At 65.0% G+C, this 228,113-nt stretch carries 210 protein-coding genes, 2 tRNA genes and 1 pseudogene (1 of these 213 only partly in view); 105 read left to right on the forward strand and 108 right to left on the reverse strand.

The window, feature by feature from the left end; translation table 11 throughout:
* Positions 1–1,156, forward strand: partial view of a CaiB/BaiF CoA transferase family protein gene (locus tag ACOIX3_RS00305; protein WP_420967888.1) — the 3' portion only. The gene continues 14 nt to the left of window position 1, outside the view; the window shows 1,156 of its 1,170 coding nt (coding positions 15–1,170); the start codon falls outside the window, past its left edge; it ends in the stop codon at positions 1,154–1,156.
* A gap of 7 nt (positions 1,157–1,163) precedes the next feature.
* A complete protein-coding gene (locus tag ACOIX3_RS00310; RefSeq protein ID WP_420967889.1) occupies positions 1,164–2,111 on the forward strand; it encodes a hydroxymethylglutaryl-CoA lyase in 948 nt (315 codons plus the stop codon).
* A gap of 104 nt (positions 2,112–2,215) precedes the next feature.
* Here ACOIX3_RS00310 and nikR read toward each other — a convergent pair whose 3' ends face one another.
* The gene (gene nikR / locus ACOIX3_RS00315; protein WP_420967890.1) at positions 2,216–2,653 is read right to left on the reverse strand and encodes a nickel-responsive transcriptional regulator NikR; all 438 of its coding nucleotides are present in this window, start codon (positions 2,651–2,653) and stop codon (positions 2,216–2,218) included.
* A 408-nt stretch (positions 2,654–3,061) separates the two neighbouring features.
* Here nikR and ACOIX3_RS00320 point away from each other — a divergent pair, with 408 nt between their 5' ends.
* A complete protein-coding gene (locus ACOIX3_RS00320) occupies positions 3,062–5,005 on the forward strand; it encodes a TonB-dependent receptor (protein WP_420971938.1) in 1,944 nt (647 codons plus the stop codon).
* Here the strand turns inward: ACOIX3_RS00320 and ACOIX3_RS00325 are convergent, their stop codons facing one another.
* Together ACOIX3_RS00325 and ACOIX3_RS00330 are read right to left on the reverse strand one after the other, a co-directional pair.
* On the reverse strand, positions 5,006–6,604 hold the full coding sequence (locus tag ACOIX3_RS00325) for a glycosyltransferase family 39 protein (protein ID WP_420971939.1): 1,599 nt from the start codon (positions 6,602–6,604) through the stop codon (positions 5,006–5,008).
* 179 nt (positions 6,605–6,783) lie between these two features.
* Positions 6,784–7,665 carry a YiiX/YebB-like N1pC/P60 family cysteine hydrolase gene (locus tag ACOIX3_RS00330; RefSeq protein WP_298371262.1) on the reverse strand — a complete coding sequence of 294 codons (882 nt, stop codon included), beginning with the start codon at positions 7,663–7,665 and terminating at the stop codon, positions 6,784–6,786.
* Positions 7,666–7,863: 198 nt separating this feature from the next.
* Between ACOIX3_RS00330 and ACOIX3_RS00335 the strand changes: the two genes are divergently transcribed.
* The gene (locus ACOIX3_RS00335) at positions 7,864–9,273 is read left to right on the forward strand and encodes a flavin monoamine oxidase family protein (RefSeq protein WP_420967891.1); all 1,410 of its coding nucleotides are present in this window, start codon (positions 7,864–7,866) and stop codon (positions 9,271–9,273) included.
* Positions 9,274–9,487: 214 nt separating this feature from the next.
* On the opposite strand, the gene ACOIX3_RS00340 is transcribed toward ACOIX3_RS00335, so the two are convergent.
* The 4 genes from ACOIX3_RS00340 to pheS form a co-directional block, all read right to left on the reverse strand.
* A complete protein-coding gene (locus ACOIX3_RS00340; protein WP_420967892.1) occupies positions 9,488–10,432 on the reverse strand; it encodes an MBL fold metallo-hydrolase in 945 nt (314 codons plus the stop codon).
* Between the two features lie 29 nt (positions 10,433–10,461).
* The gene (locus ACOIX3_RS00345; protein ID WP_420967893.1) at positions 10,462–11,238 is read right to left on the reverse strand and encodes a sulfite exporter TauE/SafE family protein; all 777 of its coding nucleotides are present in this window, start codon (positions 11,236–11,238) and stop codon (positions 10,462–10,464) included.
* Between the two features lie 231 nt (positions 11,239–11,469).
* Positions 11,470–13,878, reverse strand: a complete 2,409-nt coding sequence (gene pheT / locus ACOIX3_RS00350; RefSeq protein ID WP_420967894.1) for a phenylalanine--tRNA ligase subunit beta — start codon at positions 13,876–13,878, stop codon at positions 11,470–11,472.
* Positions 13,879–14,001: 123 nt separating this feature from the next.
* Entirely contained in the window at positions 14,002–15,084 is a 1,083-nt protein-coding gene (gene pheS / locus ACOIX3_RS00355) for a phenylalanine--tRNA ligase subunit alpha (protein ID WP_420967895.1), read from the reverse strand.
* Between the two features lie 194 nt (positions 15,085–15,278).
* Between pheS and ACOIX3_RS00360 the strand changes: the two genes are divergently transcribed.
* Positions 15,279–15,689 carry a hypothetical protein gene (locus ACOIX3_RS00360; RefSeq protein WP_420967896.1) on the forward strand — a complete coding sequence of 137 codons (411 nt, stop codon included), beginning with the start codon at positions 15,279–15,281 and terminating at the stop codon, positions 15,687–15,689.
* A gap of 2 nt (positions 15,690–15,691) precedes the next feature.
* Here the strand turns inward: ACOIX3_RS00360 and rplT are convergent, their stop codons facing one another.
* From rplT to infC, 3 genes are all read right to left on the reverse strand, one after another.
* A complete protein-coding gene (rplT, locus tag ACOIX3_RS00365; RefSeq protein WP_029081033.1) occupies positions 15,692–16,051 on the reverse strand; it encodes a 50S ribosomal protein L20 in 360 nt (119 codons plus the stop codon).
* Positions 16,052–16,128: 77 nt separating this feature from the next.
* On the reverse strand, positions 16,129–16,329 hold the full coding sequence (rpmI, locus tag ACOIX3_RS00370; RefSeq protein ID WP_008539890.1) for a 50S ribosomal protein L35: 201 nt from the start codon (positions 16,327–16,329) through the stop codon (positions 16,129–16,131).
* Between the two features lie 427 nt (positions 16,330–16,756).
* Positions 16,757–17,296 carry a translation initiation factor IF-3 gene (infC, locus tag ACOIX3_RS00375; RefSeq protein WP_092126381.1) on the reverse strand — a complete coding sequence of 180 codons (540 nt, stop codon included), beginning with the start codon at positions 17,294–17,296 and terminating at the stop codon, positions 16,757–16,759.
* 228 nt (positions 17,297–17,524) lie between these two features.
* Here infC and ACOIX3_RS00380 point away from each other — a divergent pair, with 228 nt between their 5' ends.
* Positions 17,525–18,340: an alpha/beta hydrolase gene (locus ACOIX3_RS00380; protein WP_420967897.1), complete on the forward strand. Its 816-nt coding sequence runs from the start codon at positions 17,525–17,527 to the stop codon at positions 18,338–18,340.
* A gap of 23 nt (positions 18,341–18,363) precedes the next feature.
* On the forward strand, positions 18,364–18,831 hold the full coding sequence (locus tag ACOIX3_RS00385; RefSeq protein ID WP_420967898.1) for a nuclear transport factor 2 family protein: 468 nt from the start codon (positions 18,364–18,366) through the stop codon (positions 18,829–18,831).
* Between the two features lie 143 nt (positions 18,832–18,974).
* Here the strand turns inward: ACOIX3_RS00385 and ACOIX3_RS00390 are convergent, their stop codons facing one another.
* The 3 genes from ACOIX3_RS00390 to ACOIX3_RS00400 are packed head-to-tail and all read right to left on the reverse strand — an operon-like array spanning position 18,975 to position 21,638.
* Positions 18,975–19,772, reverse strand: coding sequence for an acyl-CoA thioesterase domain-containing protein (locus ACOIX3_RS00390; protein WP_420967899.1), 798 nt, complete (start codon positions 19,770–19,772; stop codon positions 18,975–18,977).
* Between the two features lie 34 nt (positions 19,773–19,806).
* Positions 19,807–20,997 (reverse strand): tRNA epoxyqueuosine(34) reductase QueG, encoded by a 1,191-nt coding sequence (gene queG, locus ACOIX3_RS00395; RefSeq protein WP_420967900.1) that lies wholly within the window; start codon positions 20,995–20,997, stop codon positions 19,807–19,809.
* Complete coding sequence (locus ACOIX3_RS00400; RefSeq protein WP_420967901.1) at positions 20,946–21,638, reverse strand: glutathione S-transferase family protein; 693 nt, start codon at positions 21,636–21,638, stop codon at positions 20,946–20,948. The genes queG and ACOIX3_RS00400 overlap by 52 nt, the downstream gene beginning before the upstream one ends.
* Positions 21,639–21,900: 262 nt before the next feature.
* Here ACOIX3_RS00400 and ACOIX3_RS00405 point away from each other — a divergent pair, with 262 nt between their 5' ends.
* Entirely contained in the window at positions 21,901–22,707 is an 807-nt protein-coding gene (locus ACOIX3_RS00405; RefSeq protein ID WP_223971488.1) for an undecaprenyl-diphosphate phosphatase, read from the forward strand.
* Positions 22,708–22,898: 191 nt separating this feature from the next.
* Here ACOIX3_RS00405 and ACOIX3_RS00410 read toward each other — a convergent pair whose 3' ends face one another.
* Positions 22,899–23,867, reverse strand: coding sequence for a complex I NDUFA9 subunit family protein (locus ACOIX3_RS00410; protein WP_420967902.1), 969 nt, complete (start codon positions 23,865–23,867; stop codon positions 22,899–22,901).
* Positions 23,868–24,015: 148 nt separating this feature from the next.
* Between ACOIX3_RS00410 and ACOIX3_RS00415 the strand changes: the two genes are divergently transcribed.
* The 6 genes from ACOIX3_RS00415 (at position 24,016) to ACOIX3_RS00440 (ending at position 30,896) form a co-directional block, all read left to right on the forward strand.
* Positions 24,016–24,102 (forward strand) — tRNA-Leu (locus tag ACOIX3_RS00415).
* 55 nt (positions 24,103–24,157) lie between these two features.
* Positions 24,158–25,945 (forward strand): tyrosine-type recombinase/integrase, encoded by a 1,788-nt coding sequence (locus ACOIX3_RS00420; RefSeq protein ID WP_420967903.1) that lies wholly within the window; start codon positions 24,158–24,160, stop codon positions 25,943–25,945.
* A gap of 1,013 nt (positions 25,946–26,958) precedes the next feature.
* Positions 26,959–27,636, forward strand: coding sequence for a hypothetical protein (locus tag ACOIX3_RS00425; RefSeq protein WP_420967904.1), 678 nt, complete (start codon positions 26,959–26,961; stop codon positions 27,634–27,636).
* Positions 27,637–27,739: 103 nt separating this feature from the next.
* Positions 27,740–28,552 carry a recombinase family protein gene (locus ACOIX3_RS00430; protein WP_420967905.1) on the forward strand — a complete coding sequence of 271 codons (813 nt, stop codon included), beginning with the start codon at positions 27,740–27,742 and terminating at the stop codon, positions 28,550–28,552.
* A 144-nt stretch (positions 28,553–28,696) separates the two neighbouring features.
* A complete protein-coding gene (locus ACOIX3_RS00435; protein ID WP_420967906.1) occupies positions 28,697–30,085 on the forward strand; it encodes a DNA sulfur modification protein DndB in 1,389 nt (462 codons plus the stop codon).
* A 271-nt stretch (positions 30,086–30,356) separates the two neighbouring features.
* A complete protein-coding gene (locus ACOIX3_RS00440) occupies positions 30,357–30,896 on the forward strand; it encodes a uracil-DNA glycosylase family protein (protein WP_420967907.1) in 540 nt (179 codons plus the stop codon).
* Positions 30,897–31,158: 262 nt separating this feature from the next.
* Here ACOIX3_RS00440 and ACOIX3_RS00445 read toward each other — a convergent pair whose 3' ends face one another.
* Positions 31,159–31,371: a hypothetical protein gene (locus ACOIX3_RS00445; protein ID WP_420967908.1), complete on the reverse strand. Its 213-nt coding sequence runs from the start codon at positions 31,369–31,371 to the stop codon at positions 31,159–31,161.
* 9 nt (positions 31,372–31,380) lie between these two features.
* Positions 31,381–32,646, reverse strand: coding sequence for an MFS transporter (locus tag ACOIX3_RS00450; protein ID WP_420967909.1), 1,266 nt, complete (start codon positions 32,644–32,646; stop codon positions 31,381–31,383).
* 441 nt (positions 32,647–33,087) lie between these two features.
* On the opposite strand from ACOIX3_RS00450, the gene ACOIX3_RS00455 reads away from it, so the two are divergent.
* The 8 genes from ACOIX3_RS00455 (at position 33,088) to ptsN (ending at position 42,850) form a co-directional block, all read left to right on the forward strand.
* Complete coding sequence (locus ACOIX3_RS00455; RefSeq protein ID WP_420967910.1) at positions 33,088–35,868, forward strand: autotransporter outer membrane beta-barrel domain-containing protein; 2,781 nt, start codon at positions 33,088–33,090, stop codon at positions 35,866–35,868.
* Between the two features lie 243 nt (positions 35,869–36,111).
* Positions 36,112–36,726, forward strand: coding sequence for a ribonuclease H-like domain-containing protein (locus ACOIX3_RS00460; protein WP_420967911.1), 615 nt, complete (start codon positions 36,112–36,114; stop codon positions 36,724–36,726).
* Positions 36,727–36,908: 182 nt separating this feature from the next.
* A complete protein-coding gene (gene lptC, locus ACOIX3_RS00465) occupies positions 36,909–37,646 on the forward strand; it encodes an LPS export ABC transporter periplasmic protein LptC (protein ID WP_420967912.1) in 738 nt (245 codons plus the stop codon).
* A gap of 5 nt (positions 37,647–37,651) precedes the next feature.
* Positions 37,652–38,377 carry an LptA/OstA family protein gene (locus tag ACOIX3_RS00470; RefSeq protein WP_420967913.1) on the forward strand — a complete coding sequence of 242 codons (726 nt, stop codon included), beginning with the start codon at positions 37,652–37,654 and terminating at the stop codon, positions 38,375–38,377.
* Between the two features lie 262 nt (positions 38,378–38,639).
* Positions 38,640–39,626, forward strand: coding sequence for an LPS export ABC transporter ATP-binding protein (lptB, locus tag ACOIX3_RS00475; RefSeq protein WP_342725402.1), 987 nt, complete (start codon positions 38,640–38,642; stop codon positions 39,624–39,626).
* Between the two features lie 90 nt (positions 39,627–39,716).
* Positions 39,717–41,372: an RNA polymerase factor sigma-54 gene (gene rpoN, locus ACOIX3_RS00480; RefSeq protein WP_420967914.1), complete on the forward strand. Its 1,656-nt coding sequence runs from the start codon at positions 39,717–39,719 to the stop codon at positions 41,370–41,372.
* Positions 41,373–41,557: 185 nt separating this feature from the next.
* Entirely contained in the window at positions 41,558–42,157 is a 600-nt protein-coding gene (gene hpf / locus ACOIX3_RS00485) for a ribosome hibernation-promoting factor, HPF/YfiA family (RefSeq protein WP_176534627.1), read from the forward strand.
* Positions 42,158–42,388: 231 nt separating this feature from the next.
* Positions 42,389–42,850 (forward strand): PTS IIA-like nitrogen regulatory protein PtsN, encoded by a 462-nt coding sequence (gene ptsN, locus ACOIX3_RS00490; protein WP_016843543.1) that lies wholly within the window; start codon positions 42,389–42,391, stop codon positions 42,848–42,850.
* A 117-nt stretch (positions 42,851–42,967) separates the two neighbouring features.
* Here the strand turns inward: ptsN and ACOIX3_RS00495 are convergent, their stop codons facing one another.
* The gene (locus tag ACOIX3_RS00495) at positions 42,968–43,573 is read right to left on the reverse strand and encodes a TetR/AcrR family transcriptional regulator (protein WP_420967915.1); all 606 of its coding nucleotides are present in this window, start codon (positions 43,571–43,573) and stop codon (positions 42,968–42,970) included.
* 364 nt (positions 43,574–43,937) lie between these two features.
* Between ACOIX3_RS00495 and ACOIX3_RS00500 the strand changes: the two genes are divergently transcribed.
* From ACOIX3_RS00500 to ACOIX3_RS00525, 6 genes are all read left to right on the forward strand, one after another.
* A complete protein-coding gene (locus ACOIX3_RS00500; RefSeq protein ID WP_420967916.1) occupies positions 43,938–44,741 on the forward strand; it encodes an SDR family NAD(P)-dependent oxidoreductase in 804 nt (267 codons plus the stop codon).
* A 36-nt stretch (positions 44,742–44,777) separates the two neighbouring features.
* A complete protein-coding gene (locus tag ACOIX3_RS00505; RefSeq protein ID WP_420967917.1) occupies positions 44,778–45,908 on the forward strand; it encodes a DUF5938 domain-containing protein in 1,131 nt (376 codons plus the stop codon).
* Positions 45,909–46,051: 143 nt separating this feature from the next.
* Entirely contained in the window at positions 46,052–47,590 is a 1,539-nt protein-coding gene (locus tag ACOIX3_RS00510; RefSeq protein ID WP_420967918.1) for an AMP-binding protein, read from the forward strand.
* A 279-nt stretch (positions 47,591–47,869) separates the two neighbouring features.
* Positions 47,870–48,256: a hypothetical protein gene (locus ACOIX3_RS00515; RefSeq protein ID WP_420967919.1), complete on the forward strand. Its 387-nt coding sequence runs from the start codon at positions 47,870–47,872 to the stop codon at positions 48,254–48,256.
* Positions 48,257–48,347: 91 nt separating this feature from the next.
* A complete protein-coding gene (locus ACOIX3_RS00520; RefSeq protein WP_176534631.1) occupies positions 48,348–48,590 on the forward strand; it encodes a hypothetical protein in 243 nt (80 codons plus the stop codon).
* 36 nt (positions 48,591–48,626) lie between these two features.
* Positions 48,627–48,827 carry a hypothetical protein gene (locus tag ACOIX3_RS00525; RefSeq protein WP_420967920.1) on the forward strand — a complete coding sequence of 67 codons (201 nt, stop codon included), beginning with the start codon at positions 48,627–48,629 and terminating at the stop codon, positions 48,825–48,827.
* 50 nt (positions 48,828–48,877) lie between these two features.
* On the opposite strand, the gene ACOIX3_RS00530 is transcribed toward ACOIX3_RS00525, so the two are convergent.
* Positions 48,878–49,435, reverse strand: a complete 558-nt coding sequence (locus ACOIX3_RS00530) for a cytochrome P460 family protein (protein WP_420967921.1) — start codon at positions 49,433–49,435, stop codon at positions 48,878–48,880.
* A 263-nt stretch (positions 49,436–49,698) separates the two neighbouring features.
* Between ACOIX3_RS00530 and ACOIX3_RS00535 the strand changes: the two genes are divergently transcribed.
* Together ACOIX3_RS00535 and ACOIX3_RS00540 are read left to right on the forward strand one after the other, a co-directional pair.
* Positions 49,699–50,046, forward strand: a complete 348-nt coding sequence (locus ACOIX3_RS00535) for a DUF6665 family protein (RefSeq protein ID WP_420967922.1) — start codon at positions 49,699–49,701, stop codon at positions 50,044–50,046.
* Between the two features lie 336 nt (positions 50,047–50,382).
* The gene (locus ACOIX3_RS00540; RefSeq protein ID WP_420967923.1) at positions 50,383–51,714 is read left to right on the forward strand and encodes an MFS transporter; all 1,332 of its coding nucleotides are present in this window, start codon (positions 50,383–50,385) and stop codon (positions 51,712–51,714) included.
* Between the two features lie 103 nt (positions 51,715–51,817).
* On the opposite strand, the gene ACOIX3_RS00545 is transcribed toward ACOIX3_RS00540, so the two are convergent.
* From ACOIX3_RS00545 to ACOIX3_RS00580, 8 genes are all read right to left on the reverse strand, one after another.
* Positions 51,818–52,084 carry a DUF1150 family protein gene (locus tag ACOIX3_RS00545; RefSeq protein ID WP_092120817.1) on the reverse strand — a complete coding sequence of 89 codons (267 nt, stop codon included), beginning with the start codon at positions 52,082–52,084 and terminating at the stop codon, positions 51,818–51,820.
* Between the two features lie 50 nt (positions 52,085–52,134).
* Entirely contained in the window at positions 52,135–52,560 is a 426-nt protein-coding gene (locus tag ACOIX3_RS00550) for an Hsp20 family protein (protein ID WP_092120814.1), read from the reverse strand.
* A gap of 170 nt (positions 52,561–52,730) precedes the next feature.
* Positions 52,731–53,813, reverse strand: a complete 1,083-nt coding sequence (locus ACOIX3_RS00555) for a sn-glycerol-3-phosphate import ATP-binding protein UgpC (protein WP_420967924.1) — start codon at positions 53,811–53,813, stop codon at positions 52,731–52,733.
* Positions 53,813–54,661, reverse strand: coding sequence for a sn-glycerol-3-phosphate ABC transporter permease UgpE (ugpE, locus tag ACOIX3_RS00560; protein WP_223971514.1), 849 nt, complete (start codon positions 54,659–54,661; stop codon positions 53,813–53,815). The genes ACOIX3_RS00555 and ugpE overlap by 1 nt, the downstream gene beginning before the upstream one ends.
* Positions 54,661–55,542 (reverse strand): sn-glycerol-3-phosphate ABC transporter permease UgpA, encoded by an 882-nt coding sequence (ugpA, locus tag ACOIX3_RS00565; RefSeq protein ID WP_420967925.1) that lies wholly within the window; start codon positions 55,540–55,542, stop codon positions 54,661–54,663. The genes ugpE and ugpA overlap by 1 nt, the downstream gene beginning before the upstream one ends.
* A gap of 62 nt (positions 55,543–55,604) precedes the next feature.
* Positions 55,605–56,921 (reverse strand): sn-glycerol-3-phosphate ABC transporter substrate-binding protein UgpB, encoded by a 1,317-nt coding sequence (gene ugpB, locus ACOIX3_RS00570; RefSeq protein WP_229168473.1) that lies wholly within the window; start codon positions 56,919–56,921, stop codon positions 55,605–55,607.
* Between the two features lie 262 nt (positions 56,922–57,183).
* Positions 57,184–58,389, reverse strand: coding sequence for a CaiB/BaiF CoA transferase family protein (locus tag ACOIX3_RS00575; protein ID WP_420967926.1), 1,206 nt, complete (start codon positions 58,387–58,389; stop codon positions 57,184–57,186).
* A gap of 215 nt (positions 58,390–58,604) precedes the next feature.
* Positions 58,605–59,030: an organic hydroperoxide resistance protein gene (locus tag ACOIX3_RS00580; protein WP_076863571.1), complete on the reverse strand. Its 426-nt coding sequence runs from the start codon at positions 59,028–59,030 to the stop codon at positions 58,605–58,607.
* Between the two features lie 172 nt (positions 59,031–59,202).
* Here ACOIX3_RS00580 and ACOIX3_RS00585 point away from each other — a divergent pair, with 172 nt between their 5' ends.
* The gene (locus tag ACOIX3_RS00585; protein ID WP_420971940.1) at positions 59,203–59,664 is read left to right on the forward strand and encodes a MarR family winged helix-turn-helix transcriptional regulator; all 462 of its coding nucleotides are present in this window, start codon (positions 59,203–59,205) and stop codon (positions 59,662–59,664) included.
* Between the two features lie 10 nt (positions 59,665–59,674).
* Here ACOIX3_RS00585 and ACOIX3_RS00590 read toward each other — a convergent pair whose 3' ends face one another.
* From ACOIX3_RS00590 to ACOIX3_RS00600, 3 genes are all read right to left on the reverse strand, one after another.
* A complete protein-coding gene (locus ACOIX3_RS00590) occupies positions 59,675–59,911 on the reverse strand; it encodes a GIY-YIG nuclease family protein (RefSeq protein WP_420967927.1) in 237 nt (78 codons plus the stop codon).
* A 441-nt stretch (positions 59,912–60,352) separates the two neighbouring features.
* A tRNA-Ala gene (locus ACOIX3_RS00595) sits at positions 60,353–60,428 on the reverse strand.
* Between the two features lie 95 nt (positions 60,429–60,523).
* A complete protein-coding gene (locus tag ACOIX3_RS00600) occupies positions 60,524–60,934 on the reverse strand; it encodes a TIGR02300 family protein (RefSeq protein WP_092126373.1) in 411 nt (136 codons plus the stop codon).
* Between the two features lie 146 nt (positions 60,935–61,080).
* Here ACOIX3_RS00600 and aroA point away from each other — a divergent pair, with 146 nt between their 5' ends.
* On the forward strand, positions 61,081–62,418 hold the full coding sequence (aroA, locus tag ACOIX3_RS00605; RefSeq protein ID WP_420967928.1) for a 3-phosphoshikimate 1-carboxyvinyltransferase: 1,338 nt from the start codon (positions 61,081–61,083) through the stop codon (positions 62,416–62,418).
* Entirely contained in the window at positions 62,415–63,044 is a 630-nt protein-coding gene (gene cmk / locus ACOIX3_RS00610; RefSeq protein WP_420967929.1) for a (d)CMP kinase, read from the forward strand. The genes aroA and cmk overlap by 4 nt, the downstream gene beginning before the upstream one ends.
* A 90-nt stretch (positions 63,045–63,134) precedes the next feature.
* On the opposite strand, the gene ACOIX3_RS00615 is transcribed toward cmk, so the two are convergent.
* The gene (locus ACOIX3_RS00615) at positions 63,135–63,308 is read right to left on the reverse strand and encodes a hypothetical protein (RefSeq protein ID WP_420967930.1); all 174 of its coding nucleotides are present in this window, start codon (positions 63,306–63,308) and stop codon (positions 63,135–63,137) included.
* Positions 63,309–63,807: 499 nt separating this feature from the next.
* Here ACOIX3_RS00615 and rpsA point away from each other — a divergent pair, with 499 nt between their 5' ends.
* From rpsA to ACOIX3_RS00665, 10 genes are all read left to right on the forward strand, one after another.
* On the forward strand, positions 63,808–65,517 hold the full coding sequence (gene rpsA, locus ACOIX3_RS00620; protein ID WP_050404279.1) for a 30S ribosomal protein S1: 1,710 nt from the start codon (positions 63,808–63,810) through the stop codon (positions 65,515–65,517).
* 281 nt (positions 65,518–65,798) lie between these two features.
* Positions 65,799–66,776 (forward strand): signal peptide peptidase SppA, encoded by a 978-nt coding sequence (gene sppA, locus ACOIX3_RS00625; protein ID WP_420967931.1) that lies wholly within the window; start codon positions 65,799–65,801, stop codon positions 66,774–66,776.
* 174 nt (positions 66,777–66,950) lie between these two features.
* A complete protein-coding gene (locus ACOIX3_RS00630; RefSeq protein WP_420967932.1) occupies positions 66,951–67,280 on the forward strand; it encodes an integration host factor subunit beta in 330 nt (109 codons plus the stop codon).
* An 87-nt stretch (positions 67,281–67,367) separates the two neighbouring features.
* On the forward strand, positions 67,368–67,754 hold the full coding sequence (locus ACOIX3_RS00635; RefSeq protein WP_420967933.1) for a LapA family protein: 387 nt from the start codon (positions 67,368–67,370) through the stop codon (positions 67,752–67,754).
* Between the two features lie 75 nt (positions 67,755–67,829).
* Complete coding sequence (locus tag ACOIX3_RS00640) at positions 67,830–68,501, forward strand: phosphoribosylanthranilate isomerase (RefSeq protein ID WP_420967934.1); 672 nt, start codon at positions 67,830–67,832, stop codon at positions 68,499–68,501.
* A complete protein-coding gene (trpB, locus tag ACOIX3_RS00645; RefSeq protein ID WP_095731854.1) occupies positions 68,498–69,715 on the forward strand; it encodes a tryptophan synthase subunit beta in 1,218 nt (405 codons plus the stop codon). The genes ACOIX3_RS00640 and trpB overlap by 4 nt, the downstream gene beginning before the upstream one ends.
* Positions 69,712–70,548, forward strand: coding sequence for a tryptophan synthase subunit alpha (trpA, locus tag ACOIX3_RS00650; protein WP_420967935.1), 837 nt, complete (start codon positions 69,712–69,714; stop codon positions 70,546–70,548). The genes trpB and trpA overlap by 4 nt, the downstream gene beginning before the upstream one ends.
* 104 nt (positions 70,549–70,652) lie before the next feature.
* Complete coding sequence (gene accD / locus ACOIX3_RS00655) at positions 70,653–71,594, forward strand: acetyl-CoA carboxylase, carboxyltransferase subunit beta (RefSeq protein ID WP_342725379.1); 942 nt, start codon at positions 70,653–70,655, stop codon at positions 71,592–71,594.
* Between the two features lie 95 nt (positions 71,595–71,689).
* A complete protein-coding gene (locus tag ACOIX3_RS00660; RefSeq protein ID WP_420971941.1) occupies positions 71,690–72,934 on the forward strand; it encodes a bifunctional folylpolyglutamate synthase/dihydrofolate synthase in 1,245 nt (414 codons plus the stop codon).
* A gap of 144 nt (positions 72,935–73,078) precedes the next feature.
* Positions 73,079–73,819: a metallophosphoesterase family protein gene (locus ACOIX3_RS00665; protein ID WP_420967936.1), complete on the forward strand. Its 741-nt coding sequence runs from the start codon at positions 73,079–73,081 to the stop codon at positions 73,817–73,819.
* 223 nt (positions 73,820–74,042) lie between these two features.
* On the opposite strand, the gene trxA is transcribed toward ACOIX3_RS00665, so the two are convergent.
* From trxA to ACOIX3_RS00685, 4 genes are all read right to left on the reverse strand, one after another.
* Positions 74,043–74,363 (reverse strand): thioredoxin, encoded by a 321-nt coding sequence (trxA, locus tag ACOIX3_RS00670; protein WP_016847387.1) that lies wholly within the window; start codon positions 74,361–74,363, stop codon positions 74,043–74,045.
* A 114-nt stretch (positions 74,364–74,477) separates the two neighbouring features.
* Positions 74,478–77,954, reverse strand: coding sequence for a double-strand break repair helicase AddA (gene addA / locus ACOIX3_RS00675; RefSeq protein ID WP_420967937.1), 3,477 nt, complete (start codon positions 77,952–77,954; stop codon positions 74,478–74,480).
* A complete protein-coding gene (gene addB, locus ACOIX3_RS00680; RefSeq protein WP_420967938.1) occupies positions 77,948–81,094 on the reverse strand; it encodes a double-strand break repair protein AddB in 3,147 nt (1,048 codons plus the stop codon). Before addB ends, addA begins: the two co-directional genes overlap by 7 nt.
* 83 nt (positions 81,095–81,177) lie before the next feature.
* On the reverse strand, positions 81,178–82,131 hold the full coding sequence (locus tag ACOIX3_RS00685; RefSeq protein ID WP_420967939.1) for a LysR substrate-binding domain-containing protein: 954 nt from the start codon (positions 82,129–82,131) through the stop codon (positions 81,178–81,180).
* Between the two features lie 57 nt (positions 82,132–82,188).
* Here ACOIX3_RS00685 and ACOIX3_RS00690 point away from each other — a divergent pair, with 57 nt between their 5' ends.
* Both ACOIX3_RS00690 and ACOIX3_RS00695 read left to right on the forward strand, forming a co-directional pair.
* Entirely contained in the window at positions 82,189–83,115 is a 927-nt protein-coding gene (locus ACOIX3_RS00690; protein WP_420967940.1) for a hypothetical protein, read from the forward strand.
* Entirely contained in the window at positions 83,112–84,125 is a 1,014-nt protein-coding gene (locus ACOIX3_RS00695; RefSeq protein ID WP_420967941.1) for a DUF2891 domain-containing protein, read from the forward strand. The genes ACOIX3_RS00690 and ACOIX3_RS00695 overlap by 4 nt, the downstream gene beginning before the upstream one ends.
* Positions 84,126–84,139: 14 nt before the next feature.
* Here the strand turns inward: ACOIX3_RS00695 and ACOIX3_RS00700 are convergent, their stop codons facing one another.
* The 8 genes from ACOIX3_RS00700 to ubiE all read right to left on the reverse strand — a co-directional run bounded on the left by ACOIX3_RS00700 (position 84,140) and on the right by ubiE (position 94,024).
* Entirely contained in the window at positions 84,140–84,862 is a 723-nt protein-coding gene (locus tag ACOIX3_RS00700) for a nucleotidyltransferase family protein (protein WP_420967943.1), read from the reverse strand.
* A 124-nt stretch (positions 84,863–84,986) separates the two neighbouring features.
* Complete coding sequence (locus tag ACOIX3_RS00705) at positions 84,987–85,307, reverse strand: PilZ domain-containing protein (protein ID WP_092120760.1); 321 nt, start codon at positions 85,305–85,307, stop codon at positions 84,987–84,989.
* 87 nt (positions 85,308–85,394) lie between these two features.
* A complete protein-coding gene (gene tsaE / locus ACOIX3_RS00710) occupies positions 85,395–86,918 on the reverse strand; it encodes a tRNA (adenosine(37)-N6)-threonylcarbamoyltransferase complex ATPase subunit type 1 TsaE (protein ID WP_420967944.1) in 1,524 nt (507 codons plus the stop codon).
* Entirely contained in the window at positions 86,915–89,425 is a 2,511-nt protein-coding gene (locus ACOIX3_RS00715; RefSeq protein WP_420967945.1) for an ATP-binding protein, read from the reverse strand. The genes tsaE and ACOIX3_RS00715 overlap by 4 nt, the downstream gene beginning before the upstream one ends.
* A 322-nt stretch (positions 89,426–89,747) precedes the next feature.
* The gene (gene dut / locus ACOIX3_RS00720) at positions 89,748–90,206 is read right to left on the reverse strand and encodes a dUTP diphosphatase (RefSeq protein ID WP_420967946.1); all 459 of its coding nucleotides are present in this window, start codon (positions 90,204–90,206) and stop codon (positions 89,748–89,750) included.
* On the reverse strand, positions 90,203–91,627 hold the full coding sequence (gene coaBC / locus ACOIX3_RS00725; RefSeq protein ID WP_420967947.1) for a bifunctional phosphopantothenoylcysteine decarboxylase/phosphopantothenate--cysteine ligase CoaBC: 1,425 nt from the start codon (positions 91,625–91,627) through the stop codon (positions 90,203–90,205). Before coaBC ends, dut begins: the two co-directional genes overlap by 4 nt.
* A 64-nt stretch (positions 91,628–91,691) precedes the next feature.
* Entirely contained in the window at positions 91,692–93,266 is a 1,575-nt protein-coding gene (gene ubiB, locus ACOIX3_RS00730) for a 2-polyprenylphenol 6-hydroxylase (RefSeq protein ID WP_420967948.1), read from the reverse strand.
* The gene (ubiE, locus tag ACOIX3_RS00735) at positions 93,263–94,024 is read right to left on the reverse strand and encodes a bifunctional demethylmenaquinone methyltransferase/2-methoxy-6-polyprenyl-1,4-benzoquinol methylase UbiE (protein WP_420967949.1); all 762 of its coding nucleotides are present in this window, start codon (positions 94,022–94,024) and stop codon (positions 93,263–93,265) included. Before ubiE ends, ubiB begins: the two co-directional genes overlap by 4 nt.
* Before the next feature lie 140 nt (positions 94,025–94,164).
* On the opposite strand from ubiE, the gene mutM reads away from it, so the two are divergent.
* From mutM to ggt, 3 genes are all read left to right on the forward strand, one after another.
* Positions 94,165–95,046: a bifunctional DNA-formamidopyrimidine glycosylase/DNA-(apurinic or apyrimidinic site) lyase gene (mutM, locus tag ACOIX3_RS00740; protein ID WP_420967950.1), complete on the forward strand. Its 882-nt coding sequence runs from the start codon at positions 94,165–94,167 to the stop codon at positions 95,044–95,046.
* A gap of 1 nt (position 95,047) precedes the next feature.
* Positions 95,048–95,611 (forward strand): GNAT family N-acetyltransferase, encoded by a 564-nt coding sequence (locus ACOIX3_RS00745; protein ID WP_420967951.1) that lies wholly within the window; start codon positions 95,048–95,050, stop codon positions 95,609–95,611.
* 108 nt (positions 95,612–95,719) lie between these two features.
* Positions 95,720–97,399: a gamma-glutamyltransferase gene (gene ggt, locus ACOIX3_RS00750; protein ID WP_420971942.1), complete on the forward strand. Its 1,680-nt coding sequence runs from the start codon at positions 95,720–95,722 to the stop codon at positions 97,397–97,399.
* A 145-nt stretch (positions 97,400–97,544) separates the two neighbouring features.
* On the opposite strand, the gene ACOIX3_RS00755 is transcribed toward ggt, so the two are convergent.
* On the reverse strand, positions 97,545–98,918 hold the full coding sequence (locus ACOIX3_RS00755; RefSeq protein ID WP_420967952.1) for a serine protease: 1,374 nt from the start codon (positions 98,916–98,918) through the stop codon (positions 97,545–97,547).
* A 110-nt stretch (positions 98,919–99,028) separates the two neighbouring features.
* On the opposite strand from ACOIX3_RS00755, the gene ACOIX3_RS00760 reads away from it, so the two are divergent.
* Complete coding sequence (locus tag ACOIX3_RS00760; RefSeq protein ID WP_420967953.1) at positions 99,029–99,829, forward strand: HesA/MoeB/ThiF family protein; 801 nt, start codon at positions 99,029–99,031, stop codon at positions 99,827–99,829.
* Positions 99,830–99,935: 106 nt separating this feature from the next.
* On the opposite strand, the gene ACOIX3_RS00765 is transcribed toward ACOIX3_RS00760, so the two are convergent.
* Positions 99,936–100,943: an aldo/keto reductase gene (locus ACOIX3_RS00765; protein WP_420967954.1), complete on the reverse strand. Its 1,008-nt coding sequence runs from the start codon at positions 100,941–100,943 to the stop codon at positions 99,936–99,938.
* A gap of 121 nt (positions 100,944–101,064) precedes the next feature.
* Here ACOIX3_RS00765 and ACOIX3_RS00770 point away from each other — a divergent pair, with 121 nt between their 5' ends.
* The gene (locus ACOIX3_RS00770) at positions 101,065–101,985 is read left to right on the forward strand and encodes a LysR family transcriptional regulator (protein WP_420971943.1); all 921 of its coding nucleotides are present in this window, start codon (positions 101,065–101,067) and stop codon (positions 101,983–101,985) included.
* A gap of 304 nt (positions 101,986–102,289) precedes the next feature.
* On the opposite strand, the gene ACOIX3_RS00775 is transcribed toward ACOIX3_RS00770, so the two are convergent.
* The gene (locus ACOIX3_RS00775) at positions 102,290–103,294 is read right to left on the reverse strand and encodes a 2-hydroxyacid dehydrogenase (RefSeq protein ID WP_420967955.1); all 1,005 of its coding nucleotides are present in this window, start codon (positions 103,292–103,294) and stop codon (positions 102,290–102,292) included.
* A gap of 334 nt (positions 103,295–103,628) precedes the next feature.
* Here ACOIX3_RS00775 and ACOIX3_RS00780 point away from each other — a divergent pair, with 334 nt between their 5' ends.
* Entirely contained in the window at positions 103,629–104,153 is a 525-nt protein-coding gene (locus tag ACOIX3_RS00780) for an SH3 domain-containing protein (RefSeq protein WP_420971944.1), read from the forward strand.
* A 181-nt stretch (positions 104,154–104,334) separates the two neighbouring features.
* Here the strand turns inward: ACOIX3_RS00780 and irrA are convergent, their stop codons facing one another.
* Entirely contained in the window at positions 104,335–104,826 is a 492-nt protein-coding gene (irrA, locus tag ACOIX3_RS00785; RefSeq protein ID WP_163156898.1) for an iron response transcriptional regulator IrrA, read from the reverse strand.
* A gap of 329 nt (positions 104,827–105,155) precedes the next feature.
* On the opposite strand from irrA, the gene fabA reads away from it, so the two are divergent.
* The 3 genes from fabA (at position 105,156) to fabV (ending at position 108,195) form a co-directional block, all read left to right on the forward strand.
* Positions 105,156–105,677 (forward strand): 3-hydroxyacyl-[acyl-carrier-protein] dehydratase FabA, encoded by a 522-nt coding sequence (gene fabA / locus ACOIX3_RS00790; RefSeq protein WP_420967957.1) that lies wholly within the window; start codon positions 105,156–105,158, stop codon positions 105,675–105,677.
* Positions 105,678–105,720: 43 nt separating this feature from the next.
* Entirely contained in the window at positions 105,721–106,944 is a 1,224-nt protein-coding gene (gene fabB / locus ACOIX3_RS00795) for a beta-ketoacyl-ACP synthase I (protein WP_092120717.1), read from the forward strand.
* Positions 106,945–107,022: 78 nt separating this feature from the next.
* Positions 107,023–108,195, forward strand: a complete 1,173-nt coding sequence (gene fabV / locus ACOIX3_RS00800; RefSeq protein WP_420967958.1) for an enoyl-ACP reductase FabV — start codon at positions 107,023–107,025, stop codon at positions 108,193–108,195.
* A gap of 118 nt (positions 108,196–108,313) precedes the next feature.
* On the opposite strand, the gene ACOIX3_RS00805 is transcribed toward fabV, so the two are convergent.
* The 12 genes from ACOIX3_RS00805 to rimP all read right to left on the reverse strand — a co-directional run bounded on the left by ACOIX3_RS00805 (position 108,314) and on the right by rimP (position 121,845).
* Positions 108,314–108,910: a glutathione S-transferase family protein gene (locus ACOIX3_RS00805; protein WP_420967959.1), complete on the reverse strand. Its 597-nt coding sequence runs from the start codon at positions 108,908–108,910 to the stop codon at positions 108,314–108,316.
* 151 nt (positions 108,911–109,061) lie between these two features.
* Positions 109,062–109,706, reverse strand: a complete 645-nt coding sequence (locus ACOIX3_RS00810; RefSeq protein WP_420967960.1) for a hypothetical protein — start codon at positions 109,704–109,706, stop codon at positions 109,062–109,064.
* A 284-nt stretch (positions 109,707–109,990) separates the two neighbouring features.
* Positions 109,991–110,443 (reverse strand): GNAT family N-acetyltransferase, encoded by a 453-nt coding sequence (locus tag ACOIX3_RS00815; protein WP_420967961.1) that lies wholly within the window; start codon positions 110,441–110,443, stop codon positions 109,991–109,993.
* A 129-nt stretch (positions 110,444–110,572) separates the two neighbouring features.
* On the reverse strand, positions 110,573–111,307 hold the full coding sequence (locus ACOIX3_RS00820; protein ID WP_420967962.1) for a superoxide dismutase: 735 nt from the start codon (positions 111,305–111,307) through the stop codon (positions 110,573–110,575).
* 210 nt (positions 111,308–111,517) lie between these two features.
* Complete coding sequence (gene pnp / locus ACOIX3_RS00825) at positions 111,518–113,674, reverse strand: polyribonucleotide nucleotidyltransferase (protein WP_420967963.1); 2,157 nt, start codon at positions 113,672–113,674, stop codon at positions 111,518–111,520.
* A gap of 314 nt (positions 113,675–113,988) precedes the next feature.
* Positions 113,989–114,258, reverse strand: a complete 270-nt coding sequence (rpsO, locus tag ACOIX3_RS00830; protein WP_016844725.1) for a 30S ribosomal protein S15 — start codon at positions 114,256–114,258, stop codon at positions 113,989–113,991.
* A 2-nt stretch (positions 114,259–114,260) separates the two neighbouring features.
* The gene (gene truB, locus ACOIX3_RS00835; RefSeq protein WP_420967964.1) at positions 114,261–115,370 is read right to left on the reverse strand and encodes a tRNA pseudouridine(55) synthase TruB; all 1,110 of its coding nucleotides are present in this window, start codon (positions 115,368–115,370) and stop codon (positions 114,261–114,263) included.
* Positions 115,370–115,780 carry a 30S ribosome-binding factor RbfA gene (gene rbfA, locus ACOIX3_RS00840; RefSeq protein WP_342725348.1) on the reverse strand — a complete coding sequence of 137 codons (411 nt, stop codon included), beginning with the start codon at positions 115,778–115,780 and terminating at the stop codon, positions 115,370–115,372. The genes truB and rbfA overlap by 1 nt, the downstream gene beginning before the upstream one ends.
* A 159-nt stretch (positions 115,781–115,939) precedes the next feature.
* Positions 115,940–118,642 carry a translation initiation factor IF-2 gene (infB, locus tag ACOIX3_RS00845; RefSeq protein WP_420967965.1) on the reverse strand — a complete coding sequence of 901 codons (2,703 nt, stop codon included), beginning with the start codon at positions 118,640–118,642 and terminating at the stop codon, positions 115,940–115,942.
* Between the two features lie 107 nt (positions 118,643–118,749).
* Positions 118,750–119,436: an RNA-binding protein gene (locus ACOIX3_RS00850; protein ID WP_420967966.1), complete on the reverse strand. Its 687-nt coding sequence runs from the start codon at positions 119,434–119,436 to the stop codon at positions 118,750–118,752.
* 15 nt (positions 119,437–119,451) lie between these two features.
* Complete coding sequence (gene nusA / locus ACOIX3_RS00855; RefSeq protein ID WP_375777726.1) at positions 119,452–121,065, reverse strand: transcription termination factor NusA; 1,614 nt, start codon at positions 121,063–121,065, stop codon at positions 119,452–119,454.
* A 3-nt stretch (positions 121,066–121,068) separates the two neighbouring features.
* Positions 121,069–121,845 (reverse strand): ribosome maturation factor RimP, encoded by a 777-nt coding sequence (gene rimP, locus ACOIX3_RS00860; protein WP_420967967.1) that lies wholly within the window; start codon positions 121,843–121,845, stop codon positions 121,069–121,071.
* A gap of 345 nt (positions 121,846–122,190) precedes the next feature.
* Here rimP and ACOIX3_RS00865 point away from each other — a divergent pair, with 345 nt between their 5' ends.
* Positions 122,191–123,261, forward strand: coding sequence for a DUF2336 domain-containing protein (locus ACOIX3_RS00865; RefSeq protein ID WP_420967968.1), 1,071 nt, complete (start codon positions 122,191–122,193; stop codon positions 123,259–123,261).
* A 204-nt stretch (positions 123,262–123,465) separates the two neighbouring features.
* Positions 123,466–124,308 carry a phytanoyl-CoA dioxygenase family protein gene (locus tag ACOIX3_RS00870; protein WP_420967969.1) on the forward strand — a complete coding sequence of 281 codons (843 nt, stop codon included), beginning with the start codon at positions 123,466–123,468 and terminating at the stop codon, positions 124,306–124,308.
* A 112-nt stretch (positions 124,309–124,420) separates the two neighbouring features.
* On the opposite strand, the gene trmB is transcribed toward ACOIX3_RS00870, so the two are convergent.
* The 16 genes from trmB to murJ all read right to left on the reverse strand — a co-directional run bounded on the left by trmB (position 124,421) and on the right by murJ (position 139,589).
* Positions 124,421–125,161: a tRNA (guanosine(46)-N7)-methyltransferase TrmB gene (trmB, locus tag ACOIX3_RS00875; RefSeq protein WP_420967970.1), complete on the reverse strand. Its 741-nt coding sequence runs from the start codon at positions 125,159–125,161 to the stop codon at positions 124,421–124,423.
* Positions 125,158–126,282, reverse strand: coding sequence for a M20 family metallopeptidase (locus tag ACOIX3_RS00880; protein ID WP_420967971.1), 1,125 nt, complete (start codon positions 126,280–126,282; stop codon positions 125,158–125,160). Before ACOIX3_RS00880 ends, trmB begins: the two co-directional genes overlap by 4 nt.
* Before the next feature lie 210 nt (positions 126,283–126,492).
* Positions 126,493–126,909 (reverse strand): helix-turn-helix domain-containing protein, encoded by a 417-nt coding sequence (locus ACOIX3_RS00885; RefSeq protein WP_021082652.1) that lies wholly within the window; start codon positions 126,907–126,909, stop codon positions 126,493–126,495.
* 262 nt (positions 126,910–127,171) lie between these two features.
* Positions 127,172–128,785, reverse strand: a complete 1,614-nt coding sequence (gene lnt / locus ACOIX3_RS00890) for an apolipoprotein N-acyltransferase (RefSeq protein ID WP_420967972.1) — start codon at positions 128,783–128,785, stop codon at positions 127,172–127,174.
* Positions 128,782–129,894, reverse strand: a complete 1,113-nt coding sequence (locus ACOIX3_RS00895) for a hemolysin family protein (protein WP_420967973.1) — start codon at positions 129,892–129,894, stop codon at positions 128,782–128,784. The genes lnt and ACOIX3_RS00895 overlap by 4 nt, the downstream gene beginning before the upstream one ends.
* Before the next feature lies 1 nt (position 129,895).
* Positions 129,896–130,393 carry an rRNA maturation RNase YbeY gene (gene ybeY, locus ACOIX3_RS00900; RefSeq protein WP_420967975.1) on the reverse strand — a complete coding sequence of 166 codons (498 nt, stop codon included), beginning with the start codon at positions 130,391–130,393 and terminating at the stop codon, positions 129,896–129,898.
* 68 nt (positions 130,394–130,461) lie between these two features.
* On the reverse strand, positions 130,462–131,532 hold the full coding sequence (locus ACOIX3_RS00905) for a PhoH family protein (protein WP_342725337.1): 1,071 nt from the start codon (positions 131,530–131,532) through the stop codon (positions 130,462–130,464).
* Positions 131,533–131,537: 5 nt separating this feature from the next.
* Positions 131,538–132,926 carry a tRNA (N6-isopentenyl adenosine(37)-C2)-methylthiotransferase MiaB gene (miaB, locus tag ACOIX3_RS00910; RefSeq protein WP_420967976.1) on the reverse strand — a complete coding sequence of 463 codons (1,389 nt, stop codon included), beginning with the start codon at positions 132,924–132,926 and terminating at the stop codon, positions 131,538–131,540.
* A 183-nt stretch (positions 132,927–133,109) separates the two neighbouring features.
* On the reverse strand, positions 133,110–133,790 hold the full coding sequence (locus ACOIX3_RS00915) for an HAD family hydrolase (protein ID WP_420967977.1): 681 nt from the start codon (positions 133,788–133,790) through the stop codon (positions 133,110–133,112).
* 5 nt (positions 133,791–133,795) lie between these two features.
* A complete protein-coding gene (locus tag ACOIX3_RS00920) occupies positions 133,796–134,248 on the reverse strand; it encodes a Fur family transcriptional regulator (RefSeq protein ID WP_092120651.1) in 453 nt (150 codons plus the stop codon).
* Positions 134,249–134,315: 67 nt separating this feature from the next.
* Positions 134,316–134,801 carry a ribosomal protein S18-alanine N-acetyltransferase gene (gene rimI, locus ACOIX3_RS00925; protein WP_420967978.1) on the reverse strand — a complete coding sequence of 162 codons (486 nt, stop codon included), beginning with the start codon at positions 134,799–134,801 and terminating at the stop codon, positions 134,316–134,318.
* A complete protein-coding gene (gene tsaB, locus ACOIX3_RS00930) occupies positions 134,798–135,493 on the reverse strand; it encodes a tRNA (adenosine(37)-N6)-threonylcarbamoyltransferase complex dimerization subunit type 1 TsaB (RefSeq protein WP_420967979.1) in 696 nt (231 codons plus the stop codon). Before tsaB ends, rimI begins: the two co-directional genes overlap by 4 nt.
* Positions 135,494–135,581: 88 nt before the next feature.
* Positions 135,582–136,151, reverse strand: a complete 570-nt coding sequence (locus ACOIX3_RS00935; RefSeq protein ID WP_092120642.1) for a NifU family protein — start codon at positions 136,149–136,151, stop codon at positions 135,582–135,584.
* Between the two features lie 143 nt (positions 136,152–136,294).
* Positions 136,295–136,789, reverse strand: a complete 495-nt coding sequence (locus ACOIX3_RS00940) for a universal stress protein (protein WP_092120638.1) — start codon at positions 136,787–136,789, stop codon at positions 136,295–136,297.
* A gap of 140 nt (positions 136,790–136,929) precedes the next feature.
* Positions 136,930–137,982, reverse strand: a complete 1,053-nt coding sequence (gene trpS / locus ACOIX3_RS00945; RefSeq protein ID WP_420967980.1) for a tryptophan--tRNA ligase — start codon at positions 137,980–137,982, stop codon at positions 136,930–136,932.
* A 68-nt stretch (positions 137,983–138,050) separates the two neighbouring features.
* The gene (gene murJ / locus ACOIX3_RS00950) at positions 138,051–139,589 is read right to left on the reverse strand and encodes a murein biosynthesis integral membrane protein MurJ (protein ID WP_420967981.1); all 1,539 of its coding nucleotides are present in this window, start codon (positions 139,587–139,589) and stop codon (positions 138,051–138,053) included.
* A gap of 239 nt (positions 139,590–139,828) precedes the next feature.
* Here murJ and ACOIX3_RS00955 point away from each other — a divergent pair, with 239 nt between their 5' ends.
* Entirely contained in the window at positions 139,829–140,830 is a 1,002-nt protein-coding gene (locus ACOIX3_RS00955) for an adenosine kinase (protein ID WP_420967982.1), read from the forward strand.
* Positions 140,831–140,992: 162 nt separating this feature from the next.
* Here the strand turns inward: ACOIX3_RS00955 and ACOIX3_RS00960 are convergent, their stop codons facing one another.
* Together ACOIX3_RS00960 and ACOIX3_RS00965 are read right to left on the reverse strand one after the other, a co-directional pair.
* Positions 140,993–142,693, reverse strand: a complete 1,701-nt coding sequence (locus tag ACOIX3_RS00960) for an AMP-binding protein (protein WP_420967983.1) — start codon at positions 142,691–142,693, stop codon at positions 140,993–140,995.
* 148 nt (positions 142,694–142,841) lie between these two features.
* The gene (locus tag ACOIX3_RS00965; protein WP_420967984.1) at positions 142,842–144,035 is read right to left on the reverse strand and encodes a serine hydrolase domain-containing protein; all 1,194 of its coding nucleotides are present in this window, start codon (positions 144,033–144,035) and stop codon (positions 142,842–142,844) included.
* Positions 144,036–144,381: 346 nt separating this feature from the next.
* Here ACOIX3_RS00965 and ACOIX3_RS00970 point away from each other — a divergent pair, with 346 nt between their 5' ends.
* The 3 genes from ACOIX3_RS00970 (at position 144,382) to ACOIX3_RS00980 (ending at position 149,115) form a co-directional block, all read left to right on the forward strand.
* A complete protein-coding gene (locus tag ACOIX3_RS00970) occupies positions 144,382–144,705 on the forward strand; it encodes a hypothetical protein (protein WP_420967985.1) in 324 nt (107 codons plus the stop codon).
* A 231-nt stretch (positions 144,706–144,936) separates the two neighbouring features.
* Entirely contained in the window at positions 144,937–146,433 is a 1,497-nt protein-coding gene (locus tag ACOIX3_RS00975; protein ID WP_420967986.1) for an NAD-dependent succinate-semialdehyde dehydrogenase, read from the forward strand.
* Between the two features lie 687 nt (positions 146,434–147,120).
* The gene (locus ACOIX3_RS00980; RefSeq protein WP_420971945.1) at positions 147,121–149,115 is read left to right on the forward strand and encodes a TonB-dependent receptor; all 1,995 of its coding nucleotides are present in this window, start codon (positions 147,121–147,123) and stop codon (positions 149,113–149,115) included.
* A gap of 75 nt (positions 149,116–149,190) precedes the next feature.
* Here the strand turns inward: ACOIX3_RS00980 and ACOIX3_RS00985 are convergent, their stop codons facing one another.
* Positions 149,191–150,090 (reverse strand): amino acid ABC transporter substrate-binding protein, encoded by a 900-nt coding sequence (locus tag ACOIX3_RS00985; protein WP_420967987.1) that lies wholly within the window; start codon positions 150,088–150,090, stop codon positions 149,191–149,193.
* A gap of 139 nt (positions 150,091–150,229) precedes the next feature.
* On the opposite strand from ACOIX3_RS00985, the gene ACOIX3_RS00990 reads away from it, so the two are divergent.
* Together ACOIX3_RS00990 and ACOIX3_RS00995 are read left to right on the forward strand one after the other, a co-directional pair.
* Positions 150,230–150,931, forward strand: coding sequence for a GntR family transcriptional regulator (locus ACOIX3_RS00990; protein WP_420967988.1), 702 nt, complete (start codon positions 150,230–150,232; stop codon positions 150,929–150,931).
* A gap of 58 nt (positions 150,932–150,989) precedes the next feature.
* Positions 150,990–152,360: an NAD(P)/FAD-dependent oxidoreductase gene (locus tag ACOIX3_RS00995; protein WP_420967989.1), complete on the forward strand. Its 1,371-nt coding sequence runs from the start codon at positions 150,990–150,992 to the stop codon at positions 152,358–152,360.
* A gap of 108 nt (positions 152,361–152,468) precedes the next feature.
* Here ACOIX3_RS00995 and ACOIX3_RS01000 read toward each other — a convergent pair whose 3' ends face one another.
* The 6 genes from ACOIX3_RS01000 to ACOIX3_RS01025 all read right to left on the reverse strand — a co-directional run bounded on the left by ACOIX3_RS01000 (position 152,469) and on the right by ACOIX3_RS01025 (position 160,013).
* Positions 152,469–154,622 (reverse strand): SLC26A/SulP transporter family protein, encoded by a 2,154-nt coding sequence (locus ACOIX3_RS01000; protein WP_420967990.1) that lies wholly within the window; start codon positions 154,620–154,622, stop codon positions 152,469–152,471.
* A gap of 216 nt (positions 154,623–154,838) precedes the next feature.
* Entirely contained in the window at positions 154,839–155,885 is a 1,047-nt protein-coding gene (locus ACOIX3_RS01005; RefSeq protein ID WP_420967991.1) for an alpha/beta fold hydrolase, read from the reverse strand.
* Between the two features lie 71 nt (positions 155,886–155,956).
* A complete protein-coding gene (locus ACOIX3_RS01010) occupies positions 155,957–156,763 on the reverse strand; it encodes a crotonase/enoyl-CoA hydratase family protein (protein ID WP_420967992.1) in 807 nt (268 codons plus the stop codon).
* A gap of 47 nt (positions 156,764–156,810) precedes the next feature.
* Positions 156,811–157,851 (reverse strand): zinc-dependent alcohol dehydrogenase, encoded by a 1,041-nt coding sequence (locus tag ACOIX3_RS01015; RefSeq protein WP_420967993.1) that lies wholly within the window; start codon positions 157,849–157,851, stop codon positions 156,811–156,813.
* Between the two features lie 231 nt (positions 157,852–158,082).
* Entirely contained in the window at positions 158,083–158,997 is a 915-nt protein-coding gene (locus ACOIX3_RS01020; RefSeq protein WP_420967994.1) for a phosphoribosylaminoimidazolesuccinocarboxamide synthase, read from the reverse strand.
* A gap of 98 nt (positions 158,998–159,095) precedes the next feature.
* A complete protein-coding gene (locus tag ACOIX3_RS01025) occupies positions 159,096–160,013 on the reverse strand; it encodes a pirin family protein (RefSeq protein ID WP_420967995.1) in 918 nt (305 codons plus the stop codon).
* 251 nt (positions 160,014–160,264) lie between these two features.
* Here ACOIX3_RS01025 and ACOIX3_RS01030 point away from each other — a divergent pair, with 251 nt between their 5' ends.
* From ACOIX3_RS01030 to ACOIX3_RS01045, 4 genes are all read left to right on the forward strand, one after another.
* Positions 160,265–160,840 (forward strand): GNAT family N-acetyltransferase, encoded by a 576-nt coding sequence (locus ACOIX3_RS01030; RefSeq protein ID WP_420967996.1) that lies wholly within the window; start codon positions 160,265–160,267, stop codon positions 160,838–160,840.
* A 63-nt stretch (positions 160,841–160,903) separates the two neighbouring features.
* Complete coding sequence (locus ACOIX3_RS01035) at positions 160,904–161,962, forward strand: helix-turn-helix domain-containing protein (RefSeq protein ID WP_420967997.1); 1,059 nt, start codon at positions 160,904–160,906, stop codon at positions 161,960–161,962.
* A gap of 394 nt (positions 161,963–162,356) precedes the next feature.
* On the forward strand, positions 162,357–163,784 hold the full coding sequence (locus ACOIX3_RS01040; RefSeq protein WP_420967998.1) for a serine hydrolase domain-containing protein: 1,428 nt from the start codon (positions 162,357–162,359) through the stop codon (positions 163,782–163,784).
* A gap of 128 nt (positions 163,785–163,912) precedes the next feature.
* The gene (locus tag ACOIX3_RS01045; protein ID WP_420967999.1) at positions 163,913–164,203 is read left to right on the forward strand and encodes a DUF1330 domain-containing protein; all 291 of its coding nucleotides are present in this window, start codon (positions 163,913–163,915) and stop codon (positions 164,201–164,203) included.
* Between the two features lie 285 nt (positions 164,204–164,488).
* On the opposite strand, the gene ACOIX3_RS01050 is transcribed toward ACOIX3_RS01045, so the two are convergent.
* Positions 164,489–165,859, reverse strand: coding sequence for an MmgE/PrpD family protein (locus ACOIX3_RS01050; protein WP_420968000.1), 1,371 nt, complete (start codon positions 165,857–165,859; stop codon positions 164,489–164,491).
* 147 nt (positions 165,860–166,006) lie between these two features.
* On the opposite strand from ACOIX3_RS01050, the gene ACOIX3_RS01055 reads away from it, so the two are divergent.
* On the forward strand, positions 166,007–167,146 hold the full coding sequence (locus tag ACOIX3_RS01055) for an FUSC family protein (protein ID WP_420968001.1): 1,140 nt from the start codon (positions 166,007–166,009) through the stop codon (positions 167,144–167,146).
* 7 nt (positions 167,147–167,153) lie between these two features.
* Here ACOIX3_RS01055 and ACOIX3_RS01060 read toward each other — a convergent pair whose 3' ends face one another.
* The 9 genes from ACOIX3_RS01060 to rpsT all read right to left on the reverse strand — a co-directional run bounded on the left by ACOIX3_RS01060 (position 167,154) and on the right by rpsT (position 179,353).
* Positions 167,154–167,810 carry a 2-hydroxychromene-2-carboxylate isomerase gene (locus ACOIX3_RS01060; protein WP_420968002.1) on the reverse strand — a complete coding sequence of 219 codons (657 nt, stop codon included), beginning with the start codon at positions 167,808–167,810 and terminating at the stop codon, positions 167,154–167,156.
* A gap of 49 nt (positions 167,811–167,859) precedes the next feature.
* Entirely contained in the window at positions 167,860–169,257 is a 1,398-nt protein-coding gene (locus ACOIX3_RS01065) for an MATE family efflux transporter (protein ID WP_420968003.1), read from the reverse strand.
* A 57-nt stretch (positions 169,258–169,314) separates the two neighbouring features.
* On the reverse strand, positions 169,315–170,607 hold the full coding sequence (gene murA, locus ACOIX3_RS01070; RefSeq protein WP_420968004.1) for a UDP-N-acetylglucosamine 1-carboxyvinyltransferase: 1,293 nt from the start codon (positions 170,605–170,607) through the stop codon (positions 169,315–169,317).
* A gap of 225 nt (positions 170,608–170,832) precedes the next feature.
* Positions 170,833–173,268 carry a DNA topoisomerase (ATP-hydrolyzing) subunit B gene (gyrB, locus tag ACOIX3_RS01075; RefSeq protein ID WP_420968005.1) on the reverse strand — a complete coding sequence of 812 codons (2,436 nt, stop codon included), beginning with the start codon at positions 173,266–173,268 and terminating at the stop codon, positions 170,833–170,835.
* Between the two features lie 228 nt (positions 173,269–173,496).
* Positions 173,497–174,633 carry a DNA replication/repair protein RecF gene (gene recF / locus ACOIX3_RS01080; RefSeq protein WP_420968006.1) on the reverse strand — a complete coding sequence of 379 codons (1,137 nt, stop codon included), beginning with the start codon at positions 174,631–174,633 and terminating at the stop codon, positions 173,497–173,499.
* 47 nt (positions 174,634–174,680) lie between these two features.
* Entirely contained in the window at positions 174,681–174,968 is a 288-nt protein-coding gene (locus ACOIX3_RS01085; protein ID WP_420968007.1) for a GIY-YIG nuclease family protein, read from the reverse strand.
* Between the two features lie 50 nt (positions 174,969–175,018).
* Positions 175,019–176,137: a DNA polymerase III subunit beta gene (dnaN, locus tag ACOIX3_RS01090; protein ID WP_097671243.1), complete on the reverse strand. Its 1,119-nt coding sequence runs from the start codon at positions 176,135–176,137 to the stop codon at positions 175,019–175,021.
* A 280-nt stretch (positions 176,138–176,417) separates the two neighbouring features.
* Positions 176,418–177,848 carry a chromosomal replication initiator protein DnaA gene (gene dnaA / locus ACOIX3_RS01095; RefSeq protein WP_420968008.1) on the reverse strand — a complete coding sequence of 477 codons (1,431 nt, stop codon included), beginning with the start codon at positions 177,846–177,848 and terminating at the stop codon, positions 176,418–176,420.
* 1,238 nt (positions 177,849–179,086) lie between these two features.
* Entirely contained in the window at positions 179,087–179,353 is a 267-nt protein-coding gene (gene rpsT, locus ACOIX3_RS01100) for a 30S ribosomal protein S20 (RefSeq protein WP_029079417.1), read from the reverse strand.
* A 359-nt stretch (positions 179,354–179,712) separates the two neighbouring features.
* Here rpsT and ACOIX3_RS01105 point away from each other — a divergent pair, with 359 nt between their 5' ends.
* The 3 genes from ACOIX3_RS01105 (at position 179,713) to ACOIX3_RS01115 (ending at position 181,704) form a co-directional block, all read left to right on the forward strand.
* Positions 179,713–180,030: a hypothetical protein gene (locus ACOIX3_RS01105; protein ID WP_420968009.1), complete on the forward strand. Its 318-nt coding sequence runs from the start codon at positions 179,713–179,715 to the stop codon at positions 180,028–180,030.
* A 140-nt stretch (positions 180,031–180,170) separates the two neighbouring features.
* Positions 180,171–180,827: a peptide-methionine (S)-S-oxide reductase MsrA gene (gene msrA / locus ACOIX3_RS01110; protein WP_092120552.1), complete on the forward strand. Its 657-nt coding sequence runs from the start codon at positions 180,171–180,173 to the stop codon at positions 180,825–180,827.
* Positions 180,828–180,954: 127 nt separating this feature from the next.
* Positions 180,955–181,704 (forward strand): polysaccharide biosynthesis/export family protein, encoded by a 750-nt coding sequence (locus ACOIX3_RS01115; RefSeq protein WP_420968010.1) that lies wholly within the window; start codon positions 180,955–180,957, stop codon positions 181,702–181,704.
* A 94-nt stretch (positions 181,705–181,798) separates the two neighbouring features.
* Here the strand turns inward: ACOIX3_RS01115 and ACOIX3_RS01120 are convergent, their stop codons facing one another.
* The 3 genes from ACOIX3_RS01120 to ACOIX3_RS01130 are packed head-to-tail and all read right to left on the reverse strand — an operon-like array spanning position 181,799 to position 183,645.
* Positions 181,799–182,470: a dienelactone hydrolase family protein gene (locus ACOIX3_RS01120; RefSeq protein ID WP_420968011.1), complete on the reverse strand. Its 672-nt coding sequence runs from the start codon at positions 182,468–182,470 to the stop codon at positions 181,799–181,801.
* 48 nt (positions 182,471–182,518) lie between these two features.
* The gene (locus tag ACOIX3_RS01125) at positions 182,519–182,860 is read right to left on the reverse strand and encodes a hypothetical protein (protein ID WP_420968012.1); all 342 of its coding nucleotides are present in this window, start codon (positions 182,858–182,860) and stop codon (positions 182,519–182,521) included.
* Positions 182,857–183,645, reverse strand: a complete 789-nt coding sequence (locus ACOIX3_RS01130) for an alpha/beta fold hydrolase (RefSeq protein ID WP_420968013.1) — start codon at positions 183,643–183,645, stop codon at positions 182,857–182,859. The genes ACOIX3_RS01125 and ACOIX3_RS01130 overlap by 4 nt, the downstream gene beginning before the upstream one ends.
* Before the next feature lie 287 nt (positions 183,646–183,932).
* Between ACOIX3_RS01130 and ACOIX3_RS01135 the strand changes: the two genes are divergently transcribed.
* The 5 genes from ACOIX3_RS01135 to ACOIX3_RS01155 all read left to right on the forward strand — a co-directional run bounded on the left by ACOIX3_RS01135 (position 183,933) and on the right by ACOIX3_RS01155 (position 189,879).
* Entirely contained in the window at positions 183,933–184,424 is a 492-nt protein-coding gene (locus ACOIX3_RS01135) for a (2Fe-2S)-binding protein (RefSeq protein WP_176534725.1), read from the forward strand.
* Entirely contained in the window at positions 184,421–186,706 is a 2,286-nt protein-coding gene (locus ACOIX3_RS01140; RefSeq protein WP_420968014.1) for a molybdopterin cofactor-binding domain-containing protein, read from the forward strand. Before ACOIX3_RS01135 ends, ACOIX3_RS01140 begins: the two co-directional genes overlap by 4 nt.
* Before the next feature lie 294 nt (positions 186,707–187,000).
* Positions 187,001–188,098, forward strand: coding sequence for an HD-GYP domain-containing protein (locus ACOIX3_RS01145; RefSeq protein ID WP_420968015.1), 1,098 nt, complete (start codon positions 187,001–187,003; stop codon positions 188,096–188,098).
* A 204-nt stretch (positions 188,099–188,302) separates the two neighbouring features.
* Positions 188,303–189,592, forward strand: coding sequence for a cytochrome P450 (locus ACOIX3_RS01150; protein ID WP_420968016.1), 1,290 nt, complete (start codon positions 188,303–188,305; stop codon positions 189,590–189,592).
* Between the two features lie 5 nt (positions 189,593–189,597).
* Positions 189,598–189,879: a hypothetical protein gene (locus tag ACOIX3_RS01155; protein WP_420968017.1), complete on the forward strand. Its 282-nt coding sequence runs from the start codon at positions 189,598–189,600 to the stop codon at positions 189,877–189,879.
* A 16-nt stretch (positions 189,880–189,895) separates the two neighbouring features.
* On the opposite strand, the gene ACOIX3_RS01160 is transcribed toward ACOIX3_RS01155, so the two are convergent.
* A complete protein-coding gene (locus ACOIX3_RS01160; RefSeq protein WP_420968018.1) occupies positions 189,896–191,476 on the reverse strand; it encodes an AMP-binding protein in 1,581 nt (526 codons plus the stop codon).
* A 212-nt stretch (positions 191,477–191,688) separates the two neighbouring features.
* On the reverse strand, positions 191,689–192,108 hold the full coding sequence (locus ACOIX3_RS01165) for a VOC family protein (RefSeq protein WP_420968019.1): 420 nt from the start codon (positions 192,106–192,108) through the stop codon (positions 191,689–191,691).
* Positions 192,109–192,307: 199 nt separating this feature from the next.
* Here ACOIX3_RS01165 and ACOIX3_RS01170 point away from each other — a divergent pair, with 199 nt between their 5' ends.
* The 14 genes and pseudogenes from ACOIX3_RS01170 to ACOIX3_RS01235 all read left to right on the forward strand — a co-directional run bounded on the left by ACOIX3_RS01170 (position 192,308) and on the right by ACOIX3_RS01235 (position 201,781).
* Positions 192,308–193,279, forward strand: a complete 972-nt coding sequence (locus ACOIX3_RS01170) for a Bug family tripartite tricarboxylate transporter substrate binding protein (RefSeq protein WP_420968020.1) — start codon at positions 192,308–192,310, stop codon at positions 193,277–193,279.
* A gap of 223 nt (positions 193,280–193,502) precedes the next feature.
* Positions 193,503–193,736 carry a DUF3551 domain-containing protein gene (locus ACOIX3_RS01175; protein WP_420971946.1) on the forward strand — a complete coding sequence of 78 codons (234 nt, stop codon included), beginning with the start codon at positions 193,503–193,505 and terminating at the stop codon, positions 193,734–193,736.
* 133 nt (positions 193,737–193,869) lie between these two features.
* Complete coding sequence (locus ACOIX3_RS01180; RefSeq protein WP_420968021.1) at positions 193,870–194,334, forward strand: ArsR/SmtB family transcription factor; 465 nt, start codon at positions 193,870–193,872, stop codon at positions 194,332–194,334.
* A pseudogene (locus ACOIX3_RS01185) lies at positions 194,319–194,681 on the forward strand (SRPBCC family protein); the annotation flags it as partial. The gene ACOIX3_RS01180 and the pseudogene ACOIX3_RS01185, both read left to right, overlap by 16 nt.
* A gap of 18 nt (positions 194,682–194,699) precedes the next feature.
* Positions 194,700–195,437 carry a DUF899 domain-containing protein gene (locus tag ACOIX3_RS01190; protein ID WP_420968022.1) on the forward strand — a complete coding sequence of 246 codons (738 nt, stop codon included), beginning with the start codon at positions 194,700–194,702 and terminating at the stop codon, positions 195,435–195,437.
* 173 nt (positions 195,438–195,610) lie between these two features.
* A complete protein-coding gene (locus ACOIX3_RS01195) occupies positions 195,611–195,970 on the forward strand; it encodes a DUF1428 domain-containing protein (RefSeq protein ID WP_420968023.1) in 360 nt (119 codons plus the stop codon).
* A gap of 128 nt (positions 195,971–196,098) precedes the next feature.
* Entirely contained in the window at positions 196,099–196,716 is a 618-nt protein-coding gene (locus ACOIX3_RS01200; protein WP_173640000.1) for a hypothetical protein, read from the forward strand.
* A complete protein-coding gene (locus tag ACOIX3_RS01205) occupies positions 196,703–197,083 on the forward strand; it encodes a transcriptional regulator (protein WP_342725290.1) in 381 nt (126 codons plus the stop codon). Before ACOIX3_RS01200 ends, ACOIX3_RS01205 begins: the two co-directional genes overlap by 14 nt.
* A gap of 29 nt (positions 197,084–197,112) precedes the next feature.
* Positions 197,113–197,853: a di-trans,poly-cis-decaprenylcistransferase gene (locus ACOIX3_RS01210; RefSeq protein ID WP_420968025.1), complete on the forward strand. Its 741-nt coding sequence runs from the start codon at positions 197,113–197,115 to the stop codon at positions 197,851–197,853.
* Between the two features lie 113 nt (positions 197,854–197,966).
* Entirely contained in the window at positions 197,967–199,493 is a 1,527-nt protein-coding gene (gene bchE / locus ACOIX3_RS01215) for a magnesium-protoporphyrin IX monomethyl ester anaerobic oxidative cyclase (protein WP_420968026.1), read from the forward strand.
* 256 nt (positions 199,494–199,749) lie between these two features.
* The gene (locus tag ACOIX3_RS01220; protein ID WP_420968027.1) at positions 199,750–200,028 is read left to right on the forward strand and encodes an aminoacyl-tRNA deacylase; all 279 of its coding nucleotides are present in this window, start codon (positions 199,750–199,752) and stop codon (positions 200,026–200,028) included.
* 54 nt (positions 200,029–200,082) lie between these two features.
* Complete coding sequence (locus ACOIX3_RS01225) at positions 200,083–200,238, forward strand: response regulator (protein WP_420968028.1); 156 nt, start codon at positions 200,083–200,085, stop codon at positions 200,236–200,238.
* 88 nt (positions 200,239–200,326) lie between these two features.
* A complete protein-coding gene (locus ACOIX3_RS01230) occupies positions 200,327–200,476 on the forward strand; it encodes a hypothetical protein (RefSeq protein WP_420968030.1) in 150 nt (49 codons plus the stop codon).
* A gap of 66 nt (positions 200,477–200,542) precedes the next feature.
* Positions 200,543–201,781, forward strand: a complete 1,239-nt coding sequence (locus tag ACOIX3_RS01235; RefSeq protein ID WP_420968031.1) for a threonine ammonia-lyase — start codon at positions 200,543–200,545, stop codon at positions 201,779–201,781.
* Positions 201,782–201,980: 199 nt separating this feature from the next.
* On the opposite strand, the gene ACOIX3_RS01240 is transcribed toward ACOIX3_RS01235, so the two are convergent.
* The 5 genes from ACOIX3_RS01240 to ACOIX3_RS01260 form a co-directional block, all read right to left on the reverse strand.
* The gene (locus ACOIX3_RS01240; RefSeq protein WP_420968032.1) at positions 201,981–202,496 is read right to left on the reverse strand and encodes a DUF1697 domain-containing protein; all 516 of its coding nucleotides are present in this window, start codon (positions 202,494–202,496) and stop codon (positions 201,981–201,983) included.
* Positions 202,497–202,503: 7 nt separating this feature from the next.
* Complete coding sequence (locus ACOIX3_RS01245) at positions 202,504–203,145, reverse strand: glutathione S-transferase family protein (protein ID WP_420968033.1); 642 nt, start codon at positions 203,143–203,145, stop codon at positions 202,504–202,506.
* Positions 203,146–203,158: 13 nt separating this feature from the next.
* Complete coding sequence (locus ACOIX3_RS01250; RefSeq protein ID WP_420968034.1) at positions 203,159–203,464, reverse strand: hypothetical protein; 306 nt, start codon at positions 203,462–203,464, stop codon at positions 203,159–203,161.
* Between the two features lie 260 nt (positions 203,465–203,724).
* Positions 203,725–204,837 (reverse strand): helix-turn-helix transcriptional regulator, encoded by a 1,113-nt coding sequence (locus ACOIX3_RS01255; protein WP_420968035.1) that lies wholly within the window; start codon positions 204,835–204,837, stop codon positions 203,725–203,727.
* Positions 204,838–204,964: 127 nt separating this feature from the next.
* Positions 204,965–205,360 (reverse strand): TfoX/Sxy family protein, encoded by a 396-nt coding sequence (locus ACOIX3_RS01260; RefSeq protein WP_420968036.1) that lies wholly within the window; start codon positions 205,358–205,360, stop codon positions 204,965–204,967.
* A 499-nt stretch (positions 205,361–205,859) separates the two neighbouring features.
* On the opposite strand from ACOIX3_RS01260, the gene ACOIX3_RS01265 reads away from it, so the two are divergent.
* The 4 genes from ACOIX3_RS01265 to greA all read left to right on the forward strand — a co-directional run bounded on the left by ACOIX3_RS01265 (position 205,860) and on the right by greA (position 212,335).
* Positions 205,860–206,993, forward strand: coding sequence for a hypothetical protein (locus ACOIX3_RS01265; RefSeq protein WP_420968037.1), 1,134 nt, complete (start codon positions 205,860–205,862; stop codon positions 206,991–206,993).
* Between the two features lie 364 nt (positions 206,994–207,357).
* Positions 207,358–208,593, forward strand: coding sequence for an efflux RND transporter periplasmic adaptor subunit (locus ACOIX3_RS01270; protein WP_420968038.1), 1,236 nt, complete (start codon positions 207,358–207,360; stop codon positions 208,591–208,593).
* Positions 208,590–211,736, forward strand: coding sequence for an efflux RND transporter permease subunit (locus tag ACOIX3_RS01275; protein ID WP_420968039.1), 3,147 nt, complete (start codon positions 208,590–208,592; stop codon positions 211,734–211,736). The genes ACOIX3_RS01270 and ACOIX3_RS01275 overlap by 4 nt, the downstream gene beginning before the upstream one ends.
* 116 nt (positions 211,737–211,852) lie before the next feature.
* The gene (gene greA / locus ACOIX3_RS01280) at positions 211,853–212,335 is read left to right on the forward strand and encodes a transcription elongation factor GreA (RefSeq protein WP_420968040.1); all 483 of its coding nucleotides are present in this window, start codon (positions 211,853–211,855) and stop codon (positions 212,333–212,335) included.
* A 17-nt stretch (positions 212,336–212,352) separates the two neighbouring features.
* Here the strand turns inward: greA and ACOIX3_RS01285 are convergent, their stop codons facing one another.
* Positions 212,353–212,991 (reverse strand): GntR family transcriptional regulator, encoded by a 639-nt coding sequence (locus ACOIX3_RS01285; protein ID WP_420968041.1) that lies wholly within the window; start codon positions 212,989–212,991, stop codon positions 212,353–212,355.
* 122 nt (positions 212,992–213,113) lie between these two features.
* On the opposite strand from ACOIX3_RS01285, the gene bioB reads away from it, so the two are divergent.
* The 4 genes from bioB to ACOIX3_RS01305 all read left to right on the forward strand — a co-directional run bounded on the left by bioB (position 213,114) and on the right by ACOIX3_RS01305 (position 217,275).
* Complete coding sequence (gene bioB / locus ACOIX3_RS01290) at positions 213,114–214,109, forward strand: biotin synthase BioB (RefSeq protein ID WP_420968042.1); 996 nt, start codon at positions 213,114–213,116, stop codon at positions 214,107–214,109.
* Between the two features lie 123 nt (positions 214,110–214,232).
* Positions 214,233–215,387, forward strand: a complete 1,155-nt coding sequence (locus ACOIX3_RS01295; protein ID WP_420968043.1) for an 8-amino-7-oxononanoate synthase — start codon at positions 214,233–214,235, stop codon at positions 215,385–215,387.
* The gene (gene bioD / locus ACOIX3_RS01300; protein WP_420968044.1) at positions 215,384–216,016 is read left to right on the forward strand and encodes a dethiobiotin synthase; all 633 of its coding nucleotides are present in this window, start codon (positions 215,384–215,386) and stop codon (positions 216,014–216,016) included. Before ACOIX3_RS01295 ends, bioD begins: the two co-directional genes overlap by 4 nt.
* Entirely contained in the window at positions 216,013–217,275 is a 1,263-nt protein-coding gene (locus ACOIX3_RS01305) for an adenosylmethionine--8-amino-7-oxononanoate transaminase (RefSeq protein WP_420968045.1), read from the forward strand. The genes bioD and ACOIX3_RS01305 overlap by 4 nt, the downstream gene beginning before the upstream one ends.
* A 118-nt stretch (positions 217,276–217,393) precedes the next feature.
* Here ACOIX3_RS01305 and ACOIX3_RS01310 read toward each other — a convergent pair whose 3' ends face one another.
* Positions 217,394–218,740, reverse strand: a complete 1,347-nt coding sequence (locus tag ACOIX3_RS01310; protein WP_420968046.1) for a hypothetical protein — start codon at positions 218,738–218,740, stop codon at positions 217,394–217,396.
* Between the two features lie 463 nt (positions 218,741–219,203).
* On the opposite strand from ACOIX3_RS01310, the gene ACOIX3_RS01315 reads away from it, so the two are divergent.
* Positions 219,204–220,613: an MFS transporter gene (locus tag ACOIX3_RS01315; protein WP_420968047.1), complete on the forward strand. Its 1,410-nt coding sequence runs from the start codon at positions 219,204–219,206 to the stop codon at positions 220,611–220,613.
* Here ACOIX3_RS01315 and ACOIX3_RS01320 read toward each other — a convergent pair.
* The gene (locus tag ACOIX3_RS01320) at positions 220,610–221,512 is read right to left on the reverse strand and encodes a LysR family transcriptional regulator (RefSeq protein WP_420968048.1); all 903 of its coding nucleotides are present in this window, start codon (positions 221,510–221,512) and stop codon (positions 220,610–220,612) included. The two genes, ACOIX3_RS01315 and ACOIX3_RS01320, sit on opposite strands and share 4 nt — an antisense overlap.
* Positions 221,513–221,608: 96 nt before the next feature.
* Here ACOIX3_RS01320 and ACOIX3_RS01325 point away from each other — a divergent pair, with 96 nt between their 5' ends.
* The 5 genes from ACOIX3_RS01325 to ACOIX3_RS01345 all read left to right on the forward strand — a co-directional run bounded on the left by ACOIX3_RS01325 (position 221,609) and on the right by ACOIX3_RS01345 (position 225,588).
* Positions 221,609–222,310, forward strand: a complete 702-nt coding sequence (locus tag ACOIX3_RS01325; RefSeq protein ID WP_420968049.1) for a haloacid dehalogenase type II — start codon at positions 221,609–221,611, stop codon at positions 222,308–222,310.
* A complete protein-coding gene (locus tag ACOIX3_RS01330) occupies positions 222,297–223,535 on the forward strand; it encodes a CaiB/BaiF CoA transferase family protein (protein ID WP_420968050.1) in 1,239 nt (412 codons plus the stop codon). Before ACOIX3_RS01325 ends, ACOIX3_RS01330 begins: the two co-directional genes overlap by 14 nt.
* A gap of 25 nt (positions 223,536–223,560) precedes the next feature.
* On the forward strand, positions 223,561–223,983 hold the full coding sequence (locus ACOIX3_RS01335; protein WP_420968051.1) for a PaaI family thioesterase: 423 nt from the start codon (positions 223,561–223,563) through the stop codon (positions 223,981–223,983).
* 251 nt (positions 223,984–224,234) lie between these two features.
* Positions 224,235–225,047 carry a pentapeptide repeat-containing protein gene (locus ACOIX3_RS01340; RefSeq protein ID WP_420971947.1) on the forward strand — a complete coding sequence of 271 codons (813 nt, stop codon included), beginning with the start codon at positions 224,235–224,237 and terminating at the stop codon, positions 225,045–225,047.
* 121 nt (positions 225,048–225,168) lie between these two features.
* Positions 225,169–225,588, forward strand: a complete 420-nt coding sequence (locus tag ACOIX3_RS01345) for a CBS domain-containing protein (protein WP_420968052.1) — start codon at positions 225,169–225,171, stop codon at positions 225,586–225,588.
* A gap of 309 nt (positions 225,589–225,897) precedes the next feature.
* Here the strand turns inward: ACOIX3_RS01345 and ACOIX3_RS01350 are convergent, their stop codons facing one another.
* Positions 225,898–226,371 (reverse strand): Lrp/AsnC family transcriptional regulator, encoded by a 474-nt coding sequence (locus tag ACOIX3_RS01350; protein WP_375786295.1) that lies wholly within the window; start codon positions 226,369–226,371, stop codon positions 225,898–225,900.
* A gap of 128 nt (positions 226,372–226,499) precedes the next feature.
* On the opposite strand from ACOIX3_RS01350, the gene ACOIX3_RS01355 reads away from it, so the two are divergent.
* Both ACOIX3_RS01355 and ACOIX3_RS01360 read left to right on the forward strand, forming a co-directional pair.
* Entirely contained in the window at positions 226,500–226,733 is a 234-nt protein-coding gene (locus tag ACOIX3_RS01355; protein ID WP_375786296.1) for a DUF6356 family protein, read from the forward strand.
* Between the two features lie 32 nt (positions 226,734–226,765).
* On the forward strand, positions 226,766–227,542 hold the full coding sequence (locus ACOIX3_RS01360) for a class II glutamine amidotransferase (RefSeq protein ID WP_420968053.1): 777 nt from the start codon (positions 226,766–226,768) through the stop codon (positions 227,540–227,542).
* A gap of 99 nt (positions 227,543–227,641) precedes the next feature.
* Here ACOIX3_RS01360 and ACOIX3_RS01365 read toward each other — a convergent pair whose 3' ends face one another.
* Entirely contained in the window at positions 227,642–227,917 is a 276-nt protein-coding gene (locus ACOIX3_RS01365) for a DUF1905 domain-containing protein (RefSeq protein WP_420968054.1), read from the reverse strand.
* Positions 227,918–228,113 lie beyond the last annotated feature (196 nt).

The raw sequence follows: 228,113 nt of genomic DNA on the forward strand, positions 1-228,113 counted from the left end.
ACTGCCGCTGGAAGGCGTGAGGGTCGTCGAGATGACCCACATGGTGATGGGGCCGACCTGCGGGATGATCCTGGCGCAACTCGGCGCCGAGGTGATCAAGGTCGAGCCTCCCGCCGGCGACAAGACCCGCTCGCTCGGCGGCATGGGCGTCTCGTTCTTCCCGCTGTTCAACCGAGGCAAGCGCAGCGTCGTGCTTGATCTCGCCAAGCCCGAGGACCGCGACACGATGCACCGGCTGCTCGCCAGCGCCGACGTGTTCCTGGAGAATTTTCGCGACGGCCAGCTCGACAAGCAGGGTCTTGGGCCTGAGGAGCTGCGTGCAAGGTATCCGCATCTGATCATCGCCGGCCACAAGGGCTTTCTCTCCGGACCCTACGATCATCGGCCGGCGCTCGACGAGGTCGTGCAGATGATGTCGGGGCTCGCGGCGATGACCGGCACGCGCGACAAGCCGCAGCGCGTCGGCTCTTCCGCCAACGACATCATGGGCGGCATGTTCGGCGTGATCTCGATCCTCGCCGCGCTCTATCAGAAGCGCGGCGGCAACGGGAATGGCGCCGACATCCGCATCGGCCTGTTCGAGAACTGCCTGTTCCTGGTTGCCCAGCACATGGTTGAGTACGAAATGACCGGGCGCAAGCCGCGCTCGATGCCGGAGCGCGAGCATGCCTGGCCGATCTACGACATCTTCGATGCCGCCGACGGCGACCGTATCTTCATCGGGGTCGTCACCGAGGGCCATTGGCAGAGTTTTTGCCGCGAGTTTGGTCTAACGGAATTCGCCGACGATCCGACGCTGCGCTCGACCACGGACCGCATCATGGCGCGCGACCGGATCATTCCGCGTGTCGCCGAAGTGATTAAGAGCTGGAACGTGGCCGACCTCTCGGCCAGGCTCGACGCGCTCAACATCTGCTTCTCGCCGATCAACCGGCCGGAGGATCTGCTGCACGACCCGCATGTGTTGCGGCCCGGCGGGCTCGTCAATAATGTCAACGCCGACGGCAAGCCGTTCCGCGTTCCCGCGCTCCCGGTCGAATGGAACGGCAGCCATATCGGCGAAGGCCTGAAGGTGCCGGTGCTTGGCGCCGATACCGAGGCGGTCCGCGCCGAACTCGCACAACAGAAGATTTCATCAACCGGAAACGCTGCGTGAGGCTGACATGACCCGCGTCCACGATATCTATCCCAACGACAAGGTAAGCTTGCGCGAAGTCGGCCTGCGCGACGGCCTGCAGCTCGTGAAGACATTCCCGTCCACCGCCGCGAAGCAGCGCTGGGTGCGCGATGAATATGCCGCCGGCGTCAGGCACTTCGAGGTCGGCTCGTTCCTGCCGGCCAAGACCTTTCCGCAATTCGTCGATGTCCGCGATGTCATCGCGACCATCGCCGCGCTGCCCGGGGCGCATGGTGTCGCGCTGGCGCTGAACGAGCGCGGCGTCAACGAGGCGCTGGCCTCCGGTGTCGCCGAGATCGCCTCGGTGGTGTCGGCAACCGAGGAGCACAGCCAGGCCAATGCCAACCGTTCGCGCGAGTCGGCGATCGAGAACATCAAGCGCCTTTGCGAGCTGCGCGACGCCAGCGCGCACAAGCCGCTGGTCAATGCCGCGATCTCGATGGGGCTGGGCTGCTCGATCGTGGGTGCGGTCGATCCGAAGGAGGTGCTGCGCCTCACCGAGAAGCTCTACGAGGTCGGCGTCGACATGGTCGCGATTGCCGATACCGTTGGCTATGCCGGGCCGAAGCAGGTCGGCGAGCTGACGCGCGGCGCGGTCAAGATCGCAGGTTCCAAGCCGGTCTGCGTCCATCTGCACGACACCCGCGGCATGGGTATCGCGAATGCCTCCGCAGCGCTCGATGAGGGCGCCCGTGTACTCGACGGCTCGCTCGGCGGTCTCGGCGGCTGCCCGTTCGCGCCGGGCGCCACCGGCAATGTCGTGTTCGAGGATCTCGTCTTCCTCTGCGAGAGCAAGGGATTTCCGACCGGCGTCGATCTCGACCGCCTGATCGAGGTGCGCGCGATCCTGAAGGCCGAGATGCCGAACGAGCAGCTCTATGGCGGCCTCGCCCGCGCCGGCCTGCCGCGCGGCGCCAAGGCGAAAGCGGCGTAGCGAATTCGTCGTGTAGCCCGGATGAAGCGAAGCGAAATCCGGGACGGTCCATCCGCGGACCGTAGGCCCCGGATTGCGCTGCGCTCCATCCGGGCTACGGGGCCTCAGTCATGCCGATGCCCCCGCTTGCGCGGCTTCTTGCCCGCCGCCGTCGGGATCATCACGACGCGGCCGTAACGCACGCCGCGCTCGGCGATGATGTGATCGGCGAGATGGCGGACCTCGCCGCTCGGGCCCTTCAGCGCGGTCACCTCCATGCAGCTGTCGTCGTCGAGATGGACATGCAGCGTCGCCAGCGACAGGTCGTGATGGCCGTGGAAATTCTGCACCAGCCGCTTCGACAGGTCGCGCGCGGCGTGATCGTAGACATAGACCAGCGCCGCGACGCATTGCCCTGATGGCGCGTCTTCCGCGCTCTGCTGCAAGCCGGCGCGCGCGAGGTCGCGGATGATCTCGGAGCGGTTCTGATAGCCGCGCGCCTCGGCGGCGGCGTCGATCTCCGCGAGCAGATCATCCTCGATGGTGATGGTGATGCGTTGCATGGACTATCCGTGTTGGGTGGTCGGCGCGGCGGTATGACATTATTCTTGAAACGTCATATCGTGCTTGCTAGCGTCGCTGTGCCGGGATTGATTTAAGCTGGTGCGGTCGCCGCGTGACTGTAACAGGGTCATGCGGGGGCATGGGCGTTGCGTCGTACTGCATGGCGGATATTTCCCGCCGCCGCATCCATTGCAGCATTCGCGCCGGTCGCCGAAGCGCAGACGCTTCCCGCAGCGCCCGGGCAACTGCCGCCGGTGACGGTGACCTCGCCAGATCGAGCGCAGCCCAAGCGTGCCAGGCCATCGCAACGTCCGCACCATGTCGCGGCCCGCGGCCGTAAGCCCGTCGCACCGCAAGCGAGCCCGCCTGTGCCCGCGACCAGCGGCATCACCGGCCAATCTGCAACCATGTCTGCCTCCAACCTGCAACCGACCGCCGCCAGCGAACGGCAGATCAGCGGCGACGAGGTCAACGCGCGGCCGGTCTCGCGCGTCGGCGAAGTCCTGGAGGCGGTGCCGGGTCTGATCGTCACCCAGCATTCCGGCGAAGGCAAAGCCAACCAGTATTTTCTGCGCGGCTTCAATCTCGACCACGGCACCGATCTCGCCATCACCGTCGACGGCATGCCGGTCAACATGCCGACCCATGGTCACGGCCAGGGCTATGCCGACATCAACTTCCTGATCCCGGAGCTGATCCAGTCGATGGATGTCCGCAAGGGTCCGTATTACGCCGACAAGGGCGACTTCGCGTCCGCCGGCGCCGTCGACGTCAACTACCTCGATCGGCTTTCGAAGAACATCGTCGAGATCACCGCCGGCAGTTTCGGCTATCAGCGCGCGATGGCCGCGGGCTCGACCAGGGTCGGTGAGGGGACGCTGCTCGCAGCTTACGAGGCCAACACATACGACGGCCCGTGGGACGTGCCCGACGAAATCCGCAAGCTCAACGGCGTCGTGCGCTACAGCCAGGGCACCGCGACTGACGGCTTCTCGCTGACTGCGATGGCCTATTCCAACGGCTGGAATTCGACCGACCAGGTCGCGCAGCGCGCCATCGATCAGGGCCTGATCGGCCGTTACGGCTCGCTCGATCCGACCGACGGCGGCACCTCCAGCCGCTTCAGCCTGTCGGGCAATTGGGCGCAGTCCAGCGACTACGGGCAGACCAAGCTCAACGCCTACGTGATCCGCTCGTCGTTGCAGCTCTACAACGACTTCACCTATTTTCTCGACGACCCCGTCAATGGCGACCAGTTCAGCCAGACCGACAAGCGCACCGTCTATGGCTTCGATGCCAGCCACGCCGCCGATATCCGCATCGCCGGCATCGATACCCAGACCCGGGTCGGCGTGCAGACCCGCTACGACGACATCAATGTCGGCCTGTTCAAGACCGCGCAGCGCGAGATCCTGTCCTCGGTGCGCAACGACCAGGTGCAGGAGGGCAGCGTCGCGCTGTGGGCCGATACCACCGCGCGCTGGACCGACTGGCTGCGCACCACGGTCGGCATCCGCGAGGATTATTTTGCCGGCCATGTGCTGAGCGACACGCCGCAGAATTCCGGCAACGCGCAGGCGGCGATGGCGAGCCCGAAGGCCGGCATCGTGCTCGGTCCCTGGTCCAAGACCGAGTTCTACGGCAATGCCGGCTTCGGCCTGCATTCCAACGATATCCGCGGCGCGACCATTGCCGTCGATCCCAACGACAAGGTGACGCCGCTCGAACGCGTGCCGCTCTTGGTGCGCTCGAAGGGTGCGGAGCTCGGCATCCGCACCAAGGCAATCGACGGTCTCAACTCGTCGCTTGCGGTGTTCGTGCTCGACTTCGATTCTGAACTGCTGTTCGTCGGCGATGCCGGCACCACGGAGCCGAGCCGGCCGAGCCGGCGCGTCGGCGTCGAGTGGACCAACCAGTACAAACTGCTGCCGTGGATGAGTCTCGACTTTGACCTCGCCTATACCCGCGCGCGCTTCACGGATTATGATCCGGTCGGCAACTTCATCCCGGGAGCGCCGAGCTGGGTCGCCAGCGGCGGCGTCACCTTCAGCCGCGAGACCGGCTGGTTCGGCAGCCTGCGCGCCCGCTATTTCGGCCCGCGCCCGCTGATCGAGGACGACAGCGTCCGTTCGCTGTCGTCGTTCATCGTCAACGCCCGCGCCGGCTACAAATTCGACAACGGCATGCGGCTGCAGCTCGATGTCCTCAATCTCTTCAACGCGCAAACCAACCAGATTGAATATGACTATCTGTCGCGGCTGCCGGGCGAGCCGATCGACGGCGTCGCCGACCGTCATGTGCATCCCGCCGAGCCGCTTGCCGTACGCCTGACGCTGGCGGCGACGTTCTGATCAGTCGCGCGCGCGGCGGCTCGAGCTGAAATCCTCGACATCGGGCTGCACAGGGGGTGTTTCGCGATAAGGCGGTACGATCAGCATCACGACCCGCCGTATCCGGCCCAGCCTGCCCAGCAGCGTCGCCTGGGCATCGAACTCGGAGCGAAAGACGTCGGTCGCGCGCAACGTCGTGCGCTCCATCCAGCTCAGGCAATCCGGCTGGTCGGCGAAACACAATGCAGCCCAGCCGCGATCGAGCGTGGTCTTGCGCGGCAATCCCCAAGTGTACTGATAGGCGAATGGCCGGGCGTAGCGCGGATGGTCCGGACTGTAGAAAGCGGCAGCGAAAGCGAGCGCGTCGTCGCCGCTGACGGCGGCGAGCGGTGTCCCGGCCGCCTCGCGCCATCGCGCGGTGAGCTCGGTCGCGGCGGCGTGATAGAAGTCGCGGCCTTCTTCATAGCCATAAGTGTTGCGATAGAGGGCATGGATCGGAGCGCCGACGGTGACCGCGAGAATGGCGATCCCGGCCACCATGACGGTCAGGTTGACCGCGTAGAAGCGCTCGATCGGGTAGCTCGTTGCACACACGATCGGAATCACGAACAGGAAGAGACCCTGCACCGCCCAGAGCGACGGCAGGTCGGTGCCGATCGCGAGCGAGACGGTCACCGGAAACAGGATGGTCCCGATTGCGACCAGCAGCAGCAAACGGAGCCCTGGGTTTATCGCGCGGAAATCGGCCGGCAGCCGCGCCAGCCGCGGGCCGGCAATGAACACCCAGGTCACCGCCGCGATCGCGATCGCCGCGATCAGGCCGGTGATGAAGTAGGTGACTTCCCATAGCGCGGCGACATGATCGGCGCCGGCATGCGCGAGCGCATAGTCGAACGTCGTTGCTCCTGTGGTGGCGAGCCAGTGCAGATGCGGGCCAAGCACCAGCATGCCGGCCAACGCCGAGATCCAGGGTGAGGCCGATAGCAGATAGCGGCGGCGATCCGGATGCAGCACGGCCGCGGAGACGAAGCTCGCGATCAGGAAGATCGAATAATATTTGCCGAGCATCGCGACTGCGCACGCCGCGCCCGCCGCGATCGCCCAGCCGAGCTGCCTGGGCGCCTCGAACGCACGCAGGAAGCAGTAGGTCGCCAGCGGCCAGACTGCCAGCAGCACCGTGTTCGCATTGAAGCGCTGGGCGTGGAATTGATAGACCGGCAGCAACATCAACAGCAGCAGCACGATCGCCCGCTTCTCGCCACGGACAAAGCGGCGGGCGATCAGGTCGACCGCCCACAGCGCCACGGCCGCGTTGACCATTGCCATCAGCTGCAGCGACCAGTCGGTCAAGGGGAAGATCGCCGTCCATCCCCGCGTGATCCAGCCCATCAACGGCGGATGCTTGGGGTATCCCCATGCGAGGTGCCGGCCGAGCGTCCAGGTCTCGAGCACGTCCGGATGCAGGCCGGCGCCGAGATAGGCGATGACGAGATACGTGGTCCAGGTCGCGACAAAGAGGACGAGCAGAACCGGGATCGACCACCCGGTCTCGATTCCCTCCAGCCATTTGATCAATGGACGGCGCCAGCGCGCCGGATCCTTGTCCGACGCGGCAGCCATCGCCGAGAAATTGATAAGCGAAAGCACCGTAAAACTACCGAATGAAAGCAGGTATGAAGCGCGCGCACCCTAGTGATGCGAGCGCGAGAACTCAACGGCGGAGCCGGGCGATGAGACGGATTCCAGACCGGGGTCGAGACGGTCAGCGCTCGACATGTCGCGCCTGACGCCTGCGCCGGTCACACCGGTGCGGTTTCGGCCGCGGTCACTTCCGCAGCCGGAAGCGCCGCCTCTTCGTCAATCGCTTCAGGAACGAGCGGCGGCGACTTGTGCTCTGGAAACACACTGAATTCGCCGGCTACCTCCTGGAGCGGCTTCTGCTTGTCGGCCCAGTGCAGGGCCGTGTAGTCGAAACCGTGCACGATGGTGGGTTTGACGACTTCGAAATAGGGCGAGATGTCGAAGTCGCGCGGCATGTAGAGCGAGGAATCGCGGATGTGCAGGATCTCGCGGCGCGCCTTGCGGCTGGCAGCACGCGTGATCTTGGGCAGGATCGGATAGCGCACGGCGTCGAACGCCTGCGCGATCAGCGCCGAGCAGATGATCTTGGTCGGATCGCCGGAGCCGAACGCGATCATGCGGCGCCGCCAGCGCTGCGGGATCGGCAACGGAAACAGGAAACGCGCGAGATCGACGATGTTCTTGGTGTCGTAACCGAAGCCGATGCGGTTGATGGCGTAGCGGCACACCGTGGTGCGGTCCTCGAAGGACAGCCCGACCGGGCGGCAGAGACGGGTGTGATAGGACAGGTATTTCGACAGCGGCGCGGAGGTCACGCCTTCGCCGATATTGGCCTCGATGAGCACATGCTGTTCGCCGTCAGGCTCGAATGCGCCGTCGATCGGTCCAACGAAAAGCGCGGCATGCGACCAGGTCGATTGCGTGAGGTATTTGATGATGCCGGAAATCCGGTTGTTGCCCTCGACCAGCAGCACATCGCCGGGCTGCATGATGCCCCGCAGATGGTCCGGGTCGCTCGGCGTGAACGGCTCGTAACCGGGGACTTCCTTCTGCAGGTACCCCGCGATCCATTTACCGACGGTATCGAGCATTACGCCCATGAATTCCCCCCAGCGGTTCTACGACCGCTTGTGTTCACTTAATCATGGTCGCAAGCCGTTGCAATTTAGTTCATGCCATCAGCGGATCAATCATGATTGATTTACCATGATGGTTGCTGCGGTCGGTGAGATGCGGCACAGTTCGCGAAGCGTTCCCATTTTCTGCAAGTCCCCGGAAACCATGCCAGAAGCTATGTCATGACAGTGACCCGCCGCGATTTCCTGTCGGCGTCCGCAGCTCTGGTGCTGGCGCCCGTGCTGGGCGGCCGGGTTGTCGCTGCGCCGCTGCCGCGCGAGGCCGACATCGTGGTGATCGGTGCGGGTGCCGCGGGCATTGCCGCGGCGCGACGGATCGCCGCCGCGAACCGCAAGGTGATCGTGGTGGAGGCGTCCGGCCAGGTCGGCGGCCGCTGCCAGACCGATGCATCGACCTTCGAGGTGCCGTTCGACCGCGGCGCGCGCTGGATGCACAATCCCGAAACCAATCCGATGATCCGGCTGGCGCGCGCCGCAGGCCTCGACATCGTCACCGCGCCCGCAGGGCAGAAGATCCGCATCGGCCGGCGCTACGCCCGCCCCGGCGAGACCGAGGAGTTTCTGGCGGCGCTGGTGCGCGCCAATCGCGCCATCGACGACGCCTCGCGCAAGGCCGATATCGCCTGCGCCGCGGTCATGCCGAAGGATCTCGGCGATTGGGCCGGCACCGCGGAATTCCTGCTCGGCGCCAATTTCAGCGGCAAGGATCTGAAGGACCTTTCGGCCGTCGACAAGGTGCGCGCGCAGGATCGCAACACCGCGATCGCTTGCCGGCAGGGGCTCGGCGCGCTGATCGCAAAACTCGGCGACGGGCTACCGCTGGCGCTGTCGACACCGGCGCAGCGTATCCTGTGGAGCAATCGCGACGTGATGGTCGAGACGGCCTCCGGCAAGATCACCGCGCGCGCCGCCATCGTCACGGTGTCGAGCAACGTGCTCGCGAGCGGCAACATCAAGTTTGCGCCCGAGCTGCCGAAGCGTGCGCTCGACGCCGCCGCCAAGCTGGGCCTCGGCAGCTACGATCGCATCGCGTTGCAGATCCCCGGCAATCCGCTCGGGTTGTCGCGCGACGACGTCGTCATCGAGCAGAGCAATTCGACCAAGACGGCGCTGCTTTACGGCAACATCGCGGGCTCCTCGCTGTGCACGATCGACGTTGCAGGCGCGTTCGGCCGCGACCTGTCCGGGCAGGGCGAGAAGGCGATGACTGCTTTCGCGGTGGAATGGCTGACGAAGCTCTATGGCAGCGAGGTCGGCGCTGCCGTGAAGAAGACCAGCGCGACGCGCTGGAATGCACAGCCCTTCATCCTCGGCGCGATGTCGGCGGCAGTACCCGGCGCGCAATTCTCCCGCAGGATCCTGTCCGAGCCGATCGGCGCGATCTATCTCGCGGGCGAGGCCACGCACGAGACGCTGTGGGGCACGGTCGACGGCGCCTGGGAAAGCGGCGAGCGCGCCGCCGACGCCGCGCTGCGCAGGATCGGCGGGGTGAAGGATGCGACACCGGAGCCCGCAGCGCCCGCCGCAAAGCGCAAGCACCGCTCGCCGCGCTCTGCGGGACCGATGAATTGATGGTGGGTTGAGATCAGGCCGCGCTACCGGATGTATGGGCAAATAGCTGCTGCATAACAGCTGTCGTCCCTGCGAAAGCAGGGACCCATAACCACTGAACCTAATTGCGGAAGCGAGCTGTGGCCCCAGCGTTGCGCCGCAATGATGGCCTGTGGTTATGGGTCCCGGGTCGCGCTTCGCTTGCCCGGGACGACGGCGAGTTTGTTGCGCCGCCTCACACCGGCAGCTTCAGCTCCATCAGATCCTTGGCCACCACGATGCGGCCCTTGAAATTCGTCTTCACATCCCTGGTCCAGTCCTCGTCGGTGACATCAGGGTCGTCGCCGGGGACGAAATGGCTCAGCACCAGCGTCTTGACGCCGGCGGCGGCTGCGATGCGGCCGACGTCCTCGGTCGAGGTGTGGCTGTCGAGCAGATGCTTCTTCAAGGTCGCGCCGTTCTTGGTCTTCGCCACCAGCCGATCGACCGCGGGAATGTAGAGGCATTCGTGCACCAGCACGTCGGCACCCTTGGCGAATTCGGCGAGCTTCGGATTGTAGGCGGTGTCGCTGGAGAACACGATCGTGCCGTCCGGCGTCTCGAACTTGTAGGCGAAGTTGTCGACGATGGGCGGATGCGGCGTGCGGAACGCGGTGACGGTGACGTCAGGCGTCTTCAGCACCACGCCGTCGTCGGTGATGTCCTTCGCGATCAGCAGCTTGCGCGGGTCGGGCCGGCCTTCGTCCGCGATCCGGGTCTCGACGTCGAACTTGTTCAGCTCCCAATAGTCCTTGGTCATCGCCTCGATGCCCTTGGGACCGAACGAATGGATCGGCGTCGCGAGGCCGGCCGCCCAGCCGTTGTAGAACAAATTGCCGTATTCCAGATTGTGATCGGAATGGTGATGGCTGATGAAGATGTACTTCACGGACGGGATCGGCACGCCGGCGTTGACCAGCTGCCGGCTGACGCCCATGCCGCAATCGATCACGAACGGCGTGTCGTTGACGACGACGAGATTGGCGGGGTTGGAGGCGCCGATGCCGACCCGCGGTCCGCCCTTGGTGCCGAGGAACACAATGCGGGTGCGCGGCTTTGCGCCCTGCGCGCGCACGCCAGGTGCCGCGAGCAGAGCGGCGCTGCCGAGCGCCAGTTTCAATGCATTGCGGCGGTCGATCATCGGTTCTCTCCCTGATTATTTTCTGGACCCTAGCCGCCGCGCAGAATGCCATCAAGCGCCGGTAGGCCGACGATGACGGCCGCCGCAATCAGCGCGTAGCAGATCGCGCGAAACACCTGCTCGCTTGCCTTGCCGAACAGCGAGGCGCCGAACCAGACGCCGATGCCGTAGATCGGGCCGACGATCAGCGAGAACTTGACCGATTCGATCGTGATCAATCCGGTGAACCAGTAGCTGACCAGCGAGAAGAAATCCGAGGCGCCGAAGAACAGCACGATGTTGGCGCGCGAGATCACCGACGAGATCGGGCGTCCGAGCCAGTAGGCGACGATCGGCGGGCCACCGGTCTGCGCGAGGCCGCTGCAGAAGCCGGAGAGGCCGCCGACGCCGATCGAGAGCGCGGCGTGATCCTTGCCGTGGTAGCGCCAGCCCGACAGCAGCAGCACGAGCAGCGCCGCGACGAAGCAGGAGATGATCCAGCGCGTGGTCACCGGCTCGAGCACCGTCAGGAAATAGGTGCCGACGGGAACACCGACCAGCGCGCCGGCGACCATGACCGCGGTCGCCTTGCGATCGGCATGGGTCCAGGCGTTCGGCAGCAGCGGCGTGGCGGCGACGAAATCGATGATGAGCAGCAGCGCCGCCACCAGCCGCGGTGCCGCGACGCTGCTCGCCAGCGGCATGAAGATCAGTGCCGAGCCGAAGCCCGAGAAGCCGCGCGCGGTGCCCGACACGAAGGCAATCGCGCAAATCGCAAGCGCAATACTGGTCGAGGTGTCGGAGGGGAGGAGGGTGAAGGAGGTCATGGGAGGGGCTGGAAGTGAGGTTCGATGTTCTGTCCGGAGTGCCCGCTCACACTACGGCTCTAACAAACTGCACTTCTGCCAGACCCGTCATCCTGAGGTGCGAGCGGAGCGAGCCTCGAAGGATGAATCGGCCACAGTTGGGCCGTCGCCCCTTCGAGACGGCCGCTACGCGGCCTCCTCAGGGTGACGGTGGTGGGGCTGCGCGTGCTTCCACCACCGACGCAGCCCGCATCACGCCCGCAGCGTGCCGCCGGTCTTCTTCGTCACCTCGGCGACGACCTTGGCGGCGACGGCGTCGATCTCCTGGTCGGTCATCGTCTTCTCGCGCGGCTGGATCGTCACTGCAATCGCGATCGACTTCTTGTCGGGATCGATGCCCTTGCCTTCGTAGACGTCGAACACGGTCACGTCGGTGATCAGCTTCTTGTCGACATTCTGCGCCGCGCGGACGATGTCGCCGGCCTTGACGCTGCGGTCGACAATGAAGGCGAAGTCGCGCGACACCGGCTGGAACGCCGAGAGCTCCAGCACCGGCTTGGCGCGCGTCGCCTTCTGCTTGGCTTGCGGGATCCGCTCGAGGATCACCTCGAACACGATCATCGGGCCGTCGGCGCCGAGCGCCTCGGCCGCGCGCGGATGCAGCTCGCCGAAATATCCGAGCACGTTCTGCGGGCCGATCTGGATGGTGCCGGAACGTCCCGGATGCAGCCACGCCGGACCGCCGGGGACGATCTGCAGCGCCTGCATCGGCGCGCCGGCGGCTGCCAGCACGGCGAAGGCGTCGGCCTTGGCATCCATTGCATCCGCCGTCGTCGCGCCGGTCCAGTGCCGCCCGATCCCCTTCGACGAGGCGTAGCCATGGCGCACGCCGGAGGCGGCCACGAGCTGGTCCTCGGGCTTGTCGCCGCGGAACACCTGGCCGACCTCGAACAACGCGACATCGGGAGTGCCGCGGTTGATGTTGGCCTGAGCCGCCCCGACGAGGCCGGGCAGCAGGCTCGGCCGCATGTCGGAGAGATCGGCCGCGATCGGGTTGGCGAGCACCAGCTCGCTCTGGCCGCCGCCGAACAGTTTTGCCGCGTCATTGGTAATGAACGACCAGGTCACGGCCTCTACCAGGCCGCGGACGCCGAGCGCGCGCTTGGCGCGGCGGGTGCGCTGCTGCATCGCCGTCAGCACCGGCTTGCGCGGCTCCTCGCCACGATCGAACGGCGTCATCGGCACCTTGTCGACGCCGACGATGCGCACGATCTCTTCGACGATGTCGGCCTTGCCCTGCACGTCGGTGCGCCAGGACGGGACTGCGACCTTCACGACGGGACCGTTGCCGGCCAGCATGAAGCCGAGCCGGGTGAGGATCAGCTTCACCTCGACCAGCGGCACCTCGATGCCGGCAAGGCGCTTCACCTCGCTGAGCGGGAAATCGATGACGCGGTCCTCGCCGAATTGCTTGCCGACCACGACGTTCTCGGACGGCGTGCCGCCGCACAGCTCCAGCACCAGCTTGGTCGCGAGCTCGAGCCCGGGCACCATGAAGGCCGGATCGACGCCGCGCTCGAAGCGGTAGCGCGCATCCGAATTGATGCCGAGCTTGCGGCCGGTCTGCGCGATGTTGATTTCGTTCCACAGCGCCGATTCGATCAGCACGTCGGTGGTGTTGTCGTCGCAGCCCGAGGCTTCGCCGCCCATGATGCCGGCCAGTGACTCGACGCCGTGCTCGTCCGCGATCACGCAGACATTGCTGTCGAGCGTGTAGGTGCGGCCGTCGAGCGCGAGCAACGTCTCGCCTTCTTTCGCGCGGCGGACGGTGAGATTGCCCGTCACCTTCTTCGCGTCGAACACGTGTAGCGGACGGGCGCGGTCGTAGGTCATGAAGTTGGTGATGTCGACCAGCGCGTTGATCGGGCGCAGGCCGATCGAGGTCAGCCGCTTCTGCAGCCATTCCGGCGACGGACCGTTTTTCACGCCGCGCACCAGCCGCAGCGCGAAGCCCGGACACAGCGTGGCGTCTTCCACCTTGACCTGAACCGGGCAGGGGAATTCGCCCTTGACTTGCTTGATGCCCGGGTCCTTGAACTTGCCCATGTCGGCGGCGGACAGATCGCGCGCGATGCCGTGCACGCCGGTGCAATCCTGCCGGTTCGGCGTCAAGTTGATCTCGATGACGGGATCGCCGAGACCGGCCCAGTCGGCATAGCCCTTGCCGAGCGGCGCGTCTGCCGGCAGCTCCATGATGCCGTCGTGGTCTTCCGAGATCTGCAATTCGGCCGCCGAGCACAGCATGCCGCGGCTCTCGACGCCGCGGATGGTACCGACGCCGAGCGTGATGTCCTTGCCGGGAATGTAGGTGCCGGGCGGCGAGAACACGCTGATCAGCCCCGCACGCGCATTCGGCGCGCCGCACACCACCTGCACCGGCGCACCGCCGTCGCCGGTGTCGACCATGCAGACGCGCAGCCGGTCGGCATTGGGATGCTGCTCGGCCGAGATCACGCGCGCGATGGTGAACGGCGCGAGCGCCTTCGCCTTGTCCTCGATGTTCTCGACCTCAAGCCCGATCATGGTGAGCTTGTCGGCGAGCTTGTCGAGCGGCTCGTCGGTCTCGAGATGTTCCTTCAGCCAGGAGAGGGTGAACTTCACGGCTGCATGCCTCGGTTCTTGTTGGTGGTTACAGACTTATCTTGCTCGGTCTCTCCGTTCCCTCCCCCCTTGTGGGGGAGGGAACGGAGAAAGTCCTCGCGTACGGGTGTCCTGGTGTCGACATCACGTGCTGAGCCCGCCCGCGATGGTCGGGATATCGAGCGGCTTGAAGCCGTAGTGGTTGAGCCAGCGGATGTCGTTCTCGAACAGCTGGCGGAGGTCGGCGATGCCGTATTTCAGCATCGCGATGCGGTCGATGCCCATGCCCCAGGCAAAGCCCTGGTAGACGTCGGGATCGATGCCGCAGGCGCGCAGCACGTTCGGGTGCACCATGCCGCAGCCGAGAATCTCCATCCAGTCCTCGCCCTCGCCGAAGCGAATCTCGCCCTTGTCGCGGCGGCATTGGATGTCGACCTCGAGCGACGGCTCGGTGAACGGGAAGAACGACGGCCGGAACCGCATGTTGATGTAGTCGACCTCGAAGAACGCCTTGCAGAACTCGTGCAGGATCCACTTCAGGTGGCCGAGATGCGAGCCCTTGTCGATCACGAGGCCCTCGACCTGGTGGAATTGCGGCGTGTGGGTCGCGTCCGAGTCGATGCGATAGGTGCGGCCCGGGCAGATCACGCGGATCGGCGGCTTCTGCGTGAGCATGGTGCGCACCTGCACCGGCGAGGTGTGGGTCCGCAGCAGCATGCGCGTGCCGTCCTCCTTCGGATTGAAGAAGAAGGTGTCGTGCATCTCGCGCGCCGGATGTCCCTCGGGGAAATTCAGCTTGGTGAAGTTGTAGTCGTCGGTCTCGATGTCGGGACCTTCGGCCACCGCAAAGCCCATGTCGGCGAAGATCGTGGTGAGTTCGTCCCACACCTGGCTCAACGGATGGATGCGGCCGGTCTCCGCCGGCGTCTCGCGCAGCGGCAGCGTGACGTCGATGGTCTCGGCGGCGAGGCGCGCATCGAGCGCGGCCGCCTTCAGCACGTCGCGCTTTGCCGCGAGCGCCTGCGTCACCGCGTCCTTGGCGAGGTTGATCTTCGCGCCCTCGGTCTTGCGCTCTTCCGGCGACATCTTGCCGAGGGTCGCGAGAAGCGCCGAGATCGAGCCCTTCTTGCCGAGCGCCGAGACGCGCACCGCCTCGAGGGCGGCCTCGTCAGCGGCCGAGGCGATCTGGTCGAGGATGGATGTTTCGAGCGTTGCGAGGTCGGACACGGTCAATTCCTGCGCTGAGCATGATCCGGCGGGAAGAGCCGGCTTCCGAACCATGCGCCAAAATTCGGCTGGGTTGTCGCCGCCCGAAGGCCGTAACGTCAAGCAAAAAGCCGGTCATTTCGGGCTTGTGGCCGACTGCATTGAACCCCGCGCGGAGGTCGGGCTACCCAAGGGGAGTTCAAGGAGACCACGCGATGTTGCTGCGATCTTGCCTGGCCGTGCCGGCGGTCCTGTTCATGCTCGGTACGGCGTATGCCGCGACCGAGGAATGTCCCGCCAAATCGACCCAGATGGACGACATCATCGCGGTGCTGGAGAAGGCGCCGAGTTGCAACCGCGCGATGAAGATCTTCGAGGCGTGCGAATACGGCGCCAGCGGCGACGTCCAGTTCGGTGTCGTGGTCGAGAAGAAATGCGAGGCGGACTTCCTGTCCGGCCTCAACGGCGCGCCGAAGCGGGCGTATCAGCACGAGATGCAGGTCTGCGACCGCAAGTACCGGAACGAATCCGGCACCATGTACATCTCGTTTACGGCGTTCTGCCGGGCGCAGGTCGCCCAGCGCTATTCGCAGAAGGCGCTGAAAGCGGGCCAGAAGGCCCGCTAGGATCAGGCGGCCAGCGCGGCCTTGGCCTTCTCGGCGATCGCCTGGAACGCAACCGGCTCGTGGATCGCGAGATCCGACAACACCTTGCGGTCGACCACGACGCCCGACTTGGACAGGCCGTTGATAAACACGCTGTAGGTCATGCCGAACGGACGGACCGCGGCATTGATGCGCTGGATCCAGAGCGCGCGGAAGGTGCGCTTCTTTCGCTTGCGGTCGCGGAAGGCGTACTGGCCGGCCTTTTCGACGGCCTGCTTGGCGGTGCGGATCGTGTTCTTGCGGCGGCCGTAATAGCCCTTGGCGGCCTTGAAGACTTTCTTGTGCTTGGCGTGAGAGGTCACACCGCGTTTGACGCGAGACATGACGGAAATCCTTGAGATCTAGAAGAAGTGACGGGGCGCCGCGCCAGGCGCGGCCGGGTTCAAGCAGATGAGCGCGATCAGGCGTTCGGCAAGAAGTACTTCTTGACGTTGTCGCCGTCGGTCTTGAACAGCACGCGGGTGCCGCGGAGCTGACGGATCTGCTTCTTCGTCCGCTTGATCATGCCGTGGCGCTTGCCGCGCTGGGCGTGCATGACTTTGCCAGTGGCGGTCACCTTGAAGCGCTTTTTAGCGCCCGACTTGGTCTTCAACTTGGGCATTTAGCTCTCCTGTCGCCCAACACGAATATCGCCCAAAGAGGCGTTCGGCCGGCTAAAATGCTCGTTAGAGCGTTGAAAGTGCTATGGTTTTTCCCGAATTGAAAGAACCTGCACTGAACGTCGCCACGGCAGCCCTTGATCAGCCGGGCGGCGAAGGCCCGGCTTATGACAGAGGATCGGCGGTTTTGCAACGTTTCAGGTAGCTAAACTACGGAGCCGTAGCCCGGATGGAGCCAACGGGTCGCGCGAATGCGCGCCCGATGACAGGCTCCGCGAAATCCGGGGCAGGCCGAGCCGCGGACGCGCCGTCCCGGATTGCGCTGCGCTCCATCCGGGCTACGGGAGCCTATGGCAGTCCTCACATACGAAACGGCCCGCCAGAGGTCCTGACGGGCTGCTCCATTTTCAGCAAAGCGACGAATTCGAATTAGCGCGGCGCCAGCACCATCACGACCTGGCGGCCTTCGAACCTCGCGTCCTGCTCGACCTTGGCGAACTCGGCAACGTCGGCCTTCACCTTGTCCAAGAGCTTGGTGCCGATCTCCTGGTGCGCCATCTCACGACCGCGGTAGCGCAAGGTGATCTTGACCTTGTCGCCTTCCTCGAAGAAGCGCTGCATCGCGCGCATCTTCACGTCATAGTCGTGATCGTCGATCATCGGGCGGAGCTTGATCTCCTTGATCTCGACGACCTTCTGCTTCTTGCGAGCTTCGGCGGCCTTCTTCTGCGCGGAATATTTGTACTTGCCGTAGTCCATGATCTTGCAGACCGGAGGACTGACGTTCGGCGAAATCTCGACGAGATCCATGCCGGCTTCCATGGCCATCTTGATGGCCACCATGGTTTCGACGGTGCCCTGGTTGACACCATCTGAATCAATCAGCTGGATCTGCGCGTTGCGAATCTCATCATTGGTGCGCGGCCCGTCTTTTGCGACTGTGGGCGGGGCTCTATTGGGACGGCGAATGGGTAACTCTCCAAAGTTGTGAAAGGGAAGGCGGATATTTTGAAGCAAGACGCTGCCACGGGCAAGCGAACTCGCTCTTTTACGCGGCAAAACCGTCAATTGCGAGGCATTTTGGCCACGCCCGGCACATATAGCGGGCTCGCCTGCTCTGCAAGGCGGGCTTGCTGCCGTTGACCGCTGCCGCGCGACGATTGAAAAGCAGGTCTCTGACACGCGAGTGACCGAACCATGAGCCAAACCGCCGCATTCGAGCAGGAACCCGCCTTCATCGAGGTCGGCGAGGGCCTTGGGGCGCGCCGGATCGCGGTGCGCGCCCGTCCAGGCGGCGGCCCCGGCAGCGCAAGTGGCGCGCCGGGCCTGGTCTGGCTCGGCGGCTTCAAGTCCGACATGACCGGCACCAAGGCGATCGCGCTCGATGCATGGGCCGCCGAGCATGGCCGCAGCTGCGTCAGGTTCGACTATTCCGGCCACGGCGAGTCCAGCGGCGACTTCGCCGACGGCACGATCGGCCGCTGGCTCGAGGAGAGCTTTGCAGTGTTCTCGCAGTTCTGCCGCGGGCCGCAGGTCGTGATCGGGTCCTCGATGGGCGGCTGGATGGCGCTGCTGCTGGCGCGCGAGATCATGCGTCGCGGGAACGCGAAAGCGCAGCTCGCCGGCCTCGTGCTGATCGCGCCGGCGCCCGACTTCACCGAGGAATTGATGTGGAAGGGTTTTTCGCCGGAGATCCGCGCCGAGATCGAGACCAAGGGCGTCTGGCTCAGGCCATCCGAATATGGTGACGGCTCGCCCTATCCGATCACCCGCAACCTGATCGAGGAGGGCCGCAACCACCTCTTGCTCGGAAGCAAGATCGACGTCGGCTGTCCGGTGCGCATCCTGCAGGGCGCGCAGGACCCCGACGTGCCGTGGAAGCACGCCTTCGCGCTGGTGCATCGGCTGCCGGCCGAGGACGTGGTGCTGACCATGATCCAGGACGGCGACCACCGGCTGTCGCGCCCGCAGGACATCGCGCGGATCATCGCCGCGGTGGCGGAGATCGGTTAAGCTCCCTGCACAGGGGGAAGCCAATGAATACGACGACAACGCTGCGCGCATTCTGCGACGCGGTCGAACAGCGCGACGGCAAGGCCTTCGCAAGGCTCTTCACCGAGGATGGCGTCTACCACGACGTGTTCTATGGCGCGTTCGAGGGCCACGCCAAAATCGCTGAGATGATCGACGACTGGTTCTACCGAACCGCGACTGATTTCCGCTGGGTGATGCACGATCCCGTCTCCGACGGCGCGACGCTCTACGCGCGCTACACGTTCAGCTACCGCTCGACCTTGCCGGAAGCCAAGGGGGCGCGTGCGATGTTCGAGGGTGTCGCGATCATGCGGCTGCGCGACGGCAGGATCACGGAGTATCACGAGGTCGCCAACACCGCGCCGGCTTTCGTCGATTTGAACTTCGCGCCGGAGCGGATCGCGAAGATCGTCGGCAAGCAAGGCGCTGCGCTGAGGGCCCGGCCGGAGATGCAGCGGCATTTGATGTAAACGCCTCTCACCCTCGTCATTCCGGGGCGCGCGAAGCGCGAGCCCGGAATCCATTAGGCCGCGGAGACGAACGGAGAAATGGATTCCGGGCTCATCGCTGCGCGATGCCCTCAGGTGCGCAATTGCGCACCGGGGAATGACGGTCATGGCGGCGGCGGATTGGTCATCGGCTTGCGCTGCGCGAGCGCCGCCACGGTGGAGGTGCCGATCGGGCCCTGCTCGTCATAGAGCCAGCATTCGCCGACCGCGATGCCGTCGGTGGCGTGATGGTTGACGACCTCGAAGCCGATCCAGTTGCTCACCGGCAAACGGTGCAGATAGATCGTGACGTCGCTGTTGATGTAGCCGAGGCCCTGGTCGCCGGCGTTTGCGAAGGGGCTCGCGAAATCCGCGCCGGTCGCGACATGCACGAACGGCGTCATCTTGACGCCGGCGACGAGCTCGCGGACTTCGCTCATCCAGAGCCGGCGCTCGCCGAGCGAGCCCATATGGCCGACAATCGGCCGCGTCTCCCACTTGCCGTTCATGCCGAGCCTCGGATCGGCCGGCTTCGGAATGTCAGCGGGCGCCGGTACGGTCCAGTTCGGCGGCGACCACACCTTGCCGGGCGGATTTTCCGTCCTGCGCAACAACTGGCAGGAGGCGCGCGCCATGCTGGTGCCGCCGGAGACGAACTCGGCCTCGATCACCTTGATGCGAAGCCCATCGCGCACGAGCTTGGTCGTGACCTCGACCGGTGTCGTGATGTTGGGCAGCCGAAACATGTCGACCGTGAGCCGTGCGGGGACGAAATCGTCGGAACCGTGGCGCTCCTCGATGACGAAGCCGAGCAGGCCGATCACGACGCGGCCGTGCATCGATTCCGGGCTCCACGGTCCGTTGGCAACTGACGTCGGCATGAAGCCGTCGCCATGTCTGGTGAAGAAAGGCGGGTTTGTCATGGTGGCCGACCATGACGGGAACGGCGCGATGAAATCAAGAGCCGGCTGCCGCGCGCCACTCCTGCTGCACGCTGGCATCGGGCTCGGCGTCGGCTCGTGACGCCAGCGTCGCAAACGCATCGCGGGCGATCAGCTGCGACAGCGCCCACACCGCCGCGCCGCGCACCAGCGGGCTTGTATCGTCGAGCAGGTGCTGCGCCTCTGCGGCGAGGTTTGCATCGCCGGAATTGCCGATCGCGATCAGCACATTGCGGATGAAGCGGTCGCGGCCGATGCGCTTGACCGGTGATTTCGTGAACAGCGCGCGAAACGCGGCATCGTCGAGCCGCGCGAGATCGGCAAGCGCGGGCGCGCGCAACGCGTCGCGCGCCGCAAGCTTCTGCTCGCGTCCCGCCATCGCGAACTTGTTCCACGGACACACCGCGAGGCAATCGTCGCAGCCATAGATGCGGTTGCCGATCGCCTTGCGGAATTCGTGCGGGATCGGACCCTTGTTCTCGATCGTCAGATACGAGATGCAGCGCCGCGCATCGAGCTTGTAGGGGGCGGGAAACGCCGCGGTCGGACAAATGTCCTGGCAGGCGCGACAACTGCCGCAATGATCGGCTTCGCCCTCATCGCGCGGCAGCTCGGTGGCGGAATAGATCGCGCCGAGAAACAGCCACGAGCCGAATTCGCGCGACACCAGATTGGTGTGCTTGCCCTGCCAGCCGATGCCCGCGGCTTGCGCGAGCGGCTTCTCCATCACCGCGGCGGTGTCGACGAACACCTTCACTTCGTCGCCGGTCGCAGCAGCGAGCCAGCGCGCCAGAATCTTCAGCCGCTTCTTGATCACGTCGTGATAGTCGTCGCCCTGCGCATAGACCGAGATCGCGCCATGCGATCGGCGCGCGAGAGCGTCAAGCGGATTTTCGTCGGGCCCGTAATTGACGCCGAGCATGATGATCGAGCGCACGTCGCCCCACAGCACGCGCGGCTCAGTGCGCCGCTCCGGATTGGCCGCGAGCCAGTCCATGTCGCCATGGCCGCCGGAGCCGAGGAATTCCAAAAAATATTGTCCGGCCTCGCGCGTCGCATCAGGCGTGGTGAAGCCGATCGCATCGAAGCCGAGCGCGCGCGCCTCGCGCTGAAGGGCGGCCTTGAGATCGGACGGAGAGAGCCGGACCGCCTGGTTCAGAAGTCGAGGTCCACATAGGTGCGCGACGCCGGCACCCCTGCCAGCCATTCGCTGAGCAGCGGGCGGAACGACGGGCGGGATTTCACCCGCGCGTACCACGCCTTTGCCGCGTCGTCCTCGCTCCATGGCACGTCGCCCAGATAGTCGATCGCCGAGAGATGCGCCGCGGCGGCGAGGTCCGCGTAGGTGAGGCGGTCGCCGGCGAGATAGTTCCGCGTCTTCGCCAGCCAGCCAATATAGTTCAGATGATAGCGCACATTGACCTTGGCGGCGCGCATGATGTCGGGCGCCGGCGGGCCGCCGCCATTGTCCTCGCTCATGAAGCGCTTGTAGATCCGCTCGGTCACCAGCGGGTTGGAGGCTTCCTCGAAGAATTTCTCGTTGAACCACGCCATCAGCCGGCGCACCTCGACGCGCTCGGCCGTCGAGGTCGGCAGCAGCCGCCGCTCGCCGGCATCGAGGCCGTGCGTCTCGTCGACATATTCGGCGATGATGGGTGCACCGGGGATCGGCGGAAAGCCCTCGGCGATCAGCACCGGCGTGTTAGCCGCCGGATTGAGCGCCAGGAACGCCTCGCGCCGCTCCCAGACCCGTTCCTCCACCAGGCGCAGATCGAGGCCATACTCGCCGAGCACGAGGCGAATGAAGCGCGAATGCGGACAGAACGGATGGTGATACAGCGTATACATGAAGCCCTTGGTAGTGTCGTGGCGCTTAAGAAACCATCAACCTGTGTGACCTGACCTGTGGATTGGCCGGACCAGTTCCGCTCGTCTCTATGTCGCGTCGGCACGCAAACCGGTAGCCACCCCCGCAGTTGGTGCGGGTCACAAAAACGCTATAGCCCAGCAAATCGGCCGGGTAACCCATTGTTTGACGATTCTTTGCGATTGCGGCCTATGTGCGAATAAGCGAGAAGAATTCGGTTTTCCACACAGGGCAGATCAGATCATGATGACGGATATGCTGCGGGCGGTGATTCTCGGCATCGTCGAGGGCGTCACAGAGTTCCTGCCGGTCTCTTCGACAGGCCACCTGCTGCTTGCGGAACGCTTCTTCAATCTCGGCGAAGGCAATTTCTGGAAGAGTTTTGCGATCCTGATTCAGCTCGGTGCGATCCTCGCGATCCTCGTGCTCTACTTCACCAGATTGTGGCGCGTCGCGCTGGGCATGTTCTCCAATCCCGACGACCGCCGCTTCGTCATCGGCGTGCTGGTGGCGTTCCTGCCCGCCGTCGTGATCGGCCTGCTCGCCGGCAAGTACATCAAGGAATTCCTGTTCAATCCGTGGGTGGTCTGCTTCACGCTGATCGTCGGCGGCGCCGTCCTGCTCTGGGTCGATCAGCTCGATCTCAAAGTGTACGAGGACGATGCGACCCGGTTCCCGCTGTTGATGTATTTCTGGATCGGCGTCGCGCAGTGCCTGGCGATGATCCCCGGCGTGTCGCGCTCCGGCGCCAGCATCGTCGCGGCGATGCTGCTCGGCGCCGACAAGCGCTCGGCGGCGGAGTTCTCGTTCTTCCTCGCGATCCCGACCATGGTCGGCGCGTTCGCTTATGATTTCTACAAGAACCGCGCCGACTTCACCTCGGACAATCTCAGCGTGATCGCGGTCGGCTTTGTGGTGTCGTTCATCACGGCGATGATCGTGGTGCGGGCCTTCCTCAACTTCGTGACCCGCCGCGGCTTCACGTTCTTCGCCTGGTGGCGCGTGATCGTCGGCACGCTCGGCCTGATCGCGCTGGCGATGGGACGGTAAGGCGCGCTCCGCTGTCGTCCCTGCGAAAGCAGGGACCCATAACCACAGCTATTTGAGTCGCGAAGGGCTGTGGCCCCAGCGTTCTACACCTCAGGCATTCGTGGTTATGGGTCCCGGCTCGCGCGGAGCCTCTCATCGGGCGCGCGTTCGCGCGACCCGTTGGCTTGGCCGGGACGATGAATGGATAGCGCCTACGCGCTCTTCTTCTGGAACTGCCCCGTCGCGCGGAAGCGCCAGAGATATTGCGGGGCGATCGCTTCCATCGAATCGGGCGTGATGCCGAGGCCCGCGAAAGTGAGGCCGGCCGCCTTGGCGGCGTCGGACACGACATTGTCCGAACGCAGCATCGCGACCTGGTCCGGCGTCAGGGTGAAGGGGCCGGGCGCGAATTGCAGGACATACGACTGCAGCTTGGCGAGGCCGAACGGCAGCGGCGCCAGCATGCGATCACGCTGGGTGATCTGAAGGATGATCTGCATCACCTCGCGCATGGTGAGCACTTCCGGCCCGCCGAGCTCGTATGTGGCGCCTGCCTTCGCCTTGCCGTCCACGGCATCGGCCACGGCGTCCGCGACGTCGGCGACATAGGCCGGCTGCACCTTGTTGACGCCGCCGCCGACCAGCGGCAGCACAGGCGACATCCGCGCCAGCGCCGCAAAGCGGTTGGTGAACTGATCCTCGGGCCCGAACAGCAGCGACGGCCGCATGATGGTGGCCTGTGGCAGGGCCGCCTGCACCACCTGCTCGCCTTCCGCCTTGGCGCGGCAATAACCCGACAGCGAATCCGCATCGGCCCCGATCGCCGAGACATGGACCATCCGGGCGCCGGCTGTAGCGGCCGCCTTGGCGATGGTCTCGGCGCCCTTCACCTGCACGGCGTCAAAGCTCTGCCCGCCGCCCTCGGCCAGGATGCCGACCAAATTGATGGCGATATGCGAATCACGCATCGCCGCCTCGACCGAGGCCGGGTAGCGCACATTGGCCTGGACCGCATGAATCTGCCCGACGCGGCCGAGCGGCTGCAGATGGCCGGCCAGTTCAGGCCGCCGCACCGCGACTCGCACGCGGTATTCGCGCTTGCAGAGCGCCCGGACCACGTTCCGTCCCAGAAAACCGGATCCGCCGAATACCGTGACGAGCGTTTCCAGGTTCGATGCCATGAGGTCCATTCCTGCCGGATTCGAGAGCGATTGGGCGTATTTGCAGGCTCTCGCGATACGCCATCAGCCCAATCCTGTACAGGCTATTTGAATTTTCAATCGCGAATTTGACAAGCGCGTAACCGATCCTTACTAAGCCGCTCCACATGCCCAGGTGGCGGAATTGGTAGACGCGCTGGCTTCAGGTGCCAGTGGCTTAACGGCCGTGAAGGTTCGAGTCCTTTCCTGGGCACCATTCGGTGCCAAGCCCTTGAAATACTTATTTTGCGGGGCAATTGATCCGAAAACCGGTGTACAAAACCGGTGCACAGATCATGAGCCTTCGAAAGACGTACGTGGCGGCCCGAGCAGATTCCTCGCAATTGCAGTTCAAAAAAAGGACGCCTGAGAACGTTCGGGAGCGAGTGAGGGGGCGGCGAATCTTTCTCTGCTTATCGGACTCGCTGACGGTCCAAACTACCATCGGCAACGTTGTCAGCTTTAGCCTGAGAACTACAGACGCGAAGGTGGCGGAGCGCAGGGAGCGAGCGGCGCGCGAGCAGCTTCAGAACATCTTCGATGCTGCGGAACGTGGACCGCAACGCTATGACCATAAGCAACTGGTGGCCCTCGCAGGGGATGCTTACCGGCTGTACGTCGAAATATTCGAGCGCGACCCCGGGACTCCGTTCCATTGGGCTTGCCACAAGGCGTTCAGCCGCGCGGCGCTAGAGGGCCGTTTCCACAATCCCCCGCCCATTGTCCCGGGTAGCATCGACGAGTCCGAAACCAGAGAAGCGGTTGCCGCTTTTGGCGACGGTCTCACGGCTGGCATCAACGCCTTGCCTCCCGCCGAATCGGCAGAGGCCTTAGAGAAGCGATTCGGAATGCTCGCCGATTGGGTGCTGGCTCAGCATGGAATCGAACTCGACGATAAGACCCGGCAGAAATTCTTGATTCAGGTCGCAACAGCATCGATAGACGCCGGATGGCGACTAAAGCGCGCTGCGGCGGGTGACTATACGCCGGACCCTAAGGCCGCTCGTTTCCCCGCATTCGAGAGGCGAGGCGGCTCAGTGACCCTACAATCGCTGCTAGATGGCTGGTGGACGGAAGCCTCCGCGATTGGCCGGAAGCAAAGCACCTACGTGAGCTACGCGGGCACCATCAACGCCCTTGCGACCTTCCTCAAACACGATGACGCCAACAAGATCACGGATGAAGATATCATCCGGTTCAAAGATCATCGACTAGCATCGACCAATTCGAAGACTGGCAAGCGCATCAGCGCCAAAACGGTGAAGGACTCCGATCTGGCTGGCCTCAAGGCCATCTTCCGTTGGGCGGTGTCGAACCGCAAGCTTCCATCTAACCCGGCAGCCAATGTGACCATAAGCCGTGGCAGCCGCCAGCGGTTGCGCTCGCCAGGTTTCACCGACCAAGAGGCCATGGCAATTTTGGCTCGCGCGGTCGATTACCGCGCGGGGGACGGCCGGGAGTCTGAGAAGACGGTGGCTGCCAAGCGATGGCTACCATGGCTTGCTGCCTATACCGGGGCGCGTATCGGTGAACTGGCGCAGCTCCGTGAGCAAGACGTATTTCGAGACCAGAAAATCTGGTGTCTAAGGATCACACCGGAGGCAGGAACCGTAAAGACGAATGACGCTCGCATCGTGCCCATACACCCGCACCTCGTCGAGCAAGGCTTCATCGATTTTGTGAATGAATGTGCCGACGGCTTGCTTTTCGTGTCGAAGGCCCGGGACGGAAAACCCGTTGGTCTCAAGAGCCTGCTCAATCGCATGCGTGATTGGATTCGTGAGGCTGTACCGGATCCTAACGTGCAGCCATTCCACGGCTGGCGGCACCGACTCAAGACGATGTTCCGCGATCTTCGCATTGAGCAACGTGTCGCTGATGACATTCAAGGTTGGGCAGAGGACAAATCTAGCAACAGTGGTGGCGGCTATGGAGAGGCCAGCCTGAAGGCTAAGGCCAATGCCATAGCTGCCATTCCGCGATATCGGATTAGGCTGTCGTCACAGTCGAAGAAGCGGGGTTCAGGCTCAAGCGCGCGTCGAATTGCGGTTCGTACTTGAGAGTGTGGTCTGCGTGGTACGCCGGGTGCCGGTGCCGGAGATTTTCGATAGGCGTCAAAGTGGCTACGCAAGCCGCTGAGAGCCTTTCGATCAGAACGAAGAGTGAACACTAGGGAACCCAGAAAACGCATCCATGAGCTTCCCCAGCCCGCCGAGACGCATCACGGTCCTAGTCGGGCTTGGTCGGCAATTGGAGCGAAGATCAGGAAATTGTAATTCGCCTTTTATGGGGCGGGTAAGTTGGGTGGCATTTTCGACCGGCGCGGAGAGCGGCGAGCCGCCGATTTCGAGCGAAAACATAGTCGATACGTTGGTTCAGCAGTGTGGGGAGGGTTCTAATACAGTCTGGAGATTGTAGATGAACCGGAGAGACTAGGGTCTAGAACCCTGGAGAGTGCCCTGAGCTTCAGGCAATAGCGGGTCCCCCGCGGGGCAGCCGATGCTGACCACGGTTGACCCGCTACCTCGACGATGTTGGTGGCTGGGTTAGAACCCCGGAGCCGGCCCCTCGCATAGGCACCTCGTCTCGCCCCGCCTGGCGGACAAAGATCGCTCGCAACTTCTCGACGGAATTGGCGGTCCGTCGGCGACCCATGGGCTTCGAGCTTTCGCGGTGCCCTTCGGGTGAATGGTCGCACCCCACAGTACCCGACACGGTACCTCGCGCTGTCGTTCACATGACCGACCACGAGGACCAGATGGGAGTGGGAACGTAAGTAGAACAAGATTGTGGAAAAAGTAGGTTCGCCAATCCCTTAGCCCACAGGTCGCTGGCACCGCGGAAAATCGGCCTTTTGCGCAATCGTGGGAAGAAGGGCTTTTTCGAACCGGGGGCACATTACGGCAAAAAAGTGGCATGTTCCACAATTCAGACACAATCGAAGGGGTTATGGACCGGTCGCCAATTGGTATCAAATTGGTACGGCTAATTGTTCTTGACCAATTCAGTAATCTTCCGTACCATTTGACGGTCGACCAAAAGGTCGTCGATAACCAATTCTTGGAGATTGAAAATGGTAGACCGTTTGAAAGGACTTTCTGAAACCGTTAAGTGGCATTTGATGGTCCAAGCTGCAAAGCGCGGAGCCGAGGCTGAGGGCTACACACTGGACCGCGTGCCTGGGCGTGGTCTGTCGAACATCTGGAACATCACCAAGGACGGGAAGACCCAAAAGGCTTCGATCCGCACCACGCGCGACCGCTGGTTCGCATTTCCGCCCCTGGAAAATGGTGCGAAGTGGAAAACTCTCGACGAGGTCGAGGTGGTCATTGTTGCCGCAGTTGATGATCGCGACGAGCCGGAGAACGTAGAGGTCTATATTTTCCCGGCGGCCGAAGTCCGGAAGCGGTTCGATGCCGCATTCGCTTCACGAACCGGTGCTGGTCAGACCGTGCGGACCAACTTTGGTATGTGGGTGTCGCTCGACCACGATGCTCGGAATATACCGGCCAGCGCCGGCTCGGGGATCATCGATAAGTACAAAGCGGTCGCAGTGTTTCCGATTCCCGATCTGTTGGCAGGTGCTGAGCCCGCCGCTGCGGCGGCACTGGAAGAGGTGGAGGCTGATACCGTCGAAGATATGGGTGCCTTGGACAACGATCCTCCCCTCACGATCGCCGAGGCAAAACGGCGTCTGGCCCTCACGTTCGGCGTGACGCCTGCCAACATCAAGATCACCGTGGAGGCTTGATGTCGCAATCGTGCTGAAGTCCCGGCGCTGACGAGTGCCGGGATTTTTCTCCCGGGAGTGTTACGATTTCTCAAGAAAACGAAACATATTTATGGGTTAAGTGATGGAAAAGTCGAAGCAATCCAGCAAGGCTATTGCCTACCTTCGCACCTCCAGCGCGGCGAACGTGGGTGCTGACAAGGACAGCGACAAACGCCAGCGCGCGGCCATCGAGGCATATGCCAAAAGGGAAAAGTGGGAAGTCGTTGCGGAGTTCTACGACGCTGACGTGAGCGGTGCAGATCCTATTGAAACCAGACCCGGTTTCTCAGCCTTGCTGGACCGGATCGAGGGCAATGGGGTGAGGACGGTGCTGGTCGAGGATGCGTCACGCTTCGCCCGGCAGCTCATCGTCCAAGAGGCTGGCATTATCGCCCTTATCGAACGGGGCGTTCGCGTGCTTACCGCGTCCGGCGACGATCTCACGGCCTCTGAGGACCCTTTCAAAGTCGCCATGCGACAGATCGCCGGTGTGTTTGCCCAGCTTGAGAAGGCTCGGCTGGTGGGGAAACTGAAGGCGGCGCGCGACCGCAAGCGAGCCACCGGCAAAAAGGTCGAGGGACGCAAGAGCTACGCAGAGATCGACGTGAGAGATCATGCCGGACAAATGATAGCCCTCGCGACGAAGATGCGCCGCAGGACCCCGAAAGGCGGCCGACGATCGCTACGCGCGATCTCAGCCGAGCTGGCGAAGGCTGGATTTGTCAGCCAGAGCGGCAAGCCTTTCGCGGCAACAGCGGTCGGCCGCATGCTGGGCGAGATCAACCCCCCACAGGCCGCGCCGTCGCAGATGCCAAAACACCACCGAGGAGGCCAGCGGACATCGGTCGCCGGCCTATTGATTCCCCGGGAGAGAAAAAATAGTCCCTGGGATTGAAAAATCTTTCCCCAGGGGATTGCAATCCCAGTCCAGGGTGTATAATTCAAGATCCAGGGAGGCGGTTTTCAAATCCCTGGACAAAGAAATGGCCGGGCAGATTGGGTCTACCCGGCCACATCGCAAACTTAAAGGATAATGATAATGATTTACGATCTTTCAGCTGCCACGGCAAGCCGTGAAGACGTTCTTGCCAGCTACAACCTCGGTGCGCAGACGCTCACGATGCGTCTGCCCATTGCTCGCTTCATCGACATGTCCGACGTTCCGAACGATGGAGCGGTGGACCCTGAAGAGGTGTCCCAGCGTCCGCTGGACAAGAACCATGCCGGGCTCCTGGCCCAGTACATCTTGAAGGGCCTGATTCACGCGGCGGCAAATCTCCGCAAGGCTGAAGGCAAAGACTGTTCTCATCACGAGGAAGTCCTGAAGGTGTTGGGACCCCAGCGGTATTATGCGCTGCAGCCCATCGTCGTGAACCTCCCGGTGACGTTGAACGATCTGAAGCCGCAGAAGCAGGTCAATCAGGCGGGTGATGAGATTTCGCTGCGCATTGGCGTCTCGCATTCGACCTTGATGTGGGTCGTCGATGGCCAGCACCGCCGGTACGGGATGAATACGGTGCTGGATTTCCTGCGCAACGTGCGAGCCACGCAGGTCTATCCCAAGCGTGGTTCACTTTATCCTGGCAAGGCGGGAGAACACATCCCTCCGGGAGAGATGGAGGTTTGGCGGGATGCCCTGCAGCTGGCACTGAACTACTGCACGGTGACGATCGAGGCTCACTTGAACCTCGATGCAGAACAGCGCCGGCAGCTTTTCGCCGACCTGAACAACAAGGGGAAAAGCGTCTCCGCAAGCATGGCCTTTGACTTCGACAACTCCAACCCGATCAACGTCTTCATCAAGGACGTCCTGATGGGGGAAGGGATTCTGACTGCGCCTGTCGTGGAGAAGGACATTGTCGAGTGGAGCAATCATGACGGCTCGATGGCTCGCAAAGACCTTGTCGCCATCAACTCTATCTTGATCTTGAACAAGACCAATCCTCGCGGCGCGGTCCCCAGCCAAGTGGACAAGATGGAGGACACGGCTCGCCGGTTCTGGGAAGCGGTTTCTTCCATTTCGGGATTCGGTGAGGCCAAGGCCAAACTGAATACTGTCGCCGCTCAGCCGGTCGTGCTCAAGGCGTTGGCAAAGCTGACATACGACTTCGCCATGAGCAAGAAGTCGGACGAAGTGGCGCTGGAGAAGCTGCTGGATGGCATCCCCCATCTGGATTTCTCTCACAACAATCCGATGTGGCGGGCCTACGAAATGACCCCGGCAGAGCGGCAAAAGAAGCTGCCCGGCCTCAACGACTACCTGCCTCATGACAACGCGAACCGCGATCTCGGTTCGACCGACACCAAGGGTTTGATGCGCTTTGGGGCGAAGCACAACGACATCTATCCCGTTCTCGGCGACATCATCCGTTGGCGACTGGAACTTCCCAACCGCCATGAAGACGAAGCGGTCGAGGAAGCCGCGTAAACCCAGAAGGCCCCGGCAACGGGGCCTTCTTTCTATCCTGTGTACGGCCGAGCTTGATCGAAGCGGGATATGCAATACGGTGTCCTGCAAGACGTTCGAGAAAGCAGTTGAGGGATTTGTGGAACCAGCACGACTGACCAGCTTAGACCTGGAGATCCGCCGCTGTAGGAAATGTGCGCAGACCTTGCTTCGACATCCTGAAGACCCGTCCTGTACGCCACGGCCAGTTGAGCCTCGACCGGTTCTTTCACCGCCTATGCGTGCACCAATAATGTTGGTCGGCCAGGCGCCGGGACTTACTGAGTACAGGACCGGCCAGCCGTTCTCTGGTCCTGCGGGTTCTGGCGTAAGAAATCTCTTTGTGGCCTCGGGTCTGCCGGCCTCCGAATTTGACCGTGCCGTTTATCAGACGTCGGCGGTAAAATGCTTTCCCGGACGAAAGCCAAATCAATCTCGATGGGAGGACCGGCCACCTTGCGCCACGATGCAGCAACAATGCCGTCCCTTTCTTGCTCGTCAGATTGAAACCGTAGACCCGCGCCTGATCGTGGCTATGGGGAGCGTCGCAATGTCCGCGTTAGACAAATTGAGAAGCCTCCCTCGGAGAGCCCTTTGGGATGTTGTTGGTAGTTCCGAGTTGTGGGGGGCGATCCGAATTATTCCCATCAGTCACACCTCAGGCGGAAATCGCTCGCTCAATGATCCCAAAAACAAAGCCAAGCAGATGCGGGCACTGGCAATCTTGCGGGACGAGTTGGCACTTCTGTCGACCGCTTCTCGGTGGAATCCCGCGGGGGTGGAGTTGAACTGAACGGCCGGCCGCTGGGTTGCGGGCGGCACACAAAATCGGTACACAATCGCTCGCCGGGCGGATCGAAAAACCCAGCAAAACCGTGGTTTCTAGGGCGGGCCAACCCAGTCCTTTCCTGGGCACCACCCCCTTTTTAAGCGATTGAAATCGCTCAGCATCCGCAAGGGTGGGTGCGGCGAAGCCGTCACCCGCGAGGGCGCGTCGTGAACGACGATCATGCCGTTCGCGCTCTGCCCCTGATCGGTGGCTCATTTTCGAGCCGTTAGATGAGGCGGACGCAATCTCGTTCGATCCAAATCGAGTGCATATAGCTCGGTTTCTCGACCGCCTCGCCGACTTCGAGCTCGACCAGGTGCCCTCTGAGATCGGCAACCGGAAAATGGCGGCTGAGACACCTCGTGAATAGCGCCCGCGTCTCGTCATCCGGCAGCACTTTCGGAATCGCCACGACTTCGACTCTGTCTCCGATTTTCATTCCAAAGTCTCACACCACGCGCCGCCCCGCGCGCCGAGCGATCGGCCGCTGCACAAAATACATCGCGATCATCGAGATCATCGAGCTCGCCACGACGACATAGCCGATCCGGTCGAAATGCAGCAGCGAGCCGTCCGCATTCTCGGCGACGATCGCGGCTGCAGCCACCGAGCCGAGTCCGCCTGACAATTGCTGCACCGACGCTGAGATCGCGCTGAACGAGCCGCGCTGGCTGGCGTCGGGGATCGCCGACATCAGCGCCTGCGAGGGGATCATGCGCGAGAAGATGCCGACGAACATCAGCACATTGACGATGATCGCGGTCAGCAGCGAGACGTGGCCGAGATGGGTGTAGATCAGCACCATGATGGCCGACACCACGCAGCCGAAGATGAAGGTCGGATATTTGCCGAACGCATCGCTGGCGCGGCCGACCAGCGGTCCCATCAGGATGCTGAACAGGCCGGAGACCAGATAGATCGTCGGCAGATGGACGATGTCGATGCCGAGATTGTGCACGGTGAAGGCGCTGCCGAACGGCATCAGCATGAAACCGCCGGTCGCCAGCAGCGTCGTCACCAGGAAGGCCAGCGTGTAGCGCGGCTGCGCGACGGTTGCGATCAAATGCTGGAACGGGTTGCTGTCGTGCTGCAGTTTCAGATGCCCGTCGACCGGCTCCATCACCAGCGCGATGGTGGCGATCGCCGCGATCGACAGGCCGACGATGGCGACGAAGCAGATGTGCCAGTTCCAGTGATTGGCGAGGAACAGCCCGGCGGGCACGCCGAGCACCTGGCTCGCGGCGAATGCGGTCTGAATGAAGCCCATCACGCGCCCGCGCAGATGCAGCGGGAACAGGTCGGTGACGATGGCAAGCACGACGGAGCCGATCACGCCGCCGAACAAGCCGGTGACGATGCGGCCGAGCAGCAGCACGTGGAAATTCTGCGCCACCGCGCACAGCACGGTGCCGAAAGTGAAGCCGACATAGAAGAACAGCAACATCCGCTTGCGGTCGAAGCGATCGGCAAAGCCGGCGGCGAGGATGCCGGAAATGCCCGCCGCGAACGCGTAGGCCGAGACCGCGACGCCGAACTGCCCCGCCGTGATGTTGAGCGACGGCATCAGGATGGCGCCGAGCGGCGACATGATGATGAAGTCGAGGATCAGGGTGAATTGCGTGAAGGCAAGCAGCGCGATCAGGAAGGCTTGATAGCGCGAAAAGCCGCGTTCCTGCGGCTCATCGATCGGCGCGGCGATGGTCTGTTCCGACATAAGGCTCATTTCACTGAAAGGTAAGTGCGGGCCGGCAACAGATAGGGAGGGCGCGCGGGGATTTCATGGGGCACGGGGGCAACAGTTCCATCGAAATTGAACGGCGGCGGCAATGACTTGGCCGTGCGCCCCAGATCGAACTTGGCGAGAAAATGGGGACAGCGGCGCACCCGATCACGCCCAGCGATTGTTTCTGGTTGTGTCGGGCAATAACTGCAACGGGTGAGTGCTGTACTTCACAACCTCGAAAGCGTACGCACGTCAAGGATGTGAATCATGATGATACAGCTCATGGTTCCGTCTGTGGCGATCACGCAACAGATCGCTGCAAATCGTCTCAAGCTTGAATGGAGCGGATCAGCCGACGCTGAGAGCGGGGCAGGGGGGTCACAGGTGGCGTGAGGCCGGGGGTCGGGTTCGCGCCGAGGTTGGAGTAAGGGCATGGTTTCATCGCGGCTCGCGGCGATCCTGTCGTGCACTTTGGGTGGCGGCTATCTTCTATCGGTCTCGCAGGCGTTTGCCGCTTGCGACAGTCTCGCGCCGGCGAGCGGTCAGACGGTGACCTGCTCGACCACAGCGCCGAATCCCTCGCCCGCTGGCGTGCAGGCCGCAGCCGGCAGCTCGAACGTCACCGTGAACGTGCTGCAGGGCGCCGGCATCACGCCGGGCGCCGGTGCGACCGCGATCGGCCTTGTCTCCCGCAGCACCGCCACCAACAACGGCACGCTGACCATCAGCGGCGGCGGCACCGGAATCTTCGGCAGTGGCGACGGCAACGTCTTCACCAATGCTACGTCGGGCGTGATCACGACCACGGGCGCCGGCAGCAATGCGATCGCCGCCAGCAGCAACGGCAACACGCTGATCAACAACGGCACAATCACGACGCAGAACGGCACCTCGCGCGGGCTTGCCATCACCGGTCTCACGCAGCACAACAACAATACGCTGATCAATACCGGGACGATCACCACCCAGGGCCCGCAGTCGCATGGCCTCTATGTGCAGACCGGCGACAGCAACACCTTCACCAATAGCGGCACCATCACCACGGCCGGCGCCGGCGCGCGTGCGATCTTCTCCGCCGGACAATTCATGACCATCACCAACACCGGCACGCTGCTGACGACCGGCGGCGATGCCGGCGGCACCGCCAACAACACCGTCTTCATGCAAGGCAATGCCGCCGTCCTGCGCAACAGCGGCACCATCGAGGCGCGCGGCGTCAACGCCGACGGCGTGTTCTCCAACACTGCCGGTTCGTCGTTCACCGCCCGCATCGAGAACCTCGCCGGCGGCAGGATCATCAGCCAGAACGGGCCCGCGATCCGCACGCTCAACGGCGCCACCACCATCGTCAATGCCGGCCTGATCGCCGGCAACAGCGGCACGGCGCTCGCCGGCGGCGGCGGCGCGGTGACGATGATCCTGCAAACCGGCTCGCAAATTGTCGGCCTTGCCGATGGCGGCGGCGGCAACAACCAGGTCCGGCTGCAAGGCAGCGGCACGGCCGACAATGCGTTCGCGCGATTCCAGACGCTGACGATGGAAGGCACCGACTGGACCTGGGCCGGCACCGGCACCTTCGCCAACACCTTCATCAACAGCGGTTCGCTGACGCTGCAGACCTCGCTCACCGGCAATGTGTCGATTGCGGCCGGCACCAGCCTGCTGGCCGGCAACGGCGCCAACCCGTCGATCACGTCGTTTCCGGGCGGGCCGCCGATCACCGTCACCAACGCCGGCGTCATCAATCTCACCAACGGCGGCGCCACCGCAGCGAACAGCCTGACGATCGCCGGCAACTATGTCGGCAATGGCGGCGGGCTTTATCTGCGCACCGTGCTCGGCGGCGACGGTTCGCCGTCGGACCGGCTCGTCATCTCCGGCGGCAATGCGTCGGGCTCGACCGCGGTGACCGTTACCAATGCCGGCGGCGCCGGCGCGCTGACCACCTCTGATGGCATCATGGTGGTGCAAGCTGTCAACGGCGGCAGCACGGCCGCCGGCGCATTCGGTCTCTCCAACGCTGTTGTGGCCGGCGCACACGAATATCTGCTGTTTCGTGGCGGCGTCTCGGCCGGCAGCGCCGACAATTGGTATCTGCGCTCGCAGCTGTTGCCCGGCACATCGTCGCCGGCGCCGCCGGCTGCACCCGCACCAACGCCGCCGGCATCGCCCAACGTGGTGCCGCCGCCCGCGATGCTGCCGGCAGAGGATCTGTCGTCGCTGACGCCGCCGCCGGCAGGCGCAGCGCCCGTCGAGCTTTACCGCGAGGAAGTCGCGGTCTATTCGGCGTTGCCGCAGGTCGCGCAGAAGCTCGGGCTCGCAACGCTCGGCACCTTCCATCAGCGCCAGGGCGATCAGGCCATGCTGACCAGCGGCGGCGAACAGCCGGCGGCGTGGGCGCGCGCGTACGGTTCGCACAGCGCGCAGAGCTGGGCCGGCACGGTCAGCCCGTCCTTCGACGGCACCATGGCCGGCGTGCAGGTCGGCGTCGACATCCTGCGCTTTGAGTCCGCGCCCGGGCATCATGATCGCGCGGGCTTGTTCTATGCGTATGGCTGGGCCAGCGGCAGCGTCAACGGCTTCGCGCTCGGCATGAACAACGTCCGCACCGGCACGCTCTCGATCGACAGCCAGAATGTCGGCGGCTACTGGACCCATATCGGCCCCTCAGGCTGGTACGTCGACGCCGTGCTGATGGGCAGCTTCTACGGTGCAAGCCCGCAGTCGGATCGTCAGGTCGGCGCGCTTGTGTCGGGCACCGGCGTCGCCGCGTCGCTGGAAACCGGCGTGCCGCTACAGCTGAACCGCTTTCTCGCGATCGAGCCGCAGGCGCAACTGATCTGGCAGCGCCAGTCGTTCGACAGCTTCAACGACATCTTCTCGAGCGTCGCGCCCGGCAGCGCCGATACGCTGACCGGCCGGCTCGGCGTGCGCGTTCCCGCGACCTTCATTGTCGGCACCGCCGAGCTGCGTCCCTATCTCGAGGCCAATCTCTGGCACACGGCTGCGAACGACCGCAGCATCGCCTTCGCGACCACCGACCTGATCGGCGTGCAAAGCCGCGGCACCGCGGTCGAGATCGGCGCCGGCGTTACCGCGCAGCTCAATCGCACGATCAGCGCCTATGCGAGCGCGGGTTACACGACGTCGGTGGACAGCACCCGCCGTGACGACATCACCGGCCGGTTCGGGCTGCGCGTCAGCTGGCAATAATGGCGCGCGCCGCTGGGGCGCTGTGGACTGCCCAAGCCATTGTCTCCGCTGCACAATGGCGCTAAACCCTGAACCATCTGTGCGTGCACGATGATGGTTCGCGTTGCCGGCGCTCCGCCCTTGATGGGCTTTGACGCCGAGACGCAAGCCCAGGCTTGGACAACGAGGCTTGATGCACGCTCGCCTGTCGGGGAATTGAACGTTAGCTTGTCCCGAGAGCGATTCGACGAGGTTTTTGACAGCATGACCATCCGCCTGCATCGCGGCGACCTGCCCGATCTCACTCGCTACACCGATTCCGTGGCAATCGACACCGAGACCATGGGACTGCATCCGCACCGTGACCGGCTCTGCGTGGTGCAGATGTCGAACGGCGACGGCACCGCCGACGTGATCCAGATTCCGAAGGGGCACACCGACTCGCCGAACCTGAAGGCGCTGCTCGCCAATCCTGCGATCACCAAGATCTTCCATTTCGCCCGGTTCGACGTCGCGGTGCTCTACAACAATTTCGGTGTGATGCCGGCGCCGGTCTATTGCACCAAGATCGCCTCGCGCCTGTCGCGCACCTACACCGACCGCCATGGCCTGAAGGATCTGGTACGCGAGGTGCTGAACGTCGATTTGTCGAAGCAGCAGCAGTCGAGCGACTGGGGTGCACAGAGCCTGAGCGAGGCCCAGCTCGCCTATGCCGCGTCCGACGTGCTGCACCTGCACGCGCTGCGCGACAAGTTGAATGTCATGCTGGCGCGCGAGGGACGGACGGATCTCGCGAAGGCCTGCTTCGATTTCCTCCCCACGCGCGCCAGGCTCGATCTCGACGGCTGGGAGGCCGAGGACATCTTCGCCCATTCGTGATTTCGCCCGTTCATGATGGGCGCCGAATTCGTCGCAGCAGGGCCGGTTCCGCCCCGTTTCGGCCAAACTGTTCACGCGTGGTCCGCCTTGAAGTCGGCTTGGGGGGCGCGACGCGAGGTCCGGGCTGCATATTCGAGCGGCTCCGGCTAGAATAGGGGCAATTCCGCGCCTCTGGAGCTCAGGTGAATTCGGTTCAGAATCCAGCCCAGCATCCCGGCTATGTCACGGGCCTCGAGGCGCGCTTTGCCGCCGCCGCGCGGCACAGCCGCATGGTGCGGATCCTGCGCATCGCGGTGCCGGCGGTGGTCGGGCTGTCGATGGCCTCGATCATCTTCGTCTCGGTCTACAATCCATTCCGCGAGCTGATTCCCAAGCTGCCGGTCGAGATGGACAACCTCGTGGTGTCAGGCACCAAGATCACGATGGAATCGCCGCATATCGCCGGCTTCTCGGCCGACGGGCGGCCGTATGAGATGTGGGCCAAGGCGGCGATCCAGGACGTCACCGACCCTGATCATGTCGAGCTGAAGACGATCCGCGCCAAGGTGGCGCAGCAGGATCAGTCGACGGTGACGATGGATGCGCGCACCGGCTTCTTCGACAACAAGAAGCAGCTGCTCGACCTGCGCCAGGATATCTTTCTGCAATCGTCGACCGGCTATGAGGCCAAGCTGACGCAGGCCTTTGTCGACATCAACAAGGGCAACGTGTCGTCGGACGAGCATGTCGACGTCAAGCTGCTCGAAGGCACGCTGACCGCCGACCGCCTCAGGATCTACAACAGCGGCGAGCTCGTGCGGTTCGAAGGCAATGTCGTGATGAATCTGGACAAGCTCGGCGACAACAATCCAAGCCCGCCCGCCGAGCCCGCGCCACCTCCGCCGCCACCGAAGCCGCGCAAGTCCGCCAACCCGAAATGAATTTGATGATGAGACGTTTTCCGCACGGCATCGCAATTGCGGCCTTTCTGCTCACGCTGTTCGCAGCCGGCACTGCATCCGCGCAGGGCTCGATGAGTGGCGTTCCCAACGCCATGCAGGGCTTTTCGCAGAACCGCGACCAGCCGATCCAGATCGAGGCCGCCTCGCTCGAAATGCGCGACAAGAAGAAGGAGGCGACCTTCGCCGGCAATGTGAAGGTCGTGCAGGGCGACACCACCATGACCTCGAAGGTGCTGGTGGTGTTCTACGAGGACAAGTCGACGCCGGCGCCGACCACGGGCAGCACCAAGGCTGCCGCCACGCCAAAGGGCGCGCCGATCCAATCGGCAACGCCCGGCCCCGGCGGCGCGTCCTCGATCAAGCGACTGGAGGCGAAGGGCAATGTCGTCGTCACCCAGAAGGATCAGGTCGTCACCGGCGAGACCGCGATCTTCGACACCAAGACCAACCTGATCACCATGCTCGGCGGCGGTGGCGGCCAGGTGGTGCTGACCCAGTGCCAGAACGTGCTGCGCGGCGACCGTCTGCTGGTCGACATGACCACCGGCGTCTCGCGGGTGGAATCCGACAGCGGCAAGGTGCAGGGCCTGTTCATCCAGTCGCAGGGCGGACAGAGCGGCAAGGGCGGCTGCGGCACGCCGGCCGCCCCCGGCACGGCCCCTGCAGCCCCGTCGCCGCTTCAACTGCTTCCGGGCAGCAAGTCGAAATAGGCTCCCCAAAGTAAGCTTCGCGTAAGGTGAAGTAGAATCAATAAGTTAGATAATATTTTGCGACCGCGAGGTTGAAGCGGGCGGGGCGAGACTGTATCTACTCCAGCGGCCCGGCCGGACGATGTGCCTTTGAGGGGGAGTTATGTTGGCCGGGACAGGGGCATCCACTCATTCAAGGCGCATGCTGGCGCTTTGCCGTGCGAATCGATCGGTCCGCAGGCAAGGTCGCGGGATCACCGTGAAAGGCTGAAGCGAAGCGGGGATGGTGGATTTTCTCGGCATGTTCCGGCGGCGCCCTGCGAAACGCAGTTCCGGATTTGCGCGCGCGCATGACGACATCACGGCGCTCGGCGACCAGTTCGGCGAGATGCTGACGTCACCGGTGCGCGACGCGCCGCCGATGGCGCGCGCCGCTCCGGTTCCCGCCGTCGAGCTGCCGCGATCCCAGCCCGCAGCAGCGCCCGCCCCGGCGCGGGCGAGGCCGGCCAGGAACAACGCCGCTTCGGCGCCGCAGCTCATCAAGCGGCCGGGCTATCTGGCTGTGCATAGCGTGGAAAAGAGTTTCGGCAGCCGCCAGGTCGTGCGCGGCGTCAGCATCTATGTGCGCCGCGGCGAGGCGGTCGGCCTGCTCGGGCCGAACGGCGCCGGCAAGACCACGGTGTTCTACATGATCACCGGTCTGATCAAGGCCGATCGCGGCGCGATCGAGCTCGACGGCCACGACGTCACCAAGCTGCCGATGTATCAGCGCGCGCGGCTCGGCATCGGCTATCTGCCGCAGGAAGCCTCGATCTTTCGCGGCCTGACGGTCGAGCAGAACATCCGCGCGGTGCTCGAGGTCGTCGAGCCCTCGAAGAAGAAGCGCGAGCATGAACTGGATTCGCTGCTCGACGAATTCAACATCACGCGGCTGCGCAAGAGCCCGTCGATCGCGCTGTCCGGCGGCGAGCGCCGCCGCGTCGAGATCGCGCGCGCGCTGGCGACGCGTCCGAATTACATGCTGCTCGACGAGCCGTTCGCCGGCATCGACCCGATCGCGGTCGGCGACATCCAGGATCTCGTCCGCCATCTCACCAACCGCGGCATCGGAGTGCTCATCACCGACCACAATGTCCGCGAGACGCTCGGCCTGACCGACCGTGCCTATATCGTCTATGCCGGTGAGATCTTGACTGAGGGCAGCCCGGAGGAGATCGTTAACGACCCGGATGTACGCAGGCTTTACCTTGGCGAGGAATTCCGCCTCTAGCCCAAATTTTGCATCCGTCAAGCCGTGTACATCCCAGGCGGACTAAGATAAGCAAGAATCGAGCCAATTTTTGGGATCGTTCTTGCCTCCATGGCGCTGACGCAAAGACTAGAGTTCCGCCAGTCGCAGTCGCTGGTGATGACGCCGCAGCTGATGCAGGCGATCAAGCTGCTGCAACTGTCGAACCTGGATCTGTCGGCCTTTGTCGAGGAAGAGCTGGAGCGCAATCCGCTGCTCGAGCGGGCCGCCGATGGGCCGGAACCGCCGGTGGCAGGCGAGCCGGCGATGGAGCGGCCGGACTACGGCGATTCCGATGGTTCCTCGAGCTACGGAGACGAGGGCGAGCCGTCCGACATGGCCGCAGGCTCGGGCGGCGAGGCCGCCTTTGAGCCCGGCCAAGAGGAATGGCTGAACCGCGACCTCGGCACCCGCGCCGAGATCGAGCAGACGCTCGATACCGGGCTCGACAACGTGTTCTCCGAGGAGCCGGCCGAAGCCGCCGCGCGCGCCGCGCAGGACGCGGCCCCGTCGGTCTATACCGAATGGGGCGGTGGCGCCTCCAGCGACGACGAATACAATCTGGAGGCCTTCGTGGCCGCCGAGCTGACACTTTCCGACCACCTCGCCGAACAGCTCGCGGTGGCGTTCTCGGCGCCGGCGCAGCGCATGATCGGGCAGTATCTGATCGACCTGGTCGACGACGCCGGCTACCTGCCGGCCGATCTCGGCCAGGCAGCCGAGCGCCTCGGAGCGTCGCAGCAGGCGGTCGACGAGGTCGTCGCGGTGCTGCAGAAGTTCGATCCGCCGGGCGTCTGCGCGCGAAATCTGAGCGAGTGTCTGGCGATCCAGCTGCGCGAGCTCGATCGCTACGATCCGGCGATGCAGGCGCTGGTCGAGCATCTCGACCTGCTCGCCAAGCGCGACATCGCGGCCTTGCGAAAGCTGTGCGGCGTCGACGACGAAGACATCACCGACATGATCGCCGAGATCCGCCGGCTCAATCCGAAGCCGGGGCTGAAGTTCGGCGCCGCGCGGACGCAGACCATGGTGCCCGACGTCTATGTGCGTCCGGGTCCCGACGGCGGCTGGCACGTCGAGCTCAACAGCGACACTCTGCCGCGCGTCCTCGTCAACCAGACCTATTACTCTGAACTGTCGAAGACGATCCGCAAGGACGGTGACAAGTCTTACTTCACCGACTGCCTGCAGAACGCGACCTGGCTGGTCCGCGCGCTCGACCAGCGCGCCCGCACCATCCTGAAGGTCGCAACCGAAATCGTCCGCCAGCAGGACGGATTCTTCACCTATGGCGTCGCGCACTTAAGGCCGCTCAATCTGAAGGCGGTGGCGGACGCGATCCAGATGCATGAATCGACGGTGTCGCGCGTCACCGCCAACAAATACATGGCGACCAACCGCGGCAGTTTTGAATTGAAGTATTTTTTCACCGCGTCGATCGCCTCCGCCGACGGCGGCGAGGCGCATTCGGCCGAAGCGGTGCGTCACCACATCAAGCAATTGATCGACGGAGAGGCGGCGTCGGCGATCCTGTCCGACGACACGATCGTGGAACGTTTGCGCGCTTCGGGCATTGATATCGCCCGCCGCACCGTCGCGAAGTACCGCGAGGCGATGCGGATACCATCCTCGGTGCAGCGCCGCCGTGACAAACAGAGCATGCTCGGTAATGCCCTTTCGGCTCCTGCCTCCTCGCCCGACCGCTCGCGCGATACAGCCCCCGTTTAGGTTACTTCTTGAGTACGACCCCGTCCGAGTACGGGCAGGATCATGCCCTCGTTGCGTTCGCGTCAAATCGCGATAGTCTCAATCTTTCCTGGCGAAGCGTCGTCCAGCGAGGGAGGTGACCGGAAGCCCAGCAAACATCATGCTCCTGCAAGAGTGATCGAGGCATCCAGCAATTGAGGCATCAAATGACCCTTCGAATCTCGGGAAAGAGCATCAGCATCGGCGAGGCGCTTCGCGCGCGCGTCAGCGAGCGCACCGACGAGGTCCTGCGAAAGTATTTTGATGGCAACTATTCCGGTCACATCACGCTGAGCAAGGATGGCTTCGGCTTCCGCACCGACTGCTCGCTGCATCTGGATTCCGGCATCACGCTGGAAGCCGAATCCAACGCCGCCGATGCCTATGCCAGCGCGGATGCCGCGCTCCTGATGATCGAGAAGCGCCTGCGCCGCTACAAGAGCCGGCTCAAGGACCGCTCGGCCCGCAAGACCTACACTGCGAACGCTGCGTTTGCCGAATTGAACGGCGTCGGGCTCGACGCGCCGAGCTACGTCATCGAGGCGCCCGAGAACGAGGACGAGGTCACTGAATACAGCCCGGTGATCATTGCCGAGGCAACCACTGCGCTGAAGCGGCTGTCGGTCAGCGAAGCCGTCATGGAGCTCGATCTGACCGGCGCCTCCTGCCTGGTATTCCAGCATGGCGGCAGTGGCCGGTTGAACATCATATACCGCCGTACGGACGGCAATGTCGGCTGGGTCGATCCGCCGGCGGTGAGCCCCTGAGGATAGTTGGCCCATGGCATTGACGTCCGAAGCCAGCCCTGCTTATGGTCCGCCGCCTCCAGGAATAAGGGGGCGGAACAGGGTTCGCAGGTGTTGGCACCGCCGATACGTTGGAGTAGAAGCCCTGCCAGCTGGACCCGGGCTAAGCCCGCATCCCACCTCAACTTCTTGACGCCGCCGCTGTAAAGCCTATTTCGCAACCTGACGGTTCATTCACCTCGGAACGTCCCAATGCCGATTACCGATTTGGTCGCACCCGAGGCGATTCTCCCGGCTTTGAAAGTCATCAGCAAGAAGCAGGCGCTGCAGGAACTCGCCGCGCGCGCTTCGGCTTTGACCGGGCAGAACGAACGCGCGATCTTCGAAGTGCTGCTGCAGCGCGAGAAGCTCGGCACCACGGCGGTCGGCTATGGCGTCGCCATTCCGCACGGCAAGCTGCCCAAGCTGGAGAAGCTGTTCGGCTTCTTCGCCCGCCTCGAGCGCCCGATCGATTTCGAGGCGATGGACGGCCAGCCGGTCGATCTGATCTTCCTGTTGCTCGCGCCGGAAGGCGCCGGCGCCGATCACCTCAAGGCGCTGGCGCGCATCGCCCGCCTGCTGCGCGACCAGGACGTCGCCAAGAAGCTGCGTGCCTCGCGCGACGCGCAGGCGATCTACTCGGTGCTCGCGCTGCCGCCGGCGAGCGCGGCGTAATCACCCGCATTCGCGAAGCCTTCATTCGCGCTACTGACATCAAGACATGGTTCGTTCGTCACGCGATGGCGCGCGATCCGTTGGCTTCATCCGGGCTGCGAAGCGTTCGCAATTCTCTCAACAGATCGTCGGCAGCAGACGGCGGACTTCGTCGAGCAGATCGGGGACGGCCTTCTCGTCGCTGGCGAGGTGCCTGAGCAGCGCGCTCTGGAACAGGCCGTCGAACAGCGCGTAGAGCGCAGCCGGAGACGATGCCGGCTTTCTGTTGCCGAGCTCTGCGTAGCGCGTGGCGATGCGCCAGATCATCGCTTCGAGGCTCTTGTCGATCTCGAGCACGTCTTTGCGAAACGCCGGCTCGAACATCGCCTGCGAGCGCAGATCGTACCAGAGCCGGTGCATGCGGGCTTCGTCCTGCAACGTCGCCGCGAGCTTGGCGAGGAAGCCTTCGGTCAATTCGTCGCGGCTTCGTGCCGTCGTCACCACCTCGTCGTAGCGCGTGACGCATTTCGCCTTGTAGTGACGGACGCAGCAGCAGATCAGATCGAGCTTGTCGCTGAAGTAGTAGTGAAACACGCCGTGCGTGAAGGCGGAGTTCTGCGCGATCTCGCGCAGGCTGGTGCGCGCGAAGCCGAGCTCGCCGAGCGTTTCCAGCGCGGCTTCCGCCAACTCGACGCGGCGTGCGTTGAACTTCTCGTCGCGCAGCGTCTCGGCTGCCACCGCCACGCGTTGGGCCGCTCCTGTCACTCGCGCCATCTCGTGCCTTTCCTGTCTCTTCCCTAGAGCAAACTTATACCGCGCGAACCGCGGCGCACTCCACCTCTTCACAATCATCCTCTTTGACACTTGTCAAATTCAGGCTTGACAAGTGTCAAGTTCCTGGACGAGGGTTGGCGAAATAATTTGGACAGCCGTCAAGACGGCTGACCTAACGACACCAAGGAGGAAATGCACCGCCGGGCGCGCCAACGCTGCGCCCCGCCGACGCCTGCCGCCACCACCAATGCGCTGAGAATCCGCTGACCGCCGGCCCGTGCTGCCGCCGGCCGCGGCACCGATCAAAATCATCAAGCAAAGGGAGGACTACGTCATGAGTGCGAAGAGCCTTGAAGGCAGGAAAGCCCTGGTCACCGGCGGCGCCCGGGGGATTGGCGCGGCGATCGCGCAGGCGCTGGCGCGGTCCGGCGCCGCGGTCATGATCGGCGATATCCTCGACGATGCCGGCAACGCCAGCGCCGCCGAGATCGCCAAGGCCGGGGTCAAAACCGGCTTCGTCAAGCTCGATGTCACCGACGACGCGCAATGGGAGCGGGCCGCCGCTGCGACGGTCGAAACGCTGGGCGGCTTCGACATCCTGATCAACAATGCCGGCATCGAGATCACCTCGCTGGTCGCCGATATCAAGGCCGAGGACGCGCGCCGCATGTGCGAGGTCAACATCGTCGGCACCGTGCTCGGCATGAAGCACGCCTTCCGCGCGATGCGGCCGGGCGGAGCCGCCGGCAAGGGCGGCGCGGTCGTCAACATCGCCTCGGTCGCGGCGACGATCGCCTTTCCGAGCATCGCTGTCTACTCCGGCACCAAATCCGCGGTCGATCGCATGACGCGGGTCGGCGCGATGGAAGCCGGCAAGCTCGGCTATGGGGTGCGGGTGAACTGCATCTATCCCGGCCTGATCCCGACCGACATGGGCCTGCAGCTCGCCAATGACATCGTGAAGATCGGTCTCGCGCCCGACGTCAACGCCGCCGTCGGCTCGGTGGTGGAGCAGACACCGCTCGGCAAGCTCGCCGAGGTCTCCGACATCGCCGACGCCGCGGTGTTCCTGTGCTCGAACGAGGCCCGCTTCATCACCGGCATCGGTCTGCCGGTCGATGGCGGCATGGGCATGTAGCAACAAAGCCGACAACACACATTTCGGAGGATCGCAATGAGCGAGAAGAAGCCCGTCATCGTCTATGGCGCTTCCGGCTACACCGGCCGGCTGGTCTGCGAATATCTGCGCGAGTACAACATCCCCTTCATCGCCGCCGGTCGCAGCGGCGAGAAGCTCAATGCCGCGATGAAGTCGAATGTGGCCGGCATCGAAACCGCCGACTACGAGGTGGTGACGGTGCCGCACACCGCGGCCGCGCTGACCGAATTGTTCAAGGGCGCCTCGGTCGTGCTCAACACCGTGGGTCCGTTCGCCAAGTTCGGCACCGAGGTGGTGCAGGCTTGCCTCGCTGCCAAGTGTCACTACACCGACACGACAGGCGAGCAGGACTGGCTGATCACGCTCGAACATGAGTTCGGCACGAAGTTCGCCAATGCCGGCCTGCTGCTCGCGCCGGGCATCGCGCAGATGTACACTACCGGCGAAATCGCTGCGCAGCTGTGCCTGGAAACGCCCGGCCTCGACACGCTGGATATCGCGGTGTTCTGGGGCGGCAGCCCGACCATCGCCTCGACGCAGACCATCCTGGTCAACGCTGCGATGGCCAAGGCCTACTACCTGGAGCAGAACAAGTATGTCGAGCATCAGCCCGATGCCGGCCTCTACAACCTCGCCATCCCCGGCCAGCACGAGCTGGCGCTGGCGCTGCCCTGGGGCGGCACCTCGCACCCGGTGTGGTTCAAGCGCGATCCGCGCGTCGCCAATGTGAAGGTGCTGGGCGGCGTGTTCAACCGCGCGCTGATGCTGGGCGTGCCGCAGATCGTCGCCGCCGCGCTGGAGGCGACCAAGGACATGAAGCCCGACGAGCGCTACGCCGCGTTGGCGCAGACCGCAGCCGGCGTCATGAACACCATGCCGCCGCGCGAGAACCCGCGCGTCAACAAGTCGTTGGATTCGGTGTACGCCTCCGGCCCGCTGGGGCGCGCGCACTGCGTGATCTACGGCAACAGCAACTACAAGCAGACCGGCATGCTGCAGGCCTTTGCCGCGGCGTATCTGCTGCAGCAGCCGCCCAAGCGCGTCGGCTTCGCCTCCGCCTGCCAGGCGTTCGGCCACCACGAGCTGCTCGGGCAATTGCGCAGCTTCGGCCTGGTCGGCAAGCCGGTCCTGACCGTGCACGATTGAGCTTGGGCCCCGATTGGCTCGGGGCCCAACACTCCGTTCCCTGAAGCGTTTTCGTCAAGCGGACCGGTATCCAATTGGCTCGAAAACGCCGCCTCCGCGGGTGACGCAGTCGCGCGTCACCCGCCTCTTGCGCGAGACCTGCCATGCGCTTCATCGATTATCTCGACAAGGGTGCCTCGCTCGGCGCCGACGCGCCGTGCCTCACCATGGACGGCCGCGACCTCAGCTATGGCGAGGTGCAGCGGCTGAGCTACCGGATCGCGCGCGGACTCGAGCGGTCGGGCATCGCGCCCGGCGAGAAGGTCGCGATCCTGTCCGGCAACGATCCGCTCGCCTTCGCCTGCGTGTTCGGCATCTCGCGCGCCGCTGCGGTGTGGTGTCCGATCAATCCGCGCAACGAGGCGACCGAGAACAAGTTCATCCTCGACCAGTTCGACTGCAGCCTGTTGCTGTTTCATTCGAGCTTCGCGCCGATGGTCGAAGCCGTGAGGCAGGATCTGCCCAAGCTGCGCGCGCTGGTCTGCCTCGATACCGAACTGCCGTTCGCGCCGTCATTCGACCGCTGGCTCGGCGGTCTCGCCGATGATGGCTATCAGCGCGACACGATCGACGATCTCGCGATGATCCCGGGCACCGGCGGCACCACCGGCAAGCCCAAGGGCGTAATGCTCTCCGGCCGTAACATCGAGGCGATGACCGCGCTGACCCTGATGGGCTACCCGTTCAAAGGGCGCCCGATCTATTTGGCGCTGGCGCCGCTGACCCATGCCGCCGGTGTGCTTTGCTTTCCGATCATGACGCTCGGCGGCCGCGTCGTGATCATGCACCACCCAGACATCGGCGAGTATCTGGCGCTGATCGAGCGCTATCGCGTCACGCATACGTTCCTACCGCCGACCGTGATCTACATGCTGCTCGATCATCCCGGGCTCGATGCAGCCGATCTCACCTCGCTGCAATGCTTCTGGTACGGCGCGGCACCGATCTCGGCGACGCGGCTCGCCGAGGCCCTGAAGCGGATCGGGCCGATGGCGCAGCTGTTCGGCCAGACCGAGGCGCCGATGATGATCTCGATGATGGCGCCGGCCGATCACTACAATGCAGACGGCACCATCGCGATGGAGCGCCTTGCCTCCGCCGGGCGGATCGGCCCGCTGGTGCAGGCCGGCATCATGGATGGCGACGGCAAGCTGTTGCCCGCGGGATTGCGCGGCGAGATCGTGGTGCGCGGTTCGCTTGTCATGGAAGGCTACTACAAGAACCCGGAGGCCACGCGTGAGGCCTCGGCGCATGGCTGGCACCACACCGGCGATATCGGCTACATCGACGGCGACGGCTACCTCTACATCGTCGACCGCGCCAAGGACATGATCATCACCGGCGGCTTCAACGTCTACTCGATCGAGGTCGAGAACGCGTTGCGCGCCCACGCGGCGGTGCAGGATTGCGCTGTCATCGGGCTGCCCGACGACAAATGGGGCGAGCGCATCGTCGCCGTGGTGCAGCCGCGCGCCGGCCAAACCGTCGATGCGACGGCGCTGGCCGCGTTCGTCAAGCAGCAGGTCGGCAGCATCAAGACGCCGAAGCAGATCGAGGTCTGGGACGATCTGCCGCGTTCCAAGGTCGGCAAGGTGCTGAAGCCGGACATCCGCGCGCGCTTGACGGAGCGTTCGGGCGGCTAGGGCGGCGCTTGATGGTGACGCTGGGGACCTGACGCTGTTGCCGCATCGGGTTTAAACGCTCGCTATTCGCCGGCCTTGAGCGTAGAGTCGCGTCATCACCGCCCATCCACGGCATCCACCGGTGACTGAGGGTAACGTAGGGCTCCCGCCAACAGATGAGGAGCATACGTGTCTGGATTTCGTCTGGCCGATTGGATCGTGCCGCCGGTGATCGTTCCCCTGTTTCTTCTGCTCCTGGTGGCCGCTGCCGCCGTCCTGCATGGATAAGGCGACGCAACCATGAATTCGGCAGCGCCGGCGGTTGGCCACGCCAGGCCGGCGCCTGATGTAGCCGGCAATTCGCAAGCGCGCAGCCGGCGCACAACCCAAAATCATGAAATGCTTGGTGTGATGATCGCCCGGAAAGGCACCTGTATGAAAGCGCTGCTATTTGCCGCGGTTGCGGCCGGCCTGATTGCACAAGGCGCGTTCGCCGCCGAACCGGCCTGCCACAAGATCGAAGGCACGGTCGGTCGTCTCGCCTGCTACGATGCCGCGTTCCCTCCGACGGTCAAGAAGCCTCCGGCCATCGATAGCAACGCGCCGCGATCCGAATATAAAGACCCGTTGATCGCGGAAGAGGCCCGCCTTGCGGCGAAGCTGAAAAACATCTGTCGCGGCTGTTGAGATTCGCGACGAGATACGCGAGTGGCCGGCGACGAGCGCATCGCTTCGTCCTTGGCGTCACCGCGTCCGGTGGCCGGCGGAAGGAGCCTTGATGGCAAGCGAAACGACCTACGTCGTGCAGGCGTTCAACGCCGGCAAGGGCGGGCATCTCAAGCCGGACCCTCCGATCGTCTGCAAGACGGCAAATGGCGCACTGCGAACGGCAGAGCGCCTGGCGTTGAGCAAGCTCGCCGTCGTTGCATTCTCGTCCACCGGCGATCCCGAAATGGGTGACTATGATGACGAGCCGATGGTCTTCTTCCGGAAAGGCGATCTTCCGGCGGTGTTCGGCTAAAGGCCCGATTGCGAAAGCTACGCAGGGAGAACCCGGATGAGCGAGCGACTCGAAACGCTGAAGAAAGCCCGTGATCGCATGATGGAGGAGAGGGACGCGCATGCGAAAGTGCTGGCCGCTCCGTTCGATCGTGACAAGGCCGAGCGGGCCCGCAGCAAGTTCGTCGAGGTTCAGGCCTTGGTCGAAGCCCTGGACCGCGCCATCAGCGCGGGGGACTCCGTTTCAGCAAGGGACTGAAGCCCGAAACCGCGCGCGGCTGACGGAGCGCCAGCTCGCGCGATCGGCGTTCACCTCTTGCCGTATTCGGTGAACACGTAATCGCGGTTTTGCACCACGGTGTGGCAGGCATAGCCGCACTTCGCGTCGTTCTCCTGTGGCGGATTGTCCGCCGTGGTGGCCGGCCTGAACACATCCGACGCCGCATCATACTCGAACGCGCCGTATCCCCATCCGCCGCTATCTGCGAACCGCTTGCTATCCTTTAGCATGAAGTCGACGTCGTGTTGGGCGCCCGGCACCGTCGGCTGACCGGGATACGCCTCCTGCTTTTTCGGGATCCAATGAATCTTCGCCATCCTGGCGCCATCCGGGAACGGCTTGCCATTGCCGGGCACGCCCTCGCGGTAGGCGCCGATCATCGCGGGATTGCCCAGGATCACGGCGATGACGCCTTCGTTCTCGCTGATCGCGATCACCGACCAGTCCTCGTATCCCCTGAACTCGGAGAACGCGAGCCCACCAGGCACTTGCAGACTGTATTTGTCCTGCGCGGAAATCGCGACACCGGTCGCGAGGACGGAAATCGACACCGAAGCAACGAGATTGATCAGCGAGCTCTTCCGCATGGTCGTATCTCCCTCTATCGATTTGGCGGCCGATAATTTCTTGCTGGAAATTCCTCCTATCGCGTTGCCTGCTCCGAGGCTCAGGACTGCGCGGACCGTTGGTCACGGGAACGAATTACAGCATGGAATGGCGCGGAGCGAAATGGGGCCGCTGCAATGGTTCGCGGCCCGAAGCACCGGCGTGAGCGCCTATTGACAACCGTCCCATCGCGCCAGAAGACTCAAGGGCGCATCGTCGTGCATGCGACCCTAGGGGATAACCGATGTCCCTCGACTTTCGCTTCCATCGCACTCCCGTCGACGTTCTCGCTTACGAGCTCGCCGAGGAGAAAGCCTCCGCACTCGGACGGATGGGCCGCGCGCTGGAACAGGCTCTCGCCAAGCTGCGCGAGTTCGATGCTGCCCATCCGCGCGCTGAAGCACCCGTGTCCGCACAACAGACGCGGCGCATCCTGGTGCGGGAAGCCGGCCATGCGCTCTGGATGTTCGTGGTGCAGCGGGAGGCTTGCGGCATGCGCGACAGCCGCGCGATCATGCGCACCTACAGCGTGCCCGGCGAAGTGCAGCACTGCATGGGGCCGCTGCTCGGCGCGTCGACCGCATCGCCATAAAGGCGCGGGCCGCCACTGCGCTGCAGCAGTGGTCGACGAAAAGTCCGACGGCGGGTGCCACAGACCAAGGTCGAATTTACCAAGCGGGCCGAAGGACTAGATTTCGGATTGCAAGACCGTGTCATGAGGGATGTCGTACTCCCGCGATGGCGATCGGTTAGGCCGCGCGCAATCCAGGACCGGCGTCCTTAAGGCCTGCATGGGCACGCCCCGCGCATTTGCGGCCCTGCCCCAACCAAACAAATAACCGGGCATCGATACCGCCTTCCACTGCCGTGGACGGTGGATGGAACGCATTCCAGATGGCCCGAACATGTCGGGCCAGGGAGATGTACAATGACGACATTGGACATTGCAGTCGCCCCGCTCCCGGAAGCCGAGCATCATGCGCAATTGCGTCGCGCATTGATTGCCAGCACGGTAGGCACCACCATCGAATGGTACGACTTTCTGCTCTACAGCACGGTGACCGGCCTGGTCTTCGGCAAGCTGTTCTTTCCGAAGTCCGACCCTCTGGTTGGCGTGCTGGAGGCATTCGCCATCTACACGGTGGGCTTCATTGCGCGGCCGATCGGTGCCGCGATCTTCGGCCACTTTGGCGATCGCATCGGCCGCAAGGCGACGCTGATCGCCACGCTGCTGTTGACCGGGCTCGCCACCGCGGCGGTCGGCCTCGTCCCCACCTATGACCAGATCGGCATCTGGGGTGCCGTCATCCTGACCGTCATCCGCTTCATCCAGGGTGTGGGCGTCGGTGGCGAGTGGGGTGGTTCGGTGCTGCTCTCGATGGAGTGGGCGCGAACCAATCAGCACCGCGGCTTCATCACCTCGTGGCCGCAGCTCGGCGGTCCCGCCGGGTTGCTGCTGGCAAATATCGCGGTGCTGGCGTTCAGCCGAATCTCCGGCGACCAGTTCCTGGTCTGGGGCTGGCGCATCCCGTTCCTGCTCAGCCTCGTGATGATCGCGATCGGGCTCTACATCCGGCTCGGCATCATGGAGACGCCGACGTTCCGGCGGATCGTGGCCGAGAATCGCGTCGCGCGCGTCCCGGTGATCGAGGTGATCAAGCGCCAGCCGCGGTCGATCATTCTCGCGGCGCTGGCGCGGATGGCCGAACAGGCACCGGCCTACATCTATCTCGCCTTTGTGTTCGCCTACGGCACCCAGGTCATCCATCAAGACCGCGACTTCCTGCTGATCTGCCTGATCTGTGCCGGTCTCGTCTCGCTCGTCACCATCCCGCTGGCCGGGCACCTTTCGGATCGCATCGGGCGCAAGCGGATGTATCTGATCGGCTCGGTCCTGACCGGGCTGTTCGGCTTCGCCTATTTCGGCCTGCTGAACACGGCGGAGCCGGCGCTGATCTTCATCGCCATCGTGATGTCATTCGTGCCGCACGACCTGATGTATGGTCCGCAAGCGGCGCTGATCGCCGAATGCTTCACGCCGCGGCTGCGCTACAGCGGCTGCTCGATCGGCTACCAGCTGTCCTCGGTCATATCAGGCGGACCGGCACCGTTGATCGCCACCGCGCTGCTGGCCGCCACCGGCTCGGGCTACGTGATCGCGCTCTACATCCTGTTCTGCGCGGTGGTCAGCATTGTCGCGACCGCCATGATGCCCGACTACACCAACAAGGACATTTCCGAGGAGCACGACAGGCCCTGATGGAGTGATCCAAACGACATCCGCAAAAAAATGCGCGGGCCGCCTCGATCGGTGTCGAGGCATGCCCGCGCATTGAACTCGCGGATGCTGAATCAGCCTTGCGTCAGTGGACGCTGACGGCCTGCAGCTCGTTGCTCCAGGCGTTCGCGATCGCGGCTTCGCGGCTGTCGGTCAGCATGATCGGCGTGCCGTCGGCGGCATGCAGTGCGAACAGCTTGAGGCCCGGCGCGATCTTCGGCGCCTGCGGAAAGAGATCCGGGACGTCCTCGGAGCGGACCTGCTTCACATAGGCGATATGGCCCTCGCCCAGATGGGCCAGCGCTTCCGGCGTGACGCTCTCGGACTGGTAGATGATATTGGCTTCACTCATGGTCTCGACTCCTCAGTCAGATAAGCGGTCGAGTCCGCTCGTTGTTTCTATTATTCGTGTTCATTGATAGCGATTGTCTTAACGACCCGTTCAGGTTCCGGCCTGGCGAGGTCTATCGACAACAACCCGTTCTTCAGATCCGCGCCCAGCACCTGCATCCCCTCCGCCAGCACGAAGGTGCGCTGGAAGTGGCGCGCGGCGATGCCGCGATGGATGTATTGCCGAGCCTTGTCGTCCTGCTGGCGGCCGCGGATGACGAGCTGATTTTCCTCAATAGTTACATCGAGTTGGTCGCGGGTGAAGCCCGCCACCGCCAACGTGATGCGCAACCGCTCGGGCTGTCCGTTGGTACGGTCGCACCGCTCGATATTGTACGGAGGATAGCCGTCAGCGCCCTTCACGACGCGGTCGAGCGCACGCTCGATCTCGTCGAATCCCAGAAGGAACGGACTGGACAACGATGGAACACGAGACATTACAAAGTCCTCTCGAAGCGACTTTGAGGGGCCCTTGCGGCACCCCATGCAACCGGCGGGCCGTGTGGCTTCCGGTCAGTGAGGGATATGGGGGCGATCTGGATAGCGTTCAAGCAGCCCCGAAACCAGCCTAAACGCCCGCAACATGGAGGGAAATTCTTCCCGATCGGTTACGGGCCGACGCGCTTGCGGCCGTCAGCGGTAAAAAGATGCAGTTTGTCGCGCGGCGCGACCGCCCGGATCTGCTCGCCGATCGCAGGCCCCGTGGCGCCGGGAATCCGGACGATCACTTCGCCCGGTGGCAGCTCGCCCGGATTGGCGGCGATGGCCCGTTCCTCGCGCTGGCGGCTGCCATAGACGAATGTCTCGGCGCCGACATGCTCGATCGCCTCGACCGTCAGGCCGAGCGCGACGCCGCCGGAGGCGGTCTCGCCGGTGATCACGAAATCCTCCGGCCGGATGCCGACGATGCCGGCGCCATCGGCGCCCGCGATCTGGGATTGCAGCTCGTCCGAGCGCAGCGGCATCAGGTTCATCGGCGGCGCGCCGATGAAGGAGGCGACGAAGGTGGTCGCCGGCTTCTGATAGATCTCCAGGGGATTGCCGATCTGCTCGACCTGGCCGCCATTCATGACCACGAGGATGTCGGCGAGCGTCATCGCCTCGAGCTGGTCGTGGGTGACGTAGATCGAGGTGGTGTTGAGCCGGCGCTGCAGCTTGCGGATCTCGACCCGCATCGCGATACGCAGCTTGGCGTCGAGGTTCGACAGCGGCTCGTCGAACAGGAAGACCTTCGGCTGGCGCACGATGGCACGGCCCATCGCGACGCGCTGGCGCTGGCCGCCGGAGAGCTGCCGCGGCTTGCGCTCCAGCATCGGCGAGAGCTCGAGCACGCGCGCGGCTTCCTCGACGCGGGTCTTGACCTCGGCTTCGGCCATGCCGCGGTTGCGCAAGCCGTAGGCCATGTTGTTGTAGACGCTCATATGCGGATAGAGCGCGTAGTTCTGGAACACCATCGCGATGTCGCGATCGGCGGGCTCGATCTGGTTGACGATGCGGCCGCCGATGTCGATCTCGCCGCCGGTGATGGTCTCGAGCCCCGCGACCATGCGGAGCAGCGTGGACTTGCCGCAGCCGCTTGGGCCGACCAGTACGCAGAACTGGCCGTCGCCGACGTCGACATCGACGCCCTTGATGGCCTCGAAGCCGCCGGGATAGGTCTTGCGGACGCTGCGCAGCGTGACGTTAGCCATTACTTTTCCGTCTCCACCAATCCGCGCACGAACAGTTTCTGCATCACGACGACGACGAAAACCGGCGGCAGCATCGCGAGCAGCGCGGTCGCCATCACCACAGGCCATTCGGTCAGCGCGTCCGTCGTGGTGATCATCTTGCGGATGCCGACCTGGATGGTCTGCATGTCGTCGCGCGTGGTGATCAAAAGCGGCCAGAGATACTGATTCCAGCCGAGGATGAAGAGGATCACGAACAGCGCGGCCATGTTGGTGCGCGACAGCGGCAGCAGCGTATCCCAGAAGAAGCGGAACGGGCCCGCCCCGTCGATGCGCGAGGCCTCCAGCAACTCGTCCGGCACGGTCATGAAGAACTGCCGGAACAGCAGCGTCGCGGTGGCCGAGGCGATCAGCGGCAGCGACAGGCCGGCATAGCTGTCGAGCAGATGCAGGTCGGCGACGATCTTATAGGTCGGATAGATGCGCACCTCGACCGGAAGCATCAAGGTGATGAAGATGATCCAGAAGATCGCCATCCGGAACGGAAATCGGAAATAGACGATCGCGTAGGCCGAGATGATCGAGATCGCGATTTTGCCGACCGCGATCAACAGCGCCATGATCAGCGAATTCAGCATCATGTTGAGCACCGGCTCGCGGGTCGAGCCGCTCGTGCCGACAAACAGCGTCTGATAGTAGGTCTCGAAGAAATGGCCGCCTGGCAACAGCGACATCTGGCCGTTGGCGATGACGGCGTTGTCCTGGGTTGAGGCGACGATCGCCAGATAGACCGGGAAGGCGACGATCGCGATCCCGATCCACAGGATGGCGTGAGCCAGATAGCGCTGGAAGCCTTCCTCCTCGACCATCAGTAGGTCACCTTGCGTTCGACGAAGCGGAACTGGATTCCCGTCAGCAAGACGACGATGACCATCAGGATGACCGACTGTGCCGCGGAGGAGCCGAGATTGCCGCCGAGCAGGCCATCCGTATAGACCTTGTAGACCAGCGTTTCGGTCGCCTTGCCGGGGCCGCCGCGGGTCATCGTGTCGATGATGCCGAAGGTGTCGAAGAAGGCGTAGACGATGTTGATCACCAGGAGGAAGAAGATGGTCGGCGACAGCAGCGGGAAGATCACGGTCCAGAACCGCCGCATCGGGCGAGCGCCGTCGATCGCGGCGGCCTCGATCACGCTCTTCGGGATGCTCTGCAGCCCGGCAAGGAAGAACAGGAAATTGTAGGAGATCTGCTTCCAGGCCGCGGCGAGGATGATCAGGGCCGCCGCCTGGTCGCCGTCGAGCAGCGGATTCCAGTCAACGCCCATCGCGCGCAGATAGCGCGACAGCACGCCGAGCGAGGGGTGCAGCATGAACACCCAGAGCACGCCGACCACCGGCGGGGCGACGGCATACGGCCAGATCAGCAGCGTGCGGTAGAGCGTCGAGCCGCGCAGCGGCTTGTCGGCCATCACCGCGAGCAGCAGCGCGAACGACAACGAGGACACCGCGATCGCGAGCGAGAACGCGAAGGTTCGGACGATCGCCGCGAAATAGGCCGGGTCCTTGAACAATTCGAGATAGTTCTCGAACCACACGAAGGTGGTCGAAAGGCCGAAAGCGTCCTGCAGCAGGAAGGATTGGATCACCGCCTGCGCGGCCGGCCAGTAGAAAAAGATCAGAACGATCGCGAGTTGCGGGGCAACCAGCGCGTAAGGCAACAGCTTTGATTGGAAAATCGATTGCTTTTGCATGATCTCGGCAAAATGGCAGGCCGCTTGTCGCGGCCTGCCGGTTGAGGTCTCAAGACATCATGTCAGTGGACGGCGGTCTTTTCAAACTGCCGCAGCATCTGGTTGCCGCGCTCGACGGCCGAGTCCAGCGCCTGCTTGGCGGTCTTCTTGCCGGCCAGCGCCTGCTCGATCTCTTCCGACCACATGTCGCGCAGCTGCACCATGTTGCCGAGGCGCAGACCGCGGGAATTCTCGGTCGGCTCCTTGTTGGTGAGCTCGAGCAGCGGCGTTTCCAGATAGGGCTGGTCCTTGTAGAAGCCCTCTTCCTTGGCCTTGGCGTAGGCTGCCTTGGTGATCGGCAGATAGCCCGAGGCCTTGTGGATCCAGATCTGGCGATCGGTGTCCGAGAGGAAGGTCAGGAACTTGGCCACGCCCTTGTATTCCTCAGCGGACTTGCCGCCCATCACCCAGAGCGAGGCGCCGCCGATGATCGAGTTCTGCGGTGCGCCCTTGGCGTCGGGATAATAGGGCATCGGCGCGGCGGTGAAGTTGAACTTGGCCTGCGCCTTGACGTTGCCGAAGAAGGCCGACGAGGTCAGGTAGATCGGGCATTCGCCCGCGGTGAAGCGGCCTTCGCCGGTGTTGGTGCGGCCGGCGTAGTCGTAGGTCTTGTCCTTCTGCAGCTCGACCAGGTTCTCGAGATGCTTGACCTGCAGCGGGCCGTTGAATTCGAGCACGGTGTCGAAGCCGTCGAGGCCGTTGGCCTTGCTGGCGAGCGGCACGTTGTGCCAGGCCGAGAGCTGCTCGAGATTGACCCAGGTCACCCACGAGCCGGAGAAGCCGCAGGTGGTGTAGCCCGCCGCCTTCAGTTTCTTGGCGTCCTCGAACACCTGCGGCCAGGTCTTCGGGATCTCCGCGATGTTGGCCTTCTTCAGCGCATCGAGATTGACCCACATCACGGTCGACGACGAGTTGAACGGGAACGACAGCATCTCGCCCTTCGAGGTCGAGTAGTAGCCGGTGATCGCAGGCAGATAGACGCTCGGATCGAACTTCTCGCCGGCGTCGGCCATCAGCTTGTAGACCGGTTTGACGGCGCCGGTGGCGGCCATCATCGTCGCGGTGCCGACCTCGAACACCTGCATGATGTGCGGCGCGTTGCCGGCGCGGAATGCGGCGATGCCGGCGTTCATGGTGTCGGCGTAGCCGCCCTTGTAGGTCGGGATCACCTTGTAGTCGGACTGCGAGGTGTTGAAGTCGTTGGCCAGCTTGACGATGACATCGTTGTTGGCGCCGGTCATCGCGTGCCACCACTGAATTTCCGTCACTGCAAACGCAGGCGACGCGAATACAAGCGTGGCAGCGGCTGCCGCAGCAGCGCCGAGTCGTCTGAAAATCATCAAAAGCCCCTCCGGTTGGAACACCATCTTTCGTTGCGCGCGTTATCAGCGCCGGATGACGTTCAAATGACCGTATAAACGAAAGCCATGGTACGGGGGAAGCCGAAGCAAAGGGAAGCGGTAAAAAAGGCGGAGAACGCAGCCGCGAGCGTGCGGTGCAATGCCGGACGCGACGTTGCACCGCAGGGGCGATGTGTTGTCTTGATGCGAGCGGTGCCCATCCCGCATCACGTGCCGGACGGGCTTTGCTTCGAATGCGCTGTTAGCGCTTGCGCTGGGGACCGCAGACCACGCCCTTGTCGACCAGGCCGTTGATCTCATCCTTGGAGTAGCCGAACTCACCGAGTACTTCCGCAGCGTGCTGGCTGAACTTCGGTGGTGTGCGGCGCAGGCTCGGCTTGGTGCGTTCGAGCCGGATCGGCGAGGCGACGCCCTTGTACCAATCCTTCTCGATGACGTCGCCGCGATGGATGGTGTGCGGGTTGGTCAGCGCCTGGTCGATCTTCTGCACGGGACCGGCCGGCAGGCCGGCGGCGAGCAGCCGGTTGCACAGCGGCTCGGCCTCGTGCTGGCTGAACACCGCGGCAAGCTCGGCCCGCAGCGCATCGCGGTTGGCGATGCGGTCCTTGTTGCGGGCAAAGCGCGGATCGGTGCCGAGCTCGGGCTTGCCGATCTCCTTGGCGAGCTTGCGGAAGGTGCCGTCATTGCCGACGCCGATGAAGATGTTGTCGGTCTTGGTCGGGAAGATCGCGTAAGGCACGAGGTTCGGATGCTCGTTGCCGGTGAGCTGTGGCGGCTTGCCGTGCATGAAATAGTTCGCGGTGTGCGGATGCATGATCGCAAGCCCGGTCTCGTACAGCGTGGTCTCGATGAACTGGCCGAGCCCGGAGCGTTGCCGCTCCGATAGCGCCATCAGGATGCCGATCGCCGCATACAGCCCGGTCGTGATGTCGACCAGCGGCACGCCGATGCGCATCGGGCCGCTCTCCGGCGAGCCGGTCGCCGCGATCATGCCGGTCATCGCCTGGATGATCGCGTCATAGCCGGGATTGCCGCCGCGCGGGCCGTCGGCGCCGAAGCCGGAGATCCGGCAATGCACGAGGCGCGGAAATTTCGCGCGCAGCACGTCGTTGCCGATGCCCCATTTGTCGAGCGTGCCCGGCTTGAAGTTCTCGATCAGCACGTCGGCGGTATCGAGCATCTTCATCAGCACCGCGCGTCCGCCCTCGGAGGCGAGGTCGAGGCCGATCGAGCGCTTGTTGCGGTTGATGCCGACGAAATAGGCCGCGTCTTCCTCATGGAAGGGAGGGCCCCAGTCGCGCACCTCGTCGCCGGCGGGCGGCTCGACCTTGATCACGTCGGCGCCGTGGTCGGCAAGGATCTGGGTGCAATACGGGCCGCCGAGCACGCGCGTCAGATCGATCACGCGCAGTCCGGTCATCGCGCCCGTAGCCGCTGGGGTATTCATGGAAACAACCTTCGCTCAGTTGGGATCGGAAATCCCAGAGCTAACGGTCTTCAGGCGAGGCAGCAATGCTTCCGTCGGCGCAGGCCCATGCAGCAGGCGGCGCGTGCGTTCGCCAAGCGAACTGAAAAGAGCGAACTGGCATCTGCAATGCAATGCTCTCTTGAAATGCAATAGTCCGCCACGCGGGACGTGGCGGACTATCGGCAGTCGGTGAGTTAGACGACGCTCAGCTTGACGTCGACATTGCCGCGGGTCGCGTTGGAATACGGGCACACATGGTGGGCCTTCTCGACCAGCGCTTCGGCGTCGGCGCGGGACAGGCCGGGCAGCGAGACGGCGAGGTCAACGGCAAGGCCGAAGCCGCCTTCCGAGCGCGGGCCGATGCCGACCGTCGACGTCACCGAGGCGTCGGCGGGAACCTTGGGGCCGCCCTGGGAGGCCACGAACTTCATGGCGCCGATGAAGCAGGCGGCATAGCCGGCTGCGAACAGCTGCTCCGGATTGTTGCCGGCGCCACCGCCGCCACCGAGCTCCTTCGGGGTCGTGAGCTTGACGTCGAGCGCGCCGTCGAGCGTTGCCGCATGGCCGTCGCGGCCGCCGGTTGCCTTGGCGCTGGTCTTGTAGAGCACGTTCACAGACATCGTGGTCTCCCTTGGGTTTGGACTTCAGTTCGAATTCAGCGATCGATGTGTTGCATGCAATTGGATTGCGTGCAATATAATTTATGCGGCCTCACATTTAATTGTTCGCAATTGAATTCGCGGTCCCGTGAGCCCAGAATGACCCGGAAACGAGATGGATTCGATGGGAATCATGGTCAGGAAACAGACGGCGGCGGATCAGGCGCTGCGGCTCGATAACCAGATCTGCTTTGCGGTCTATTCGACCGCGCACGCCTTCAACCGCGTCTACAAGCCGCTGCTCGATAGGCTCGGGCTGACCTATCCGCAGTATCTGGTGATGCTGGCGCTGTGGGAGCGTGACGACGTGCCGGTGAAGGATCTCGGCGAGCGCCTGTTCCTGGATTCCGGCACGCTGACGCCGCTGCTGAAGCGGCTGGAAGCGGCGGAACTGATCAAGCGGACCCGCAGCACCGAAGACGAGCGGGTCGTGCTGATCGCGCTGACGCCGCAGGGCCACGCGCTGCGTGAAAAGGCCAAGGCCGTTCCGCAGTCGATCCTGGCGGCCTCCGACTGCACGGTCGGTGAGTTGATGACGATGAAGGATGAGATCGTCGCACTGCGCGACCGGCTCAATGCGGTGCTGGGGGAGTAGGGGGCGGCGGTTACAGGCGCTTCTTGGCGAAGGCGCGGCCGGATGCGGACTTCAGATATCTTTCAAAAGCGACAGCCTGCTTCTCGTCGCTGAAGGCAACGTACGCCTTGAGGCGCCAAGGTCCATATTTGGATGTATGGGGTACTTCGCCGGCATTGTGCTTAGCCAGTCGAGCCCGGAGGTCGTCTGTGAGCCCGACATAGAAGTGCAGGCAATCAAGGCTTTCGAGAATGTAGACGTATTTCATCTGGCCCCCCGCGGTTGATGGGGCGGATGCTAACGCATTTGAATTTCGGTGAGAGCCCGGCTTCGCCCTTCGGGCTACGCCGGGGCAGCCTTCACTCTCACTCGCATCGCTACGATGGATTTTCCGGGCTTGCCGAGCCGAAGCTCGCGAAGCGAGCGAAGGCTGGGCTGATGCTAACGCATTTGAATTTCGGTGAGAACCCGGCTTCGCCCTTCGGGGCTACGCCGCGGCAGCCTTCACTCACTTCGCTACGATGGATTTTCCGGGCTTGCCGAGCCGTAGCTCGCGAAGCGAGCGAAGGCTGGGGTGATGCTAACGCATTTGAATTTCGGTGAGAGCCCGGCTTCGCCCTTCGGGGCTACGCCGCGGCAGCCTTCACTCACTTCGCTACGATGGATTTTCCGGGCTTGCCGAGCCGTAGCTCGCGAAGCGAGCGAAGGCTGGTGGAGCCAGGCGGGATCGAACCGCCGACCTCTTGCATGCCATGCAAGCGCTCTCCCAGCTGAGCTATGGCCCCTTATCCAGTTGGGATGATCCTGGGGGATCGATCCCGGCCCGCGCGGCCTGGATGACTCGCGCGGCAGCACCGTTGATCATAGATCGGCGCCGATCTCAAGTCTCTTCGTCACCGCCGACGTCACCAATAATATCGGTCACGTCCTCATCGCCCTCTTCCTCGTCGGCGATGAAGGTCGAATCGTCGTCATCATCGTCATCGATGGTCTCATCGACCTCGATATCGTCCTCGGATTCGGGAACCACGGCCTTGACCTTGCCGGTGTTCTCCTCGGCATCGGCCTCCTCGAGCGAGACCAACTCTTCGGTCTCGGCCGCCTCGGGCATCTCGGCGGCGGTCGCAGGTGAACTGACGGTGGCGCCACGGCCGCCCCGCGGCGGGGCGACAGGCGCGATCGGCACGACCTCACCGGTGTAGGGCGAAATCACCGGATTCTTGTTGAGGTCGTAGAACTTCTTGCCCGTGGTCGGGCAAATGCGCTTGGTTCCGAGCTCGGACTTAGCCAACGTGGTCATCCCAGAATTTTGCTGAAAAACGGTGCTTCACTTGGCTAGTTGAGGAGCCGCTGTCAATAGCGGTTTGCGCGCAAGTGACGGGCGCGTGACGCGGTGTTGCCTATGTGATACCTGCCGCGGCGCGAGAGGACACAATCTTGGCTCATTCCGACACCCCGACCCCGCTGGAATCGCGCGTTTGCGGCCCCCTGGCCGGCAAGGTCCGCGTTCCCGGCGACAAATCGATTTCCCACCGTGCCCTGATCCTCGGGGCGCTTTCGGTCGGCGAAACCCGCATTTCCGGCCTTCTGGAGGGCGAGGACGTCATCAATACCGCCAAATCCATGCGCGCGCTGGGCGCCAAGGTGGAGCGGACGGCGCCTTTTGCCTGGTCGGTCTCGGGCGTCGGCGTCGGCGGCTTCTCCCAGCCCGCGGCGCCTCTGGATTTCGGCAATTCCGGCACCGGCTGCCGGCTGGTGATGGGTGCGGTGGCCGGCTGCCCGATCGCGGCCATTTTCGACGGCGACGCCTCGCTGCGCACGCGGCCGATGCGCCGGATTCTCGATCCCTTGGAACTGATGGGCGCCCGGACCAGCGACATCCGGGAGGGTGGCCGGCTGCCGCTCACCTTGCATGGCGCCCGCTATCCGGTACCGATCGTGTACAAGACCCCGGTCGCTTCGGCCCAGATCAAGTCCGCGGTGTTGCTGGCGGGCCTGTCCGCGCCCGGCATCACCACGGTCATCGAGCAGGAGGCGAGCCGCGACCACACCGAGCTGATGCTGAAGCATTTCGGCGCCGAGATCTCCACGGAGAAGGAAGGCAGCCACGGCCGCAGGATCTCGCTGAACGGCGAGCCCGAGCTGCACGGCGCCGAGGTCGTGGTGCCCGCCGATCCGTCCTCGGCCTCGTTCCCGACGGTCGCGGCGCTGATCGTCGGAGGGTCCGACGTCGTGTTCTCCGACGTGATGACGAATCCGCTGCGCACCGGCCTGTTCACCACCTTGCGTGAAATGGGCGCCTCGATCGAGGAGAGCGATGTGCGCGGCGATGCCGGCGAGCCGATGGCGCAATTGCGCGTGCGGGCCTCGAAGCTGAAGGGCGTCGAGGTGCCGCCGGAGCGCGCGCCTTCGATGATCGACGAATATCTGGTACTGGCGGTCGCGGCCGCGTTTGCCGAGGGCACCACGATCATGCGCGGCCTGCAGGAGCTACGCGTCAAGGAGTCCGACCGTCTCGAAGCCACCGCCGACATGCTGCGCGTCAACGGCGTCAAGGTCGAGGTTTCCGGCGATGATCTGATCGTCGAGGGCCGCGGCCACGTTCCAGGCGGCGGCCTTGTTGCCACCCACATGGATCATCGCATCGCGATGTCGGCGCTGGTGATGGGCTGTGCTTCGGATCGGCCAGTGAAGATCGACGACACTGCCTTCATCGCCACCAGTTTCCCGGATTTCATTCCGATGATGCGCGCGCTCGGAGCTGACTTCGTATGATCATTGCCATCGATGGACCCGCCGCCTCCGGCAAGGGCACGCTCGGCAAGCGGCTCGCCCACCACTACGGCTACCGCCATCTCGACACCGGCGTGATCTACCGCGCGGTGGCCTATGCGATGATGGCGCAGGGCGCCGACCTCACCGACGAGGCGCTGGCGGTGGCCGTCGCGCTCGAGCTCGATCCCGAGAAATTCGGCAATCCGATCCTGAAGACCCAGAAGGTCGGTGAGGGCGCATCGGTGGTCTCGGCCTTTCCGAGGGTGCGCGAGGCGCTGGTCAGCTTCCAGCGCCAGTTCGCCGCCGATCCGCCCGGTGCGGTGCTGGATGGGCGCGACATCGGCACCGTGATCTGCCCGGACGCCGACGTGAAGATCTTCGTGGTCGCCGACCCCCGCGTGCGGGCGCGGCGGCGCACCCTGGAGGCTCGCGCCCGCGGCGAGGACGCCGACGAGGAGGCGGTGCTGGCCGACATTCTCAAGCGTGACGAGCGGGACAAGAACCGCGCCGTTGCGCCGTTGCGGCCGGCGGCGGATGCCCACACGCTGGACAATTCCAATCTCGACATCGAGGCCGGCGTCCGCGCCGCCATCGCCATCGTCGAGGCGGTGCGCGCCCGGCGCTGATCGGTCAGGCCGCGGACAAGAAAATGCGCGATGACGAGGTTCATCGCGCCAAGCTCACTTCAGACCGTCTGCTTTTTGGACCCGTTGGGATCAGTTCTTCGACCAGTAGCGGTCGAACGGCAATTCCTGCTCGGCCATGCTGAGCAGCGGCTGCGCCGCCGTGGCAGACGCGCCGGGCGCGGCCGGAGCGGCACCGGGCATGCCCGCAATCGCATTTCCGATCGTCAGGACGGCGATCGCCGCCAGCACCACGAAGCTTTTCATTGGTAATCCCCCTGTTTTGAACGGTGCTATCGTATGGGGTGCTGCTTAAGGGCGGGTTCCGCGGCGTTCTCCTGCGGGGGCATTTCACGCGACTCGGTCAACAGCGCGTTGCGACGCCGGATCTGGAGAGCCGTGGGAGCGAGATTAGCCTTAGGCGCCCGCAAATCGGGCATTTCCGGCTTGCCCAAAATGGGCCCCGGAGCTATATCAGCGCCGTTCGGAGCGCCATCGACCGTGTCGAGGCCGTGTGTCTGAGCGGGCCGGCGCCGGGTTTGAACCCTCGCCGCATCTGGAGGAACGCCCGCTCCCCGGTCTTGCAGTCGATATTTCGTTTTCAGGTTCCGGACAATTCAAACGTACCGAACGTGCAGTTTTACTGCCGGCCCGCTGTTGCACCTCCTGCAATGAGCGGTCGTCAGGGTTTGCGGAACCCTGACACTTCACGCGCGGTGCGCCCATCAACCCGAACGGCCGGCATGATCCCGCATTTGGAGAACAAATGGCTTCGAATACTGTGTCTTCCTATACCCCCACCCGCGACGATTTCGCGGCGATGCTTGATGAATCCTTTGCCGGCGGCAATTTGCAGGAAAGCTCGGTCATCAAGGGCAAGGTGGTTGCAATTGAGAAGGACATGGCCGTCATCGACGTCGGCCTGAAGACCGAAGGCCGCGTGGCGCTGCGCGAATTCGCCGGCCCCGGCCGTGAAAGCGATCTGAAAGTCGGCGACGAAGTCGAGGTGTTCCTCGACCGGATCGAGAATGCGCTCGGCGAAGCCGTGCTGTCGCGCGACAAGGCGCGCCGCGAGGAAAGCTGGGGCAAGCTCGAGAAGGCGTTCCAGAACAACGAAAAGGTCAACGGCGTCATCTTCAACCAGGTCAAGGGCGGCTTCACGGTCGACCTCGACGGTGCGGTGGCCTTCCTGCCGCGCTCGCAGGTCGACATTCGTCCGATCCGCGACGTCGCGCCGCTGATGAACAACTCGCAGCCGTTCCAGATCCTCAAGATGGACCGCCGCCGCGGCAACATCGTGGTGTCGCGCCGCACGGTTCTCGAAGAGACCCGCGCCGAGCAGCGCCAGGAGCTGGTGCAGAACCTCGAAGAGGGTCAGGTGATCGACGGCGTGGTCAAGAACATCACCGATTACGGTGCGTTCGTTGATCTCGGCGGCATCGACGGCCTGCTCCACGTGACCGATATCGCCTGGCGCCGCGTCAACCACCCGACCGAGGTGCTGACCATCGGCCAGACCGTGAAGGTCAAGATCATCAAGATCAACCACGAGACGCACCGCATCTCGCTCGGCATGAAGCAGCTGCTGGATGATCCGTGGCAGGGCATCGAAGCCAAGTACCCGCTGGGTGCCCGCTTCACCGGCCGCGTCACCAACATCACCGACTACGGCGCGTTCGTCGAGCTCGAGCCGGGCATCGAAGGCCTGATCCACGTCTCCGAGATGTCGTGGACCAAGAAGAACATGCACCCCGGCAAGATCGTTTCGACCTCGCAGGAAGTCGAAGTGCAGGTGCTCGAAGTGGATTCGGTCAAGCGCCGCATCTCGCTCGGCCTCAAGCAGACCATGCGCAATCCCTGGGAAGTCTTCGTCGAGAAGTTCCCGGTCGGTTCGGTGGTCGAGGGCGAGGTCAAGAACAAGACCGAGTTCGGACTTTTCTTGGGTCTCGAGGGCGACGTCGACGGCATGGTCCATCTCTCCGACCTCGACTGGAAGCTTCCGGGCGAGCAGGTCATCGACAACTTCAAGAAGGGCGACATGGTCAAGGCCGTGGTGCTCGACGTCGATGTCGAGAAGGAGCGCATCTCGCTCGGCGTCAAGCAGCTCGAAGGCGACCCCTTCGCCGAGCCGGGCGACGTCAAGAAGGGCGCGGTCGTGACCTGCGAAGTGCTCGAAGTGAAGGAGAGCGGCATCGAGGTCCGGATTTCGGGCACCGAGTTCACCACCTTCATCAAGCGGTCCGAGCTGGCCCGCGATCGCAACGACCAGCGTGCCGAACGCTTTGCCGTCGGCGAGAAGGTCGATGCCCGCGTCATCCAGTTCGACAAGAAGGCCCGCAAGGTCCAGGTCTCGATCAAGGCGCTGGAAGTTGCCGAAGAGAAGGAAGCCATCGCGCAGTACGGCTCCTCCGATTCGGGAGCGACGCTCGGCGACATCCTCGGCACCGCGCTGAAGAACCGCGGCACCGACAAGTAAGCCTTCGCTTGAGTTCAGGCGAACATTGGGGCCCCGGCGCAAGCCGGGGCCCTTTTTGTTATCCCGTAGCCCGGATGGAGCGAAGCGCAATCCGGGAGCGCTTCTGCCGCGGATGCAGGCCCCGGATTACGCTTCGCTTCATCCGGGCTACTAATGTCGGCGATGTGGCGGGCCTTGTTTTCTTCATATTGCGTCGCAATTGATGTATTTGGCTAAGCTGATAGTGACGCTGCGACGGCAAAACGCGCGGACTGCGCGCTGACTATTTCTGGAGAGATCGGATGTCGCTGGATTCAGACGTGATCGTCGACCGCCGCCGTATCAGGCGCAAGCTGACATTCTGGCGCGTCGCCGCTGCGGTCATTGCAATCGCGGCGATCGTCGGCGTGGGCGTGATCGCCGCCGGCGGACGCGGCACCTTTTCGACCTCGAACACGATCGCGCGGATCAATATCGACGGACTGATCCGCAGCGACCAGGAGCGCGTCGAGGCGCTGGAGCGGCTCGGCAAGTCGAGCTATGCGGCCGTTGTCGTGCACATCAATTCGCCCGGCGGCACCACCGCGGGCTCCGAGCAGCTTTACGATTCGCTGGTGCAGTTGAAGGCGAAGAAGCCGCTCGTCGTCGTGGTCGAGGGACTGGCGGCCTCGGGCGGCTACATCACGGCGATCGCCTCCGACCATATCGTCGCCCAGCAGACCTCGCTGGTCGGCTCGATCGGCGTGCTGTTCCAGTTTCCCAACGTGTCCGAATTGCTCAAGACCGTCGGCGTGAAGATGGAGGAAATCAAATCCTCGCCGCTGAAGGCGGCGCCCAATGGCTTCGAGCCGACCAGCCCGGAGGCCCGCGCTGCGATCGACGGCCTAGTTAAGGATTCCTATGCATGGTTCCGTGGATTGGTGAAGGAACGGCGCGGCATGGACGACGCCCTGCTGGAGAAGGTCGCGGATGGCCGCGTCTTCACCGGCAGGCAGGCGGTCGACCTCAAGCTGATCGATCAGCTCGGGGATGAGAAGACCGCGATCGCCTGGCTGGTCGCGGAGAAGAAGGTCAAAAGCGACCTGCCAGTGCGCAATTACAAGCTCAATCCGCGATTCAGCGACCTGACCTTCCTGCGCACCGCGGCGTCGATGACGCTCGATGCGTTCGGCCTTGGCGGCATCGCGCGGCGGATCGAGCAGGGTGGCGTGGCCCAAGCGGTCGACCGATTCGGGCTCGACGGCATGCTGGCGCTGTGGACTCCCGGAGGAACCGACTAGTCGAGAGCGAAAGGTGTGCTGATCAGGGTATTCTCGCTCTGCGGGAATCGCCGCATGCCCCAATTGGGCTATTTGTCACGCGATTTCACGGCGTCCTAAATCGATTTAGCGTCTTGACAGTGCACGGCATTTTCACGGAAATGGGTTTCCGCAAGAGCCCGGATCCCATTTTCGATGATCAAATCCGAACTTGTTCAGCGTATCGCCGAGCACAACCCGCACCTCTACCAGCGGGACGTCGAGAACATTGTGAATGCGATTCTCGATGAAATCGTCGCGGCGCTGGCGCGTGGCGACCGCGTCGAGCTGCGCGGTTTTGGCGCTTTCTCGGTGAAGCATCGCCCGGCCCGTGCCGGCCGCAATCCGCGTACCGGCGAGCATGTGCCGGTCGACCAGAAGAGCGTGCCGTTCTTCAAGACCGGCAAGGAAATGCGCGAGCGCCTCAATCGCGACGAAGCTGAGGCGGGAGCCTCCAAGACCGACGCGCCCAAGGCGGACGCCTAATAGGCTGGCGCTTAGCGCGCGACGCCCGGCGCTGTCGTTGCTGTGGGCGATGCGCCCGCACTTTCTCCATCGCGGTGAGAGATGGTCATGCGAAAGTTCTTCACGGCAGTGGTCGTCGTTCCGCTCGGGCTGATCTTCATCATCTTTGCCGTCGCCAACCGTCACTGGGTGACGGTGTCGTTTGATCCCTTCAACTCTGTGACGCCGACGGTTGCGGTCACACTGCCGCTGTTCGTCGTCATCATCGCGTCCGCCATTCTTGGCGTGATCGCCGGTGGCATCGGAACCTGGTTCAAGCAGGGGCGCTGGCGCCGCGCCGCCCGCCAGCATGAGGCCGACGCCCGCCACATCCGCGCCGAACTCGCCGACCTCAGGGCCACCGCCTCCCGGGACGATGCGCAGCGCCGTTCGGCCCCGGCCCAGCTGGGCTTTTACGGGCCCAATGGGCGAGACAAGCAGGGCGCGACGTTGTAGAACCCGCCCCGTCGGACCCGGGGCAGCCCCTGTTCCGGCCGCCCGAAAAACCGTTTTTGAGACCGTTTCGAGACCATGCCCCTGCTCGTCAAAATCTGCGGCCTGTCCACGCGCGAGACGCTCGACGTCGCGCTTGAGGGCGGTGCGGACATGGTGGGGTTCGTGTTCTTCCCGCCGTCGCCGCGCCATATCAGCCTCGAGACCGCGCGCGAGCTTGGCAACCAGGCCAAGGGCCGCGCCGTCAAGGTCGCGCTGACCGTCGATGCCGACGACGCCACGCTCGAAAACATCGTCGAGACGCTGCGCCCGGATATCCTGCAACTGCACGGCAAGGAAACCACCGCGCGGCTGCGCGACATCAAGCAGAAGTTCGGCCTGCCGCTGATGAAGGCGCTGCCGGTCGAGACCGCGGCCGACCTCGCCCCGCTGCCGGGCTATGCCGGCGTCGCCGACCGCATCCTGTTCGATGCCCGCGCGCCGAAGGATGCTACCCGGCCCGGCGGTCTCGGCGCGCCGTTCGATTGGCACCTGCTCGAAAATCTCGATCTCGCGCTGCCCTACATGGTCTCCGGCGGGCTCAATGCCGACAACGTCGCTGAAGCTGTCCGCGTCACCCGCGCCGGCGGGGTCGATGTGTCGTCCGGCGTCGAGCGCACGCCGGGCGTCAAGGATCCCGAGCTGATCCGCGCCTTCATCCGCGCCGCACGCGCAACCCAAAGAACGACCCAAGAACTGATGGTTCGATGAATCAAAACCTGCCCAATTCCTTCCGCAGCGGCCCCGACGAGCGCGGGCATTTCGGCATTTTCGGGGGACGCTTCGTCGCGGAAACGCTGATGCCGCTGATCCTCGATCTCGAAAAGGCCTATGCCGACGCCAAGGCTGATCCGGCGTTCCAGGCCGAGATGAATGTCTATCTGAAGGACTATGTCGGCCGGCCCTCGCCGCTCTATTTCGCCGAACGGCTCACCGAGCATCTCGGCGGCGCCAAGATCTATCTGAAGCGCGAGGAGCTCAACCACACCGGTTCGCACAAGGTCAACAACGTGCTCGGCCAGATCATGGTCGCGCGCCGCATGGGCAAGAAGCGCATCATCGCCGAGACCGGCGCGGGCCAGCACGGCGTGGCGACGGCGACGCTGTGCGCACGGTTCGGGCTCGAATGCGTGGTCTACATGGGCGCCGTCGACGTCGAGCGGCAGCAGCCCAACGTGATCCGCATGGAGATGCTGGGCGCCAAGGTCGTCCCGGTGCAGTCGGGCGCGCGGACGCTGAAGGACGCGATGAACGACGCGCTGCGCGATTGGGTCACCAACGTGCACAACACCTTCTATTGCATCGGCACGGTGGCGGGCCCGCATCCCTATCCGATGATGGTGCGCGATTTCCAGTCGATCATCGGCCACGAGACCCGCAAGCAGATGCAGGAGGCCGAGGGCCGCCTGCCGGATTCGCTGATCGCCTGCATCGGCGGCGGCTCCAATGCGATGGGTCTGTTTCATCCGTTCCTCGACGATCCCTCGGTCGAGATTTTTGGTGTCGAGGCGGCTGGTCACGGGCTGACGCAGCTGCATGCGGCCTCGCTCGCCGGCGGGCGCCCCGGCGTGCTGCACGGCAACCGCACCTATCTGTTGATGGACGCCGACGGCCAGATCGAGGAAGCGCATTCGATCTCGGCCGGCCTCGATTATCCCGGCATCGGCCCCGAGCACGCCTGGCTGCATGAGACCGGCCGCGTGAAGTATCTCTCGGCGACCGACGAGGAAGCGCTGGCCGCATTCCAGCTGCTGTCGCGGCTCGAGGGCATCATCCCCGCGCTGGAATCCGCGCACGCGATCGCGAAACTGTCCGAACTCGCGCCGCAGCGGCCGAAGGATCATTTGATGGTGGTCAATCTCTCGGGCCGTGGCGACAAGGACGTGCCGCAGGTCGGCGACATCTTGAAGGCGAGGCAGAAGTGACCACCCGTATCGACGCACGTTTCGCCGAACTGAAGCAGCAGGGCCGCTCCGCTTTCGTCACCTTCGTGATGGCCGGCGACCCCGATCCCAAGACCTCGCTCGACATCCTCAAGGCGCTGCCGAAGGCCGGCGCCGATGTCATCGAGATCGGCATGCCCTTCACCGATCCGATGGCCGATGGCCCGTCGATCCAGGCCGCCGGCCTGCGCGCGCTCAAGGGCGGCATGACGCTGCGCAAGACGCTGGCGATGGTCCGCGACTTCCGCAAGGACGACAACGCGACGCCGATCGTGCTGATGGGCTACTACAATCCGATCTACATCTACGGCGTCGAGAGCTTCCTGGCCGATGCAAAGACCGCCGGCGTCGACGGCCTGATCATCGTCGACCTGCCGCCGGAGGAAGACACCGAGCTTTGCATTCCCGCGTTGAAGGCCGGGCTGAACTTCATTCGCCTCGCGACGCCGACCACCGACGACAAGCGTCTGCCGGCGGTGCTCGCGAACACCTCGGGCTTTGTCTATTACGTCTCGATCACCGGCATCACCGGCGCTGCAACGGCCGATTCGAACGCGGTTGCGGACGCCGTCGCCCGCATCAAGCGGCACACCAGGCTGCCGGTCTGTGTCGGCTTCGGCATCCGCACGCCGGAAACGGCGCGCGCGATCGCCGAGAACGCCAATGGCGCGGTGGTCGGCACCGCGATCGTCGACGTGGTGCGCGCCAATCTCGATGCCGAGGGCCGCGCGACGCCGAAGACCGTGAGCGCGGTGGCGGACCTGGTGTCCGCGCTGGCGCAGGGGGTCCGGGGCGCCAAGCAGGCCGCTGAATAAGCCACATTTTGCGGCAACAAGGCCGCAGACGGCGGCTTGCCGGGTTCGCCCGGCCCGCCATATATCCAGCTGGTGCGGGACCGACCCGCATTTCGGAGCGAACCATGAACTGGCTCACCAACGTCGTCCGGCCGAAGATCCGCAACATCCTGCGGCGCGAGACGCCGGAAAACCTCTGGATCAAGTGCCCGGATTCCGGGCAGCTGGTGTTCTACAAGGACGTCGAGGCCAACCAGTTCGTGATCCCCGGCTCGAACTACCACATGCGCATGGGCGCGGTGGCGCGGCTGAAGTCGATCTTCGACAACGAGACCTGGTTCGACGTCGCGCTGCCCGAGGTGACGGCGGATCCGCTGAAATTCCGCGACGAGCGCAAATATGTCGACAAGATCAGGGATGCGCGGGCCAAGACCGGCCTGAACGACGCGGTCAAGGTCGGCTACGGCAAGTTAGAGGGCACCGGCGTCGTGGTCGCGGTGCAGGATTTCGATTTCATGGGCGGCTCGCTCGGCATGGCTGCCGGCGAAGCGATCGTGCGCGGGCTCGAGCTCGCGGTCGAGAAGAAGTCGCCCTTCATCGTGTTCGCCGCATCCGGCGGCGCGCGAATGCAGGAAGGCATCCTGTCGCTGATGCAGATGCCGCGCACCACGGTTGGCGTGCAGATGCTGCGCGAGGCGAAGCAGCCCTACATCGTCGTGCTGACCAATCCGACCACCGGCGGCGTTACCGCGTCCTATGCGATGCTCGGCGACGTCCAGATTGCCGAACCCGGTGCGCTGATCGGCTTTGCCGGCGCGCGGGTGATCGAGCAGACCATTCGCGAGAAGCTGCCGGAAGGTTTTCAGCGCGCCGAATATCTGCGCGAGCACGGCATGGTCGACATGGTCGTCCACCGCCATGAGATGAAAGCCACGCTGGCGCGGCTGTGCCGCCTGCTGACCAAGGCGCCGGCGCCTGAAACCGCGTCCAAGCCCACGGTCGCCGTCACCGAGCCGGCCCAGATCGTCACGGCCCCGGAGACGGTGCCGGCCGCGCCGCACGCGTGACCGCAAGCGGCGCCCCATCGCAACCCTCGTTCGAGGCGTTGATCGCGCGGATATCGGCGCTGCATCCGAAGCGCATCGATCTCAGCCTCGATCGCATGCGCGGCCTGATGGAGCGGCTCGATCATCCCGAGCGCAAGCTGCCGCCGGTGATCCATGTCGCCGGCACCAACGGCAAGGGCTCGACGATCGCCTATCTGCGCGCGATCCTCGAAGCCGCCGGCCTGCGCGTGCACGTCTTCACATCGCCCTATCTGGTGCGGATCAACGAATGCTACCGGCTGGGTGCCGTCGGCGGCGGCAAGCTCGTCGGTGACGACGAGCTGCGCACCACGTTCGAACATTGCGAGCGCGTCAACGCAGGCCATCCCATCACCGTCTTCGAGATGGAAACCGCAGTGGCGTTCTGCCTGTTCGCGAAGCATCCGGCCGACGTGACGCTGCTCGAGGTCGGCCTCGGCGGCCGGCTGGATTCGACCAATGTGGTCGAGACGCCGCTGGCCTCGGTGATTACGCCGGTCAGTATGGATCACATGGAATTCCTCGGCGATACGCTCACTTTGATCGCCGGCGAGAAGGCCGCGATCATCAAGCGCAAGGTGCCGGTGGTTTGCGCCGAGCAGGCGCCGGACGCGATGGCGGTGATCGAGGCGGAGGCGAACCGCTTGCGCGCGCCGCTGCATGCGGCCGGCGAGCAATGGCATGTCGGCGTCGAGCGCGGCCGGCTGGTCTATCAGGACGAACGTGGACTGATGGATCTCGCCGCGCCAAAACTGTTCGGCCGGCACCAGTTCGACAATGCGGGCCTTGCGATTGCGACCTTGCGTGCGATCGACACGTTCAAGCTCAACATCGCAGCCTTCGAGGCCGGCATCGTCAACGCGGAATGGCCGGCGCGGATGCAGCGGCTGGTCTCAGGCAGCCTGGTCTGCCAGGGGCCGCAGGGTTCCGAGGTCTGGCTCGATGGCGGGCACAATGCCGAAGGCGGCCGCGTTGCTGCGGCGGCGCTCGGCGATCTCGAGGAGCGGGTGTCGCGGCCGCTGGTCGTGATCGCAGGCATGATGGCCAACAAGGACGCCGATGCATTCCTCGCCAATTTCGCCGGGCTGACGCGCCATATCATCGCGGTCCCGGTGCCCGGGCGCGACAACGGCATGGCGCCCGACAAGCTCGCCGATGCCGCGCGTGCGCTCGGCATGCGCGTCGAGATCGCATCCGGCGTCGACGCCGCGCTGCAACGGCTTGCCACGCTGGCCTACGAGGTGCCGCCGCGTATCCTGATCACCGGCTCGCTGTATCTCGCTGGTCCCGTGCTTGCGGCCAACGGCACGCCTCCTGCATGATCCATCTGGTGTCCCGGACGCGGTGCAGCGCGCAGCGATGCTCCGCTGAGCCGGGACCCATCTCGACGCAATGGGCCCCGGCTCAGCAGCGCACCACTGCGTGCTGCGCCGCGTCCGGGGCGTGCAAGGGGAGTGACTGACACCATGCGTTTTGCTGCGATCGCCGACATCCATGGCAACCATCTCGCGCTTGAAGCCGTGCTGTCGGACATCCGCGCGCAGGGCATTTCCGACATCGTCGATCTCGGCGACATGGTGAGCGGGCCGCTCGACGCCCGGCCGACCGTCGACATGCTGATGGCGCTCGATGCGGTCCATCTGCTCGGCAATCACGACCGCTATCTGATCGACCGCCCGCACGAGAAGATGGGCTCCTGGGAGCGGCTGACCTACACCCAGCTCGAGCCGCGGCATCTCGACTGGCTGCGCACGCTGCCGGCGAATGCGGTCTATCGCGACGCGGTTTTCCTCTGTCACGCGACGCCGCAGGATGACGAGACCTATTGGCTCGAGACGGTGCTGCCGGGCGGCGAAGTCTGCATGTCGACGCTGGAATCGATCGAGGCGCGGGCGGCCGGCGTCACGCAATCGCTGATTCTCTGCGCGCACACCCACGCCGCGCGCGCCGTGCGGCTTCGCGATGGGCGGCTGATCGTCAATCCCGGCAGTGTCGGTTCACCCGGCTATCGCGCCGGCAAGCCGTATCCGCATGTCGTCGAGGCCGGCTCGCCCGATGCGCGCTACGCCATTCTCGAACGGGTCGATGGCGACTGGCGGGTGACGTTCCGCCATATCCCGTATGACCACGCGGCAATGGCAGCGCTGGCGCGGCGCAATGGCCAGGCCGAGCTCGCGTCAGCGCTGGCGACGGGATGGATCAGGTAGTCGCTGCAAAGCAAGCTCGTCATGCGCGGGCTTGACCCGCGCATCCATCAATCTTCGCGTGAACGATTTTCGGAAGTGGATGGATGGCCGGGTCATAGGCGAGCGGAAGCGACGCCGTCCTTCGGACGGCTATGCCCGGCCATGACGAGTGGGACGATTGTGCACAAAACAAAACGGCCGGCTTTCGCCGGCCGTTTGCACAAATCAGCTAATTCGAAACGGATCAGACCGCAGCGGTGATCCACTGCTGCAGCTTGGCCTTCGGCGCGGCGCCGACCTGACGGGACGCCATCTCGCCGCCCTTGAAGATCATCAGGGTCGGGATCGACATCACGCCATACTTCGACGCGGTCTTCGGGCTCTCGTCGACGTTGAGCTTCACGATCTTGACCTTGTCGCCCATCGCGCCGGAAATTTCATCGAGAGCGGGCGCGATCATGCGGCAGGGGCCGCACCATTCGGCCCAGAAGTCGACGACCACCGGCCCGGTCGCCTTGAGCACTTCGGCTTCGAAATCGGCGTCAGAAACCTTGCCAACGGCCATGTGAGTACCTCGTTCGGTTGAGACAAAAGGGCGGTTGAGAATCGCGCCCGGGAGCATGGGGCAAACGTATGAATGCCCCCTTGCCGGGTCAAGCTCGCTCACGCCGACATGAACTTATGCCAGCCCGGCGTCCAGCGCGGGGGCGGAAATCTCCATGATTTCAGGCGTTTCAGTCCAAAGCAGTGCCGCCCGGACGGGCAGCTGGGGATAAAGCTTCGCCAACACAGCCCGGTACAGCGCGAGTTGCCGGACATAGCCCTTGGGAGCGTCGGCGACGGTCTTCGGCGGAGCATGGTTGGTCTTGAAATCGACGATCAGGACGTCGTTCGGCGTCACCACCAGCCGGTCGATCTGGCCCGAGACCAGCACCTTCGGCTGGCCTGGCCGCTCCAGCCGGCCCACGATCGAGACCTCGGCACGGCTGCCGGGGGCAAACACCGGCGCGAAGCGCAGATCGACGGTCAGGGCGACCACTTGCCGAGCCAGCGCCGCCCGTTCTTCCTCGCTCCAGCCGTCGGCGTTACGCGCAAGATAGCCGAGCGCCGCGCCGAGCCGTCGTTCCACCGCGACATCGGGCAGCGATTGCAGCAGGCGATGCACCAGCGTGCCGCGTTGCAGGGCGCGGGCACGCAGCAGCACCGATTCGCCGGTTCGTATCGGATGGCTGTCGCCGTCAGTCGGATCGGACGGGCGCAGCACGCCCGCGGCGGAGGCTTCAGGTGCGGCCGCGGTACGCAGCCAGGACGGCAGCGCGATCGGCGCGATGGCCGTTGATGCGGCCGCGCCGGTGAGATCGGCAACATCATCCGGCCGCGAATACCGCATCACCTTGCCGGCCGGCGTATCGAGCTCTTCGAGCTTGAGCCCGGAATTGGCGAGCCCCTTGGTGATCAGATCGTACCAGGAGGATTTCCGCACCGTGTTCATGTTGCCGGGCATGCAGCCGCCGACGATCAGCCGGTCGGCCGCACGGGTCATCGCGACATAGAGCAGGCGGCGATATTCGTCCTCGGTGTCGCCGAGCATCGCCTTGCGCGCGTCGGCGACATTGGGCGGATCCTCGGCCTTCTTGCCGGCCCACACCACGACGCCGGGCGCGTTCGGCGCGGCATTGCCCTGCGGCAGATGGATCAGCCGCAGCCGCTGCGTGTCCGACGGCGAGGTGGTGGTGTCGACGAGGAACACGACCGATGCCTCGAGGCCCTTGGCGCCGTGCACGGTCATCACGCGCACCTCGTCGCGCGAAATCTCCATGTCGCGCTTCACCTCGGTGTCGGCGGCGCGCAGCCAGGCGATGAAGCCCTGCAGCGAGGCCGGCGCCTTGCGCTCATAACCCAGCGCGAGTTCGAGGAATTCGTCGAGTGCGTCGTTGGCCTCGTGGCCGAGCCGGCGCAGGATGCGCGCCCGTCCGCCGTCGCCGCCGAGCAGCCAGGCGTAGAACGCGAACGGCGTCTCCTGGGTGAAGCGGCGCTCGCATTGTTCGAGGCGGCGCAACGCGGCCGCGAACCGCTCATCGGCCGGTGCCTGTGCGGCCAGCGCCTCGCGCAGCGCGCCGCGGCGCTGATGCGCCAGCTTGAACAGGTCGTCATCGTCGAGGCCGAGCAGCGGGCTCTTCAGCGCCACCGCGAGCGCGAGGTCGTCCTGCGGCAGCAGCAGCGCGTCGGCGAGGTTCATCAGGTCGATGATCGCGATGTGCTCGGTCAGCTTCAGCCGGTCGGCGCCGGCGACCGGAATGTTGGCGTGCTTCAGCGCCTGGATCACCGCGTCGAAGGCGTTGCCGCGCCGCCGCACCAGGATCAGCATATCGCCATAGCGCAGCGGCCGTCGTCCGCCTTCGCTGCCGGTCATGGTGCCGCTCGTGACGAGGCGCTTGATCTCGGCCTGGATGCGCCGCGCAAGCTTCACTTCGGGGCTGGTCACCGAGACGCCGTCGAACGGCGCACGCCAGCCCTCGATGTCCTGGCGGTCGTCGGCCACCGCGAGGTCCCACAGCTCGATCAGGCTGGGGCCGGCGTCAGTCATCGCATTGTGGATCGGATAGCCATTCTCGACCGCATGGATACTGCGGAAGATCTCCTGCTCGCGGAACACATGGTCGACCGAATGCAGGATCACCGGCCCCGAGCGGAACGAATAGGTGAACGACACCGGATCGAATTTCAGCCCGGCTTCCTCGAACCGCCGCTTCAGCTCGCGCCGCCGCAAGTCGAATTCGCGCGGTGCGGCGCCCTGGAACGAGAAGATCGACTGCTTCTCGTCGCCGACCGCGAACACGGTGCGCACCAGGCCGTCGCGCGCGCCGGCGCCGGAGGTGAACTCCGAGATGATGTGGGCGACGATGTCCCATTGCCGCGGGCTGGTGTCCTGCGCCTCGTCGATCAGCACGTGATCGACGCCGCGGTCGAGCTTGTAATGCACCCAGCCCGAGGAGACGCGGTCGAGCATCGCCAGCGTCTTGTCGATCAGATCGTCGTAGTCGAGCAGGCCGCGCTCCAGCTTCTCGCGCCGGTAGTGTGCGGCTGCCGCGGTCGCGATGTGGATCAGCGCCTCGGTGCGGTCGCGCGCGACCACGGCGCGACGGCGCTCGATCAAGGGACCGAGACGGTCGATCTCCGCCTCGAACCTGTTGCCCGCGACCGGATTCTTCTTGATGAAGTTGTTGGTGACCACAGACGCGCGCGGCGCGCGGTCATCGGTCAGGAAGACGCCGAGATATTCGTCGACCTGGGCCGCGCCGGTAAAGGTCAGCGCGCTCCGCAGCCGCTCGGCCTGCTTCTGATCTGCCTTGCTGCTGGTGTCGAGGAGCGTCGCCATCTCCTTCCAGCCCGACCGTGGCAGGTTCGGCCCGTCGACGATCTCGCGCTCGACATCCTCGATGCGAATATCAAAGGAGACGCCGAGCGCGGCCGACATCTGCGCGGCGGCGGCCGCGGCGTTGCCGGCGGCATCGGTCCAGGCCATGAAATGGTCGCGGCTCAGACAAGCCTCGCGGACCACCTCCTTGAAGGTGACATCGGCGGCGTTCGCCATCGCCGTCCGCAGCGCGCGGCCGATGGGACTGTCGGGAATCCGCGACGCCTCGAGGAACACCGCGAGATTGGCGCGCTCCATCATCTCGTTCTGGTCGCGGTCGTCGAGCACGGCGAAGCGCGCCGGCACGTTGGCCTCGAACGGAAATTGTTGCAGCAGGCGGGTGCACAGCGCGTGGATGGTCTGCACCTTCAACCCGCCTGGTGTCTCCAGCGCGCAAGCAAACAGTTTGCGCGCCTCACGCCGCAGCGTGGCACTCGGATGCGCGATGCCGGCCTCGCGGATCGCGGTATCGAGCGCGGTGTCATCGAGCGTCACCCAATGGCCGAGCGTCGTGAACACGCGTTCGGCCATGTTCGCCGCTGCGGCCTTGGTGAAGGTGATGCAGAGGATCTTTTCCGGCGGCACGCCTGACAGCAAAAGGCGGATCACGCGCTGGACCAGCACGTGGGTCTTGCCCGAGCCGGCATTGGCCGACACGAAGGTCGACGCCTTCGGATCGGACGCGCGCGCCTGCGCGTCGCGCACCGCCGGCGGGATAGGGCGGGGTGCCTTCACCATTCCTCGATCCCCAGGCCGCCGGCCGCGGACCATTCCTTGATGCGCGCGAGGTCGTCATAGGCGCCGTAACGGTTCGCCCACATCGAGAGGTTCAGCGAGGTGTAGGCCTGCTGCTCGTCGTCGAAGGCGCGGATCAAGGCTTCCAGCTTGCGCCGCGCGCTATCGGCGGCTTCGTCTGGCGGTTGCGGCGTATCGTTGGTCTTGATCTTCAGCTCCAGCGAACGCTGCTCGCCCGGCGGGTTGTTGCCGCTCAGCCTGACGTAGACCAGGTCGCCGACCGAGGAGTCCGCCGGAATGTCGGCGAAGCCGCCCTCGCGCAGGATCGCGGCTTCCAGTGTGAGTTGCGGCGACAGGCCCATGCGCACCTGCTTGCCGGTCGGCGGCTGGCCGGTCTTGTAATCGAGGATCGCAAAGCTGCCGTCGTCGCGCCGCTCGATGCGGTCGGCGCGCGCCGAGAGCACGAACGTCCTGGCATCGTCGAGCGGAATGCCGATCTCGCCGCGGATCTCGGCCTTGATCGCGTCGATACCGCCGCGCCGCGCCTGCTCCCATTCGGCAAACCACGCCGCGATGCGCTGGAAGCGCGGCCACCACAGCGCGCGCGCTTCGGGCCGTTCCATCAGTGGCGCAAAATGCCTGGCCCCGATGTCGCGCAGCGCGCTCTTGATGTCGTCAGGTAGCGCGTCGGCGAAAGTTTGTGTGAACTCGCCGAGCGATTCGTGGATTGCGGAGCCGCGATCGGCCGCCGACAGCGGCATGTCGACCGGATCGAGCGGATCGAGCTTCAGGATGTAGCGCGCATAGATCGTGTAGGGGTCGCGCAGCCAGTCCTCGATCGCGGTGACCGACATTTTCAGCGGCCGTGCCTCGCGCGGTGGCCGCGGCTCTGGCTGCGGGATCGGCTCGACGGTGTCGGGCCGGTCGAGCTCGGCGGCGTATTGCACGTAAGCCTCGCCGGCCGATGTCGCCGCCTTCCAGCGCGCTTCGCCGGCAACCGCTTCGAGCCGATGCAGGAAGCGCGAAGCGACCGCCGGCGCACCGCCGACCTTGGCCGCATGGGTGAGGATCACCTCGTCATGGCCGAGCAACTGCGCAAAGTCGTGCGCGGAGAGGCCGATGCGCCGTTCGGGGAGATCGAGCCCAAGCTCATGCCGCATCGGCCGGCTCAGCCACGGATCGATCCGCGGCGCCGGCGGCCAGACGCCCTCGACCAGACCGCCGAGGATGACGCGATCCGATTCGGTCAGACGCGCTTCGAGCTGGCCGAAGATGTTGAGCTGCGCGCGCGCCGATTCCGGCCGTCGCACCATGCGGTCGGCGAATGCGGTCTGGAACACCTCGGGATAATCTGACAGTGGCGTCATCAGCCCGCTCGGCTGCTGCCTGGCGAGCAGCTCGTCGAAGGCGGACGCGAGCGACGCCCCTGCGCGCTCCTCGAACACGATGGCGACGCCATTCTGGTCGGCCGACAGCGCGATCAACGCCTCGCGGTGACGTGCGGCCAGCTCGGCGAAGTCATAGGGTCTTGATGAGGCCATGCCTTCGAGCGGCGCCAGCGCCGTTTGCAATCTGGCGATCAGGTCCTGGGCCTGGTTGAGCTCGTTGTCGCGCAGCCGGGCCCGCGGCTCCATGGCGTGCAGCGACGAGGTCTCGCCGCCGTGCAGCTTGACGAGCTCGGCGCGGAAGCGGGCGAAGTCGCGCGCGAGGCCGCTGGTCGCAGCTTGCGGCCGCGTGCCGCGCAGCAGCGCGATCTCCAGCACCTCGATCGCGCGCTTCAGCGCGCCATGGGCGCCGCCGAGCCGGAACAGCGGATGCTTGAGCAGCGCGAGCAATGTCGGCGGCTCCAGCCCCTTGGCCGCGGCCTCCGCGGTGAGGCGGGCGAACACGCCGGGCGGGGTTTCCATCAGCGCATCGCCGCCGGAATCGTCGAACTCCAGCTTCCAGCGCGTCAGCGAGGCCATCACGCGGCGTGCCAGCGCGCGATCCGGCGTCACCAGCGCGGCCGATTTGCCGAGATGCCGCGCCTCGCGCATCGCGACCGCGATCGCCAGCGCTTCCATCTCCGGATTGGGGGCCTCGACCATGGTGAGATGGGTCATCCCGGCGGAAATCCGCGCCACGATCTCGGGCCGTTCCAGCCGGTCGTGCCACTGTGCGGTCGCGGTCGATGGGCGCATCGTCTCCGACACCAGCACCTCGCGGCCGAGCGGCGTAGGCTCGGCAAGGCTCTCGACGTCGCGGCGCTTGATGCCGAAGCGGTCGAGCAGAGCGTGCATCGCGAATTGCGGATGGTTCGACGAGGGCGGCGTGGTGAACCTGCCGTCGCCGCCGCGTTCGCCGCCGATCGTGTGCCAGGAATCTTCGTCGAGATCGGTGTCGAGCCCGGGCAGCACCACGGCGCCGTTCGCGAGCTTCGCCACTGCGTGGAGGAATTTTGCAGTCGCCGGCATCGAGCCGGTCGAACCGGCGGCGATCACCGGGCCCGTGGGATGCGCGGTCAGCCTCGCCGCTTCCGCCTCGATCAGGAGATCGCGGCGCGCCGCGGGCTCGATCCGGCCGATCTCCCTGAGGTAGTTCGGCCAGGCGTCGCGCGCGATACGCAGGAAGTCGAGCGAGTGCTGCCAGTATTTGTCGAGCTGGTCTGGTACCAGGCGGTCGAGCGCGCGCCAGTCGACGCCGCGCGTCACCATGTCGTCCATCAGCCGCGCCAGATCGCCGGCGAGTTGCAGCGTCGAGGCCGGGCCGCCGACCACCAGCGGCGCCGACACTGGCGTCTTCGCCCAGGCCGCGACCAGATGCGCCAGCGTCAGCCGGCGCTCGAGCTCGCCGAGCCTTGGCGGGATTTCCAGCGGCGCAGCGCCGCCGACGTCGTCGGCCTGGTCGGCGAAAGCGAGCTCGTCCTCATCGATCTCGCCGAGCGCGACGATGCGCGGCAGCACCGCGGCGTCGGAATCGAGCACATCGAGGAAGATCTCGCGCGCCAGCCGTCCGGCGCGGCGGGTCGGCAGATAGAGCGTGGCGCCGGCGAGCTTTGCGGGATCGTTGCGTGCCCCGAATCCCGCGACCAGCCGGCCATCGACCAGCGCCGAAATCACGGTGCGCAGGAACGGCGCAGAGACGGGAACGCTGAAAACGCGCATGGGCTGCCTGGTTCGAATCAGGCGCCAATATAGGGAGCGGCGCCCGTCGTTAGCCACCCCTGCGGGTCATCCATCACCGCTGATTATCGCAGCCGGGCGGCGCAGCGATCGACGGCATCCAGGAACCAGCGCAGCGCCGGATCCTCAGCCGCGCGGACGGTATGGATCAGGTCGATTGCGAAGGCAGGAATGTCGATCGGCGGCGTCACGACGGCGATTTCGGCGAGATGCGTGAAGCGGCGGGCGACGCGCTCGGCCATCGTGGCGATGAGATCGGTGCCGGCCACGGCAAAGGGAACGGCCACCACATGCGCCAGCGTCACGGCCACCCGTCGCTTCAGCCGATGGCGCGCCAGCAGCGCGTCGATCACGCTCGGCAGCCCGTCGCCGCCGGCCGCGGAGAACAGCGCATGCGGCAGGGTCGCATAATCCTCCAGGCCGAGCGCTTCCGATCGGCTCGCGCGCGCGGCATCGCGGATGCAAACGAAACGTTCCTCGAACAGCCGATGCCGGACGCAGCGTGGCGAGTTCGGTAGATGGCCGCCGATCAGCGCATCGAGTTCGGCGCGCTCGAGCTTTGCCAGGGCCGCCGTCGCATCGGTGAGCGGACGCACGGCAAGGTCGATACCCGGCGCCTCCATGCGCAACAAGCGGCTCAATTCCGGCACCAGAACGAGGTCGCCGTAGTCGGTCGCCGCGATGGTGAAGCGCCTTCGCGCGGTGGCCGGATCGAAACCCCGATCGGGCGCTAGCGCACCCCTTATGTGCCGCAACGCCTCACCGATCGGCCCGGCTAGTGCCAGTGCCTTTTCGGTCGGCTGCATGCCCGCGCCGGCGCGCAGGAACAGTTCGTCCGCAAACAGCGCGCGCAGCCTCCGTAGAGCGCTGCTCATCGACGGCTGGGCGAGGCCAATGCGCTCGGCCGCACGGGTGACGTGGCGCTCCTCCATCAGCGCCTCGAAGGCGACCAGCAGGTTGAGATCGACGGCGGATAAATTCATCACAGCAATAATGCTTATAAGAACAATCGATTTCAACAATGATCTGCATGCGCCTACGGTCGCGCCGGACACGACCACGAGGCGGAAAGAAACTTGGGACGATCATTCGCGAAGCTGATGCCGCGCGGGCCGACCTTGCTGGTCATCGGCGTGCTGGCCGGGCTGGCTTTCCCTGCTTTGGCGGCCGGCGTGCGCCCGCTGATGGCGGCGGCGATCTTCGTTCTCGTCCTCGGGACTTTTCTCCAGGTCGACGGCGCGGCGTTCCGGCGTGCGCTGGGGCGTCCGCTGGTCTCGCTGCTGTTACCGGCGCTGGCGATGCTGGCCTGTCCGCTCGCGGTCGGCTTCGCAGCGCGCGGCGCCGGATTTCGCACCGAACTGATCGTTGCGCTGGTGCTGTCGGTGTGCGCGCCGCCATCGACCGGCACGGCGGCAGTCGCGCGCATGCTCGGCTTCGACGCGACCATTCCGCTCGCCGTGACGCTGCTGTCGATGGTGCTGGCGCCGGTCACGGTTCCGCTGATCGCGGCGGGATTTGCCGGTCTCGCGCTCGATCCGCTGGCGCTCGCCGCGCGGCTGGCGCTGCTGGTTATCGGTGCCGGCGCGCTGGCGCTCTTGCTGCGCCGTCAGGCCGCTGCACAATTGGTGCGGAATTCGCGCATCATCGACGCGCTTGTGCTCGCCTCGTTGCTCGTGTTCGCGATTTCCACCATGGCGGGGGTGCGTGCACAGATCGCAGCGCAGCCGGCCACCGCGCTGACTTTGGTGGGCCTTGCCTTCGCCTGCAATCTCGCGCTGCAAGCGCTCGGCGCGCTACTCACGCCGGGTCCGCTGGCCGAGCGATTGACCACGGGCCTCATTCTGAGCAACCGCAACGTCGGACTGGTCTGGTCGGCGATGGGCGCGGCGGTGTCGCCGATGACGGCGCTGTTCTTCGCGGCCACGCAGTTTCCGATCTATATGATGCCGCGCCTGATCGAGCTGCTGGTTCGGCGCGAGCGCAAGGAGAAAGCCCCGTCATGAGCGAGACGATCCTGACCGAAGACCTCGCCGGCCGTTTTGCCCGTATCGCGCTCGGCCATGTCACGCGCGAATATCCGAACAAGCCGGATCACGTGTTGGCAGGTCCACAGGATGCACGCACGCCGCGCGAGCTGCATCCGGTGTTCTTCGGCAGCTACGACTGGCACTCCTGCGTCCACAGCTACTGGATGCTAGCCCGGCTGCTGCGCCGCTATCCGGCGTCCGAAGTAGCGGGCGATATCCGCACGCTATTTGACGCACAGTTCGTTGCCGAGAAGATCGCGGCCGAATGTGCCTATCTCGCAGCCCCGACGGCGCGCGGCTTCAAGCGGCCTTACGGTTGGGGTTGGCTGTTGAAGCTTGCCGCCGAGCTCGCGCTGCTCGACGAGACGCGCTGGCGCGAGCAAATTGCGCCGCTTGCCGCCATCTTCGCACAGCGCTTTCGCGAATTTCTGCCGCTCGCCACCTATCCGGTGCGGGTCGGGACGCATTTCAACACCGCGTTCGGGCTGCGCATGGCCGCCGACTACGCCGCAGTGACGCAGGACGACGCGTTTGACGCGCTGTTACGTGAGACGGCGCTGCGCTGGTACGGCGCCGATCAGGATTGCCCCGCCTGGGGTGAGCCGAGCGGCGATGATTTCCAGTCGTCGGCGCTGATCGAAGCCGAATGCATGCGCCGGCTGCTGCCGCCCGGCGACTTCCTGCCCTGGTTCGACTGCTTCCTGCCGCGGCTCGCGCAACGCGAACCCGCAACCCTGTTCCGGTCGGCCACGGTCACCGATCGGTCGGATGGCAAGCTTGCGCATCTCGACGGGCTCAATCTCAGCCGGGCATGGTGCTGGCGCGCGCTGGCCGGCGCGTTGCCGGAGGGCGACGCGCGCCGCCCGATCCTGCTGGATGCTGCGCGGGGCCATCTCGACGCCGGCCTGCCGCATATCGCCAGCGACTATATGGGCGAGCACTGGCTCGCGAGCTTTGCAGTGCTCGCGATCGACGCCGAAGGCTGACGGCGGCGAGCGGCTTACGCGACGCTTTCCAGGAAGGCTTCTTCCGCGGCCAGGATCGCGTCGGGGGTCCCGACATGCATCCAGACGCCGTCGAGGCGCAGGCCGAACAGCCGCTCCTGCTCGTTGGCGCGGTCGAACATCTTGGTCAGCGAGAATTCGCCGGCAGGCGCGTCGGCGAACAGCGCAGGCGACATGATCGCGGCGCCGGCATAGACGAACGGCACCACCTGGTTCTCCCGCCGCTTGCGCAGCGCGCCGTCCGGCAACATCGAATAGTCGCCGCGGCCGCTATAGCCGATGCTCGAGGCGGTCGGCGCCATCAGCAGCAGAATATCCATCCGCTCGGGATCGAAGGTCTCCGCCAGCCGCGCCAGATTGGAGCGCACGCCGTCGATCCACATCGTGTCGGCATTGAGATGGAAGAACGGCGCATCGCCGAGCAGCGGCAGCGCCTTCACCACCGCGCCGCCGGTGCCGAGCACCTGGTCGCGCTCGTCTGAGATGATCACGTGCGGGCGGGTGCGGGTCTTGACGTGCTCGATGATCTGGTCGGGCAGGTAGTGTACGTTCACGACCGCTTCGCTGACGCCGGCGCCGGCGAGCTTGTCGAGCACATGGTCGAGCAGCGGCTGGCCGGCGACGCTCACCAGCGGCTTCGGCATCGTGTCGGTCAGGGGGCGCATGCGCACGCCGAGGCCCGCAGCGAGCACCATAGCCTTGTGGGGAGTGACGGGCATTTTCCTGATATTCTCGGTCATCATCTCTCGGCGCCGATCATATCACGGCGATTCGGCAAGCGCATCGATCAGACGCCATAGTCACAGGACATGACGGCCGTAAGACGGCAATAGCGACGACAGCCTAGACGTCGGCAGCCTGCGCGCCGCGTCTGGCAGTTTTCTTCTTCTTGTCGCCTTGTTTAAGGAAGTTGACGCCGATCTGGTCGCCATTGACCCACGCCAGCTCGCAGCGGCGATAGGCCAATCCTGTGGACGACAGCAGCAGAAAAAACTCCTTCAGGTTCAAGCCCTCGACCGAGCCGTCGACGGAGAGCTTGGCGCCCGTCTCCGACACGTCTTCCATGGTGCAGTCGCGCCGCCAGGTGCCGTCAATGCCCATCATGTGCGCGGCTATGCCGCGCTCAAACGTGACACGATCGCCCTTGCGTCGTTCCGTCCCCATCGTGTGGTCCTGCTCCCCATCGGGCCGCGCCATGAATGAAATGCGGCCCCCGCAACCTTAGGAGACGCAAGGCTAACAACCCGTAAACTACGGTACTGGGGGAGGGACGTTGGCTGTGTACCAGATGCGGAAGGTGGCCAATGCCGGATGGGCCAGCGACCGTTCGAGGTAGGTCCAGATCCGCGGCTGGTGCTTCAGATATTGCGGCTTGCCGTCGCGGCGGTTGAGCCGCGCAAAGGTGCCGAGCAGGCGGGTGTTGCGCTGCGCCGACATGATTGCATAGAGCTCGGCGAAGCCCGCCGGATCGAAGCTCTCGTCGGTCGCGCGCCGCGCCTTGATGTAGCGGGTCAAGAGCGACAGCTCGAGCTGCTCGGGCACGTCGATCCGCGCATCCTGCAGCAGCGACACCACGTCATAGGCCGCAGGGCCGAGCAGCGCGTCCTGGAAGTCGATGATTCCGACGCGCAGGATGCCGGTGCGCTCGGCAAGCCAGATGATGTTGGGCGAATGGAAGTCGCGGATCACCCAGGTCTGCGGCGCCGCGGCAGGCTTCTGCAGCAGGCCGCGCCACATCCCGAGGAAGTCGCTGCGGAGATCCTCGCTTGGCTGCACGCCGCGGTCGGGCAAGTACCATTCCAGCATCAGCCCGATCTCGATCAGCCAGGCGTCGATATCGAACACGGGGATATCGTAGCTCTCGTCTGATGTCAGCGGCAGCTGCTCCGGCAGCGCCTCTCGATGCAGCGCCGCCAGCATGTCGACGGCGGCCTCGTAGCGCTCGGCGATCGGCTGCGGCGGATCGCCCTCGATCACGCCTTCGGCGCCGAGATCCTCGGTGATCAGGAAGCCGGATTCGAGATCGATGTGGCGGATCGCGGGTGCGGAGAAGCCGTGCTTGCGCAGGCCGTTTCCGATGGCGACGAACGGCCGGACATCTTCGGCGAGATGCACCGCTGCACTGTAGGACCTGCCGTTGTAGATCGCCGGGCCGTCGGGGCGGCGCGGCGAGTTCATCAGGATGACGCTGCCGTCGTCGTTGCGCAGCCGCGCATAGGATCGCGTCGAGGCATCGCCCGGCATGCGCTCGCGCCGGGCGTTGAGGAAGCCGCCGCGCTCGAGGAACTGGCGCAGCTCGTTGAGCCGCGCGACCTTCGCTGCGCCTTTGCCGTGGCCGGTGATCTCGGCCGCGCGGGCGGCCGAACCGAGCGCCGGGCGGTGGCTGAACGCGATGTCGATGCGGTCAGTGGGCATGGCGTCCGGCGCGCGTTCCGGCCACTCGATCAGCGCCACGATGTCGTCGGGCAGCGGCGACAGCCCGATCTCCTCGAGCTCGCTGGCATCGTTGATGCGGTAGAGGTCGGCATGAACCAGCGGAAACGACGGCAGGTCATAAGTCTGTGCCAGCGTGAAGGTCGGGCTCGGCACTTCCAGCGTATCGTCGGTGGCGAGGTAGCGGATCAGCGCCCGGGCGGCCGCGGTCTTGCCGGCGCCGAGGTCACCCGACAGCGTGATGACGTCGCCGGCGCCGATCAGGAGCGCGAGGTCGGCCATCAGCTCGGCCGTCGCGGTCTCATTCGCGAGCGCCACCGAGAATGTCGAGGTCGCCGTCATTCCGCGGCGTTGCGATGTGCGGTCTGGTCGATCGGGAAGTCGCAGGTCACGGTCGTGCCGCGGCCTACGGTCGAATCGACGCGCACCCGTCCGCCATGCAGTTCGACAAAGGAGCGGACCAGCGACAGGCCGAGCCCGGCGCCGCGATGCCGCGAGCCGTGCGAATGGCTCTCGAACCAGTTGAACACCTTGTCGCGCATCTCGGCCGGAATGCCGGGACCGGCGTCGGTCACCGAAAACACCACGCTGTGCTCGGTGCGGTGCGCGCTGATCGCGACGGTGGCGTCATGCGGCGAGAAGCCGACCGCATTGGCGAGCAGATTGTACAGCACCTGCACCACGCGCCGCTCGTCGCCGACGAAGGCGCCGATGTTGGGCTCGATATCCACCTTGAGCGTGATGCGGTCGGTCGCGAGACGGTCCTGGATGCCCTCGGCGGCAGCCTCGATCGCCTGGCCGATATTGACCGGGCCGAGCTCGAGCTTCATCGCGCCGGCGTCGATGGTGGCGAGATCGAGAATGTTGTTGGTCAGCGCCAGCAGCGCGTTGGTCGATTTGGTGACGTAGTCGAGATATTCGGCCTGCTTCGGCGTCAGCGGTCCGGTCGAGGGATCGCTGAGGAAATGCGCGAAGCCGATGATCGTGGTGAGCGGCGCGCGCAGCTCGTAGGAGACGTGGTGGACGAAATCCACCTTCATCTGGTCGGCGGCTTCCAGCGCCTCGTTGCGCTCGCGCAGCGCCCGCTCGACATTCTCGGTGTCGGTGATGTCCTGGAACGCCAGCAGGGTCTTGCCGTCGGGCAGCGGGATGGTCATGCAATTCAGCACGCTGCCGTCCTTGCGCTCGAGCTTGAGCGCGACCTGGGCGCGGTTCTCGATCGCGGTGATCTGCTCGCGCAGCGTCCGCCAGGTCAGCGCGTCGTCGAACAGCGGCCGGCACAGCGCTTCCACCGCCTCGATATGCGGCTCGCCCTGCAGCGCGTCGGCCGGCAGCTTCCACATCTTGGCGAACGGCGGGTTGAACAGCTCGGCGCGGCCGTTGCTGCCGAACACGGCGACCGCTTCGCCGAGATTGTCGAGGGTCTCGCGCTGCACCCGGGTCAGGCGGTCGTAGCGGCGCGCGAGGTCGAGGCTCTCGGTGACGTTGTCGAACAGATAGGTGACGCCGCCCTCGAGATTCGGCGTGGTGACGACGCTGATGGCGCGGCCGTCGGGCAGGAACCAGGTGTAGGTCTCGGATTCGACCGCGCGGTAGGCCTCGTGCAGCTTGGCCTTCCAGGCGCGGAAGTCCGGCTGCTCGGGCAGCTTGCGGTTGGCGCGCAGCCGGTCCAGCACGCTGGAATCGTCGGGATTGTTGTCGAGGAAAGCCTGGTCGAGGCCCCACAGCCGCCGGTAGGACTCGTTGTAGAAGGTGAGCCGCCGGTCGGCATCGAACACCGCGACGCCCGAGGATAGCTGATCGAGGGTGCGCCGGTGCGCATCGACCATCCGCGCGATCGCCGCGCGCAGCGCCGCGGCTTCGCTGGCGTCGATCGCAATACCGGCGCTGCCGCCGCTTAGCTTTAGCGCCTGCACGTCGTAGATCCGCCGCTCGCCGCTGACCACGATCGGCAGCCGTGCGATGTAATTGGCATTGTCGTTCAGCGCGCGGGTCAGTTCGGTGCGCTGGTCGCTTTCGAGCAGTTCGAGATTGCGCTGCAGCGCGTCCGACACGCTCTTGCCCTCGGTGGCGCGGACATAGGCCGCGTTGGCGTAGCGCAGATTGCCCTCGAGGCTCTTGGCCCAGATCGGCCATGGCACGGCGGCAGCGAAATCGCGCAGCAGCTCGGTCTCCTCCTGCAGCGTCTTGTAGCGCAGGTTGGATTCGGCGAGCTCGCGGCGCAGGCCGCCGAGTTCGCGGATCCGCACGATGGCCTGGCCGCCGATCGCGCGGCCCATCGCCTCGATGGCGCGGCCGGCCGAGGTCGAGAGGTTGAGTAGGAATGCCTCGCCCTTCTCGCGCAGCGCGTCGACCGCGTGGTCCATCTGCAGCGCCGGCTCGGGCGGCAGCCAGGTTCCGAACGCAAGGATGCGTTGCGGCGCGCTTTCCTGCGACATCACCAGCGAGACGTCGCCCGAGATCTGCGGCCGGTTGTCGCCCGCGGCCCAGGAGATCAGGACCTGCGGTTCGACGAACAGCAGCGCGCGCAGCCGGTCCGATTGCGCCTGCAGGTCCGTGATCTCGGAGTGCAGCTGCTCCTCATTCCGGGTGGCGCGCAGGCGGGTGCGCATCAAAAGGATTGCAGCGACGGCGGAAAAGCCTACCAGCGCGAACGACGTCGCGAGAACCGCGATCTCCTGATGATTGAAGCCGAAATGATCCGACATCGCCTGGACCACCAGGCTCTCGGCGGCGAAGGAGGTGCGGGCCGGCAGCAATGCGGTGATGGCGAGCCCAAGCATGCCGTCGCGCGCCAGTGAGGTGCATGACAGCAGGGTTCGACGCATTGCCGCGACTACGCCCGACATATGTTGCCCCAGAACGCACAAACCTTAAGGCATGATCCGGAAAAGACCGGTATTCCCCCACGGCAAACGTATAACGTTTGTCCGGGGATCATGCCCAAGCAGGACCCAACAGCGCGACGAAGACCCCCCGTCGCGCTCGAATCAATCCAGAATAGTCCCAACCGGACTCGGCGAGTAAGAGTCCAGACCGTGAACGCAGAATCCGCTGTGAAAAAATGCGGCGGCTGATGTGGATTTTATGCGAATTGACTCCGTATTCGCGCGGAGCGCGCGCCCGAAGCGTGATCTTGCGGAGACGGCCGCACACTTCTCCGGTCGCGTTCTAGCGTCCGGTCGAGCCGAAGCCGCCGCTGCCGCGATCGGTCGGCGACAGCACGTCGACCGGAACCAGCTCGGCCCTTGTGACCGGCGCGATCACCATCTGCGCGATGCGCTCGCCGCGCCGGATCGAGAACGCCTCCTGGCCGTGATTGATCAGGAGCACATTGATCTCGCCGCGATAGTCGGCGTCGATCGTGCCGGGCGAGTTCAGCACCGTGACGCCGTATTTGGCGGCGAGGCCGGAACGCGGCCGCACCTGCGCCTCGTAGCCCGGCGGCAGCGCGATCGTCAGCCCGGTCGGAACCATCTCGTAGCGGCCCGGCAGCAGCAGCAGCGGCGCCGACCGCGGCACCGCGGCCAGCAGATCGAGCCCCGCTGCGTCGGCGGTCTGGTAGATCGGCAGCAGAAGATCTGCGCCATGCGGCAATTGGTGGATTTCGACCTTGATGGTGGCGCTCACGATGCGGTTCCTACGGCTCTTGCGATGCGCGACACCAGCGCGCTCGCGACTTCTTCCTTGGTCATCACAGGCCAGGAGTCGACGGTGACATCCTTGCCCTCGCGCGAGAGCAGGTGAACGGTGTTGCGATCGCCGCCCATCACGCCGGTCGCCGGCGAGACGTCGTTGGCGACGATCCAGTCGCAGCCCTTGCGCGCGAACTTCGCCTTGGCGTTCTCGATCAGGTGCTCGGTCTCGGCGGCAAAGCCGATCACCAGCGGCGGCCGCTTGTCCTTCAGCTTGGAGATCGTCGCAAGGATGTCGGGGTTCTCGACCAGTTGCAGCGGCGGCATCCCGGCCGAGGTCTTTTTCAGTTTCTGGCTGCCTTCAGTGGCAACCCGCCAGTCGGCCACCGCGGCGGCAAAGATCGCGACGTCGACCGGCAGCGCCGCCTCGACCCGGTGCAGCATGTCGCGCGCGGATTCCACGCGCATGACGGAGATGCCCTGGGGATCGCCGAGCTCGACCGGGCCGGTCACCAGCACGACCTCGGCGCCGGCGGCGCGCGCGGCGGCGGCAATGGCGAAGCCCTGCTTGCCGGAGGAGCGGTTGGCGATGTAGCGGACCGGATCGATCGCCTCATGGGTCGGGCCGGCGGTGATCAGCACGCGCTTGCCGGCCAGCGGGCGCGGCTGCGGCGGCCGCAGCATGCGGTCGGCGGCGGCGGCGATCTCGGTCGGCTCGGCCATCCGCCCGACGCCGGCTTCGCCGGCTTCCGCCATCTCGCCTGCATTCGGACCGACGGTGTGGACGCCGTCACGGCGGAGCTGCAACACGTTGCGACGGGTCGCCGCGTTGTTCCACATCAAGGGATTCATCGCCGGCGCCAGCAGGATCGGCCGGTTGGCCGCAAGCAGCGTGGCGGTGGCGAGATCGTCGGCATGGCCCTGCGCCATCTTGGCCATCAGGTCGGCGGTCGCCGGCGCCACCACGATCAGGTCGCAGTCCCGCGCCAGGCGGATATGGCCGGCGTCGAACTCGCTCTCGGCGTCGAACAGGTCAGTGTGGACGCGCTCATGCGACAGCGCGCTGGCCGCCAGCGGGGTTACGAACTGCTGGGCCGCCTTGGTCAGCACGCAGCGGACCTGGATGTGCCGCTCCTTGAGCCGCCGGATCAAATCCAGCGCCTTGTAGGCCGCGATCCCGCCGCCGATGATCAGGGTCACCTTGGGCTCGCCGGCCGCGCTGGCGACCCGTGGTGCAGGGGCTGCAACCGTCAGGGAACCTGGGCTGGGCGTCTCTGCGGGCTCCGCTCCCCCGTCTGCGAGGTCCCGGAGGATCACCCGGATCTCCTCCTCGACCGAGCGCCCGTTTTTGGCGGAGCGAAGCCGCAGATAGGCCTTCAGCGTGTCGTCGAGTTTGCGGATGGTCAGGCTGGCCATGGCGTGCCCCCAGCATCATGCTCAAATATGATAGCGATGCTATCACATGGTGCATGCATTGCAATCAGTGAGCCCGAATGGCGAAAAAGATTGCGATCAGGGCGGCGGCAATGACCCAGAGGCCGACGGTCTGCACCCGCGCCTTGCGGGCCTCGGCGCGGGCCATTTCGTCGATCGAGTCGGACGACAGCATGTGGCCCTCCCGCGTCATGGTCTCCAACTGCTCGAGTACGGTCACGGCGCGGCTGGCGATCGACGGAAGGTTGGCGATGACGCGGCCGAGCTCGCCCACACCCGAAATTGCACCCTGGATGCGTCCGGCCGGGCCGAGATTGTGCGTGATCCATTCGCGCACCACCGGATCGGCGATCTTCCAGATGTCGAGCTTGGGATCGAAGCCGCGCGCCACGCCCTCGACCACCACCATGGTCTTCTGCAGCAGGATCAGTTCGGGCCGCGTCTGCATGTCGAACAGGCCGGTGACCTCGAGCAGAAGCGTCAACAGCTTCGCCATCGAGATTTCCTCGGCGGTGCGGTTGTGGATCGGCTCGCCGATGGCGCGGATCGCCTGCGCGAAATTCTCCACCGAATGATGGCTCGGCACATAGCCGGCCTCGAAATGCACCTCGGCGACGCGGCGATAGTCGCGGGTGATGAAGCCGAGCAGGATCTCGGCGAGGAAGCGCCGCTCCTTCAGCCCGAGCCGCCCCATGATGCCGAAATCCACGGCAACGAGGCGGCCGGCCTCGTCGAGGAACAGGTTGCCCGGATGCATGTCGGCATGGAAGAAGCCGTCGCGCAGCGCGTGACGCAGGAAGCTCTGGATCACCTTGCGGCCGAGATCGGGCAGGTCGACCTGGGCCTCCGCAAGGCGGGCGTGATCGTTCAGCGCGATGCCGTCGATCCACTCCATCGTCAGCACGCTGTGCGCGGTGCGATCCCAATCCACCGCCGGCACGCGGAAGTCCGGATCGTCGCGGGTGTTCTCGGCCATCTCGGACAGCGCGGCTGCCTCGAGCCGCAGGTCCATCTCCATCGCGACCGAGCGCGACATCGTGTTGATGACCTCAATCAGCCGCAAGCGCCGCGCCTCGGCGGAATGCGTCTCGGCCTTGTGCGCGACAAAGAAGAAGTCGCCGAGGTCGCGGCGGAAGCGCGCCGCGACGTTGGGCCGGAGCACCTTGACCGCAACCTGATGCCGCACGCCGTCGCGCTCGACCTCGGCGCGGTGCACCTGCGCGATCGAGGCTGCGGCGACCGCCGGACCCAGATGCACAAAGGCCTGCGACAGCGGCCGCTCCAGCGATTGCGTGAGGACGGCTTCTGCCTCCTCCTGCGCGAATGGCGGTAGCCGGTCCTGCAGGGCTTCGAGATCGCGCGCCATCGCCACGCCGACCACGTCGGGCCGGGTGGCGAGGAATTGCCCGAGCTTGAGATAGGCGGGCCCGAGCCGGGTCAACGCGCGCGACAGCCGCGGACCGGACTTGGCGGAGCGGCGCTCGATCAGCCGCGCCAGCTTCAGCGCAAGCTGCCCGGGCGGCGGCACCAGCGCGGGATCGACGACGCCGAACACGCCCTCGCGCGCAAACACGAAACCGGCGCGGGCAAGGCGCGAGATGTGGGTCAGTGCAGAGATCACAAACGCCAGCCCGAATGCAGCGCCACGATGCCGCCGGAGAGGCTCTGCCACTTCACGCGCGCAAAGCCGGCGGCGCCGATCATGTCGGCGAACGCGCTCGGCCGCGGGAATTTGCGGATCGACTCGACGAGATATTGATAGGACTCGGCGTCGCCGGTGACGGCACGGCCGAGCGGCGGGATCACCTTGAAGGAGAACAGGTCGTAGATCCGGTCGAGGCCCGGCACATCGACGGTGGAGAATTCCAGGCACAGGAAGCGGCTGCCGGGCTTGAGCACCCGGTAGGCTTCGCGCAGCGCAAGCTCGATCTGCGGCACGTTGCGGATACCGAACGCGATGGTGTAGGCGTCGAACGCGCGGTCGGCGAAACCCAACGCCTCGGCATTGCCCTCGACGAACGACACGCGTTCATCGAGGTGCTGCTTGGCGGCGCGCTCGCGGCCGACGGCGAGCATGTCGGTATTGATGTCGCAGACCGTGGCATGAAAGCCGGTGCCCGCGGTCTTGGCTGCCCGGAACGAGATGTCGCCGGTGCCGCCGGCGACGTCGAGCAGCGCGAACGGCCGCTCGCCCTTCGGCGGGTCGAGCGTCGTGATCATGACGTCCTTCCAGGCCCGGTGCAGGCCTACCGACATCAGATCGTTCATCAGGTCGTAGCGCGACGCCACGCTGTGAAACACCTCGTTCACCAGCGTCTGCTTCTCGCCCAGGGGCACGTCCCTGAAGCCGAAATGGGTGGTTTGATCCAGCCGATCCATCACTCAGAACTCTTACCCTGTTTGGTCGCGTTTTCTTCACGCGAACCGGTGCCCGCTTCGCTCCAAAACGCTCCAGCCGGACCATAGCGCGGCGGCCGCAATGGCGCTATCACGTCACTTCCAAAAGGTGAATGCCTACCATGCCGGAATTACCCGAAGTCGAGACCGTCCGCCGCGGCCTGCAACCGGCCATGGAAGGGTCCAAAATCCTCAAGGCCGAGGCCCGCCGCAAGGATTTGCGGTTTCCGTTTCAAAAAGACTTTATCGCCCGCCTCGAAGGCCAGACCATCACCGGGCTCGGCCGCCGTGCCAAATATCTGATGGCGGACCTGAACTCCGGCGACGTGCTGCTGATGCATCTGGGCATGTCGGGCTCGTTCCGCGTGCTGAAGCAGGAGGGCGCGGCGGCGCCGGGGAAGTTTCATTATCCGCGCAGCGAGGATCGCGCCCACGATCATGTCGTGTTCCACATGTCGTCCGGCGCGGCCGTCGTGTTCAACGATCCGCGGCGCTTCGGCTACATGAAGATCATCGCCCGCAACGCGATCGAGGATGAACCGTTGTTGAAGGGGCTCGGCCCCGAGCCGCTCGGCAACGAATTCGGCGCGGCGATGCTGGCGCGTTCCTGCCACAACAAGAAGACCAGCCTGAAGGCCGCGTTGCTCGATCAGCGCGTGGTGGCGGGACTTGGCAATATCTATGTCTGCGAGGCGCTGTTTCGCTCGCATTTGTCGCCGCGGCGATTGGCCGCGACGCTTGCAACCAAGAAGGCCGAGCCTACCGACCATGCCAAACGTCTGGTCGATGCGATCCATTCGGTGCTCAACCAGGCGATCAAGGCCGGCGGCTCCTCGATCAGCGATCATCGGCTGACCAACGGCGATCTCGGCTATTTCCAGCATTCCTTCCAGGTCTATGACCGCGAAGGCGAGACCTGCCGCACGTCAGGCTGCGGCGGCATCGTCAGGCGCTTCACCCAGAACGGCCGCTCCACGTTCTGGTGCCCGAAGTGCCAGAAGTAACATGTTCGAGACGCCACGCATCGAGACGCAACGCCTGATCCTGCGGCCGCTTGCGCCGTCGGATGCCGCTTCTATCCAGCGTCATTTCAACAATTGGAACGTGATCAAAAATCTCGCAACGGTGGTGCCGTGGCCGTATCCCGACGACGGCGCGGAAAGTTTCATCAAGCGCGAGCTGGATAAGATCGCGGCCGGCGAGGAAAGCTATCAATGGGTGCTGGTGTTGCGCACCGGCGATGGCGAGGCGATCGGCAACATCAATTTCCGTCCGCGCGCCGACGGCCGCAAGGGCAATCGCGGGTTCTGGCTGGCCGAGCCGTACTGGAATCGTGGCCTCATGACCGAGGCGATCGCCGCGGTGAATGATTTCGCCTTCCTGACGCTCGGCCTCGATCACTTCCATGTCTGCAACGCGCCGTCCAACGTCGCCTCGCGCCGGGTCAAGCAGAAGACCGGAGCCGAATTCGTCGGTTTCGTCGAACTTCCGCACCACAATGGCGAGTCCCGAGCCGAGAAGTGGAAGGTCACGCGCGAAACCTGGCTGCGCGATCGCGCGGCGACGTGACCCCGGTTTTGAATGCCGCCGTGGGGAAATCCGCGGCGGCTTGACCGCGGATGCGAGGCCGCAGAACATGGCGCCCATCGCTCCATCAACAACGAGAACACAATGGCGATGAACGGCAATTGGCGCGATCGCGCCGCGACAAGCTTTCAGTGCGAGAAGCAGCCGGCCACCAGCAGCCGCGGCATGGTGGTGAGCAATCATCCGCTGGCATCGAGCGCCGGCGCCGAGATGCTGGCTGCCGGCGGCAATGCGATCGATGCAGCGATCGCGACCCTGTTCACGCTGACCGTGGTCGAGCCGATGATGGTCGGCATCATCGGCGGCGGCATGGCGCATATCCGCCTCGCCGACGGCAGCCATCGCTTCATCGACGGTCAGAGCACGGTGCCGAAAGCGGTGCGGCCGGATACCTACACCTCGAAGCCCGGTTCGGCGCATGACGTGTTCGACACCGTCGGCAACGAGAATTTGAACGGACCGAAGGCGGTCGCGGTGCCGGGCTCGCTGAAGGCCTGGTGCGAAACCCTGCGCCGCTTCGGCACCATGAGCCTCGCCGACGTGATGCAGCCCGCGATCAAGCACGCCGCGCGCGGCTATGCGGCAACGCCTTACTTGCACGAATGCATCACCGACGGCGCCGAGGAGATGCTGAAGGACAAGCCGATCGCGGCGATCTACCTGCCTGGCGGCACGCCACTGAAGCCGGGCGAGCGGGTGGTGCAGGCCGAATATGCCGAGACGTTGAAATACATCGCGGATCATGGCGACAACGCGCTCTATCAGGGACCGCTCGGCGACATCCTGGTCGACTACATGAAGAGGAACGGCGGCTTCATCGCGCAGGAGGATCTCGCGGCCTACAAGACCGTCGAGCGGCAGCCGATCCGCTGCGACTACCGCGGCTGGGAAATCCTCGGGCCCCCGCCGCCGGCAGCGTCAGGCGTGCATATCACAGAGATGCTCAACATCCTCGAAGGCTATGAGATCACGCGCCTCGGCTTCGGCACGACCGAGACGATCCATTATCTCGCCGAGGTGCTGAAGATTGCCTTTGCCGATCGCGCGGCCGCGAGCGGCGATCCCGCCTATATCAACGTCCCGGTGGAACGGCTGACCTCGAAGGCCTATGCCGACGAGCGCCGCCGCGCGATCGATCCCGACCGCGCACAGGCCTGGAGCGCCGGCGTCACGCAGCTCGAAAGCGCGCACACCACGCACATGACGGCTGCGGATGCGATGGGCAATGTGGTCGCGACCACGCAGACCATCAACAACCTGTTCGGGGCCAAGATCCTGATCCCGGGCCTCGGCACCGTGCCGAACAATTACATGAACCTGTTCGATCCGCGGCCAGGGCATGCGCTCTCGCTCGCCGCGGGTAAGCGCGTCACCACCTCGATGTCGCCGATCATGGCGCTGCGCGACGGCAAATTGCGTTACGCGCTCGGCCTGCCCGGCGGAAAGCGCATCTTCCCGAGCGCGATGCAGGCGCTGATCAACCTGATCGATCACGGCATGGAGCTGCAGGAGGCGGTCGAGGCGCCGCGGGTCTGGACCGAGGGCAATGCGCTGGAGGTCGAGCAGGCGATCCCGGAGAGCATCCGTGCCGCGCTGTCGGCGAAGGGCCACAAGGTACAGGTCGTGCCGACGGTCGCCGGCGGCATGAACGCGATCCAGTTCCACGCTGACGGCACGATGTCGGGCGCCGCCTGCTGGCGTGCCGACGGCACGCCGGTCGGCATCGCCGGCGGTCTCGCCCGTGCAGGGGTGCGGTTTGCGCTGAGGTGAGGGAGTCTCGCGCCCCGGACGCAGCGCAGCGCGAAGTGGTGCGCTGCTGAGCCGGGGCCTAACTTTGGACGCGCAGTTTGCGAGAATGGGCCCCGGCTCTGCGGAGCAGCGTTGCACGCTGCACCGCGTCCGGGACACGTAAGGGCTACTTCCTGACGCAGATCACGCGGACCACGGCGGCCTTGGCGTCGGCCGATTCGCCTGACGCGTTGACGCCGTGCGCCTTCAGGAAGCTCCGCACCGTGTCGGCCGGCACCAGCGCGGCCTGTGCCGGCGGTGCCGCGTTTGCGGGCCCGGCAACGATCACAGGCTTCAGCACCGCGATGCCGGCAAATTTGCCGCCGGCGTCGAGCGCTGCCGCGCCGGAGAACCCGATCGCAGGCGGCGGTGACAGCGCCTGGTCGCCGCCGCCGAGTTGCGCCACCGAGGCCTTGACGCTGCTCGCGGCCGCGCCGCCGCCCTGGCTCTGCGGATCGGCGATGCCGGTGATCTCGAGCGCGGTCTGCGTCGCCTGGCCTGCGACGTTGAGCGGCTTCAGCCCGGGCGCGCCATAGATCCGCAGCAATGCGAGATCGTGCTCCTTGTCCGCGGCGACCCGATCGGCATTGCCGTAGCCCGGGATCGTCAGCGCGATACAGTCGTCGGTCGCGATGCGATCGGTGATGACAGCGCCATCGTCGCTGACCACGACGCCGGTGGCATATTCGACGGTCTTGCGCGGCGGCGGGCCGGCCTGCACGCCGGATGGAAATGCGTTGAAGGCGCTCGACATCGCGATCACCACCGGCTCGACGGTGGTCTGCATCGCCTGGTCATAGAGAATGGTGAGGATGCGGACCTCGTCACCCCTTAAGGTGCCGCGCAGATAGAATTTCTTCAGCCCCTGCATGCCCGACAGCACGAAGAAATCCGGCTTCACCACGGTGTAGTCGATGGTGCGGCCGGCCGGCTCCTTCTTTTCCTGCTCGGCAAGCTTCGCGGTGGTCGGGCTCGCTTCCTTGCGCCGGGCGAGCTGCACCTGGACGGTGCCGGTCGGTGAGGTCCATTTGGCGCCGGACGCATCGCTGGTCAGTTGCGGCACCAGCTTGGTGGGAATGCCGAGCCGCGCCCCGGTGGCAGGCTCGGTGACGACCCTCCAGCCGACGCTCTCCTGCTTCCGCCGCGCAGTGTCGGCGAGCACGCCGCGCTCCTGCGGATTCAGCACGCCGGTCGGCTTGCCGCCGCGGTTCTTCTGGAATTCCTTGATCGCATTGACCATGCGCTCGCTGACATCGCCTGTGATCGCGCCGTTATATTCGCCGACCCAGGCGAGGTCGGATTGCAGCGCCAGCCGCTCGGCCTGCGCCATCGCATTGGCGGTATCTTCCGGCTTCTGCAGCGCGGGGCGGACCGGCACCGTCGTCACCGTCTTCGGTTTGGCCCCGGCCGTCGTCGGCGGCGTCAACTGGGCGTTTGCGGCGCCCATGCCTGCGACCATCACGGCCGCGACCATCAATGTTGCCGAAAGCACTAATCTCATGACAAATCCGGGGAAATGACTGAAACCATTGACGTCCACGCAATTAAGCACATCTGCTTGGTCGGCAACAACCGCGCTCCGGTTCAGGGAACAGCGCGCAGGACATCAAGATGCTGAGTGCCGACGAACTCGAACGCTATGCCCGCCACATCGTGCTGCGCGAGGTGGGCGGCCCCGGTCAGAATGCGCTGAAAAAGGCGTCGGTGCTGGTGATCGGCGCCGGCGGTCTCGGCGCACCGGTGCTGATGTATCTGGCCGCCGCCGGCGTCGGCCGGCTCGGCGTGATCGACGACGATATCGTCTCGCTCTCCAATCTGCAGCGCCAGATCATCCATACGACGTCCGACATCGGCAAGCGCAAGGTCGACAGCGCGGCGGCGCAGATCCATGCGCTCAATCCGCATGTGACGTTCGAGGCGCATCCGATGCGGCTCACCGCCGACAATGCGATGGCGCTGATCGGCAATTACGATCTCGTGCTCGACGGCTCCGATAATTTCGAAACCCGATACCTCGTCGCCGATGCCTGCTTCCTCGCGAAACGGCCGCTGATCACCGCGGCGCTAGGCCAGTTCGACGGTTCGCTGACCACGATCCGCGCGCATGAGAAGAATGCGGACGGCGTGTTCAACCCGACCTATCGCTGCCTGTTCCCGGAAGCGCCGCCGCCGGGCACGGTGCCGGCCTGCGCCGAGGCCGGCGTGATGGGCGCGCTCGCCGGCCTCATGGGGTCGATGATGGCGCTGGAGGCGATCCGCGAGATCGTCGGCTTCGGCGAGGGCCTGGTCGGCCGTCTGTTGATGGTGGATGCGCGCGCGATGCGGTTCGAAACCCTGCGCTACGCGCGCGATCCGCAGAACCCGCTCAATGGTGATGCGCCAGGGATCACCGATCTGAGCGGGCATCGGTAGTTCGTTACAGCATGATCCGGAAAAAGTGCGAAGCGGTTTTCCGAAAAGATCATGCTCAAACAACAAGCTAAAGCGCGATGACGATTCAACCCAATCTCATCGCGCTTTAGGACGCGGTCGCGGGCTTCTCGCTGTCCATGTGCCGGAGGTGCTCCTCCGGATAGCGTCCGCCGGCGGCTGCGCCGGGCGGAAATGCTTCGGCGAGTGCGGCGAGATGCGCCGCGGTCAATTTTACATCGAGCGCACCGAGTGCCTCGGCCAGCCGCTCGCGCCGCCGCGCGCCGACCAGCGGCACGATGTCCTTGCCTTGCGCCGCGACCCAGGCAATCGCGACCTGCGCCGGGGAGGCACCGATCTCGGCGGCGATGCTGCGCAGCCGATCGGCGAGCGCGAGGTTGGTGTCGATGTTGCCGGCCTGAAAGCGCGGGCTCATCAGGCGGAAATCTTTTTCGCCGGCCTGGTTCTTCGACCAGTGTCCGCTGATCAGCCCGCGTGCCAGCACGCCATAGGCAGTGATACCGATGCCGAGCTCGCGGCAGGTCTTCAGGATGTCGGTCTCGATGCCGCGCGAGATGAGCGAATATTCGATCTGCAGATCGGCGATCGGATGCACCTTGTGGGCGCGGCGGATGGTGTCGGAGCCGACCTCCGACAGGCCGATATGCCTGATCCAGCCGGCCTTGATCATGTCGGCCATCGCGCCGACCGTATCCTCGATCGGCACATTGGGATCGAGCCGCGCCGGGCGATAGATGTCGATGTGATCGACGCCGAGCCGCTGCAGCGAATAGGCGACGAAGTTCTTCACGGCATTGGGCCGGCAGTCATAGCCGAGGAAGCTGTAGTTGCGATCGCGCAGCGCGCCGAACTTGACGCTGATCACGAGATTGTCGCGGCTGCGGCTCTTCAAGGCCTCGCCGATCAGCATCTCATTGTGGCCCATGCCGTAGAAGTCGCCGGTGTCGAGTAGCGTGATGCCCGCGTCGAGCGCGGCATGGATGGTGGCGATGCTCTCGCTGCGGTCGGTGGGACCGTAAAAGTCGGACATGCCCATGCAGCCGAGGCCGATCAGCGAAACCGTCGGGCCGGTGGAACCGAGTTTGCGTGTGTCCATGGTGGTGTTCCCAAAACATTGCGGCGGATGATCCGTCGCCAAATGACGCGGCTGATATGGGCCGATCGGGCTTTTGGGATAAGCTGGACAATCCCGAATGGGTTGTTCACTATATCGAACAATGCTGGATTTCGACCTTCGCGACCTCGATGCCTTCGTGGCGGTGGCGCGCACGCGCAACTTCCGGCGTGCCGCACTGGAGAGCCGCGTCTCGGTTTCGAGCCTCAGCCAGCGGCTGCGCGACATGGAGGAGCGGCTCGGCGTCCGCCTGATGAACCGCACCACCCGCAGCGTCGCGCTGACCGAAGCCGGCGAGCTGCTGCTCGCCCGCGTCGCACCGGCAATGGTCAACGTCGCCGACGCGATCACCGAGGTGCGCGGCCTGCGCGCCGAGCCGTCGGGGCGGCTTCGCATCAACGCGCCGCCACCCGCGGTCGATCTGGTGCTGGCGCCGATGGTCGCGCCGTTCCTCGCGAAATATCCGAAAGTAGATCTCGATATCGTCGCCGAAAGTGCGTTCGTGGACATCGTCGCGCAAGGCTTCGACGCCGGCGTGCGCTACGGCGAGCATCTGGCGCAGGACATGGTGGCGGTCCCGCTCGGCGCGCAACAGCGCTACGCGGTGGTGGCGTCGAGCGATCATGTCGCAAGGCACGGCCGGCCGATGCATCCGAAGGACCTGCTGAAGCACGCCTGCATCCGCACCCGCTTCGGCAGCGGTGCGATCTTCGATTGGGAGTTCGAGAAGAACGGTCGCGTCGTGAAGGTTTCGCCGCCGGCCAGGCTGATCGCGACCTATCTCGGCCTCGCGCTGCGCGCGGTCCATGACGGTGTCGGCTACTGGGCGACGTTCGAGGGTTATGTGCGTTATGGCGTGAAGTCCGGCGCGCTGGTCAGCGTGCTCGACGACTGGTGTCCGCCGTTTGACGGGCCGTTCTTGTACTACCCGAGCCGCCGCCAGCCGCCGCCGGCGCTCGCCGCGTTCGTGTCGTTCGTCGCCGACTGGCGCAAGCAGGCGCGGCGGAAGACGAAGTCGAGCTAGACCCACATCGTCGTCCCGGCCTTGAGCCGGGACGCATAACCACCGCTCTCACAATTACGAAAGCTGGAGCTCCAGCTCAGTCTGACCATTAACTTCGGTGGTTATGGGTCCCTGCGTTCGCAGGGACGACACCGAATGCGTGATTGCAGCATGCGCCGTCGGCGGCACCGGCTACTTTGCATGGGGTTGTTTTCGATATTTTGGCGGTGTCGTAGCCCGGATGAAGCGAAGCGTAATCCGGGGCGGTCTTGACGCGGCGATGCTGTCCCGGATTTCGCAGCGTTCCATCCGGGCTACGGAGATTCTACAACATGCTCGGCAGCACGCGATCCGGCGGCTTGTGGGCGTCGAGGAAGGTTCGGATGTTGATGATCACCTTCTCGCCCATTTCGACGCGGCCTTCGATGGTGGCCGAGCCCATATGCGGCAGCAGCGTCACCTTGCCGGCCCGGGCGAGCCGCACCAGCTTCGGGTTCACCGCGGGCTCGTGCTCATAGACGTCGAGGGCTGCGCCGCCGATATCGCCGGCTTCGATCAGCTTGATCAGCGTGTCCTCGTCGATCACCTCGCCGCGCGCGGTGTTGACGACATAGGCCTCTTTGCGGATCAGCTTGAGCCGCCGCGCCGAGAGCAGATGATAGGTCGCCGGCGTGTGCGGGCAGTTCACCGAGATGATGTCCATCCGCGCCAGCATCTGGTCGAGGCTTTCCCAATAGGTCGCCCCGAGCTCTTCGGCGATCATGGGCGCCACTGGGCGGCGGTTGTGATAGTGGATCTGTAGGCCGAAGGCGCGGGCACGGCGCGCCACGGCCTGGCCGATTCGGCCCATCCCGACGATGCCGAGCCTCTTGCCACCGATGCGATGGCCCAGCATCCAGGTCGGCGACCAGCCCGCCCAGTGCTGTTTGCCTTCGGTCAGGATCGAGGCGCCCTCGATCAGGCGCCGCGGCACGGCAAGGATCAGCGCCATGGTCATGTCGGCGGTGTCCTCGGTCAGCACCTTCGGGGTGTTGGTCACCGTGATGCCGCGAGCATGCGCGGCGGTGACGTCGATATTGTCGACGCCATTGCCGAAATTGGCGATCATCTTCAGCTTGCAGTCGGGCTGATTGATCACGTCCTCGCGGACCAAGTCGGTCACGGTCGGCACCAGCACGTCGGCGGTCCTCGCCGCCTCGGCGATCTGTTCCGGCGTCATCGGCGTGTCGTCGAGATTCAGTCTGGCATCGAACAGCTCGCGCATCCGGGTCTCGATCGAGTCCGGCAGCTTGCGGGTGACGACGACGAGAGGCTTTTTCTTCACCGACATGTCCTGCTTTCATGAGGCGCGCGGCCCGTCAAAAACCGAGCCGTTGAGGCCTCATTAACCCGGTTGTTCGACACTGCTGATAGCCGCGCTGTCCCGGCGTTTCCTTCGCGTTTCCTAGGGTTCCCCGATATTTGCCCCGGCTTTGGTCAGGGGAGATTCGGGTGTTCTGGCTCTCAGGCGTTCCGTCCTCTCTAGCAGAAGGCCGGGCCAAGACAAGAACCCCTCGGATCGATGCGGGCAGGGACGCGCAGGGGCCTTCGGGCACGGGTTTGAAGTTGGGTTTGGGTTGCAGCTCGCCGAATGCGGGTTGGGCATCTCGGCAGGAGACGAGTTGATGGTCTGGCGTTTCGGTTCATTGGTGGCTCTGGTCGGGAGCATGCTGAGCGCGTCGGTCTTGCCCGGACATTCCGCCAAGGATTTGAGCCCCACCACCAGCGGCCTGCCGATTCCGCGCTATGTCAGCCTGAAATCCGATCATGTGAACGTCCGGGCCGGTCCGACCAAGGACAATGACGTCGCCTGGGTCTATACGCGGTCGGGGCTGCCGGTCGAAATCACCGCCGAATTCGAGAACTGGCGCCGGGTGCGCGATTCCGAGGGCGCCGAAGGCTGGGTCTATCACTCCCTGCTGTCCGGCCGCCGCACCGCGGTCGTCACGATGAAGAACAAGGACGATCTGGCCTCGCTGTACGATCGTCCTGATGCCACCAGCGCCATCGCGGCCCGCCTGCAGGCCGGAGTCGTCGCGCAGGTCAAGAAATGCGCCAATAACTGGTGCCGGGTCACCGGCAACGGGTTCGACGGCTGGATCGAGCAGCAACGCCTGTGGGGCGTCTACGCCGACGAGAAGGTGGACTGACGCGCAGCGTCATTCCGGGGCGATGCGCAGCATCGAACCCGGAATCTCGAGATTCCCCGGTGCGCAATTGCGCACCTGCGGTCTGGTGCTAGCGCACTATCCCGGAATGACCGCGTCTGTAAAAACGATAATGGCCGGGACGAGCCCGGCCATCACAACTCAAATCGACGCCGAGGCCGGATCAGCGCTTCTTGCGCAGCCGCACGACCATGTCGACACGGGAAATCTCGTAGCCATCAGGCACGTTGGGCATCTTCGACAGCACGAGGTTCGGGTCGGGAATGTCGACCAGCTCGTGATTGTGCTCGAGATAGAAGTGGTGATGCGTCGACACGTTGGTGTCGAAATAGGTCTTGGTGCCGTCGACGCTGACCTGGCGCAACAGGCCGGCATCGGTCAGCTGGTTGAGCGTGTTGTAGACGGTCGCCAGCGACACCGGAACCTTGGCCAGCGTGGCTTCCTCGTACAGCATTTCAGCGGTCAGGTGGCGGGCACCCTTGCCGAACAGCAGCCAACCCAGCGCCATGCGCTGACGGGTCGGCCGGAGGCCGGCAGACTGCAGCATCTCGTTGACGTCATGCCACGGACAACCGGTCAGCGCAGGGTGGTGCCCAGCGCCCCGGGCAGCCGGGTGCACGGCATCATCATTCACAGCCGGTACTTCGTCGTTCATATCCACTCTATGCACCCAACTCAGGCAATATTCCTCATAAATATAAAAAGGATGCCCATCAGATGCAAGTTTTTCGCAACTAGAACGAATCCAAGCTGCGGTAGAAACCTAAGGAGAAACGGCAATTTATCATCGGAATGCCGCTTTGCCGCCCAGTTGGCCCTATGTTAGAGAGCGCGCGGACCACATATGCGCTTTCGGCAGAGATAACAGGCCGGTAGCGTACCCAGGTAGCGCCAAGGTGCGGGACGGGATATTCCGGTTCCCGTGGGTAGATTAAGGTCCGACCAAGCAAAGCGCTTCATCGGGACATCAGAGGTGTAAAGAGGATGCTGGATCGGCGCGGCGGTTACGAATACGAGGATTTGCTGGCTTGCGGACGGGGCGAGCTGTTCGGTCCCGGCAACGCCCAGTTGCCGCTGCCACCGATGCTGATGTTCGATCGCATCAGTGAGATCTCGCAAACCGGCGGCGAGTACGGCAAGGGGCTGGTGCGCGCCGAGCTCGACGTGAAGCCGGATCTCTGGTTCTTCGGCTGCCATTTCAAGAACGATCCGGTGATGCCGGGCTGCCTCGGCCTCGATGCCATGTGGCAAATGGTCGGCTTTTACCTTGGCTGGAGTGGTGGCGAAGGTCGCGGCCGCGCGCTCGGCCTCGGCGAGCTGAAGTTCTCCGGACAGGTGCTGCCGCACGCGCGCAAGGTTGTGTACAACATCGATATCAAGCGTGTGATGCGGTCAAAGCTCGTGCTTGGAATTGCCGACGGGTGGCTTTCCATGGACGACGAGATTATTTATCGCGCCAAGGACTTGAAGGTCGGATTGTTCAAGCAGGGCACGGCGCCATCTTGAGCAGGATCATCATGCGGCAACATAAAGGCAGGGCGAGGCGAACATGAGGCGGGTTGTCATCACGGGGATGGGGATTGTCTCGTCCATCGGTAACAACACCCAGGAAGTGCTTGCGAGCCTCTACGAGGCAAAGTCGGGCATTTCGCGTGCGGAGAAGGCTGCCGAACTCGGCTTCCGTTCGCAGGTGCACGGTGCGCCGACACTCAATCCCGCCGAGGTGATCGATCGCCGCGCGATGCGGTTCCTCGCCGAAGGTGCTGCGTGGAATCACGTTGCCATGGAGCAGGCGATCCGCGACTCCGGCCTCGAGGAGAACGAGGTCTCCAACATCCGCACCGGCATCATCATGGGATCCGGCGGACCGTCGACGCGCACGCTGGTGGAGGCCGCCGACATCGCGCGCGCCAAGGGCCCGAAACGCGTTGGTCCGTTCGCTGTGCCGAAGGGAATGTCCTCGACCGCGTCGGCAACGCTCGCGACCTGGTTCAAGATCAAGGGCGTGAACTACTCGATCTCTTCGGCTTGCGCGACGTCGAACCATTGCATCGGCAATGCCTACGAGACGATCCAGATCGGCAAGCAGGACATCATCTTCGCCGGCGGCTGCGAGGAACTCGACTGGACGCTGTCGGTGCTGTTCGACGCCATGGGCGCCATGTCGTCGAAGTACAACGACACGCCGGCGACCGCCTCGCGTCCCTACGACATCAGCCGCGACGGTTTCGTGATCGCCGGTGGCGCAGGTGTCGTGGTGCTCGAAGAGCTCGAGCACGCCAAGGCGCGCGGCGCGCGGATCTACGGTGAGGTCGTCGGCTACGGCGCGACCTCGGACGGATACGACATGGTGGCGCCGTCGGGCGAGGGCGCCGAGCGCTGCATGCGCATGGCGATGTCGACGGTGGATACGCCGGTCGACTATATCAATCCGCATGCCACCTCGACGCCGGCCGGCGATCCGCCGGAGATCGAGGCGATCCGCAAGGTGTTCGGCACCGGCGACAAGTGCCCGCCGATCTCGGCGACCAAGGCGCTGACCGGCCACTCGCTCGGCGCCACCGGCGTGCAGGAGGCGATCTACTCGCTGCTGATGCTGAACAACGGCTTCATTTGCGAAAGCGCGCATATCACCGAACTCGATCCGGTATTCGCCGACATGCCGATCGTGCGCAAGCGCATCGACAACGCCAAGCTCACGACCGTGCTGTCGAACTCGTTCGGCTTCGGCGGGACCAATGCGACGCTGGTATTCAGGCGGCTTGATGCCTGATTTCGCCTCTCCTCGCTTGCTGAGGGCGGTCCGCAGGCAGCGAATGGGGATATTGCAACGATCCGGAATGGGGTGGGAATGATTATTGAACCGCGCGTGCGAGGCTTCATCTGCACGACGGCGCATCCCGTCGGCTGCGCCACGAATGTCCGCGAACAGATCGCCTACGTTCTCAAGCAGGGCCCGGTCGCGGACTGTCCGAAACGCGTTGCCGTGCTCGGCTGCTCGACAGGCTACGGCCTCGCGAGCCGCATCGTGGCGACCTTCGCCGGCGGCGCCGACACGATCGGCGTGTCGCTGGAGCGCGAGCCGTCGGAAAAGAGAAGCGCCAGCGCCGGCTGGTACAACAACCGCGCCTTCGAGATCGAGGCGGAGAAGATCGGACGCTCGCCGCTCACGCTGGAGGGCGATGCCTTCTCCGACGAGATGAAGAAAGACTTCATCGAGCGTGTGCGCGAAAAGTTCGGACAGCTCGATTTGCTGGTCTACAGCATGGCGGCGCCGGTCCGCACCGATCCGGACACCGGCAAGACCTATCGCTCGGTCATCAAGCCGCTCGGCGCCCCGGTCGAGATCAAGACGCTCGACACCGAGACCGGCGAGGTGTTCCAGACCACCCTTGAGCCTGCGAACGAGGAGCAAACCGCGGCCACGGTCGCGGTGATGGGGGGCGATGACTGGAAGCGCTGGATCGACCAGCTCGCCGATGCCGGCGTGCTGGCGCCGGGCTTCCGGACGCTCAACTACACCTATATCGGCAGCGAGCTGACCTGGCCGATCTACTGGAACGGCACGCTCGGCCGCGCCAAGGTCGATCTCGACGGCAAGGCGGAAGCGATCCGGGGCCGGCTTGGTGCGGACGCCGCCCGCGTCGTCGCGCTGAAGGCCGTGGTCACCCAGGCGAGCTCGGCCATTCCGGTGGTGCCGCTCTATGGCACGGTGCTGTTCAAGGTGATGAAGCAGCTCGGGCTCCATGAAGGCTGCATCGAGCAGATCGACCGCCTGTTCCGGACGAAGCTCGGCAAGGGCGTCGCGCTCGACGATACGCAACGCATTCGGGTCGACGACTGGGAGCTTTCGCCCGACGTGCAAACGGAAGTGTCGCGGCGCTGGCCGCTGCTCACCACCGAGACGCTCGGCGAATTGGCGGACCTCGGCGAATACAAGAGCCAGTTCCTCCGCCTGTTCGGCTTCGGCATCGACGGCGTCGACTACGCGCAGGACGTCGATCCGCGCGTCGTCCCGGGCTAAGTCCGTTCGGAAATTCACTTCTTCGTAGCCCGGATGAAGCGAAGCGAAATCCGGGGCCTTCCTCCGCGGAGGGACTTTCCCGGATTGCGCTTCGCTCCATCCGGGCTACATCGCTGCGCTACCCCGCCGCGATCTTCTCTGCGCGCTGGAACGCGGGCCGCGCCACGCAGCGATCGATATAGGCCTCGAATGACGGCCGCGGCGACACCATCTTGAACACGCGCACTGCAAAGTTCAGTCCCGCGCCGATCGCGATGTCGGCGGCGGAGAACTGATCGCCGAGGATCCACGGCCCCTTCTGCAATTCGGCGTCGAGCACATCGAACACCTGTGCCGCGCTGCCCCATGCCGCGGTGCTGGTCGGCACCTCGAGCTTGGTGAAGAGCTGGATCAGCGCGGGCTCGATGCAGCTCGGCGAGAAGAACAGCCACTGCAGATAGCGCCCGCGCTTCGGATCGTTCGTGGCCGGCGCGAGCTTGGTCTCCGGATAGCGGTCGGCGATATAGGCGCAGATCGCGGCAGCCTCGGCGAGCTTGGCATCGCCGTCGGTCAACGCCGGCACCTTGCCCATCGGGTTGATCTTGAGGAAGTCCGGCGACTTCTGTGCGCCGGTGCTGATATCGGTCAGCACCCGTTCGTAAGCCAGGCCGGATTCTTCCAGCAGCCAGATCGCGGAGAACGAGCGCGAGCGCGGCGACCAGTACAGCTTGATCATGGTGCGGTCCCTTTCTTCGGGGCGGATGAGCGGCGGCCATTCATCGCGCGACTGGCCCAGATTGGCAACGGATCAGCATAGGACAGGGCATGCGAGTTCACGTCGGCATGTCGGTCAACGCCGCCAGCCGCGCCAGACCGGCAAGCCTTGTCTATTCATCCCTGAGAACGGCGGGGAGCGACAGATCCAGCTTTGCCGCGACGAGCGCGCGCGTTTTCTCGCGAAGCGCCGCGCTGCCTGATGCCGTGGCTGGAGGATCGGGAAACAGCGAGTTGTCGAGCTGGGTCATCGGGTCTTCCATGAGCCTCATTCCGTCGGCGAACGTGGCTTTGAGGAGCGCCATTCGACGGTCGATCCTTTCGTACGTCCTGCCGTCCAGCAGACTGATGGAAATGTTCGCGAACAGGTGCGAATGCCTCACGAGGCTCCCGAGACCTCTGTTATAGGCGCCGATGCCGTTTACAGTCAGACTGGTGCCGGGCAGCTGGGCCTTGAAGCGGGTGACGACCAAGTAGCGCGCGCAATTGGCATTGGCCGTGATGCCTCGTACGATCGCCGGCAAGTCTTCACCTGGATCGCGCAGGAGTCGTGATTTCGGATTGTAGTACGGCTCGAATGCGCCCCTCGGATAACTGATCTTGCGGATCGAGGGATCGGTACCTGTCAGCTCGCGCACGCGCGCCAGAACGACGTCATCGAGGCCCCAATTGTCGATCGGCACCTCGTTGTCCTCGGTTTCGAACACCGTGACGCCGAATTTGTGGACCGCGAAGCGATCTCCGATCGCCGAGATCACGCCCAGGCTGCAAGGTCCGGACGCCGCCGGCGCGGCTCTGCCGTCCGATTTTGCCTTCGATGCGGCGGCCTTGGGCGTCGGCTTCTTGGCGGCGGATTTGGCGGCCTGCGGAGCTGCGGGCGATGCCGAAGTTGAGGGAGACTGAGCCCATCCCGTCGCGGCAAAGCATGACACGAGGAGAGCGACGGCGAAGCTGCGGTACATGGCTCGGTAAGCGGAAGTTGATAGGAGTATCAGGGCAAACTAGAGCGTGCGGCCGTTGCCCGCAAGCGAACGACGGATTTCTATCGCTTCTTCCACCGGTAGTACTTCATCATGAAGCCGGTGACGGGATTGATCGCTTCCTTCTCGAACACAAATCCCTCGCGCTCGTACCAGCGCCAGGCTTTCTCGTTCTCGCGGACGCATTTCAGCCAGATCTCGTCGGGCATTTGCCGGCGCGTGAAGGCGAGCAACTCGCGTCCGAGGCTCTGGCCCTGATGGCTTGGTGCGACCATCAGCTGGTCGAGCAGCGAGGTCGGCAGATGCAGCGCCAGCATGGCAGCGATAACGCCGCGATCGTCGGCGACGAACAGGCTCCAGCCGCCGGCGATCTCGCGCGGCAGACGGGCGCGCAGATCGTTCAACAGGCTTTCGCTCGCCTGCGAGAGCCCGGTCGAAACCCAGCTGTCCATCCAGGCGCGCGCGATCGCGTCAAGTTCGTCGGGACGGGCAGGGCGGATGATCGGCTGTGTCATCACTGTTTCCTTGGCGCTCGTCACCGGGAGGGCGAGGCCCCGGGCGTACAAAGCAGAAAGCCCCGCGATGGGTTCGCGGGGCCTTCAACTCTAGCGCAGCCGTTCGTAACGAGCGAGCCCTCCGCCGGCTCACACGCCGAGCGTGCCGGCCTTGGCGGCGGCATAACGCTCGGCCACGGCCTTCCAGTTCACCGTATTCCACCACGCCTTGAGATAATCGGGCCGTCGGTTCTGATAGGTCAGGTAATAGGCGTGCTCCCAGACGTCGTTGCCGAGCAGCGCGCGCTTGCCGTCCATGATCGGATTGTCCTGGTTCGGTCGCGTCTCGATCGCGAGCTTGCCGTCCCTGCTCACGGTGACGAACACCCAGCCGGAGCCGAATACGCGTCCGCCGGCAGCGTTGAAGTCGGTCTGGAATTTCTCCAGGCCGCCGAGGTCGCGGTCGATCGCGGCGAGCACGTCGCCGTCGGGCTTGCCGCCGTTCGGTCCCATGATCTGCCAGAACATCGTGTGGTTGGCGTGGCCGCCCATGTTGTTGCGCACACCGGTGCGGATCGCTTCCGGCACGTTGCCGAGATTGGCGAGCACCTCGGTGACCGGCTTCTCCGCGATCTGCGGATTGTCCTTGGCGAAATTGTTGAGGTTGGTGACATAGGCCTGGTGATGCCGGTCGTGATGGATCTCCATCGTCTTGGCGTCGATATGCGGCTCCAGCGCATTGGTGGGATAGGTCAGCGGATCGATCTTGAATGGTCCGGTTGGGGCCTGCGCCGCGGCCTGGCCGAGCACGAGGCGTGGCGCTGCTGCAACCGCGGCACCCGTGGTTGCCGCAAGCACGAAATGGCGGCGGGATATAAGTGACATCGATTCCTCCTGACCTGTAGCTCAAGTGTCGCCGTCGACGGAGCATAGCGAGATACGCGCAAGCCACCCTATGCCGTTTCGAAGACGGTCATTGTGACGCTGCGTCGCAATCCCGCATTGCCGCGGCAGGGCGCCTCGCGCGCTCAGGCATCTGACCAAACAAAAAGGGCGGCCTTTCGGCCGCCCTTCGTTGTTTCATTCCAAACAGGCTTACTCGCCGGCCGCTTCGCGCGGGGCCGGTGCGTCGGTCTTCTGCTTGGCCTCGAGGTCCTCGCCGGTCTCCTGATCGACCGCCTTCATCGACAGGCGGGTCTTGCCGCGATCGTCGAAGCCGAGCAGCTTGACCTTGACCTTGTCGCCTTCCTTGACGACGTCGGAGGTCTTCTGCACGCGGCTGGCCGCGAGCTGGCTGATGTGGACGAGGCCGTCCTTGGCGCCGAAGAAGTTCACGAACGCGCCGAACTCCATCACCTTGACGACGGTGCCCTCGTAGATCTGGCCGATCTCCGGATCGGAGGCGATCGACTTGATCCACTTGATCGCAGCCTTCATCGCCTCGCCATCGTTGGAGGCGACCTTCACGGTGCCGTCGTCCTCGATGTTGACCTTGGCGCCGGTCTTCTCGACGATCTCGCGGATCACCTTGCCGCCGGTGCCGATCACTTCGCGGATCTTGTCGGTGGCGATCTTGAAGGTCTCGATGCGCGGTGCGTATTCGCCGAGCTCGGCGCGCGCCGCGGTCAGGGCCTTGGACATCTCACCCAGGATGTGGATGCGTCCTTCCTTGGCCTGGCCGAGCGCCACCTTCATGATCTCCTCGGTGATGCCCTCGATCTTGATGTCCATCTGGAGCGAGGTGATGCCCTGGTCGGTGCCGGCGACCTTGAAGTCCATGTCGCCGAGATGATCCTCGTCGCCGAGGATGTCCGACAGCACCGCAAAGCGCTGACCTTCGAGGATCAGGCCCATGGCGATACCGGCGGTCGGCCGCTTCAGCGGCACGCCGGCATCCATCAGCGACAGCGAGGCGCCGCAGACCGAGGCCATCGAGGACGAGCCGTTCGACTCGGTGATCTCGGAGACCACGCGGATCGTGTACGGGAACTCGTGGTGCGGCGGCAGCACCGGGTGGATCGCGCGCCAGGCGAGCTTGCCGTGGCCGATCTCGCGGCGCTTGGTGCCGCCGAGGCGGCCGGTCTCACCGACCGAGTAGGGCGGGAAGTTGTAGTGCAGCAGGAACGTTTCCTTGTACGTCCCCGACAGCGCGTCGATGTACTGCTCGTCCTCGCCGGTGCCGAGCGTGGTCACCACCACCGCCTGGGTCTCGCCGCGGGTGAACAGCGCCGAGCCGTGGGCGCGCGGCAGCACGCCGGCTTCGGCGACGATGTTGCGCACGGTCTTGGCGTCACGGCCGTCGATGCGCTTGCCGGTGTCGAGGATGTTCCAGCGAACGATCTTGGCTTCCAGTTCCTTGAACACGCCGGCGACGCGGAGCTTGTCGTATTTCGGCTCCTGGCCTTCCGGGAAGAAGTGCGCCAGCACCTTTTCCTTGACGGCGCCGACCGCGGCATAGCGTTCCTGCTTGACCGGGATCGCGTAGGCCTTGCGGAGATCCTGCTCGGCGATGCCGAGCATCTCCTTCTCGATCTCCGAATTGTCGATCGTGGTGACTTCGCGCGGCTCCTTGGCGGCCTTCTCGGCGAGCTCGATAATCGCGTTGATGACCGGCTGGAAGTGGCGGTGGCCGAACATGACCGCGCCGAGCATCACGTCTTCGTTGAGCTCCTTGGCTTCCGATTCGACCATCAGCACGGCGTCGGCGGTGCCGGCGACGACCAGGTCGAGCTGGGTCTCGGTCATCTCGTCGAGCGTCGGGTTGAGCACGTATTCGTCATTGGCGAAGCCGACGCGCGCGGCGCCGATCGGGCCCTTGAACGGCGCGCCCGACAGCGTCAGGGCGGCGGAGGCGGCGACCAGCGACACGATGTCCGGATCGTTCTCCATGTCGTGCGACAGGACGGTGACGATCACCTGGGTCTCGTTGCGCCAGCCGTCGACGAACAGCGGACGGATCGGGCGGTCGATCAGACGGGAGACCAGCGTCTCCTTCTCGGTCGGACGGCCTTCGCGCTTGAAATAGCCGCCGGGAATGCGGCCCGCGGCGTAGGTCTTCTCCTGGTAGTCGACGGTGAGCGGCAGGAAGTCGACGCCTTCGCGCGGCGACTTCGCGGCGACGACGGTGGCGAGCACCACGGTCTCGCCGTAGGTGGCCATCACGGCGCCGTCGGCTTGGCGGGCGATCTTGCCGGTTTCAAGTTTGAGGGGACGTCCACCCCAGTCGATCTCGACGGAATGCGAATTGAACATTTCGGTTTTCTTTCATGGTTTCACGAAAGCACGGCGCCCTGAAACACAAAGACCATGCCAAGACGGCGAGACACTGATGCGCTGCTGCGGTCAGCATCCGGCGATCCTGCCATGGTCCCTGGATTTCGGATGGCGTCCATCCTTTCGGTCATCTGGGCATCTTGCCCGGTCCAGCGGCCGGATTGCTGCTGGACGCTAGTGCATGGCGCGATGGCCATGCTGTTGCGCATGATCATCTTTCGACAATTCGAAAGCCCGATTTCACGGACGACCATACGAAAACGCGCGCGAACCTCGCGCGCGTGCTTCTCAAATCAACGACGGATGTTGTGCTTCTCGAGCAGCGCCTTGTAGCGCGCCTCGTCCTTGCGCTTGATGTAGTCAAGCAGGGAGCGACGCGTCGACACCAGCTTCAGGAGGCCGCGGCGTGAATGGTTGTCCTTCACATGGCTCTTGAAGTGCTCGGTGAGGTTATTGATGCGTTCCGACAGGATCGCGACCTGAACCTCGGGCGAGCCGGTGTCGCCGGCTTTGTTGGCATTCGTCTTGATGACTTCCGCTTTGCGTTCGGCGGTAATCGACATCGTCAGTTACTTTCGTTGTTGCGAGCCGGACTGGCAGTCAGTCCGTTCAGGTTGAACACGCGCTTGGGGATGAGTTCGCCATTGCCAATCTCGGCAAGCGCGAGAAGCCGGCCTGCCACCGTGACATAGACTGTGCCGCTGGTATTGGGCGCATCCCGTCCGCGCAACAAAACGGCCTGGCCCCTGTGGAGCCTTGCCGCATCAGCCCGTGTGACGGCCAGTGCCGGGATGTCGTCCAGCGCGGTCTCAACGGGCAAAAGCGCGTCGGCGAGGCTGCCCTCGCCAGACGCGGCTCTATTGCATAAAGCCTCCAACTGTTCCAGCGGAATCATGTCCCGCTCGGTAAACGGACCGACCAGGGTCCGCCGCAGGGCGCAGATATGGCCGAAACAGCCCAGAATCCGGCCCATATCGCGGGCCAGGGCCCGGACATAGGTTCCCTTGCCGCACTCGGCTTCGAACACGGATTGTCCGTTATTTCCATGTTCCACAAGGGTTAATTCGTGAATCTCGACCGGGCGGGGCTTCAGTTCCACGGTCTCACCGTCGCGTGCCAGATCATAGGCCCGCTCACCCTGCACCTTGATGGCCGAATATTGCGGCGGGATCTGCTCGATCACCCCGGTGAAGCGCGGCAGCAATTGGCGGATCGAATCGGCGGTCGGCCGGCTCTCGCTGGTTTTGACCGGCCGTCCCTCGGTGTCGTCGGTGTCGCGCTCCTCGCCCCAGCTGACCGTGAAGCGGTAGCGCTTGCGGCCGTCCATCACGAACGGCACCGTCTTGGTGGCTTCGCCGAGGGCGATCGGCAGGCCGCCGGAGGCGAGCGGATCGAGCGTGCCGGCATGGCCGGCGCGCTTGGCCTGGAACAGGCGCTTGAGCACGGCGACGGCCTGCGTCGAGGTCATCCCGATCGGCTTGTCGAGCACCACCCAGCCATGGACGTCGCGCTTGTCGCGGCGCGGCTGCTGGTTCTGCCTGCCGTGCTTCTGGCGCGGGTCGTTGTTGGTGCGGCGCGCATCGTCGGTGCGCGGCCCGGCAAAAGCATCCCGCTCAGCGTCGCGCGCGTCGGCATCCTTCGCGTCGATCACGCTGTTGGTCGTCATCACAGTCATCACTCGTCGTCCGAATCGGGTGCAAGGTCTCGCTGCACCGCAGGTGTCCGCAGTAGTTTCTCGATGCGCTCCGCCTCGTCGAACCGCTCATCGACGCGGAAGCGAATGTCGGGTGCAAATTTCAGGTTGACGCGATGCGCGATCTCGCCGCGAAGGAACTTCTTGTTGCGCTCGAGCGCTGAGATCACCGCGTCGGTGTCGCGTCCGCCGAGCGGCATCACGTAGACCGTGGCGAGCTTCAGGTCCGGCGACATGCGCACCTCGGGAACGGTGATGATGTGGCCTTCCAGATCGGGATCGTGGACCTCACCCTGCGACAGAATCTCGGCAACCGCATGGCGAACCGTTTCACCGACGCGCAGCTGACGTTGCGATCCGCCGGGGCTGGAACTCTTCTTTTGACGGGGCATGACCTTCTTCCAAAACCGTCGCGCCCGCCGGCCTTGGCCGCGGGCATCAATGTCTAGCTTTGCTTTCAATCGGACGATGCGCCGGTGGCCGGACTAAAAGTCCGGCCACGTCGTCGCATTTTCAGTTAAATGACCCAGACCGCTTCGTAAGATTTGGACTTACAGAGAGCGCTGGATCGTCTCGATGCGGTAACATTCGATCACGTCGCCGACACGCATGTCGCCGTAGTTCTCGAATGCCATGCCACACTCCTGGCCGGCGACCACTTCCTTCACTTCATCCTTGAAGCGCTTCAGCGTCGACAGCTTGCCTTCGTGCACCACGACGTTGTCGCGGATCAGGCGAACATTGGCGCCGCGTTCCACGGTGCCGTCGGTGACGCGGCAACCCGCGACCTTGCCGACCTTGGAAATGTTGAACACTTCCAGGATCTGCGCGTTGCCCAGCATGGTTTCGCGCAGCGTGGGCGCGAGCAGGCCGGACATCGCCTTTTTGATGTCATCCACGAGGTCGTAGATGATGTTGTAGTAGCGGATCTCGATGCCGTTGCGCTTGGCTGCGGCCGCGGCTTCCTTGTTGGCGCGGACCGAGAAGCCGATGATCGCGGCGTTGAAGCCTTCGGCCAGCGTGACGTCGGACTCCGAGATGCCGCCGACGCCGGCATGCAGGATGCGGGCGGCGACTTCGTCGGTGCCGAGCTTCTCGAGCGAGCCCAGGATCGCTTCCAGCGAGCCCTGCACGTCGGCCTTGACGATCAGCGGGAACTCCTTGCGGCCCGCGGTCTTGAGCTGCGACATCATCTGCTCGAGCGAGCCGCGCATGCCGGAGATCGAGGCAGCCGCGTTCTCGCGCTTCTGGTGCGCGCGGTAGCTCGTGACCTGGCGGGCGCGGGCTTCGTTCTCGACGACGGCGAGACGGTCGCCGGCTTCCGGCGGACCGTTGAAGCCGAGCACCTCGACCGGCACGGACGGGCCGGCTTCGTCGAGATTCTCGCCCTGGTCGGAGATCAGGGCGCGGACGCGGCCCATCTCGGCGCCGGCCACGATGATGTCGCCGATCCGCAGCGTGCCGCGCTGCACCAGCACGGTCGCGACCGGACCGCGGCCACGATCGAGCTTGGCTTCGATCACGGTGCCTTCCGCCGGACGCTGCGAATTGGTCTTCAGGTCGAGGATTTCGGCCTGCAGCGCGATCATCTCGAGCAGTCGGTCGAGATTGGTCTTGTTCTTGGCCGAGACCTCGACGTCGACGACGTCGCCGCCGAGCGATTCGACCTGCACCTCGTACTGCAGCAATTCGGTGCGCACGCGCTCCGGCCGCGCATCGGGCTTGTCGATCTTGTTGATCGCCACGATCATCGGCACCTTGGCCGCCTTGGCGTGGTTGATCGCCTCGATCGTCTGCGGCATCACGCCGTCATCGGCCGCGACCACCAGCACGACGATGTCGGTGACCTTGGCGCCGCGGGCGCGCATCGCGGTGAACGCGGCGTGGCCGGGCGTATCGATGAAGGTGATCTTCTTGCCGCTTTCCGGCGAAGTCACCTGATAGGCACCGATGTGCTGGGTGATACCGCCGGCTTCGCCCGACACCACGTTGGCGTGGCGCAGCGCATCGAGCAGCGAGGTCTTGCCGTGGTCGACGTGACCCATGACGGTGACCACGGGCGAACGCGGCTCGGTGTCGGTGGAATTGTCGACGACGTCGAACAGGCCTTCCTCAACGTCGGACGCGGCGACGCGCTTGACGCTATGGCCGAGTTCTTCGGCGATCAGTTGCGCGGTGTCGGCATCGATCACGTCGGTGATCTTGTGCATCGCGCCCTGCTTCATCAGCATGCGGATGACGTCGACCGCGCGCTCCGACATGCGGTTCGCGAGTTCCTGGATCGTGATCGCTTCCGGAATGACGACTTCGCGGATCAGCTTTTCCTTCTGCTCGTTCGCGGCGTGACCCTTCAGGCGCTGGGTACGGCGGCGGAACGAGGCGATCGAGCGCTCGCGCACGTCGTCGGCGTTGAGCGCCGTGACGACGGTGAGGCGTCCGCGCTGCTTCTGCGGGCCGGGCTTCTGGGTGGTCTTCGGGGCCGCAACGGGACGCACGGCGCCGCCGGGACGGCGCACCAGGCGCGGACCTTCGTCTTCGTCCGCCGCCTCTGCGGCAACCCCCGGGGGCCTCGGCGCGACGACCGGCGTGCGCGCAGGCGTCGTGGTCGTGGTGCGGGCTGCCGGCGCCCGGGCTGCCGGAGCAGATGCGGGTGCGGCTGTGGCAGGCCTGGCCGGTGCAGCGGCAGGCGCTGCGCCGGGCTTGGCTTCGCCCTCGCCGAAGCGGCGCTTGGCCTCGACTTCGGCCTTGCGCTTGGCCTCTTCCTCGTGACGGTGGCGTTCCTCTTCCGCCTTGCGGCGGGCCTCGGCGGCCTCGCGCTCGACCTTCTCGGCAGCCTCGCGGACGGCGCGGCGCTTGGCTTCCTCTTCGGCCTGACGACGCTCCTCGATGTCGCGCTGACGGGCGTCGGCAAGCGCGCTGGCGCGCGCGGAACGCTCGTCTTCAGTCAAGGTCGGCAGCACCACGCCGGAGCGGGTGTTGCGCTGTTGCTGGCCGGGAGGCGGGCCCGAGGGGCGGCCCTGCGGCGGCCTCGGGGCGGGCGCCACCGGCTTTGCAACCACGGGTTCCGGCGCATGCGCCTCGCCGGGGCCATCGCCACCGACGCGACGCTTGCCGCGTTTCTCGACCACGACCTGCTTGGTCCGGCCGTGGCTGAAGCTCTGGCGCACGGTGCCCGTCTCGACGCGCGGCTTCAGCGACAACGTCTTGCTCGGGACACTCAGAGTCTTGTCGCCAGGGGTCTTGGTATCAACCATTCAGCAGTCCTAATCTCGTTTCGCTGTGCGTATGCCGCACAAATCCTTCAACTGTCGTCGTTTGCTGAGCATGATCCGGTCGGAAAGACGGCATCCGCCCTCCTGGATCAGGCTCTGGAATTTCTGGCCGCTTCGGCGGTCTTGTCGTCGTCGGCCATCCGGTATCGGACCAGCATCTGGCAGCGCGACAGGAACGTCTTGCTCGCCGGGCCCGCGAGCAGCGCAGCATGTATCACATTTGACCGCCCAAGTGCCAAATCCAATTCTTCCGACGTCAAAACATTGACGACGGCGATTACCGGCGATTCACCACGTTTTTCGCCCCTTTGCCTGACGATCGCGTCCAATTTGCGGATTCCGTCCGCTGCGCCGTCCGAAGCGTGGATCAGGGCTGCAGTTTCGTTCCGGTTGAGTGCGTCCTCGACCTTGCCGAAGCCCGCGACGACCTGACCGGCCTTGGCGGCCATCGCCAGGGCCTCGGTGACGCTGCGGACCAGGAGGGCGTCGGTGTCGGCGGGAAGGGTCGGCGCGACGCGGACATCGCGCTTGAATCCCTTGCTAAATTGGTGACGACGGACCGCTTCCGCAACGCTGCGCCGCGATGCGGAAACCCACATTCCGCGGCCCGGCAGCTTGCGCTTGAGATCCGGGATCACCTCGCCCGTGGGCGCAATGACGAACCGGATCAGTTCGTCGATCGGACGCACCTCGCGGCTGACCGCGCACATCCGCGTGGTCGCGGACTTCTGCGTCCGCGGCCCATCGTCGAGATCGGGGTCAGCCTGAGAAAGCATCCGTGGGGCATCTCCTTACGACGCCGCTTCTGCTTCGGCGGCCTCGGCCTCCTCAGCAGGCTTGGCAAGGTCGGCCTCGGTGATCCAGCCGGCCTTCACACGGGCCTGCATGATCATGGCCTCGGCCTCGTCGCGCGAGACCTCGATGCCATCGAGGAACCCGGCATGCTTGGTCGGCTCGCCGCCTTCCTTGCGCTCGGTCCAGCCGACCAGATCGTCGGTGGCGCAGCCGGCCAGATCCTCGACGGTCTTCACGTCGTTCTCGCCGAGCTTCACCAGCATCTTGCCGGTGACGCCGGGCACGTCCTTCATGGCGTCCTCGACGCCGAGTTCCTTGCGCTTGGCCTCGAGTTCAGCCTCGAGCTGCTCCAGATATTCGCGGGCGCGGGTCTGCAGCTCGGTGGCGGTCTCCTCGTCGAAACCTTCGATACCGGCGAGTTCCTTGACATCGACCAGCGCGAGTTCCTCGACCGAGGTGAAGCCTTCGGAGGCGAGCAGCTGGCCGACCACTTCGTCGACATTGAGCGCTTCCATGAACACGCGGGTCGAGTTCTCGAAGTCGGCCTGGCGGCGCTCCGACTCTTCCTGCTCGGTCAGGATGTCGATGTCCCAGCCGGTCAGCTGCGAGGCGAGGCGGACGTTCTGGCCGCGGCGGCCGATCGCCAGCGAGAGCTGGTTGTTGGTGTCGGGAACCACGACCTCGATGCGCTCGCGGTCTTCGTCGATCACGACCTTGGCGACTTCAGCCGGCGCCAGCGCGTTGACGACGAAGGTCGCGATGTCGGGCGACCACGGAATGATGTCGATCTTCTCGCCCTGCAGCTCGTTCACCACGGCCTGCACGCGCGAGCCGCGCATGCCGACGCAGGCGCCGACAGGGTCGACCGAGGAATCGCGCGAGATCACGCCGATCTTGGCGCGCGAGCCCGGATCGCGGGCGACCGCCTTGATCTCGACGATGCCGTCGTAGATTTCGGGCACTTCCTGCGCGAACAGCTTCGCCATGAACTGCGGATGGGTGCGCGACAGGAAGATCTGCGGACCGCGGGTCTCGCGGCGGACGTCGAAGATATAGGCGCGGACGCGGTCGCCGTTGCGGAACACCTCGCGCGGCAGCATCTCGTCGCGGCGCACGATCGCTTCGCCACGGCCGAGATCGACGATCACGCTGCCATATTCGACGCGCTTGACGATGCCGTTGACGATGTCGCCGATGCGGTCCTTGAATTCCTGGTACTGCCGGTCGCGCTCGGCCTCGCGCACCTTCTGCACGATCACCTGCTTGGCGGACTGCGCGGCGATGCGGCCGTATTCCAGCGGCGGCAGCGTGTCGGCGATGGTGTCGCCGACCTGGGCGCCCGGATTGGCGCGCTGCGCATCGTGCAGCGAAATCTGGTTCGACGAGTTCTCGACCACTTCGACCACCAGCATGTGGCGGGTCAGCCGCAGCTCGCCCTTCTTGGCGTCGATCTCGGCATGGACGTCGGTCTCGCTGCCGTAGCGGGCACGCGCCGCCTTGGCGATGGCGTCTTCCATGGCCGCGATCACGATGGAGCGGTCGATCGACTTTTCGCGCGCAACTGCGTCTGCGATCTGCAGCAGTTCGAGTTTGTTGGCGCTGACTGCCATGGCTTAGTCTCCTTCGAATGGATCGATCTCGCCACGGCGCGCGCGTTCGGCGGCCAGGCGGTGCTTTTTGGTGTTGGTCGGGGCCGGCTTGGTGCCGGGCTTTTGAGCAGGCTTGGGTTTCGGCTTCTGACTCTTCGCAGGATCGCCCTTCTTGGCGTGGGCCGGCTGCGGCGGCGCGAGGCCGAGCTCGCGGCGCAGCTCGCGCTCGGCGGCCTTGCCGCGGCGCATCGATTCCTCGATCAGCTCATCGGTCAGCACCAGCCGCGCGTCCGAAATGTCCTCCATCACCAGGAGAACTTCGGCGTCCTCGGTGGGACGTGAATCGTCGCGCTTGATGCGCACCGCATTGCCTTCGACGCCGGCGAGCAGGCCGCGGAACCGCTTGCGGCCCTGATGCGCCACCGCCATTTCGATCTTCACCAGATGCCCGGTGTAGCGCTCGAAGTCGGAGCGGCGCACCAGCGGCCGGTCAATGCCGGGCGAGGAGATTTCCAGCCGGTAGGCGCGCTCGATCGGGTCGGCGACATCGAGCACCGGCGACAGCGCGCGCGAGATCGCTTCGCAATCCTCCAGCTGCATCGAGCCGTCGGGACGCTCCGCCATGATCTGCACGGTGCAGCCGGAGTCGCCCGAGACCTTGATGCGCACCAGGCGATAGCCCATGCCCTGCAGCACCGGGACCGCGACCGTGGCGACGCGCGCCGCGACCCCGGGCTCGACGACAAGCCGCGGCTCGGCGAGCAGTTCGGTGTCCACGGACGTGGCGGTCGGATCGGTCATATCCAGTGTCAAAGGCTGTCTAAGGTCTATGGTTGTCTGAGGTCTGTTGTGTTGTTCAGGTGGCCTTAAGGGGCCGCTAACGCTACCTAAGCCGGATCCGGCCTCGCCGGTCCCGTCAGGTAATAAAAAAGAGCGGGTCCCGGGGGGCCCACTCTCCTACGCGATCGTATGAGATACCATAAGTTGCGGTGGATATAGCCCTTTTGCCGGGGCCCGGCAAGGCCTCCGGGCCGGGCGGAGGGCGATTTTGCGGCCTGGAGGGTGCAGGTTTGACCTAACCCTCCGTTTACGAACGGGGCCATAGATTGCCGAAAATCGGCAGAAGTCGCCGGTTGGACAAGGCTCATGACGACAGCCCCCGCGCTGATCCCGGAACTCGACGACATCGTTCGCCGCGGCGACCCCAGGCGCCGCGCCGAGGCCGCGCGGCGGCTCGGCGATCTGTTCCTGCAGGGTGCGGCGAGCTTTCGCCCCGACCACATCGACCTGTTCGACGGGGTGCTGACCAGTCTGGTGCCGCATGCCGAGCTTGCGGCGCGCATCGATCTCGCCGAACGGCTCGCGCCGCTCGCCAACGCGCCGCGGCGTCTGGTCGGGCAGCTCGCCCGCGAGGACGAGGTCGCAATCGCTGGCCCGGTGCTGCGCCGCTCGCCCGTCCTCGACGATCGGGTGCTGGTCGAGATCGCCAATGCCAAGGGCCAGGGCCATCTGCTGGCGATGACTGAGCGATCCAGGCTCTCGACCGCACTGACCGACGTCATCGTCCGTCGCGGCGATCGCGATGTGATCCGAAGCGCGGCCGGCAATGCCGGCGCCGCGTTCTCGGACGCATCGTTCACGACGCTGGTGCGGCGCGCCGGTCAGGATGGCGTGTTGACCTTGCGGATCGGCCGCCGTGACGATCTTCCGCCCGTGCATCTTAAGAGCCTGCTGGCCGGCTCGATCGACGTGATCCGCCGCCGCTTGCAGATCGTCGCCAGGCCAGAACGGCAGGCCGAGATCAAGCTGGCGCTGAACGAGATCGAAGGCGTCGTCGCGCAGGTCGAGGGCCGCGATTTCGCTGCCGCGCAGCGCACGATCCTGGCGCTGCACCGCGCCGGCGAATTGAACGAGGCCGCGGTGGCAGGCTTCGCAAAGGCCTTCAAATACGAGGAATGCGTGGCGGCGCTCGCGGCGATGACCGGCGTGAAGATCGTCACGCTCGATCGCCTGATCGCCGGCGATCGCTACGATCCGATCCTGATCGCCAGCAAGACGATCGGTTTCGAATGGCCGACCGTGCGCGCCCTGATCCTGATGCGCCTCGGGCCGAACCGCGTGCCGTCGCCGGCCGATATCGAGGGCGCGCGGGTGAATTTCGTCCGCCTGATGCCGTCCACCGCGCAGCGCGTCGTGGATTTCTGGAAGTCGCGCTAGCCCGCGCGGAGACTCTTCGTTCCGTCATCCTGAGGAGCGCGTAGCGCGTCTCGAAGGATGAACGGGCCGGCCGGTGGCCGTCGACCCTTCGAGACGCGCGTTCCGCGCTCCTCAGGGTGACGGTACTAAAAAATACCTCCCAAACTCAAAGCCGCCCGCTATGCTTTCCGCAAGGCGCGACACAGCGCCAACGGGGAGATCGCCATGCTGACGGACGCCGACATCCAATCGCACGCGGAACGGATCCGCGACGACGGATACACCGTGATCGAGCGCGCCGCCTCGCCGGACCTGGTCGAGGGATTGAAGGCGGCGGTCGAGCGGATCGAGAGCGAGCACAATCTTGGCCTCGCCCGGACCTCGTTCGAAGGCTTCAAGACGCTGCGCATCAACAACCTCCTGACCTATGACGAGCTGTTCTGGGAGGTGCCGCTGCATGACAACGTGCTGCCGGTGGTCGAACGCGTGCTGGACAAGGAATGCCTGCTGTCGTCGTTCTGCTCGCTGGTGCTCGGTCCCGGCCAGGAAGCGCAGCCGATCCACGAAGACACCCAGTTGATCCCGCTGCCGCGGCCGCACATTCCGATCACGATCAATGCGATCTGGGCGCTGTCCGATTTCCGCGACGACAACGGCGCGACGCGGATCATTCCGCGCAGCCACAAATTCAATGCGTCCCCGGAGTACGGCAAGCATTACGACGCGGTCACCGCGACCATGCCGGCGGGCAGCGTGATGCTGTTCGACAGCGCGCTGTGGCATGGCGGCGGCGCCAACACCAGCGATGCCAGGCGCTTTGCCTTCTCCTGCGCCTATTGCTGGGGCTGGATGCGCCAGCAGGAGAATCTGCAACTCGGCATTCCGCGCGAGACCGCGGCGCGCTTTCCGCGCCGCCTGCAGGAGCTGTGCGGCTACAGCGTCTACAAGGGCCAGTTCGGCCACATCGACAATCACGATCCGATTGAGCTGCTCGGTCGCGAGCGCGGCAAGCGCATGGTTTGGGAAGCGACCGACGTCAGGAAGGCGCGGATGGCAGGGCAGGGATAACTGTTCGTCATTCCGGGGCTCGCGCAGCGAGAGCCCGGAATCCATTTTTCAGCTTGCATGCGGCGCAATGGCTTTCGGGTCCGTGCTTCGTACGCCCCGCAATGACGACGATTTAGGCCAAGCGCCGAAATCGCAGATATGCCGCCTTGCGCCCTTCGCGCTCGGCCTTGGCGCCGTAGCGCGTCATGGTGTAGTTCGGCCACGGCTCGAGCCAGTCGGTCGCGCGCTCGGCGAGCCAGGCGAAGTCGGGCGAGCGCATCAGATGTGCGAGCGTCCAGGCGCAGTAATCGTCGATGTCGCTGACGAAGCGGAATTCGCCGCCCGGCGGCAGCAATCGGCTCATCGCCGCGACCGTTGCATCCTGCACGAAGCGCCGCTTCCAGTGCCGCCGCTTCGGCCAGGGATCGGGATGAATCAAATCGATGCGCGCGAGCGAGCGGGCGGGCGCCCAGGCCAGCAGCTCGGCGGCGTCGCCGGCGAACAGACGGATGTTGGCGATATTGTGCGCCTCGATCTGGGTCAGGATCTTGGCCATCCCGTTGACATAGGGCTCGCAGCCGATGAAGCCGGTCGCCGGAAAGGCCTGAGCTTCCGCGATCAAATGCTCGCCGCCGCCGAAGCCGATCTCGAGCCTGACGTTTTCGATGCCATCATCGAACAGCTCGGTCAGCGCCTCGGGTGCGGGCGCCGTGATGTCGAGCGAAAGATGCGGCAGCAGCGTGTCGATCAGATCGGCCTGGTGCGCGCGCAGTTTGTGACCCTTGCGCCGCCCGAAAAATGAGCCGCGCGAATGGGCCATCGCGCCATCGTCGGACGAATCGCGATCGTCGCTGTCGTTCGGAGCAGGGGTCATCGCAGCGTCTGATAGAGCCGGTAGAGCAGCCGTGCGCGCGGCTCGATCGACGAAATGTAGAGCTGCTCGTAATGGGTGTGTGCGCCCTTGCCGTCGACGCCGAGGCCGTCGAGCGTTGCGGTATGCGGCGCGGTGAAATTGCCGTCGGAGCCGCCGCCGGTGAATACATCGAGCAGCTCGAAGCCGAGTTCGCCGGCAAGCTCCCTGGCGTGCTCGTAGAGCGCGGCGCCGGCATTGCTCTTCTCGTAGGGCGGACGGTTCAATTCCCCGGTCACCTTCACGCTGACGCCGTCGGTGCGCGAGGTGATGCCGAGGATTTTCGGCACCAGCTCGTCCGCGTCGGCCATGGACGGCACGCGCATGTCGACTTCGGCGTAGGCCTCTTCGGCGATCACGTTCGGCTTGGTGCCGCCGCGGACCACGCCGACATTGACGGTGACGCCGCGCGCAATATCGTTCATCGCCTCCAGCGCCAGGATCACATGGCCGAGTTCCCGGATCGCGCTGCGGCCATCCTCGGGGCGCGTGCCCGCGTGTGCCGGCGCGCCCTTGATATGCACGTCGAAGCGCGCGACTCCCTTGCGTCCGGTGACGATCTTGCCGCCGTCGCGCGCCGGCTCGGTCACCAGCACGTATTTGGCCTTGCGTCCTTCGGCCTCGATCAGCGCGCGCGAGGTCGGGCTGCCGATCTCCTCGTCAGAGACGTAGAGTTGGGTGATGCCGAGCGGCGGGCGCGCGTCATCGGCGCAGATCTGCCGGAACGCGTGATAGGCAAGATACGCGCCGCCTTTCATGTCGTAGATGCCCGGGCCGAACGCGCTGTCGCCTTCGATCTTGAATGGTAACCGTTCGATGAATCCCATCGGGTGAACTGTGTCGAGATGGCTCAACACCAGGATGCCCGGCGCGTCCTGCCCCCAGGACGAGCGCGTCACCAGGTGATCGCCGCAGCCGTCGCGTCCCGCAATGCGGTCGACGGTGGCCGGCAGGTCGCGATATTCAGACGCGACGAGATCAGCCAGCTTGTTGACCTGATCCGGCCGCTCCGTCGGAGATTCGATCTCGACCCAGCGGCGAATGCCGTCGAGGATAGCAGCGGTTTCGAACGGGTTGCTGGACATGCTGTTGTCGTCGCCTGTGAATTCGCTTTGTCATTCAGCGCACGCGCCGCCCAAGCATGATCCGGAAAAGTGCGAAGCGGTTTTCCGGAAAGATCATGTACAAACAAGGAGCTAAAGCGCGACGACGATTCAACGGAACTCGTCGCGCTTTAACGTGCGCCGGAATGACATATTCCAGATTTGACGATCTCTCAAACGGATATGGCCGGATCAGACCTGCTCGGCCGCCTCGCGCGCCGCGATCTGTTCGACCAGTTCGACGATGCTGCGGCGAAGCTTGGCGTCCGCGATCCGCGTGAACGCGCGGGTCAGGGCCAGGCCTTCGGCGGTTGCCAGAAAGTCGGACACATAAGCCGGCGAGGAGCCCTCGCTGAAGCCGTCGGCGGTCTTGACGCCGCTCGGGCCGCCGTCGAACAGGAAAGAGACCGGCACCTGCAGGATTTCGGAGATCTGCTGCAGCCGGCTGGCGCCGACACGGTTGGTGCCCTTCTCGTATTTCTGCACCTGCTGGAACGTCAGGCCTAACGCCTCGCCCAGTTTTTCCTGGCTCATGCCGAGCATGATGCGTCGCATACGGACGCGGCTGCCGACATATTTGTCAACAGGATTGGGCGCTTTGGTGGACATCTCCAACTCTCCTAAGGGATTGCGCGCCCGGGGGTGAGGCAAGTTGGGCGTGGAGTATGCCTCAGGCGCCGGTGCCGTCAAATCCTGCAAGGAGGATCGGGACGAAATGCGGACAATTTGCGCAAAGGGGCTGACTTGGCTTGTGATTTCGCGTGGACCCGTACAATGCGAAGTGCACGGTCGATCTGTCAACAGGTGGAATCACACTGAGGTAAATTTCGACACTTTTTCGGGTTCGTGTGACAACCGCCGATAAGCGCCGTCAGGCCTTTCGCCTGACAAAACGCCTCCGCAAGACGATTGCGAAGGCAACTAACACAATCACAGCGGCGGGGATGTTGCCGACACGCGCATAGATCGTCGGCGCGATGGCCGCCGGCAGGCCGGCATCGAGCACGCCTTCGATGCCGAGCCCAAGTCGGGCGACAATCCGCCCGAGCGGGTCGATGATGGCCGAGATGCCCGTATTCGCGGCGCGCACCATCGGCAGGCCTTCCTCGATCGAGCGCAGCCGGGCCTGCTGCAGATGCTGATAGGGGCCGGTCGAGATTCCGAACCAGCCGTCATTGGTGACGTTGATGATCCAGCCGGGACGGTCGTCGCGGCTCACGACGTTGCCGGGAAAGATCGCCTCGTAGCAGATCAGGGGCAGTGCGCGCGGCGCATTCGGAATATCGAGCGTGCGGCGGATCGTGCCGGGAATGAAGCCGCCCTGCACCTTGGTAAGCTGCACGAAGCCGAGCTTCTCCATCCAGTCCTGGAACGGCAGATATTCTCCGAATGGGACAAGGTGCAGCTTGTCGTAGACCGCAAGCACGCTGCCGTCATGGTCGATGACGTAGATCGAATTATATGCGCGCGTGACGCGGACGCCGGGCGGCAGATCGGGCGCGCGCACCGAACCGGTGATCAGCACGGTTCCCTTCGGCAGCAAGTCGGCGATCTGGGCCATCGCGTCGGCTTCCTTGGTCAGGAAGAACGGAAACGCGGATTCCGGCCAGATCAGGATGGTGGAGTCGCTCACGCCGGTCGAATGCGGCCCGGACGCACGATCCGACAACGTGAGATATTTCTGCATCACCGCCGCCTTGGCGGAGTAGTTGAACTTGGCGTCCTGCTGCAAATCGGGCTGCATGATGCGCAGCTTGACGCCGCTGACCATGCTGGTCGGCTGTTGCGAGAGGCGCACCGCACCGAACGCCAGCATCGCTGCAAGCACCAGCACCGCGGCCACCGGCGCGCGCCACGGCTTGCGGCCGCGCGAGGCGCCGTCGATCAAGACGGCCGGACTTGCGAAGATCGCGACCGCCAGGAACGTCATGCCCCACAGCCCGATCAGCGATGCGGTCTGGGCCAGCACCAGGGGTTCGGTCAGTGCGTAGCCGAACGCATTCCACGGAAAGCCGCTGAGCAGATGGCCGCGCAGCCATTCCGAAATCGTCAAGCTAACCGCCAGCGCCAGCACGCGCGAAGCGTCGCGCGGCCAGATCAGCCGTGCCAGCGCGAAGCCGAAGGCGGTGAACAGCGCGAGATAGGCGGGCAGGCCGAGCACCGCGAATGGCGTCAGCCAGGCGAAAGTGTCAGCATCGACGAAGAAGGCGTAGCCGATCCAGTACAATCCCGGCACGAAATAGCCGAGGCCGAACCAGAAGCCGGACAGCGCTGCGGCGGGTACGCCGCGCCAGCGTCCCGCTGCGCTGCCATCGATCAGCCAGACCGCGATGGAAAAGGTCAGAAACAGCACCGGCCAGGCGTTGAACGGCGCCATCGCCAGCGAGGACAAGGCGCCCGCCGCGAGCGCGAGCACGACGCGCTTCCATCCCCAGGTCAGGATGACGGCGAGACCGATCGATCGGAGCTTGTCGGAGAGCCTCACTGCGGACCGGCTCCCTCGCCGGGCGGCGGCAGGTTGTCATTCGCCTGCGGGGTGCCGGAATCAGGAGCCTGCTCGCGGCGCCGCTCGCGCTCCTTGCGCGGCGCCGGCCGTTCCTTGCGTGTCGTGACCCGCACGCGCTTGACCCGCCGCGGATCGGCGTCGAGCACCTCGACCTCATAATTGCCCGGACCGGAAATCACCTCGCCGCGCACCGGCAGGCGGCCGACGAACGACACCAGATAGCCGCCCAGCGTCTCGACCTCTTCGCCGGCCTCGCCGGTGACGAAGTCTTCGCCGATCACCGAACGGACATCGTCGAGGCTGGCGCGCGCGTCGGCGATAAAGGAGTTGTCCGGCTGGCGGACAATGGACGGCGGCTCGTCGGAATCGTGCTCGTCGTCGATCTCGCCGACGATCTGCTCGACGATGTCCTCGATCGACACCAGCCCATCGGTGCCGCCATATTCGTCGACCACCAGCGCGAGATGGATGCGCGAGGCCTGCATCTGCGCCAGCAGGTCGATCGCGCGCATCGACGGCGGGATGTAGAGCAGCTTGCGGATGATGTGAGCGTCCGCCAGCGGCAGCGCGAGATCGACGCTGCGCAGATCGAGCCCGGCCGGGAACGGCTTCTTGCGCTTCGTCTTGGTCGCGTCGGTGACGCGCGCCTTCGCGGTCATGAAGGCGAGCAGGTCGCGGATGTGCACCATGCCCTCGGGGTCGTCGAGGGTTTCGTTGTAGACGACGAGCCGCGAATGCGCGGCGCTCTCGAACAGGCTCATCAATTCGCCGAGCGGAATGTCGCGCTTGACCGCGACGATGTCGGCGCGATGGATCATGACGTCGGCGATCCGCCGCTCGTTCAGCGACAGGATGTTGCGCAGCATGGTGCGCTCGATAGCCGAGAAGCCGACATCGTCGGGCGTCGAGGCGTCGAGCACCACCTGCAGATCGTCGCGCACCGAGCCGGCCTTCCAGCCGAACAGCGTGCGGATGGCGCGCACCAGCCAGCCCTCGGCCGCCGGGCGCTGCACCTCGCCTTCATGCACGACGGCGGGCAGGTTGCTCACATTGCGCGGATTGTCATGTGTCGGGTCGGAATCCGGCATGTCAGGCGATCCGATCCGCATAGGGGTCGGGAATGCCGAGGGTGCCGAGGATCTCGCGCTCGAGCGCTTCCATGTCCTCGGCATCGTCGTCGTTCTCGTGGTCGTACCCGATCAGATGCAGGAAGCCATGCACCGCGAGATGGCTCAAATGATGGTCGAACGGCTTCTGTTCCTCATCGGCTTCCCGCCGTGTCGTCTGATAGGCGATCGCGATATCGCCGAGCATGCGCGGGGCATCGTCGGGTCCGCCGGCGCCTTCCGGCTGCAGCGCCGGAAACGACAGCACGTTGGTCGGCTTGTCGATGCTGCGCCAGTTGGCGTTGAGGGTGCGGATCCCGGCGTCGTCAGTCAGCATCACCGCAAGCTCGGCATCCGCGACATCGGCATCGACGATTGCGGCGGCGGCCTCGATGGCGCGGTGGATCACCGCGTCGGCATCGGGCTCGGCCTGCCAGCAGTCGGCGGTGACGAGAACCTCGGTTGCAGGAAAAGCGGACACGTTGGTTTCAAAATCTGCGTTATGGCCGGAGCCCGCATCGCGCGGGCTCGCGGCCGAAGCTATTGGTCTCAAGATCTGGCGTTTGCCGGCTTTTGCGGCAATCCCTCATAGGCGGCCACAATGCGCGCCACCAATTCATGGCGGATGACGTCCTCGGCCTTGAAACGCACCTGCGCGATGCCTTCGACGCCGTCGAGCAGCTTCACGGCTTCCGTGAGCCCTGAAGCCTGGCCGTGCGGCAGGTCGACCTGCGACGGGTCGCCGGTGACGATCATCCGGCTGTTCTCGCCGAGACGCGTCAGGAACATCTTCATCTGCATCGTCGTGGTGTTCTGCGCCTCGTCGAGGATGATGGCGGCATTGGTCAGGGTGCGCCCGCGCATGAAGGCGAGCGGCGCGATCTCGATCTCGTTACCCTGCAGCGCGCGCTCGACGACGCGGGCATCCATCAGATCGTACAGCGCATCGTAGATCGGGCGCAGATACGGATCGACTTTCTCCTTGAGGTCGCCGGGCAGGAAGCCGAGCCGCTCGCCGGCCTCGACCGCGGGCCGGGTCAGGATGATGCGATCGACTTCCTTGCGCTCGAACAGCTGTGCTGCGTGGGCGACCGCGAGCCAGGTCTTGCCGGTGCCGGCCGGGCCGATGCCGAACACCAGCTCATGCCGCTTCAGCGCGCGAATGTAGGAATCCTGCGCCGCGGTGCGGGCGCGCACCGGGCGCTTGCGCAGATTGATCGTTTCGAACGTCGGCTTGGCGGTCTTGTTGTCGAATTCGAACAGCGAGCCCTGCGCGATCACGGCGCGGATCGCGCCTTCGACTTCGCCCTGATCGAGGTCGTGCCCTTCGACGGCCTGCGCATAAAGGGTCTCGAGCACACGCCGCGCCGCGTCGCAGCCGTCGCGGGAGCCCGCGATGGTCAGATGATTGCCGCGGGAATCGACCACGACGCCGAGCCGCCGCTCGATCAACGCCAGATTCTGTCCATAGGGGCCGACCAGCGCCGATGCGGCACGGTTGTCGTCGAAATCGATGACGACCTGAGTTTCAGGCGGCCGGGTCTCAGGTGGCATTTGCATGTCGCGGTCAGGTTTGCGGCTGGGAGCGAGCGAAGACGAATCCGATGCGCTTTTGGGCAAGGATTTCAGGCTCCAATGGTCTGCGAAATGAGGCCGGGTGCGGATTGGGTCGCGAGCTCGCCGATCAGGCTGTAGCGCTCGAGGCTGTCGATCCTCACCGGGAGGACCTGGCCGATGATGTCAGGCGATGCCATCACATGGGCGGGCTGCAGATAGGCGGTCCGGCCGACGATCTGGCCCGGATTGCGTGCGGCGCGCTCGAACAGCACATCGACCGTTGTGCCAATCGCAGCCCGGTTGAAGGCCGATTGCTGGCTGTCGATCAATTCCTGAAGCCGCCCCAAGCGCTCGTCCATCTCGGCTGCTGACACCGTCTCCCGCATCTCCGCCGCCGGCGTGCCTGGCCGAGGCGAATACTTGAATGAATACGCCGCAGCGTACCCGATTTGCGTGACAAGCGCGAGAGTGGCGGAAAATTCTTCCCTCGTCTCGCCGGGGAAGCCCACGATAAAATCTGATGAAAAAGCAATGTCTTGCCGCGCGGCCCGGAACCGGTCGATGACGCGCCGGTAGTCATCGGCGGTATGCTTGCGGTTCATGGCGGCCAGGATCCGGTCCGCCCCCGACTGCACCGGCAGGTGCACGAACGGCATCAGCTGCGGCAAATCGCGATGCGCCGCGATCAGGTCGTCGTCGACGTCGCGCGGATGGCTGGTGGAATAGCGCAGCCGCGTGACCTCAGGAATCTCGGCGAGCCGCTGCAGCAATTTGCCGAGTGGCCAGACGCGGCCGTCGGGGCCTTCGCCGTGATAGGCGTTGACGTTCTGTCCGATCAGCGTGAATTCGCGCACGCCGTTATCGGCGAGCTGCTTGACGTCGTCGATGATCTTCGCGACCGGACGCGAGACTTCCGTGCCGCGCGTATAGGGCACCACGCAGAAGGTGCAGAACTTGTCGCAACCTTCCTGCACCGTGACGAAGGCGGAGATGCCGCGGGCGCGGATCGCATCCGGCTTCGGCTGCGGCAGGAAGCCGAACTTGTCCTCGACGGGGAATTCGGTTTCGAGCGCGCGGCCGTTTTCCTGGGCGCGCTTCAGCAGCGCAGGCAGATGATGATAGCTCTGCGGCCCGACCACGATGTCGACGGTCGGCGCACGATGGATGATCTCGGCGCCTTCGGCCTGCGCGACGCAGCCGGCGACCGCGATCTTCATCTCGCGACCCTGGCGCGCGGCCTCATCCTTGGCGACGCGCAGCCGCCCGAGTTCGGAATAGACCTTCTCCGACGCCTTCTCGCGGATGTGGCAGGTGTTGAGGATCACGAGGTCGGCGTCTTCGGCGCTCGCAGTCTCGACAAAGCCCTCGCCGGCCAGCGTGTCCACCATGCGTTGCGCATCGTAGACGTTCATCTGGCAGCCATAGGACTTGATGTGCAGCTTGCGCGGCGGCGTCATGGAACCCTGAATGCGAAAATGGAAACGGCGCCATCAGGGCGCCGTTGCTCAAATAGGGCTTAAACCGGGGAAAATCCAGCGTCTCAACCGTCATTCCGGGGCGATGCGTCAGCATCGAACCCGGAATCTCGAGATTCCGGGTCTGGTCCTTCGGACCATCCCGGAATGACGGCGTTTGATAGCTCAAGCGACCGGGGCTTCAGCCCCAATCCAGCCGATCAAATCGGGCAATTGGCGCATATCTGCGAAGGTTATGGCCGCGCCGGCCTGGCGCAGCAGGTCCTCGTGTTCCGCCGTGCAGTGGCTGCCGCCGTAAAAGCCGAGCACCGTCATCCCGGCGGCGCGGGCGCCGGTGACGCCGGCCACGCTGTCCTCGATCACGATACAGCGCCCGGGGGTGGCGCCCATCTGCTCGGCCGCGAACAGGAAGAGATCGGGCGCCGGTTTGCCGCGCCTGACCTGGGTGGCGGAGAAAATATGCGGCGTGAGCTGGTCGTAGAGCCCGGCGCAGGTCAGGCCGTGATGGATCTTTTCCGGCGTACCGCTGGAGGCCACGCATTTCGGCAAGGTAAGCGCTGATATCGCCTCGCCGACATGCGCGATCGCGCCGAGATCGTCGGCATAGAGACTGAGCGTTGCGTGCTTGATCTCGGCCTCGAAGCTCTCGGGCAGCGCGCGGCCGATCTCGCTCTCCACGATCCGCCGCGCCTCGCGGTCGGACATTCCGAGGAAACGCTTCAGCACGCCGTCGGGCGTGATCGGAAAGCCGTGCCGCGTCAGCGTGTCCGCATGCGCGCGACAGGAGATCACCTCGCTGTCGACAAGCACGCCGTCGCAATCGAAGATGACGAGGTCGAAGCTCACCCGGCTTACGACTTGCTGTCGTCGTCGAGCGGAACGCAATAGAGCTCGAGACGATGATCGACCAGCTTGTAGCCGAGCTTGCGCGCGATCTCGGCCTGCAGCTTCTCGATTTCCTCGGAGGTGAACTCGATCACCTTGCCGTCGCGCAGATTGATCAGATGGTCGTGATGGCTCTCGGGCATCTGCTCGTAGCGCGCGCGGCCCTCGCGGAAGTCGTGACGCTCGATGATGCCGGCATCCTCGAACAGCTTGACGGTGCGATAGACCGTCGAGATCGAGATTTTGTCGTCGACTGCCACGCAGCGGCGATAAAGCTCTTCGACGTCGGGATGATCCATGGCTTCCGCCAGCACCCGCGCGATCACGCGGCGCTGTTCGGTCATGCGCATCCCTGTCGCGGCGCAGCGCGCCTCGATGCCGGTATTTTTATGCGCAGGCGGGATTTTCACCGTGGTCATGGGTTTCGGGCCGTATTCTTCAAACCTTGGGTGGCAGAGCGGAGGGTGTTCTGCCATCGCGCCGATGTTACGACAAGTCGCGCCGCATCAGAAGCGCGTTCAAATGTTCCCCACCGGGCTGCTTGTAATAGCGTTCGCGGCGGCCGATCACGCCGAATCCGGCCCTTTCGTAGAGCCGCCGCGCCGGCTGATTGTTCTCTTCCACTTCGAGGAAGATGGTGCGGATGCCGCGGCCGGCAAGATGGCCGAGATGGATCAGCAGCAGGTCGCGCGACAGGCCGCGCCCGCGCTGATTGGAATCGATCGCAATCGACAGGATTTCCGCCTCATCCGCCGCCATCCGCGACACGGCGAAGCCGATCACCTTGCGGCCCTGCCGCAGCCGGTGCACCAGCGTGTTGCGCTCGGTCAGCATCGCCTCGAATTCGCCTTCGCCCCAGCCGCGATGAAACGACGCGCCGTGCAATTGGGCGAGCCGCGCTGCATCGCGCAGGGATGCGGGCTCGACCGCGGGCGGACCGCCGCCCCACCATCGCGACAGCCAGCCGATCATGTCGTTGGCGGCGCGCTGATGACCAGGCGATCCTTGGGCGGCTTCGCGTCGGGTGCGCGCAGATAGAACGGACGCGGCGGCGCAGTGTCGGGATCCACGGCGGCGCCGACCCAGGCGACCCAGGTGATGTCGGGCGCGGGCTGCCTGTCGACCTTGACCGGCGGAGCCGCATCCGCAGGCCAGCGCTCGGCGAGGATGTTGGCGGCGTTGCCGACCAGATGCAGCGCGCCGAATTGTGCGGCCTCGAGCGCTTCTGCGATCGGCGCAATCTTCGGCTTCACCATCAAGCTGCCGTCGCCGCCCACCAGCTGGAAATAGACGTGATCGTGCCGCGCATCGATCGCCGACAGGATCGCATGCGCGCCGTTCTCGGCAACCACGGGCGCGGCGTAGGCGGCGAGCGTCGAGAGCCCGACGACCGGCTTTTCCGCAGAGAGCGCGAGGCCGCGCGCTGCCGAGAGTCCGACGCGCAGGCCGGTGAAACTGCCGGGGCCGGTGGTGACGGCGATGCGGTCAAGCCCGGCAAAGCCGATGCCGCTCTCTTTCATCACCCGCGCGATCAGCGGCATCAGCGCCTCGGCATGGCCGCGCTGCATCGCCTGGGATTCGATGGCGATGGTATTGCCGGAGGTGGTGTCGAGCACCGCTGCGGAGCAGGCGTCGAGCGCGGTATCGATCGCGAGAATCATCATGGGAGGGCGAATGGCGAATACGAAATGGCGAACAGGGAATTCGTGGAGAGCGCTATTCGCGATCCGCCATGCGCCATTCGCCGCTCCATCACATCGGCCGGACTTCCTGCACGTCGGGCACGAAGTGCCGGAGCAGGTTCTGGATGCCGTGTTGCAGGGTCGCGGTCGATGACGGGCAGCCGGCGCAGGAGCCCTTCATGTTGAGATAAACGATGCCGTCCTTGAAGCCGCGGAAGGTGATGTCGCCGCCGTCATTGGCAACCGCCGGACGCACGCGGGTCTCGATCAGGTCCTTGATCTGCTCGACCGTCTCGGCGTCCGCCTCGTCGAAGAATTCGTCTTCCTCATCGCGGGCGTCGTCGCTGCCGGCGGTGCCGTCGGCGAGCAGCGGCGCGCCGGACATGTAGTGCTCCATGATGGCGCCGAGGATCGCGGGCTTGAGGTGCTGCCAGTCGCCGTCCGCTTTGGTCACGGTGACGAAGTCGGCGCCGTAGAACACGCCGGTGACGCCTGACACGGCGAACAGCCGTTCGGCGAGTGGCGAGCGCGCGGCTGACTCGGGCGAGGAGAATTCCATGGTGCCGCTGTCGAGCACCGTGCGGCCCGGGATGAACTTCAGGGTGGCGGGATTGGGCGTGGCTTCGGTCTGAATGAACATTTGCTGTCTCCGGCGTCGCCGGTTCAAGGCCGGCGCGTTGAGTTCCCTTACCAGATGGCAATTTAAAAGCCTGCGATCAAGCCGCAAAACCGCGGTTCCAGGCCTCAATCCATGCGCTGGAGCGATTTCGAGGCCCGATAACGCTAGGACAGGGCGTCGATCTCGGCGTCGGTCAGGCCGCCCGGCACGATGGTCACCGGGATCGGGAACGCCCCCATGGTCTTGGCCATGGTGGTGATGATCGGCCCGGGCCCCTCGGCGCCCGGATTGGCGGCCAGCACCAGCATCGCGATATCGACGTCCTTGTCGATCACGTCGAGGATCTGCTCGGTCGGGTCGCCCTCGCGAATCACCCGCTCCGGGGTGATCGCGGCGATCCCGTTGGCGCGGCCGGCGGCACGGTCGAGCGCCTCATTGGCAGCTTCCTCGGCCTCGGCGCGCATGATGTCGGCCACCCCCAGCCATTGCTGGTTCTGGTCCTCGGTCTCGATCACCCGCAGCATCAGAACGCCGCCGCCGACCCGGATCGCCCACCGGCTGGCGTAATAGACCGCGCGGTCCCATTCCGCGGTGTCGTCAACGATGACGAGGCATTTCGGCTTGTGACCTGTCTCGTAGCTTCGTCGCTGGGCGGTCATGCATGTCCCGGTGCTGAACCAACAAGCACGATCCGGAAAAGTGCGCAGCGGCTTTCCGAAAAGATCATGCTCAAACCAGGCCCATGCTGCCACACTCCCTCCCTGTTGGGGAGAGGGCGCGCGCAGTTCTGCCGGTGATGTCAGCGCTGGCGGATGAAGCCGACGATGTCCTTGGTGAGGCGCATGGTCTCGTCGGCGATGCCGCGGGCGCGGTTGGCGCCGTCGATCAGGATCGAATCGACATGGCCGGGATCGGCGACCAGCTTCTTCATCTCGGAGGCGATCGGCGCCAGTTTTGCGACGCAAACCTCGACCAGCGCGTTCTTGAAGCTGGAGAACTGCCCGCCGCCGAACTGCGTCAGCACCTCCTGCTTGGAGACGCCGGCGAGCGCCGCGTAGATGCCGACCAGATTGTCGGCCTCGGGACGGGTCTCCAGGCCCTTTTCCTCCGACGGCAGCGGCTCCGGATCGGTCTTCGCCTTGCGGATCTTCTGCGCGATGGTGTCGGCGTCGTCGGTGAGGTTGATGCGCGAATTGTCCGACGCATCCGACTTCGACATCTTCTTGGTGCCGTCGCGCAGGCTCATCACCCGCGTCGCCGGCCCCGTGATCAGCGGTTCCGGCTGCGGGAAGAACAGGCCGTCGGCAAAACCGTGACCACGAATAGAATCGCCGAAATCATTGTTGAACTTCTGCGCGATGTCGCGGGACAGCTCCAGATGCTGCTTCTGGTCCTCGCCGACAGGCACATGGGTCGCGCGGTACAGCAGGATGTCGGCGGCCATCAGCACCGGATAGTCGTAGAGGCCGACGGAAGCGTTCTCGCGGTCCTTGCCGGCCTTCTCCTTGAACTGCGTCATGCGGTTCAGCCAGCCGATGCGCGCGACGCAGTTGAAGATCCAGGTCAGCTCGGCATGGCCGGCGATCTGGCTCTGGTTGAACACGATGTGCTTCTTGGCATCGATGCCCGAGGCGATGAAGGCCGCGGTCACCTCGCGGGTGTTGCGCGCGAGCTCGGCCGGGCCGCCCCAGACCTCGACGCCTTGCGTAATCGCGTGCATGTCGACGACGCAATAGATGCAGTTGTGGGTCTGCTGCATCTTCACGAAGTTGACGATGGCGCCGAGATAGTTGCCGAGGTGCAGATTGCCCGTCGGCTGGACGCCTGAGAAAACCCGTTCAACGAACGCCATGGTCTCGATTCCCGGAAATGGGGCTGCTTTTGCCGGGTCGTTTGCCACTTAAGCCCTGCGTGCGCAAGTCAGGCGGGGTGCCTTTGCCTGACGGCGTTAACCGCCTGTCGCCAGCCGGTGACGCCGAAAAGCTGCAAGAACAGCCCGTAACCGGCGATGCCGGCGGCGATCAGCGCGAGGAGGGAGGCCGCCTGCACGAAACCGTGGCTGCCCGCGGCCGGCAACGCGCCTGCCGCGAGCCACAGCAGGATGCCCATCGCGAGCGCTGCGGCCAGGATGCGCGGCAGCCGGCGGCGCGCCTCGGCGTCGATCGAAAAGCCGAAGGTCACAGCGCCCTTGCGGATCAGCGCCAGCGCGTTGCTCCAGGCGCCGAGCGCAATACCGGCGGCGATTCCGCTCGCGCCGAACATACGGCCGAGCAGGAAGGCCGCCGCGATTGCGACCACGATGGCCTTCAGCGTCGCAAACAGCGGCGTCAGCGTGTCCTCGCGCGCAAAGAACGCCGGCGACAGCGCCTTCACCAGCACATGCGCCGGCAGCGCGAGCGTCAGCCAGATCAGGGCCTGCGCGGTGGCCGCGGTATCCTGGGCTGTGAACGCGCCATGCTCGAACAGCATCCGCACGATCGGCTCGCTCAGCACCATCAGGCCGAGCGTTGCCGGCAGCGCCAGCCCGACCGCGAGTTCGAGCCCGCGCGATTCCGCATGCGCGATCGCGCTGGATTCGCCGCTGCGCACCGCGCGCGTCATCTCTGGGATCAGCACGGTGCCCATGGCGACGCCGACAATGCCGAGCGGCAGCTCGAGCAGGCGGTTGGCGAAATAGAGCCAGGACACCGCCGATGGCGAGGTCGATGCGATCACCGCGCCCGCCACCATGAGCCATTGCGGCGCGCTGCTCGCGACCATGCCGGGGACCGCGCGGCCGAGAAAGCCGCGCATCTCGGGATCGAAGGAGATACGGAGCGGCGCGGCGAGTTTTGCGCCGCGCAGCGCCAGCATCGAGAGTTGCAGAAATCCGGCGACGCCGATCGTTGCGGCCATGACAAGCGCGGCCCGCACCGGCTCCTGCTGCCGCACCAACAGCACGGCCATCACCGATATCAGCGCGATGTTGAACAGCAGCGGCGAGAACGCCGTCAGCGCGAAGCGGCCCTGCGCGTTGAGTAGCGCCATCATCACGGTGACGGGGCCGGCGAAGGCGAGATAGGGCAGCATCAGCCTTGCGTCGTCGACGGCGAATTGCAGCGTGTCGCGGCCGACGAAGCCCGGCGCGATCGCCGCGATCACCAGCGGCATCAGCACGCCGATCACGAGCGCCGCCGCGATGACCGCGGCGCTGACGGTGCCCAGCACGCGGCCGGCAAACGCGGTCGCCGCGGCCATGCCGTCGGCGTCGCGCGCCTTCAGCCAGGCCGGCACCAGGGCGGCATTCAATCCACCCTCGGCCAGCAGCCGTCGCACGACATTTACAAGCTGGAATGCCGCCAGGAAGGCATCCGCCACCGGCCCCGCGCCCAGCAGCGCCGCGATCACGGAATCGCGCACGAAGCCGAGCAGCCGCGAGGCCAGCGTTCCCGTGGAGACCGTGAGGAAGGAGCGGAACATGAGGCATCTATATCAGCAGCGGGTCTTGCCGCCACCGCCTCCTGTACCAAACCCGTCATCCTGAGGTGCGAGCGGAGCGAGCCTCGAAGGATGCACGGCCCGGCTGGTGGCCGTCGATCCTTCGAGACGCGCGTTCCGCGCTCCTCAGTATGACGGAACGTAGAGCTTCCCTTGCTGCCCCAAGGCCTAACGTGATAGGTCGCGGCTCTTGTTGGGTGGCGTTAACACAGGGCAGGTCTATGGCTGACGCAAAATATGACGTTCTCGGGATCGGCAACGCGATCTTCGACATGCTGGTGCAGACCGACGAGGCATTCCTTGCCCGTCACGGCATGACCAAGGGCTCGATGCAGCTGATCGACGAGGCGCGCGCCACCGCGATCTACAGCGATATGGGCGTGGCGACCGAGGTGTCGGGCGGCTCGGCTGCCAACACCATCGTCGGCGTCGGCAATCTCGGCGCCCGTGCGGCCTATGTCGGCAAGGTCAAGGACGACCAGATCGGCAAGCTCTACGTCCACGACATCCGCGCCGCCGGCGTGGCCTTTGACACCGCGCCGGCCAAGGCCGGCCCGGCCACCGGCTGCTGCTACATCCTGGTGACGCCGGACGGCGAGCGCACCATGAACACCTATCTCGGCGCCGCGCAGGACCTGACGCCCGACGACATCGATCCGGCCCAGATCGCAGCCGCCAGCATCATCTATCTCGAGGGCTATCTCTGGGATCCGAAGAACGCCAAGGACGCCTTCGTGAAGGCGGCCGATATCGCGCATGGCGCGGGCCGCCAGGTCGCGCTGACGCTATCGGATTCGTTCTGCGTCGATCGCTACCGCGACGAATTCCTCGCTTTGATGCGCAAGGGCACGGTCGACCTCGTGTTCTCCAACGAGTCCGAGCTGCACTCGCTGTACCAGACGTCGGATTTCGACACCGCGCTGAAGCAGTTCGGCAAGGATACAAAACTCGGTGTCGTTACCCGCAGCGAGAAGGGCTGCGTGGTGATCTCAGGCAATGCCGTCGTATCGGCGCCCGCCTCTCCGATCGACAAGCTCGTCGACACCACCGGCGCCGGCGACCTGTTCGCCGCCGGCTTCCTGGTCGGCCTCATCCGCAATGTCGGCCATGAGAACGCCGGCCGTCTCGGCGCGCTCGCCGCCGCCGAAGTGATCCAGCACATCGGCGCCCGGCCGCTGGTGTCGCTGAAGGATCTGGCGAAGGCGAAGGGGCTGTTGGTTTAGGCGCCTCTTACCTCGCCCCGCTTGCGGGGAGAGGTCGGAACGCATCGTGAGATGCGTTCCGGGTGAGGGGGAGTCTCCGCACACTCATCTCTATCGCATTCGCGGAGATCGCCCCTCACCCCGACCCTCTCCCCGTAAGAACGGGGCGAGGGGGAAGAAAGATCACGCCGTCTTCGCCGCCTTCAATCCGAGCCGCTGCTCGACCGCGTCGCGCATTACGAATTTCTGGATCTTGCCGGTCACCGTCATCGGGAATTCCTCGACGAACTCGACATAGCGCGGGATCTTGTTGTGGGCGATCTGGCCGTGGCAGAAGGCCCGGACCTCGTCGGCGGTCAGCGTCTCGCCTTGGCGGACCCTGACCCAGGCGCACAGCTCCTCGCCATAGCGCGCGTCGGCGACGCCGAAGATCTGCACGTCCTGGATCTTGGGATGGCGGTAGAGGAATTCCTCGATCTCCCTTGGATAGAGGTTCTCGCCGCCGCGGATCACAAGGTCCTTGATGCGGCCGACGATGTTGCAATAGCCCTCGTCGTCGATCACGGCGAGATCGCCGGTGTGCATCCAGCCATTGGCGTCGAGCACCTCGCCTGTCTTTTCCTTCTCGTCCCAATAGCCTGACATCACGCTGTAGCCGCGGGTACAGAGCTCGCCGCGTTCGCCGCGTGCGACCGCCTTGCCGTCGAGGTCGACGACCTTGACCTCGACATGCGGATGGATGCGGCCGACGGTCGAGACACGGCGTTCCAGCGGATCGTCGGTCGCGCTCTGGAAGCTCACCGGGCTGGTCTCGGTCATGCCGTAGGCGATCGTCACCTCGCGCATGTTCATCTCGGTGTTGACGCGCTTCATGACCTCGATCGGGCAGGGCGCGCCGGCCATGATGCCGGTGCGCAGCGACGACAGATCGAAGCGCTTGAACTCGGGATGGTCGAGCTCGGCGATGAACATCGTCGGCACGCCGTACAGCGTCGTGCATTTCTCCTGTGCGATCGTCGCAAGCGTCGCCAGCGGATCAAAACCTTCGCCGGGATAGACCATGGTGGTGCCGAGCGTGACCGATGCGAGGTTGCCCATCACCATGCCGAAGCAATGATAGAGCGGCACCGGAATGCAGATGCGGTCCTGCTCGGTCAGGCGCATGGCGCGGCCGGTGAAGTAGCCGTTGTTGAGGATGTTGTGATGCGTCAGCGTCACGCCCTTGGGCGAGCCGGTGGTGCCGCTGGTGAACTGGATATTGACGGGATCGTCGAACTGCAGGCTCTCGCCGAGCGCGGCGAGCTGTTCGCGATGGCGCTCGCCGCCCATCTGCGACACCCGCTCGAACGGAATCGTGCCTGATGCCGCCGGTCCGCCGATCTGGATCACGGCGCGCAGCTGCGGCAGACGCGCCGCGCGCAGATGGCCGGGCTCCGAACTCGCAAGCTCGGGCAGCAGCGTGTTCAGCATCTCCATATAGGCCGAGGTCTTGAACGCGGTCGCGGTCACGATCGCAGCGCAGCCGACCTTGCCGAGCGCGAATTCGAGCTCGCTCAGCCGGTAGGCCGGATTGATGGTGACGAGGATCAGGCCGGCCTTCGCGGCGGCGAATTGCGTCAGCGTCCATTCCGGCCGGTTCAGCGACCAGATGCCGATCCGCTCGCCGCGTTGCAGCCCGAGCGCAAGGAAGCCGGCCGCAAGGGCCTCGACCCGCTCGGCGAATTCGTTCCAGGTCCAGCGCACATTGTGGCTGGGCGAGACCAGCGCCTCGCGGTCGCCCCAACGCGCGCGGGCGCGGTCGAGGCTGCGGCCGATGGTTTCACCGAGCAGCGGCGTATCGGAAATGCCGCAGACATAGCTGTCTGCCTTGGATGTGGGTGCCAAGCTCGTCCCTCCTCGTGTCGTGTTCGTGTCGTCACGCTTTTTTGCGCGATCTTAGTCGTTTGGCGCCGACAGGACAGGCCCGACCTATGGCGGGTATGAAAAATCCCTCCCCGCGAGGGGAGGGATTTGTTGCTGCTGGACTGGAACCTCAGGCCGCCCTTTGCCCGCTGCCGGCGTCGAGGCCGGCATAGATGCCCTTCTCGAAGCCTGCGAAGGCCTCCAGGCTGTGCTTGTCGGCGAACGGCAACAGTTGGGTCAGGATCACGCCGCAGACGTCGCGCGACGGATCGATCCAGTAATAGGTGTTGGCAAGGCCCGCCCAGGCGAGGCTGCCGGCGCTGCGGCCTTCCGGCGTCTTGGCGGTATTGATCAGGAAGCTCAGGCCCCATTTCTTGACGATGTCGGGCCAGAGATCGACGTCGTTGGTGAACGGCGGCGCCGCTGATGTCATCTTGCCGACGGTGAGATCGCCGATGTGGTTCTGTCCCATCGTTGCGATGGTCTCGGCTTTCAGCACCTCATTGCCGTTGCCTTTGCCCTTGTTGAGGATCATCTGGCAGAACTTGAGGTAGTCGGCCGCGGTCGAATAGAGGCCGCCGCCGCCCATGTGGAATTCAGGGTTCTGCTCGAGCTCGAACGGGATCGCCGCAAGCGTTCCGTCCTCGCCGCGCGCGTGCATACCGACCAGCCGCTTGCGCATGTTGTCCGTGATCTTGAAGCCGGTGTCGCTCATGCCGAGCGGCGCGAACATGTGGTCGTGCAAATACGCATCGAGCTTCTTGCCGGATGCTGCTTCCACGGCCTTGCCGACGAAGTCGATATTGATACCGTATTCCCAGCGCGTGCCGGGATCGCTCGCCAGCGGCGTCTTCAGTGCGGCATTCGAGCAGGAGATGATCCCGGGCGTGCCGGTCTTCTCCATATATTTCCCCATGTCGGCATTCCACAGGTCGTAGCAGAAGCCGGCAGTATGGGTCATGAGCTTGCGCAGTGTGATCGGCCCCTTGGCAGGCCGCAGCTTCGGCTCGCCCTTGGCATCGAAGCCGTCGAGCACCTGCACGGCGGCGAGATCGGGCAGCAGCTTGCCGATCGGCTCATCGAGCGAGAGCTTGCCCTGCTCGACCAGCTGCATCGCGCCCGCGCAGGTCACCGCCTTGGTCATCGAGGCGATCCAGAACACGCTGTCGGCTGTCATCGGATCGCTCTTGGAAAGGTCGCGCTTGCCGAACGCGCCCTCGTAGATCACGTCCTTGCCGGTGGCCGCGACGGCGACCACGCCGGGAATCTCCTTTGCCTCGCTCTTCTGCCGCAATACCTGATCGATCTGAGCCTTGCTCTGCATTGGGGGCGTCCTCCGGTGGGTTTATTGTTTTGAAGTGCGGGGATCATCCTCCCGCTTTTCTGCTCCCGCAAGCCGGGTGCGATGCGATGATGTCGCGATGTCGTGAGGGCAATGCCGTTAGGAACGGCCGTGCTCAACAGATGTTCACCACGCGCGCAGATTTTGCGGTGGACTCCGCACAAGTCCCGATGACCCAGAAAGGCGGCCACGGTAACGTGATCAGCAGATTGATTTTCGTACCTGATTATTTGCATTAACGCATTCAGATCGCTGCATAAACGGTGCGGCGAATTGGGATGGATTTGACGAAAAGATTCGTCATTTCGCGCCTTGCGGGGACGCAGCAATGATTTCGACATGGAGTGAATGGAAGCGCTATCCGCGGCCGGGCCGCGGCGAGAATATCGAGGCGCCGATCAGCCCAGGTCTCTATGAGGTTCGCTACGCGGGTACCGGCGCCCTGCACTCGTTTGAGGCAGTCGATAATGTCGCCCAGGCGCTGGCGCTGCTGCAGACCGGCGTCAAGTCCTGGTTCGGCCGTCGCGACGCGCGGGCGCAAGCCGACCTCGAATACCGGACCTGCGCGACCACGACCAAGGCGGATGCCAAGGCCGCCGCCGAGCGCATGATCGGCCGGCGCGAAGCCTACATGTCGGGCGGCGCGATCTGACGAGATCGTCATTCCGGGGCGGCTCGAAGCGCCGAACCCGGAATCTCGAGATTCCCCGGTGCGCAATCGCGCATCTGAGGTTCGATGCTACACATCGCCCCGGAACGACAGTCTTCCGCAACGGCGCTGCGTTTGCGTCCAAGCAGGGTCGCGCTGGCCGCCAGTGCATCGCAGCGGCTTTCCGCCTATATAGCGGCGAATACCCTCCAAAGAAATTCCAGGAGTAACGCCATGACCCCGCCCGTTGCCGCACGCGCCACGCAATCCGCAGCATCCTCCCTGCAAAGCCGCCTGAAGGACCCGTCGCTGCTGCGCGACCGCTGCTACATCGACGGCGCCTGGGTCGGTACGCCCGAGTTTGCCGTCAACAATCCCGCGACCGGCGTCGAGCTGATCAAGATTCCGCAACTGGGCGCTGACGATACCACCAGGGCCGTCGAGGCCGCCCAGCGCGCGTTTCCGGCCTGGGCCAAGCTGACCGCCAAGCAGCGCTCCAACATCTTGCGCAAATGGTTTGATCTGATCATCGCCAACCGCGAGGATCTCGCGCTGATCCTGACCTCCGAGCAGGGCAAGCCGCTGGCGGAAGCGCTCGGCGAAGTCGATATCGGCGCGGCCTATGTCGAGTTCTTCGCGGAGGAAGCGCGCCGCGTCTATGGCGAGACGATTCCGACCCAGCGTCCGGATGCCCGCCTGCTCGCGATCCGGCAACCGATCGGCGTCTGCGGCGCCATCACGCCGTGGAATTTCCCGAACTCGATGATCACGCGAAAAGTGTCGCCGGCGCTGGCCGCCGGCTGCACCGTGGTGCTGAAGCCCGCCAATGAGACGCCGTTGTCGGCACTCGCGCTCGCTGTGCTGGCCGAGAAGGCCGGCGTGCCGAAGGGCGTGCTCAACATCGTCACCGGTGATGCGCCGCCGATCGGCAAGGTGCTGTGCGAACATCCGGCGGTGCGCTTCGTCGGCTTCACGGGTTCGACCAATGTCGGCAAGATACTGTACCGGCAAGCATCGGTCGGCGTGAAGAAGCTCGGCCTCGAGCTCGGCGGCAACGCGCCCTTCGTGGTGTTCGATGATGCCGACATCGACGCCGCGGTCGAAGGCGCCATGGTCTCGAAGTACCGCAACATGGGCCAGACCTGCGTCTGCGCCAACCGTCTCTACGCGCAGGACAAGATCTACGACCAGTTCGTCGAGAAGCTGTCGAAGAAGGTCGCCGAGATGAAGATCGGCGACGGCACGGAGGCCGGCGTGACCCAGGGACCGCTGATCAACATGAAGGCGATCGAGAAGGTCGAGCGGCACATTGCCGACGCGGTGAAGGGCGGCGCCAAGGTCGTGACCGGCGGCAAGCGCTCGGCGCTGGGCCGCAGCTTCTTCGAGCCGACCGTGCTGTCGGACGTGAGACCCGACGCGCTCGTCGCGCAGGAGGAAACTTTCGGCCCGCTCGCGCCGGTGATCCGCTTCAAGGACGAGGCCGGTGTGATCGCGATGTGCAACGCCTCGCCGTTCGGCCTCGCCTCCTACTTCTATTCGCGTGACATCGGCCGCGTCTGGCGCGTCGCCGAAGCACTGGAGTCGGGCATGGTCGGCGTCAACTCCGGTCTGATCACGACCGAGGTCGCGCCGTTCGGCGGCGTCAAGGAATCGGGTCTGGGCCGCGAAGGCTCGCGCCACGGCATGGATGAATATGTCGAGATCAAATACGTGATGATGGCCGGCGTCTGATCGCGGAGTACCGTGTCCCTTCGCTCTCATGGGCGAGGGGACACATGCCGGCGAATCCGTCAGTCGTCATTGTCGATCGCTCCCGGCGGCATTTATCAGGCTGCGACAATTCACCGCGATCGCCGAATCTATCGTTCCCATCGCGACGATGATTGCGCCAAGAATTGTTCTAATCTCGCGGTTCGCCGTCAGAATCAAGCTGTATACGCGCGACGCCACTCAACGAAGAATAATCGAAACGCGGAATCTTCCGCATCGATGTCGCCTCGCGCAGCAAGCTTCATCCCCTCTCTTAGATGCGTTCTAGTTGGCGTCACAGCGCCTGCTGCTTATGCCCCGGTGGTCGCGCTCGAACTCTGACGATGTTCGAGACGAAACCAAGAAGAATCCGGGGACCTTATGCTCGTCACTTCAAACGTTCCGTGCGCATTCCGACTCGTGTGCGCGTCTCTCCTTCTGAGCACGGTCCCTTCGCTCGCGCAGTCGCCGGAGCAAGCACCCGCAAGCGGTGCCGCGCCGCTTCCGCCGGTCGTCGTGGCCGCGCCACAGCATCGCGCTGCGCCGGTCCGGAGGCCGTCATCGTCACGGTCGGCGCGTTCGTCGGCATCGCATCAGGCGAGCAGGCGTGAGCACGCGTCGCCGCCCGCGGCCACGCCCACGGCCGGTGCGCAGCAGGCGGCGTTGCCCGTGCCCTATATCGGCGGCCAGGTCGCGCGCGGCGGGCAACTCGGCCTGCTCGGCAACAAGGATTATATGGACACGCCGTACAGCCTGACGAGCTACACGGAGAAGACGATCCGCGATCAGCAGGCAACCAGCGTTGCGGAAGTGCTGACGAATTCCGATCCGTCGGTGCGCGCTGCGATCGGCAGCAGCAACCGTTACGACGCGCTGACTATCCGCGGCTTCCGGGTCGAGAACAGCGAAATCGCGTTGAACGGGCTTTACGGCCTCGTTCCGGCCTATCGCGTCAACCCGGCGCCCATCGAGCGCATTGAGCTGCTCAAGGGACCGGGTGCCTTCCTCAACGGCATGGCCCCGCAAGGCAGCATCGGCGGCACCGTCAATGTCGTGACCAAGCGGGCGGCGGAAGACCTCACGCGCCTGACCGCGGGCTACATCTCGGATGGACGGTTCGGAACGGAGCTCGACCTCGCACGCCGCTACGGCGAACAGAAGGAGTGGGGCGTTCGCTTCAACGGCGGGATCGACGGCGGCAACACCTCGATCGATCGGCAATCGACGCGCAACGGCGTCGGCTCGCTCGGCGTCGACTATCATGGCGAGCGCTTTCGCTGGTCGGCGGACATCATCTCCCAGGACGACTGGATGAAGGCCGCCCAGCGTGGCTACACGCCGGTGCCCGGCATTGCCATGCCGACGGCGCCAGATCCGCGCATCAATCTCGCGCAGCCGTTTGACCGTGCGCGGTCGCAGAGCCTGACCGGCTTGACCAGGGCCGAATACGATCTCAGCAACAGCGTCACCGTGTTCGGCGCGATCGGCGCCAACCAGTTCCGCTACGACAAGCAGGAAGACCCGGGCGCGACGATTCTCAACACCGCAGGCGATGCCCTGGGCACGTCCCGATTCCAGACCGGCAAGTCGGAGGGCGTCTCCGGCGAGGCCGGCGTCCGTGCGCGTTTCGACACGGGACCCGTCGGCCACGAGGTCGTCGTCAGCGGCAGCGCGCTCGACCGGACCGATTGGCTCGGCCAGACCAACTACGCGACCTACCTGACCAACATATATCGACCGACCTTGTTGGCGACCGCCGGCACCCCGGTATCGACCTTCCCGGAGGGCAAGTCGGGTTTCCTCGGGCTGCGCAGTGTCGGCGTTGCCGATACCATCACGACCATGGGGGGCATGTTGCAAGTGATCGTGGGCGCGCGCCAGCAGCAGGTGATCGCGAGCAGCTTCGATCCCGTCAGCGGCCTGGAGACCACGCACTACGACGCAAGCGCAACGTCGCCTTCGATCGCGCTGGTGGTGAGGCCAGTCAAGCAGCTCTCGCTTTATGCCAACTACATCGAAGGCCTGACGCCGGGGCCGACGCCGCCTTCCGGCGCGGTGAACACCAATGCGGTGTTCGCACCCTTCAAGACCCGGCAGGTCGAAGTGGGCACGAAGCTCGATCTCGGAGGCTTCGGCGCGAGCCTCTCGGCATTCCAGATCAGCCTGCCGAGCGGTGTGATTGATCCCATCACCAAGATCTACAGCCTCGATGGCCAACAAAGAAACCGCGGCGTTGAGCTCAACACCTTTGGCGAGGTCGCGCCCGGCGTCCGCGTCCTCGGCGGCGTGACCTGGCTCGATGCCCGGCTCACCCAGACGCAAGGCCATCTCTACGACGGCAATCGGGCGATCGGCGCGCCCGACCTGCAGGGCAATCTGGGCGTCGAGTGGGATACGCCCTTCGTGCCCGGCCTCACCGCGACGGCGCGTGCCATCTACACCAGCCGGGCCTATGTCAGCGCCGACAACGTCCAGAGCGTCCCCGCCTGGGCGACCTTCGACATCGGTGCGCGCTACGCGACGACCCTCGCGGGGCGCCCGACCACGTTCAGGGCGTCACTGACCAATCTGTTCGACAAGCACTACTGGATCGGCAATCCAACCGGCTACGTGATCAGCGGTATGCCGCGCACGCTGTGGCTTTCCATGACGGTCGATTTCTAGGATAGCGAAAGGCCATCGCGCGCCGCAGTCCGGTGCGCGGTGGCCACTCCGTTGTCGCGATCCGGCGATTGCCGCTCACACACCCTTGTCGTTCGGATTGGCGACAGCGTCCTTCAGCGGCGGCGTCATCGGGAAATTCAGGTTCACGTTCTTCGGCGGAATCGGCCGCGTGAACCATTTTGCGTAGAGCTCCTGGAATTCATTGCTCTTCATCATGGCGACCAGCGTCCGGTCGACCAGCGCCTTGAACTCCGGATCGCCCTTGCGGATGATCAGCCCGTAAGGCTCGGTGCGCAGGCTGTCGTCGATGATGCGCCAGTCCGCGGGATTGGTGCTGCCCGCGATCAGGCTGGCGAGCAAAATGTCGTCCATCACGAAGGCGTCGCTGCGGGAGGTGGTCAGCGCGAGGAACGATGCGGCATGGTCCGGGGTCAGGATGTTCTTGGTTTGAAAGTTCTTCGCCTGGGCGCGCGCGCTCAACAATCCGATCGAGGTCGAGCCCGACGTCAGCGAGACCGGCCTTCCGCCGAGATCCTCGAAGGTCTTGATCGGTGCATCCTTCTGCACCACCGCGCGGATGCTCGACACGAAGATCGTGGTGCTGAAGGCGACGACTTTCTGCCGCTCCAGCGTGTTGGTCGCGGGGCCACAGACAATGTCGATGGTGCCGTTCTCGATCAGCGGTATCTGGGTGGAGAGCTGGATCGGCTGCAGTTTGGTCTGCAGCGCCGGCAGCTTGAGCTCGCCCTTCACCGCATCGACGATCCTCGCGCAGAGGTCCATCGCGAAGCCGACCGGCTTCTGATTGTCGTCGAGATAGGAGAACGGGACCGAGACGTCGCGGTGCCCGAGCCGGATCTCGCCGGTGTCGCGGATCTTGGCCAGCGTGCCGCCGGGCGATTGGGCCTGCGCCGGGGCCGCTACTGTCGTCGCAAGAAAGACTAGGTAGATCAATCGCTTGAATGCTTTATTCATCAGGTGCTCGCGGACGCCGGCAGAATTGGATACGATAGGTCAAGATTTTATACACAGGATTGCATAATCGACAATCTGATTTTATACAATCATGTCCAAGTCGGATACCATGGCTTGGCGCCAGCGAGAGAGAAACCGGATGGAACCTGCAGCCGCCGCAACCCATCGAGGGGCCGGACCTCACGGTTCCGCGCCTGACGCCGTGCGTGAGGCGCTACGGGCCGCGATCAGCGCGGGCGAGCTCGCGCCCGGACTGCAGCTCCGCCAGGACGAGCTCGCTGCGCGGTTTGGCACCAGCCGCATCCCGGTGCGCGAGGCGTTGCGCCAGCTCGAGGCCGAAGGCTTTGTCACGTTCCTGCCCAACCGCGGGGCGGTGGTTTCGGATCTCTCGATCGACGAGGTGATCGAGCTGCTCGAGATCCGCATCGCGCTCGAATGCCATGCCTTGCGATTGGCGATCCCCGCCATGGGCGAGATCGATCTCGAGGCGGCGACGAAAATCCTTCGTGCCTACGACGCCGAGCCTGATCCGGCGCAATGGGGCGCCTTCAACTGGAAATTCCATGCCACGCTCTATGCGCCGTGCAACCGACCGCGCCTGCTCGGCATGATCGAGGCGAATTACGGCCACGTCGGCCGCTTCACGCGGGCGCTGGTGTCGCAGGCGACCGGCAAGGAGCGTCCGCAGCGCGAGCACTACCGGCTGCTCGAATTCTGCCGCGACGGCGAGGTCAAGAAGGCCGTCCGCTTGCTGCGCGATCACATCGAGGAGACGCAGAAGACGCTGCGCTCGGCGCAGCGCCAGGCGGTGCGTGATGCGAGCCCCGAACGTCCCGCGTGATTGCCATGAGACAGATTGAATTATCGCAGGCCACGTTGCGGGCCGCAGGAGAATATGCGTGAAGACCAATGACGTCGAAATCCTGGTGATCGGTGCCGGCATCGTCGGTATCGCCACGGCCTATTACCTTGCCATCCAGCACAAGCGCTCGCGCCTGTTGATCGTCGACGAAGGCCAGCCGATGGCATTGACCTCGGCGCAATCGGGCGAGAACTACCGCAACTGGTGGCCGCATCCGACGATGGCCGATTTCACCGATCATTCCACCGACCTGATGGAGGAGATCGCACGCCGCAGCGACAACCGCATCCACATGACGCGGCGCGGATATCTTCTGGTCACGCGCGAGGAGAAACCTGAGGAATTGCTCCAGCAGCTCTACGCCGGCTACGGCGCGCAAGCCGCGAAGCTGATCCGCCTGCATGAAGGATCGAGCCGCGGCTACGTGCCGCCGCATTCGGCGGACTGGCAGAGCGCGCCCGACGGCGTCGACGTTCTGCAGGGGCGCGATCTGATCCAAGCGCATTACCCGACCTTCGACAAGGAGGTCGCAACCGCTCTGCATATCCGCCGGGCCGGCGACATCAGCGGCCAGCAGCTCGGCCAGTACATGCTGGAGATCATGCGGCCACTGGGTGCGCAATTCCAGCAGGCGAAGGTGGTCGGTATTGCGAGGACTGATCGCTTCACCGTCGACGTGCTGGCCGATGGCGCGCGGCAGTCCATCAAGGCAGATATCATCGTCAACGCCGCGGGCCCGTTCGCCGCGGATGTCGCGGCGATGCACGGCGAAGCGCTTCCGATCGTCAATGTGCTGCAGCAGAAGATCGCGTTCGCCGATCGCAACCGCGCGGTCGATCGCAAAATGCCGTTTGCGATCGATCTCGACGGCCAGACGCTGGCCTGGTCCGATGACGAGCGCGAGGCGCTTGCAGCGGCGCCGGAATTCGCGCGCCTGCTGGCGCCGATGCCGGGCAGCATCCACTGCCGGCCCGACGGCGGCGATCACGGCGAGTGGATCAAGCTCGGCTGGGCCTTCAATGCCGAGCAGACCACGGCGCCGGTGCGCGAGCCGGAGCTGAATCCCTATTTCCCCGAAGTCGTGCTGCGCGCGGCGAGCCGGCTGCAGCCACGGCTCGCGCAGTATCTCGGCGCGCTGCCGCGCGACCGCGTGCACTATGGCGGCTACTATCCGATGACGAGGGAGAACTGGCCGTTGATCGGGGCTGCGAAAACGCCGGGCGTGTTTCTCGCCACCGCGCTGTCGGGTTACGGCACGATGGGCGCCTGCGCCACCGGCGATCTCTGCGCCCGCGCCGTGGTCGGCGCGCCCGCACCCGAATTCGCCCGGAGCCTCTCGCTCGCGCGCCATGATGACAAGGCGCTGATGGAGCAGCTCGAGGCGACCGCAAGCCGGGGGCTGTTGTAGCTCAACCTCACCTTCGTAGCCCGGATGGAGCGAAGCGAAATCCGGGGCCCATGTCGCCGCCTGGCGATATTCCCGGATTGCGCTTCGCTTCATCCGGGCTACGCACTGTCATCGCCGCAGCACGGCAATGGTACGATTCGCAAACGTCAGCCGCTCCGCCATCACGGACACGAAATACGTCAGCAGCTTGTGGCTGAGCTCGGGGTCCTCGTCGCGGATCGCCGTGAACTGGTGGGTGTTCAGCACATAGAGCACACTCGCCGTCTCGGCCTGGATGGTCGCGCTGCGCGGGGTGTGCGCGACGAGGCCCATCTCGCCGATCGTGGTGTAGCGGCCGAGGCTGCGCACCCGCGTAGAGCGGCCGTCGTCGGCGGGCACCATGATGCCGACGCGGCCGTCGAGGATGAAGTGCATGGAATCGGCAGCGTCGCCGGCGTGCACGATGACCTCGCCGGCGTCGACCTCGATGCGCTGGCAGCGCCGGATCAGGGCGTCGGCGTCGCCCTCGCTGTCGAGCAGTCCCGTGAACCAGCCGCGCAGGTCGGCCTCTTCCTGCGCAAGCTCCTGGTGCTGCGCGATGATCTGGTTCTCGCACCATTCCTGTGCATGGTCGAGCTCGTCGATCACGGTGACGCCTTCGGTGATGAAGTCGCTGGCGCGCAGCACCTGCTCGGCCTTGGCGGACAGGTGCACCAGCACCAGCTCGACGCCGACCTCGTGCGCGCTGCGCTTGATCTGCGCAAAGCTGTAGACCGCCGATGAATCGACGCCGGTGACGAGCTTGAAGTCGAACAGCAAATAGCGGCACTCCGGGTGCTCGCGCAGCAGCGCCTTGACGTGCTGGTAGAGCCGGTTGGCGGAGCCGAAGAACAGATAGCTCTGCAGCGTCAGCCCCTGGATCTTGCCGCCGTGCGCTTGCAGCACATCCCGGTCGTCGCGCGAGCGGTCCAGCGAGCTGCGGTATTCCGAGCCGTCAAAGCCGTATTTGATCGCCTCGACCCGCGCCGCGCTGAGCGCAAAGGTCGCGCAGCCGATGATGATGCCGATCAGGATGCCGGGCACGAAGCCCCAGGCCACGATGATGACGATGATCGCGAGCAGCGACAGATACTCGGTTTGCGACAGCCGCTTGCGCGATTCGATCATCCATTTGTGCAGCTGGTCGGCGCCGAGATAGATCAGGAGGCCGCCGAGCACGAATTTCGGCATGTAGCCGAGCAGCTGCGGCGCCACCGCCAGCATCAGCAGCGAGATCGCAGCGACGGTGAGCCCCGACAGCCGGCCGCGCCCGCCACTGGAGAAATTCAGGATCGAGCGGCTGACCGAAACGCAGCCGGCATAGCCGGCCAGCGCGCCGGTCAGGATGTTGGCGAAGCCGGTGATGTTGAGCTCGCGCTCGAGGTTGGCTTCGCGATGCACTGCGACCTCGATACCGGTGGTGTTGAACAGCGTGCTCGCCGCCGTGACAAAGACGACGGCGACCATGTTACCGAGCAGGTCCGGCACCGCCGACCATGGATATTGCGCAAGCTCGGCCGCGTGCCACGGCAGCATGAAGGTCGATGCCGGCGGCGGCTGGAAGGTCCAGCCGGTCAAATGAGCTTCCTCCGGCGTAATGCCGATGATCCAGAACGTGAGATGCGCCACGATTACGCCGAAGACCAGGATGATCGGCAAGCCAAACGGGGTGCGCGAGCGATGCCAGGTCAGATACAGCACCAGCGCCATCGCGCAGGCGGCGCTGAGCTCGGAAATCGTGATGATATTCGTGAAGTGGAAGAGCGTGTTGAGCTGCACGGGGTAACCGGTGATCACCCTGATTGCACCCAGCACGATCAAGAGGCCGGTCGCGCCGAGGAATCCGCCGACCACGGGATAGGGCACGTAGCGGATGGCGCGGCCGAGCCGCGTCAGCCCGAGGCAGCACAGCACGATGCCGGTGACGATGGTGGAGAGCCCCAGCGTGATCAGCACCGGCGTCAGCAGCGGCGCCGTCGGGTCGGCCGCACCGATGCGCTCGACCAGCGAGGCCATCAGGATCCCCGTTACCGCCGCGGTCGAGCTGTCAGGGCCGGCGACCGCGAAGGGCAACGAGCTGCCGAATGCGATGAAGGTCGCGAGCACTGCGGAGGAGATGAACGTCGCCGCGACGCCATATGACAGATAGGGCGACAATGGCCCGGCGAAGATCAGCAGCGCGTAGGACAGGCCGAACGTGATGCCGAGCACGCTGGCCGCGCCGCCGCCGATAACGTCGTGCATAGCCCGCCGCGCCCGCGAGCCGAAATAAAGCGATCGACTAATCACGTTAAAAAATGTCCTGAAACTTTCGCCGTCAGTCGTAGACGAGCCCGGCGCAGGACGACAACAGGATTTTTGTGACAACCATTTCTCAACGCGCGCAGTTTCGTCCCTCCCGGTTGCGGGGAGGGGCGGGTGCGGGTTCCCGGATCGGATGGATCGATGCGGTCCGATCGTCTAGCCGAGGCTGTCCATGAAGGCGCGCAGCCGCGGCGCCCATTTGTGCGCGTCGCGGCCCGATGCCGAGTGGCCGTAGTCGCTGTCGAGCAGAAAATAATCGGCGTCGACGCCGGCGGCCTTCAGTGCCGGCATCACCTGCGGCGCAAGTTCCGGCGGGAACAGCTTGTCGGTCCGCGACAGGACATAGAGCACCTTGGCCCTGATCCGTCCGAACTGCGCCGTGACGTCGAAGCCGCGCAGCGCCTTGGCCAGAGTCAGCAGCGAATTGGCGTCGAACCCCCTGGCCCACTCCGCCGCCTCGGCGCGGATCGCGGCCTCGATGTCAGCGGGATCGGTCAGCGTATCGCGCAGCCGCGTCTCGATGCCGTAGCTCTTCAGCGTCGCGGTGCGGATCTGGATCATGCTTTCGAGCACGCCGCCGTGATCGTAATAGCCGCCGCCGTTCCAGTTCGGATCCTGCGACAGCGCCGCCATCAGGCGCGCGACATTGCCCTCGGCGCGCTCGCGCGGCACCAGCGGCGCGGTGACGACAGCGGCGATGCCGCGCATGGCGTCGGGATAGTTCACCGCCCATTGCAGCGCCTGGAAGCCGCCATAGGACGGACCGACGATCGCAACGAGCTTGTCGATGCCGAGTTCATCGAGCAGTGCACGCTGGGTGGCGACGATGTCGCTGACGGTGATATCAGGGAAGCGCGGCCCGTAATGCCGGCCGGTCCTTGGGTCGATGCTCGCGGCGTTGGTCGAGCCGTAGGACGAGCCCAGCATGTTCGGACAGATCGCGAAGTAGCGGTTAGTGTCGACAGCCTTGCCGGGGCCGACGATCTCGTTCCAGCTGCCTTCGCCGGTCGATCCGCCGGGATCGATCATTTGCGGCCCGCTGGTGTTGCCGTGGGTGATCAGCACGACATTGTCGCGGTTGGGCGCCAGCGTGCCGACGGTGCGGTACGCGATGGTGACTTCGCCCAGCACGCTGCCGTTTGCCAGGCGGAAATCGGACGTGGTGAATGTCTTCAGCTCGGTTGCGATCGATTGTGCGGGCATCGTTTTGCTTTCGGAATGGTGCGACAGCTCAGCACGTCGGCAGCAGGAACGCAAAGGCCCGCGTAGTGGGACTAGCCATTCCCGCCCTCATTGCCGAACGCGCCGTGGCGGCCGATACCCGAGGCGAAGCGCGCCGCGCCGGATAGCGTCTCGCCTGAAGCGATCACCTCGAGCCCGCCGCGCATCTCGTTCCGGATCGCCTCTTCCTCGTCGAGGTCCCATTGCCGCAGCGCCGACAGCCGGTCGGCGCGCATGCAGGTCTGCGGGAATTTCGCGATGTCCTTGGCGAGCGCGATGGCGTGCGTGCGCGTCTCGCTCTTCGGCACCAAGCGGTTCGCGAGCCCCATGCGAAGCGCCTCGGGCCCTGCGACCGGGCGTCCGGTGAGGATCAGATCGATCGCCTGCGAATGGCCGATCAGCCGCGGCAGGCGGATGGTGCCGAGGTCGATCAGCGGCACGCCGAAACGGCGGCAGAACACGCCGAAGGTGGCGTCCTCGGCGACGACGCGCATGTCGGCCCACAGCGCAAGCTCCATGCCGCCGGCGACCGCAAAGCCCTCGATCGCGGCGATCACCGGTTTCGAGAGCCGCAGCCGGCTTGGTCCCATCGGCGCGATCGTGTTGTGGCCGCCGACCTCGCGCTTCTTCTCGGGATCGCCTGATGCCACCGCCTTCAGGTCGGCGCCGGCGCAGAAATATCCGCCGGTCCCGGTGAACACCGCGACCGATGCGCTGGCATCGGCATCGAAGGCAAGGAATGCGTCATACAGTTTGCGTGCGGTGGCGCCATCGACGGCGTTGCGGTTGTGCGGGCGGTTGATGGAGATGATGGTGACGGGACCATCGCGCTCGACGAGCACGGTATCGGCATCGGACATGGGTCGCTCCCTGGGCTTGTTGGTTGGAGCCAACGTAACGTTGCCCGTCAGGCAATGCCATCACGAACGAAGGCGACGCGGATGGTCGGGTCCCCGATCGCCTCATGCGCATCCTCGAAACGAACGCGGCGGGTGATGACATGCTCCGGGTGGTAATGGCCCGCCGCCACATGCGCGACGCAGTCGGGCAGCTCGGCGCGAACATTGACGCGGCTGACCTTCAACGTGATCCCGACGCCGTACATATGCCGCAGCGGCACCGGCGTGGTCTCGGCGAAGTCGCCATACATGCGCTGGCAGATGCCGTTGGGTTCCGTCGCGCGGAATGCCAGCAGGATGCTGGCGTCGGTCGCGGCTGCATCGATCACGATCGGAAACAGGCCGGGCGGCTCCATCGAAAGGCCGCTAGGGGCTTCGATCACGTCGGCACCGAGCGACTTCGCCTTGGCGAGGCGCGGCGCGTGGTCGTCGAGATAGACGACGCGTCCCGCGCCACACGCTACCGCCGCCTGCACCGCGAACAGCGCGAGCGACTGCGCGAAGCCACCGATCACGAGCACGTCGGCGCCGGGCCGTTGCGCGAGCCAGCGCGCCACCGCGCTGAACCCGTCGGTCGCGCCGTCGGCAAGCCCCGCGGTATGCGACAGGGCATGGCCGTTCGGCTGGCGGACCAGCATGTGATCGGCAAACGGCACGCGGATGAGGTCGGACAGGCCGCCGCCATATTCGACTCCGCAGACCGGCTTCAATCCGTAGGACGAGCGAAACGGCACCGCCGTGCAGGCATTGGTGTGGCCACGCCGGCAGCGGTCGCACGTGCCGCAACTGATCTGGAACGGAACGATGACGAGATCGCCGGGCGCAAAATTCTTCACGGCGCCGCCGATCTCGACGATGCGGCCCGCGGTCTCATGTCCGAGCGCGAACGGACCTGCGAGGCCCGATCGGCCGTGCACGATCGCAAGGTCGAGATCGCAGCGCGTCACCGCGAGCGGCTGCACCAGCGCGTCGCGGTCATCCTGGAGCCTCGGCGGGGGAACGTCCCACCATTCGACATTTTTGCCGCCGATATAGGTCAGTTGCCGCATCGTGAGCTCTCCGTTTGGGCGGAGAGTGCAGGGAGGCTGACACGACGACAAAAGGTTTGTCTTCAACAGAGGTGAATGGGATTCACCTGGCCTCTCTCCCCGTCATCCTGAGGAGCGCGTAGCGCGTCTCGAAGGATGCACGGCCACCAGCCGGGCCGTCGACCCTTCGAGACGGCCGCGTTGCGGCCTCGTCAGGGTGATGGTGATACAGCGAACGCGCCGACGATGCCGCTAGACCTTCAGCTCGGTCCCCGTCACGCGGCGGTACGCCTCGAGGTACCGCTTGCTGGTCGCATCCACGACGCTCGCCGGCAGCGGCGGGGGCGGGGCGTCGCCGTTCCAGCGGCCAGCGTGGCGCTCGACGTCGAGATAGTCGCGCAGCGGCTGCTTGTCGAAGCTCGGCTGCGGCTGGCCGGGCTTGTAGGCATCGACCGCCCAGAACCGCGACGAATCCGGCGTCATCACCTCGTCGATCAGGATGATGCGGCCGTCTTTATCGCGGCCGAATTCGAACTTGGTGTCGGCGATGATGATGCCGCGGGCGCGGCTGGTCTGTTCGCCGTAAGCGTAGACATCGCGCGCCAGCTTCTCGAGTGTCGCGGCAACGTCCGCGCCCAGGATCTCGCGCACCCGTGCCACCGTGATGTTCTCGTCATGGCCGGCCTCGGCCTTGGTCGCCGGGCTGAAGATCGCGGGCTCGAGCTTCTGGCTTTCGACCAGGCCCGCCGCCAGCTTCTCGCCGGCGAGGGTGCCCTCGGCCGCGTATTCTTTCCAGGCCGAGCCGGAGATGTAGCCGCGGATCACGCATTCGATCGGGAAAACGGTGGTGCGCATGCACAGCATCGCGCGCCCGAGGATGTCGGCGTGATGATCCTTCAATGCAGGCACCGCGCGGATGATCTCGTCGGCATCGGCGCTGATCATGTGATGCGGCACGGTGCCTTCGAGCTGCCGGAACCACCAGGCGCTGATCTGGGTCAGCACCGCGCCCTTCATCGGAATGGTTTCCGCCATCACCACGTCGAATGCCGAGATGCGGTCGGTGGTGAGCAGCAGCACGCGATCGTCGCCGACTGCGTAGATATCGCGCACCTTGCCGCGGCCGATCCGGGGCAGGGGCAAATCGCTGGAGAGCATCGCGGTCATGGCGTGGTCTTTCCGGGCTCGTTTCTCGAAGACGCGGTGTTCAAAGACGTGCGCCCGCACGAGGCGGGCGGGCGCCGAAGACTAACACAGGAAATAGCTCACTCCGGCAGTGGAATGAACTCGTGTTCGTGCGGAACCTGCACGAAACGCCCGGTTTTCCAGTCCTGTTTGGCCTGCTCGATCCGCTCTTTCGACGAGGAGACGAAATTCCACCAGATGTGGCGCGGCCCTTCCAGCGCATCGCCGCCCAAAAACATCATGCGGGTCGGCCGCAGCGTCTTCACGGTGATGCGGTCGCCGGGCCGGAAGATCAGCAGCCGCGGTCCCTCGTGGCGGTCGCCCGCGATCTCGACCTCGCCGTCGACGAGATAGATCGCGCGCTCCTCGTGATCAGGGTCGAGCGGCACCGAGGTGCGGGCCTGCGCGGTCACTTCCGTGTAGAACCACGGCGAGACCATGCTGACCGGTGAGCTGATGCCGAACGCCGAGCCGGCGATGACGCGCGCGGTGAAATCGCGCTCCGAGATCATCGGCAGGTCGCCCGCGCCGTAATGCTGGAACGACGGCGCGATCTCTTCCTTGCCGGCGGGCAGCGCGATCCAGCTCTGCAGACCGAGCATCTTCTGGCCGTCGCGGCGCTGCACGTCGGGGGTGCGCTCGGAATGCGCGATGCCGCGCCCCGCGGTCATCAGGTTCATGGCGCCGGGCTGGATCTCCTGGATGTTGCCCTCGCTGTCGCGGTGCATGATGCTGCCGTCGAACAGATAGGTGACGGTGGCGAGCCCGATATGCGGATGCGGCCGCACATCCATGCCCTTACCGGCGAGGTATTGCACCGGACCGAAATGGTCGAAGAAGATGAAGGGCCCGACCATCTGCCGCTTGCCATGCGGCAGCGCGCGGCGCACCGCGAAGCCGTCACCGAGATCGCGGGTGCGCGGCACGATGATCAGATCCAGCGCGTCGCAGGTCTTGGGATCGCCGAGTTCGGGATCGGTCGAGGGCTGCCAGCTCATGTCGGACTCCTTGCAGTTTTGCCGGATCATACTCTTTCGCCGCGATCATACTCTATCCGTCGTCCCGGCCAAGCGAAGCGCGAGCCGGGACCCATAACCACAAATGTCAATTGTTGCGCTCGCTGGGGCCACGGCTTGCTTCAACAACGCAACCCTGTGGTTGTGGGTCCCTGCTTTCGCAGGGACGACGAAAATGTGGCTCTGGCGTGCGCTCGACAACGGCAGCATAATTCCGGAAACTGGAGCATGTGATGGTTTCTCTGATCAAGCCGGGCGCAAAGCTGTTGCAGATCGATGGTCCGGTGATCGAGACAGCGCGTCTCATCCTGCGGCCATGGCGCGCGTCCGACATCGCTGACAACACGAAAATGCTGTCCGATCCCGAGACGGCGCGCTTCATCACGCCGGATCATCAGCCGGTCATGTCGGAGCTGAAGGGCTGGCGCAACGCCGCGGTCATCTCCGGCCATTGGGCGCTGCATGGCTTCGGCATGTTCGCGGTCGAGGAGAAATCGTCCACCCGCTACATCGGCCGCGTCGGGCCGTATTATCCGCCTGAATGGCCGGGCTTCGAGGTCGGCTGGGGCATCGCCAGGGAGTATCGCGGCAAGGGCTACGCGGTGGAGGCGGCGCGTGCCGCGATCGACTTTGTGTTCGCCAACTTCACCGTCGACCGCATCATCCATTGCATCGATCCCGCCAACGTGGCCTCGCAGGCCGTGGCGCGGCGGCTCGGTGCTGTCAATGAGGGCCCGGGCAAGCTCGAGGGCGATGTCGTCGATATCTGGGTCACGCAGCGCAGCCGCTGGCCGCGCGATGGTTCTTGAAAAAGCCGGCGTGACGGCCGATGTTCGAGCCGTTGCCGTTTCGAGCCCGAAGCAAGCCGACCGATGACCTTTGCCGCGACCGAACTGTGCCTGCGCGCCGCCACCGTGACGCTGCTGCTGGTGCTTGCGGCCTCGATGTTCGCGGATTTCCGCACGGTGCTGGCCGGGCGCCTTGCGGCCGCCTTCGCGCTCGGCTCGGCCGCGCATGCGGTGACCGCGTCGATGGGTGCCGGGCCGCCGGTCTCGGACTGGCATGCGCCACTGATCGCGCTCTCGACCGGCGCCATCGTGGTGTTCTGGTTGTTCACGCGCGCGCTGTTCGATGACGCGTTTGTGCTGCGCTGGTGGCACGGCCTGATCTGGGCCGCGGTCGTGGCCTACAGCTTCGTCAGTTGCATGTGGATTGCACCCGCCGGTCACGCGCGGATCGCGATCACCATGGTCAATTCGCTCTCGCTCGTCTTCATTGTGCTTGCGGTGGCGCAAACCATCGGATCGTGGTCGTCGGATCTGGTCGAGCGCCGCCGCCGTGTCCGCGTCTTCATCGTCGCCGCATCCGCGCTGTACGGCGGCATGAACGCGCTGCTCCAGATTGCTTATGCCGGCAGCCGCGTGACCGTGGAATGGGCCAATTTGCTGAACGCGGCCGTGCTCACCGTCATCGTGGCCGCGATCACCTGGGCGATGATGCGCGTCGACGGCGCCGACCTGTTCGCGGCGCCGGCGGAGGCCGTCGTGCTGACGAAGCCGGCCGCGGTCGAGGAGGCCGCGGACCAGAGACTGGTCGATGCCCTGATGCGGCTGATGGCGGACGAGCGCATCTATCGCCACGACAACGTCACGATAGGCACGCTGGCAACCCGGCTGAAGATCCCCGAATATCGCCTTCGGCGGCTGATCAACCAGCGGCTCGGCTACCGCAATTTCAACGTCTTCCTCAACAACCACCGGATCGAGGAGGCCAAGGCCGCGCTCGCCGATCCCGCGCAGGTCGAGGTCCCCGTCATCACCATCGCGATGGACGCCGGCTTCCAGTCGCTCGGCCCCTTCAACCGTGCCTTCAAGGCGACGACCGGTGTGACGCCGACGGAGTATCGGAAGCTGAAGGCGAGCGCGGCGTAAAGGACCGTTGATGTGAGGGACGCACCGGCGGCTGGGTTCCCTCCCCCCTTGCGGGGGAGGGTTAGGGAGAGGGGTACCACTCGGGTGGTCTCTCAATCTGGAGTTTCGATGTGGCGCTGCGAGTTGTGACGACGGTGCTTGCATCGACCGTCTCGCCCGGGGCTCACCCCTCTCCCCGACCCTCCCCCGCAAGGGGGGAGGGAGCCCAACTAGCGTGCTCGCCTGACAAGGCACACAGGTTACGATCCTAGCTGTTATAATCACAGCACATTTCCAGAATCGGCGAGCCTCGCGCACTCCCCGGCTAGCCCGATTTCCAAATCCGGCGAGCGCGTCCCCGCCCGTTCCGGCCTGATCCCGGCCACGCACTCAATGCGCCATGCCGGAGGATCCCGTGACCCGTCGAAAGTTCGCCTTCATTCTCGTAGCCACCACCGCGTTCGGTGCGCTGGCGCTGTCTGCCGCCCGGGCCCGCGATGTGCCCAAGGTCGCGACCGGCTTTGTCGCCAACGTCGTCTGCTCGGAGACCTTCGTCAGCGGGCTCGACCCGAAGCGAAACCTGGCCGAGACCACGGACGCGATGCCGGGAGCCGGCCTGATCACCTGGGCGATGGACACCGAGGTCGACCTTGATCGGAAAGACGTCACCGTGACGCTGTTCGGGCTTGGCCGCAGCCACGCGGTCTATCGCGAGGGGTTCGGCTGCACGCTCGACCACGGCGCGGTGCTCGCCGATGGCCCGCTGCCGCCCTCGAAGCCGCAAGCCGCATCGCTGCCCGAGATCGCAGGCCCTGCGCTCGTCGCACCACAAAGCCCGCAGCTTGGGGCCGCGCTCGACCGCGCCTTTGCCGAGCCGGCGGAGCCGCCGTTCCGTCACACCCGCGCTGTCGTCGTGATGAAGGACGGTCGCATCGTCGCCGAGCGCTACGCAGACGGCATCGGCATCGAGACGCCGCTACTCGGCTTCTCCGCGACCAAATCGGTGATCTCGGCCCTGATCGGTGTTCTGGTGCGTGACGGCAAGCTTGCGGTCGACCGGCCGGTGCCGATCGCCGCCTGGCAGGATCCGAAGGATCCGCGCCATGCGATCACGGTCGACGAGCTGCTGCGCCACACCGCAGGCCTCGCGCTCGGCAGCTCGCTGCAGGCCTCGCTTGCCTCCGCGCTCGAGCCGGTCAACCGGATGAAGTTCATGGAGCCGGACATGGCCGCGTATGCCGAGAGCATTCCGCTCGAGACCGCGCCGGGTGAGGCGTGGAATTATCACGACGGCAATTTCATCATCCTCTCGCATCTGATCCGCAACGCGGCCGGCGGCCACGCCGCCGACGTGATGCGCTTTGCACGCCGCGAATTGTTCGATCCGCTCGGCATGCACAACGTGGTCATGCAGTTCGATGTTGCGGGCGCGCCTGAAGGATCGGGCGCGATGATGGCGAGCGCACGCGATTGGGCGCGTCTCGGCCAGCTCTACCTCAATGACGGGATGGCCGGCGACAAACGCATCCTGCCGGAGGGCTGGGTCAAGTATTCCGCATCGCCGACACCGAACGGCTGGGTCGGCATCGGCGCGGGCTTCTGGACCAATCTCGGCGACAGCTTTGGCGCCAACTACCGTGTCAAGCACGGCTGGCCGCGCGACGCCTTCTTCGCCAAGGGCACGATCGGGCAATATGTCGTGATCGTGCCGTCACAGCACCTCGTCATCGTCCGGCTCGGCCGCTCGCCGAACATGCCGCTCGAGGCGGACGGCGTGTTCGATCTGGTCCGTGACGTGGTGACGGCAACCTCGACAAGCGCACGGCTCGCGGGCGGCAATTGACGGAGGCGTCACACAGCGCCCGCGCGATCGTGAATTGAATCTCGGCCTCCGGAATTTTCTGATGCCGTGGCGCATCTCGCAGGAGATGCGCCACAGTTTCTTGAAACATGCCTCAGCCGGAGAGCATCATGCCGAAAGCCTATTGGATCGTGCACGTCACGGTGCACGATGAAGCCCGTTATCCCGAGTACCTCGCCGCCGCGATGCCGGTATTCGCCAGATACGGCGCCAATTTCATCGTGCGCAACGGCCCGTATGAGGTGATGGAGGGCGCGACGCGCCAGCGCAACTTCGTCATCGAGTTCAGGGATCGCGCCACCGCGCTGGAATGCTACACCTGCCCCGACTATCAGGCCGCGAAAGCAATCCGGCAGAGATACTCGGACGGGGATTTTGTGATCATCGATGGAGCGGAGTAGGTCTCCGTCATTCCGGGGCGTGCGAAGGATGAGCCCGGAATGACGAGGGGGCGGAACGCGCCTGCCACCGATTTGCCCGACGACGCAAGCCCCGCAGCAATTGCGACTCATCCCCATCGTCGTCCTGGCGAAAGCCAGGACCCATTACCCCAAGTGAGAATTGTTGCGCGAAGCTGGGGCCGCAGCTCACTCTCACAACGCAACCCTGTGGCTATGGGTCCCTGCTTTCGCAGGGACGACGGCTGTGGATGCGGCGTGCAGCCTGCGCCTCGACGACGGTCGCCCTTACTGCCTTCCCAGCTGCGTCGCCTTCTCCACGCGGTCGAACCGCTCCAGCGTCAGGATCGCGTCGGCGAGCTGGTCGGCGCGCTTGTCGAGCACCGGGCGGGCCAGCGTCAAAAACTTCTGCTGCATCGCCTGCGCATCGGGGAACGAGGTCGGCTCGCCGGAGGGATCGGCATAGAGCCGCTCATGGGTGCCGTCATCGGTGGTGATCGAGACGCGGGCGCCGAACGGATGGGTGCGTCCGACCTCGAGGCGATCGTCCTGCACCACGTCGAACTTGTCGGCGAGCGCGTCGATCGCCGCATCGCCGAGCCGGTTGTAATCGTCCCAGCCGAAATGGCCCTGGTCGAGCGCGATCGCGCCGGTGAAGAACATCGAGAACTGGCCGCCGACCACCGAGGTCGGGTGACGCTTGGTGGCGGCGTCGCCGGTCAGCGTGATGCCGTTGCGGTGCAGGCCGATCTCGACCTTCCTGATCTGGTCCGGCGTCAGATTGTGCTCGCGCCGCATCGCGATCAGCGCGTCGATCGCGGCATGGGTATAGCGGCAGCTCGGATATGGCTTCACGCCGATCTTCAAGGTCTCGTAGGTGCTACCAAGTCCGGCCACCGCCTTGTCCGGATGCGCGTCATCGGTATAGCCGACCAAAAGGCCATGCTTGCCCTCGACCGACTCGCTCGAGCCGATGAAGTCGTTGCGCGCCAGGGTCGCTGCGATCACGCCGTTCATCGCGGCGGCGCCGACCTGGTAGCGCTTGTTCCAGGCGCCGTTGACCAGGAATTGCAGCGAGCCCGCGGCCTGGCTGCCGGAGACGCCGAACGCGGAGACGATCTGTTCCTTCGACAGCCCGAACAGTTTTGCCGCCGCCGCGGCCGCGCCATAGGTGCCGGCCGTCGCGGTCGGGTGGAAGCCCTTGGCATAATGCGAGGTCGGGTCGAGCGCGTTGCCGAGCCGGCAGCACACTTCATAACCGGCGACGATCGCGGTCAGCACGTCGCGGCCGGAGGCGCCGACCATCTCGCCGATCGCGAACGCGGCGGGCACCACGGGTGCGCTCGGATGCAGCGAGGAATCGGCGTGGGTGTCGTCGAAGTCGAGCGAATGGCCGAGTGCGCCGTTAAGCAGCGCCGCCACCGCCGGCGTCCAGGTCTTGGTGTCGCCGAACACCGTGGCCTCGCCCTTGCCGTCCAGCGCCAGCGCTTCCAGCATCTTCATCAGCGACGGGGTCGATTCCGCATCGCGGCGGGCGCGGATGGTGCTGCCCAGGAAATCCAGCGTCAAAACCTTGGCGCGCTCCAGCACCTCCGGCGGAATGTCGGAATATTTCAGGTCGGCGACATAGGCGGCGAGCGTTGCGGTTTCGTGGGCCATCGTGTTTCCTCAATTTTGCGGCGCAGGGTAGGCGGGCGGGTTTGGCCTTTCAAGCCACCTTGCCGCCGCGGGCAGCAGCCATGCTTCCGGTCGCTGGACGTCAAGTCGTGTAACACGGGCCTTTCCATTGATTGCGGATCAGGGTGCATGAGGACCTTCGCAAAACGCATGTTCGACCAACTCTGGACCCGCAGGACGCAGCTGGCGCTGGCGGTCCGGATCGCGTCCGCCGGCGTGGCCGCCTATACCATCGCGCTCGCACTGCACCTCATGCTGCCGCTGTGGGCGGTGCTGACCTCGCTGATCGTGACCCAGATGAGCGTCGGCCGCTCGCTGAAGGCGACCCGCGACTACATGCTCGGCACCATCGGCGGCGCCATCTATGGCGGCGCGATTGCGGTGCTGATCCCGCATTCCGGCGAGGGCAGCCTGCTGGCGCTGCTGGTGCTGGCGATCGTGCCGCTGGCGTTCATCGCCGCGCTCAATCCCAGCCTGAACTCGGCGACGGTCACGGCAGTGATCGTGCTGTTGCTGCCGACGATGCATCATTCCAATCCGCTGGACTCAGCGATCGACCGCGTCCTCGAGGTCACGGTCGGTGCGCTGACCGGCCTTGTGATCTCGTTCCTGGTGCTGCCGTCGCGCGCGGTCAGCCAGATCAGGGTCAATGCGTCGAAGCTGCTGGAACTGCTCTCGGCGGCGTTCGCCGAATTGCTCGCCGGTCTGACCCGCGGGCTCGACAACGACGCACTGCACCGAATCCAGGATGGCATCGGCACCGCGGTGACCAATCTGCACGCGACCGGCCTCGAGGCCGAGCGTGAACGCACCATGCATCTGTCATCCGGGCCGGACACCGGTCCGCTGCTGCGGACCATCCAGCGGCTGCGGCACGACGTCGTGATGATCGGGCGCGCCTGCGTCGTGCCGCTGCCGGCCGATATCCAGGCCAGGCTGGCGCGGCCATTGGCCGACGTCAGCAATGCCATCGTGACTTACATGGTGGCGGTCGCGACCGCCCTGCGCGCCGGCAGCGGCCCGGCCGACATGGCGCCGGTCGATGCCGCGCTGCATGCCTATAGCGAGGAGGTGGCCGCGGTGCGCAGCGAAGGCCTGACCCGGGGCCTTCCGGTCGATGCCATGGAGCGGTTCTTCGCGCTCGGATTTTCGCTCGACCAGATGCGGCAGAATCTGAATGACCTCAAGCGCTGCCACGGCAATTGGTGCACCAACGAAGAGGCTTCCGAGAAGATCGTTGCGGAAACTTCGGAGAAGAGCGCGGCATGATCTTTGGCTATGCCGTGCGGCGCGTCAGGCCCTTGCTCTCCATGCGCCAGATCAGGAGGTCGATACGGTCCTGACCGAAGAACGGTTCGTTCTCGAAAACGAAGGTCGGCACCCCCCAATGGCCGGAGGCCGCGTGCGCGTCCTCGTTGCCCTTGATGACCGCCTCATAGCGATCGGGATCGGCCGCGATCGCCGCATCCATCGCCGCGAGATCGAAGCCGGCGGCGGTCGCGGCCGTTGCCAGATGGTCGCCCTCGTTCCAGCCCTTCACCGAGCCGTCCCACAGCACGCGGCTGATCGCGGAGGTGAAGGCGAGTGACCGCCCTTCGAGCTGCGCGGCGGCGCCGAGCCGGGTCAGGCGGTGGATGTAAGGCTGGTGTTCGGCGACGTCGAGCGTCGTCATATCCTGCACGATCGGGTCCGGTCGCGGAAAGCGGAACGGGATGTTCTCATGCTTGGCGACGCGGCTGGAATCGAGCACGACATAGCGGGCGAATTGCGGATTGGTCTTCTTGAAGAAGCCGGGCACGCGCACCGCGAGCGGATAGACCGGCCGCAAATTCACCGCAACATCGTAGTCTGCGACCATCTTCAGCGTCTTCGGCAGCGCCAGATAGCTGTACGGACTGCGGAACGAGAAGAACAGGTCGACCGACAAGGTCATGCGCTAGCCTCCGTTCGGTGTGACCTCGTCAACCTTCATGCGGCAACCTTCATCCAACCAGTCTGCGTGCCAGCAGGCGGAAACGCAAGATCAGGAGGGTGGCATAAACCGCAGTCCCGAGCGACAGCCCGATCCAGACGCCGGGCGCCTGGAGCCCGGCCCAGAAGGCGAGCGCGTAGGCGGACGCGAACCCGATCAGCCAGTAGCTGATAGTGGCGAACAGCAGCGGCACCTGGGTATCGTTCATGCCGCGCAGCGCGCCGGCGGTGGTGGTCTGCACGCCGTCGGCGATAAAGAACGTCGCGCCGATCAAGAGCAGCATCGCGGTGAGCTGCGCGGTGGCGTCAGAGGCTTCGCCGAGGAACAGCGCCGCGATCTCGAAGCGCGCAAGGATCACCGCGAGCGTCATGATGCTCATGAACACGCCGGCGAGCGCGACCGCGACAAAGCCGGCGCGCTGCACCGCGTCGGTGTCGCGGCGGCCGACCGCCTGGCCGACCCGCACGGTGGCGGCCATGCTGACGCCGAACGGCACCATGAACAGGATCGCCGCGATCTGCAGCGCGATCTGGTGAGCCGCCAGCGCCGTGGTGCTGATCAGCCCCATCAGCAGGCCGGCCGCGCCGAACAGGCCGTACTCCAGCAGGAAGGCGATCGAGATCGGTGCGCCGACGGCAACGAGCTTGCCCATCAGCGGCCAGTCGATGCGCCAGACGCGGCTGAACACATGGTACTTGCGGAACGGACGGCGCCGCGCCGCGAACCATACGCCGGCGAGGAAGGTGCCGAGATTGACGATCGTGGTCGCAAGTCCGGCACCGAACATGCCGAGTTCGGGCATGCCCCATTTGCCGTAGAGCAGAAGATAGACCATCAGCGCATTGGCCGGGATCGCCGCGAGCGTGATCCACAGCACCGGCTCCGGCCGGTTCACCGCGCTCATGAAGCCGCGGATCGCAATGAACCACAGCGCCGGCAGGATGCCCCAGGCGAGCCCGAACAGATATTGCTGCGCCGAATGCGCGGTGGCCTGGGTCTGGCCGAGCGCGAGCAGGATGCGCTCGCCGTGAAACGGCAGCGCCATCAGCGGCAGCACCATGAAGAACCCCGCCCACAGGCCGACGCGGAGCGCGCGCCGCATCACGCGCGGGTTGCGGGCGCCGAACGCCTGCGCGGCCAGCGGCGAGACCGCCGACATCATGCCCATGCCGATCGTGAAGCTGACGAAATACACGGTATGCGCCAGCGCCGCCGCGGCGACGTTCTCGCTGCCGAGCCGGCCGATGAAGGCGAGATCGGTCGTCATCATCGCGATCTGCCCGAGCTGCGTCAGCGCAAGCGGCACCGCGAGCTTCAGCGTCTCCGCGAGCTCGGCCGTGAGCAGCTTGCGAGGTGGGACGACGGTCGCGCGCGCCGCGGCCGGGTCGATCTTGTCGATGCAGGTCATGACGGCACGCTTAGCACGGCAATCCGGCCGGAAGGATGGCCAAGCTGCCGCAGGGAGCTACGACCGCGCTGGTATCCGCTTGATCTTGGCGCCGAGCGCGTTGAGCCGCTCGTCGATCCGCTCATAGCCGCGCTCGATCTGGTCGGCATTGTTGATGGTGGAGGTGCCGTTGGCGCACACCGCGGCCAGCAGCATCGCCATGCCGGCGCGGATGTCGGGCGAGTTCATCGGCGCGCCGCGCAGCCGGCTCGGACCGGCCACGATCGCGCGGTGCGGGTCGCACAACACGATCCGACCACCCATCGCGATCAAATTGTCGACGAAGAACATCCGCGACTCGAACATCTTCTCGTGCATCAGGATGACGCCGTCGCACTGCGTCGCGGTGACGATCGCGATCGACATCAGGTCCGCCGGAAAGGCCGGCCAGGGTTGGTCCTCGAGCTTCGGCACGTGGCCGCCGAAATCATCCTGGATCTTCATGGTCTGGTTCGACGGCACGACGAGGTCGTCGCCCTCGATGCCGCAGACGATGCCGAGCCGTTCAAAGCCCATCCGGATCGAGCGCAGATGCTCGACGCCGGCGCGCGCGATGCGCAGCGGGGAGCGGGTCACCGCGGCAAGCCCGATCAGCGATCCGACCTCGATATGGTCGGGCTGGATCGCGTAGCTCGTGCCGCCGAGCGGCTCCTGGCCATGCACGGTGATGGTGTTGGTACCGATGCCTTCGATCTTAGCGCCTAGCGCGACCAGGAAATTGGCGAGGTCCTGCACATGCGGCTCGGAGGCCGCGTTGCGCAGATAGGTGGTGCCGCGGGCGGCGACGGCAGCGACCAGCGCGTTCTCCGTCGCGGTGACGCTGGGCTCGTCGAGGAACACATCGGCGCCCTTTAGGCGCGCGGCGCGGAATTCCAGCCGGTGCGTCGCGGTGACCGTGGCGCCGAGCTGCTCGAAGGCCAGAAAATGCGTGTCGAGCCGACGGCGGCCGATCACGTCGCCGCCGGGCGGCGGCAACGCGACCTCGCCGCAGCGGGCAAGCAGCGGACCTGCCAGCAGGATCGAGGCGCGGATCCGCGCGCACAGAGCCGGATCGAGATCGGCGGCGCGGATTTCCTTGGCATGGATCTGCAAGGTGTTGCGTTCGGTCCATTCGGCGCTGGCGCCGACCGAGCGGCACAGCTCGACCAGCGTTTCGGTGTCGCGAATGCGCGGCACGTTGGTCAGCGTGACCGGATGCTCGGTGAGCAGGGCAGCTGCGATGATCGGCAGCGCGGAGTTCTTGTTGCCCGACGGCTCGATGGTGCCCGAAAGGCGGCGGCCGCCTTCGACGATGTATTGGATCGGCGGCACGCGGAATGTCCCCTAACGCATCATCCAGATTTGGATTCGAATTGGGCCACGCGAAATTCCGTAACGGAATCAATGGCTGTCCGGCACCGTAACACAACTCCCGGCGCAGCTTCCACACGAAAGGTAGCCGCGCGACGGTACGGAGCGCGCGGTCACGGACACGTCATCTTGGCCGAGCCGTCGCGTCGGAAAGCGTATATCCACCAGGCCGCCGGGAGCAGGTGCCTAGATGTCGATGTTGGCGCTGAGCGAGTTTTCCTGGATGAAGTCGCGGCGCGGTTCGACCACGTCGCCCATCAGCTTGGTGAAGATATCGTCGGCCTCGTCGACCTCCTTGATCTTCACCTGGAGCAGCGAGCGCGCCTCGGTGTCCAGCGTGGTCTCCCACAGCTGCTCCGGGTTCATCTCGCCGAGACCTTTGTAGCGCTGCAGCGAGACGCCCTTGCGGGCGGCGTCGGTCACGGCCTCGAACAGGTCGATCGGGCCGTGAATGGTCTGCTCGGCATCCTTGCGCCGGAGCTTGCCCGCCCGCACGTAGATCTCCTGCAGCCTGGTCGCATACTCGTCGAGCTTGCGCGCATCGGCCGAGCCGAGAAACGCGTCGTCGATCACGGCCACTTCCTTGACGCCGCGCACGGTGCGCTCGAAGTGGAAGCCCTGGCCTTCCGTGAAGGTGCCGATCCAGCCGCGCTCCACTTCGTCGGCAACCGCGTCCAGCCGCTTGGCGATGTAATCAGCCGCAGAGTTGGCGGTCGCGATATCGCTGGTGATTCTCGGGGTCAGCACGCCGGCGATCGCGGCCTGCTCGATCACCGCGCGATTGTAGCGGCTGTGCAGGTTGCGCAGCACGGAGCGGATCGTCCGGGCGTCTTCGACCAGCGACAGCAAGTCACGGCCCGAGCGGTCTTCGCCGGAGGCTGGCTTGAAGACGCATTCGTCGAGCCCGGTCGAGATCAGGTAATCCTCGAGCGCGCGCTCGTCCTTCAGATACTGCTCGGACTTGCCGCGCGAGACCTTATAGAGCGGCGGCTGGGCGATATAGAGAAAGCCGCCATCGATGATCGAGCGCATCTGGCGATAGAAGAAGGTCAGCAGCAGCGTGCGGATATGGGCGCCGTCGACGTCGGCGTCGGTCATCACGATGATCTTGTGATAGCGCAGCTTGTCGACCGAGAAATCGTCGCTGATGCCGGTGCCGAGCGCGGTGATCAGCGTGCCGATCTGCTCCGACGACAGCATCTTGTCGGGGCGCACGCGCTCGACATTGAGGATCTTGCCGCGCAGCGGCAGCACCGCCTGGAATTCGCGGTTGCGGCCCTGCTTGGCGCTGCCGCCTGCCGAGTCGCCCTCGACGATGAACAGTTCGGACTTCGCCGGATCCTTCTCCTGGCAGTCGGCGAGCTTGCCGGGCAGCGAGGAGACGCTGAGCGGGTTCTTGCGGGTCAGCTCGCGCGCCTTGCGCGCAGCCTCGCGGGCGGCGGCGGCCTGGATCACCTTGCCGACGATTTCCTTGGCTTCCTTCGGATTTTCCTCGAACCAGGCCGCCAGTGCCTCGTTCAGGACGTTCTCGACCACCGGTCGAACCTCCGAGGACACCAGCTTGTCCTTGGTCTGCGACGAGAATTTCGGATCGGGCACCTTCACCGACAGCACCGCGGTGAGGCCTTCGCGGCAATCGTCGCCGGTCAGCGCGATCTTTTCCTTCTTCGCATTGGCCTCGGCATAGCCGTTGACCTGGCGCGTCAGCGCGCCGCGGAAGCCGGCCAGATGGGTGCCGCCGTCGCGCTGCGGGATGTTGTTGGTGAAGCAGAGCACGTTCTCGTGGTAGCTGTCGTTCCACCACAACGCGGCTTCGACGCCGATGCCGTTGGCTTCCGCGCGCACCATGATCGGCGCCGGCACGATCGCCTTCTTGTTGCGGTCGAGATATTTGACGAATTCCTCGACGCCGCCGGAATAGTGCATCTCCTCGCGCTTCTCGACAGCGTGGCGCATGTCGGACAGCACGATGTGGACGCCGGAATTGAGGAAGGCGAGCTCGCGCAGCCGGTGCTCAAGCGTCGCGAAATCATATTCGATGTTCTTGAAGGTCTCGGGCGAGGCGAGGAAGGTGACCTCGGTGCCGCGTTTGCCCGGGGCATCGCCGACCACCTTGAGCGGCGCGACGGCATCGCCGTGCGCGAATTCGATGTAGTGCTCCTTGTCGTCGCGCCAGATCCGCAAGCCCAGCTTGCTGGACAGCGCGTTCACGACGGAGACGCCGACGCCGTGCAGACCGCCGGAGACCTTGTAGGAGTTCTGGTCGAACTTTCCGCCGGCGTGCAGCTGGGTCATGATGACCTCGGCCGCCGACACGCCTTCGCCCTTGTGGATGCCGACCGGAATGCCGCGGCCGTCGTCGTACACGGTGACGGAATTGTCGGCGTTGAGGGTGACCAGGACGCGGCTTGCATGGCCCGCCAGCGCCTCGTCGATCGCGTTGTCGACGACCTCGTAGACCATGTGGTGCAGGCCGGAACCGTCGTCGGTGTCGCCGATATACATGCCGGGCCGCTTGCGGACGGCGTCGAGGCCCTTCAGCACCCGGATCGATTCCGCACCATATTCGGCCGGAATGGGATGCTCAGATTCGGCAGGGGTCTGCCGGGCAGGTTCAGTCATGTGAGGCCTTCGAGGATGTCCCGAATCAGCTGCACAAAATGAGGCGCTGATTCCGCTATTTGTGCCATGAAAGAGCAGTTGCGCCTAGCGCAAAGTCTCTGTCTACAAACTATTGAATAAATAGGATTTTTTCGGCCTGTTTCAAGGCTCTCAAAGGCCGATTCCGGAGGCTCTGAAAAGCCCGATTCGAAGGCAGATTCGAACCCTTTCGGAGACGATTCCGCGCGCTTAGCCGCGCCGTGTGGCGCGGCCGGATTCGACGTCGAAAATCTCTCCCGTCGGGCCGATATCGACGAAGGCGGCAGGGTCGGCGCCGGTCATCCAGACCTGTGCGCCGAGCTTGGCGAGCTCGTCGAACAGCGCCTTGCGCCTGTTGGGATCGAGATGGGCGACGACCTCGTCGAGCAGCAGCAGCGGCACGATGCCGGTCATCTCCGCGACCATCGTGGCATGCGCCAGTACCAGCCCGATCAAGAGCGCCTTCTGCTCGCCGGTCGAGGCGTCGCGCGCCGGCATGCTCTTCGGCGCGTAGATCACCTGCAGATCGGTCAGATGCGGGCCGTCGAGCGTGCGCCCGGCGGCGGCGTCGCGCGGACGGCTGGCGCGCAGGATCTCGCGGTAGCGGTCCTCCACCGCGGTCGCGGGCTCCTGCAGCAGCGCGTTCTCCATCCAGCCGTCGAGCATGATCTCGGCGGACGGGAAGGCCGAGGCGGCGCCGCGCTCGTGCAGCATCGCGGCGAGCTTGGCGGCGGTCTGGCCGCGCGATGCGGCGACCGCGACCGCAAGCTCGGCGGTCTCGCGCTCGATCGCGTCACACCAATGGTCGTCGTAGTTGCGCACCTCGAGCAGCCGGTTGCGCGAGCGTAGCGAGCGCTCCAGCGCCGAGACCCGGCTGGAATGCTCGGAATCGATCGCCAGCACCAGGCGGTCGAAGAAGCGCCGCCGCTCGGAGGCGGCGCCCATGAACAGGCCGTCCATCGCCGGCGTCAGCCACACCATGCGCAGATGGTCGCCGAACGCGGTTGCGGACCCCACCGGTTCGCGATCGATGCGGCAGCGCCTCGCGTTGCTCGCCTCGCCGGTCGGGGGATCGATGCCGGTGCCGAGCGTCGCGAGGCCGAGCGCGCCCTCGACTTCGGCCGAGACCGCCCAGGAGCCGTCGCCCTGATTGTCGGCGATGTCCTCCAAGGTCGCGCGGCGTAGCCCGCGGCCCGGCGACAGGAACGAGACCGCCTCCATGCAATTGGTCTTGCCGGCGCCGTTCGGCCCGACCAGCACCACCATGTCGCCCGCGACCTGCAGCGTCGCCGCCCGGTAATTCCGGAAATGCGTCAGCGACAGGCGATGAATGCGGGACGGGGTCATGTCTACTCTGTCATTGCCGGGCTTGACCCGGCAATCCATCGTCCGCGTTAGCGGACAATTTCATCATATAGGTCGCGCCAGTCGGGATTGCCGGCGACGATCAAATCAATCTTCCACTCGCGAGACCAGTGCTTGATGTTCTTCTCGCGCTGAAGCGCGGCAGCGATTGTGTCATGCGCCTCGAAGTAGACGAGCGTCTTGATGCCGTACTTCTTGGTAAAGCCCTCGGCCAGACCTTCGCGATGTTCGTAGACGCGCCGGACCAGATTATTGGTCACGCCGACGTAAAGGGTTCCACCGGGCTTGCTGGCAAGGATGTACACCCAGTAGGTCATTTGATTGGATGGATGGCCGGGTCAAGCCCGGCCATGACAAGAGGAAATCGTCACACCCGCATCGGCATCAGCACGTAGAGCGCGCCCTTGCTGTCGCGGTCCTGCACCAGGGTCGGCGAGCCGGGATCGGCGAGCTTCAGCACCGCGACCTCGCCCTCGATCTGGGCGGCGATGTCGAGCAGATAGCGCGAGTTGAAGCCGATATCGAGCGCATCGGAGGCGTACTCGACCTCGAGCTCTTCGGTGGCGCTGCCGGAATCCGGGTTGGTGACCGAGAGCACCAGCTTGCCGGCGGACAAAGCCAGCTTCACGGCGCGGCCGCGTTCGCTGGAAATGGTCGAGACGCGATCGACGGCGGCCTCGAAATCCTTCTTGTCGACCACCAGTTCCTTGTCGTTGTTCTGCGGAATGACGCGGCCATAGTCCGGGAAGGTGCCGTCGATCAGCTTCGAGGTCAGCACCACATTGCCGAGCGTGAACCGGATCTTGCCATCCGACAGCTCGATCGAGATCTCGGCGTCGTCGCCCTCGATCAGCCGCTGCACCTCGCCAACCGTCTTGCGCGGGACGATCACGCCGGGCATGCCGGTCGCGCCCTTCGGCAGCGCGAGGTCGATCTGCGCCAGACGATGGCCGTCGGTCGCAACCCCGCGCAGGGTCGCCGCCTTGGCGCTGCCGGCGGCGTGCAGATAGATGCCGTTGAGGTAATAGCGGGTCTCTTCGGTCGAGATCGCAAACTGGGTGCGGTCGATCAGCCGCTTGATGTCGGACGCCGGCAGCGAGAACGAATGCGTCATGTCGCCGGCGGCAAGGCCCGGGAAATCGCTCTCGGGCAGGGTCTGCAGCGTGAAGCGCGAGCGGCCGGCGCGCACCGCGAGCACCGAGCGGTCGCCGTCGGCCTCCAGCACGATCTGCGAGCCGTCGGGCAGCTTGCGGACGATGTCATAGAACATGTGCGCCGGCACCGTGGTCGAGCCGGCGGTTCCGGTCTCGGCCGGCAGCGTCTCCGTCACCTCGAGATCGAGGTCGGTTGCCTTCAGCGACAATTTGGCGCCCTCGGCGCGGATCAACACGTTGCCGAGGATCGGGATCGTGTTGCGGCGCTCGACCACGCGGTGAACGTGACCCAGCGATTTCAGGAGTTGCGCGCGCTCGACGGTGACCTTCATTGCAATACCCGCCAGATCCCTCAGATGGAAAAGCCGGGCGGCCGTTCAGGGCAGCACCGCGGCATTGGAAACCCGATAGGCCGGATCAATACCGGATTTGATCAAACCCACGGGGGGACCGCAAGGTGGCGCGGATGGCCGGCCGGTGCAAGGGATACGGGCGCGAAACGGGCCCCGTTCCCCACGTTTTGGGCCGGAAAAAAGTTTAGCCCTCCCCTCTTGATAAAGGGGAGGGCTATGGAACGAGCCAGCCAAATGAGGCGGCCTTATTCCTGCAGTCCTATTCCTGCAACTGCCGCTTCAGCGATTCGACTTCCTCCGACAGCGTCGTGTCCTTGGCGACCAGTGCCTCAATCTTGCGCACCGCGTGCAACACGGTGGTGTGATCGCGGCCGCCGAAGCGCCGGCCGATCTCCGGCAGCGAGCGCAGGGTCAGCGTCTTGGCCAGATACATCGCAACCTGGCGCGGGCGCACCACGTTGGCGGTGCGGCGGGACGACAAGAGGTCGGAGCGGCTGACATTGTACTGCCGGGCGACCACGCGCTGGATGTCCTCGATCTTGATCCGCTTCGGCTCCTGCGGGCGGATCAGGTCGCGCACCTCGCGTTCGGCCATCTCCAGCGTCACCGGCTGGTTGTTGAGCTTGGAGTGCGCCAAGAGGCGGTTGATCGCGCCTTCGAGGTCGCGGCCGTTGTGGGTGATGGTGCGCGCCAGATAGTCCAGCACTTCTTCCGGCACATCGAAGGTCGCATGGTGGGCGCGGGCCGCGGCGACGCGCGACTTGAGGATGCCGAGCCGCAGTTCCTCGCCGAGCGAACCCATCTCGACCACCAGGCCACCGGCCAGCCGCGAGCGCACGCGGTCGTCGAGGCTTTCGAGGTCGGACGGCGGACGGTCGGCGGCGATCACGACCTGACGGCCGGCATCGATCAGCGCGTTCAGCGTGTGGCAGAATTCGGCTTGCGTCGACTTGCCCTGCAGGAACTGCAGATCGTCGATGACCAGCACGTCGATGCCGCGCAGCGCCTCCTTGAACGCCAGTGCCGTCTGCGTCTTCAGCGCCGCGACGAAGCCGTACATGAACTTCTCGGCGGTGAGATACAGCACCTTGCGCTCGCCGCCGGAATTGCCGGCCCAGGTCACGGCCTGCAGCAGGTGTGTCTTGCCGAGGCCGACGCCGGCATGGATGTAGAGCGGGTTGAACATCACGGGATCGCCGCGGCGACCTTCCGCGACCTGGCGCGCAGCCGCATGGGCCAGCGTGTTGGAACGGCCGACGACGAAGCTTGCAAAGGTCAGGCGCGGATCGAGCGGCGAGCCGCCGAGCGCGTCATGGCTGGCGGACACCGGCGCCGTCGCGAACGAGCGCAGTTCAGGCGCGGGACGGCCGTCATTGCGCTCGACACGGCGCACTTCGGCCGGCGCAACTGCTTCCTTCACCGGGGCCATCGCGCGGATCGCCGAGCGCACGGTGAGGTCGATGCGATGCACTTCGGGCATCTCGGCCTGCCAGCAGGAGAGCACGCGTTCGGCGTAATGCGCCTGGATCCAGCTCTTGAGGAACCGGGTCGGAACCGACAGATGCACGCTCTCATCGTGCACGCTCTCGAGATCCATCCGTGCGAACCAGCTCGTGTAGACGTCTTCGCCAACGCTCGTCCGCAAACGTCCCTTTACCCGCGACCAGCGATCCTGTTCCGTGTTCGTCATTGCCTTCGTACTTTTCCAAAACTGAGAGATGATGATTGCGAAAGCGCCGTGCAGGGGGCCTGCCACGACGCGACCTCTAGCGGGCGCGGTCTGCTCCGGACAAAGCTCTCCCGTGTGGCGGCCATGCGCCACGCGACAGGTCAGCTGTTTGGAGAAGATGCGTCCCGCGAGGTCAGCGCGTACTCGACGCTCTCTGCGGGTAAGAGCCAGTGTCCGAGGGGTTGATTACGGCACCACAGGAAATCTGCACTTGGGCTGTCGTTGGTTCGACTGCAGTGATGATACCGTAAGGCATAAGTCCTCCCCCTCCCACCGCGACGTATCGCGGCAAGTTGTCAGCTTGCTGGTGTCTTCAAAATCGAACTGCCGCTACCGAACACCGAAATGCCCGGCGCTTCGCCGCCGCGTGTCGTCGTCAATCCGTTCGCTTGCGCCGCGTTCCCGTTGCCAGATTCCGACTGACGCCCTGGTCTCTCTTGTTCGATCCCCCAAATTGTCGGGGACACCGCCGGAGATATTTTGACACAGGTCGACCGTCCTCATATCGCTATGAGCCGTCAATCTAGCTTCGCTTGGAAAGCGTCGCTAACGCGCACACCGCCGCCGATTTGCACGTCCGCCCCTGGGTCTCAAACCGCGCTGATCTGGAGAGCCGTGGGCGTCGCGAACAAGAAATAAATACACCAAGCGCATTTTCTGACAATCCGTGGATTCGACGGGGGTCGAGACTCTTGGCGACTGTTGCGGTGTTGCCGACGCTGAGTTGCGAAAGCAAGGTTTTGAATCAGCGTACAGATTCACGCGTGTCACAAACGACGGTGCAATACCAAAAATTTTTCATAGAAAATTTACATTTGGTCTCGCGCCGGTCATTTTTCCAATCGCTGTTCAGCGCTATGTGCATAAGTAATTCGCGAGACGTCATTTTTCGCGATTACTTTTGCAGGGTAACCCCGCTGCGCGATTTTCAACGCGAGATATTCGCGCGCTATTCCATCTATCTAGCTTAGCGCAGAACAATCTGTGCGCGAGTGCGGCGCGTTAAGCATGTTGAGCCGGTAGAACTACGGACGCGACGAAACATGACACGCAGTTCGTTGCGCGGCAACGCCGACTCTTCTCGCGCTACGAAACTTCCACGACAAAATGCGGACCAAAACAAAAAGCCCGGCGCGAGCCGGGCTTCGTGACAAACGTGTTCTTCAGTCAGCTCACGCGGCGAGCATTGCTCGCTGAGCTCACTTGGCGAGCTTGGCGATGCTCTGCGTGAGGCGCGACACCTTCCGGCTCGCGAGGTTCTTGTGAATGATGTTGCGCTGCGCTGCCTTCATCAGTTCGGGCTCGGCCTTGCTCATCGCCTTGAGTGCCGCCTCGCGGTCGCCGCTCTTGATCGCTTCCTCGACGGTGCGCACCGCGCCACGCATCTGCGTGCGGCGCGACTTGTTGACGATGGTGCGGCGGGCAATCTTGCGGGTCGCCTTCTTGGCGGAGGTGGTGTTGGCCATGGTTCTCTAACTGTCCTTCGGCGGTGATCGCTCGGTGGTCGGGCTTGCGCGCACCGGCCGGTTCAAATCTCAACTCTGATGTATTTGTCCAAGGTGTCCTTGAGGCGGCCATGCCAAGGCGCATAATGCTGCCCCCGCATGCGGCACTGTCCAAAGAACAGCGGCGGCAGGATTGCGCCCGCCGCCATCGGCCGGTCTTATAGATGGCGCAGGCTTAACCGTCAACGCTTTCGGGACCGAAAAAGGACCCGAAATCGGCCTCGCGAGGGCCGGATAAGCCGCTGAAGAGGTTGAATTTCCGGGGGGCGCCCGGTAAGGCCTGTCGACGCGTGGGGCGCGACTGGGAGTTAGGGTGACGCATGATCCGCGGCTTTTTCCGCCTGATCGGCCTTTTGCTGCTGGCCGGCAGTTTCATCTTCATGGTCTATGACGGGGCCCGCTACGTCGCCGACCAGAGCCTGCGGTTCACCCAATTCGGCCAGTTCTGGAACGATATCCACCAGTCGAGCCAGCAGGCGTTCCATGCCTGGGTGGATCGCATCGCGCCCTGGCTCTGGAACGGCGTGATCCGCGTGCTTCTGGAGCAGCCGGTGTTCGCGGTGCTCGGCATTGCCGGCATCCTGCTGATGATCCTGTTCCGGCCGCGCAAGCCGCTGATCGGCTACGCACGCGACTGAGTTGGCTGCAGTCCTCTTCAGCTTCTCTTGGCCGCAGCCGTCAGTAACGGGGCTGCCAACATCCGCGTAACGACATATATAGGTGACAGCCGGCCCGCAGGCCGTTGCCGCGTCGGCCGATGTCCCGCCCGGAGGTATCCATGTTGTTCATGCGCAAGACCACCGCGTTGCCAAGCGCCGCCGAGGCGCTGCCAGGCCGCGCGACGCCGATCCCGACCGCGACCACGCATTTCGTCAATGGCAGCAAATTGACGCCGCCCTATCCGCAAGGCCTCGAGCAGGCCGTGTTCGGCCTCGGCTGCTTCTGGGGCGCGGAGCGGAAGTTCTGGGAACTCGGCGACGGGATCTACACCACCGCGGTCGGCTATGCCGGCGGCCACACGCCGAACCCGACCTATGAAGAGGTGTGCTCGGGACGCACCGGCCACACCGAAGTCGTGCTGGTCGTGTTCGACCCGAAGAAGATCTCCTACGAGAAGCTCCTGAAGACATTCTGGGAGAACCACAACCCGACGCAGGGCATGCGCCAGGGCAACGACATCGGCACGCAGTATCGTTCTGCGATCTACACGTTCAGCGACGCGCAGCACAAAGCCGCCGATGCGTCGCAGGCGATGTATCAGAAGGCGCTCGCTGCCAAGGGCCTCGGTGCGATCACGACGGAAGTGGCACCGGCCGGCGAGTTCTACTTCGCCGAGGACTACCATCAGCAATACCTCGCCAAGAATCCGGCGGGCTATTGCGGGCTCGGCGGCACCGGCGTGTCCTGCCCGATCGGCGTCGGCGTCACCGCCTGATCGCCCTGTGATGCGCTAAATCGAGGGGGAGGCGGGCTTTCCGTCTTCCCATTCGGTTCTCGAAAACCCTTTGTTAACCATAAGTGGTGCAAGACTGGGCTTGTCTCGCCGTTGAGGGATAGGTCCGGTGCCGGTTGCACGCGCGTTACGATTGCCGATCACTGCCGTTGTGGCTGCGCTCGCGCTGTCTGGCTGCATGAGCACGTCGGGTCCGGTTGCTGTCGGGCCGCAAGGTGTCGATGCCGTCACCTATGGACCGGCCTATGCATCCGCCCCGGTTGCCGATGCCGGCGGTGGTGGTGCCATCAGCGCACTGCGTTCCGCCTTTGCCAGTACTTCTCCTAGCTATGGCTATGCCGCGCCGGGTGCCGCCCCGGTGGTTTATGCCGCCGCGCCGGGTGGGCCCGCCGGTTACGACAACTCCTATCATCTCGGCCCGGGCGACAAGCTCCGCGTCGTGGTCTACGGCCAGGAAGGCCTGACCAACTCCTACGCGATCGACGCCGCCGGCTCGATCACCATGCCGCTGATCGGCTCGGTGCCGGCGCGCGGCCGCACGCCGGCCGGGCTCGCCGGTGAAATCTCGGCACGGCTGCGCAACGGCTTCATCCGCGATCCTTCGGTGGCGGTCGAGATCGAGTCCTACCGGCCGTTCTTCATCCTCGGCGAGGTCCAGGCTCCCGGCCAGTATCCCTACGTCCCGAACATGACCGTCGAAAGCGCGGTCGCGATCGCCGGCGGCTTCTCGCCGCGCGCCAAGCGCGACAGCGTGACGCTGACCCATACTGATGCATCCGGCTCCGGCCGCTTCGTGGTGCCGCTGGGCACGCCGATGAGCCCGGGCGATACGGTGTTCGTCGGCGAGCGCTGGTTTTGACCACCGCTCGTCATGCGCGGGCTTGACCCGCGCATCCATCTACGAAGAGTCTTCCGAAGATGATGGATTGCCGGGTCAAGCCCGGCAATGACGGTCAGCGCAAATGCTTCCCGAAAAATTCCATGCTGCGCGGCCAGGCGATGTCGGCGCTCGCCTTGTCGTAGCTTGCGCGCTCGTCGCAATGGAAGCCGTGCTGCGCGCCGGGATAGATGAAGACCTCGACCCCGGGCCGCTTCGACTTGATGGTCTCGACATCGCTCAAGGGAATGCCGGCATCCTTCTCGCCGAAATGCAGTTGCGTCGGCACGGCCGGCTTGTCGTCGGCGAAGCGGATGACGGCGCCGCCGTAATAGCCGATCGCGGCCGAGAGCCCGGTCAGCTTGGTGGCGGCCGCATAGGCGATGCTGCCGCCAAGGCAGAAGCCGATGATGCCGACCGGGCCGACCGACTTCACCGCGTCGATCGCCGCCTGGCTGTCGCGCAGCATCGCGGCAAAGTCCGGATTGGCGACGAACTTGCGCGCTTCGGCCACCTCATCGGGGGAGTAGCCGCTCTGGAAGTTCGGCGTGATGCGGTCGAAGATCGACGGCGCAACCGCGACAAAGCCTTCCTTCGCCAGCCGGTCGCAAACCGAGCGGATGTGGTGGTTGACGCCAAAGATCTCCTGGATCACCACGATCGCGCCCTTCGGCGCGCCGGCGGGATCGGCGCGATAGGCGCCGAGTTCAAATCCGTCCGAAGCCTTCAGTTTGATGTCTTGTCCCATGGTCCATCCTTGTCATGTTGGGGGTTGCATGAAGGTCATCGACGAGGCTTAGCGCCACATCCAGTTCTCGCCCCAGTCGCCCTTCCAGCCGGCGAGCCGGCCTTTGCGGAATTGCAGATAGAAACGGTCATGGTGCGGAAACAGCCCGCTGCCGCCGAGGTCGCGGAAGGTCAGGAAGATCTCGTTGCCGGGCCGCCCGCTGACATGAGTGAAGGGGGTGCCGAGCGCGCGTTGTGCATCCGCGACGTCCATGCCGAACACCAATGGTGTGCTGTTCGACAGCGTCGCGGTGAAGGTCGGCGTGGCCGGGTCGGCGAACGGCCGCAGCTTCTGGGCGTTCGCTGCAGTCGCGGCCGCCGTCAGCAACAAGGCGACGACAATCGTCTTCATGAGGCGGCCTTTCCCGGCGCGTTGGCCTCGAGGCCATCGAGGAACGGCAGCACGGCGGTGATGAACGCCTGCGGTTGGTCGATGTTGACGGCATGGCCGGCGTTCGGAATCACCGCCTTCTGCGCGCCTGGAATCTTCGCCGCCATGTAGTCGGACGCCGCCAGGAACGGCGTGTCGTCGGCCCCGACCACGACCAGCGACGGGACCTTGATCCCGGGCAAGGACTCGATCACCCGCGCATCGCGTTGCGCCAGCATGCCGCGCGCGGCGAGCGCCAGGCCCTTGGCATTGCGATGCGTGACCGACGCGCGCTCGGCACTCGCCGACTTCAGCACCTCGAGCCCTTCACGATCGAAACGGTCGCCGGTGTCGCGGGCGCGCGTGTTCCAGACCTCGCGGGCGTCGTCCTTCTTGAATCCCGGGCCGGTGTCGATGATCAAGAGCGCGCGCACCCGCTCCGGATGGGCGCGGTGGAAGGCAAGCGACATGTAGCCGCCGAGCGACAGGCCGCCGACGATCGCCTTGTCGGCGCCGGCAACATCGAGCAGGGCGGCGATGTCGCCGACCGTCGTCGCTTCACTGTAAGCATCCGGATTGTCGGGATAGTCGGACTGGCCGTGTCCGCGCATGTCCCACAGGATCAGCCTGTGCCGCTTCGACAGCGCCTCGATCTGGCCGTGCCACATCGCAGAGGTCGACGAATAGCCGTGGGTGAGGATCAGGGGCGGGCCGCTGCCGTGAATCTCGTAATAGATATCGACGCCGCTGCGGTTGAGCTTGGCCATTGACGGGCTCCTTCTGTGGTCGATGTCGGGTCCGGCAGCGCTACCGACCTTGGTAGGAGGCATCGATACGGCATCAATACTGGCATTTCAAAAGCTTCATGCCGTTGCCGCATCGCACAACGGATAGTTTCCGAAATTTATTCCTTTCGAGCAATTCCAAATTGGATTGCCTCCAGCCGGGAACCGGATCATTGTTTCGGCAACTGTCGCTTACCCGGTGGGCGCCGGCCATGACCCAACAGTGAGTTGCCGCCGTAAGCGGCTTCCGACACCGGAAGGGGAGAGAGATGCCAAATCTCAATATCAACGGACGGAATATGTCCGTCGAGGCGGCCAATGACACGCCGCTGCTTTGGGTCATCCGCGAGCAATTGCAGATGACGGGCACCAAATTCGGTTGCGGCGCCGGTCTCTGTGGCGCCTGCACGGTTCACGTCAACGGCGAAGCGGTGCGGTCCTGCCAGACCTCGCTCGCCGACGCCGTCGGCAAGAAGATCACCACCATCGAAGGCCTCTCCGCCAAGGGCGAACATCCCTTGCAGAAGGCCTGGGTCGCCGAGCAGGTGCCGCAATGCGGCTACTGTCAGTCCGGCCAGATCATGCAGGCGGCAGCGCTGCTGTCGAAGAACACCAATCCGACGAAGGAAGAAGTGGTCGCGCATATGGACGGCAATCTCTGCCGTTGCATGACCTATTCACGAATCCAGAAGGCGATCATGCGCGCTGCGTCCGACATGCGCACCGCATCGGCCACCGGATCCGAGCGGAGGGCCACATGAACAAGCACGTGAAAAACCTCGCTCCCGAGACGACCGATCTCAGCCGCCGTTCCTTCCTGGTCGGCACCGCTGCAACCGGTCTCGTGCTCGGCTACGCCGCGTCCGGCATCGATGAGGCGCTCGCGGCACCCGCGCCCGCCAACGTCGAGCCGAGCGTCTGGTATTCGATCGCGCCCGATGGGCTCGTCACCGTGACCTGCGGCAAGGCCGACATGGGCCAGCACGTCGCCTCGACGATGGCGCAAATCGTGGCCGAAGAGCTCGGCGCGAACTGGAAGGACATGCGGGTCCAGCTCGCCTCCAACGATCCGAAGTTCAACGATCCCGTGCTGGGCGCGCAGATCACCGGCGGCAGCTGGTCGACGATGATGAACTTCGACGCCATGAGCCGCGCCGGCGCCGCCGGCCGCATCGCACTGACCGAGGCGGCGGCGGCCTCGATGGGCGTGCCGGCCAGTGAGCTGGTGGTGCGCGCGTCGACGATCAGCCATCCGAAGTCGAAGAAGTCGATGTCGTTTGCCGAGGTGGTGAAGAGCGGCAAGGCGACCAAGACCTTCACGGCGGATGATCTGAAGGCGATCAAGCTGAAGTCGGCCGACCAGTACACCATGATCGGCGTCTCGGTACCGCAGCTCGACATTCCGTTGAAGGTCAACGGCACGGCCAAGTACGGCATCGACGTGATGCTGCCGGGCATGGTCTATGGCGCGCTGGTCACCCCGCCGGTCCGCTACGGCGCCACCGTGAAGTCGGTGGACGATAGCGCGGCCAAGAAGGTGCCGGGCTTCATCAAGGCCGTCACCCTGGACGACAAGACCACAACCACGAGCGGTTGGGTCGTCGCGGTCGCCAACACCTATGCGCAGGCGAAAAAGGCGGCCGAAGCGCTGAAGATCAGCTATGACGGCGGCCCGAACGCCAAACTGTCGAGCGAATCGCTGTTCGCCGAGGCCAAGCGGCTGCAGGGGCTCAGCGATTCCGGCGAGTTCTTCGTCAAGGACGGCGATCCGAACGCAGCCTTCGGCACGGCGGCCAAGGTGTTGGAGGCGGAATACACCACCAACATCAACATCCACGCGCCGATGGAGCCGATGAACGCCACCGCGGAGTTCAAGGGCGACATCCTGCACATCTATTCCGGCAACCAGTTCGCGACGCGCTCCGGTGCGATCGCAGCCGGCGCCGCCGGGATCGATCCGAAGTTCGTGGTGATGCACCAGATGTGGCTGGGCGGCGGCTTCGGCCGGCGTCTCGACGCCGACATGATGGTGCCCGCGGTGCAGGCGGCCAAGGCCGTCGGCAAGCCGGTCAAGGTCATCTACACGCGCGAAAACGACATGACGATGGATTTCTCGCGTCCGCTGACCTACCAAAAAGTAAAGGCTGGCGTGGACGGCGACGGCAAGCTCGTCGCATTGAGCCACGACGTCGTCTCGGCCTGGCCGACCCAGCGTTGGGGCATCCCCGACTTCCTGTCGCCCTCGGTCGACAAGAAGGGACCGCTCGATGCGTTCACGGTGAACGGTTCGGACTTCTTCTACACCGTCCCCAACCACTATGTGCGGGCGATCAAGAACGAGATGGCGCACAACGCCACCCCGTCGGGTCAGCTCCGTTCGGTGGCGCCGGGCTGGACGTTCTGGGCGGTCGAAAGCATGGTCGACGAGATCGCGCATGCGACCGGCAAGGATCCGGCCCTGCTTCGGGTCGAGCTGCTCGACGGCAAGGGCAAGAACGACGGCGGCGCGCAGCGTCTCCGTAACACCTTGCTCGCGGCGATGGGTCTCGCCGGCTACGGCACCAAGAAGCTGCCCAAGGGCGAAGGCATGGGCGTTGCCTGCGTGTCGTCGCAGGAGCGCGCCACGGCGAGCTGGACCGCCTGCGTCGCCCACGTCGCGGTCGCGCCGTCGGGCGAGGTGACGGTGAAGAAGCTGACGGTTGCGACCGACGTTGGTACGCAAGTGAATCCCGACGGCATCCGGGCCCAGGTCGAGGGCGCGGCGCTGTGGGGCATGTCACTGGCGCTGTTCGAGAAGGCGACGTTGAAGGACGGCGGCATCGAGCAGACCAATTTCGACACCTACACGCCGCTTCGGATGAGCCAGCTGCCGGAAGTCGCGGTCAACGTCATCGCCAATGGCGAGAAGGCGACCGGCGTCGGCGAGCCTGCGGTGACGGTGGTGGCGCCGGCGATCGGCAACGCCGTCTTCAACGCGGTCGGCGCCCGCGTCCGCGGCCTGCCGATCACCGCGGAGGCCGTCAAGGCTGCGATGAAGGCGTAACGGCCTGAGCCAATGAAGACGCCGGAGAGCGCAGACCTCTCCGGCGTTTTTCTTCGCCCCAAGCGCCCGCCGGATGGTGGCGGCGTCGACGCCTTCGACGCTGCAAGAATTCACGATTCATTGGCGCTGCAGCTGCCCGCCATCATTTTCCGCCGGCCTGATTCTGCTGGCGGATTTGGCGGTTCCTCAAATTGTATCCATTGCGCTTAACCGCCGTTCAGCATCCCCATTAAGCCGGAGGGAACGCATCGTCAGATAGCGTCCGGTGTCGGTCGTTACCGCGACGGGGATGTCATGACTGCCTTGGCCAATAACCAGACTTCGAAGCGCCGCCTGCTGCTGGCGTCAGATCGAAGCGATCAGAGCAACGAACTCGCCAGCATCCTGCGCTCCGTGGGCGAGGTCGATACCGTTCCGACCTCGGATATTCCCGAGCATCCGGCCCGCGACCTCTCCGGCATTGTGGTCGACATCAATCTGCGCTCGCCCGAAGCCGTGCAAATGGTCCGCGCCAAGCTGCAGACCGACGCCTATCGCGAGATGCCGCGGCTGTTCGTGCTGGCGGATGCGCTGCATCACGCCTCGATGCAGGCCTGGGCGCTCGGCGCCACCGACACGATCTCGCGGCCGTTCGATGCGCGCGGCATCCTGCAGCGCATCCGCGCCGCGTTTCCCGACAACAGCGGCTATGACGAAACCGACCGCGGCAAGGCGCTCAATCGCGGCGTCGAAGCCGCGCATGGCGTCATGGTCAAGATGTTCGAGCGGATGCGCGCCGGCGAGCCGCTCAGGTTCGAGGACATCGTTGCCGCAGAAAACAAGATCCTCAAGGCGATCAAGCACAACTCGCTGCGTGAATGGCTGACCACGGTCGGCTGCCATCACCAGGAGACCTATCGCCACTGCCTGTTCGTGACCGGCTTTGCGGTGGCGTTCGCGCAGCATCTCGGTATGCGCGACGACGACCAGCGCCGGCTCGCCCGTGCCGCACTGCTGCACGATGTCGGCAAGGCCTTCGTTCCGGTCGCGCTGCTCGACAAGCCCGGCGCTTTCACGGTCGAGGAAATGGCCGAGATGCGCGAGCATCCGCGCCGCGGCTACGAGGCGCTGTCGGCGCAGGGCGGCTTCCCGCCGGAAATGCTCGACGTGATCCTGCATCATCACGAATTCCTCGACGGCACCGGCTACCCGAACGGCCTCAGCGGCAACCAGATCAGCGACATCGTCCGCGTCACCACGATCGTCGATGTCTATGCCGCTTTGGTCGAGAAGCGCGCCTACCGGCTGCAGTTCACCCACGCCAAGGCGTTCTCCATGATGGAGGAGATGGGCGGCAAGCTCGACCAGCAATTGCTGCAGGCGTTCCGCCCGGTGGCGTTCGGGCACTACTGAGCCTTTCACCGCGTCGTCATTGCGAGGAGCGATAGCGACGAAGCAATCCATGCTTCCGCTCGTGGCGCGATGGATCGCTTCGCTTCGCTCGCAATGACGGCTGACGGCGCTGGATCAGCCTCTCAACGCAAGTCGTCCTCCTTACCTCCGCCTAGATTTCGGCGATCATCGGCGCGACCGGTGCTTCGGCAGGTGAGGACGATCATGGACACGACAACGACCGGGGATCTCGATATCCCCGCCAACATCGCGGAAACCCTCGTCGATCCCGTCGCCTATGCCGACGACCGCATCCACGACAGCTACCGCTGGCTGCGCGCCAACAACCCGCTCGGCATCGCGCGGCCCGACCGCTTCGATCCGTTCTGGGTGGTGACCAAGCACGCCCATATCCAGGCGATCAGCCGGCAGAACGAGCTGTTCCACAATGCCGACCGCCCGACCACGCTGACGACGCAGGCGCTCGAGGAGCGGGTGCGCAAGATCACCGGCGGGCCCAACCTGGTGCGCTCGCTGGTGCAGATGGATGCGCCCGATCATCCGAAGTACCGCGCGCTGACGCAGGGCTGGTTCATGCCGGCCAATCTCGGCAAGTTCGAGGGCCGCGTCCGCGAGATCGCGCGCGCCACGGTGCAGCGCATGCTCGACCGCGGCGGTGCCTGCGACTTCGTCGAGGACGTCGCGCTCGGCTACCCGCTGCACGTCATCATGGAGATCCTCGGCGTGCCGGAGGCGGACGAGCCGCGCATGCTCAAGCTGACCCAGGAGCTGTTCGGCCCGCAGGATCCCGACACCGCGCGCGTCCGCGAGGCGCTGAGCGCGGAACAGGTCTCCGCGATGCTGCAGGCGATCGTCGCCGACTTCTCCGCCTACTTCCGCAAGATCACCGAGGAACGTCGCCAGAACCCGCGCGACGATCTCGCCACCGTCATTGCCAACGCGAAGATCGGCGGCGACTATATGCCGGAGCACGATCAGACCAGCTATTACATGATCGTCGCGACCGCGGGCCATGACACCACCTCATCCTCGACCGCGGGCGCGGTCTGGGCGCTGGCCAGGGACCCCGCGGAATTCGCCAAGGTGAAGGCCAATCCGGAATTGATCCCGGGCCTGGTCGACGAGGCGATCCGCTGGATGACGCCGGTCAAGCATTTCATGCGCTCGGCCACCGCGGATACCGAGCTCGGCGGCCGCAAGATCGCCAAGGGCGACTGGCTGATGCTGTGCTACGCCTCCGGCAATCGCGACGAGGACGTGTTCGAGGACCCCGATCGCTTCCGCAGCGACCGCAAGCCCAATCGCCACGTCGCGTTCGGCTATGGCGCGCATCTCTGCCTCGGCCAGTATCTGGCCAAGCTCGAGATGCGCATCCTGTTCGAGGAGCTGCTGCCGCACCTGAAATCGCTGTCGCTCGACGGCGAGGTGAAGATGACGCAGGCCTATTTTGTCAGTGGCCCGAAGAAGCTGCCGATTCGGTTCGAGGTGAACTGACGGTTATGGCTGTGGCTTCAGACAGGGAATGGCGAATCGCGAGCGCTCGTCACCTTGAAGGACTAAAGCTGCAGTTCAGGCGCTACGCACGCTGGAACAAAAGCTGGGACCACGATCATTGCGCCGCGTGTGGAGCAAAATTCGCCGAGCTCGATGGCCCCGAAATTCAGCATGAGGGCTACGCCACCCGCGAAGACTATCCCAAAGGCGCTTGCTATGAATGGATTTGCAAGGATTGCTTTGACGATTTGAAAGACTACCTGCAATGGTCCGCTGACTGCGCGTGAGCGCCGTCCTCGGTCGTCATTCCAGCATCTTCCTCAACTCCGCCTTCGCAACCTTCTCCAGCGTCGAGCGCGGCATCTCGTCGACGAAACGGATTTCCCGCGGCACCTTGAAGTCGGCGAGCGCGGAGCGGCAGGCGGTCATGACTTTGTCGTGGAGATCGGCAGGCAAGGCAGCGACGCCGGTTTGCGGGATGATGAAGACGACCGGAACCTCGTCCAGCATCGGATGCTTCTTCGCCACCACGGCGGCCTCGCGCACGCCCGGCACCACCGCGATCACCTGCTCGATCTCGGACGCCGCGACATTCTCGCCACCGACCTTGAGCATATCCTTGGAGCGATCGCCGAACTTGAGATAGCCGCGCTCCAGCATCGTGACGCGGTCGCCGGTGATGAAATAGCCGTGTTCGTCAAAGCTTTCGCGCGTCGCCTTTTCGTTGTGCAGATATTCGGCGAACAGCGACAGGCCGGGGATGCCCTTGATCAGCAGATTGCCGGTCTCGCCGACGCCGGTCGGCGCGCCATCATCGTTGGTGATGCGGATTTCGTATTCCGGCGCGGCGCGGCCGATCGACATCGGTGGGTTCGGCTGGTCGACCTCGCCGATGATGCCGTGGGTGATGGTCTCGGTCATGCCCCACCAGCCGATGATCTTGATGCCGAACAGGGCAAATGCCGGCGGCTCGTTCACGGCCGTGCCCCAGAGCCTGAACCTGTGGTTCTTCGGAACCTCGTGCTCTAGCAGCGCCTTCATGCAGAACGGGATTGTCGAGGTCCAGGTCGAGCCGTGCTCGAGCGCCACCGGCCAGAAGCGGCTCGCCGAGAAGCGCGGCTGGATCACGCAGGTCGAGCCGACCCACAGGCTCGCCAGCATCGAATAGGCCAGCGCGTTGGTGTGGAACAGCGGCAGATAGGTCTGGTGCACGTCGGTCGCGTGCAGGTCCTGGTGCGCAGCGTTGATCTTGGCGCCCCACAGTGCGTTGGCATGCGTCCATAGCACCGCCTTCGGCCGCGACGTGGTCCCCGAAGTGTATTGCACGCTGCACGGTGCCAGCGGATCGATCGGGCGCTTCGGCCGGTCAGCGCTCTCGGCGAACAGTGCGTCAAAGCTGTCGCCACGCGCGGGCGCGTGTGCCGGCGCCTGCCCCGCATCGTGCGAGGTTACTGCGATCCAGCGCAGCCCCTTGCAGTTGGCGGATAGCAGTTCGGCATAGGCCGGCTGGGTGATCGCGGCGACCGCGCCGCAATGGCCGGCAAAATAGTCGATCTCGGCCGCAGCCGAGCGGGTGTTGGTGGTGACGGCAATGGCGCCAAGCTCGACGCAGGCGAACCACGACATGATCGCCTCGACGCAGTTGTCGAGATGGATCAGGACATAGTCGCCCTGCTTGATGCCGCGCCTGGCGAGGCCCGCCGCGAGCGCGCCGACGCGCTCATCGAATTCGCCATAGCTCCAGCGCCGCGCCGGCGCATCGAACGGCGCCCAGATCAGGAACGGATGATCGCGGCGCACCTCGGCGCGCATCCTGAGCAGCCATGGCACGTCGAGCCCCGCAAACGGTCCGACGATGCCCGGCACTGGCTGTGAAGTCCTCATCTGTCCTCCCGCGCAGCCTTGCCGGCCGCCATTGATCTTGGTTGGGATCAGTTCTGCCACCGGCGTGCGTCGAGAGCAATTCGGGATTTGCAAAGTCATTTTGCGCTGATGCGACGAAGCAATTCCGTTCCGCCGCACGGAACGGATGGATCGCGCAGCTTGCCATCGGCGCGCATTCGCGCGAACAGCTGGCTCGCAATGACGAACGACAGCTAGCTTGGATCCCTCTCATACGACGAGATCTCGATCAGGCTGCCATCGGGGTCGCGGCAATAGACCGAGCGCAGCGTGCCGCGCGCGCCCTGCTTGGCGACCGGGCCTTCCTCGATCTTGACGCCATGGGCCTTCAGATGCGCGACCACCGCCTCGGGTGTGCTCGAGGTGAGGAAGCAGAGATCGTCGCTGCCGGCCGCTTCATGATCGGCGGTGAACCAGTCCATCTTGTCGGCGTCGCGCGGCCGCACATTGATCTTCTGGTTGCCGAACACCAGCGAGGTGCGCGGTGTCTTGCCCTTGCCGGGATCGAACACCTTCACCTCCATGCCGAGGATCCTGCTGTACCAGGCAACCGAGCGCACCACATCGGTGACGTTGATCACGAGATGGTCGAGCCCATTCACCTTGACGGACATGATCGATCCTCTTCGGTCCCGAGTCTTAAACAAGAATTCAACGCCTCGGGTCTGATGCAGAGCCGAGGCTTAGCCTTTCGTCTCGGGCGGTGGCGCACGTGTCGCACTGGCCGCTTCAGACATTGTTTGTTAAAACCGCGCCGCACGCAACGCAACAGAAACGGGCAGGGGTCAAACCCTGCGGATTGGGAGAGACTTCATGATTTCACGCCGCGCCGCGCTGGGCCTGATCGGGTCGGGGATTTCGACATTCGCGATCGGCCGCGCTTCGGCTGCCGACTATCCGGCGCGACCGGTGCGCTGGATCGTGGGCTATCCGCCGGGCGGCGCCACCGACATCATCGCGCGGCTGATCGGGCAGCGCCTGTCGGAGAAGCTCGGCCAGCAGTTCGTGATCGAGAACAAGCCGGGCGCCGGCAACAATATCGGCACCGAAGCTGCGATCAACGCCGAGCCGGACGGCTACACCGTGCTGCTGGTCAATCCGGCGAACTACATCAACGCCTCGCTCTACGCCAATCTGAAGTTCAATTTCGTGCGCGATGTCGCGCCGGTTGCTTCCTTCAACCGCGTGCCGAACGTGATGACCGTCAACAAGGACGTGCCGGCGAAGACCGTCGCCGAGTTCATCGAGTATGTGAAGGCCAACCCCGGCAAGGTGAACATGGCCTCTTCCGGCAACGGCACCTCGGTGCATCTCTCCGGCGAGATGTTCATGTCGATGACCGGCTGCAAGATGCAGCACGTGCCGTATCGCGGCGCCGCGCCCGCAATCACCGACATGCTCGGTGGCCAGGTGCAGGTGATCTTCGACAACATGCCTTCGATCATCCAGCACATCCGCTCCGGTTCGCTGCGCGCGCTCGGCGTGACCACGACGGAGCGCTCCTCGCAATTGCCGGACGTGCCGGCGATCGCCGAGACCGTGAAGGGCTATGAGGCAAGCGCGCTGTTCGGCATGGGCGCACCGAAGAGCACGCCGAAGGAGCTGATCGCCAAGCTCAACACCGAGATCAACGCCGTTCTCGCCGAACCCGACATGAGGAAGCGCCTGGTCGAGCTCGGCGGCGACTCGCTGATCCAGACGCCGGACGCCTTCGGCAACGACATCAAGGCCGAGACCGACAAGTGGAAGAAGGTGGTCGAGTTCGCCGGCCTCAAGGTCGAGTAGTCTCACACCGAACGCGCGGGACGAGTCCGGCAGCGAGCGCGGACTTGTCCTGCACCGCGGCTGCAAAAGTTGACCGGCCTTGATGCGGAATGAAGTGGCCTTCCGGAACCAGACCGGTTATGCCGCGCTTGATTGACTGCAGCTCTTCAGGACCGGAACGGGTGGGATGATGCGCACATCGCGATTGGCAGTGCTGATGTTGGGAGCAATGACGCTGGCCGCTATGGCCGGCATCGATCGCGCGTCCGCCGATCCCTATGATTACCCATGGTGCGCACAGGGCCCGAGCCTCGGCTATCCCGGCGAATGCGCCTATCGGACCTACGATCAGTGCCTTGCGAGCGTGTCCGGACGCTTTCTTGCTTGCGGAGAAAATCCGCGATTCCTGTTTCGCGAGCAGCTGGAGCCGGAGCAGCCTCGGCCGCACCGTCACCGGCATCGGCACCACCGGCAGTAGCCGCCGGCTGGGCGGGCGCTTCTGCTCTCCGCCTGCGATCGTCCCAACCGTCCGGCGTCGTGCCGCCCCGGCATTGACGTGATCGTGAAGCCGGGCGCTTGACGCCGCGCCGTTTGCGTCTATACTAAACCACATGGTTAAGTATCAGGACGAGACGCTGGACCGCACCTTTGCGGCGCTTTCCGATCCCACCCGCCGCGCGCTGCTGGCGCGGCTCGGCGAGCAGGAAAGCCTATCGGTGAGCGAGCTGGCGCAGCCATTCGCGATGTCGTTGCCGGCGATCATGAAGCATCTCGACGTGCTCACGGATGCCGGCCTGGTCGCGCGCGAAAAGACCGGCCGCACGGTGGCGTGCCGGCTCACCGCGAGGCCGATGGAGCAGGCGATGAACTGGCTCAATCGCTATGCGCAATTCTGGTCCGAGAATCTCGACCGCCTTGCCGCTTTTGTGGAGGAAGACCCATGGCAATTAAATCGGCAAACCAATCCGCAGCCGACGACGCCGGCCTTGCCGCGCGCCCAAGTCTCACCCTCACGCGGCGCCTCCGCGCCCGGCCGGAAAAAGTCTACGCCGCGTGGACCGAGCCGGAAAACCTAGTGCGGTGGTTCGGCCCGGGCCAGGTCAAGCCCGGCACGACGCAGGCCGAGCTCGACGTCCGTGTCGGCGGCCGCTACCGGATCAAGTTCACCGGTACCAACGGCGAATATCACGAGGTCGGCGGCATCTATCGCGAGGTGGTGCCGAACGAGAGGCTGGTGTTCAGCTGGGCCTGGCATTCGACGCCGGAGCGCGAGTCCGAAGTGACCGTGTCGATCAAGCCCGACGCCGGCGGCACGTTGCTCACTTTCCATCACGCGCAGTTCGTCGACGAGACCGCGCGCGACAACCACCAGCGCGGCTGGACCGAATTCCTCGGCAATCTCGCGCAATATGTCGACGCCTGAACCGCAAAGGAGCATCTCATGCAACAGCACAAGATCGTCTCGCGCGAAGAATGGATCGCAGCCCGCAAGGCATTGATGGCCGGCGAGAAGGAGCTCACCCAGGCCCGCGAAGCGCTGAGCCGGCAGCGCCGCGAGCTGCCGTGGGTGAAGGTCGACAAGGACTATGTGTTCGACGGACCTGACGGCAAGGTGACGCTCGGTGATCTCTTCAAGGGCAGGCCGCAGCTCGTGGTGCAGCATGTGATGTTCGCGCCGGAGTGGGACGCGGCCTGCAAGAGCTGCTCGTTCTGGGTCGACGGCTTCGACCGCATGGCCCCGCATCTCGCCGCACGCGACACCACGATGGTGGCGATCTCGCTTGCGCCGTTGGCCAAGCTCGAGGCCTTCAAGCAACGGATGGGCTGGACCTTCGACTGGGTCTCCTCGGGCGCCAATGACTTCAACTACGATTACGGTGTGTCGTTCACGCAAGGGCAGATCGATGCCGGGGACGCGAAATACAATTATGGAACGACCCCGCTCTATGGTCCCGAGCTGCCCGGCATCAGCGTGTTCTTCCGCGACGAGAACGGGAGCGTGTTCCACACCTACTCGACCTTCGCGCGCGGCCTCGACATGATGAATGCGGCCTATCACTATCTCGACCTGACGCCGCTCGGCCGCCACGAGGAGGGCTTGCCCTATCCGATGGATTGGGTGCGGCTACGTGACCAATACCAACCGGCGCCGGTTCAGGCATCCTGCTGTCACAGCTGACGAACGCTGACGCGCAGCGTTGGCGTTCGTCATCCCGGGGGCGATGCGAAGCATCGAACCACAGATGCGCAACTGCGCATCGGGGGATCTCGAGATTCCCCGGCGCGCAGTTGCGCGCCTGAGGTTCACGCTTCGCGCGCCCCGGAATGACAATAGAACCGCAGGAAACGCCCATGCCTTACGTCGATGGTTTCGTCGTCGCCGTGCCGAAGAAGAAACTCAAAGCCTACGCCCAGCTCTCGAAGATGGCCGGCAAGGTCTGGCGCGAACATGGTGCGCTGGATTATCGCGAATGGGTCGCCGACGACGTCAAGCCGGGCAAGCTGACCTCGTTTCCGCAAAGCGTGAAACTGAAGGCCGGCGAAACCGTCGTGTTTGCCTGGATCACCTACAAGTCGCGCGCTCAGCGCGACAGGATCAACGCCAAGGTGGTGGCCGATCCCCGTCTGGCGTCGTCAATGGATCCGAAGACGGCGCCATTCGACGTCAAGCGGATGATCTATGGCGGCTTTGCGAGTCTGGTGAAGGTCTGAGGCGGCACGGTTTCGCCGCAATCCGCGCAGTAACCGGCCGTTAAACATCACGCTCGGCACGCCGGGCGATGCCGCTTGCGTTTACTTGGCAATCCCGTATACTTTGCATTACAAAGTGCGGGCAAGATATGCGCGACCTCGACAAGGCGTTGGCCGATATTCTCGCGATCCGCAGCCAGATTGCGGCCGGAACCGCGTTCCGCGGCTACGGTCCGGCGACCGTCGCCGCCACCAGCGGCATCGCGCTGGTCACGGCGCTTGCGCAATATCTCTGGCTCGATGATCCGACCCATCATCCGATCGTGTTCCTCGCGGGCTGGGCCGCAGCCGCGTTGCTCTCTGCGGTCTTGATCTGGATCGAGATGCAGGCGCGCTCGCGGCGGCACCATTCGGGCCTTGCGGATGCGATGGTCCAGCAGGCGATCGAGCAGTTCGTTCCCGCTGTGATCGCCGGCGTGCTGCTCGCGATCCTGCAATGGAAATTCGCGCCCGAGACGCTGTGGATGCTCCCCGGCCTGTGGCAGGTGCTGGTCAGCCTCGGCGTGTTCGCCTCGGTCCGGCTGCTGCCGCGCACGATCGCGCTCGGCGGCGCCTGGTATTTCCTGTCGGGCTTCACGGTGCTGCTGATCGCAAGCCAGAGCCACGCACTGTCGCCCTGGACCATGGGCCTGCCATTCGCGATCGGCCAGTTGCTGCTCGCAGCACTGTTGTATTTCGCTTCCGGAGGCAATGATGCCGAAGACTGACCTGACCACCGCGCCATTCGCCTATGACGGCCTCGACCGCGTCATCCACGAGAAGGCGCGGCTCGGCCTGCTGACCTCGCTGATGGCGCATCCGAAGGGGCTCGCCTTCGCCGATCTCAAGCAGCTCTGTGGCCTGACCGACGGCAATCTCAGCCGGCATCTGCAGGTGCTGCAGGAGGCCGGACTCGTCGACGTCATCAAGGGCTATGAAGGCAATCGCCCGCACACCACCTGCCGTTTGACCAAGAGCGGCCGCCGCCGTTTCCTCGATTATCTCGCCGTGCTCGAGCAGCTTGTGCGCGACGCGGCCAGCGCCGCCGGCAAGGACGAAGGCAGGTCTGGCCGCCTTGGCATCCAGCCGATTTGATCATCCCATTTTTGTCCGGAGACTTTGTGATGCAAAGTAACGTCGCGCTCAAGCCGGAGGTAGTCGGACGGCTTCACGTCGGCATCATCATGGACGGCAACGGCCGCTGGGCGACACGGCGCGGCCTGTCGCGGCTGCGCGGACATGAGGCGGGCGTCGAGGCGATCCGCCGCATCGTCGAGGCCGCACCGGACCAGGGGGTCGGCACGCTGACGCTCTACGCGTTCTCGAGCGACAATTGGCGCCGACCGAAGGCCGAAGTCACGGCGCTGATGGGGCTGCTGCGGTTCTATCTCGCCAACGAGATCGCAGCCCTCGTGCGCAACGGCGTTCGCCTCACGGTGATCGGCCGCCGCGACCGGCTGCCCGACGGCATCGCCGCCGCGATCACGCGCGCCGAGGCCGAGACCGCCCACGGCACCACATTGCATCTGCGCATCGCGATCGACTATTCGGCGCGCGACGCCATCCTGAACGCTGCGGCGCGCGTCGCCGGCGCAGGCCCGCTCAGCCGCGAGGCCTTTGCCGATCTCATCACCGGCGAGGCCGGCCTGCGCGATGTCGACCTGATCATCCGCACCTCGGGCGAGAAGCGGCTGTCGGACTTCCTGCTCTGGGAGGGCGCCTATGCCGAGCTGCATTTCACCGAGCGGATGTGGCCCGAATTCGATGCCGACGATCTCGCCGACGCGCTCTCTTCGTTCCATCGCCGCGAACGCCGTTTCGGCGGGCTGACCGCGATTGCACCGGCGGAGGTGCCGAACCTCTAGCGCGTCAGCCGCGCCAACTGTTCTCTTCTCAAAGCCCGGCCGGGGGGTTGGGCTCTCTTCCACAAAGATGCGGGGACGAACGATCACGCCAACCAAAGCGGGAGCGATCATCCATGCGCATACTTCTCATCAACGTGCCGCATCCGGCGATCGGCAGCCGGATCCCCGACGACCATTTGCCGCCGCTCGGCCTGCTGTCGATCGGCGGTCCCCTGATCGACGACGGACATGAAGTCCGGCTGCTCGATGCCGAGTTCGGGCCGATGCCGCTTGCTGCCATCCTGGCGGAGGCATCGCGGTTTTCGCCGGATGCGGTGTTGTTCGGCCATTCCGGCTCGACCTCTGGCCATCCGGTCATCGCCGAGGTGGCGCAGGCGATCGTCGGGGCGGTGCCCGGGACGCTGATCGTCTACGGCGGCGTGTTCCCGACCTATCACTGGCGCGAAGTGCTGCGCGAGGAGCCCTACGTCACCGCGATCGTGCGCGGCGAGGGCGAGGAGACTGCGCGCCGCCTGATGCGGGCGCTGGAATATGGCGGCGATCTTGCCGGCATCGACGGCATCGCATTCCGCGACGATGATGAGCCGCGCGCCACGCGGCCCGCGCCGGTCATCCGCGATCTCGATGCCTATCGCGTCGGCTGGGAATTGATCGATCACGCGCGCTACAGCTACTGGGGCGGGCTCCGCGCCGTCGTGGTGCAGTTCTCGCGCGGCTGTCCGCACCTCTGCAACTATTGCGGCCAGCGCGGCTTCTGGACGCGATGGCGGCACCGCGATCCCGTGCGCTTTGCCAGGGAGCTGGCACGGCTCCATCGCGAACGCGGCGTCAAGGTGATCAATTTCGCCGACGAGAACCCGACCGTCTCGAAGAAGGTCTGGCGGGCTTTTCTGGAGGCCCTGATCGCGGAGAATGTCGATTTGATCCTGGTCGGCTCGACCCGCGCCGACGACATCGTCCGCGATGCCGACATCCTGCATCTCTATAAGAAGGCGGGCTGGCAGCGCTTCCTGCTCGGCATGGAGAACACCGACGAGAAGACACTGCAGCTGATCCGCAAGGGCGCGACCACCACGATCGATCGCGAGGCCATTCGCCTGATGCGCCAGCACGGCATCCTGTCGATGGCGACTTGGGTGGTCGGCTTCGAGGAGGAGACCGATCGCGATCACTGGCGCGGTTTGCGCCAGCTGTTGTCGTACGATCCTGATCAGATCCAGATGCTCTACGTCACGCCGCATCGCTGGACGCCGTATTTCCGTCTCGCGGCAGAACGGCGCGTCATCCAGACCGATCGCCGGCTCTGGGACTACAAGCATCAGGTGCTCGCGACACGGCACATGCCGCCGTGGCGCGTGCTGCTCTGGTTCAAGTTCACCGAGATGGTGCTGCAATGCCGCCCGAAGGCCTTGCTCCGCGTGCTGCTGCATCGCGACGCCGGACTTCGTCATGCGATGCGCTGGTACACGCAGATGGGGCGCCGGGTCTGGCCGCACGAGATTCTCGGCTTCCTGCGCGCCCGCAGGTTGAAGCACGGGCCGACGGTGCGGGAATTTTGGGGCGCGCCGCAGGATATGGAGGAGGAATCGATGTCGTCGCAGCGGCCCGAGCGCCGCGTCGGCACATCACGCGCAGCGTAGGTCGATACCGTCATGCCGTCTTCTGGATAACTGGCGCTGATGACTGGACGCCTGAGTCATCAGCACGATAATTTCCAGATCGGCTGCGCAGAACAAAAAGAACCGTGGCGGTCGAGGCGTCGAGTTGAGCATACAGGTTGCGATTCTAAAAATATTGGCCAGTCACGTCAGCGGCAGAGCTACGCTCGATTCACTCAAGCATGACCTCGCTATCCTTGCGTCGAGCGGTGACGATTGGCATGCGCGGATCAAGCGCTTGGCGTCGCGGGTTCCCGAACTCGACATCTTTAGCAATGGCTATGTGCTGCGTGACGTCGAAGGCTGGGAGATCACAGCGGCCGGTCGTGAGTTCCTGCGCGCGCTGGAGGCCGTCACTCAAGACAATCTGCCGCCTCAGCCATTGGCCGAGGCCGCGATCCGCGAAGAAGGCAAGCTGATCGTGATCGGTCACCGCTTCAGGAACAGAGCGCGGCCGCAGCGTAACCCGGAGCCGAGCACATCGGTGCGCCGCCGGCCGTTCCGCGAGCCGCGTTGAACCTCATAGCTCTGCGCGCGACCTAACTTCGGGACGTGGCTCTGGAGGTCGCAAATGACTGCTTTGGCTCAATCGATCGCACGCGTGTTTCCGGCCAATTCGCTTCGGAGCAATATCGCCCGGCATGTCCTGCTGTTCGGCTTTGCGGTCCTGTTCGTCGCGGTGCTCAGGGCGAGCTATGGCCTCGATCTCAGCGCGGGCTTCTTCTGATTTTTCCGGCGACACGTCATATTGGGTTAACCGGACCGGGATAGCTAAGCGAACGCTTCCTTGCATCTCGAACCCGGGTCGATCCTCCATGGACAAGCCGATGCGCTGCCGGTGCGGCAGGACGCGCACCATTGTGCTCGACAAGCATTTCCGGACCGCGCTGGTTTGCCCCAAATGCGATGAGATCGAGCTGGCCGGGCCGACCAAGCCGGAGGAAGAGGCATTGACCGAGCGATAGCGCGGTCGTTTTCGGCGCCGAAACACGCTAGGTTCCGTCTGACGAAACGGTCCAAAGCGAAACCCGATGCCGCATCCTTCCGACACTACCGCCGTAACTCCTGCTGACGTCACGCTTGCCGACGTGCGCCGTGCCGCCGACGTGATCCGGGATTCGGTCATGGTCACGGCGTGCAACGAGAGCCGCACGCTGGGCGAGATCTGCGGCTGCCGCCTGTTCCTCAAGTTCGAGAACCTGCAGTTCACCTCGACCTTCAAGGAGCGCGGTGCGCTGAACCGGCTGCAGGCGCTGACCCCCGAAGAGCGCAAGCGCGGGGTGATCGCGATGTCGGCCGGCAATCACGCCCAGGGCGTCGCCTATCACGCCAAGCGGCTCGGCATCCCCGCCACCATCGTGATGCCGGTGGGCACGCCGATGGTGAAGATCGAGAACACCAGGCGGCACGGCGCCGAGGTCATCATCACCGGGCAGACGCTGGAAGAATGCTTCGCGTTCGTCGGCGCGCATGCCGCCGAGCGCGGCCTGATCCTGGTCCATCCCTATGACGATCCGCTGATCATTGCCGGACAGGGCACGATCGGGCTCGAGATGCTCGCGGCGGTGCCGGAGCTCGATATCCTGGTGGTGCCGATCGGCGGCGGCGGGCTGATCTCAGGCATCGCCACCGCCGCGAAGGCGATCAAGCCGTCGGTGCAGGTGATCGGCGTGCAGGCCCAGCTCTATCCCTCGATGTACAATGCCGTCAAAGGCGCGCAGCTGCCGATGCGCGGCGACACGCTCGCCGAGGGCATCGCGGTCAAGGCGCCGGGGCAGATCACCACCAGGATCGTCCGCGACCTCGTCGACGACATCGTGCTGGTCAGCGAGGACCAGATCGAGCGCGCGGTCGCGACCCTGATCTCGATCGAGAAGACGGTGGTCGAGGGCGCCGGCGCCGCCGGCCTTGCGGCGGTGCTCGCGGCACCGGAGCGCTTTGCCGGCCGCAATGTCGGCCTCGTGCTCACCGGCGGCAATATCGACACCAGGCTGATCGCCTCGGTGCTGACCCGCGAGCTGGCGCGCGAGGGGCGGTTGACCCAATTGGCGCTCGATATCGTCGACCGGCCCGGCCAGCTCGCGGCGGTGTCGATCCTGCTTGCGGACGCCGGCGCCAACATCATCGAGGTCTCGCATCAGCGCACCTTCTCCGACCTGCCGGCCAAGGCAACGCTGCTCGAGCTTGTGATCGAAACCCGCGACCGCGGGCATTTGGAAGAGGTGTTGGCGAGGCTCGGCGCCGAAGGATTTGTCGTGCACGAGAGGTAATCGACGCTGTACCCACCCGCGAGTCGAAGCACGCAATCCGTCATCCTGAGGAGCGCCAACGGGTCCGCGCGAAGCGCGGCCCGATGACAGGCTCCGCGCGTCTCGAAGGATGCACGGCCACCAGCCGGGCCGTCGATCCTTCGAGACGGCCGCTTCGCGGCCTCCTCAGGATGACGGGTGGTAGGCCGGCGAGCTACGTTTAGTCTTCACCCGCCGCGAGCTCGGCGAGCTTCGCGATCGTGTTGATGTTGCGCGCGGTGCCGTTGGCGGCGGCGGGGATCTTCAGCTTCGAGCGGCCCATGCCGCTGCCATAGGCGACATAGATCTCGCGCTTGCCGAGCCGCATCTGCTCGTCCTGCTGGCCCTTGACGTCCTTCAGGGCATCCTTGGGCGGTGGCGCGTCGAGGAAGATCGCGACCGTCGTGTTCGGCAGCGCTTTCGGAAACGGATTGGACTTCAGCACCGCGGCGATCTCGTCCGCGCTCCGCACTGCGACGCCGACCGGTTTGCCGGCATAGGCGTGCAGCCGCTGCTCCAGCGCGGCCTTGACCTTAAGCGCGCCGAGCTTCGAGGAGAACACGACATTGCCGCTGGCGATATAGGTCTGCACGTCGGCAAATCCCGCATCGACGCACATCGCCTTCAACTCGGTCATCGCCAGCTTGCCGGTGCCGCCGACATTGACCGCGCGCAGCAGAGCGACATAACGCGGCATCACGACCTCACGTCAGCAGCAGCGCCATGCCCGGATCGCCCTTCTGCATCGCGCGCTGATAGGCCGGGCGCGCGGCGATGCGGCCGAGATAATTCCTGATGTTGGGGCAGCGGCCGAGGTCGTAGGGCAGGAAATAGCGCATCGTCGTCAGCGAAAAGCCGATCATGATATCGGCCGTGGTGAACACCTCGCCCGCGAGATATGCGGCGTCGCGCACCCGTGCCTCGATCAGATCGAACGAGCGGTCGACCCGCGCCCGGGTCGCGATCAGCATCGGATTGTCGGCCGCGAGGTTGAGCCGGTTCAGGATCATGCTGCGGCCCATCTGCGCCTGCAGCGTGCCGTTGGCAAAGTGAAACCAGTACAGGAACTGCGCGAAGTCGGGATGGTCCGATGTGAGCGTCAGCCGTCCATTGCCATATCTTGCGACGATGTACTCGACGACCGCGCCGGATTCGGCCAGCACCAGGGCGCCGTCGGTGATGACGGGCGCGGCGCCGATCGGATGCAGCGCCTTGTAATCGGCCGGCGCCAGCATCGTGACCGGATCGCGCGTGGTGCACTTCAGCTCGTACGGGATCTCAAGCTCCTCGCACAGCCAGACGATGCGCTCCGATTGCGACTTGCCGAGATGGTGAACGGTGAGCATGCGCGCTCCTTAACTAGGCGTCCGCTTTCTTCTTCGCAGGCTTCTTGGCCGGCGGCGGCTCTTCCATCGCCTTCTTCATGGCGCGGGCATAGGCGTCGGCGGCGTTCTCCGCGGAATTCTGCAACCGCTTGGCGGTCGCGGTCGCGTTCAGGACGGTGCTCTTGGCGAGGAAGCGGAAGCGCGCCTTGGTCTCCTTGTCCTTGGCCTTGGCGGCCCGCGCGACCCAGACGGCCTGGCGCTTCTTGGCAGCCGCCATCACGGCCTTGGTCTGCGCTTTTGCGGTTTGCCGGATGACGGCGTCGAGGTCGGCTTCGGCCATTCAGATACACTCATTGACTGGACGTACGCCGGGGTGGGCGCACGGTGGGAGGAGGGGGAGGTATCACTAGCGCAACCCGCGCCGTTTGAACATGCGATCCTTTGCGATGCCCCCGACGGGCGTGGACAGGCGGATGGTTGCGCGCTCTCTATTCAGGCAAGGCGCACGGTTTCGATTTCGCGGACAATGATCTGATGACTGCCGATGCAGTTAACCGTGTTGCCGGCTTCTTCCAGGCCCGTCTGAACGCAGCTTGAGTCTCAGTCGGCGGACGACCCCGGCGGCACCTTGGCGCCGGCGAGCAGTCCGGCCAATTCCACCTGTCGGCCAAGCCCGGTCTTCGCCAGCACGGCCTTGAGCTGGTTGCGCACCGTTTCGCGGGAGATGCCGAATGCGACGGCGATGGCCTCGACGGTTCGTCCTTCGCCGATGCCGCGCGCGACGCGCGCCTCGGCCGGCGTCAGGTCGAACAGACCCTGCAGCACTTCCGCGGTCGGCACCTCCGATGGCACCACCGGCGTCACGATCACGATCGCCAACGCGCGGTCGAACAGATCGCGCGCCGCGCCCTGGATCGGGACCAGATGCACGATCAGCGGCGGCCGATCGTCCTGGGCCGCGATCGGCACCGAGCGGACTTCGGCGCCGATGAGACCCTGATCGAGTGCCGCCACTGCCTGTGCGAACAGCGCGTCGGCGGTAGCTGCCGCCAGCGTCAGGCGATCGCTGCGATCCTGCATCACGTCGGGCACCAGGCGGTCGAACAGCGTGTTGGCGGTCATCAGACGGCCGCCGCGCCGCAGCACCGCCGCGGGCAGTCCAAGCATCGCCAGCGACTCGGTTGCCGCCCTGGCGCGCTCCATTCCGAGCCGCGCCGACAGCAGCGCCGCCCGCGCCAGATGCGGGCGTAGCGCGTCGAGCTGCTCGATCGCTTCCCGCTCGATCGGTCCGTGCTGGTACTCGCGCTCGACGCTGTAGATCAGCACGTCGCCGCTCGGCACCGGGATCGCGGTGCCGGCGCCCCATCCGAGCCCGCGCGGACGGAAGAACTCGCGGATCTGGAAATCCTGCTGCACGTCCTCGGGCGTATCGAACACGTCGATGTCGCGCAGGAAGCCCGCATGGTTGGCCGCGAGCAGGCGTGGCAACCGTCCGTTGCGCTCGTGCCAGCCACCCTCGACATAGGCAACCGTGTCGTCGTGCATGTCGGGGGATGCGACCCAGCGGACGTCGTGTGGGGCTGCGGTCAGCAACACGATACCGCGGGCCCGCGCGATCGCGCCGACCTGATGCAGCACATTCGGCCACAGCTCAGGGACGACCGCGGCCTCATAGGCCAGTTCAATCAGATGCTCGTGCAGGTTGTTCGCCATCGGCTATTCCAGGAAATATTGCTGCCCAACAGATTAACCCCTCGACCGCGAAAGTATTGCGTAGAGCAATTCAACCCAAGCCACGAGTCCGGGCTATCCCGGTGCGCGTGCGCGCGCATCACGGGAATCATGGTGTTTTCGTCGGCCTTGTTCGCGGTTTTCGCGCGGGCGTGGAAGGCCTCGCGCGTTTGGCTGCGACCCGATGCGCGGCGGCCAGCGCAGCCTGCGCCCAGACGACGAGTTCGTCGGGCTCATCGAACAGCCGTTCCGGCACCCGCCAGAAGGCGAGATCGATGGTCGCGCCCTGCTTGGCGTAGTTGAGCGGCGGGCTCGCCGCCGCCTCCTTGAAGGTCTCGCGGTTCTGATCGTCGACCCGCACGTAGAATGTATTGTCGGTGACCATCCCGAGCATCACGCCGTCGCAGAACACGCCGGTCTTGCCGAACATGCGCCGCATCGTGATGCCGCCGAGCGACGCGAGTTGCTCGCGCAGGAATTCGGCAAAGGCAGGACTGGCAACCATTCCCGGTCTCGCAGGGCAATCAGGCCTGCGGAATGATGACCGGAACCTCAGCGTCCGACAACTGCCGTGACGCGATCCGGAATCCGGGAAGGAGGTTACCTGGATGCTTGGGAGCGGGTGAATTGGCCGAATGGCGAGGCTAGCAGGAAGCGCTCGCCCGAAGCTGTCGGGAGGACACCTCGGTGCCCTCCCGACATCGACACTTAGTTGCAGCCGCAGCCGTGCGAGCGGCCGCCGCCTTGACGGTCAAGACCTGACGATCATCGCCGCGTGTGGCGAAATTGAACCCGCGTGACAGTCAGACATCTTTCCGAAGCATCTCGAAACGTATTCGGATGAATTGCTGCGGCGCGAGGCTTGTAAGCGTCACACGTTTGCAACGCTGCGCGCGATCCTTCGACCATGAACATCCTTTAATTTGTATCCGCGCGACTTGTCGCGCCTGCTAGGCGGCGATCCGTGACATGCAGTCGAGCCATCGCCGGCTCGGGGAGGGCCGATGATCAGCCGCAGGGCGCTTTCCGGATTGTTGATGACGCTGGTCGGGCCCTCGTCGGTCACCGGCAACACGCTAACGCTGAGTCACTGCCAGGGATCGTGCGCGAATGTCGATCTGCCGGCGCTCGGCTACGATACGTTCTGCCGGTCGTTCTTCGATATCGCGACGCGAGGAAAGCTTCGCGCCGTCGCCACCGGCCCGGACATTCGAAGGGAGATGCGCTCGCTGTTCCGGGAGCGGCGGCTGTATCGGCCATCGCACGACGAGATCCGGATTCTCTGGCGCGGCACCGCGGATGGATTCTCGGTCGTGAAGGTCGAGTTCGATCTGGAATGCGGCGTGCCGGTGCGCGGATGTCTCGGGATTCCCGACGGCGCGTTCAAGGGATTGATCCTGCTCGGCCACGGCATGGCGAGTACGCCGGAGCGGTGCTTCGATGATGCCGACAAGGATTACATGAACGCGCTCGGCAAGCAGCTTTGCCGGGACGGCTATGTCGTGTGGTGTCCGTACATCGTCCAGATCGGAAATCAGGAAAGCCAGAACAACATCGCCGCGATGCTGGCATCGCATGGCGTCTCCGCGCACAACGTGTCGTGCGCATCGATCGACGCCGGCGAAGCCGTCTGCCGGAAGCTGACCGGCGCGTCCGGTCTGAATGTCGGCGTCTATGGGGTGTCCTCGGGCGCCTTTCTCGCGCTGCATCTGGAAGCCGCGACAGGGCGGATGCGGCCGACTGTCGCCTCGGGATATATGCGTGACGAGAAGAAGTTTCTGATGTCGTCCGCGATCAGCAAGAACCTCGGCATCGAGCTTGCGGCCTACATTCATTTCGCCAACAGCCGCGCGAAGTACACCGGCGCGGAGCTGGCGTATCTGCTCTGTCCGTGTCCGCTGTTCGTCGAGATCGGCAGCCGCGATACTGCAAACGCGATCGAGCTCGGGCGGGATGAGAAGTTCGCGGAAATGCAGGCGGTCTATACATCATCGGCCCATCCGCGTCTGATCGACATGGATGTCTTCGACGGCGTCCACGAGGCTAGCGGCAAGCGCGCAAGGCCATGGCTGTACGGCCATCTGGCGTCGCCGGCCTATCAGGAGACGTCGCGTTTGAAGAACGCAATCGCGTTGTGAGGGGCGGCAGCCATCCTCGTTGCAATACGCCGCCGAGCCTGCTCCGTCTCGCAGGCACGGACGCCTGACTTCAATCAGCTCACCCTTTGGCGCATCACATTCATGAGAGCCGTCGGGGTCTGCGACGTGCCACGGGGCGGACGGCATGGTTGCATTCGCCATAGCATCGCAGTGGCGCGAGGTTTTCTCCAAGCGGCCTGTTGACGGGGTCGGCGAAACGGGGCGAGCACGTTACAGGATTGTCGGATTGGCCGCGTTATGATCTCCTGTGTTGCATCTTGCCTATCCTGACCTTCTCGGTCTGAGGGAACTCGACGTCATATCCGTCTCGTAGAGCTTGTTGGTAGCCGAAGGGTGGGACAGCATGAGTGGTACGGAACGAATGCTCGGCGGATTGGCAGGGCTTTTCGTATCGGCGGGATTGGCGGCCATCGGGATCTCGGCGGCCCACGCGCAGGCGGGTCCGCCCGGGCCGCCTGCCGTGGGTGTGTTCGACGCGGTGAAGCGGCCGGTGACCGAGACCAATGAATTTCTGGGACGCATCGAGGCTCCCAACCGCGTCAATGTGGTGGCGCGTGTCACGGCCTTCCTGGAAAAGCGGAACTTCGTCGAGGGCGCCGAGGTCAAGTCCGGCGACTTGCTCTATCAACTCGAGCGCGGCCCGTTCGAGGCCGACCTCGCATCGAAAAAGGCGCAGGTCGCGCAGCTGCAGGCGACCTTGGTCAACGCCAAGCTGACGGCCGATCGCGCCAAGGCGCTGCTCGGCGGACCGGCCGGTCAGCAATCGAGCGTCGACGCCGCAGTCGCCAACCAGCAGAGCCTCGAGGCGCAGATACAGGCCGCGCAGGCACAGGTCGACCTGTCTCAGATCAATCTCGATTATACCCTGATCCATTCCCCGATCGACGGCAGGATCAGCCGCACCGCGGTCACCGAAGGCAATGTCGTGACGCCGAGCTCGGGAACCCTGACGACGATCGTCAGCCAGGACCCGATGTATGTCACCTTCCCGGTGCCGGTGCGTGAGTCGCTCGATCTGCGCGAGCGCTATGCGACACGCGGCGGCTTCAAGGCTGTCGTGATCCGCGTGCGGCTGCCGGACGGCCGGCTCTACGACAAGGTCGGCGAGCTGAATTTCGTCAACAACACGATCGCGCAGAACACCGACACCATCACCTTGCGCGGCACCATCCCCAACCCGTCGACGTACACATCCGCCGAAACCGGCGGCGCGGTCCGCGAGCTCACCGACAACGAGTTCGTCACCGTGCTGCTGGAAGGCGTGCAGCCGGTCGAAGTGCTGGCGATCCCGCGTTCGGCGGTGCTGTCGGACCAGCAGGGCGAATATGTCTACGTCGTCGGCGCGGACAACAAGGCCGAGCAAAAGCGGATCCAGCTTGGGCAATCGACATCGACGATTGCCGCGGTGACGAGCGGCATCGCGCTCGGCGACAAGGTGATCGTCGAAGGATTGCAGAAGGTCAAGCCGGGCGAGGTGGTCGCGCCGGGACCCGCCAGTGCGCTGATCCAGTCCAGCATGAAGGTTTCGGCGGACGGCGGCGCCGGCAGCACGCCGAAAGCGACGGGCAACAACCCATGATTTCCGCTGTCTTCGTCGATCGTCCGCGGCTTGCGATCGTCATCGCGTTCGTGATCACGATCGCGGGCGCGCTGGCGCTGATGCAAATTCCGGTCGCCCAGTTCCCGGACATCGTGCCGCCGCAGGTCACGGTCTCGGCCGTGTTCCCCGGTGCTTCGGCCGAAGTGGTGGAATCGAGCGTCGCCCAGCCGCTGGAAGCGCAGGTCGTCGGCGTCGACAAGATGCTCTACATGAAGTCGACCAGCGGCAATGACGGCAGCTATACGCTGACGGTGTCGTTCGCGCTCGGCACCGACCCCGACATCAACACCGTCAACGTCAACAACCGCGTGCAGAGCGCGCTCGCGCAGCTGCCGACCGAGGTGCAGGCGCAGGGCCTGACGGTGCAGAAGAAGTCCTCGGCGGTGCTGCAGTTCATCGTGCTCTACAGTAAGAGCGGCGAGCAGGACCCGCTGTTCATCACCAACTACGCCATCATCAACGTGCTGGACGCAATCTCGCGTACGCCCGGCGTCGGGCAGGCCTCGCTGTTCGCCAAGCTGAACTATTCGATGCGGATCTGGTTCGACACCCAGCGCCTGACCAGCCTCAATCTGGCGCCGTCGGATGTGATCGCCGCGATTCGTGCCCAGAGCGTGCAGGCGCCGGTCGGCCGCATCGGCGCGCGCCCGATCAGCAACGACCAGCAATTCCAGTTCAACGTGCAGACCCAGGGCCGCCTGACGACATCCAAGCAGTTCGGCGACATCGTGCTGCGGGCCAATCCGGACGGATCGGTGCTGCGGATCAGGGATGTCGCCCGCGTCGAGATCGGCGCGCAGAACATGGATTCGGAATCGCGGATCGACGGCAATCCCGGCGTGCCGATGGGCATCTATCTCGCACCCGGCGCCAACGCCGTGACCACGGCCAAGGCCGTGCAGGCCACGCTTGCGAAGTTGTCGGAGCGGTTCCCGTCGGGGCTGACCTACCTCGTGCAGTACGACTCCACGACCTTCGTCTCCGACACGATCAAGGAAGTGATGAAGACGCTCGGCGAGGCCTTCGTGCTCGTCGTGATCGTGGTGTTCCTGTTCCTCGGCAATCTGCGCGCCACGGTGATCCCTGCGGTCGCGGTTCCGGTCAGCCTGATCGGCGCCTTCGCGGTGCTGCTGGCGCTCGGCTATTCCGCCAACACCGTCTCGCTGCTGGCGATGGTGCTTGCGATCGGCATCGTGGTCGATGACGCCATCGTCGTGGTCGAGAACGTCGAACGCGTCATGGAGGAGGAGCCGGAGCTGTCGCCGGCCGACGCCACCAAGAAGGCGATGGCGCAGATCACGGCGCCGATCATCGCGATCTCGCTGGTGTTGCTCTCGGTGTTCGTGCCGATTGCGTTCATTCCCGGCATCTCAGGTACGCTGTTCCGCCAGTTCGCGGTGACGATCAGCGCCGCGATGGTGATCTCGGCGCTGAACGCGCTGACATTGTCGCCGGCGCTGTGCGCCGTATTCCTGCGTCACGGCGGGCCGCGCCGAGGCATCATGGGACGGGTGCTCGGCGGTATCGACTGGATGCGTGACGGCTATGCCGGCGTGGTGCAGCGGCTGGTCCGCGTGGCGGTGTTGTCGCTGGTCGCGGTGCTGGTGTTCGCCGGCGCGGTGTTCGGCGTGTCGAAGATCACGCCGACCGGGTTCCTGCCCGAGGAAGATCAGGGCGCCTTCTTCATCGCCGTGCAGCTGCCTGACGGCGCGTCGGTGGCGCGCACCAGCGAGGTGACCAAGCAGGTCGAAGCGATCCTGAAGAAGAACCCGGCGGTCGACCACGTGCTGTCGATCATCGGCTTCTCGCTGCTCGACGGCGCCAGCGAGCCTAATTCGACATTCATGGTGGCGCGCATGAAGCCGTTCGCCGATCGCAAGGCTGTCACCGACTCGGTGCAGGCCGCGATCCGGCAGACCTTCATCGCGGGATCGCAGATCCGTTCGGCCTCGGTGCTGCCGTTCAACCTGCCGCCGATCATCGGGCTCTCGACCTCCGGCGGCTTCGAATATCAGCTCGAGGCGCTGGAAGGGCAGGATCCGGCTGCCCTCAGCAGCGTGATGGGTGGGTTGATCGGCGCCGCGAACCGCAATCCAAATCTGACCCGCGTATTCTCGACCTTCACTGCGACCAACCCATCGGTCTATCTCGATATCGACCGTGCCAAGGCGCAGGCGCTCGGCCTCAACATGGCCGACGTGTTCACCGCGCTGCAGGCCACGCTCGGCGGCATCTACGTCAACAATTTCAACCTGTTTGGCCGCACCTGGCAGGTCAACGTGCAGGGCGATGCGGCCGACCGCGGCGACATCCCCGATATCTGGCAGATCTATGTGCGCAACACCGGCGGTGAGATGGTGCCGATCCGCTCGATCGCAAGCTTGCGGATCGTCACCGGCCCGCAGGTGATCACGCGCTACAACAATTATCGCTCGGTCACGGTGAACGGCAGCCCGGCGGCGGGCGTGTCCTCGGGGACCGCGATTGCGACGATGGCCGACCTGTCCAAGACGACGCTGCCTTCAGGCTATTCCTATGAATGGACCGGCACGGCCTATCAGGAGCAGGCGGCTTCCGGCCAGACCGGCATCATCCTCGCGCTCGCGGTGCTGTTTGCCTATCTGTTCCTGGTGGCGCTGTATGAGAGCTGGACGATCCCGATTCCGGTGCTGCTGTCGGTTACAGTCGGCGTGCTGGGCTCCTATCTCGGCATCAAGCTCGCGGGCCTCAATCTCGATCTTTACGGCCAGATCGGCCTTGTGGTGCTGATCGCGCTCGCCGCCAAGAACGGCATCCTGATCGTCGAATTCGCCAAGGAGCAGCGCGAGGCCGGCCGGCCGATCGCGGAGGCCGCGACGATGGGCGCGCAGATGCGCTTCCGCGCGGTCATGATGACCTCGATTGCCTTCATCCTCGGCCTGGTGCCGCTGGTGGTCGCGACCGGCGCCGCCGAAATCAGCCGCCGTGCGGTCGGCACCGCGGTGTTCGGCGGCATGCTTGCCGCCAGCTCGATCGGTATTTTCCTGGTGCCGATGCTGTTCGTCACCTTCCAGGGCTGGCGCGAGGGTGTAAAGAACCGCTTCGGCCGTCGGGGCAAGGCGGAGCAGCCGGCATCGCATTAGCGCTTCAAGCGTGAACGACGAGCCAATGTGCGATGACGATCAGCCTAACCCCATCGCGCATTAGCGGCGCGGGTGAGGCGGGGCTATACTGCCCGCCTCAGCGATGGAGTTCTGGATTGAGCGTTGCCTTTACCAAGGAAGAAAGTGCCGAGACCGCGTCCGAAACGCTGTTGCCGGACCGCCCCATATCGCCGCATCCCAATCTGGTGACGGAAGCAGGACGCAAGGCGCTGGAGCGCCAGCTCCTGGAGGCACGCGAGGCCTACGAGACCGCGCAGCGGCTGGACGACGTCAATGAACGGCGGCGGCAGTCGGCGGTGCCGTTGCGCGACACACGCTATCTCACGGAAAGACTCCGCACCGCGCAGGTCGTCCCCGACCCCGCCTCGACCGAAACCGTTGCCTTCGGCAGCACCGTGACGTTCAGCCGCGCCGATGGGCGGGTGCAGACCTATCGCATTGTCGGCGAGGACGAGGCCGATCCAAAGGCCGGCTCGATCTCTTTCGTGTCGCCTGTGGCGAGGTCGCTGATGGGGAAGGCCGTGGGCGACGTCGCAGGCTCGGGCGCCCAGGAGCTGGAGATCGTGGCGATCGCGTAGCGGATCGCAGCTCCCGATCACGCCGCCGGCAGAGCAAGCCGCTCGATCGTCTGAATATGCCGCGCGAGCAGGCTGCAGGCTTGCTCGATATTGCGGGCGCGCAGGGCCTGCAGGATCACGCGATGATCCTGGCTCGGCCGCGGCCGCCAGCCGGCGTTGCGCGCCATCGCGAACACCAGTCGTGAGTTGGCAAGTTGCAGGCCGTCGAGGCTGGCGAGCAGACGCGGCATCGCGCAAGGCGCCACCAGCGCGTGATGAAAGGCGCGATTGGCCAGCTCGAATTCCTGAACCGTCTCGGCGTTGTCGCCTTCGATCAGCGCGACCTCGATCCGTGCCAGATGGGCGGATGTGTACCTGGGAGCGGCATTGCGCAGCGCGACCACCTCGAGCGCGGCGCGCATCTCGGCGATCTCCTTCACCGACTTGGTGTCGAGCGGAGCAACCCTCACACCGCGACGGGGCACCGCAACGACGAGATGCTGCGCCTCCAATTGCCTGAAGGCCTCGCGCACCGGGACGTGGCTGGAATGAAATTCCCGCGCGACATGGTCCTGCCGGAGCGGAGCATCCGGCGCCAATGCGCCGCTGATGATGCGCTCGCCGATCGCCTCGGCGATGCGCCCGGCAGTCGTCGTGTTCCTTCCCTCGCTACTCATAGATTATCTATCACAAAAACGGATGCGCTCTCGATCGGGCTCGGCTAGCATCATTCTAGGTCAAATATCATAGATAATATAAAGAATTATCTATGATCTTCACAAGCAAGAAGGCAAGCCCGATGGTTGATGTCGTTGAGATCGAACGGACCGACAGCCGCAGCAGCGCAGCGCCCCGCAAGCACTGGGAGCGTGCCGAGGCCGAGGCGCTCTACAACCTGCCGTTCGCGGACCTGATGTTCCAGGCGCAGGGCATCCACCGCGCCAACTTCAATCCGAACCACGTCGAAACCGCGAGCCTGCTCAGCATCAAGACCGGCGGCTGCCCGGAAGACTGCGGCTACTGCTCCCAGAGCGCGCATTACGACACCGGCCTGAAGGCGACCCGCCTGATGCCGCGGGACGAGGTGGTCGCGGTCGCGCAGCGCGCCAAGGACGCCGGCGCAACCCGCTTCTGCATGGCCGCAGCCTGGCGGAGCCCCAAGGACCGCGATCTCGATCAGGTCTGCGACATGGTCAGCGCGGTGAAGGGGCTGGGCATGGAAACCTGCGTCACACTCGGCATGCTGACGCCAAAGCAGGCCGAACGGCTCTCCGACGCCGGGCTCGATTTCTACAACCACAACGTCGATACCTCGCCGGAATTCTACGACAAGATCATCACCACCCGCACCTTGCAGGATCGCATCGATACGCTCGCGCATGTGCGCCACGCCGGCATCAAGGTCTGCTGCGGCGGCATTATCGGCATGGGTGAACAGGTCGAGGACCGGCTCGGCATGCTGATGCTGCTCGCCAATCTCCCCAGCCATCCCGAAAGCGTGCCGATCAATCTGTGGAACGAGGTCAAGGGCGTGCCGGTCAACGACACCGCCGAACGGCCCGATCCGATTGCGCTGGTGCGGCTGGTCGCGACCGCGCGGATCATGATGCCGAACAGCGTGGTGCGGTTGTCGGCCGGACGGCAATACATGACCGATGAACTGCAGGCGATGTGCTTCCTCGCCGGCGCGAACTCGATCTTCATCGGCGATGTGCTGCTGACCACCAAGAACCCGCAGCGCAATCGCGACGCCGATCTGCTGGACCGGCTCGGCATCACATCCCGTCTCGCCTGACCGTAACCTCCGGTGTGCGCGGCGTCATTCGCCGCGCGATAGAGCGTTTTCGAGCGAAGTGGATACCGGTTCGCGTGAAGAAAACGCGTCAAACAAATCTGCCACGATCCTGAGAGTGAGAGCATGAGCGCAATCCATGCGGCCAAGGCCGCTGATTACGCCGCGGCCTTGCACGCCCTGAGCAAGGACGATCGGCTGCGTGGCCTCAAGCCGCGCGCGGGCATCGATTTCGTATCGAACGACTATCTGGCGCTGGCGAGCGCGCCACGCATCAAGCAGGCCGTCGCGGCCGCGCTCGAGGCCGGCACGCCGATCGGCGCCGGCGGGTCGCGGCTGTTGCGCGGCAATTGCGAGGAGCACGAACGGCTGGAGGCCGAGGCCGCTGCGTTCTTCCGCGCCGAGACCGCGTTGTTCTTCGGCGGCGGCTATGTCGCCAATTTCGCCGTGCTGACGACGCTGCCGCAGCGCGGTGATCTGCTCGTGCTCGATGCTCTGGTGCACGCCAGCATTCATGAAGGCGCGCGGGCCGGCCGGGCCGCGTTCCGGTTCAGCGCCCACAATGACCCCGGGTCGGTCGAGGACACCATTCGCGGCTGGCGCGCCGAGGGCGGAACGGGCCGGGTCTGGATCGTGGTCGAAAGCGTCTACAGCATGGACGGCGATGTCGCGCCGCTCGACGACCTCGTCGCCATCGCCGAGCGACACGACGCGTTCCTGATGGTCGACGAGGCGCACGGCACCGGCGTCTACGGCGAACAGGGTCGCGGGCTGACGGCACCCTATGAAGGGCGCGAGAATCTCGTGATCGTGCATACCTGCGGCAAGGCGCTGGGCGCCGCCGGCGCATTGGTCACGGCCTCGACCGTGCTGCGCGACTTCATGGTCAATCGCTGCCGCCCGTTCATCTTCGCCACCGCGCCGTCGCCGCTTGTGGCCGTCGCCGTGCGCGAGGCGCTCCTAATCCTGCAGCAGGAGCCCGAGCATCAGCAGCGTCTCGCAGACCTGGTGGCGTTCACGCATCGCGAGCTCGATCTGCGCGGCTGGCGCAGTCCGTCGCGTTCGCAGATCGTGCCCTATATCGTCGGCGACAATGCACGCGCGATGCGGCTTGCGACGGCGCTGCAGGCACGCGGTTTCGACGTCAGAGGCATCCGCCCGCCGACCGTACCGGCGGGCACCGCGCGGTTGCGCATCGCGTTGACCCTCAATGTCGACGAGGACGACGTGCGCGCGCTGCTCGATGCGCTCGTCGCGGAGACGCAGGGCTGGGCGCGATGATCAGCCGGATCGTGGTGACCGGCACCGATACCGGGATCGGGAAGACGATCTTCTCCGCGGGCCTCGCCGGTTTCCTCGGCGCGCGCTACTGGAAGCCGGTTCAGTCCGGCCTTGAGGAAGAGACTGATGCGCAACTGGTGGCGCGGCTTGCAGGTCTTGCCGCCGATCGCGTCGTGCCGGAGCGTTACCGCCTTCGCACGCCGGCGTCGCCGCATCAGTCCGCCGCGATCGACGGCGTCCACATCGATCCTGCCGCGCTCGACGTGCCCGACACGGGGGGGCGGCCGCTCGTGATCGAGGGCGCCGGCGGGCTGATGGTGCCGCTGAATGACAACACGCTCTTTATCGACATATTCGAGCGGTGGCGGCTTCCGGTGGTGCTCTGCGCCCGCACCGCGCTCGGCACCATCAATCACTCGCTGTTGTCGGTCGAGGCGCTGCGGAAGCGCCGGATCGATATTCTCGGGATCGCTTTCATCGGCGAGAGCAATCCCGAGAGCGAGCGCGCCATCTGCGACATCGGGCAAGTGCGCCGGCTGGGCCGGTTGCCCTGGCTGTCTCCGCTCGCCGCGGACACGCTGCAAACGGCATTCCACGCCTCGTTCCGGCGCGACGATTTCAACTCATGATATCACCTCGGAAATCGCCGATCTGGCACCCGTTCACTCAGCACGCGCTGCACGATCAGATGACCAGGATCGTGCGCGGGGAGGGTGCCTATCTCTACACCGCGGATGATCGCCGGATCATCGATGCGATCGCATCCTGGTGGGTCGTGACCCACGGCCATTGTCATCCGCATATCGTGCGCGCGATCCAGAATCAGGCCGAACAGCTCAACCAGATCATCTTTGCCGGCCATACCCACGATCCGGCCGAAGAGGTTGCCGCGCAGCTCCTGAAGCTGGCGCCGCGTGGCCTGGAGCATGTGTTTTTCTCCGACTCCGGATCGACCAGCGTGGAAGTGGCGCTGAAGATGGCGCTGGGCTACTGGCATAATATCGGCGTGCCGCGCACGCGCATCATCGTGATGCAGCACTCCTACCACGGCGACACCGTGGGCACGATGTCGGTCGGCGCGCGCGGCGTCTTCAACAAGGCCTACGAGCCGTTGCTGTTCGACGTCGAATCGATCCCGTTTCCGGCCGCAGGCCACGAGCAGGCGACGCTCGATGCGCTCGAAGCGGCGTGCAAGACGGAAACCGCGGCCGCGTTCATCGTCGAGCCGCTGATCCTGGGCGCGGGCGGGATGCTGATGTATCCGCCCTCGGTGCTGAAGGAAATGAAGCGCATCTGCGAAGCCCACGACGTGCCGTTCATTGCTGATGAGGTGATGACCGGCTGGGGCCGCACCGGCACATTGTTCGCGTGCGAGCAGGCCGACGTCACGCCGGACATCGCATGCTACTCAAAGGGCCTGACCGGCGGATCGCTGCCGCTCGCAGTGACGCTCTGCCGCGCCGAGATCTACGACGCGCATTATTCCAGCGATCGTTCGCGAACCTTCTTCCATTCCAGTTCCTATACGGCGAACCCGGTCGCCTGCGCCGCAGCGAGGGCAAATCTCGAACTCTGGCAACGTGGCGCGGGCGAGCGCGTGGCCTCGGTCAGCGCGATGCAGGAGCGCCTGATCGCACCCTTCCGCGCCGACGCCCGCTTCGAGAACGTCCGCCGCACCGGCACCATCACCGCGCTTGACCTGAAGGCAACCGATGCCGGCTATCTCGCAGGCATCGGCCCAAAACTTCAGGCCTTCTTTGCGCGTCGAAACCTGCTGCTGCGCCCGCTCGGCAACACGATCTACGTCATGCCGCCCTACTGCGTGACGGAGGCTGATCTCGTTGAGATCTATGCCGCGATCGCCGACGCAGCCGACGAGCTGACCTGACGGTACGCCTTGCGCGCCTGAAATCCCGTGACTGACGATTTGCATCGCGTGCCGTTCTGCACGCGATGGGTTCTCATACGAAATCGGCGTGCCCTTGCGGGCACGCCGATAGGCTGGATCACGCGTGCCTGTGTGGCGCTGGCCTCGCAGCGGGATGTTGCGGCCGTGGCGCTGGATGGGGCCGCGGAGCCGGCCGTGACACATGCGGTGGCGGCGGACGCCGGGGCGGCGGCGGAGGACGGTGCACGGCCGCTTGCGCGACGCGCGGCGCCGGCGGATGCGCGGCCGGGCGTGGCGCAGGTGGTGCGTGCTGTGCGATCTGCGGTCTCGGCGCGTGCACGGCTGGCGCTGCGACGTGCGGTGCCGGAGCGGGATGGTTGACGGCAACAGGCCGAGCCTGTCCCGTCGGCTGTGCGTGTGCAGCCGGCGAAGCGCTTGCCGCAGGCAAGGCGTGTCCCGTTGTCGACGGGTGTGCCGGCGGTAGCGCGTTTCCGGTGGGCAGGGCGTGTCCTGTCGTCGTTGTCTGGGCTTGCGGCAGCGCGTTTCCGGAAGGCAGGGCGTGCCCCGTCGGCGATGCATGTGTTGCCGGCAGAGCGTTTCCGCTCGGCAGAGCGTGTCCTGGCGGCAGGGCATTTCCTGTCGGCAGCACGTGTGTTGGCGGCAGGGCATTCCCCGTCGGCAAAGCGTGTCCGGTCGTGGGTTGCGCATGCCGGGGCGGCGGCGCCGCGATCGGCTTGCCCGGATGCGCGGCGATCACGCCGGCGCCGCTGAACCGTGCCGCGTGCGCGGTCGCGGCGACCGCCGGATGACCATGGTTGTTGGCGAGCGTCAGTGCCGGATCCTTCATCGCCGCTTCCGCGTGCCGCGTCTGCTCGCCGGTTGCAGCCACATGGTGCTCGTTGGCAGCGGCGAGCTGTTGCGGCGTCGGTCTCACCGTGGTGCCGCCGGTGCCGCCATTGTAGCTGACGTTGGTCGTGTTGTTGATGACGGTCTTGTTGTAGACGTTGGTGACCGAGACATTCGAGATGTTGTTGACGGAACTGTTGTAGAAGAAGTTGCCGCCGCGCCAATAGCCGCCCTCATAGCCGATGCCGGTGTAGCCGAAGCCATAAGAGATGCCGCCATAGAAGCCGACGGTCGCTCCCCAATAACCGGCGTGGAACCCGTAGGCGCCATCGTTCCAGCCCCAATAGCCTGGCGTCCAGAGCAACTCAGGCGCGGGCGGAAGCACCCACGTGCCGGGAACCCAGTAGTAACCGGTATCGTCGCTCCACGCCCAATAGCCTGGGGTCCAGATGTAGCCGTCGCCCGGGATCGGCGGCTGCTCGTAGACCGGCAAGGGCGGCGGTGCTGCATCGACGCTGATGCCGATGCCGATGGCAAGCTGCGCGCGCGCAGCGTGAGGTGGAGAGAGACAGCAGAGGCTGAGAGCTAAGGCGAAAGGCAGTCCGGCGATGCGGCGCATGGCACATACTCCAATCTTCTTCCCCCAGCGTTGGAGTTGAATAGTGGCGGCGACATGAACCGGTTGTGAATGTTTGTGCTGACACCGTGATTTTGCGATCGCGCGTCGATGAAAGCGTTAACGACAGCGAATGCGCGTCAGCTCGGTGTCAGGATGGAACGCGAATCACGACGATTCGTAGTTCGGATATGGACCACGTGACTCGCACGAGACGCGCGTGTGTCGCGTGTCTGCTTCGGGATCTGCATCAGCTGTGTTCGATCGGCTGCGGCTTCAAGGCGAGCGACCTCGCGGCTGGATCAAGTTGTGCTGGCGTCTTACGTCGCGAGCGCGCGCTCGCGTCGGCTTCATCACTGCGCCAAATAGTCGAATTTTTGTTTTGAATTGGACGACGCCCCCCTGCGCGTCATCAATCGATCATTGGAACATCCGGCTCGCGCAAGGCCGGGCAGGGAGGTTTGGAATGACGCGATCCGCCGACATCGACATCAACGCGGGTGCGCGCCTCGACAGGCTGCCGATCTGCGGATTCCACTGGCGCATCCTGGCCCTGATCGGCGCCGGCATGTTCCTCGACGCATTCGACATTTACCTCGCCGGCGGTGTGCTGGGCGCGGTGCTCAAGGAAGGCTGGTCGACGCTCGAGCTCAACGCCGCCTTCGTCTCCGCGACCTTTGTCGGCATGACGATCGGCGCCTGGTTCTCCGGCATCCTTGGCGACCGCTTCGGCCGCCGCTTCTCCTACCAGATGAACCTTGCGATCTTCGGCCTCGCGTCGATCGCCGCGGCCTTCGCGCCCAGCATGACCGTCTTGATCGGCTTGCGTTTCATCATCGGCATCGGCCTCGGCGCGGAGATCGTGGTCGGCTACGCGACCTTGACCGAGTTCGTGCCGGCTGCTTCGCGCGGCCGCTGGATCGGATTGCTGGCTGTGATCACCAACTTCTCGCTGTTCGCGTCGTCCATGATCGGCCTGTGGGTGATCCCGACGCTGGGATGGCGCTACATGTTCGCCCTCGTCGGCCTCCTCGCGATGATCGTCTGGTTCTTGCGCAAGTCGATGCCGGAATCGCCGCGTTGGCTCGCCGCCAACGGCCGCGCCGATGAGGCGGAGGCAATTCTTTCGGCGATCGAAGCGGAGGCCGCGCGCAAGGGAACGCTGGCTCCCGTCGCCGCGAGCGCGCCGGCGCAGGAATCGCCCGGTGCGGTCTGGCGCCTGTTCCAGCCGCCGTATCTCGCACGCACGTTGCTCGGCAGCCTGCAGCACATCGTCGTCGGCTTCAGTCTCTACGGGTTCATCGGCTGGCTGCCGACCTTCATGGTCAAGGGCGGTCACAGCGTGGTGTCCTCGCTGGGCTACACCACCGTGATGGCGCTCGGCGGGCCGGTCGGATCGCTGATCGGGCTCGTGCTGGCGGACCGGCTCGGGCGCAGGCTGTCGATCGTCTGCTCGTCGATTGCGGCAGCAATGCTCGGCATTGCCTATCCGTACATGGCAGATGGTGTTGCGCTCGCAGGCGTCGGCTTCCTGCTGGTCACCGCGATCTACGTCATGCTGGCGACCGGGTTCGCGATGCACGTCCCCGAACTGTTCCCGACCCGCTATCGGCTTCGCGGCACGGCGATCTGCGCCACATCCGGTCGGATCGCGACCGCGCTGGTGCAGTACGTCGTGGTCGCGATCTTCGCCTGGCAAGGGTTGACCGGTGTGCTGACGACCCTGGCCGGCATCCTCGTGTTCCAGGCCGTGGTGTTTCTGGTGTTCGGATTCGAAACCAAGGGACGCTCATTGGAGGATGCGTCGGCCGTCACGAAAGCCGAGGCAGGACATCCATCGTCGATCGCGCGGAGGCCGGCGGACATCGGCGCCTAGACCAGATCGGAGCACGCCGCCCTGAGCCGATCGCGGAGCCAGCCGTTGGCATTGCTCTGATCGTATCGGCGATGCCAGTACAACATCCAGTCGAAAGGCGCGGACTCGAACGGCAGTTCCTCCATCCGCAGACCGTCGTCCATCAGCACGGCGGCGAGATGCCTCGGCATCACCGCCAGCAGATCGGTGCTCTTCAAGACATGAGGCACGACCAGCCAATGCGGCACGTTCAGCGCGATGCGTCGTCGATGGCCACGTTCGGCGAGCACGTCGTCGACGAAGCGAAGGTCGGTCGGGCTCATCGAGACCTTCATGTGCTCCTGCGCGATGAAGCGCTCGAAGGTCAGCCGCCCGCGCTTGATCGGGTGACCGCTCCGCATCAGGCAGACCATGCGGTCGCGCAGCAGCGTCTCGGAACGGATCGATGCGGAATGCTCGAGCCCCATGCTCACTGCGACGTCGATCTCGTCCCGCTCCAGCGCATCGATCGTCAAGGCGGGCGGCAGATGGATCGTGTTGTAGGAGATCCGCGCCTCCGGCGGCCGTGCCGCGGCGAGTCGCGGCAGCAGCAGGCACGCGAGAATGTCCGACATCCTGATCGTGAAGGTGCGCTCGGTCCGGCCTGGATCGAAGCCGGCGTCGCTCGCCATCACGCGCTCGACCTGGCGCAGCACCTGGCGCAGCGGCTCCGCCAGTTCGGTGGCGCGGGGCGTCGGCTTCATCCCGCTTGTCGTCCGGACCAGGAGCTCGTCCTCGAACATCGCGCGCAGCCGGTTGAGCGCGTTGCTCATGGCAGGTTGACTGAGGCCGATGCGGTCGGCCGCCTTGGTGACATGACGCTCGGTCAGCAGTGCGTCCAACGCGACGAGCAGATTGAGGTCGATGGATCGGAGGTTCATGCCATCATTCATATCGTGAATAGTGAGAGATCACAAATCCATTTCATCTATGGCGATGCGGCGCGTATCCAATCGATCTGAACCAAGGAGGCACCAATGAATTCCGAGACGATCAAACGCGAAGTGAAGATCTGCATGTTCGATCAGTATGGCACGGTCGTCGACATGCAGGGCGGCCTGACCAGGATCGCGGCGCCGTTCCTCGCGAAGAAGGGTTGGAAAGGCGATCCGAATTCCTTCGTCACATGGTGGCGCCGCACGCATTTCGAGAACTCGATGATCGATGCGCTGCTGCATCGCGAGCACACGCCCTATCGCGAGATCGGGCATCGCGCGGTATCGCACGTGATGGACCGCGCCAAGATCGACTACACGATGGATGACGTGCGTTATCTCGTCGGCGAGATCGAGAAGCTGGTGCCGTTTCCGGAAGTGCCGGAAGCGTTGGCGCGGCTGCAAGCCAAATACAAGCTGGTGGTGCTCTCGAACGGCGATCCCGACATGCTCGAGACCGCGAAGCAGTACCACAAGGTCCCGTTCGATCGTGTGATCTCGGTGGCGGAGGCCAATTCGTTCAAGCCGCATGTCGCGACCTATACGAAAGCAGCCGAGATCATGGGCGTGAAGCCCGCCGAGGTGCTGTTCGTGGCCAATCATGCTTTCGACTGCATCGGCGCCAAGTCCGCCGGCATGCGGACGGCCTTCATCGACCGGCGCAGCCGCCCGTTCGGCATCACGCCGCACCAGCCCGATATCCTGGTGCCGTCGATGAAGGACCTCGCCGATGCGATCGTCTGATCGCGAGCCGCTGTCCGGCATCAGGGTCCTCGACCTCTGCCGCGTGGTCTCCGGTCCGTTTGCCACGATGCAGCTCGGCGATCTCGGCGCCGACATCGTCAAGATCGAGGATCCGCGGCAGGGCGACGAAAGCCGCCGTTACGGGCCGCCCTTCGTCGGCGGCGAGAGCGCATACTTCTTGTCGGTGAACCGCAACAAGCGCAGTTGCGCCATCGACCTGAAATCGCCGGCGGGGCGCGACGCCGTGCTCGATCTTGCATCCACAGCCGACGTCGTGATCGAGAATTTCCGCCCGGGCACGCTCGAGAAATGGGGGCTCGGCTTCGACGCGCTGCGGGCCCGCAAGGGCGACATCATCCTGTGCAGCATCTCGGGGTTCGGCCGCACCGGTGCGGACGCCTTGCGCCCCGGCTACGATCTGATCCTGCAGGGCGAATCCGGCGTGATGGACATCACCGGTGATCCCAAGGGGCCGCCGACCAAGGTCGGCACCTCGATCGCCGATCTCGTCACCGGCCTGTACGCGTCGCATTCGGTGCTCGCCGCCCTGATGCGGAAGAGCCGGACCGGCGAGGGCGGCCGGGTCGACGTCTCGATGCTCGACGCCATGGCATCGCTGCTGACGTTCAACGCCGGCATGTACTTCGCCTCGGGAGAGAGCCCGAGGCGCCGCGGCAACGTCCATCCGACCATCAGCCCGTACGAACCGTTCGAGGCGAGTGACGGCTGGATCAATGTCGGGGTCGCGAACGACAAGTTCTGGGCCGCCTTCTGCGACGTGATCGGCCGTCCGGACCTGCGCGAAGATGCGCATTTCGAAACCGCCCCGAAACGCGCGGCGGGCCGCAACGATCTCGTCGCGATCCTCGCCCCAATCTTTGCCCGCAGGAGCCGCGCCGACTGGCTGCAGGCGCTCGCCGTGGCCGGCATTCCGTGCGGCGCGATCAAGTCCGTCGGCGAAGTCTGCGAGACGCCGCAACTCATGCAGCGCGGCATGGTCCAGAGCGTCCACCATCCAGCCGCGGGGGATGTGAGGTTCATCGCGAGGCCAACGCGGTTCGGCGACGAGCCGCCGGCACCTTCCACGCCGCCGCCGATGCTCGGCGAACACACCCGCGAGGTGCTTGCGGAATGGCGCGGCTGGACCGACGATCGGCTCGAGAGATTCGCGCTCGAAGGCGCGTTCGGAGACTTTGGACGGAGCTTCGTGCGATCGCCCAGGTGAAGATCGTGATCAAGCGAGTGTCGTCATGAGAGATATCGCCGAGCAGATGATGCGCCGCGCCGTCGAAGACGAGCGGCAGGAATTCGGATCGTTCTTCCTGTCGCGCTTCTTCGGCCTCGAGATCGCCTATCAAGGCGAGGCGTGCATCGTCTCGTTCGACGTCGAGAGGCCGCTGTTCAATCCGCAAGGCACGCTGCATGGCGGGGTTCTCGCCACCGCGCTCGACATCTCGATGGGGCATCTCGTCAACCATGTCGCGGGTGCCGGCACCACGCTCGAGATGAAGGTGCAATATCTCGCCGCGGTCCGCGAAGGACGCGTGACCTGTCACGCGACCTTCTTGAAGCGCGGCCGGAAGACCTTCTTCGTGCAGTCTCAGGCCTCCACCGCAGCCGGCGAGCCGATCGCGCATGCCACATCGACCTGGCAACTGCTGAGCCGAGGTTGAGAAGCGCGGCCGGTTCGCGTCGGGTCGTTGTCGCGCTGCCAAAACCGTGGGTTTCGCGGCGGAGCGGACCCTGGCGCGAATCTCCGATGTCTGAAAGCACCCCCCGACGCCCCTTTCCTTCGTACGAAACGGCCACGAGCATTGCCAGGATCATGATCCGGTTTCATACTCCGAACGCCGGAAGCGCATCTCCGCGGCGCGGCCGGCGCGAAGATGCGAGAGGCGATACCTCAAAAAGCGGGAAGACGGCGATGCGGTCTCATCTCGCATTTGCCTTTGTATCGATGGCGGCGCTGCTCGTTGATCCGATCGCCGCCACGTCGCAGGACATGTTGCGTAGCGTCGACCTCGACAGTCCCGAGATGACGACGTCGGAGATGACGCGCGCCGAGGTCGACGCGCTCCTCAAGGCCGTGCCTCAAGGGGACCGTCGCACTGTGGAATTGGAAGGAAAGCGGCTGTCGCACCTCGATCTCTCGGGCCTCGACTTCTCCGGCGGCAACCTTCATCTCGTCAAGCTCAACCGGACCAATCTGAAAGCCGCGCGCTTCGATCGGGCCATACTGAATCAGGCTTGGCTCATCGACGCAGATCTGACGGGGGCGTCCCTCGTCAAGGCATCGCTGCTCGGCACGCAGATGCAGCGCGCCAAGCTTGGCGGCGCCGATTTGAGCGGCGCTCGCATCACCGCCGATCTATCCGGCGCCAGCCTGATCGGGGCCAAGCTCGCGGGCGCGGATTTGAGCGCCGATATGCGCAACCAATCGATGGGCCTGATGCGTGGCGTGCTCAAATCCGCCGATCTCCGCAATGCGGATCTGAGCGGCGCCAATCTTGCGCGCGCTGATCTCGAATTCGCGCAGTTGCAGAACGCCAATTTGGCGAACTGCAACCTCAGCAAGGCTGACCTTGCGGGAGCCGATCTGTCTGGCGCCAATCTCGCCGGCGCCGATTTCACCGGGACCGACCTTGCGTCGGCCGTCCTGCCGGGCGCGGCCGCCCTGGCAGAGGCCCGCAATCTGGACAAGGCCCGGAACCTGGACCTGGCACGGCGGCCAAATTAGGGATCGAATTGCGGCGCCCTGCTCGCTGCGCCTTGACCAAGGCGCAGCACGCATGCGGTCACGCCCGATCTGCTGTATAGTTGCAAGCGAGGGGGCTGCTGCCTTGCAAGGGAGGTCCTCCATGAAGGTCAAGGACGTGATGCACAAGGGCGTCGATTGGGTCAGCCCCGATACCCCGATCACTGAAATCGCAAAATTGATGCAAGGGCACGACGTCGGCTGCATTCCGGTCGGGCAAGACGATCGTCTGATCGGGATGGTGACGGATCGCGACCTCGTCTGCAAAGGTCTTGCGAGCAAGGACTTCAACTCCACGCGCACCACGGCGCGCGATGTGATGACCGAAGGCATCCACTGCTGCCGGGAAGACGACGATCTGGCGAAAGCGGTGCATCACATGGAGACGCTGAAGATCCGCAGGCTGCCTGTCATCAACAAGAGCAAACGGATGGTTGGCATGGTCAGCCTGGGGGATGTGGGCCACTTTGCCGGTGCCGATCTGATGTCCCAATACATGAAGAGCGTGTCGGCTCATCATTGAGGCGAGGCCGGTCTGCTGAACATCGGCAGATCGGCCGGCACCGTGGCCGGACAACCAACCCGGCAATGAAATGGCGCGCGACGGCCGATGAAGATGGGCACGATTGCTTCGCCGTGGTGCTATGATGGGTCCGCCCGACACACGTTCCGTGCACCGGGTCTGCAATGTGGTTCGATCTCGCGCCTCGAACAGTCGGAGTTGCCGAGTTGCGTCGGCGGGCGCTTGGCAACTTGCCTTCCTGCAGCGCTATAGACATGGGCGCGGTGCGCGCAAACCGTGCGCATGCGGCCCGCGCCAGATGCCGCGGCTTCACTCGCGCCGCTCCGGCGCATAGTCGAGCGGCAGCACCGTCGTCGCCTTGATCTCTTGCATGACGAATGACGACGACACGTCCGCGAGCGTGATCCTCCCGATCAGGCGCTGGTAGAGCCGGTCATAGGCGGCAACATCCGGGATGACGGCCTGCAGCAGATAATCGACATCGCCGGTCATGCGGTAGACGCCGATGATCTCCGGAATGTCGCGCACGGCGTTCGCAAACTGGTCGAGCCAAGTCGCGCTGTGCTCGGTGGTGCGCAGCGCGATGAAGGCAGTCAGGCCGACGTTGATGCGGCTTGCATCGAGCAGTGTCACGCGGCCCTTGATGACGCCCTCATCCTCCAGCCGCTTGATGCGGCGCCAGCAGGCGTTGCGGGATAGCCCCGCCCGCTCGCTGAGTTCGTCCAGCGACAGGGCAGCGTCACGCTGAACCAAGTTGAGGAGCTTGCGATCTGTTTCGTCCATTATCCCAAGAATACGATGAATTACCGTCCAAATTCAACCAAAATGGTGAATTTAGGTTGATATTTGGGACATTTTCTTGGCCCAAATCCCTTAGAGATTGCAGCGAACCGCGCGCCTTGGAGCCTCGCATGCAAGCCACCCTGCACCGGCTGTTTCTGTCCCACCCGAAGAGCGTCGACGAATCCTACGGCGAGCATTTCCTGTTCGCGCTCGGCTTCGCGGCGCGCCTGTTCGGCGCCGCATTGGCGGCCCTGGTGCACGCCGTCATCCCCTGCCTGTTCGAGACCACAGCAAGCCGCATGATCCGGCAGATGCACGAGCGCATCGCGCGCCGCAGCCGCACGCTACAGCCGGCTGAGTAGCCAGCGTCGCGATCGAGAGCTGAGGAACCAACATGTGCCGATGGTTGGCCTATCTGGGCGCGCCGGTCTTTCTCGAGGACTTCATCGCAAAGCCCTGCCAGAGCCTGATCGCGCAAAGCCGGCATTGCCGCGAGGCCAAGTCCGAGGTCAACGCGGACGGTTTCGGGATCGGCTGGTACGGCGAACGCGAGCGGCCCGGCCTGTTTCGCGACGTGCGGCCCGCCTGGAGCGACGAGAACCTGCTCTCGATCGCGCACCAGATTCGCTCCTCGCTGTTTCTCGCGCACGTGCGTGCAGCGACCGGCACCGCGACCATCCGCACCAATTGCCATCCCTTCGCATCGGATCGTTACCTGTTCATGCACAATGGCCAGATCGGCGGCTGGCAACGCGTGCGCCGTGCCCTGGAAGCGCACATCCCGGACGACCACTACGCCAGTCGCAACGGCACGACCGACAGCGAAGTGATCTTCCTTCTCCTGCTGGCGTTGGGGTTCGCGTCCGATGCCGAGGGTGCGTTCGCTGGGGTCGTTGACCTGATCGAGCAGCACATGGCTGCGAGCGCGGTCAATGAGCCGTTCCGGTTTACCGCCGCGATGTCCGACGGCGAACGGCTCTATGCGATCCGCTACGCGAGCGATTTGCGCCCGCCGACGCTCTACCTCAACACGCGCGGGCCCGGACGCGATGCGCTCATCGTGTCCGAGCCGATCGACGACGCGAACACCGGCTGGGACTCGGTTCCACCGCAGAGCTTCGTGCGCATCGATGGCGCCGGCATCGCCGTGAGCCCGTTTCGCCGATCATGACCGGATCGCCGGCGAACCAGATGAACTTAATTCGTCGGTGGTCTTCTTCCGGCCATTTGGGCTCCGCCAAGGTTTGTGCGTTTCCTACATAATACCGGGTCAACCCAAACGCTCCGTCAGCCGTACGGTCACCGCATCGCCGGCACTTTTGCCGATCAGCTTGCGCAATGCGGCGTTGATCGGAAGTTTGTGTGTTCCGTTCCCCGGTGCCATGAACGAACTTTGGAAAGGGCAGCCATCGACAACGCCTTTGACCTTCACGAGGCCGCGGGTTCCGAAGAACGACACCGAATGCGGCCAAACCACATAGGTCCAGCCGCCTTTGCTGGGACTCTGCTGTAAGACTGCCGTAAACTTCTGATTGATGGCGCTCATCTGTTCCCTGGCGAATCATCGATGTTCGAAGGACGGCTCGCGGCACTGCAAGCCTACAACAGGCTTCGGATTTTTTCGGCGGCCTGGAATCCGACATGACGCCCTTCACGACGTAAGCGGTTCGGGCGCAACGTCTCATAGAACGCTGCCGCCAAGGTGGCATTCAGAGTTGCCCGCATGGTTGCTCGTGAAGAAA

It is taken from the genome of Bradyrhizobium sp. B120, assembly GCF_049075665.1.
GTDB lineage: Bacteria > Pseudomonadota > Alphaproteobacteria > Rhizobiales > Xanthobacteraceae > Bradyrhizobium.

Coding starts and splice junctions, on each gene's coding strand:
- ACOIX3_RS00310 (WP_420967889.1), top strand. CDS start 1,164: ATGACCCGCGTCCACGATATCTATCCCAACGACAAGGTAAGCTTGCGC.
- nikR (WP_420967890.1), bottom strand. CDS start 2,653: ATGCAACGCATCACCATCACCATCGAGGATGATCTGCTCGCGGAGATC.
- ACOIX3_RS00320 (WP_420971938.1), top strand. CDS start 3,062: ATGTCTGCCTCCAACCTGCAACCGACCGCCGCCAGCGAACGGCAGATC.
- ACOIX3_RS00325 (WP_420971939.1), bottom strand. CDS start 6,604: ATGGCTGCCGCGTCGGACAAGGATCCGGCGCGCTGGCGCCGTCCATTG.
- ACOIX3_RS00330 (WP_298371262.1), bottom strand. CDS start 7,665: ATGGGCGTAATGCTCGATACCGTCGGTAAATGGATCGCGGGGTACCTG.
- ACOIX3_RS00335 (WP_420967891.1), top strand. CDS start 7,864: ATGACAGTGACCCGCCGCGATTTCCTGTCGGCGTCCGCAGCTCTGGTG.
- ACOIX3_RS00340 (WP_420967892.1), bottom strand. CDS start 10,432: ATGATCGACCGCCGCAATGCATTGAAACTGGCGCTCGGCAGCGCCGCT.
- ACOIX3_RS00345 (WP_420967893.1), bottom strand. CDS start 11,238: ATGACCTCCTTCACCCTCCTCCCCTCCGACACCTCGACCAGTATTGCG.
- ACOIX3_RS00360 (WP_420967896.1), top strand. CDS start 15,279: ATGTTGCTGCGATCTTGCCTGGCCGTGCCGGCGGTCCTGTTCATGCTC.
- rplT (WP_029081033.1), bottom strand. CDS start 16,051: ATGTCTCGCGTCAAACGCGGTGTGACCTCTCACGCCAAGCACAAGAAA.
- rpmI (WP_008539890.1), bottom strand. CDS start 16,329: ATGCCCAAGTTGAAGACCAAGTCGGGCGCTAAAAAGCGCTTCAAGGTG.
- ACOIX3_RS00380 (WP_420967897.1), top strand. CDS start 17,525: ATGAGCCAAACCGCCGCATTCGAGCAGGAACCCGCCTTCATCGAGGTC.
- ACOIX3_RS00385 (WP_420967898.1), top strand. CDS start 18,364: ATGAATACGACGACAACGCTGCGCGCATTCTGCGACGCGGTCGAACAG.
- ACOIX3_RS00390 (WP_420967899.1), bottom strand. CDS start 19,772: ATGACAAACCCGCCTTTCTTCACCAGACATGGCGACGGCTTCATGCCG.
- queG (WP_420967900.1), bottom strand. CDS start 20,997: ATGGCTGGCAGGGGTGCCGGCGTCGCGCACCTATGTGGACCTCGACTT.
- ACOIX3_RS00400 (WP_420967901.1), bottom strand. CDS start 21,638: ATGTATACGCTGTATCACCATCCGTTCTGTCCGCATTCGCGCTTCATT.
- ACOIX3_RS00405 (WP_223971488.1), top strand. CDS start 21,901: ATGATGACGGATATGCTGCGGGCGGTGATTCTCGGCATCGTCGAGGGC.
- ACOIX3_RS00410 (WP_420967902.1), bottom strand. CDS start 23,867: ATGGCATCGAACCTGGAAACGCTCGTCACGGTATTCGGCGGATCCGGT.
- ACOIX3_RS00425 (WP_420967904.1), top strand. CDS start 26,959: ATGGTAGACCGTTTGAAAGGACTTTCTGAAACCGTTAAGTGGCATTTG.
- ACOIX3_RS00430 (WP_420967905.1), top strand. CDS start 27,740: ATGGAAAAGTCGAAGCAATCCAGCAAGGCTATTGCCTACCTTCGCACC.
- ACOIX3_RS00435 (WP_420967906.1), top strand. CDS start 28,697: ATGATTTACGATCTTTCAGCTGCCACGGCAAGCCGTGAAGACGTTCTT.
- ACOIX3_RS00440 (WP_420967907.1), top strand. CDS start 30,357: ATGTTGGTCGGCCAGGCGCCGGGACTTACTGAGTACAGGACCGGCCAG.
- ACOIX3_RS00445 (WP_420967908.1), bottom strand. CDS start 31,371: ATGAAAATCGGAGACAGAGTCGAAGTCGTGGCGATTCCGAAAGTGCTG.
- ACOIX3_RS00450 (WP_420967909.1), bottom strand. CDS start 32,646: ATGTCGGAACAGACCATCGCCGCGCCGATCGATGAGCCGCAGGAACGC.
- ACOIX3_RS00455 (WP_420967910.1), top strand. CDS start 33,088: ATGGTTTCATCGCGGCTCGCGGCGATCCTGTCGTGCACTTTGGGTGGC.
- ACOIX3_RS00460 (WP_420967911.1), top strand. CDS start 36,112: ATGACCATCCGCCTGCATCGCGGCGACCTGCCCGATCTCACTCGCTAC.
- ACOIX3_RS00470 (WP_420967913.1), top strand. CDS start 37,652: ATGATGAGACGTTTTCCGCACGGCATCGCAATTGCGGCCTTTCTGCTC.
- lptB (WP_342725402.1), top strand. CDS start 38,640: ATGGTGGATTTTCTCGGCATGTTCCGGCGGCGCCCTGCGAAACGCAGT.
- rpoN (WP_420967914.1), top strand. CDS start 39,717: ATGGCGCTGACGCAAAGACTAGAGTTCCGCCAGTCGCAGTCGCTGGTG.
- hpf (WP_176534627.1), top strand. CDS start 41,558: ATGACCCTTCGAATCTCGGGAAAGAGCATCAGCATCGGCGAGGCGCTT.
- ptsN (WP_016843543.1), top strand. CDS start 42,389: ATGCCGATTACCGATTTGGTCGCACCCGAGGCGATTCTCCCGGCTTTG.
- ACOIX3_RS00500 (WP_420967916.1), top strand. CDS start 43,938: ATGAGTGCGAAGAGCCTTGAAGGCAGGAAAGCCCTGGTCACCGGCGGC.
- ACOIX3_RS00505 (WP_420967917.1), top strand. CDS start 44,778: ATGAGCGAGAAGAAGCCCGTCATCGTCTATGGCGCTTCCGGCTACACC.
- ACOIX3_RS00510 (WP_420967918.1), top strand. CDS start 46,052: ATGCGCTTCATCGATTATCTCGACAAGGGTGCCTCGCTCGGCGCCGAC.
- ACOIX3_RS00515 (WP_420967919.1), top strand. CDS start 47,870: ATGAATTCGGCAGCGCCGGCGGTTGGCCACGCCAGGCCGGCGCCTGAT.
- ACOIX3_RS00520 (WP_176534631.1), top strand. CDS start 48,348: ATGGCAAGCGAAACGACCTACGTCGTGCAGGCGTTCAACGCCGGCAAG.
- ACOIX3_RS00525 (WP_420967920.1), top strand. CDS start 48,627: ATGAGCGAGCGACTCGAAACGCTGAAGAAAGCCCGTGATCGCATGATG.
- ACOIX3_RS00530 (WP_420967921.1), bottom strand. CDS start 49,435: ATGCGGAAGAGCTCGCTGATCAATCTCGTTGCTTCGGTGTCGATTTCC.
- ACOIX3_RS00535 (WP_420967922.1), top strand. CDS start 49,699: ATGTCCCTCGACTTTCGCTTCCATCGCACTCCCGTCGACGTTCTCGCT.
- ACOIX3_RS00540 (WP_420967923.1), top strand. CDS start 50,383: ATGACGACATTGGACATTGCAGTCGCCCCGCTCCCGGAAGCCGAGCAT.
- ACOIX3_RS00545 (WP_092120817.1), bottom strand. CDS start 52,084: ATGAGTGAAGCCAATATCATCTACCAGTCCGAGAGCGTCACGCCGGAA.
- ACOIX3_RS00550 (WP_092120814.1), bottom strand. CDS start 52,560: ATGTCTCGTGTTCCATCGTTGTCCAGTCCGTTCCTTCTGGGATTCGAC.
- ACOIX3_RS00555 (WP_420967924.1), bottom strand. CDS start 53,813: ATGGCTAACGTCACGCTGCGCAGCGTCCGCAAGACCTATCCCGGCGGC.
- ugpE (WP_223971514.1), bottom strand. CDS start 54,661: ATGGTCGAGGAGGAAGGCTTCCAGCGCTATCTGGCTCACGCCATCCTG.
- ugpA (WP_420967925.1), bottom strand. CDS start 55,542: ATGCAAAAGCAATCGATTTTCCAATCAAAGCTGTTGCCTTACGCGCTG.
- ugpB (WP_229168473.1), bottom strand. CDS start 56,921: ATGATTTTCAGACGACTCGGCGCTGCTGCGGCAGCCGCTGCCACGCTT.
- ACOIX3_RS00575 (WP_420967926.1), bottom strand. CDS start 58,389: ATGAATACCCCAGCGGCTACGGGCGCGATGACCGGACTGCGCGTGATC.
- ACOIX3_RS00580 (WP_076863571.1), bottom strand. CDS start 59,030: ATGTCTGTGAACGTGCTCTACAAGACCAGCGCCAAGGCAACCGGCGGC.
- ACOIX3_RS00585 (WP_420971940.1), top strand. CDS start 59,203: ATGGTCAGGAAACAGACGGCGGCGGATCAGGCGCTGCGGCTCGATAAC.
- ACOIX3_RS00590 (WP_420967927.1), bottom strand. CDS start 59,911: ATGAAATACGTCTACATTCTCGAAAGCCTTGATTGCCTGCACTTCTAT.
- cmk (WP_420967929.1), top strand. CDS start 62,415: ATGATCATTGCCATCGATGGACCCGCCGCCTCCGGCAAGGGCACGCTC.
- ACOIX3_RS00615 (WP_420967930.1), bottom strand. CDS start 63,308: ATGAAAAGCTTCGTGGTGCTGGCGGCGATCGCCGTCCTGACGATCGGA.
- rpsA (WP_050404279.1), top strand. CDS start 63,808: ATGGCTTCGAATACTGTGTCTTCCTATACCCCCACCCGCGACGATTTC.
- sppA (WP_420967931.1), top strand. CDS start 65,799: ATGTCGCTGGATTCAGACGTGATCGTCGACCGCCGCCGTATCAGGCGC.
- ACOIX3_RS00630 (WP_420967932.1), top strand. CDS start 66,951: ATGATCAAATCCGAACTTGTTCAGCGTATCGCCGAGCACAACCCGCAC.
- ACOIX3_RS00635 (WP_420967933.1), top strand. CDS start 67,368: ATGCGAAAGTTCTTCACGGCAGTGGTCGTCGTTCCGCTCGGGCTGATC.
- ACOIX3_RS00640 (WP_420967934.1), top strand. CDS start 67,830: ATGCCCCTGCTCGTCAAAATCTGCGGCCTGTCCACGCGCGAGACGCTC.
- trpB (WP_095731854.1), top strand. CDS start 68,498: ATGAATCAAAACCTGCCCAATTCCTTCCGCAGCGGCCCCGACGAGCGC.
- accD (WP_342725379.1), top strand. CDS start 70,653: ATGAACTGGCTCACCAACGTCGTCCGGCCGAAGATCCGCAACATCCTG.
- ACOIX3_RS00660 (WP_420971941.1), top strand. CDS start 71,690: ATGCGCGGCCTGATGGAGCGGCTCGATCATCCCGAGCGCAAGCTGCCG.
- ACOIX3_RS00665 (WP_420967936.1), top strand. CDS start 73,079: ATGCGTTTTGCTGCGATCGCCGACATCCATGGCAACCATCTCGCGCTT.
- trxA (WP_016847387.1), bottom strand. CDS start 74,363: ATGGCCGTTGGCAAGGTTTCTGACGCCGATTTCGAAGCCGAAGTGCTC.
- addA (WP_420967937.1), bottom strand. CDS start 77,954: ATGGTGAAGGCACCCCGCCCTATCCCGCCGGCGGTGCGCGACGCGCAG.
- addB (WP_420967938.1), bottom strand. CDS start 81,094: ATGCGCGTTTTCAGCGTTCCCGTCTCTGCGCCGTTCCTGCGCACCGTG.
- ACOIX3_RS00695 (WP_420967941.1), top strand. CDS start 83,112: ATGAGCGAGACGATCCTGACCGAAGACCTCGCCGGCCGTTTTGCCCGT.
- ACOIX3_RS00700 (WP_420967943.1), bottom strand. CDS start 84,862: ATGCCCGTCACTCCCCACAAGGCTATGGTGCTCGCTGCGGGCCTCGGC.
- ACOIX3_RS00705 (WP_092120760.1), bottom strand. CDS start 85,307: ATGGGGACGGAACGACGCAAGGGCGATCGTGTCACGTTTGAGCGCGGC.
- tsaE (WP_420967944.1), bottom strand. CDS start 86,918: ATGACGGCGACCTCGACATTCTCGGTGGCGCTCGCGAATGAGACCGCG.
- ACOIX3_RS00715 (WP_420967945.1), bottom strand. CDS start 89,425: ATGTCGGGCGTAGTCGCGGCAATGCGTCGAACCCTGCTGTCATGCACC.
- coaBC (WP_420967947.1), bottom strand. CDS start 91,627: ATGGCCAGCCTGACCATCCGCAAACTCGACGACACGCTGAAGGCCTAT.
- ubiE (WP_420967949.1), bottom strand. CDS start 94,024: ATGGATCGGCTGGATCAAACCACCCATTTCGGCTTCAGGGACGTGCCC.
- mutM (WP_420967950.1), top strand. CDS start 94,165: ATGCCGGAATTACCCGAAGTCGAGACCGTCCGCCGCGGCCTGCAACCG.
- ACOIX3_RS00745 (WP_420967951.1), top strand. CDS start 95,048: ATGTTCGAGACGCCACGCATCGAGACGCAACGCCTGATCCTGCGGCCG.
- ggt (WP_420971942.1), top strand. CDS start 95,720: ATGAACGGCAATTGGCGCGATCGCGCCGCGACAAGCTTTCAGTGCGAG.
- ACOIX3_RS00755 (WP_420967952.1), bottom strand. CDS start 98,918: ATGAGATTAGTGCTTTCGGCAACATTGATGGTCGCGGCCGTGATGGTC.
- ACOIX3_RS00760 (WP_420967953.1), top strand. CDS start 99,029: ATGCTGAGTGCCGACGAACTCGAACGCTATGCCCGCCACATCGTGCTG.
- ACOIX3_RS00765 (WP_420967954.1), bottom strand. CDS start 100,943: ATGGACACACGCAAACTCGGTTCCACCGGCCCGACGGTTTCGCTGATC.
- ACOIX3_RS00770 (WP_420971943.1), top strand. CDS start 101,065: ATGCTGGATTTCGACCTTCGCGACCTCGATGCCTTCGTGGCGGTGGCG.
- ACOIX3_RS00775 (WP_420967955.1), bottom strand. CDS start 103,294: ATGTCGGTGAAGAAAAAGCCTCTCGTCGTCGTCACCCGCAAGCTGCCG.
- ACOIX3_RS00780 (WP_420971944.1), top strand. CDS start 103,629: ATGGTCTGGCGTTTCGGTTCATTGGTGGCTCTGGTCGGGAGCATGCTG.
- irrA (WP_163156898.1), bottom strand. CDS start 104,826: ATGAACGACGAAGTACCGGCTGTGAATGATGATGCCGTGCACCCGGCT.
- fabA (WP_420967957.1), top strand. CDS start 105,156: ATGCTGGATCGGCGCGGCGGTTACGAATACGAGGATTTGCTGGCTTGC.
- fabB (WP_092120717.1), top strand. CDS start 105,721: ATGAGGCGGGTTGTCATCACGGGGATGGGGATTGTCTCGTCCATCGGT.
- fabV (WP_420967958.1), top strand. CDS start 107,023: ATGATTATTGAACCGCGCGTGCGAGGCTTCATCTGCACGACGGCGCAT.
- ACOIX3_RS00805 (WP_420967959.1), bottom strand. CDS start 108,910: ATGATCAAGCTGTACTGGTCGCCGCGCTCGCGCTCGTTCTCCGCGATC.
- ACOIX3_RS00815 (WP_420967961.1), bottom strand. CDS start 110,443: ATGACACAGCCGATCATCCGCCCTGCCCGTCCCGACGAACTTGACGCG.
- ACOIX3_RS00820 (WP_420967962.1), bottom strand. CDS start 111,307: ATGTCACTTATATCCCGCCGCCATTTCGTGCTTGCGGCAACCACGGGT.
- pnp (WP_420967963.1), bottom strand. CDS start 113,674: ATGTTCAATTCGCATTCCGTCGAGATCGACTGGGGTGGACGTCCCCTC.
- rpsO (WP_016844725.1), bottom strand. CDS start 114,258: ATGTCGATTACCGCCGAACGCAAAGCGGAAGTCATCAAGACGAATGCC.
- truB (WP_420967964.1), bottom strand. CDS start 115,370: ATGACTGTGATGACGACCAACAGCGTGATCGACGCGAAGGATGCCGAC.
- rbfA (WP_342725348.1), bottom strand. CDS start 115,780: ATGCCCCGTCAAAAGAAGAGTTCCAGCCCCGGCGGATCGCAACGTCAG.
- infB (WP_420967965.1), bottom strand. CDS start 118,642: ATGGTTGATACCAAGACCCCTGGCGACAAGACTCTGAGTGTCCCGAGC.
- ACOIX3_RS00850 (WP_420967966.1), bottom strand. CDS start 119,436: ATGCTTTCTCAGGCTGACCCCGATCTCGACGATGGGCCGCGGACGCAG.
- nusA (WP_375777726.1), bottom strand. CDS start 121,065: ATGGCAGTCAGCGCCAACAAACTCGAACTGCTGCAGATCGCAGACGCA.
- rimP (WP_420967967.1), bottom strand. CDS start 121,845: ATGACCGATCCGACCGCCACGTCCGTGGACACCGAACTGCTCGCCGAG.
- ACOIX3_RS00865 (WP_420967968.1), top strand. CDS start 122,191: ATGACGACAGCCCCCGCGCTGATCCCGGAACTCGACGACATCGTTCGC.
- ACOIX3_RS00870 (WP_420967969.1), top strand. CDS start 123,466: ATGCTGACGGACGCCGACATCCAATCGCACGCGGAACGGATCCGCGAC.
- trmB (WP_420967970.1), bottom strand. CDS start 125,161: ATGACCCCTGCTCCGAACGACAGCGACGATCGCGATTCGTCCGACGAT.
- ACOIX3_RS00880 (WP_420967971.1), bottom strand. CDS start 126,282: ATGTCCAGCAACCCGTTCGAAACCGCTGCTATCCTCGACGGCATTCGC.
- ACOIX3_RS00885 (WP_021082652.1), bottom strand. CDS start 126,909: ATGTCCACCAAAGCGCCCAATCCTGTTGACAAATATGTCGGCAGCCGC.
- ACOIX3_RS00895 (WP_420967973.1), bottom strand. CDS start 129,894: ATGCCGGATTCCGACCCGACACATGACAATCCGCGCAATGTGAGCAAC.
- miaB (WP_420967976.1), bottom strand. CDS start 132,926: ATGACGCCGCCGCGCAAGCTGCACATCAAGTCCTATGGCTGCCAGATG.
- ACOIX3_RS00920 (WP_092120651.1), bottom strand. CDS start 134,248: ATGACCACGGTGAAAATCCCGCCTGCGCATAAAAATACCGGCATCGAG.
- rimI (WP_420967978.1), bottom strand. CDS start 134,801: ATGATCGGCTGGCTGTCGCGATGGTGGGGCGGCGGTCCGCCCGCGGTC.
- tsaB (WP_420967979.1), bottom strand. CDS start 135,493: ATGATGATTCTCGCGATCGATACCGCGCTCGACGCCTGCTCCGCAGCG.
- ACOIX3_RS00935 (WP_092120642.1), bottom strand. CDS start 136,151: ATGTTCATTCAGACCGAAGCCACGCCCAATCCCGCCACCCTGAAGTTC.
- ACOIX3_RS00940 (WP_092120638.1), bottom strand. CDS start 136,789: ATGACCGCCCAGCGACGAAGCTACGAGACAGGTCACAAGCCGAAATGC.
- trpS (WP_420967980.1), bottom strand. CDS start 137,982: ATGGCGTTCGTTGAACGGGTTTTCTCAGGCGTCCAGCCGACGGGCAAT.
- murJ (WP_420967981.1), bottom strand. CDS start 139,589: ATGTTCCGCTCCTTCCTCACGGTCTCCACGGGAACGCTGGCCTCGCGG.
- ACOIX3_RS00955 (WP_420967982.1), top strand. CDS start 139,829: ATGGCTGACGCAAAATATGACGTTCTCGGGATCGGCAACGCGATCTTC.
- ACOIX3_RS00965 (WP_420967984.1), bottom strand. CDS start 144,035: ATGCAGAGCAAGGCTCAGATCGATCAGGTATTGCGGCAGAAGAGCGAG.
- ACOIX3_RS00970 (WP_420967985.1), top strand. CDS start 144,382: ATGATTTCGACATGGAGTGAATGGAAGCGCTATCCGCGGCCGGGCCGC.
- ACOIX3_RS00975 (WP_420967986.1), top strand. CDS start 144,937: ATGACCCCGCCCGTTGCCGCACGCGCCACGCAATCCGCAGCATCCTCC.
- ACOIX3_RS00985 (WP_420967987.1), bottom strand. CDS start 150,090: ATGAATAAAGCATTCAAGCGATTGATCTACCTAGTCTTTCTTGCGACG.
- ACOIX3_RS00990 (WP_420967988.1), top strand. CDS start 150,230: ATGGAACCTGCAGCCGCCGCAACCCATCGAGGGGCCGGACCTCACGGT.
- ACOIX3_RS01000 (WP_420967990.1), bottom strand. CDS start 154,622: ATGCACGACGTTATCGGCGGCGGCGCGGCCAGCGTGCTCGGCATCACG.
- ACOIX3_RS01005 (WP_420967991.1), bottom strand. CDS start 155,885: ATGCCCGCACAATCGATCGCAACCGAGCTGAAGACATTCACCACGTCC.
- ACOIX3_RS01010 (WP_420967992.1), bottom strand. CDS start 156,763: ATGTCCGATGCCGATACCGTGCTCGTCGAGCGCGATGGTCCCGTCACC.
- ACOIX3_RS01015 (WP_420967993.1), bottom strand. CDS start 157,851: ATGCGGCAACTGACCTATATCGGCGGCAAAAATGTCGAATGGTGGGAC.
- ACOIX3_RS01020 (WP_420967994.1), bottom strand. CDS start 158,997: ATGACCGCGATGCTCTCCAGCGATTTGCCCCTGCCCCGGATCGGCCGC.
- ACOIX3_RS01025 (WP_420967995.1), bottom strand. CDS start 160,013: ATGAGCTGGCAGCCCTCGACCGATCCCGAACTCGGCGATCCCAAGACC.
- ACOIX3_RS01030 (WP_420967996.1), top strand. CDS start 160,265: ATGGTTTCTCTGATCAAGCCGGGCGCAAAGCTGTTGCAGATCGATGGT.
- ACOIX3_RS01035 (WP_420967997.1), top strand. CDS start 160,904: ATGACCTTTGCCGCGACCGAACTGTGCCTGCGCGCCGCCACCGTGACG.
- ACOIX3_RS01045 (WP_420967999.1), top strand. CDS start 163,913: ATGCCGAAAGCCTATTGGATCGTGCACGTCACGGTGCACGATGAAGCC.
- ACOIX3_RS01050 (WP_420968000.1), bottom strand. CDS start 165,859: ATGGCCCACGAAACCGCAACGCTCGCCGCCTATGTCGCCGACCTGAAA.
- ACOIX3_RS01055 (WP_420968001.1), top strand. CDS start 166,007: ATGAGGACCTTCGCAAAACGCATGTTCGACCAACTCTGGACCCGCAGG.
- ACOIX3_RS01060 (WP_420968002.1), bottom strand. CDS start 167,810: ATGACCTTGTCGGTCGACCTGTTCTTCTCGTTCCGCAGTCCGTACAGC.
- ACOIX3_RS01065 (WP_420968003.1), bottom strand. CDS start 169,257: ATGACCTGCATCGACAAGATCGACCCGGCCGCGGCGCGCGCGACCGTC.
- gyrB (WP_420968005.1), bottom strand. CDS start 173,268: ATGACTGAACCTGCCCGGCAGACCCCTGCCGAATCTGAGCATCCCATT.
- recF (WP_420968006.1), bottom strand. CDS start 174,633: ATGACCCCGTCCCGCATTCATCGCCTGTCGCTGACGCATTTCCGGAAT.
- ACOIX3_RS01085 (WP_420968007.1), bottom strand. CDS start 174,968: ATGACCTACTGGGTGTACATCCTTGCCAGCAAGCCCGGTGGAACCCTT.
- dnaN (WP_097671243.1), bottom strand. CDS start 176,137: ATGAAGGTCACCGTCGAGCGCGCGCAACTCCTGAAATCGCTGGGTCAC.
- dnaA (WP_420968008.1), bottom strand. CDS start 177,848: ATGACGAACACGGAACAGGATCGCTGGTCGCGGGTAAAGGGACGTTTG.
- rpsT (WP_029079417.1), bottom strand. CDS start 179,353: ATGGCCAACACCACCTCCGCCAAGAAGGCGACCCGCAAGATTGCCCGC.
- ACOIX3_RS01105 (WP_420968009.1), top strand. CDS start 179,713: ATGATCCGCGGCTTTTTCCGCCTGATCGGCCTTTTGCTGCTGGCCGGC.
- msrA (WP_092120552.1), top strand. CDS start 180,171: ATGTTGTTCATGCGCAAGACCACCGCGTTGCCAAGCGCCGCCGAGGCG.
- ACOIX3_RS01120 (WP_420968011.1), bottom strand. CDS start 182,470: ATGGGACAAGACATCAAACTGAAGGCTTCGGACGGATTTGAACTCGGC.
- ACOIX3_RS01125 (WP_420968012.1), bottom strand. CDS start 182,860: ATGAAGACGATTGTCGTCGCCTTGTTGCTGACGGCGGCCGCGACTGCA.
- ACOIX3_RS01130 (WP_420968013.1), bottom strand. CDS start 183,645: ATGGCCAAGCTCAACCGCAGCGGCGTCGATATCTATTACGAGATTCAC.
- ACOIX3_RS01135 (WP_176534725.1), top strand. CDS start 183,933: ATGCCAAATCTCAATATCAACGGACGGAATATGTCCGTCGAGGCGGCC.
- ACOIX3_RS01140 (WP_420968014.1), top strand. CDS start 184,421: ATGAACAAGCACGTGAAAAACCTCGCTCCCGAGACGACCGATCTCAGC.
- ACOIX3_RS01145 (WP_420968015.1), top strand. CDS start 187,001: ATGACTGCCTTGGCCAATAACCAGACTTCGAAGCGCCGCCTGCTGCTG.
- ACOIX3_RS01150 (WP_420968016.1), top strand. CDS start 188,303: ATGGACACGACAACGACCGGGGATCTCGATATCCCCGCCAACATCGCG.
- ACOIX3_RS01155 (WP_420968017.1), top strand. CDS start 189,598: ATGGCTGTGGCTTCAGACAGGGAATGGCGAATCGCGAGCGCTCGTCAC.
- ACOIX3_RS01160 (WP_420968018.1), bottom strand. CDS start 191,476: ATGAGGACTTCACAGCCAGTGCCGGGCATCGTCGGACCGTTTGCGGGG.
- ACOIX3_RS01165 (WP_420968019.1), bottom strand. CDS start 192,108: ATGTCCGTCAAGGTGAATGGGCTCGACCATCTCGTGATCAACGTCACC.
- ACOIX3_RS01170 (WP_420968020.1), top strand. CDS start 192,308: ATGATTTCACGCCGCGCCGCGCTGGGCCTGATCGGGTCGGGGATTTCG.
- ACOIX3_RS01175 (WP_420971946.1), top strand. CDS start 193,503: ATGGCCGGCATCGATCGCGCGTCCGCCGATCCCTATGATTACCCATGG.
- ACOIX3_RS01180 (WP_420968021.1), top strand. CDS start 193,870: ATGGTTAAGTATCAGGACGAGACGCTGGACCGCACCTTTGCGGCGCTT.
- ACOIX3_RS01190 (WP_420968022.1), top strand. CDS start 194,700: ATGCAACAGCACAAGATCGTCTCGCGCGAAGAATGGATCGCAGCCCGC.
- ACOIX3_RS01195 (WP_420968023.1), top strand. CDS start 195,611: ATGCCTTACGTCGATGGTTTCGTCGTCGCCGTGCCGAAGAAGAAACTC.
- ACOIX3_RS01200 (WP_173640000.1), top strand. CDS start 196,099: ATGCGCGACCTCGACAAGGCGTTGGCCGATATTCTCGCGATCCGCAGC.
- ACOIX3_RS01205 (WP_342725290.1), top strand. CDS start 196,703: ATGCCGAAGACTGACCTGACCACCGCGCCATTCGCCTATGACGGCCTC.
- ACOIX3_RS01210 (WP_420968025.1), top strand. CDS start 197,113: ATGCAAAGTAACGTCGCGCTCAAGCCGGAGGTAGTCGGACGGCTTCAC.
- bchE (WP_420968026.1), top strand. CDS start 197,967: ATGCGCATACTTCTCATCAACGTGCCGCATCCGGCGATCGGCAGCCGG.
- ACOIX3_RS01225 (WP_420968028.1), top strand. CDS start 200,083: ATGACTGCTTTGGCTCAATCGATCGCACGCGTGTTTCCGGCCAATTCG.
- ACOIX3_RS01230 (WP_420968030.1), top strand. CDS start 200,327: ATGGACAAGCCGATGCGCTGCCGGTGCGGCAGGACGCGCACCATTGTG.
- ACOIX3_RS01235 (WP_420968031.1), top strand. CDS start 200,543: ATGCCGCATCCTTCCGACACTACCGCCGTAACTCCTGCTGACGTCACG.
- ACOIX3_RS01240 (WP_420968032.1), bottom strand. CDS start 202,496: ATGCCGCGTTATGTCGCTCTGCTGCGCGCGGTCAATGTCGGCGGCACC.
- ACOIX3_RS01245 (WP_420968033.1), bottom strand. CDS start 203,145: ATGCTCACCGTTCACCATCTCGGCAAGTCGCAATCGGAGCGCATCGTC.
- ACOIX3_RS01250 (WP_420968034.1), bottom strand. CDS start 203,464: ATGGCCGAAGCCGACCTCGACGCCGTCATCCGGCAAACCGCAAAAGCG.
- ACOIX3_RS01255 (WP_420968035.1), bottom strand. CDS start 204,837: ATGGCGAACAACCTGCACGAGCATCTGATTGAACTGGCCTATGAGGCC.
- ACOIX3_RS01260 (WP_420968036.1), bottom strand. CDS start 205,360: ATGGTTGCCAGTCCTGCCTTTGCCGAATTCCTGCGCGAGCAACTCGCG.
- ACOIX3_RS01265 (WP_420968037.1), top strand. CDS start 205,860: ATGATCAGCCGCAGGGCGCTTTCCGGATTGTTGATGACGCTGGTCGGG.
- ACOIX3_RS01270 (WP_420968038.1), top strand. CDS start 207,358: ATGAGTGGTACGGAACGAATGCTCGGCGGATTGGCAGGGCTTTTCGTA.
- ACOIX3_RS01275 (WP_420968039.1), top strand. CDS start 208,590: ATGATTTCCGCTGTCTTCGTCGATCGTCCGCGGCTTGCGATCGTCATC.
- ACOIX3_RS01285 (WP_420968041.1), bottom strand. CDS start 212,991: ATGAGTAGCGAGGGAAGGAACACGACGACTGCCGGGCGCATCGCCGAG.
- bioB (WP_420968042.1), top strand. CDS start 213,114: ATGGTTGATGTCGTTGAGATCGAACGGACCGACAGCCGCAGCAGCGCA.
- ACOIX3_RS01295 (WP_420968043.1), top strand. CDS start 214,233: ATGAGCGCAATCCATGCGGCCAAGGCCGCTGATTACGCCGCGGCCTTG.
- bioD (WP_420968044.1), top strand. CDS start 215,384: ATGATCAGCCGGATCGTGGTGACCGGCACCGATACCGGGATCGGGAAG.
- ACOIX3_RS01305 (WP_420968045.1), top strand. CDS start 216,013: ATGATATCACCTCGGAAATCGCCGATCTGGCACCCGTTCACTCAGCAC.
- ACOIX3_RS01310 (WP_420968046.1), bottom strand. CDS start 218,740: ATGCGCCGCATCGCCGGACTGCCTTTCGCCTTAGCTCTCAGCCTCTGC.
- ACOIX3_RS01315 (WP_420968047.1), top strand. CDS start 219,204: ATGACGCGATCCGCCGACATCGACATCAACGCGGGTGCGCGCCTCGAC.
- ACOIX3_RS01320 (WP_420968048.1), bottom strand. CDS start 221,512: ATGAACCTCCGATCCATCGACCTCAATCTGCTCGTCGCGTTGGACGCA.
- ACOIX3_RS01325 (WP_420968049.1), top strand. CDS start 221,609: ATGAATTCCGAGACGATCAAACGCGAAGTGAAGATCTGCATGTTCGAT.
- ACOIX3_RS01330 (WP_420968050.1), top strand. CDS start 222,297: ATGCGATCGTCTGATCGCGAGCCGCTGTCCGGCATCAGGGTCCTCGAC.
- ACOIX3_RS01335 (WP_420968051.1), top strand. CDS start 223,561: ATGAGAGATATCGCCGAGCAGATGATGCGCCGCGCCGTCGAAGACGAG.
- ACOIX3_RS01340 (WP_420971947.1), top strand. CDS start 224,235: ATGCGGTCTCATCTCGCATTTGCCTTTGTATCGATGGCGGCGCTGCTC.
- ACOIX3_RS01345 (WP_420968052.1), top strand. CDS start 225,169: ATGAAGGTCAAGGACGTGATGCACAAGGGCGTCGATTGGGTCAGCCCC.
- ACOIX3_RS01350 (WP_375786295.1), bottom strand. CDS start 226,371: ATGGACGAAACAGATCGCAAGCTCCTCAACTTGGTTCAGCGTGACGCT.
- ACOIX3_RS01355 (WP_375786296.1), top strand. CDS start 226,500: ATGCAAGCCACCCTGCACCGGCTGTTTCTGTCCCACCCGAAGAGCGTC.
- ACOIX3_RS01360 (WP_420968053.1), top strand. CDS start 226,766: ATGTGCCGATGGTTGGCCTATCTGGGCGCGCCGGTCTTTCTCGAGGAC.
- ACOIX3_RS01365 (WP_420968054.1), bottom strand. CDS start 227,917: ATGAGCGCCATCAATCAGAAGTTTACGGCAGTCTTACAGCAGAGTCCC.